Origin of the sequence: Roseovarius marisflavi (assembly GCF_900142625.1) — a bacterium.
Taxonomy (GTDB): domain Bacteria; phylum Pseudomonadota; class Alphaproteobacteria; order Rhodobacterales; family Rhodobacteraceae; genus Roseovarius; species Roseovarius marisflavi.
The window spans coordinates 55486-280334 of record NZ_FRBN01000002.1 but is presented as its reverse complement, the minus strand read 5'-3'; the positions used below and the strand labels follow the sequence as shown (position 1 = coordinate 280334).

The following is a 224849-nucleotide window of genomic DNA, read 5'->3' as shown; positions in this document are numbered from 1 at the left end:
CGGCGCACAGGATATCCCGCTTGAGGTGGTCTATGAGGATGACGACCTTATCGTGATCAACAAACCCGTCGGCATGGTGGTGCATCCGGCCCCCGGCACGCCCGAGGGCACGCTGGTGAATGCATTGCTGCATCATTGCGGTGACACTCTGTCGGGGGTGGGCGGCGCCAAGCGGCCGGGCATCGTGCACCGGATCGACAAGGATACCAGTGGCCTTTTGGTGGTGGCCAAATCCGATGCGGCGCATCACGGGCTTGCGGCGCAATTCGAGGCCCATACCGTCGAGCGCTATTACCGGGCCATCGTGCATGGCGCCCCCGAGGCCAGCGATCCGCGCCTGCGCGGTGTGCGCGGCGTCAGCTTCGAGTCGGGCAATGTGATTCGAATCATAACCCAGCTGGCGCGCCACAAGACCGACCGTCAGCGTCAGGCGGTGCTGTTTCAGGGCGGGCGCCATGCGGTGACCCGCGCCCGCGTGGTCGAAACCTTTGGCACACCGGCCACCGTCAGCATGGTGGAATGCTGGCTTGAAACCGGGCGCACCCATCAGATAAGGGTGCATCTGACCTACGCCGGTCACGGGCTTATTGGCGATCCGGTCTATGGCGGGCGGCGCAAGTTGTCGGAAAAGGCGCTGTCGCTGGCCGGGATCGAGGCGGCGCGCGATTTCCCGCGTCAGGCGCTTCATGCTGCGATTTTGGGGTTCGAGCATCCGGTAACGGGCGAAAACATGCGCTTTGAGGCCCCTTTGCCCGCCGATATGACCGCCTTGATCGAGGCGCTGAGAGGCGAGAACCCCGCCGCCTGATCCCAGGGAACTGAGCAAAATCAATTTTCCCGCGACGGAAAGATGTAAAATTACCGTTAAACAATACGACATACCTTGAAAGGGGTGGCGTGACTTCCTAGGTCAATGTTAACGGTATAAACATAAAGAGGGATGAAGCCATGGGCAATTATAAAAATCTGCCGGCTCCGACACCAGAAGGCGGGCTGAACCGCTATATGCAGGAAATCCGCAAGTTCCCACTTCTGGAACCGGAAGAAGAATACATGCTGGCCAAGCGTTGGGTCGAGGAACAAGACACCGAGGCGGCGCATAAGATGGTCACCAGCCACCTGCGCCTCGCGGCCAAGATCGCCATGGGCTATCGCGGCTATGGTCTGCCGCAGGCCGAGGTGATTTCCGAGGCGAACGTCGGCCTGATGCAGGCGGTCAAACGCTTTGACCCCGAGCGCGGCTTTCGCCTTGCGACCTATGCCATGTGGTGGATTCGCGCCAGCATCCAGGAATATATCCTGCGCAGCTGGTCATTGGTGAAACTCGGTACGACGAGTGCGCAGAAAAAGTTGTTCTTCAATCTGCGCAAGGCCAAGGCCAAAATCGGCGCGTTTGAAGACGGCGACATGCGCCCCGATGTGGTCAAGAAAATCGCGACCGACCTTGGCGTGACCGAGGCCGAGGTCATCAGCATGAACCAGCGGATGGCCGGCGCGGATGCGTCGCTTAACGCCACCGTCGGGTCTGAGGGCGAAGGCACCATGCAATGGCAGGACTGGCTTGAGGATGAACATGCCGATCAGGCCGGCGATTACGAGCGTGCCGACGAACTTGGCGCGCGTCGGGAGCTGCTGAGCGAGGCGATGGATGTGCTCAATGAGCGCGAGCGTGATATCCTGACCCAACGCCGCCTGAGCGAGAAGGCGGTCACGCTGGAGGATCTGAGCGGCTCTTATGACGTCAGCCGCGAGCGGATTCGCCAGATCGAAGTGCGCGCCTTTGAAAAGCTGCAAAAGCGGATGCGTGACCTTGCCAAGGAAAAAGGCATGCTCGCCTCTGCATAAGGCTTGGTGTGCGCCGTGATTCCAAGTAGGTTCTGCCGCAAGGCGAGGGGCTGTGGATCATGGGGCATGCGATGGGTTTGGCGACGCGCAGGGGGCGTTGGGATGCGGCGGCGGGCAACCGTCTGATCCGCGCCACGCTTTGCCTCTGCGCGCTGCACTTGACGCTTTCGGCCTGTTCCGAGCGGATGACAGCCGCGCGCGCCGCGCCGCATCCTGACGCGCAAATTCAACCGATCTATGTGGCGACCGAACGCGAGCTGGATCAGACCGGGCCGATTTTCGGCCTCAAGCGCCCAAGCGGCATGAAGTATTTCCGCACCGATATCTCTGTGCCCCCGAGCCATCAAATCGGGGTGATTGAATGGCCCGAGGGCCGCCCCGATACGGCCAGCAATTTCGCGGTGACCGGAACACAGGTGTTCGACGGGCCGGGGCAGATGCTTGGCGATATCCGCCGCACCAAACCGGGGCGCGAAACGCTGGTCTTCATCCACGGCTATAACAACACCCTCTCGGAATCGATGTACCGGCTCGCCCAGATCCAGACCGATTTTGCGACCGGCATGCCCGCAGTGCTGTTTTCGTGGCCCTCGGCGGGCGATCCGCGGGGCTATATCTATGACCGCGACAGCGTGCTGTTTGCGCGCGACGATCTTGTCACGCTGCTTGACCGGCTGACGGCGCGGCCCGGTGACAAGGTGTTTCTGCTTGGCCACTCGATGGGCTCGCATCTCACGATGGAGGCCCTGCGTCAGGCCCGGCTTAGCGGCAACACCCGGCTTTTGTCGCGCGTCAGCGGCGTGACCCTGATGTCGCCGGATATCGACCCGGATCTGTTTGACCGTCAGGCCGAGGTGATCGGCACGCTGCCGCAACCCTTCCTGATCTTCATCTCGAAACAGGATCGCGCGCTTAGCCTTTCGGGCTTCATCACCGGTCGCAAACCCCGGCTTGGGGTGATCGACGAGGCCGAAAAGGTCACCCGCCCCGATGTGACGGTGATTGATTTCACCGAATTGGCGGATGGCAACAGCCTGAACCATTTCGTGCCCGTCACCTCGCCCGCTGCGATCCGCGTGCTCAACGGCATCATCTCGCAGGCCGGGCGCGAAGGCACCGGGTTCCTGCGGGATATGGCGCTAAAGCTGCCGACTGCGCGGGCGGTACAGCCTTAGTCTTCCATCGCCTCAAGCTGGTCGATAAAGCCAGAGATCATCGACAATCCCTTGTCCCAGAACGCCGGGTCGCTGGCGTCAAGGCCGAAGGGCGCAAGCAATTCCTTGTGGTGCTTTGATCCGCCCGCCTTGAGCATGTCGAAATACTTTTCCTGAAAGCCGTCCGGGTTTTCCTCGTAAACCGCGTAAAGCGCGTTCACCAACCCGTCGCCAAAGGCATAGGCATAGACGTAGAACGGCGAATGCACGAAATGCGGGATATAGGCCCAGAAGGTTTCGTATCCTTCCGCGAAATCAAACGCCGGTCCAAGGCTTTCGGCCTGCACCGACATCCAGAGCGCGTTGATATCGTCAGGCGTCAATTCGCCCTCGCGACGCGCGGCATGAAGCTTGCATTCAAAGTCGTAAAACGCGATCTGGCGCACGACGGTGTTGATCATATCCTCGACCTTGCCGGCCAGAAGCACCTTGCGCTCCTGATCGGTCTTGGCCCCGTCAAGCATCTTGCGGAAGGTCAGCATTTCACCGAACACCGATGCGGTCTCGGCCAGCGTCAGCGGCGTGCTGGCCAGCAATTCGCCCTGATCGGCGGCCAGAACCTGATGCACGCCATGCCCAAGCTCATGCGCAAGCGTCATCACATCGCGCGGTTTTCCGAGGTAATTGAGCATCACGTAGGGGTGCACATTGGTCACTGTGGGGTGGGCGAACGCCCCCGGCGCCTTGCCGGGTTTCACGCCCGCGTCGATCCAGCCCCGCTCGAAGAACGGCTCTGCGAGGTCGGCCATGCGCGGATCAAAGGCGCCATAAGCCTCCATCACGGTTTTGCGGGCGCTGTCCCAATCGACGATTCTAGGGCTTTCCATCGGCAGCGGCGCGTTGCGGTCCCAGGTCTGCATCCGCTCAAGCCCAAGCCATTTGCGCTTGAGCTCGTAATAGCGGTGGCTGAGCTTCGGGTATGCCTCGACCACCGCATTGCGCAGCGCCTCGACCACTTCGGGTTCGACGTCATTGCTGAGGTGCCGCCCGGTTTGCGCCGTTGGCATGCCGCGCCAGCGGTCGATGACCTCTTTTTCCTTGGCGGCGGTATTGTGGACCCGCGAAAACGTGCGGATGTTCTCGCCAAAGACGCGCGCCAACTCGCGGCTGGCCGTCTCGCGCTTGCTGCGGTCCTGTTCGGTCAAGAGGTTCAGCGTGCCCTCGATGTTAAGGTCTTCGCCATCGACGTTAAAGCTGAGCCCCGCAATGGTTTCGTCGAACAGGCGTTCCCAGGCGTCGCCCACAACCCCCAGATCATGCAGAAACTTCTCAAGTTCGTCAGAAAGCTGATAAGGCTTCATCGCGCGAATCCGGTCAAGCACCGGCTTATAGCGGGCAAGATCGGCGTTTTCGGCGTACATCGCCGCAAGCGGCTCTTCGGCGAGCCGGTTCAGTTCGAGCGAGAAAAACACCAGCGGCGTGCTGTAATTGGTCACCTTTTCCTGGCAATCGGACATGAATTTCGCCCGCCCGCCATCAATCGTAAGCTGGTAATACCGCAGCCCGGCAAAGGACATGATCCGCCCGGCAATATTGCTGATCTTTTCGTCGCGGTGCAGACATTCCAAAAGGGCGGCGGCGTCGAGATCGGCCAGTTTGCCCTCGTAATCGCGGGCAAATTCGGCGCAGGCGGTCTTGAGCCAGTCAAGATCACGCTTGAGTTCGGGCGCATCCTCGCCGCTGTAAAGATCGCTCAGGTCCCATTCCGGCAACTTTCCCAGATCCTTGTTGCCGGAACCGGCATTTGCATCGCGGACGGGGAAAGGCAGATTGAACATGAGGCACCTCTTGCTGATTGTTGACCCAAGACATAGGCCGCACCGCCGCGCGCCACAAGGGGCCGGTATCTCGGGGGCCGGTGTCTTGGGGCCGGTGTCTTGCCATTTGCGGGCGGCTGGCTAGGGTGGGCCAAACGCAAAAGGGGATGTGGAAGAATGAAATTTGCAAGATGCGGTGCGCCGGGACAGGAAAAGCCCGCCGTGGTGGATGGCGCGGGCAATCTGCGCGACTTGTCGGGCGTGCTGCCTGATCTGGCGGGCGCGGTGCTTGGCGATCTGCCAGCGGTCAACCCCGAGAGCCTTCCGCTTGTGCAAGGCAATCCGCGCCTTGGCCCGCCGGTGGGCAATGTCGGCAAGCTGATCTGCATCGGGTTGAATTACATCGATCATGCGGCCGAACTTGGCGTCGATCCGCCCAAGGACCCGGTTGTCTTTCTCAAGGCGACCTCGTCGATCGTCGGGGCGCATGACACCGTGGTTCTGCCGCGCGGATCAAAGCGCGGCGATTGGGAGGTCGAGCTTGGCATCGTGATCGGAAAACGCGCCAAATACGTGAGTGAAGAGACCGCCCTTGATCACGTGGCGGGCTATACCATCGTCAATGATGTCTCCGAGCGCGGTTTTCAGCTTGAGCGCTCGGGTCAATGGACCAAGGGCAAAAGTTGCGACACCTTCGCGCCGATGGGTCCCTGGCTTGTGACCCCGGACGAGGTGGGCGATCCGCAAAACCTTGATCTGTCTGTGGATGTGAACGGCGAGCGGATGCAGACCGGCAACACCCGTCTGATGATCTTTACCGTGGCCCAGATCGTGGCCTATCTCAGCGAGCTGATGACGCTTGAGCCGGGCGATGTCATCGCCACGGGCACGCCGCCGGGCGTTGGCATGGGGCATAAACCGCCGCGCTATCTTTCGGCGGGTGATGAAATGGTGCTCAGGATTTCCGGGCTTGGCGAGCAACGCTCGCCTGTGGCGCAGGACCGCTAGCATTGCCATCACCCGAGCCGAGGTAGAACTTGCAGAGCTGCTTGAACAGGCGGACCCGCATTTCGGGGCTGTCCATCAGGGTCTCGTGGCGGCCGTTTGGCACAATCTCAAGATGGCCACCCGGCCAATGCGCCATGCGCTCATGCACCCGCGCCACATCGACGATCTGTTCGTCGCTGCCAAGCAGCGTCAGACAGGGCAGGTCGGGCGAGGGGCGGCGCGCCAGTGCGCGGGTTTCGCTAAGCGCCTCGTGCAGCCACCGCAGGCTTGGCCCGCCAATCCCAAGCTCGGGGTGGGCGTTGGCCTGATTGATCATGTATTGATACATCTCGCGATCATTGGTCAGCTTGTTGGTCTCGAACGACTCGGTCAGAACATAGCTTTCACGCGCGGTGCCGGGGGCATAAAAGTGGCTCATGCCCAATTGTCTGCTGCTCCAGGACAGCGACCAGGCGACCGGGCGCAGCGCATCCGAAAGGGCGATTCCCCACATCGGCCCGGAAAAGGCAGCGCTTTGCACCTCCAGCCCCTGCATCGCCGCGCGCAACCCGATACAGCCGCCCATAGAGTGGCCCAAAAGGTGCCAGGGGCGCGGCAGATCAAGCCGATGCGCCGCCTCGACCATCGCCGCCACATCCATCTGATAATCGGTGAAGTGATGCACATGGCCCGACATCACGTCGTCCTGTAAACGATCCGCAAGACCCTGGCCGCGCCAGTCGATCACCAGCGTGGCATAGCCGCATCCGGCAAAATGCGCGGCGGCGTCGCCGTATTTCTCGACATATTCGGTGCGTCCGGGAAACAGGAACACCGTGCCGTTCGGCGCCGTCCTATTCCAGAGACCGACACGCACGCGCACCCCGTCGGCGGATGTCATCCACCACGCGGCGCCCTCATCCGGGCCTTTTGCAATCTCGGAATAGAGCGGCGCCTCTTTCATCAGGACAGCACGCTGCCAAGCTTCATCGCCATGCCCATGTCGCCGTCAACGGCCAGCTTGCCGGTCATGAAGGCGGCGGTCGGGTCAAGATCGCCCGACAGGATCGACTCGAAGGTCTCCTGATCGGCGGTGAGGGTTACGTCGGCCTCGGAATCGTCTGCCCGCGCGCCGTTGGCGTCGATCAGGATGGCGCCTTCGCCTTCGATCACGAATTTCGCCGTGCCGTCAAAGCCCTCGTCGCCCATTTTGCCATTCAATGCGGCCACGGCTGCGGTAATCACTTCGCTCATCTGCGGTTCCTTTCACATTTCGGTTGTCGGGGGTTTGTTTCCCGGCATTCTGCGCTAAACTCAATATCGTTATGGGCACAGTTATGACCAACCTCAACCGTATCGTCGCGGCACTTCTGGCGATAGTCACGTTTTCCCTACCTGCCCTGGCGGCACCGAATGCGCGGCTTGACGGCTTGTTCGAAGCGCTCGTGCAGGCCGATGAAAAAGAAGCCCGCCGAATCGCCGGTGAAATCGAGCTTGAGTTCGAGAAATCCGGCTCGCCCGCGATGGATCTTCTGCTGCGCCGTGGGCGCGACGCGATCGAGGCGGGCGATACCGCGATGGCGATCGAACACCTGAGCGCGCTGATTGATCACGCGCCGGGGTTTGCCGAGGCCTGGCATCTGCGTTCGGTCGCGTTTTTCAAGGCGGATCGCTATGGGCTGGCGCTGTCTGATATCGAACATGCCCTCGCGCTTGAGCCGCGCCATTACAACGTGCTCTATGGCCTTGGCGTGCTGCTGAACGAAATGAACCAGCCCGATCTTGCGCAAGAGGCGTTTGGCCGTGTTCTTGCTATACATCCCCACCACGAGGACGTAACCAGCGTGATGGAAGATATCAAAAACCAGCTTGGCGGCGCAGAGCTCTGATCAGGTAACGGGAGAGACGGCACATGGCCGAGCAGTCAAGAACCCTCGCGGTTCTGGGCCCGACAAATACCGGCAAGACGCATTATGCGATTGAACGGATGCTGGGCTATCGCACGGGTGTGATCGGCCTGCCGCTGCGTCTTTTGGCGCGCGAGGTCTATGACAAGATCGTCGCCCTGCGCGGCCCTTCGGTGGTGGCGCTTGTCACCGGCGAAGAGCGGATCGTGCCACCACGCGCCAAATACTGGGTCTGTACCGTCGAGGCGATGCCAGAGGGCATGGGCGCCGATTTCCTGGCGGTCGACGAAATCCAGCTTTGCGCCGATCCCGAGCGGGGCCACGTCTTTACCGACCGCCTGTTGCGGATGCGGGGCCTGCGCGAAACCCAGTTTCTTGGCAGCCACACCATGCGCCCGACCATCGCCGCGCTTGTGCCGGGGGTTGAATTTCTGACCCGCGAGCGGATGTCGCAGCTATCCTACGGTGGCCCCAAGAAGATCAGCAAAATGCCCGCCCGAAGCGCGATTGTCGGGTTTTCGGTGGAGAACGTCTATGCCATCGCCGAATTGCTGCGCCGCCAGAAGGGCGGGGCGGCGGTGGTGATGGGGGCGCTTAGCCCGCGCACCCGCAATGCGCAGGTCGAGCTTTATCAAAACGGTGATGTCGATTACCTGGTGGCGACCGACGCCATCGGTATGGGGTTGAACCTTGATATCAACCATGTGGCGTTTTCCTCGCTTTCCAAGTTTGACGGTCAGCGGATGCGCATGCTGGCCCCCAACGAGCTTGGCCAGATTGCCGGGCGCGCCGGGCGCGGCATGAGCCATGGCACCTTTGGCGTGACCGGCGAGGCCCGCGATCTTGACCCGGAGGTGGCAGAGGCGATCATGGATCACCGCTTTGCCCCGATCCGCAAGCTGGAATGGCGCAACGCGAACCTGCAATTCGGCGCCACCTCGGGGCTTATCGCCTCGCTAGAGGCGCGCCCGGATCACGAATTGCTGGCGCGCGCCCGCGAGGCCGACGACCTTGGCGCGCTCAAGACCCTCGCCGCCCAGCCCGAGATCGCCGAGCGCGCCATCGGCGGTCCCGCCGTGCGGCTGTTGTGGGATGTCTGCCGCATCCCCGACTTCCGCAGCATCAGCCACGGCGAACATACCAACCTGTTGAACACGATCTTTCGCGATCTGCACAACCTTGGCCGGGTGCCCGACGACTGGCTTGCGCGCCAGGTCAAGCGCATCGACCGGACCGACGGCGATATTGACACATTGTCGAAACGGCTCGCCTATATCCGCACCTGGACCTATGTTGCGCAGCGAAAAGGCTGGGTTGATGACGAAAGCCATTGGCGCGGGGCGACGCGCGCTGTAGAAGACCGTCTGTCGGATGCGCTGCACGAGCGTCTGACCCAAAGATTTGTGGACCGGCGCACATCCGTGCTTTTGCGCCGGCTCAAGCAGAAGGAAGCCATGGTGGCCGAAGTGAACGAGAATGGTGACGTAACGGTCGAAGGCGAATTCGTCGGTCGGCTTGAGGGGTTCCGCTTTATCCAGGATAAAGCGGCTGTCGGGAACGAGGCGCGCACGCTTCAGCAGGCGAGCCTTTCGGCCCTTGCCCCGCATTTCCATCTCAAGGCGGACCGCTTTTACAACGCGCCCGACACCGAGATTGATTTCACCGAACAGGGCGGCCTGCTCTGGGGGAAAGAAGCGGTTGGCAAACTGGTTGTCGGCGCCGATGCTCTCAAGCCGCAGGTCGTGGCCTTTGTCGACGAAGAGGCCGGTGCGGACGTTGTACAAAAGGTGGAACGCCGCCTGCAACACTTCATTGATCGCAAGATCGCCACCCTGTTCGAGCCGCTGTTGAACATCCAGCGCGATGAAAGCCTGAGCGGCCTTGCACGCGGCTTTGGCTTTCGTCTTGTCGAGGGCTTTGGCATCCTGCCGCGCGGCGAGATCGCCGACGAGGTCAAGGCGCTTGATCAGGACGCTCGTGGCGCGCTGCGCAAGCACGGTATCCGCTTTGGCCAGTTCACCGTGTTCATGCCGATCCTGCTCAAACCTGCGCCGACGCGTCTGCGGCTGGTGCTCTGGTCGCTGAGCAACGGGCTTGATGAATTCCCCGAGGCACCGCCGCCGGGCCTTGTGACCGTGCCGTCGAATGACAGCACCGCCAAGGGCTATCACACGATGTCGGGCTATCGCGCCGCCGGTGAGCGGGCGATTCGCATCGACATGCTGGAACGGCTTGCCGATATGCTGCGCTCGGAAGACAGCCGCGGCGGGTTCGAGGCCAAGCCGGACATGCTCTCGATCACCGGCATGACGCTGGAACAGTTCGCGGCCCTGATGCAGGGGCTAGGCTATAAGGCCGAGCGCGGCGAGCGTGAAAAGGTCAAGCCGGTCGACAAGGCCATTGCCGAGGCCCCCGCCGATGCGGTTTCCGCGACAGAAGAGGCAACGCCCGAAACCGCCGCCGATATCGTCGAGGCGATCGCCGATGAAGGTGTCGCGCCGATTGCTGCCGATCCTGTGCCCGAGGTCGAAGTGCCCGCCGATATCCCGGAAACAGCCGAGGCCGAGACCGCCCCCGGCGAGACCCCCGACGTGGCCGCGCCCGAGATTGAGGTGTTCTATACCTTTACCTGGGCCCCGCGCGCCAATCGCGCCCGCACCGAGCGTCCCGCAGGGGCCGGTCAACGTGACAAACCGGCCAAATCCGGCAAGCCGCGTGGCAAGCCCGGCAAAGGCAAACCCCGTGGCGCCCCGCAAGAGCAGGGGGCCAAGACCTTTAGCGCGCGGCCCGAGAAAAAAGACCGCATCGACCCCGACAACCCCTTCGCCGCCGCCCTTATGGGCCTTAAAACCAAAGGCTGACCTTGGCGGCGGACGGGGCGAAGATCCGGCTCGACAAATGGCTCTGGCATGCGCGGTTTTTCAAAACCCGCACGCTGGCCGCCAAAGAGGCTGCGGCCGGGCATGTGCGGGTCAATGGCACGCGCGTGTCCAAGCCCGCCCATGCGGTTGCGCCCGACGATGTTCTGACCTTTGTTCAGGGGCGTGCCGCGCGCGTTGTGCGGGTGCTGGCCATCGGTGTCCGACGTGGCCCCGCCCCCGAGGCGCAAATGCTCTATGATGACCTCGCACCGCCAGTGCCCGAGGAAAATAGTCCAGCCGCGCCCAAATATGAGGGAAAAGGTCGCCCGACCAAGCGCGACCGGCGCAAACTCGATCTCAATGGGCCGGGAGTGCTTGAATGATCCGCGCCTCTGGATTAGGTGAAGCGCAAACCGCCAAGCATGAGAGACGGCCATGACCTATATCGTGAACGACAACTGCATCGCCTGTAAATACACCGACTGCGTCGAGGTATGCCCGGTAGATTGTTTTTACGAAGGCGAGAACATGCTGGTCATTCACCCCGATGAATGCATCGATTGCGGCGTCTGCGAGCCGGAATGCCCCGCCGATGCGATCCGTCCGGACACCGAGCCGGAGATGGAAAAATGGGTCGAATTCAATCGCAAGTACTCTGAGATGTGGCCGGTGATCATCACCAAGAAAGATCCGCTGCCCGAGGCGGAAGAGCGCGATGGCGAGACCGGCAAGCTTGAGAAATACTTTTCCGAAGCGCCCGGCGAGGGCGGCTAGGCACGGTCACGCGGAGTTGACCCCGAACCGATTCGTTTAGTTTTCTGAAGCGTCAGGGTGTTTCCCCCGTCTTTAAAAGGGGGCATAAGCATGATTTTAAAGGCATTATCGCTATCTGGCATTGAGCGGCCTTTCGCGGGACCGTTTTTTGTGATATACATATGTGAGAAATGAATAGATTTGCCCGGTTTCCATGCGCCCGTGCCACGGCTTGGGGGTGGAATTATCTGCGCCAGATGCACATATACCGTGGACCGTTCCGGCCCTTGGCGTGTATTTTTGCGTTTGTGAACGGGCGCCCCTTGCGAGGAAGACCTGAATGACGAAGTCCAAAAAGTCCGAATTCCGTCCTGACGACTATGTGGTTTACCCGGCTCACGGTGTGGGCCAGATCGTTTCGATCGAAGAACAGGAAATCGCCGGCATCACGCTGGAACTGTTCGTGATCTCGTTCGAAAAAGACAAGATGACCCTGCGGGTGCCGACCAACAAGGCGACCGAAATTGGTATGCGCAGCCTGTCCAGCCCCGATGTGGTCTCCAAGGCGATGACCACCCTCAAGGGCAAGGCCAAGGTCAAGCGCGCGATGTGGTCGCGCCGGGCGCAGGAATATGAACAAAAGATCAACTCGGGCGATCTTATCGCGATTGCCGAGGTTGTCCGCGACCTGCACCGCGCCGACGATCAGCGCGAACAGAGCTACTCCGAGCGTCAGCTTTACGAGGCCGCGCTCGAGCGTCTGACCCGCGAAGTGGCCGCCGTAAGCGGTGGCGACGAAGTACTGGCCGCCAAGCAGGTGGGTGATGTGCTGATATCGCGCGTCGCAGCCTAAAGGCCTGAAACAGTTTGGAAAGGGCCGTGCCATTTGGCGCGGCCTTTTTCATTCTCGACTCAGGCCAGAAGGCTGAACAGCACGGCGATTTCCGCGATCTGCTGGCTTGCACCAAGGATATCGCCGGTCTGCCCGCCGATTTTTGCCCGTGCAATGGCGCCGACGCCAAGCGCCGCAACACCGGCGCAGAGCACCGCGGTGACGCCCGCACCGCCAAGAATCACGATTGCGATGGCCCCGGCAAGCATGCCCGCAACTGCGGCGCTTATCGGCGCGACGCCTCCCACCCGCCGCGACAGGCCGGTGTCGCGCGCATGCGGCAGGGCGGCCATAAGCGCAGGCATCACCCCGCGCGACAGGGTCGCCGCCGCGATCAGAGCGACCGCCGCCGTGGCCGGACCGGCCTCGAACAACAGCCAGAGCGCCCCCCACCGCGCCCCAACCGACAGGATCAGCGCCAGAACGCCATAGCTTCCGATATGGCTGTCTTTCATGATCTCAAGGCGCTTTTCGCGGGTCCATCCACCCCAGAGCCCGTCTGCGGTATCGGCCAGCCCATCCTCGTGCATCGCCCCGCTCAGCACGATCAGGAGGCTGAGGGCGACAAGGGCCGACAAAGGGGGCGGCAGGCCGATCCACCCGGCCGCAAGCCCGCCAAGCGCCGCCAGCGTGCCAAGAACGACGCCGACCAAAGGATAGGCCCAGGCCGCCTCTGCGCTGCGCTCATAGGCGCTTACCCGCACCGGCAAACGAGTGAGCAGGCTTAGCGCCAGCGGCAAATCCACGGGTCGGATCAGGCTCTTGTCGTTTTCCGTCATGGGCGTGCCCTTTTTCGGCTGGGGCCTCGGCTGACCCTGCGATACACAGGGTGCGAATAACATGCAATGAGGGTCTTATGGCGCTAAATTTCACGACCCTTGCCGAGTTTTCCGCCCTGCTCCAGGATTTGCCCGCCGCCGACAACGCGGCCCTTGAGGCGGCGCGCGTGCGTGACGGGCAACTAACCAAGCCGCCGGGCGCGCTTGGGCGGCTTGAGACGCTGGCGCTTTGGTACTGTGGCTGGCGCGGGGATGCGCGCGCGCGCATCAACCACCCGCAGGTGATTGTCTTTGCCGGCAACCACGGGGTGACGGCGCAAGGCATTTCCGCCTTTCCCGCCGAGGTCACGGCCCAGATGGTGGCAAATTTCCAAGGCGGTGGCGCGGCCGTGAACCAGTTGGCCGGGGTCGTGGGCGCGCGGATGGATGTGCATGCCCTGGCGCTTGACACCCCGACGCAGGACATGACCAAGGGCCCGGCGATGTCCGAGGCCGAGGTGGTAAACGCGCTCAAAACCGGCTGGGATGCGGTGGACGTAGAGACCGACCTGCTTGTGGTCGGCGAAATGGGGATCGGCAATACCACCAGCGCCGCCGCGCTTGCCCTCGCGCTGTTTGGCGGGGATGCCGCAGGCTGGACCGGGCGGGGCACCGGGCTTGCGCCCGAGGCGATGGGCCATAAGGCCGAGGTTATCGCGCGCGCGGTCGCGGCCAATCCCACGGCGCAGGACAACGGCCTTGAGGCGCTGCGCTGTCTGGGCGGGCGCGAACTTGCGGCGATGGCAGGCGCGATTCTGCGTGCAAGGCATCTCTCTATCCCATTGATTTTGGATGGTTTTATCTGCACCGCTGCGGCGGCCTGTCTTGAGGCGGCCCGGGGCGGCGCGCTTGATCATGCGGTCGCCGGTCATGTCAGCGCCGAGCCGGGCCATGTCCGGCTTTTGGCCCTGCTTGTCAAAGAGCCGATCCTGTCGCTTGGCATGCGCCTTGGCGAAGGCTCGGGCGGGACGCTTGCGATTGGCATCCTTCAGGGTGCGTTGGCCTGTCATTCGGGCATGGCAAGCTTTGCCGAGGCGGGCGTTTCAACAGGTTGAAAACGCGCCAAAACAGCGCGCCTGCCTCTCTTGACCCTTTGGGGCGCAGAGAATACTGATCAAAACAGTCGGAAATTACGCCCCAAGGAGGCGAAGGCATGAGCGAACGCCTGTTGCATCGTCTGGCATGGGTCGTGGTGGCGTTTTGCGTCGCCCCTATTCTGGCGGCGGCGCTCGCCGCGCTGACCGGTGATTTGCAAACATGGCGCGAGGTGCTTTCGACCGTTCTGCCGCGCTACACTGCGACGACGCTGACCCTCGTGGTGGTGGTCGGGATCAGCACGGCGGTGATCGGCTCGGTGACGGCCTGGCTGGTCACGGTCTATCGCTTTCCCGGCGTGCGCATACTCGAGGTGGCGCTTGCGCTGCCGCTGGCCTTTCCGGCCTATGTGATGGCCTATGCCTATACCCATATGCTGGACCACCCCGGCCCGGTGCAGACCGCCCTGCGCGCAGCGACCGGGTGGGGACCGCGCGATTACTGGTTTCCGGAGGTCCGTAGCCTTGGCGGCGCGGCGCTTATGCTGACCATCGTGCTTTATCCCTACGTCTACCTTCTGGCGCGGGCCTCGTTTCGCCAGCAAAGCGCCAATGCCTTTCTGGTGGCGCGCACGCTTGGGCGCTCGCCGCTTGCCGCATTCTGGCGGGTGGCCCTGCCGATGGCGCGCCCGGCGATTGCGGGCGGCGCGCTGTTGGCGGTGATGGAAACCATTGCCGATTTCGGCACCGTGGCCTTTTTCAATGTTCAGACCTTTGCCACCGGCATTTATCAGGCCTGGTTTTCGCTTGGCGATCGCGCAGCGGCGGCACAACTGGCGCTCTGCCTGCTGAGCTTTGCCCTGCTTCTGGCCGGGCTTGAGCGCGCCAGCCGGGGGCGGGCGCGCACCGCCGGGCGCGGCGCGCGGTTCGAGACGATGGAACGCCCCACCTTGCGCGGCGCGGGGGGCTGGATCGCCTGCGCGATTTGCCTTTTACCGGTCCTGCTTGGCTTTGTGATCCCGGTGGTCATGCTGGGCAGCATGGCGATGGGATCGGGGCAAAGCCTGTTGTCGGACCGCTATCTTGGATTCATGGCGAATTCGGTCACCCTTGCCAGCGTGGCGGCGGTGCTGACGGTGATCGGGGCGGTGCTTATCGGCTTTCGCGCCCGCACCAAACCGGGGCGGGCCTCGCGTTGGTTGGTGATCGGGGCCGGGCTTGGCTATGCGGTGCCCGGCGGCGTGATAGCCGTTGGGCTCATGGTGCCGATGGCGGCGCTCGACAATAGCGTGGATGCTTTCATGCGCGAGACATTCGGCATCCGAACCGGGCTTTTGATCACCGGGTCGATCTGGCTGATGGTGCTGGCCTATGTGGCGCGCTTCATGGCCGCCGCGCTCAATGCCTATGACAGCGGTATGGCGACGGTGCCGGGGCATTTCGATGCGATTGGCCGGTCGCTTGGCCAGCCGGGGCCGAAGCTCTTGCTGCGGGTGCATCTTCCGGTGGCGCGCACCAGCGTGTTGACCGCGCTGTTGATCGTCTTTGTCGATGTGATGAAAGAGCTGCCCGCGACGCTTATCCTGCATCCGTTCAACTTTCAGACGCTTGCGGTGCAGGCGCACCGTCTTGCCGCCGACGAGCGGCTGGCCGAGGCGGCGGTGCCCTCGCTTGTGCTGGTCGGGTTTGGTCTTATCCCGGTGCTGATCCTGTGCCGCACGATTGGCCGCGATAGCCGCGGGCGCAGCGCCGCCAAGCTTGGCACGGCGATTTCGGCCGGATAGCGGGGCAGGGGCGCTGCCCCTCTTGGCCCTTGGCCAATTCACCCCGGGATATTTGTCGCAAGAAGAAGCCGCGACCCTATTCGCCGGGACGCTTGAGACTGAATTTTTCGCGGATGACCGAATAATCCTGATAGCCAAGCCGGGTGAGCGGGTTGTAGCGCAGCACGTCGAACATGCCGTCCACCATGCAATCATCGCGCATATGCACGCCGATCACCTCGCCGAAGACGGCGAAATTCGCCTCGCCGGGGAGTTGTACGATCTGGGTCCGTTTGCATTCAAGATTGGCGGGCGCGGCGGCCACGCGGGAACAGGCAATCGTGTCGCATTCGGCCTTGGCCAGGGTGGCGAGCTCGAACTCATCGGTCGCGCGATCCCAGGGGCCGGAGGTTTTGTTCATCGCATCGCGCATCTCGTATTCGACGATGTTCACACAGAACACGCCGGTCTCGCGGATATTGGCGACGCTGTCCTTGGTGTCGCCGCGATCTTCCTTGGCCGAGGTCGAGGAAAACATCACCTGCGGCGGCACGTAAGCCACGGCGTTGAAAAACGAATAGGGCGCAAGGTTGTCGCGCCCATCGGCGCCCCGGGTCGAGATCCAGCCAATCGGGCGCGGGGTCACGATGGAGTTGAACGGATTATGCGGCAGGCCGTGGCCATCCTCGGGTTTGTAGAACATCTGTCTCTCCTTCGTGATCTGGCATGATCTGGTTTGTGCCAGACCTAGCGCCGTGCTAGGCGCATTGCCAGTCGAATTCACGAAAGGGATGGCCCGCATGTTCGATCTGCGGCCCGAAACAGCCGAAGACTGGTGGGAAGTCGAGGCGCTTTATGACCTGTGTTTTGCACCGGGGCGTGAGGCCTTGTCGTCTTACCGGCTGCGCGACGGGGTGGCGCCGGTCGCGGGGCTTAGCCTTGTGGCGCGCGATCCGGGGGGCATTCTGGCCGGGGCGATCCGGTTTTGGCCGGTGCGTGTCGGGCGCGCCGAGGCGCTTTTGCTGGGGCCGGTGGCGGTGCATCCGACCCATCAGGGCGAGGGGCTTGGCCGCTTGCTGATCCAGGACAGCCTTGAGCGGGCGCGGGCAAAAGGCTGGGAGCGGGTGATGCTGGTGGGGGATGCGCCCTATTACGGGCGCTTTGGGTTTGAGCGATTGAGCGGCGTCGAGATGCCGCCGCCGACCAATCCTGAGCGGGTTCTCGGGCTGGAATTACAGCCCGGTGCGTGGGATCATGTCACGGGTAAAGTCACACGTCACGCTTGAATTAGGGGCCGACAGGGGCAATCTGGTACCTCATGGATCACAGTCAGGACACGAAGATGGAGCTTTTGGGCAGGCCGATTGACGCCGAAGAGATCGACGCGCGGCTGTTGGATCTGGCGCGCCGCCATGCGCGCGCGGGCAATGCGGCGATTGATCTCTTGAACCTTGTCGGCGGACAGGCCGAGGGGCTTTTGGATCGTCTGCCGGTGTCGGTGCGGATGCGTCTGGGAGAGGTGACCGAAAACGCGCTTCACCGGGCGATGGAGATGGCGCACCGCTCGCGCGAGGTGGTCGGGGATCAGCCCGGATGGATGGCGAGGGCGGTGACCACGGCGATGGGCGCGGCGGGCGGCATGGGGGGCCTGCCGACGGCACTGGCGGAACTGCCGGTGACCACGACGGTGCTTTTGCGCGCCATTCAGGACGTGGCGATCGAGCATGGCTTTGATCCCGCAGAGGCAAGCGTGCGCTTCGAGGCGGTCGAGGTGTTCGGCGCGGCTGGCCCCCTGTCGGGCGATGATGGCGCCGACCTTGGGTTTATCGGCACGCGCGTCACGGTCACCGGGGCCGCGCTGAATTCGCTGATTGCGCGGGTCGCGCCACGGCTGGCCACGGTGTTGGGGCAAAAGCTTGCGGCGCAAACGGTGCCGATTTTGGGTGCCGCGGCCGGTGCGGCGACGAATTACGCCTATACCAGCTATTATCAGCAGATGGCGCATGTGCATTTCGGCCTGCGCCGTCTGGCGATTGACGCCGGGCGTGACCACGGTGATATGGTCGAGGCGCTGCGCCTGAAGGTCGAGAAATTACCGGCCCAACGGGCCTAGGACCGGGGCGCTTTACGCCGCCAGCCACACTTCGAGAAACAGCATCAGCACAAGCCCGATGGCAAAACCAAGCGTGGCCTTGTTCTGATGGCCGCAGCGGTGGGTTTCGGGGATGATCTCGTGGCTGATGACGTAAAGCATCGCGCCGGCCGAAAAGGCCAGCCCCCAGGGCAGAAACGGCTCGGAGACCGAGATGATCGCCGCCCCAAGCAGGCCGCCAATCGGCTCGACAAGGCCGGTCAGGGCGGCGATGCCGAAGGCGCGGCGACGGCTATAGCCCTCGCCAAGCAGGGCGACGGCAACGGCAAGCCCTTCGGGCGCGTTCTGAAGCCCGATCCCGAGCGCCAGCGGTATTCCCCCCGAAAGCCCATGCGCGCCAAAGCCAACGCCCACGGCAAGCCCTTCGGGAAAGTTGTGGATCGTGATCGCAATGATGAACAGCCAGACCCGCCGGAGCGATGCGGCCTCCGGGCCTTCGCGCCCGGTGTTGAAATGCTCGTGCGGCAGGGTTTCATTCAAGAGCGCGACCGCAGCCATCCCCAAAAGGATGCCGCCCACGGCAATCGCCGCAGGTATTGCCCCCTCGCCATAGTGTTCGGTGGCAGCATCAAGCGAGGGAATGATCAGCGAAAAGAACGAGGCCGACAGCATCACGCCAGCCGCAAAGCCAAGCGACATATCGCGCATCGCGCGGCTTGGTCTTTTGCCCATCAGTACCGGAATTGCACCCACGGCGGTCATCAGACCGGCAAGCAGGCTTCCGATAAATCCGAGTGCAATGGGCGATAAGATGTCCACGGTGATCCTGTGCATGGCTGGTTTCGGCTTGTCATACAGGGTTTGGATGGGTATTGAAAATCCGAACTCTGCAAGCCGGAATGGCCCGGATTTCCGGGTCGGCCATGGGCCGGGACACCGTGGGTTTCACCCACCCTACGCAAACCCGAAGGGTCAGAATTTGTCGCGCATATGCACCATCACCGCATCGCGCACGGATTGGGTGCCGCTGTCACGCTCGGAGTGGATGACATCGCGCAATTCGTGCAGATCAAGCCGACGCAGCAGGCTTTTGACCGGCCCGATTGAGGCGGGGCGCATCGACAGCGTGCGAAAGCCGATGGCGGCCAGACAGGCGGCCTCGACCGGCCGACCGGCATCCTCGCCGCAAAAACTGAGCGGGGTGCCGGTGGTGGCGCAGCGATAGACGATGCCTTCGAGAAAGTTCAGAAAGCTGACATTGAGGGTGTCATAGCGCTTGCGCACGCGCTCGTTTTCGCGATCAGCGGCAAAGAAGAACTGTTTAAGGTCATTGCCCCCGACCGAGATGAAATCGACCTCGCGGTAGAAATCATCCGGCGCGAAGGCAAGCGACGGGGTTTCAAGCATTGCCCCGACCTCGATCGAGGCAGGTTGGGGGTGGCCAAGAATGCGCTCGCGTTCAAGCGCCTTGTCCATCTCGGCGCGCGCGGCGGTGAATTCGCTGCGCTGCGCCACGAAGGGGAACATGATCGACAGATGCCGCCCCTTGGCGCCCCGGATCAGCGCCTGAAGCTGCATGCGCATGACGCCCGGTTTGTCCAATCCGACGCGGATCGCGCGCCAGCCCATGGCCGGGTTCGGCTCGTCCGTGGCCTTCATGTAGGGCAGGACCTTGTCCGACCCGATATCAAGCGTGCGAAACACCACGCGCTGACCCTTGGCGGCATCCATCACCCGCGAATAAAGCTCTGACAACTCGGCGCGCTTGGGCATATGGCTTCGGATCAGGAACTGAAGCTCGGTGCGAAACAGGCCCACGCCTTCGGCGCCGGAGCTTTCAAGACTGGGCAGATCGGCCATCAGGCCCGCGTTCATCTTGAGCTTGATATGCTGACCACAGAGCGTATCGGCGGGCTTGTCGCGGATCGAGGCATAGCGTTCCTGCGCGGTTGCCTGCATCGCCATCTTGTCGCGAAAGGCCGCCACGATCGCGTCGTCGGGGCGCAGATGCGCCAGCCCCTGATCGCCATCCACCAGAATGGGATCGCCGTTCAGCGCCTCTGTGGTGATGCGCGCCGCGTGGATCACCAGCGGAATCGCCAGGGCCCGCGCCACAATCGCCGCATGGCTGCCGACAGAGCCCTCTTCAAGTACGATCCCCTTGAGAGAGCGGCCATAATCCAAAAGCTCGGCCGGACCGATGTTGCGCGCAATGAGGATCGGATCGGATGGCATCTCGGCCCCGGTTTCTGCGCCTTGCCCGGTCAGAATACGCAAAAGCCGGTTCGAAAGATCATCAAGATCATGCAGGCGGTCACGCAGGTAGGAGTCGCTGACCTGATTCATCCGCGCGCGCGCCGCTGATTGCTCTTTCTCGACGGCGGCCTCGGCGGACAGGCCGCTATCTATGTCCGCTTCCATCCGGCGCATCCACCCCTTGGAATTGGCGAACATCCGATAGGCCTCGAGCACCTCAAGCTGATCCTTGTCGCCCCCGGCGGTCGAGAGCATCCGGTCAACGCCGACGCGCAGGGTCTCGACCGCCTCATGCAGGCGCTCCAGCTCGCGCACCGGGTCTTCGGCAATCGGGTTGGCGACAACGACGCGCGGCTCGTGAAGCCAGACATGGCCCTGCGCGGTGCCTTCCTGCACGGTGGTGCCGCGAAACAGCTTGGCCTGTTGGTGGCGCGCGGACATCGCCGCGCCTTCGCCGACAAAGGCGCCAAGCTCGGCCATCTCTGCCAGCACCATGGCGACCACTTCGACGGCGTAAATCTCTTCTTCCGAGAAAAGCCGCGCTTGCTTGGATTGCACCACCAGCACGCCAAGCTTTTCGCCAAGCCGCTGGATCGGCACGCCCATGAAGGACGAATAGGCCTCTTCCCCGGTTTCCGGCATGAAACGAAAGCCCTTGGTCGCGGGCGCATCATCGGTGTTCACGACCTGACCGTGGCGCGCCACACGGCCCACAAGGCCCTCGCCAAGCTTGAGCCGGGTTTCGTGCACGGCCTGCGGATTAAGCCCCTGCGTGGCGCAAAGCTCCAGCGTGTCTTCGTCGCGAAACAGGTAGATCGAGCACACCTCGGTGCGCATTTCCTCGGCAATCAGCCGGGTGATCTGATCGAGCCGGGCCTGACCTGCGGCATCTTCGGCCATGACATCACGCAGACGCCCCAGCATCTTCCGGCTGTCGGTCTTGAATGTCTTGGTCATGGCAGCATTGCACCCCGGGCGCGGTTTCAGATCCTGGACCGACCCTTACCGCAAATTATCCGGCAGAAACAGGATCAGGCCGCTTTATCCAATTCAAAGGCATCATGCAGGGCTTGGACCGCAAGTTCCATGTATTTCCGGTCGACCAGCACAGAAATCTTGATCTCTGAGGTTGCAATGACCTTGATGTTCACACCTTCATCGGACAGCGTCTTGAACATCTTGGCGGCCACACCCGATTGGCTCCGCATGCCGATGCCGACGGCGGAAATCTTGGCCACATCGGTGTCAGCAACCAGATCGTGATAGTTGATCTCGCCCTTTTCCTTGGCCTCCTGCAGCGCTTTTTCCGCGCGCTTGACCTGATCGGTGGGGCACGAAAACGTCATGTCGGTACGGCCCTCTTCGGCGATGTTCTGAATGATCATATCGACATTCACACCGGCATCGGACAACGGCCCGAAGATTGCGGCGGCGATGCCGGGGCGGTCGGCGACAGAAATGAGGGTCATCTTTGCCTCGTCTCGCGAATAGGCGATGCCACTTACGACATTTGATTCCATGATTTCCTCCTCGGCGCAGACCAGGGTTCCTGCGTCGTCTGATTGCTCCTCAAAGCTGCTGAGAACCCGCAGCCGGACATTGTAGCGCATCGCCAGCTCGACCGAGCGGGTCTGAAGCACTTTGGCCCCAAGCGAGGCCAGTTCAAGCATTTCCTCGAAGGCAATCTTGTCAAGCTTGCGCGCCTTCGAGCTGATCCTTGGGTCGGTGGTATAGACACCATCGACATCGGTATAAATATCGCACCGCTCGGCGCCAAAGGCGGCGGCAAAGGCCACGGCGGTGGTATCCGATCCGCCCCGCCCAAGCGTGGTGATGCGCCCCTCGGGGGAAATCCCCTGAAAGCCGGCAACCACGGCGACGCGCATGCCCTCGCCGAACTTGGCGTTGAGGTTGTCGGTGGGAATTTCTTCGATACGGGCCGAAGAATGCGCCGAGTTGGTCATGAGCGGCACTTGCCAGCCCTGCCAGCTGCGTGCGGGCACGTTCATTTCCTGAAGCGTCAGCGCCATGAGACCGGCAGTGATGTTCTCTCCGGAACTGACCACGGCGTCATATTCACGCGCATCGTAAAGAGGCGAGATTTCATTGACCCAGCCGACAAGCTCGTTGGTTTTGCCCGACATGGCAGAGACAATGACGATCACGTCATAGCCTTTGGCCACTTCAACGCCCACGCGTTTTGCGGCGCGGCGGATACGGTCAAGCGTGGCAACAGAGGTGCCACCGAATTTCATAACGAGAACGGGCATGATCTATGTCCTGGGCCAGTTTGTCGCGCGCGGTTTACGCGCGGGCAGGGCCCGGTGCAAGAGGGCAGGTGTCGCAGGGCGCAACAGACCAGAAAATTAGTAGGAATTTTCTGGGACATTTTCTTCGGAGGAAGAAAATGGGCGCTCTGCCTAGAACGGGTGGTCCTGGCCGTCATAGGTACGAAAGCATCCGGTGCCGGCCAGATCAAGCTCTGCAAACCGCTCAACCAGCCCCTGGGCGGCCTCTTCCACCGAAATGGCGGCGGCGTCCCCGCCCATGTCGGTGCGCACCCAGCCGGGATGATAGATGCCAACGGCAATACCCTCAGGCGCCAGATCAACCGCCAGGTTGCGCCCAAGATTTAGCGCCGCCGCCTTTGAGGCCCGATAGATATAGCTGCCTCCGGGCGCGCGGGTCTGGCTTGCCATCTGGCTTGAGATCACCGCGATCTTGCCCGCCTTTGCCGCCTTGATCCGCGGCAAGAGTGTCTGAACGCTCAGGAAAACGCCGGTCACATTGGTGGCAAACGCCTGTGCCCACATCGAGGCCGGGTAGCCATCTTCGAGGGTTTCGTGCTTGTCGGGATAGACCCCGGCGTTGCAGATCAAAAGATCGACCGGCTGATCGGCGATCTGCTGTGCCATCGCGTGATGCGCGGTCGGATCGGTCACATCAAGCGCGATCAAATCGCCCGAGGGCGCGCGCGCCGTGCCGGTCACCTGGTGCCCGGCCGCGCGATAGCTGTCTGCGAGCGCCTTGCCAATGCCGCGATTCGCGCCTGTGATGACGATATGCATGGATATCCTTTCGGGATGTGATCAGTTTGACTTGCGGCCCGGAATAAAGGGCAGGGGGGCAACGGGCACGCCCTCTTCGACAAGTTTGCGCGCCTCTTCGGGGCGGGCTTCGCCGTAAATCGCGCGTTCGGGCGTGACACCGTCATGCATGTCGCGCGCCTCGCGCGCGAAATTGCCGCCGACATATTCCGAGTTTTCCTCGATCTTGCGTCGCAATTCAGCCATGGCCTGTTCTGCGGGGCTTGCGGGTTTGCTAAGCGCGCCGCCCTCGGCTTGGGGGGGCGCGCCGTCTGGCGCGTCTTTGCGACTGGAGCGTACACGCGGCGCCATAAGCGCCTTTTCCACCTCATCCGATCCGCAGACAGCACAGGTTACCATGCTGCGGGCGCGCAGTTTTTCAAAGGCTTCGGCCGATTGGAACCAGCTGTCAAAGCGGTGATCCCCGGCGCATTTCAGGCTGAATTGAATCATGTCCCGGTCCAAATGCAATACGAGTGATACTTACGTGTGGCCGGGCAAAAATCAAGGCGCTACCGCGCCTTAAAGGCCCAATCGGTGCGGATCGAAGCCCCGGATAATATGCGCAAGTTCCGGCTCCTCCACGCGGGCGGCGGCCTTTTTGGGGCGCAGCCACTTGTGTTTGCGCTGTCCGGCCTCGGGGAATTTTCCGGCAAGGGTCTTGACCCGCACCGGATAGACCATCGCAAGACAAGGCAGGCCACGCTCTGGCCCGATTGCCTTGGTATAGGAATAGGCGCCAAGGCATTGCTCATAGGCGCGACCGCGCACGCCGGCCTCTTCCCAGGCCTCAAGCAGGGCGATTTCGGCGGGGGTCTTGCCCGCCACCGGCCAGCCCTTGGGCATGATCCAGCGGCCCGATCCACGGCTTGTGATCAACAGGATTTCGGGCTTGTCTCGCACCATACGGTAGCAAAGCGCTGCAAATTGCGTGCGCACTTCGGTCTTTGTGGCCGCCGAGAGGGCAAGCGGCATTTGCTGTATCGCCTGAAAGCTCATTCGCCCGTTCCCTGAGGCTGCTCGTTCCGTTGGGAGGTACGAACAATCATATTACGACACCCCGCGATCTTGCCAGCGAGATTTGCAGACAACGGTGCGTCACACCGCAGATCGTGACCAATCTGCCCCGAAAATGGCCAACACCCCGTTAGGTCTCTTTGCTGTCAGCCGGAGTATCGTCCTTCGGCGCGGGATTGGCGGTTTCTTCGAGCTGGGACAAGAGCATGGTTTCAAGGTCTTTTTCCAACTCGCGTGCGCGCTTGATATAGGCGGCGTTGTCGAGTGTCGGGATGCTGGGATCCCAAAGCGCCGCCAGTTCGCGCACCGATGCGCGATCATGCTGATAAAAGGTTTTCTCAAGCTCTGCCGCCTCGAAATCCGTCAGACCCATGTTTTCGAGCACATAGCGCCCCGCGCGCAGCGAGCTGTCGAAGAGTTCGCGAACGATGTCATTGGCCCCTGCCTGATAAAGGCGAAACACATGGGTACGGTCGCGCGCGCGCGCGATGATGTGAAGATCGGGGCATTCGCGGCGCGCAAAGGCGACAAGGCGCACGGCGGCCTCCGGGTCATCAAGTGCCGCCACAAGAACGCGCGCCTCGTGCAGGCCTGCGGCATGCAGAAGATCGGGGCGCGTCGGGTCGCCAAAGAACCCCTTGATGCCAAAGCGGCGCATGCTCTGGATCGCGTTGAGGTCATGGTCAAGCACCACGGTTTCAAACCCGCTTGAACGCACAAGCCGGTTGACCACCTGCCCGAACCGCCCGATTCCGGCGATGATCACCGGGCCTTTGATGTCGATCTCATCGGCATCCTGCGCCTCGCCACTGTCCTGAATGCGCTGTGAGAGCCAGTCATAAAGAATGAACAAAAGCGGCGTGATCAGCATGGTCATCGCCACCACAAGCAAGAGCGTTTCGCTCAGCCCGCGCGGCAGAACATGCTGCTGATCGGTAAAGCCGATCAGCACAAGCCCGAATTCCCCTGCCTGCGCCAATCCCAGCGTGAACAGCCACAAGTCGCGCCCGCGCAGAGCAAAGGCCCAGCCCAGAATACAAAGCACGCTGCCCTTGATCACTATCACCGCAAGCGCCAGCCCAAGGATCAGAAACGGCGCGCCGAGCAGGGTGGTGAAATTGATCCCCGCCCCGACGGTGATAAAGAACAGGCCCAGCAACAGGCCCTTGAACGGTGCGATATCGCTTTCAAGTTCGTGGCGGAATTCGCTGTTGGCCAGAACCACCCCGGCGAGAAACGCGCCAAGGGCGGGCGAGAGCCCCACCAGCATCATCAGAAACGAAATCGACACCACGATCAAAAGGGCAAGCGCCGTGTACATTTCACGCAGGCGCGCGGCATGGATAAAGCGAAACACCGGTCGCGTCAGGTAAATACCGGCCAGAATGATCGCGACCACCGCGCCGATGGTGACAAGCGCAGCCCCCCAACCCGGCAGGCTTGCAATCAGTGATTGCGCCACCTGATGCGCGCCGGTTGCGCCGTGATCCGCCGTTTCGGCCTCGCGTGTGAGAAACTCGCCCAGCACCATATCGGCGGTTTTCGGCAGCGCCAGAAGCGGCAGGAAGGCCAGCATCGGGATCACTGCGATATCCTGTGTCAGCAACACCGAAAACGCCGAGCGCCCGCCCCCCGTGCGCATCAGCCCCTTTTCCGACAGGGTTTGCAAAACGATCGCCGTCGAGGAAAGCGCAAAGATAAGGCCGATCGCAAGCGCCACACTCCAGCCAAGGCCCAAAAGGTTCGCCCCGGTCATGATCGCCAGCGTGGTCAGAACGATCTGCAAGCCGCCAAGACCCAGCAGGCGGTGGCGCATATCCCAGAGCGCGCGCGGCTCAAGCTCCAGCCCGATCAGGAAGAGCATCATCACCACGCCGAATTCGGCAACATGCCGTAATTCGGCGGTTTCATGGCCGCCGACAAAGCCAAACACCGGCCCGATCAGCACCCCGGCCAACAGGTAGCCAAGCACCGACCCAAGCCCGAGCCGCGCGGCCAGGGGCACGGCAATCACGGTTGCTGCGAGATAGATCGAAGCCTGGAAAAGAAACCCTTCCATCAGCCCTTGGGCATCCGGAGAACCACGTCGCGGCCGCTCTTTTTATAGCGAAGTTCGGTGTCGCCGATGGCCGATACACGCCCGCCGTTCAAGCGGTCGCCGACCTGTACCTTTTGATAGCGGCCATTGGACAGGCGTACGAGGGCGCGGCGGTTCTTGGGGTTGCCGTAAACGCCAATCAGATTGACGTTGCGCAGGTTGATCGCGTTGCGCGATGTCGCCTGTCGCGCCACCGAGGCGGTGGTTGGAATAGACGGGGCGGCGCGCTTGGCTGTCTGCCCGGAAATGCTCTGCGTGTCGGCCGGTTTGCTGCGGCGCACGATCCTGTCAAAATTACCGGGCCGGGTTTTCGGCTTGAGCGAGGCAAGCACCGCCTGCGCCGTGCCGCGCGTCTCGGGCTCGGGCGTTTCAACGGCCTCGGCCAGGGCAGCCGCCACCGCAGAGGCGGCAGCGGCTGAATTGGCGGTGACGGTGGCATTGGCGGCGGCCTGAATGACCGATTGAGGCCGCGTGCGAGGCCGCAGCGCCGCAAGCTCTGATCGCGTGCGCCCGCTCAGCGCGCCGCGTTCCTGTTGCTCGGCCAGATTTTCGGGGCGGGTGCGCGGGCGAATACCGCCAAGGCGTTTTTGCTCGGCCAGGGCCTCGGCGGTTTGCTCGATCCCCGGCAGCGGTACGGCGCGGGCGGGCATGTCGGGCGGGCTGCGCGGTGGCGGGCCTGCGCGCACCAACACACCATCCGGCGTCAGCGCGCCACCCGGCGTCGCCAGAACAAAGCCGCGCGGGCCAATCACGAACTGCGTGCCCGGCGGCGCCGGTGAGGCGGGCGTTTCGGGCCGTCTGTCCGCCTGCGCGGTCGGCGCATCGGGCAGGGCAACGGCATCCTGGAAATTCACCTTGTCGTCAATCGAGGTAAGGTAAAAATCATCAAGTCCGGTGGGATTTGGGGCCTTTGTCGGGGTTGGGGCCATCTGCCAGATTCCGGTCGCCGCATAACGCGCAAGCGGCTGATCCGGGGTAAGTTCCACCGCCGTGGCAGAAGGGTCCATCGCGGCGATCTCGACCTCTGGCTCTGGTTCGATCTCATCGGGTTGCGGGGCAAGCGCGGTGTCGATCGGGGTCTCCTCAGGGGCGGGCCCTTCGGGCAACGGGGTCGGCTGATTGGCGGCATCCGCCACCGGGTCTTCGGTTGCGCTCGGCGGTGCGGTGGGGGTAGCCACGATCTCGGGCGGGGATTTGCGGAAAATTCCGGCAACTCCGTCGTCGGTGAACATCGCCGCCCATGCCGCGATGATCATCAGAATGATCAACAGGATGGCCGTCAGGATCACGCCCAGATAGCGCGGTTTCCCGCCCACGGCCTGATCGGTGCGCGCACCAAAGATCGTCAGGCGCTCGGCCTCTGCCGTTGAATTGGCACTGGTTTTGGCGGGCTTGGCGGGCGCGCTGCGGCGGCTGAGAAAGCCGAGCTTGCGCGGCGCTTTGGCCGTGTCACTGTCTTTTGGCGCAGACGACAGGCTTGCCGCGGCAAGGTCGGTCAGCGCCGGTTCCGCGGCACCGGTCAGGTAAGGCGCAGGGCCGGGGCCTGGCAGATCAGGCAGCGGCGCCGAAGGGGCTGTCGGTGTAAAGCGCGCGGCACCGGCCAGTTTTGGGGCCTGTCCCGGTTCAGTCCCGCGATCAGCGCGGATACTGGAAAACGCGACCGGCGGCATTTCGGCGGGTGGCTCGGGGGCGGGCTTGGCGGGGGCGGGCGTTTCCGGCGCCTTCTCAGCAGGGAGGGCTGGTGTCGGCGCAGGGGCTTGCGGCACATCGGGAACCGTCGCAAGCGCCTCAGCGACCTCAGCGACCTCAGCGACCTCAGCGACCTCAGCGACCTCAGCGACCTCTGGCATATGGGCCGCGCCGATGATTGCCACCGCAGTTTCGTCGCGATCAATCCGGACCTTGGCCCCAAGCGTGTCGCGGGCATGCCGGGTGATGCCGAAAAACGGCTCGCCGGGAAAAGGGCTGTCATCGGGGCGCGCGACAAAGCTTATTGGGTTGACCTCGTGCTCAAGCCCGAAGGCCTCGGCCTCGTCCAGCGTTTCACGGGCAACGGCAGCCACCAAAATCCTGTCGCCGTCCAAGGCCCAATCATAGGCCAGATCGTCAAGCGCATAGGGCGTGGCCCCGTCAAGTGCGTCGGTCACCGCCCGATCAAGATCGCCGTCCGGGGCGCTGTCCGCGGAAAGCTCAAGATATTTGATCTGCTCGTTCGGCAGGATCAGCTTGGTGGCAAAGCCCGACGGATCAAGCGCCTTGGCCTTGGCCCGCAAGGCCGCCAGATCGCCGCTCAGGTCCCTTGCGTCGAGGGTCACCTCGCCCACCAGATGCCAGCCCGCGCCGGCGCGGTGCAAAAGGGCGATGCCCTCAAAGGACAGGGATAAGGCGAAATTGGGTTTCATCTGTACCGCTCTAACACTGGCAAGGCGCAATCGGGAGTCCTGCGTTCACCGCGTTGATTTTATAGCAGCTTCGCGCCGAGGCAAACAAAAACCCCCGCCTGGCGCCGCAAGTGACGGGGCCGGGCGGGGGAGGGTGCGGCGCGGGGTTACCCGTGGGCCTTGGTCAGCGCCTGATCCAGATCGGCGATGATATCGGCCGCATCCTCAATCCCGATAGAGATGCGGACCACGTTCGGCGCGGCCCCGGCGGCGGTCTGTTGCTCCGGAGATAGCTGGCGGTGCGTGGTCGAGGCCGAATGGATCACAAGGCTTCGGGTGTCGCCAAGGTTGGCCACATGGCTGAACAATTCCAGACTGTCGACAAAGCGCGTGCAGGCGTCATAGCCGCCCTTGAGCGCGATGGTGAACAGCCCGCCGGCGCCCTTGGGGCAAATCCGCGCAACGCGGTCGTGATAGGGCGACGATGCCAGCCCGGCATAGGTCACTGCCTCGATCGTCGGGTGGCTTTCAAGCCAGCCCGCCACTTTTTCGGCGTTCAGAACATGGCGCTCCATGCGCAGGCTGAGGGTTTCGATCCCCATCAAGGTGTAATGCGCGGCTTGCGGATTGAGGGTCATGCCCAGATCGCGCAGACCGATGGCAATGCCGTGAAAGGTAAAGGCGAGCGGGCCAAAGGTCTCGTGGAACTTGAGGCCGTGATAGGCAGGCTCGGGTTCGCTCAGCGACGGAAACTTATCCGAGGCGGACCAGTCGAAATTGCCCGAATCCACTACGACGCCGCCGGTGACGGTGCCATTGCCGGTGAGGTATTTGGTCATCGAATGCACGACAAGTGTCGCGCCATGTTCGATCGGGCGGCAGAGGTAAGGCGTGGCGCTTGTGTTATCCACGATAAGCGGCAGACCAGCGGCATCGGCGATCTTCGCCACCGCATCCAGATCGGTGATATAGCCACCGGGATTGGCGATGGATTCGCAGAATACGGCGCGGGTATTGTCATCAATCGCGGCCGCCACGGCATCGAGATCGTCGAAATCAACGAATGTAGCCGACCAGCCAAAGCGCTTGATGGTCTGGCTGAACTGGGTGATCGAGCCGCCATAAAGCCGGGTCGAGACCACCACGTTAAGGCCCGGCCCCATCAGCGGAAAAAGCGCCATGATCTGGGCCGCGTGACCCGATGAGCAACACACTGCGCCGACGCCGCCCTCAAGTGTGGCCACACGTTCCTGAAGTGCGGCAACGGTCGGGTTGGTCAGCCGCGAATAGATATATCCCACCTCTTGCAGATTGAAGAGCGCCGCGGCGTGTTCCGCGTCGCGGAATACATAGGCGGTTGTCTGGTAAATCGGCACCTGCCGCGCGCCGGTGGCGGGGTCAGGCCGGGCGCCGGCGTGAATTTGCAATGTGTCAAAGCCATAAGCCATTTGGTCGATCCTCCTCGGAAATGCTTGCATTCGGGTTTAGGGCATCCGAGTTTGCGCCACAACTGGCGTTAAGACATTCAGAGGAGGCCAAGATGGCATATCCGTTTCACCTTGCGATCAATGTGACCGACCTGGACGCGGCGCGCGGCTTTTATGGCGGGCTTTTGGGGGCTCTTGAGGGAAGATCGACCGCGACCTGGGTCGATTTCGATTTTTTCGGCCATCAGCTCAGCCTGCACCTGGGCCCGCCCTTCGCCACGCAGGCGACCGGAAAAGTTGGCGATCACATGGTGCAGATGCCGCATTTCGGGGTGGTTCTTCCGCTTGAGACATGGCGCGAGGTGGCGGAGCGGCTTGCGCAGGCGGGTACAGAATTCGTGATCCCGCCCACGGTGCGCTTTGAAGGAGAGCCGGGAGAGCAATGGACGATGTTCTTCTGTGATCCCTCGGGCAACCCTGTGGAATTGAAAGGTTTTGCCGATATGAACGCTGTGTTTGCATCTTGAGAGGCAAGATTTTTCGACGAAAAATCTTAACCCCAGAAAATTCGGCGAATTTTCTGGGGCCTAGCGCATCCAAAATCCGTTGCGTTTGATCGTATTGCGGATCGCCTGTTCGCGGCGTGGCAGGTCGTCCTGATCAAAAAGGGCGCGCACTTTTTGGCCGCGCCCCTGGTAGATCATTCGCTTGATCGGATCGTATTCCTTGAGTACCTTCTTGACCCGGTTCGGCGCTGTCACGTTTTCCAGAACCTTTACCACATGATCGGATTCGCGCGCATAGAGCAGCGGCAGAACCCGGTAATGACAGGTGACGTCGCCATCCAAAAGACCGGTCGGGATCGTGTCACGCCCCCCGCCAAGTGAATGGATCACCAAAGGCAGGGCCACCTGATCAAGCCAGGGATCAAGCGACTGACAGATAAGCTCTGGTGGGGCGTCCTTGGCGATGGCCAGTGCATACTCCAAAAACCGTTGGCCAAAGGCATGCGGGCATTTGTAAAAGAAGAACCCGGCGTTGAAATAAAGATAGCGCTGCCAGTATTCATCGGGCTGGCTCAGATCCAGAGAGCTTTCAAAATCAAGCCCGAACCTGTCGTAAAGCGATTTCCAGATGGCGCCATAGCCGGGGCCGTAAAGTTCAAGCTGCGGCCAGGTGCCTTCGCGCCGCATCGAGGCGGTGGGGCGGTCAAAATTAAACGGCACCCGGCTCAGATCACCGGTCACAAGCGTATCAGTGTCGAAAAACACGAAAGGCTCGCCTTTGGGCAGGCTGAGAAGGGCTTCGATCTTATTGCCATAGGGATAGACATGGCCAAAATGCTTACTCTCGAATGGGAGGATCTCGGCGCCGAGCTCTTCCAGCAACGTGCGGGTCTCTTCACCCTTGATACGCGGGTCATTGGGCCAGAGCGCGCCGGGCTGAGGTTCGGCCACGAACAGCCGACCTTGAAAGCCGGGGCTCTGGTCGCGCAGAGAGGCTGCGAAAATCAGCGCCTCGAATTGCAGCCGACCGCCCTGACCGACAATCACGATGTTGAGCGTGCTCTGTTGTTCCGTGGTCTTTGCCATGCCCGCGCCCCGGTTTATGCCTTACTGCTTTTGTGGGCAGTATAGGCACAATCCGACAGGGGCAGAAGAGGGGAAGCGACCTGCTATCAGGCCCGCACCTCGTCTGCCGGGGTTTTGAGGGCTTTGACCGCCTCATATTGCGACAGAAATACCCGGCCGGTCAGTTCATCCAGAAAATGCTGCGCCTCAAGGCGATCCATCACCGGGCCTTTGACCTCAGAGAGGTGAAGCTGAACATTCATTTCGCGCAGGCGGTCGTTGATCGTTTCAAGCGATTCAAGCGCGCTGAAGTCAATCTCGTTGATCGCGGAGCATTGCAGGATGACGTGGCGAATATTTGGATCACGCGCGACCCGGTTGTGAATTTTCTCCTCAAGGAAACGGGCATTCGCAAAATAGAGGCTTTCATCGACCCGAAGGCTTACGATGTGCGGATCGGTCAAAACCTTGTGGCGCAGGATATTGCGGAAATGTTCGGTGCCGGGCATTTGCCCGACTTCGGCCACGTGAGGGCGCGATGATCTGTAAAGATGCAACAGGATCGACACCCCAACCCCGGAGGACACGCCCAGCTCGACCCCGAACCCAAGCGTCAGAAGGATGGTCGCAAGAACGGCGGCAAAATCGGCCTTTGAATAGCCCCAGCTGCGTTTGAGGATGCTGAAATCCACAAGGCTGAGCACGGCAACAATGATTGTCGCGGCAAGCGTCGCCTTGGGCAGGAAATAGATCAGCGGTGTGAGAAACAGCGCCGCAATCGCCAGCCCGACCGCCGTATAGGCCCCCGCCGCGGGCGTTTCAGCGCCCGCATCAAAGTTCACGACTGAGCGTGAAAACCCGCCGGTCACCGGAAAGCCGCCAGTGAACGCGGCGCCGATATTGGCGGCGCCAAGGCCGATCAATTCCTGATCGGGGTCGATCCGCTGGCGTTTCTTGGCCGCCAATGTCTGGGCCACCGAGATCGATTCAACAAAACCGATGATCGAGATCAGGAAAGCCGGCAGCAAAAGCTGGCCCAGAAGGCCGGGCGACAGCGACGGCAGGGTCAGCGGCGGCAGGCTTTGCGGCACCTCGCCGACGATTTTCACGCCCTGATCCGCCAGCCCGAACCCCCAGACGGCCAGTGTGCTCAGCACGACAACCGCAACCGGACCGGCCTTGACCATGATGCCCGTCACGCCCGCACCCGCACCAAGGCGCTGCATCAGCGGCTTGAGACCCTTGCGCACCCAGAACAGGAATGCGGTCCCAAGCACCCCGATCACGGCGGTGATTACATTGGTTTCGCCCAGATGCTCGATCAGCGACACCACAATTTCCCAGAGATTATGACCCTGCGCATTGATGCCGAGGATATGCTTGAGCTGGCTCGCGGCGATGATCAAGCCCGAGGCGGTGATAAAGCCCGCAATCACCGGATGCGACAGGAAATTGGCCACGAATCCAAGCCGGAAAAGCCCCATGCCCAAGAGGATCACCCCCGACAACCCCGCCAGCGACAGGGCCGCAACGCCATAGCCCATGGTGCCCTGTTCCACGATATTGCTCAATGCGGCGGCGGTCATCAGTGACACCACGGCGACCGGGCCGACGGCGAGCGCGCGGCTGGTGCCAAAGATCGCATAAAGGATGATCGGCGCGATCGAGGCATAAAGCCCGGCCTCGGGCGGCAACCCCGCCAGAAGGGCATAGGCCAGCGATTGCGGGATCAGCATGATCGTGACGATCAGGGCCGCAATAAGGTCATTGCCAAGGGCTGTGCGATCATAGGCCCCGCCCCATTTCAGAATGGGCAGATAGCGGATCAGGTAAGGGTGCATATAAGGCTCTGTCTTGTCGGCGCCACCTTCGCGGGGGATGCAAAGGCGGCGCGCCAGCGGGTTACTTTACAGTGACTTTTTCGGGCTTGGCCATCCATTCGCGGCCCTTGAGCATGGCCTTCCAATAGATCGGCGGCAGCATCTTTTCCTTCAGGAACCATGCCGCACGTGACGGCTTGGTGCCGTCGATAAAGGCCTTTGGGAAACTCGGGAGAAGCGTGCCGCCATAGCCGAATTCCGCCAGTACGATCTTGCCGCGCTCGACCGTCAGCGGGCAAGAGCCATAGCCGTTATATTGCGCCACGGGCGAGCCGCCGCGCATGTCCGCCACGATGTTCTCGGCCACGATAGGGGCCTGAATCCGCGCGGCGGCGGCGGTCTTGGCGTTGGGGGCGTTCATCACATCGCCCAGTGACCAGATGTTGTCATAGGTTTTGTGGCGCAGCGTTGCCTGATCCACATCGACCCACCCCGCCGCATCCGCCAGCGGCGAAACGCGGATGAAATCGGGCGCGGTCTGGGGCGGGCAGACATGCATCATGTCAAACTCCATCTCGACCCGCTCGACCGGGGTGTCGGGCTTGGCGACATCGAACCAGGCCTTTTTGGCGGGGCCGTCAACCGCGACCAGATTATGAAAGAAATTCAGCGTGGCGTCGTATTTCTTGACGTAGTCCATCAGCGCCGGAACGTAATCCTTGACCCCGAAGAGAACGCCACCGGCATTGTTGAACTGAATGTCGATATCCTTGAGAACGCCACGCCAGAACCAGGCATCGCCCGACAGATACATCGCCTTTTGCGGCGCGCCGGCGCATTTGATCGGCATCGGGGGCTGGGTAAAGATCGCGCGGCCCTCTTTCAGGCCCTGCACCAGCTCCCAGGTATAAGGCGCCAGATCATAGCGGTAATTTGAAGTCACGCCGTTCTGGCCCAAAGTGTCGACAAGGCCGTCGATCTTGTGCCAGTCAAGCTTGATCCCCGGACAGACGATAAGGCGCTTGTATTTCACCACCCGACAGCCATCGAGGATGATCGCGTTATTGTCCGGCTCGAATGCGGCGACGGCGGATTTGATCCAATGCACGCCGCTCGGAATAAGCGATCCCATGGTGCGTGCGGTGTCTGATGCCTCGAAGATACCGCCGCCGACCATGGTCCAGCCGGGTTGGTAATAATGGATATCGGCGGGGTCGATGATCGCGATCTCAAGCCCCGGTTTGCGGGCCTTCAGACTTGCGGCGGCGGCAAGGCCACCGGCACCGGCCCCGACGATCACCACCTCAAAGCTGGCATCGCCCGTATCGGTCGGCGTCTTGCCGCCATTGGCGATCCGGCGCACCACGCCCGCCATGTCATACCCCGCCGCCTTGGTCGCGGCGAGAATGTCAGACAGGTCAAGCGTCTTGGCCTGCGACAGCGACCAGAGCGTGGCCGAGCGCGTTCCGGTGCGGCAAAAGGCCAGCGTCGGCCCCGGCAAAGCGGTCAGTGCCGCGCCAAAGGCCTCGGCATCCTCGTCGCTGACCTTGCCCGACACGATCGGCAGATAAGCCGCCTCAAGCCCAAGCTTTTTGGCGGCCTTGGCAAGCTCGTCAAAGGTTGGCTGATCGGCGCCCTCGCCATCGGGGCGGTTACAGATCACCGAGCGAAAGCCCGCCGCCTTGATCGCCGACATGTCGTCGGCACTGATTTGCGCAGCGACCGAGAGGCCCGGCGTGATTTTTTTGATGTCCAAGATATTCCCCCCTGATTACAGCGCGTTGATCGGTACTTTGAGCATCGGATTGCCGTCCTTGTCGGTCGGCACCTCGCCGGCCCGCATGTTGACCTGCAACGACGGAATGATCAGCCGCGGCATCGCCAGAGTTGCGTCACGCTCGGTTCGGAACTTGATGAAATCCTCGCGGGTTTTATCGCCGCCGACGTGGATGTTGTGGGCCTTTTCCTCGGCCACGGTGGTTTCCCACTGAATGTCGCGGCCATTGGGGCCATAGTCGTGGCACATGAACAGGCGCATGTCGTCGGGCAAGGCCAGAACCTTTTGGATACTGTCATAAAGGACGGCGGCATCGCCCCCCGGGAAATCCGCCCGCGCCGATCCGCCATCGGGCATGAACAGCGTATCGCCCACAAAGGCCGCATCGCCCATCACATGCACCATGCAGGCCGGGGTATGGCCGGGCGTATACATGGCAAAGGCGGGCATGGTGCCGATCATATAGGTGTCGCCATCCTTGAACAGTGCGTCGAATTGCGAGCCGTCGCGCTGAAACTCGGTGCCCTCGTTAAAGACTTTTCCAAAGGTGTCCTGCACCACCATGATCTTTTCGCCGACACCGATCTTGCCGCCGAGCTTGGCCTGAATATAGGGCGCCGCCGACAGGTGGTCGGCATGCACATGGGTCTCGATGATCCAGTCAAGGGTCAGGCCACGGTTCTGAATTTCCGCGATCAGGGCGTCGGCGTGATCATAGGTGATCCGACCGGCGGCATAGTCGATATCCATGACGCTATCGACAATGGCGCAATGATCGCTTGCGGGATCCTTGACGATATAGCTTATCGTGTTGGTGTCCTCATCGAAATGCGCGGAGACGTCGGGTTTGATGTTCATATCGACGGGGTAGGTCATGCGTTGCTCCTCTTCAAAGTTCTATTTGAAGTAGTGGTTTTGGGTGGTGACGTCGGTGACAATGTCACTTAGCGCGCCATCTGCGGTTAAGAATTATGCCCGGCCAGATCTTCAAGGGCTTTGCGGTTCACAAGGCTCACCGCGCCGCGCGATTGCTCGATCCAGCCGCGGCGTTGAAATTCCTGAAGCTGGCGCGAGATCACCTCGCGCGCGGTGCCAAGCTCGACCGACAGCTTTTGATGAGTGGTGGCGATCACATCCTTGCCGCCCGCTAATTCAACAAGCTTGTCGGCAAGACGCACATCAAGGCGCTGAAAGGCCACCTCGTCGATCATCAGAAACAGATCGGTGATGCGCTTGGAAAAGGCGGCGAAGACGAAATCGCGAAACGATTTGGATCGCGCGACAAGCTCGTCAAACACCGCGCGCGGGATTGCGGCGGCCTCGACGGCGGTCTCTGAAATGCCTTCGGCGGTGTAATCCTCATAGGCCAGAAGACATGCGGTGGTCAGAACACAGCTTTGCCCGGCGTGGATACGATAGAGCACGATTTCATGCCCGGTCTCGGATGTCTGTTGCACCCGCACCGTGCCATCGAGCAGGAAAAGCATATTCTCGGGCGATTTGCCGGGGCCAAAGATCGTCGTGTCCTTGGGCACGGTCACAATCGCGCTGCGCGACAGCAAAAGCTGTTTGGTCTCGGGGTCAAGACGGGCAAGACCGGGAAAGCGATCAACCCAGTGTTCGGCAAGGGCGGTCATGTCAGGGCCTCCGGGCCCCCGGGCATTTCAAACGGCGCGATCCGGTCAAGCAACTGGCCGCGATTGGCCGAAATATCGGCAATGGTCAGGCCATCCAGCACCGTCATGAAGGCGCGCGTGGCCTCCTGAATCTTGCGCGACAGCGTGCAAATCCCGATCAGCGGACAGGTGTTCTTGTCGGGATTGAAGCATTCGACCACGTCAAGCGGCCCTTCGGTCAGGCGCACCACATCCCCGACAACGATCTTGTCGGGCGCCCGCCCAAGGCGAAAGCCGCCACCCCGCCCGCGCACGGTTTCCAGAAACCCCGCCTTGCCAAGTTCATGCACGACCTTGACGATATGGGGCCGCGATAACCCGTGGATATGCGCCACGTCATCCACCCGCACAAGATCGGGCGCCTTGAGTGCGGCAAGCTGCAAAGAGCGCAGCGCGTAGTTTGTATAGCTGGTCAGTTTCATGCTGCGTCCCGATGCCTCAATCAAAGTTATATTCAAAGTATTGCTTTTGTAAATGGGGGTGTATCTCCTTAGGAAACATCCATTCTGAATAGGTGATAAATCTGCGAGCCGTGTGCCCCGCACCATCGGCCCCGGCTTTTCTGACGCCGTCGCGCGCCTTCAAGAAAAAGGTCCTGTCATGCTAGAAAGTCTGACCGCCGAGACACTGGCCCGCATGCAATTTGCATTCACCGTGTCGTTTCACATCATCTTTCCGGCCTTTTCCATCGGGCTTGCCAGCTATCTGGCGGTTCTGAACGGTCTCTGGCTTTCCAGCCGCGATCAGACCTATTTGGTGCTGTTCAATTACTGGAAAAAGATCTTTGCGGTGGCCTTTGGCATGGGCGTCGTGTCGGGCATCGTGATGTCCTATCAGTTCGGCACCAACTGGTCGGTTTTCGCCGACAAGACCGGCCCGATCCTTGGCCGGTTGATGGCCTATGAGGTGCTCTCGGCCTTCTTTCCTGAGGCCGGTTTTCTGGGCGTCATGCTGTTCGGGCGCGAACGGGTGGGCGATGGCTTGCACATGTTCGCCACCGCGATGGTTGCCTTTGGCACGCTGATGTCGGCCACCTGGATTTTATCGGTCAATTCCTGGATGCAGACGCCCGTGGGCTATGGGATCAGCGAGATCGGCCAATTCGTGCCCGAGGATTGGTGGAGCATCGTCTTTAAACCGTCCTTCCCGTATCGCCTTGTGCATATGGTGCTTGCCGCCTACCTCACCACCGCGCTTGTGGTTGGCGGCGTCGGTGGCCTGCATTTGCTGCGCGACAAGGCCGATGCGGCGGCCCGGCGGATGTTTTCGATGGCGATGTGGATGCTGATTTGCGTTGCTCCCCTGCAAATTGTTGCGGGCGATTTTCATGGCCTCAGCACGCTTGAACACCAACCCGCCAAGGTGATGGCGATGGAGGGCCATTACGACAGCCACCCGGACGGCGCGCCGCTGATCCTGCTCAGCATTCCCAATCCGGCCGAAAAGTGGATTGATTATGCGGTGCAAATCCCCAAGGTCTCGAGTCTGATCCTCAAGCATGACCTCAATGCGCCGCTGGCCGGTCTTGATACGATCCCGGACGCGGACGAGCCGCCGGTCGCTATTATTTTCTTCAGCTTTCGCATCATGATCGCGCTTGGCTTTGCCATGCTGGGTCTTGGGGCCTGGGCGCTGTGGCGGCGTCTGCGCGGCAAGCTGTTTGAGGATAGGTTGCTTCACCGGGCGGCGATTGTCATGGGGCCGATGGGGTTTGTCGCTGTGCTGGCCGGGTGGATCACCACCGAGGTGGGCCGCCAGCCCTTTACCGTCTATGGCCTGTTTCGCACCGCCGACAGTCTTGCGCCGGTGGCGGCGCCTGCGGTTGCGGCCTCGTTGCTGGCCTTTATCGCTGTCTATTTCTTCATCTTCGGGGCAGGCACGTTTTACCTGTTGCGGATGATGAATATGGCCCCGGCGACCAAACACCTTGGCCTTGAGGATGCGCCGACCCGCACCGCGCGTGGCGGCAAGATCAGCCCTGATGCCATTCCCGGCGAATAAGGATCACTCCGATGTTTGAACTCTCTTTTATCTGGGCCGGGATCATCGCCTTTGCGGTGCTGACCTATGTGATCCTTGACGGCTTTGACCTCGGGGTGGGTATCGTGCCGCCCGGCCTGACCATTGCCGAGGCGGCCGCGCCCGATGCGAGCCTCAAGTTCGCGCTTGTCGGCACGGTGGTTCTGGTGCCGCTGATCCTTGGCTATACCGCCTATGCCTATTGGGTGTTTCGCGGCAAGGTCGATCCCGAGGAGGGCTATCATTGAGGGGGCGCGAGCGCGCAAAACGCCTGCTTTGGTTCGCGGGTCTCTGGCTGGCCAGTGTGGCGGCGCTTGGCGTGATTGCCGTGCTGGTCAGACTGGCGATCCCGTCCTGACTGAGCGGCGCGCTTTTCGTGATGGTGCATGACGGCTCTGGACGCGTGACCGCAAAGGGTTGAAAATCTCAGCCACCGGCCAGTTTTTCAGTGGCTGATGGAAATGACCGGGTTTGCACGCAATTTATTAGCAGTTTTGCAATCTTGATCCAAAAGGCCACTTTTTGATATAAAAGCGAATACTTTGCAAAAATTTGCAGGCTAAATTCACCCATTTCTGCAAATTCTATGCGATAAACTGCCACGCTATGGTGCAAGATGCTTGCCGCAGGGTCGGACGGTCCCTAACACATATTTAACGGATCGGAGGAGGATACCATGGGATACAAAGAGCTTTACGACGGCTGGAAGCAAGACCCTGAAGGCTTCTGGATGCAGGCGGCCGAGGCGATTGACTGGGTCGAAAAGCCCAGCAAAGCGCTTTTCGACGACAACGCGCCTTTGTACGAATGGTTCAAGGATGCGCAGGTCAACACCTGCTACAACGCGGTCGACCGCCACGTCGAGGCCGGCAATGGCGCGCGCACCGCGATCATCTATGACAGCCCGATCACCGACACCAAGCACAGGATCAGCTACGCCGAGCTTCAGACCCGCGTCGCGAGCCTTGCCGGCGCGCTGCGCGCCAAGGGTGTGGAAAAGGGGGACCGGGTCATCATCTATATGCCGATGGTGCCCGAGGCGCTTGAGGCGATGCTGGCCTGTTCGCGCCTTGGTGCGATCCACTCGGTCGTGTTCGGCGGGTTCGCCGCGCACGAGCTTGCGGTGCGGATTGACGATGCGACGCCCAAGGCAATCATCGCGGCCTCTTGCGGGCTGGAGCCGGGGCGCGTGGTGCATTACAAGCCGCTTCTGGACGGCGCCATTGAACAGGCAGCGCACAAACCCGATTTCACCGTGATCCTGCAGCGCGAACAGGAAGTCGCGGCGCTTATCCCGGATCGCGATTTTGACTGGCACGGATTTCAGGCGGGTGTCGAGCCTGCCGAATGTGTGCCGGTGACGGGCGACCACCCGGCCTATATCCTCTATACCTCCGGCACCACCGGCGCGCCCAAGGGCGTTGTCCGCCCGACGGCCGGTCATCTGGTCGCGCTGAACTGGACCATGAAAAACATCTATAATGTCGATCCCGGCGATGTGTTCTGGGCGGCCTCTGATGTGGGCTGGGTCGTGGGGCATTCCTATATCTGCTATGGCCCGCTTATCCACGGCAACACCACCATCGTGTTTGAGGGCAAGCCGATCGGCACGCCGGATGCGGGCACTTTCTGGCGGGTGATCGAAGAACATAAGGTCAAGACCTTCTTCACCGCCCCCACCGCCTTTCGCGCCGTCAAGCGCGAGGATCCAAAGGGCGAGTATCTCAAGAAATACGACCTCAGCGGTCTCAATGCCATCTATCTTGCCGGGGAACGGGCCGACCCCGATACCATCGAATGGACGCAAGCGCTGACCGGTAAACCGGTCTATGACCACTGGTGGCAAACCGAAACCGGCTATACCATTGCGGGCAACCCGGCCGGGATCGAAGCCTTGCCGGTCAAGATCGGCTCGCCGACCGTGCCGATGCCGGGCTATGACATCCACATTCTCGATGAGGCCGGGCACGAACTGCCTGCGGGCGAACTGGGCGCCATCGCGGTCAGGCTTCCGCTGCCGCCGGGCACATTGCCCACCTTGTGGAACGCCGAGGACCGGTTCCGCAAATCCTATCTCAATACTTTCCCCGGCTATTACGAGACCGGCGATGCCGGCATGATCGACGCTGACGGCTATGTCTGGATCATGGCGCGCACCGATGACGTGATCAACGTGGCCGGTCACCGCCTGTCCACCGGCGGCATGGAGGAGGTGCTCGCCTCTCACCCCGATGTGGCCGAATGCGCCGTGATCGGCGTAAGCGACGCCCTCAAGGGCCAGGCCCCGGTCGGGTTTGTCTGTCTCAACAAGGGCGTTGATCGCCCCGAGGCTGAGGTGGTCAAGGAAATCGTCAAGCGCGTGCGCGATCAGATCGGGCCGGTGGCGGCGTTCAAGCTTGCCGTTGTGGTGGACCGTTTGCCGAAGACACGCTCTGGCAAGATCCTGCGCGGGATCATGGTCAAGATCGCCGATGGAGCCGAATATAAAATGCCCGCGACGATTGATGACCCGGCCATTCTTGACGAAATCAAGGTCGCGCTGCAAAGCATAGGTCTGGCCAAGTAGGGCCTTGCCCTGAGCCATAAAAATACAGGCCCCGGATGTCACCATCCGAGGCCTTGTTTGGTGCTTGAATACCTTCTGAGAGTGTTGGCTGCCTGGCGCGGCGTACTCACAAACGCCGGGCCAGACAGCTTTACCGATTCGAAGCCCCCGTCGGGAAGAGCGATTAGAGCCTCTTTTCACCGGTGCGTCCCAATATCCTTGGGCAAAGTATGGGATGATAAAAAGGGCTTGGGACACCCAGATACATAAGACGCAAAACAACTATTGCGGGTTCGGGCGCGCTGCGCTGTGATACACCTCACAAAGTCGTGAGAAAAACGGGATTTTTTAAGTATGCCTTTATCGCTGACGACTGACCTGACCGAAGATACAGGGTTTCGGACCCTGCTTGAACGTCATGGCCGCGCCGTCGAATTCGCCTCGGGCCAAACCATCTATGGCACTGGCGACGAGGACAGCACCATGATGCTGATCACCAAGGGACGGGTCGAGATAAGCCGCACCTCAAGCGATGGCCGCCGCTCGATCCTGACCCATCTTGGCGCGGGCGACATGGTGGGCGAACTGGCCGCGTTTGATGGCATGCCGCGCAGCGCCGACGTGGTTGCGGCGACGCGGGTGCACGGGCTGGTGTTGACCCGGGCACAGATTGCCGGGCTGCTCAAGGACAACCCGGAGGCCGCCCTTGGAGTGATCGAGACGCTGTGCCGTCGCCTGCGCGAGACCTCGGCGATGTATACCGCGCACGTGCTGGCCGACGGGCAGGCGCGATTGGCGCGGCTCTTGCTGCATCTGGCGGAGAAGTGGGGCGAACCGTTGCCCGATGGCCGCCGCCAACTGTCAGAGCGGTTTTCGCAATCCGACCTTGGCGATCTGGTGGGGCTGACGCGTGAAAGCGTCAATCGTCAGATCCGCGAGTGGGAGCAGGCCGGTATTGTCATGCGTCAGGGAAGGGGGCTTGTGATTTGCGATCTGGCGGCGCTTTTGGGCGTTGCCGGGTCTGCGGAATGAGGCGCGCGGTTTTCCTTGCCTGCGCCTTGGCGCTTGCGCCCCTTGGTCTTGGGGCGCAGGATCGTGGCATGCTTGACTATACACCGCCCGATGCCCGCAGTTGGACCTATCTGAGCGATCAGGTGATGGGCGGCGTGTCCGAGGGCCGGGCCAGCATCGGCGGGCCGCCCGGCGCGCAGTACCTGCGCCTGACGGGGGATGTGAGCACCAAGAACCGGGGCGGGTTCATTCAGGTGCGCGTGACACTTGAGCGGCCCCTGCCACGCGGTGCCAAGGGTGTGATCATCGCCACGCGCGGCAATGGCGAGGGCTATTTCGTGCATCTGCGCACCAATGGCACGGTGCTGCCCTGGCAATATTATCAGGCCGCGATTCCGAGCGGGTCCGACTGGCAGGAAATTCGCCTGCCGTTTAAAGCGTTCAGGCCCTCGGGGCGGATGCTGCGCAATGAACTGCGCCCCGAGCGGGTCACCAGCCTTGGCGCGGTGGCCTATGGGCGCGATCATGTCGCGGATCTGTCGTTTCGCTGGATCGGGGTTTTTTGAGGCTTTGCGCGGGCGATGTGGGATCACAGTGCAGATCGCACTGCCCCGGCATCTTTCTTGCCGAATAACTAGCCGCCTTGACGGCGCGGCGCATTCTGATGGTATTCGCGCGCCGTTGCGATGATGTCGAGAAAACCTGTGCGCCCGAAATACGTCAGGGGGATCGTGATAAGCCCGTCATGGTTCACTGGCGCAACCCGGCCTGAGCGGATAGCATTCACAATGCTGGCACGTTGTTTCCAGAATGGCTTGTCATGCGTGGTGCGGGAAAGAACGAGCCCGCCAAAATCGCGCGTGTTGCCAAGAAAATCACCATCGCTGCAGACCATTGAAAAGTCGCGGAACCCATATGTTTTCCTGTCTGTGCGCGTCTCGACGGTGATCGCTTGCGGATCAATGGTAATCCGATAGTGACCATCAGCGCCATCCTTCAGCAAAGCCCGACGGTAGCGAAGCTGGCGCAGCGGGACGATCGCCATGGCACCAACCAGAAGCATCAGGATCGCCAGTGGAATAAGGTCGGCCGACTTGGTGGCATAATCGTGACTCGGAAAGAAATGGGTCGCTAATCCGAGAGCCGCAAGGAAGATGGAAACCGTCAGGATCATGATCGGCCCAACCGAGGCGGCCTTCATCGTTGCCATCTCGGGGGTGAAGATTTTGTCGCGTTTCATTTCACCTGCGGCTGACATCTTAAAACGCTCCGATACTCTGCAAAAATGGCAACGTGCCAATTGGCCTGCGCCCCTAGGTGAACTGTTCGCGCAACAGGCGTTCTTCAAGGCCGTGGCCGGCATCGAACAGGATGCGGTGCGAGATGCTTTCGTCGGATTGAATTTCAACCCAGAGTACGTCTTCCACCCAGCGGCTATCGGCGTCGGCCATGACCGGGCGTTTGTCGGGTTCGATAACGTCAAAGCGCACCAGGGCGGCCTTGGGCAGCAGCGCTCCGCGCCAGCGGCGCGGGCGAAACGCCGCCACCGCCGTGAGTGCAAGAACATCCGAGCCAATCGGCAAAATCGGGCCATGCGCGCTATTGTTATAGGCGGTCGATCCGGCAGGGGTGGCGACAAGCGCGCCGTCGCAGACAAGTTCCGGCATCCGCAGGCGCCCGTCGATGCTTATGCGGAGTTTGGCGGCCTGTGGCCCGGCACGCAACAGTGAGACCTCGTTGATCGCAAGCGCGGTGTGGATCTTGCCATCGCGGGATTCCGCGCGCATCGACAGCGGATTGATCACCTCTTCGACAGCGGCCTCAAGGCGCTCTGGCAGATCATCCTCGCTATATTCGTTCATCAGAAAGCCGACCGTGCCACGGTTCATCCCGTAAACCGGAATGTCCAGATTCTGGGTGCGGTGCAGCGTGTGCAGCATGAAGCCATCGCCGCCAAGCGCCACGATCACGTCAGCCTCGGCTTCGGGGGTCTGACCGAAACGCTGGGTCAGCGCCGCAAGCGCGGTCTGTGCGGTGGGTGCATCGCTGGCGACAAAGGCGATTTTGCGGGTCATACAGTGGCGGTCCTGTTTCCAAAGGGCGATGTCATGGCGCGGATCGAACCATAAATTCCCCCCATAGACCAGCCATGCCGGTCTGTCGTCTGGATTTGTCGCTTTACATTCTTTCAAAGCACCTGGGTTTCCTATAGGAAATCGAGCAAATTCACCCCTGCCGGAGTTGTCAAAATGTCCCATGACGGAAACCAGCCTGTTACAGATCAAGGCTTTTTCACCGAATCCCTGTCATCCCGCGACCCAGAGCTTTTTGGCGCGATCACATCCGAGCTTGGCCGTCAGCGCGACGAGATCGAGCTGATTGCCTCTGAAAACATCGTCTCTGCCGCGGTGATGGAAGCGCAGGGCAGCGTGATGACCAACAAATACGCCGAAGGCTATCCGGGCCGTCGCTATTACGGCGGTTGCCAATATGTCGATATCGCCGAGAATCTGGCGATCGAGCGGGCCTGCAAGCTGTTTGGGTGTAACTTCGCCAACGTTCAGCCCAACTCGGGATCGCAGGCCAACCAGGGCGTGTTTCAGGCGTTGTTGACGCCCGGCGATACCATCCTCGGCATGAGCCTTGATGCCGGCGGTCACCTGACCCATGGCGCGGCGCCTAACCAGTCGGGCAAATGGTTCAACGCCATCCAATACGGTGTGCGCCGCGAGGATAACCTGATTGATTACGATCAGGTTCAGGCGCTTGCCACCGAGCACAAACCCAAGATGATCATCGCCGGCGGCTCTGCCATTCCGCGCCGGATCGACTTTGCCAAGATGCGCGAAATCGCCGATAGCGTCGGTGCCTATCTGCACGTGGACATGGCGCATTTCGCCGGTCTGGTTGCGGCGGGCGAACACCCCAGCCCCTTCCCGCATGCGCATGTGGCGACCACCACCACGCATAAAACCCTGCGCGGTCCGCGCGGTGGCATGATCGTGACCAACGACGAGGCGCTGGCCAAGAAGTTCAACTCGGCCATCTTCCCCGGCATTCAGGGCGGCCCGCTTATGCATGTGATCGCGGCCAAGGCAGTTGCCTTTGGCGAGGCGCTGCGCCCCGAATTCAAGTCCTACATCCAGCAGGTGATCACGAACGCGCAGGCGCTTTCCGACCAGCTGATCAAAGGCGGGCTTGATACGGTCACCCACGGCACCGACACCCATGTTGTCTTGGTGGATCTGCGCCCCAAAGGCGTCACCGGCAATATCGTGGACAAGGCCCTGGGCCGCGCGCATATCACCTGCAACAAGAACGGCGTGCCGTTTGATCCCGAAAAGCCGACCGTGACCAGCGGTATCCGTCTTGGCTCGCCCGCGGGCACAACCCGCGGTTTTGGCGAGGCCGAGTTCCGCCAGATCGCCGATTGGATCATCGAGGTGGTCGATGGCCTTGCCGCCAATGGCGAAGAGGGCAACGGCGCGGTCGAGGCCAAGGTAAAAGGCGAAGTCGCGGCCCTCTGTGCCCGCTTCCCGCTGTACCCGAACCTCTGATTTCACTCGTTTAAAAACCAAAACCCCGCGTGGCCCCTGCCGCGTGGGGTTTTTTATGCGCTTGCCTTGGTTTGCCCCGAGTGTTCAGCGGCAGATGCCGGTCACGTATCAAGCAGGGCGGCAAGGGCGCGTCGCGAACGTGTCACATCGGCTAGCGTATAGCGGTCAAGCGTTGCAAAGAACGCTTCCTGGGCCTGTGCCAAAGGCTCGCGCAGCCCACAGGCGGGCAGAATTAGACAGGATTTGTCTGTCCCGAAACATTCCACCACCGGATCATTGCGCTTTATGGCGCGCACGACATCGCCGATGCGGATCTGATCCGCCGGACGCGCCAGAGTAAGCCCGCCTTTGCGGCCTCTTTCCGAGGCGGCAAAACCCTCGTTGGCAAGCTGGGTCGCGACCTTCGACAGGTGGTGTTCGGACAACCCGTGAAGGGTGGCGATCTCTGATGTGGGCACCCGTGCAGGCGCACGTACTGCCAGCGTCATTAATACCCGCAGGGCGTAATCCGTGAATTTGTCCAATCGCATGTCATCTTATTTAGCATTTACAATACGCAATTAAAAGCCGTATATAATGCGCAACATAAATACCTATTAAGGAGTTGACCCAATGACCCTGCCTGAAGCATTTCTATGGCCCGGAACCAAAGCCTGCGAACGTCTTGGGGTTGACCCGGAAGGCGAGGCGGGTCTGATCCGCTGGATGGTGAACACACTTGTCTATCTTGTGCTAAGCCTGCTTGTCGTCTGGGTCGTCGTGGTTTGATGATGCCTCCGCGCATCCCTGTCACAGAGGCGCAGATCGACCGGGTCGTGTTGCAATTTTATGCGCGTGTTCGGGCGCATCCCGCGCTTGGGCCAATCTTTGCCGCGCATATAACAGACTGGCCGGCGCATGAAGAAAAGATCGGGCGGTTCTGGCGTAACGCCTTGTTGCTGCAACGCTGTTATGATGGCAACCCGATGCAGGCCCACGTGGCGGCGGGGAACGTCAAGACCCAGCACTTTGCTGTCTGGCTGTCGCTGTTTGACGCGGTGCTGGAGCAAGAGTTGTCACCGCCCTTGGCACAGGCCTGGTCGGCGCTTGTCCACCGGATCGGGCGCGGATTGAGCTATGGGTTGCCGCAGCAAGACGGCAAGGCCCAAATGCCCTATTTGGGCGAGGCATTGACCAAGAAAGCTCCTGTTCCGGCGCAGTCGGGAGAGTGAAAGCCGCGTTGCAGGCTGCTGTCCGAACGTCTGGTGTTTCCGTCATTTCGCTGTTTTCAAGACAACATAGGCGCCCATCAGCGCTTACATGGCGCCTTGCCACCTCATCAGCAGAACCAGCAGAACCACCAGCAAGGCAAGGTTCAGGACCATGCCGCCCAAGAGCCGCAGGATCGCGGTCTTGCGGTCTTCCTTGGGGTCGATGCCGTCGAGATGGGCGTGCAGGTCGGCAAAGGCGGTGTTGACCTGTGAGATGTCCAGCACCCGCGCAAGCTTGGGGTGGGCCATCCAGTCCTGTGCGCCAAGCACGATCGCCCCGGCCCGGCGTTGCCGCTTGGGAAGGCGACGCCCGGCACGTCGCAATTGCGCCTCAAGCGTGCGCCCGCGCAGGCGCATCCGCTCGCGCAGGGCGGTTTGCAGCCGCTCAAGGCGGGTGTTGAAATCCTGGGTGTCGATCACGTGGGTGTTCTCCTTTGCGCAGTCTAGCCGCTTGGCGCGCGCCGCTCAATAGGGCTGGTCCTTGGCGGTTTGAGGCGATATTCAGGGGGCATGTTGAACATGATCGAACATGGGGTGCGCACCGATGCCCCCGGATTGCTTATCGTACACGGGCTTTATGGCTCGGGGCGCAATTGGGGGGTGATTGCCAAGCGGCTGTCCGATACCCGGCACGTGGTCGCGGTGGATATGCGCAACCACGGCGCAAGCCCCTGGCAGGACACGCATTCCTATACCGATATGGCCGGGGACCTTGCCGAGGTTCTTGAGCATCTTGAGGGGCCTTATGACGTGCTTGGCCACTCGATGGGCGGCAAGGCGGCGATGGTGCTTGCGCTGACGCGGCCCGAGCTTGTGAACCGTCTTGTCGTGGCCGATATCGCGCCGGTGGCCTATGAGCACACCCAGATCCATTACATCAAGGCGATGCAGGCGGTGGATCTGAGCGGGATCACCAAACGCTCGGACGCGGGCGATCAATTGTTGCCGCTGGTGGACAACCCTGACCTCGTGCCGTTTTTTCTTCAGGCGCTTGATGTCAAGAACAAGCGCTGGCTTCTGAACCTTGACGTGCTGGAGAAGGATATGGCGCACATCCTTGGTTTTCCCTATTTTTCAACGGCTTACGAGGGCAAGACCCTGTTCGTGTCGGGGGCGACATCGGAATATGTCAAACGCGAAGACCGCCCCCGGATCAAGGCCCTGTTCCCGGCGGCGCAGTTTGCCAAGATTCCCGGTGCGGGCCATTGGCTTCACGCCGAAAAGCCGCGTGAATTCGAGGCGGCCGTGCGCACCTGGCTTGGGTGACCTGTCCTGGGTCCTACCGGTTCTCATAGAGCATCTTGGTCACCAGGATGGTCACCGGAATGGCAATCAGAAACCCAAGCGCCGCAGCGATCAGGATCGGGGTCATGGTATCGTGCCCCATGACCAGCGCCGAGATTACGGCCACTCCGGCGAGGGTGGAACCGATGAAGAGATGCAGGATAAATCCAAGTTGCAGCATGGGGACTCCGTTCAATGATGGCGTATTTCCACCACTTCTAGCGAGGTCCCACGCAATCTGCTTTGATCCATGTCAGCACTGCTATATCACGGCGCTGAGGGCAGCTATAAGCTGCCAGATACCCTGACCGGAGCAACCATAATGCGACTTATTACCCTTGGCCTCATCGCCTGTCTGGCCCTCACGGCCTGCGAAACCATCAAAGGCGCAGGCCGTGATCTGCAAAATACCGGGGAAGCTCTCGACAAGGCGGTCTGACGGGTCAGTTGATGCCCAGAATGGCCTTGGCCTTGGCCAGCGTATCCACTGACCCCTGATGAACGCCGCTGTTGTGCAGCGTTTCACCCTCGGCCCTCAGGCTCTGTACCTCGGACAACTCAGCCTCGGACAGGGGTGTTCCTGCTGCAAGGGCTGCATTAATCTCGGCCATGTCCATCGGGCAGTGAAAGGCAAAGGCTGGCGCCGACATCAGGCACAGGGCTGCGGCAAGTGTAAGGCGTTTCATAGCATCTCTCCTTTTGGGTGACGGATGCGATACTCTGGCATGCAATGGCTCAGCGTTCATGCAATCCCGCGACCTGCGGGGCGTTGGCGGCAAGAAATGGCCTAGCGCTTCTTGACGAACTCGGTCAGGATCACGATCCGCTGGCCCTCGACCCGGCCCTCGATATGGGCGGGGTTGTCATGCACAAGCGAGATGCGGTGCACGGCGGTGCCGCGCTTGGCGGTGAAATTGGCGCCCTTGACCACCAGGTCCTTGATCAGAACCACGGTGTCGCCCTGCGCAAGGGGCACGCCGTTGCTGTCCTTGTGATCGCTGGTTTGCGGCACGTTCTCGGCCCAGGCGCGGGTGTCGTCATCAAGCCAGAGCTGATCGGCAAGGTCGCGGGCCCAGTCCTGATCGGAAAGGCGCGCCAGCATCCGGGCGGCCATGACCTGGGTTGCGGTGTCTTCGGACCACATGGTCGAGGCAAGCGCGCGCCAGTGATCGGGCTCGGGCGTGCCGTTGACCTGCGCCTCGCAGGTGCCGCAAATCTCGACGCTGGCCCCCTCGGGGCCGCCGGTGACGGCATAGGGGGTAAGCGGGGCATCGGCAGAACAAAGCGCGCAGGGCATATCGGGGTATCCAAATGTTGGTATCTGGGCGCGGTATAGGCCGATTGTAGGGTGGGTGAAACCCACGCTTTGCGGTGATACCAAAAGTGGCCCCCCTACGCGTATGGGTGATGGCATGCACGAGCGGCTGTGCTAAGACTGTGCAAGATTGATCTTTGTCCCTCAGGAGCACGCATATGAAACTGAAACTTCGGGTCCTTCTGACCCTCACCCTAAGCAGCTTTGCCCTCTCGGGCTGTGCCCCCTTGGTCATCGCCGGCATGGGCGCAGGCACAGCCGTGGCCGTCGACAAGGCGAGCGAGGATAAACAGGGCGGTGACGGGATATTTTAAAGGGGGTGAACGGCGTCTAGGAAATGGTCCGGGGGACCATTTCAGCCGTGAACGGGCGGAGCCCGGTCGCGATAAAGGTCAAGCGATGCGTTAGTTACATAAGCCGCGCCCGAACCGAGGGGGGGCGAGAAGCGCCCGCCCCGTGGGGGCGGTTCGGGCGCTGCCCAATCGGAGATTGGGCACACTTGAAAACGTTTAGCTGACGAGTAGCGGTTAAAAGGCTCGAGGACAACTGGTCCGAAATTTCGCGACCACCTCTAGGTGATTTCGCGAGCACTCAAACCGATTGCTTAAGAATTTGCGAATCAATATTTTGTGGTTTTCGTGCGTTAGCCACCAGATATCCACCTTTTGTTAGCGAAGCCTGTGGCTAAACCTGTTGACAACTACCACATCGAGTGTGTATTCACTCCATGTAAACAAGATAAAGGGGCGCTCCGCTATAATTTGCGGAATGTCTCTTGACTTGTACATGAAGCTTCCAGACAATTGATCAGACTATCGGATGAGTCGTTGACGCCGCCAAGGTGGCGACCAAGGCGGCGTCGGCTTTCCGGTACTGCAAGCACCCGAAGGTCGCTGCAGTCGTTCGGATGGCAATTAGGACAGTTTCAGTCCACGAACATAGTGTCAAGCGGCCTTCAGAAAAACAACTACTGGAGGCCAAAAATGGCTTATTATTACGTAAACAAGAACGCTCAGGCGAATGGTGATCACGAGGTGCATACGCCTGGCTGTAGCTGGATGCCGCAACCGGAAAATCGCATCTATCTCAGTGATTTCTTAAGCTGTGGGCCGGCTGTGACTGCTGCTAGGCAACACTATAGCCAAGTTAACGGTTGTTTTTACTGTTCCAACACTTGTCACACGCAATAAGGAAAGGGCTTATAATGGCTACTAATCCACCTTCGGGCGATGGCCACCGCAATGGTATGGTCAAAGGACGTTCGCAAACAAAGACGTCCGCTGGCAACTATGTGAAGCGGGACACGCAAACTGGACGGTTTATGGATGTTAAAACGTCTAGTAAAACGCCATTTAAGGGCGTTCGAAAAGAGAAATAAGATCGAAATGGGTTTGGCAAGCCCAAACCCATTTCACCCACCCTACGAATCCATCTTCAACGCCGAGATGAACGCTTCCTGAGGGATATCCACTTTCCCGAACTGGCGCATCTTCTTCTTCCCGGCCTTCTGCTTTTCCAGAAGCTTTTTCTTGCGGGTTGCGTCGCCGCCATAGCATTTGGCGGTCACGTCCTTGCGCATGGCTGACAATGTCTCGCGGGCGATGACCTTGCCGCCGATGGCCGCCTGAATCGGGATTTTGAACATGTGGCGCGGGATAAGCTCCTTGAGCTTTTCCACCATCGCACGGCCGCGCGTCTCGGCGCGGTCGCGGTGCACCATCATCGACAGGGCATCGACCGGCTCGTCATTGACCAGAATGGACATCTTGACGAGGTTGTCCTGACGATACCCTTCCATCTGGTAATCAAACGACGCATAGCCCTTGGTTACCGATTTCAGCCGATCATAGAAGTCAAACACCACCTCGTTGAGAGGCAGGTCATAGACCACCATCGCGCGCCCGCCCACATAGGTCAGGTCAAGCTGAATGCCGCGGCGATCCTGACAGAGTTTGAGCACATCGCCGAGATATTCATCGGGCACAAGGATAGTCGCCTTGATGCGCGGCTCTTCGATATGATCGACATAGGTCAGGTCGGGCATATCGGCGGGGTTGTGCAGCGGCTCCATCGTGCCGTCTTTCATGAAGACGTGATAGATCACCGAGGGCGCCGTGGTGATCAGCTCGATATCATATTCGCGCTCGATCCGGTCGCGGATCACCTCGAGGTGCAGCAAGCCAAGGAAACCGCAGCGAAAGCCAAAGCCAAGCGCGGCCGAGGTTTCCATCTCGTAGCTGAAACTTGCGTCGTTCAGCGCCAGCTTTTCAATCGCATCGCGCAGGTCTTCGAATTCCGAGCTGTCGACCGGGAAAAGGCCACAGAACACCACGGGCACCGAGGGTTTGAAGCCGGGCAGGGCCTGGGCGCAGGGGGCCTTGTCATGGGTGATGGTGTCGCCGACCTTGGTGTCGCGCACCTGTTTGATCGAGGCGGTGATAAAGCCGATTTCGCCGGGGCCAAGGCTCTCGACCTTTTCCATCTTGGGGCGAAAGACGCCGATGCGTTCGACCGAATGCACCGAGCCGTTCTGCATCATGCGCACCCGGTCGCCCTTTTTCAGGACACCGTCCATGATCCGCACCAGAACGACCACGCCGAGGTATGAATCGTACCAGCTATCGACCAGCATCGCCTTGAGCGGCGCGTTTGCGTCGCCGGTTGGGGCCGGAAGATGCGCGACAATCGCCTCAAGCGTTTCGGCAATGCCGACGCCGGTCTTGGCCGAAACCCGGATCGCGCCGCTGGCGTCAATGCCGATCACATCCTCGATCTGTTCGGCCACACGGTCACATTCCGAGGCCGGCAGGTCGATCTTGTTGAGCACCGGGATCAATTCGTGACCCGCATCAATCGCCTGATAGACGTTGGCAAGGGTCTGGGCCTCGACGCCCTGCGTGCTGTCGACGACGAGAAGGCTGCCCTCGACGGCGCGCATGCTTCGGGAGACCTCATAGGCAAAGTCAACATGGCCCGGCGTGTCGATCAGGTTGAGAACATAGGTCTCGCCGTTCTGCGCCTTATAGTCGATGCGCACGGTATTGGCCTTGATGGTAATCCCGCGCTCGCGCTCGATATCCATCGCATCAAGCATCTGCTCTTTCATATCGCGGTCCTGTACCGTTCCGGTCGATTGGATCAACCGGTCAGCCAGCGTGGATTTCCCGTGGTCAATATGTGCCACGATCGAAAAATTGCGGATATGTGCGAGGTCTGTCATGGATTGGGATATGTATGGGATTTGGGGGTTGGTCAAGGTGGGACGGTGCCAAAATGGGCGAAGCCAGATTGAGTGATGTATAGTGGTGCAGATACCTAAAAACGAAAAAGCTTTCGAACTAATTCCAGCGGCAACGAAAGAAGCACTAGCCGCTTTGGCATGTTTGCGCACGTTTTCAGTCTCTCTTGCATTCCTGCCCAAGGGTCCAATCAAGTTGATCCACAAAAAAACCGCACTGGAAAACATGCGGTTGTGCCTACACGGTATTAACGAAATTCCTCCTGACTTTGTTGTTCACGACGAAAGTGTTGAGGATCAATTCGATCTTGATAGGTTTTACGAAATTGGTGCGACACTAGAAGTAGCACATTTACTTTGGTCAAGTTCCATCCGTTTGCTCAGGCTTTACAAATCATCGGGTCGCGAAAATTTGCTCACTTTGTCGGTAAAACGTGCGGCTCAAGGTATCGCGACGGCAACCTTTTCTGTTGGTGAAAATGAAGAGCAGTCGCTTTTGTCATATTCGAGCAATGTGGCCGAGGAACTATTCCAACTTGCATTGGACGACTTAGACGAGGTGCATAAATACGGGGTAAAAGCCAGACTCAAGAAACCAGTTTGGCCAGACGAAAACAACACTAATTGGTCGAAGTACCTAATGCTAAGCGCCCGAGCTACCTTCGAGGGATACGAGCAGGAAACCTATTGGGACATTTGGGTCGAATGGTACCAAGGCTTCCTAGACGGCAACCCCATGGACTGGGGTCTCCAGCGCCGTGTTGCCCTGATTGACGATGCAACGTGGGAGGCTGGGCCCGAGGCCGTCGCCGAGGAGATTGAGCGGATCAGGGCAAAGCTCCTCGCCGAGAAAGCCCCGCAGGCAGAGCGGGTGGAATTCAACCCCGACACGGCAAAGTTTTTCACAGTCCCCGTAGAGATCGCAAAGCCTGACCTTTTGGGCGCCACGCTATCTCAGGTGAGCGATGCGCTTGAGGATGTTCTCGCCAGCCCCTCAAACGGCCTGCATGGCAATGCGCGCGAGGTGCGGGTGTTGCGCCGGGTATTCACCAAATACGGCAATGACCCGCAGCAGATCGAAATGAGCTTTGTCAGCGTGCATCGCGGACTAACCCGGCAAATATTGAACGATGAATTGCCGCCGAGCGAGGAAAACCTCGCCTTGCAGACGGCTGTTGAGGAGGGAGCTAGGGCGATACGGGCCACTCATGCGGATATCGCCGAGAACCGGAAAATCCTGAACGAACAGGTGATCCGCGAGCTGCCCGAGGGTGGCAAGGAAACGCTGGAAGATGCCCTGCCCATGCTGGTAGCAATATCCGAGGCGGGTTTGGCCGAAGAGTGGCAGCATGACATTCCACAACTTATCAATGATGCAACGCTGCCTTTGCCAAGCGGAGCGCCGCCACTTCCGGGCGCAGATGAAGCAACGCGGATATTTAGCCGGGTCGCAAAAATTGCGTTGCATTTGAAGGCTGCCGAGGTTGTTCACCGGATTGACCAAGGGGCGGCTTATAAGGCCACAGCCATCGCACTGATGCTGAGGGAACTTGTGAAATTAGGCTTTGGGTTGTTCTAGCGGGACACGCGTGGGTTTCACCCACCCTACGCATACCGGAACAGCTGATCCCGGCAATTGGCAAATCCCTTTCCGGCTTGCCCCCTCGCGCGGGCTGTCCTAAAACGCGGGCGTTGACAAACCCGGAGCGAGATGATGCTGGACCTGACCTATGAAGCGCCCAAACCGCGCGTGATCGCAGGCGCGAAACATGATTGGGAGCTGGTGATCGGCATGGAGGTGCATGCCCAGGTTGCCTCGAAGGCCAAGCTGTTTTCCGGCGCCTCGACGCAATTTGGCGCCGAGCCGAATTCGAACGTGGCCTTTGTGGATGCGGCGATGCCGGGCATGTTGCCGGTGATCAACGAATTCTGCGTCGAACAGGCGGTGCGCACCGGCCTTGGCCTCAAGGCGAAAATCAACCTCTGGTCGGCGTTTGACCGCAAGAATTACTTTTACCCCGACCTGCCGCAGGGCTATCAGATTTCACAGCTTTATCACCCGCTTGTCGGTGAGGGTGGAATTCTGGTCGATATGGCGCCGGGGATCGCGCGGCTTGTGCGGATCGAGCGGATTCACATGGAGCAGGACGCCGGCAAATCCATCCACGACATGGACCCGACGATGTCGTTTGTCGATCTTAACCGCACCGGTGTCTGCCTGATGGAGATCGTCAGCCGCCCCGATATTCGCGGCCCCGAAGAGGCCGCCGCTTATGTCACCAAGATGCGCCAGATCCTGCGCTATCTGGGCACCTGCGATGGCAATATGCAAAACGGCAACCTGCGCGCCGATGTGAACGTGTCGATCTGTCGGCCCGGTCAATACGAGAAATACATGGAAACCCAGGATTTCGCGCATCTCGGCACGCGCTGTGAAATCAAGAACATGAACTCGATGCGCTTTATTCAGGCCGCGATCGAGGTCGAGGCCCGCCGCCAGATCGCGATTGTCGAGGGCGGGGGCGCGGTGACGCAGGAAACCCGGCTTTATGACCCCGACAAGAACGAAACCCGGTCCATGCGCTCAAAGGAAGAGGCGCATGATTACCGCTATTTCCCCGATCCCGACCTTTTGCCGCTTGAGATCGAGCAGGCCTGGGTCGATGGCATCGCGGCCAGCCTGCCAGAGCTTCCGGATGAGAAAAAGGCCCGCTTTGTCAAAGAGTTCGGGCTAAGCGAATATGACGCCAGCGTGCTGACCGCCGATGTGGCCAATGCCGCCTTTTTTGAGGAGGCCGCGCAGGGACGCGATGGCAAGCTCACGGCGAACTGGGTGATCAACGAATTGTTTGGCCGGTTGAAAAAGGATGATCTGGATATCCTTCAAAGCCCGGTAAGCCCGGCGCAATTGGGTGGGATCGTTGATCTTATCGCCTCGGATGCGATCAGCGGAAAGATCGCCAAGGACGTGTTCGAGATCGCCTATACCACGGGTCGTGATCCGGCCGAGATCGTTGAAACCGAAGGCATGAAACAGGTCACCGATACCGGTGCCATCGAGGCCGCCGTGGATCAGATCATCGCCGACAACCCCGCGCAGGTCGAAAAGGCCAAGGCCAACCCCAAGCTTGCGGGCTGGTTCGTCGGGCAGGTGATGAAGGCCACCGGCGGCAAGGCCAACCCCAAGGCCGTGAACGAGATCATCGCGCAAAAGCTGGGTCTCTGAGGCGGATATCGCACGGCACGGCCCTAGGCGATCAGGTTTGATCTAAGGGCCGTGGCCACAATCCGGGTGTTGGTCTTGACGCCATGCCGGTCGCGGGCGGTTTTCAGGCGGGCCTTGGCCGCCGACGCGCTTATGTTCAAATGCGTGGCCGCCTCTTCGACGGTCATGTCGTTGGCAAGGCACTGAAGCACATTCAGCTCTTTGACCGAAAACGGCTGTTTGTTGTTACAGGCGATCACGTATTGATCAAACCAATCCGCCAGTACGGTCATTTCTTTATCGTTCAGCTCGCGGTCATCCCGCGCGACGCTTAGAACCGATTTCTTGGTCGCCTTTCCCTGACTGAACACCGCACCAAAGATAAGCCCATAGCGCCGGGCCCTTTTCATCACGCCGCAGGCATCGGGGATCCTGATTTCAGACCATCTGCGGGTGCCATTGTTGGCCAGACTCCAGAGAAAGGTCGGATCGCGAAGATGATAGGCATTCTGATCGTATTCTGCCTGCCAGTCCTGAGAAAAGCTACTCTGGATAAACTCCGGGCCCATGCGCACATGGTTCAGCATCACAAAGTATCCTTCAGTGCCAATGCTGGTGATGATGTCCAAAGAGTCCTGAAACAGTTCCGCTGCCGTAGGCGTTATAGCCGCGTTTGCCACCATGCTTGCGTTAATCCCCATAGACGTTTCGAAATCCACTCAGAGGCCGTAGGATAATATGCGGGCTATGCGAAAGTATAGTCTGATCGAAGGTCGGTTTCGAACGGCGCTTCATGTAAATGTAATCTCAGGACAGTTAATTCATGGCTTTGCTTAAAGACCTAACCTTAAGTTAGTTTTAGGGTTGAATTCTAACCATAGGTTGGAAAATGGTGCGGGTTGTCCAATTTCCATCGACAGGGTTTGGTTGCAGGCGCAGGTTATAAATGCCCCCGCGTGTCGCTGGGGGCGACTTGCCGACGGCTCTGTTGCAGAAGGACAGGATTAAAGTGATCTCATCCGTCAACTTAGCCGCAAGAGCGTCGCATTTATGGCGCGCGCGCCCGGAGATTGACGTGGTCGGGCCATTGGGCCGACTTGCGGGCTCAGACGTGTTTCCGGCTGTGTGATGGCGTCTGTTATGAAAGACACAGACATGCGTCGGGCGCTGAGCAACGGCGAAGTTCTTTTGGCGGCCATGGGCTATGATGTGGCACGACCAGACCGGTTTGAGCTATGTGGGTCGTCGCTGCCGATCCTCCTTGAGGACCAGATTTTTAATGCACTGAACGCGTGGACCACATTTTGCGGAGATATGGCATCGTGGTATGTCGCATCTTTCGCCCAGGACCCGATTATTCTCATTGGGTCGCCAACCATGGAAATGTGCGCGCACTACCAGATCCCGGCGCGCCGGAGCTTTATCGTGCGCACCCTGGGCCGCATTATCGAAGACATTGGCAATCGGCATTTTGTCGGGATCGTCGATTGCAATCTTGATCCGCTAAGTGATCCGGCGCTGTCTGGGCAGGCCAATCACTGGGCTGTGGAATTCGCGAAACATGATCAGTTGCCACGGTTTTTCGAGGCTCTGGAGCGGTTTCCCGACGCCTGACATCAAGGTTGTCACGGCCCCGCGGCGGCGCCAGGTTTGGTCGGCATAGAGATGCGATGCCAGAGTGTGCGTGATTGCCGTTTGAAAGGCTGCGCAAAATCAATACTCTTTCCCAACTCACGACGCAGGGAATCAGGGAGAGCGCGATGGGCTGGATGAAGGATGAAACCGGGCTTGACCGGACGTCGGCCAATTTCGTGCCGCTGACGCCGCTGTCGCATCTGCGCCGTGCCGCGCATGTATTCGCGGATCGCGAGGCGGTGGTCTATCGCGGCTTTCGCAAAACCTACGCCGAGTATTACGAGCGCTGTACGCGGCTGGCCTCGGGGCTGGTCAAGCTTGGCATTTCGCCGGGCGATGTGGTGGCGACGATCCTGCCCAATATTCCCGCCCATGCCGAGGCGCATTTCGGCGTGCCCGCCTGTGGCGCGGTTCTCAACACGATCAACATCCGGCTGGAAGCCGATACAATCGCCTATATCCTTGATCACGGCGAGGCGCGCGCGGTGCTCTGTGATCCGCAGTTCCTGCCCTCTCTGGCGCAGGCGATCGAGATGATGGAGGGCCCCGCGCCACAGGTGATCGAGGTGTCCGATGATCAGGCGGGCGTGCATGGCGCCGGTCACTATATGGAATACGAGGCGTTGCTGGCCTCGGGCGATCCTGACTTTGACTGGATCATGCCCGGCGACGAATGGGAAAGTCTTGCGCTGAATTACACCTCGGGCACGACGGGGCGGCCCAAGGGCGTGGTCTGTCATCACCGGGGCGCCTACCTGATGACGATGGGCACGGTCGTAAGCTGGGATTTGCCGCGCTATCCGCGCTACCTGACGATTGTCCCGCTGTTTCATTGCAACAACTGGAACCACACCTGGCTTATGCCGATGCTGGGCGGCACCGTCGTGTGCTGTCGCGATGTAACAGCGCGCGCGATCTATAGCGCGATTGCCGATGAGGGGGTTACCCATCTTGGCGCGGCGCCGATCGTTCTAAATGCCATCGTCAACGCCAAGCCGGAGGATCGGCGCAGCTTTGACCATGTCGTTGATGTTTTCACCGCTGGCGCACCGCCGCCCGCTGCCACGCTGGCCGCGATTGAACCGCTTGGTTTTAGTGTTACCCAGGTCTACGGGCTGACCGAAACCTATGGTCATGTCACCGAATGCCTCTGGCAAGAGGCCTGGAATGAGCTGCCCGAGGACGAGCGGTATGGCATCAAGGCCCGCACCGGTGTCCTGATGCCGATGATGGAAGATATCACCGCTATGGACGCCGAGACCATGACCCAGATCCCGATGGATGGCACCGCCCAGGGCGAGATCATGATCCGCGGCAATTCGGTGATGAAGGGCTATCTGAAAAACCCCGAGGCCACGGCAGAGGCGTTTCGGGGCGGCTATTTCCACTCGGGCGATATCGCGGTGCAACATCCCGATGGCTATCTTCAGATCGCGGATCGGGCCAAAGACATCATCATTTCGGGCGGCGAAAACATCAGCTCGGTCGAGGTCGAAGGCGTGCTGATGCGCCACCCGGCGGTGCTGCTCTGCGCGGTGGTGGCCAAGCCGGATGACAAATGGGGCGAAACGCCCTGCGCCTTTGTCGAGCTGAAAGATGGCGCCGAGGCCTCTGAGAGCGAACTGATTGCCTTTACCCGCGAACGTCTTGCCGGGTTCAAGACGCCCAAGACGGTGGTGTTTCAGGACTTGCCCAAAACCTCGACCGGCAAGATCCAGAAGTTCGAGCTGCGCCAGATCGCCCGCGCGCTCTGATCGCCTGGCCCTTCGCTCGCGCGCCCGCGCTCTTTCATCTTTCCATAAATACTCATACCCGGCCTGCATCGCCACGCGGCTGGCCATTCACCGAACGCATGACCAAGCCCGATTGCCCGCGCCGCCCGGCTCGTGCTAATCTTTGTGCAAAGAGGCAGGGCAGCCCCCGGATGACAGTGACAGCACTCAGCAAATACCAGCGGCTTGAGGCGCAAGCCCTCTGGCGGGCCACGCCCGAGGCGCAGCGCATCGATGTGATCGCCTCGGTCGGCGAGGCGACGCTGACCATCACCGACACCCGTGACCGGGTCCTTGCACATTGGTCGCTGGCGGCCATCGCGCGCTCCAATCCGGGGGCGCATCCGGCGATTTACCATCCCGATGGTGACCCCGGTGAAACCCTTGAGGTGCCCGAGGATGAGGTCCAGATGATCGAGGCCATCGACAAGCTGCGTGCGGCAATTTCGCGCCAGCGGCCACGCCCCGGGCGGCTGCGTCTTGTCGGGTTTCTGACCAGCCTTGCGGCTGTGGTGGCGCTGGCGGTGTTCTGGCTGCCGGGAGCGGCGCGCAAACATGCGCTTGTCGTGGTGCCCGCCGTCAAACGCGCCGAGATCGGACAGTCCCTTCTTGAGCATTTGCAAAAGGTCACCGGCCCGGCCTGTCGCGGCCCCGGCGGGGCGGCGGCGCTTGCTGAACTGGCCAAGCGTCTGCCTGCGCCACAGGCGGCGGGCGCGGTGCGGTTTCTGGTGGTGCGGGGCGGCGTTGCGGGCGCTTTACGCCTGCCGGGTGGGACGGTGCTGATCAATGCGGCGCTGGTTGAGGATTATGAGGAGCCTGACGTCGTCGCGGGCCATATCGTGGCGGCCTACCGGCGCGCCGAGGGCAGCGATCCTTTGGATAGGCTTTTGGCGCAGGGCGGGATATCGGCAAGCTTGCGCCTGCTTACGACCGGCGCTTTGCCCGAAGAGGCCCTGCGCGCCCATGCCGAGGCGCTGTTGACCGATCCGCCTGATCCGCTTGATCCAGAGGCTCTTTTGACAGGCTTTCGCACTTGGGAAATCCGCGCCACGCCCTATGCCTATGCACTTGATATCACAGGTGAAACCGTCTTGCCTTTGATCGAGGCCGATCCTTTTGCAGACGCGCCGCCACCACCGCCCATCCTAAGCGATCAGGATTGGTTGCGGCTTCAGGCGATCTGCGTTGGCTAAAGGAAAACCCGCAAACGCTCAGTTCACCCAAGGCAGGCGAAGCCGGTCGCTGTGATAGGGCAAACGCGCCTGCGCCGCCGAGACAGCGGATTTGGCAAGCGTCGCTTCGATCAGCGTCGGGTCTTGTGCGGCGCGCGCAAGGTCTTTGCCGTCAGGGCCAATCAGACAACTTCCGCCAAAATATGCCGCACCATTCTCTGTGCCGCAATAATTGGCGTAACAGAGGTAAACGCCGTTCTCGAAGGCGCGCGTCGGCACGACTTTTTCCGACACGACGCCCCAGCTTGCGCCAAGCGCGGTCGGCACCACGACGATATCGGCCCCGGCAAGTGCCACATGGCGCAGGTTTTCGGGGAACTCGACATCATAGCAAATCAGCGTGGCGACTGTGAAGCCGCCAAGCTCGAACATCTCGCAGCCGGTGCCAGAGGTGAAATGATCGCCCTCAAACCCCGGCGGCAGCAAGAGCTTACGATGCTGTCCGATGCATTGACCGGTCCGGTCAATACATTGCGCGGCGTTATAAAGCTCATCGCGCCCGGCCTCAGAGTACCCATAGAGAATAGCGGTGTTATGGGTTTTGGCCAGATCGGCGACTGCCTGCGCAAAGGGACCGTCCGGGGCCTCGGCACGCGCGGCCAGAAGACCACCGATGTTATAGCCGCATTGAAACAACTCGGGCAGCACGATCAGATCAAGCGGCGCGTCGCCCCGCGCATGCAAAATCTCTGACAGCCAGGCAAGGCGGGCCTCGGCCCCGTCAAGCGCGCCCGTGCACTGGGCGACGGCAACGCGAAGGGTGGCGTCGGCCATGACCTAGCCTTTGCTCAACAGAATTTCGCGCGGGTATTGGGTGATATAATCAACCCCGGTCTCGGTGACGACGATTGAATCGCCGATCCGTCCGGCGGTCACGCCATCGACCGAAATCCCGCCGTCGACGGCAAAGGTCATGCCGGCGCGCAGCACGGTCTTGTCCCCCGCCTTGAGTTCGGGCGCTTCAAGATAGGCCACCCCGATAGAGCGCCCGGTGCGATAGCCGGTTTCAAAGCCGCGTTCGCGGTAGACGGCATTGGCGGCGGCGGCGACGTCTTCGGCGATCACGCCGGGGCGGATCGCGGCAATCGCGGCTTGCTGGGCATCAATCGCGGCTTGTTGCACTTTGCGGTCCTTGTCCTTGACCTCGCCGATATGAAACATCCGGTCAAAGCCAAGCTTGTATTGCTTGAACTGCGCCATGTTGCAAAAACAGAAATAGACCGGGTCGAATTTCTCGTAGGCTTTGACGCTGGCGCGGCGGTGCACCATCGAGGCATCGGCGCCGCTTTGCAGGATTTGCAGGTTGTGGATCATCGGCGAGACAAAGCGGTCCCATCCCTTTGCGGTCAGAAAGGTGGCGGCTTTGCGCGATCCGGCCTCGATCACGGCAAGGGCGGATTCATATTCCGGCGCGCCTTCGGCGAGGCTGTTGTGGGCGGCGGCCATCATCGCGCCGGCGATTTGCCCGGCCTCTTTCATTACACCGATCTCGAACGGTGATTTGACGGTGCGCATCGCGCCGAGAACGGGCGAGATATCCCTGAGCGGGACGCCGGGATAGGTGTCATCAAGGTGGTTGCGCACAATCGCCGGGATGGTGTTGCGCTCGATATAAATCGCGTCTGGCTTGTCGCCCAAAGCCCCGGCAAGGGCGCGCGCCCAGGTGCGTTGGCCCATGTCTTCCCAGGTGCGGACATCCTCGACCCAGGTCATCGCGGCGACCATTTCGGATTCCATCAGCGGGGTGATGACCACCGGCGCGTCATCGGCATCGACCACAAGCATGGTCGGGCGGCCGAATTCGATGCCCAGATAACCCCAGAACCCGGCCAGATAGGCGATCGAGCTTTCGTCGGTGAACACCGCTTTTTGAATGCCCTCATCCTTCATGCGTGCCTGAAGGGCCTGGGTGCGAATTTTGGCTTCTTCAAGCATCACGGGATCTCCTGTTGCGGGGGCAGTGGGGCCGAATCGCATGGCCGTCACGGCGCTTGCCGTATTTGAGTAAGCTGTGTACACATATGACGTCAATACGGCAATAAGTCGGTTTATATGGAGTTCTATCCTAGATGTGTATACAGCATAGCCAGGTACAGGACATGAGTGCCGCCTTTGACGAGGGCCGTCACGGGCGCGCGAAAATCGGCTTTGTGCTGCTTGCGACCGAGCAGACCATCGAGGATGACATGTTCACGCTCTGCCCGCCCGGCGTCGGGCTACATTTCACCCGCGCGCCGATCCCGGATTCGATCACGGTGGACACCCTGCGCGCGCAGGCCGATGATCTGGCGCAGGCGGCGGCGAGCATCCTGCCGGACGGAAGTCTTGACGTGATCTGTTACGCCTGCACCTCTGGCAGCCTTGTGATCGGCGAAGGCCGGGTTTTCGCCGAGCTGCGCAAAGGCGCCCCGAACGCTGAGCCAACATCGCTTATTACCGGGGTCATGGCGGCGTTGCGCGTGATCGGCGCGCGCCGCATCGCGGTGGCCACGCCCTATCTGGACGAGATCAACCGGCGTGAGGCGGATTATATGACCGACGCGGGCTTTGAGATCGTCAATATCCAGGGGCTGAACCTTAAAAAAGACAGCGACATGATCCGGGTGCGGCCTGATTTCATCGCAGATTTTGCCGCCCGCGTGGATCGCCCCGATGCCGATGCCCTGTTCATAAGTTGCGGTGCGCTGCGCTCGATCGACATGCTGGATGCGCTGGAACAAAGGCTTGGCAAGCGGGTGATTTCGTCAAATCAGGCGATGATGTGGGACGTCTTGCGCCGGGCCGGTGTCAGCGACCGGATTGCGGGATACGGATCGCTTTTGCGCGACTTTTAGGGCCATTGCGCCGGGTGACCTGCTCGACTGTGCGGCCCTGAACCTGTATCGAGCAAGGTGAATGTCTTTTTGCCTGCTGCCCGGAGATCACCATGAAGATCGCAACCGCCGCCTATCCGCTTGATCCGCTGACCAATTGGGCCGATTACGCCGCCAAGATCACCGATTGGGTGGCCGATGCGGCCGCCAAGGGCGCCGATCTGGCGGTTTTCCCCGAATATGGCGCGATGGAGCTTGCCATGCTCGCCGGGCCAGAGATCGCGGGCGATCTTGAGCGGTCTTTGCATGCGGTGTCGGGGTTGATTGGCAATGCCGATGACCTTCACGCCGATCTGGCGGCGCGCTATGGCCTGCATATTCTTGCGGCCTCGGCGCCGGTGTTTGATCCTGCGCTGGGGGCGCGCCCGGTCAACCGCGCGCGGCTGTTTTCGCCCAACGGCGGGCGCGGAGCACAGGACAAACAGATCATGACCCGCTTCGAGCGTGAGATCTGGGGCGTGGTGCCCGGTGGGCCGTTGCAAATCTTCGAGACCAGCCTTGGCAAGATCGGTATCCTGATCTGCTATGATGCCGAATTTCCCCTGCTCGCCCGTGGGTTAAGCGAGGCCGACCTGATCCTCGTGCCATCCTGCACCGAGGCCTTGGCGGGCTATTGGCGGGTGCGGATCGGGGCGATGGCGCGCGCGCTTGAAACCCAGTGCATCACGGTGATGGCGTCAACCGTGGGGAATGCCGCGTGGTCGCCGGCGGTGGATGAAAACACCGGCATGGGTGGCATTTTTGGCCCGCCCGATACCGGCTTTCCGCCTACCGGCGTGATTGGCGAGGGCACGCTCAACACCCCCGGCTGGACCCTGGCCGAGGTTGACCTTGGCCGCGTTGCCCATGTGCGCGCCGATGGCGTGGTTTTGAACCGCAAACACTGGTCCGAACAGGCGGGCCGCGACGTGGCGGCCACATATCACCGAATATCGTGATTATAGCCTTGAAAAAAACCGGGAATAGCGCCATTTAGGCGTCTGTCCGCGAATGGGCGGATGAAAATTATGGAGATACCATGGCCAAGGAAGAACTGCTCGAATTTCCCGGTGTCGTTAAGGAACTCCTGCCGAATGCGACATTCCTGGTCGAGCTGGAAAACGGCCATACGATCATCGCTCATACGGCAGGCAAGATGCGCAAGAACCGCATTCGCGTTCTGGCCGGCGATAAAGTTCAGGTGGAAATGACCCCCTATGATCTGACCAAGGGTCGGATCAACTATCGCTTCAAGTAAGCGATTGATATTGCATGCGTTTGATTCTCGGATCGGGTAGCCCGCGCCGCCGGGATCTGTTGGCGCAGATCGGGGTTGTGTCGGCTGATATCCGCCCGCCTGACATTGACGAGACCCCTCGCAAAGCCGAATTGCCGCGCCCGTATTGCATACGCATGGCGCGCGAAAAGGCATTGGCGGTCAGGGCCGATGAGGATGAGATCGTGCTTTCGGCCGATACCACCGTGGCGCTTGGCCGCCGAATCCTCGGTAAGCCGGAAAGCGCGGGCGAGGCGGCGGAATTTCTGTTGATGCTCTCGGGGCGTCGTCACCGGGTGATCACCGCCGTCGCGGTACGGCGCGGTGATCGGGTCTGGGAACGCGATGTTGTCACGACCGTCAAGTTCAAACAGATTTCCGACGAAGAGCTGAACGCCTATCTTGCCACCAACGACTGGCAGGGCAAGGCGGGCGGTTATGGCATCCAAGGCCCGGCAGGCGCGCTAATCCCTTGGATTCAGGGCTCTTTCAGCGCTGTCGTTGGATTGCCGATTTGTGAAACCGCTGGCCTGCTGCGCGCGGCCGGCTATCCGCTTTATAAGGATCTGCCATGAAGGGCCGCACCATCGCTCTTGACCACGTTAACGGGTTTGAGGCCGCCGCTTTGATGATCGATGGCCGCCTGAGCGATCTTTTGATTGATTCGGAGCATCCGCGCCCCGGCGCGATCTATCGCGCAATTGCCGACCGGCCGGTCAAAGGGCAGGGCGGTATGTTCCTGCGCACGCCCGACGGCTCGGCCTTTCTGCGCCAGATCAAGGGTCTCGCCCCCGGTCAGCCGATTCTGGTGCAGGTCACGGGCTACGCCGAGCCCGGCAAGGCCCTGCCGGTGACCGCGAAACTTTTGTTCAAAAGCCGCTATGCCATCATCACGCCCTCGGCCCCCGGTCTTAACATTTCGCGCTCGATCAAGGATGAGGCGGTCCGCGACTCGCTTCTGGAAATCGCGCACGGCGAGATGGTCGATAGCGATATGGGGCTTATACTGCGCTCGTCCTGCGAGGGCGCCGAGGCCGATGAGATCGCCGAAGATATCCGTGCCATGCTTGATCTGGCGGCGGCGGTTCTGGCCGATGCCACCGGCGAGGGCGCCGAAAAGCTGACCGAGGGCGACGGGCCGCATGTTCTGGCCTGGCGCGACTGGACCGAGGCGGCCGAGGTGGTCACCGCCGAGGGCTGTTTCGCAGAGCACGGCGTGCTTGATCAGGTCGAGGCGCTGAGTGACCCACAGGCGCCTTTGACGGGCGGTGCGTCCTACTTCATCGAGCCGACCCGCGCCCTTGTCGCCGTGGACGTCAATACCGGCGGCGATGCCAGCCTTGCGGCGGGCCTAAAGGCCAACCTTGCCACCGCCCGCGATCTGCCACGCCAGTTGCGCCTGCGCGGTCTCGGTGGGCAGATCACGCTTGATCTTGCGCCGATGCCCAAGAAGGATCGCCGCCAGTTCGAAACCGCACTGCGCGCCGCGTTCCGTCAGGATTCGGTTGAAACCACCCTTGTCGGCTGGACCCCTCTGGGCCATTTCGAATTGCAGCGCAAACGCGACCGCCTGCCGCTTGCAGAGGTGCTGTGATGGCCTGTCCGATCTGTAAAAAACCCACAGAGACCAAGTATCGCCCGTTCTGTTCGCGGCGCTGCGCCGACGTCGATCTTGGCAAATGGTTTTCCGGCGACTACGCCGTTCCCTCGACCGATCCCGAGGATATTGAAAAGGCAATTGAGGCGATCTCGCGAGAACGTCAGAAACCACATTGATTTTTTAATCAAAGCCTCTGGACACCCCGCTTTGCCTCGCCTAGAAGGCCATCACCCGAACGCTGATGCGTTCCCCGTGCCCGGGTAGCTCAGGGGTAGAGCAGTGGATTGAAAATCCTCGTGTCGGTGGTTCGATTCCGCCCCCGGGCACCATCATATCTTCCAATGTAGACCCAATTAGCCCCAAAATGCCTTATTTATATGGTTATTTTCATAAGGGTAGTGCCAGCGCGTTCCGCTGAGAGCCACCGCATCCCAGGTATTTGTTGGTATATTTGTTGGTATTTTTGGTGGGGCGCTATTACAATACCAACAAATCCTAAGATAATACCAACAAATCATGTCCTCAAAGCCGCTTACAGACACCGCAATTAAGAATCTTAAACCTGCTGCGAAGCCCTATAAAAAGAGCGATGGTGGCGGGCTTCATCTGTTGATCACAACAGGTGGCTCGAAGTTGTGGCGCTTGGCGTACCGTTACGATGGAAAACAAAAACTTCTTAGTCTAGGTCGATACCCGATTGTAGGTCTTGCCAAGGCGCGATCCGCACGTGATGAGGCGAAATCTCTTTTGGCGGAGGGTGTCGACCCATCTGTCCAAAAACGTAATGCGAAGCCTAAAATAGCCCAAACTGAGGCAACCCCCACTTGGAAGGACGTGAGTAGGGAATGGTGGGACAAGCGTCGGCGTGAGGGTGCTTCAAAGGCGACACTGAACAAACTGCAATGGCTTCTCGAAAAGAGTTACCCAGGGCTGGGTCATCTACCAGTCTGGGATATCGTTGCTGCTGACCTACTGGTTGTTTTGAGAGAAATTGAAGCGCAGGGAACCTACGAAACCGCAACTCGTCTTAGAAGCGTAAGTGGCCAAGTATTCAGATACGCCATCGCAACAGGCAGAGCGGAGCGTGATGTTGCCGCGGATTTGCGCGACGCGCTTACAGTCCCAAAGCGTTCTCATCATCCGGCCGTGCTAGAACCAAAAAAGATCGGAGAACTGCTTCGCGCTATTCGAGGCTTTGAAGGGGATCCCACAACCCGAACAGGCCTTCTACTTGCCGCCTATACCTTCTTAAGGTCTGGCGAAATTCGGTACGCGGAATGGTGTGATGTATCTTGGGAGACGGGACGTCTCACTATCCCGGCGGCACGCATGAAAATGCAACGACCCCACATTGTCCCTCTTTCAACCCAGGTCGTTGAAATTCTTCGGGCAATACAAACCATTACTGGGCGGGAAAAACTTATTCTCCCATCCCTTCGTTCGAAGGGGCGACCAATTAGCGAGAATACGATGAACGCCGCGTTGCGTCGGCTGGGTTACACGAAAGAGCAGATGGTAACACATGGGTTCCGAACCATCGCTTCAACGCATCTGAACGAAAACGGCTTCAACCGTGATTGGGTTGAGCGTCAGTTGGCGCATGTTGAAGGCAATAAGATCCGCGCGGCTTATAATTCGGCGGAGTACCTGCAAGATCGAACCAAAATGATGCAATGGTATGGTGGCTTTCTCGACCAGTTACACGGACCCTGATTGAAGCTATTATGATCAAATGCGCCCCCATTTCGATTTCGTAGATCGTCTGCCGACAGCCATCCACAAACGGACATATGTTGCGTGTCTGCCTCATAACCTTAAGGTCGTAGATTCAAATCCTACTCCCGCAATCAAATTTACCGAATAATACCAAAGCCTTAGGTCTCGCATCTCGCGGGGCTTTTTGCTTGTCCGCATTCCATGTCAACGCCACGTCAACGTTTGACGAGTCGCACAACAAATATTCAATGAAATCAATGTTCCGGCTCGACGGCGGCACTCTGTCATCCAAGGTGATTTTCGGATACGATTCCTCGGAACTGATCCCGAGTGACCGCGATGTCTAAGAAAACACTGAACAAAGCCAATCTCGAAAGGCTTGGCGCGCCCAAGCTTGCTGAGCTGGTGATGGAGCTGGTGCAGGGGTCTGCGGCCTTGCAGCGTCGCGCCCGGATGGAACTGAGCGCAGCACAGGGCCCCAAGGAGGTGGTCGCTGATCTGCGCAAGCGGTTTGCGTCGCTGCGTCGGTCGCGAAGCTATGTCGACTGGCGCAAGCAGCGTGCGCTGGTCAAGGATCTGAACAGTCTGTTGGCCCAGATCGAGACGGTGATCGCGCCGCATGATGCAGGCGAGGCGTTCGAGCTTCTCTGGTCCTTCCTGCAACTCGCCCCGTCGATCCATGAGCGCACAGATGACAGCAACGGTTCGGTAGGCGATGTGTTTAGCGAGGCGGTAACGATGATCGGGCAGGTGGCGCCCCGGGTCACGATCAACCCGCAGACGCTGGCCGAGCGGATCCTCGATGCGGTCGCCGATGCGGGCTATGGCGAATTTGACGGCATTATCCAGGAGACAGCAGAGGCGCTTGGTCCGGAAGGGTTGGAGCATCTCAAACAGATCACCAAGACATGGGCCGACACGCCGCCGACACCGGAAGAGCTGGCTGCGTATGAACGCTTTGGCCTGTCCTCGTCGCCCGCAGACTCCGTGCGCCGCGCAAAGCAGTCAACCTGCTCGATCATCCTTGCCGATGTGGCCGATGCGCAGGGTGATGTCGATGCCTACATGGCTCGCTACTCGGCCGAGCAGCTGACCTATGGTACCGTCGCCTCCGGTGTGGCGCGCCGTCTGATCGACGCGGGGCGCGTTCAGGAAGCCTACGACATTCTTCGACGGTGCATGGCGCGCGAGGCGGATACCCCCTTCCGGAGGTTCAATTCCAACCTTGATGAGGTTTATGAAGATTGCCTAAAACGTCTGGGCAAGCTGGATGAACTGAAGGCGCATCTCTGGACCGCGTTCGAGCAGGGTCTGAGCGCGCGCGCCTTGCGCAAATACCTCAAGCTGTTGCCGGATTTTGACGACGTCGAGGCCGAGGAAAAGGCGCTCGATGTTGTCGAAGCCTATCCTCGCCTCGGCGCGGCGATCAGTTTCCTAGTCGACTGGCCCGCTCTTGACCGGGCCGCGCGGGTTGTGCTGGCGCGCGCCGATGAGCTGGACGGCGATAACTACACCACGCTGACCCAGGGCGCAGAGGCGCTGGACGCGCGCCACCCGCTGGCCGCGACGCTACTGCGCCGCGCGATGGTCGAGGACACGCTGAAGGGTGCGAAATCCACGCGCTACCGCCATGCCGCGCGCCATCTGGCCGAATGCCAGGCGTCGGAGCAGGCGATCACCGACTATCGTGCAGTCCAGACGCATGAGGGTTTTGTCGCAGCGCTTCGGCAGAAACATGGCCGCAAATACGGGTTCTGGTCCCTGGTGGACGGCTAAGCGCGCGCCCTCCGGGTATTTGCGAGGGCACTGTCAGAGCAAAATCGGTTGAGGCGGGCAGGGCGAGCACTTAGTTTCTGTGGATGACAAAACGCAGCCCCTTTCGCTACTTCAAGACGAGCCCCGAGATCATCCGCCTATCCGGGCCGGGGTACTATGACGCATCTACGCGGCGTGAACGCGGCAAGACTATGGCGATCGCTTAAGTATGAATGCGTTTATCTGAATGCTTTTGAGACAGGTTCTGAAATGCGGACTGGGATCGGCAAATGGCTGGCCTACTACAACTCTGAGCGCCCACATTCGACCCACGGCATATTGACCCCCGATGAGGCCTATGCCAGCAATACAGAACCAATGAGATTGGCAGCCTAAATGAAACCATGATCCATCTTAACAAGGCTGCAAACTGGTCGGAAATCTAGGACCACCTCTGTGGGTAAGTGTGGCGGCAGCATTAAACCTATCCATAGTGCGCCTGAACCCGGATCAGAAACCGTTGGATATGGCAAATTTGTGAGTTTTGGCACTGCCGCTAAAAGTAACTATCCTTACAACTCATTCACTGGGCGCAAATCCGATAGCCCAACACTGAAAGATGCAGAACCGGGTAATTGGGTTATCAGATCATAAAAGAGTAGTAGTGTGGATTTAACACATGAAGGAATTGTACATGGTGGTATGTGGTTGTGAGATTTCGGCAAAAGAGGTTCGGCTTGCCGTCGTTCACCTAAATGATGAAGGCATTATCGAGATGCTTCGACTAAAGACCACACGGATTGAGCTCGACGACGATACATCTGAGATCGACCTGCGATCATTCCTAGCGGCTCTTCAAGAGTTTTCCCGCGAAAACGAAATTGACACCTTTGTGATCAAAACCCGTGCCAAAAAAGGCAGAATGGCCGGTGGAGCCATATCCTTCAAAATCGAAACTTTAATCCAACTCGTGGAAGGGTGTCACACGCGGTTTGTCAGTCCGGTGGCCCTTGCTCACTTCGCCAAGAAGGAAGTTGAAGAGTATCCCGAGAAGTTGCCAGTTTATTTGAAGAACGCCTTTCTTGCCGGTGCTTATGTTTTGACTAGGGGCTGATTTCCTAACTACCTGCGCCAGTAACGATCGGCCCTCTTTTGACCTAATTGGGCACACAGAAAACAAGGAGCCAAAATTGCAGCATTTTTCTCTGCTTGATCTGTCGCCCATCCCGGAAGGTGGAACAGCCGCTGATGCCCTGAGCAATACAGTCGACCTGGCGCGCCATGCCGAGGCAAGCGGCTATCATCGCTATTGGTTGGCCGAGCACCACAACATGCCGGGCATCGCCAGTGCTGCAACCGCTGTCGTGATAGGAGCGGTCGCATCGGCCACCAAGACCATCCGCGTTGGTGCTGGGGGCATCATGCTTCCAAACCATGCGCCTCTGGTCATTGCTGAGCAGTTTGGCACACTTGCCACGCTTTATCCGGGGCGTGTTGATCTTGGGCTTGGCCGCGCTCCAGGTACCGATGGAGTGACGGCGCACGCCCTCAGAAGGCATATGGAAGCCAATGATAACTTTCCGCAGGATGTAGCGGAAGTCTTGGGGTACTTCGGCGACGCTTCAGAAGAAGCGCAAATCCGGGCAGTTCCCGGACAGGGCACACATGTTCCAGTCTGGATACTCGGCTCTAGCCTTTATGGCGCGCAGCTCGCTGCTTATCTCGGGTTGCCTTATGCGTTCGCCTCGCATTTCGCGCCCGCAATGCTTGAGGATGCAATCGCAACATACAGATCAACATTCCGCCCATCCCAGTGGCTTGCCAAGCCGTACTTCATGTTGGCCGCTGGGGTCTGTGCAGCGGCAACTGATGACGAAGCAATGTATCTTCGATCATCGCAAATGCTCGCCTTCGCCCGCTTGCGAACTGGCCGTCCAGGTAAGCTCCCTCGCCCGGTTGAAGATCTCTCAGCTGAGATACCAGCACCGGTTCTTGCACAAGTGAAACAAGCGCTTTCCTGTTCGGCAACAGGCAGCCCTGAAACGGTTCATCGCGAACTTGCCACCCTGATTGAATGTTACCAACCCGAAGAAGTTATGGTGACCGGTATGATCCACGATCATGCCGCACGTCTAAGGTCATTCGCGATAGCGGCAGAGGCTCTTTCCAACATTTCAAAAGCTTACGAGTTGGCCTAGTCGTTGTGGTCTAATTGCTCAGCGCAATAATACTAGCAGTCCGCGTGAGCAGACTACAAAATGGATCTTGCACGACCTCAATTATTCGATTTCGACCTATAGGCTGTTGCCTTTTTATCGACTGATTTTGCTGTATAAATTCGCGAAGACATGACTCCAGGAATTCAGCGATATGGCCCCCACTGAGCAGAAACAGATAGTGAGAAGCGCCCTAGCTGGTCTGTTTTTTGGCCTATTGGGACACCAGTACAAAGGCATCGCAGTTTCGAATTCTGGGGTGACACTACTTTCTCGGGCTCCGAGACAACTGTCTTTTACGGACATCACGCACCCCCTGCAGGTTACCAAGACCTTGGGGAAGCCGTCAGTGGCGGTCACCATCAGGCAAGGTAATGAGGTCAAAGTCGCTGGGTTTAAAAAGTCAGATGCAGTTGACTTCGTCACATCGGCTAACGCGGCTTGGCGAGCGCACTTTGTCGAGCAAGTGAAGGCATCGGACGGAGAACTCCGTGCCCTAGCGGAAGCTGTTGGACGATTGGGTCAGCCGAAGCGTTATCCGTCAGCATGCCTTCTTCAACCATTCCTTGAGCGCGCGAATGCTGTGGCCGAGAAACTACCTGCAGAGATACCCAACGGTGTCCTGCCAAGTGAGCAGCAAAAAGTCTTGGATCGAGTATTGGCGTTTCAAAAAGGGCCAGGGCGATCGCGCGACGCTGCAATTAAATCGTTTACCAACGCCGAGCTCGACGCATTCAAAGACTTCTTTGACACAATCGAGTCCAATCCTCTGACGCCAGAGCAGAGACTGGCTGTTGTCGCCGACGAAGACGCGACCCTCGTTCTAGCTGGGGCAGGCTCTGGCAAGACAAGTGTGATCGTCGCCAAAGCCGCATATCTGATCAAAAGTGGCATCCGGCAGCCGGAAGAAATCTTGCTAATGGCGTTTGGAAAAGATGCGGCCGCCGAAATGGCCACTCGCATCGAAGAGCGAGCTGGTGCGAAGGTGGACGCACTGACCTTCCACGCCCTTGGCAACAGCATCATTCGTCAGGTCGAAAATGGAGCGCCAGCTTTGGCGCCTCACGCAAGCGACGACAAGCAGTTCACGGCGCTGCTGCGTGACATCCTCTTCAACGACATCGCGAAGCAACCGGCCCTTGGCATGTTGTTGTTGAAGTGGTTCTCGGAGTTCTATTGGCCCTACAAAAGTGAGTGGGATTTCCAGACCAAGGATGAATATTACCAGTACGTTGAGGCACATGAGCTACGAACGCTCCAGGGCGACTTGGTAAGGAGTTTCGAAGAGTGGGAAATCGCCAATTGGCTCTACTTGAATGGCATCGCCTACGAGTATGAACCTGACTACGAACACCACCTTCCTGAGAATAACCGAACCGCCTATACACCGGATTTCCGGCTCACCGAAAGTGGTGTCTATATTGAGCACTTTGGCGTTCGAAAATCCCGAGGGCCGACCGGAGAAACGAGGCTAACCACGGCGCCTCACATTGATCGCAATGCCTACCTCGAAGGTATGGAGTGGAAACGAAAGGTTCACGCCGAACACCAAACAACGCTTATTGAAACCTTCAGCTACGAACGTGTGGAAGGCCGTCTGACAGAGGCGCTGGAAGAAAAGCTTGCTCCCTATGCAACACCCAACCCAATCCCGCCTGAGCAAGTCTTCGAACAACTCACAGAGATGGGTCAGGTGGACGCCTTTACGCAGGTGCTGGGCACCTTTCTGCGGCACTTCAAAAGTTCAGGGACGACCATCTCGAACTGTCTGGGCCGGGTAGAAAAATCCCATGACAAGGCGCGAGGCGCTGCGTTCTTGAAAATCTTTGAGCCAGTGCTCGAAGCCTATCAAAACCGCCTGGGCGACCGCATCGACTTTGAAGATATGATTGTACGGGCGACCGAGCATGTAAAAGCAGGGCGTTACAAGAGCCCGTACCGCCACCTTTTGGTGGATGAGTTCCAGGATATTTCCGAGGGAAGAGCGAGACTTCTGAAAGCTCTCAAAGCGCAGCATGAGGACGCGCGGGTCTTTGCCGTTGGAGACGACTGGCAGTCGATTTATCGCTTCACGGGATCAGACATACACCTGATGAGAGACTTTGGGGAAGAGTTTGGCGGCACATTCGCTGGCGAGTCTGGTGTGCACAGCTCGGTTGATTTGGGGCGGACATTTCGAAGTGTCGACAAGATCGCTTTGCCCGCTCGCACATTCGTTCTCCAGAACCCGTCTCAAATTACGAAACAGGTCATTCCGGCAGGCACTACGGAGACGTCCGCGATTAGTGTAGCGCACTATGGATGGGGTGGTGAAGAGGAGGCGCTGAAAGCTGCCCTAGACCACATAGAAGCCGCCGCGAGTGGAAGCGAAACGTCCGTTCTCTTGCTCGGGCGCTATAATTTCTTACGTCCAGAAGAGCTGCCACAATTGCGCATGCGCTATCCGAACCTCTCTCTCAAGTTCATGACGGTCCATCGCTCCAAGGGGCTGGAAGCCGATCATGTTGTGGTGCTGAAAGCTGCCTCGGACCGTATGGGGTTCCCGTCCGAGATTGTCGATGACCCACTGCTGGACCTCGTTCTTCCTAAGCCGGAGGAGTACGACCATGCGGAGGAAAGGCGGCTGTTCTATGTGGCCCTTACGCGAGCACGGAAAACCGTGACGGTTCTGGCGGATCGTCAGAGGCCTTCGGTCTTCGCGCGTGAGCTGGTTGAGAACCCCGACTATGGAGTGGTCGAACTCGGTGACGCAGGCATTGCCGAACACCGATGCGGTGCATGCGGAGGCCGAATGCTCTCGCAAACATCAAAGAAGGGAAGCCCGTACTTTCAGTGTGAGCACCGAAAGCTCTGTGGCGAGATGCTTCGACCGTGCAACGTGTGCGGTAAAGACCTCCCGGTCAGCGATAAAGCCCATCCTGGCAATCTAGTCTGCAGTTGTGGTGCTACCTTTCCAGCCTGCCCAGAGTGTTCCGATGGCTGGCTGGTCGAGCGAAAGGGCAAGTGGGGCAAATTCCTTGGATGCGTGAAGTACCCGGACTGCAAAGGAAAGAAGACGATCCCGAAGGACAGGACCCGAAAACGACAACAGTAGCGCAAGATATGCAGGTTTCAGTCAACAATCCTCGGCTGCCAGGTTTTGAGCCCCAGTTCGATTAGTTCGGCGATTTCGACGAGGCCTGGCGGTTTCCCATGTCGTGCGATCTCCAGTTGCATTGCCAGATAACTTACAGGGAAGTTGCGTTCGTAAGTGTTGAGCAACATTCCTCGTGGACCTAGAGAGCCGTGTTGTCCGATCCAGAGCAGGCGTTCGAGGTCGGCCAGCCGTTGCACCCGTTGCTCACGGCGCGGCGTGAGTGCTCGCGGCATAGTTTTGCTCAGGAAACTTGTCCTTGGGGCGTCTGAGTTTGATGGGTGATTGCTCATATTCAATCCTTTCGTTGCCATTTACGGCCGCATCTTGTTTCCAAAGCCACCTTGCCAGATTGAGGCAGGTTGGCGGGAGCCGTTGCTCCACTCGTGATGCTGCTTGATCGATATCCCCTTCTGAGTGTTTCTGCAAGTTTCCAGAACAAAGAATTGGGTTTAAAATCCCAAGAGAGAACTGACCAATGACCTCTCCACCGAGCGGTCGGTCATATTTTCTGCCGAGAAGAAAACACCATTTCAATCATCAATACATATTACCTTCAGTAGCTTATACGTTTTATTCCTTCCCCAATATGCCCCCCGGCGGGTATAATGAAGTTGATTAAGTATTGTGGGAATTCAAGATGGCGCGTGCAAGCAAACATGGCGGGAAGCGGGCTGGCGCTGGGCGGCCGAAGGGCTCCCGTTCGCGGCGCAGCGAGGCTGTGGCTGAGAAGCTCCTCTCGCAGGGGAAATGCCCGGTTGAGGCGCTGGTTCGGCTCGCCGAAGAGGCCGAAGCGGACGGAGATCGGTCCCAGGCCATCAATGCGTGGAAGACCATACTTCCGTTCGTGCATCCGAAGCCCAAAGCCGTCGAAATCGATCCCGAGGCTGTCGTGGCGCTTGCACGTCTGCTGTCTGAGGAAAAAATACGAGCGACGGAAGGTGTGGATGATGCGCCCTGGGGTCAAATGCTCGAGAGGATGAGAAAATCTTTGGAAGCTGATGGAAATTTGGCCTAGCAGCTGAATGCTTGTGTCCGTCCGTGTATGCCTCACTCAACGCTGATCCTACATGTACATGGCCGAAACGACTGAAGGGTATGATTTCGCGCATACTCGCCAATTTTTGCAGGGATACCTTCACACTGATCAGTGGAACTGGCACTTTCGGCCTGAGGGCGGAGCACTTGCACGTCATTCGCAAAGACCGGCGACGCCGCAAATGCCAACATTAAAATCAGTATCCGCATAAATTAAGCTCTCAGTCGACGACTTCGGTTGCAATGCGCGTTTCGGTCAGTTCTTCTTCAACCAGCGCATAGATCTGCTCAGGGGGTGTCTTGAGCGAGTAGACCATGAGAGATGGATCCACACCCATTTCAATCAGGTATTCCATCGTTTGGCCTTGCCCCATCTGGATACTCTCGACGGCAAAAATGACTGGCAGGTATTTCGGCTGTTCGTAGTAGTGCTGATGTAGGCCCACGATTCCGCGTCGCGACACGATCCTCTCCTCGCCGCCAGCAAGGATATACGGACAGGAAGACACGCAGAATGCGCCTGCCAGCACGGTCGAAGACATGCCATTGTCCCGTATATGGCGTCCGATTTGCAAGGCTTCCGACACAAGCCCTCCAGGACTGTGCAAAGCAACAAGATCTGGCACTTGTGACATACCCGAAAGGTAGATTTGGAACCGACTTGCATCGCCATTTTCAATCTGACCTGTGACAAGCAGGACGTTTCCGGCACCCTCGACGACAATCTCCTCAAATCTCAATCGATCAGGAAACTTTTCTGGCATCGGCAGTTCAACTGGCCCTTTTAGAGTAACCAGGTCCGGTACAGGGCGATCTGTTCTATATTCGCGTCGCTGGTCTCCAGGTGAAACTGGACCAGAGGGCATTTCAACCTGTTCCCTGAATAGCCTTGGGAACATCTCGAATATATGCGTCGCAATAAGTAACCCGGCCATGGTCAGTTGTACCACGAGTACATACTTTAGGCCGGTTTGCGGATAGAACTTCGGAATGAAGCGCTGCATCACTTGTCTGTCCATTCGTCAATTGACTCGGCAGTACGCTCCTGAATTGCGGCATCAACCACACCCATTGTGAGCTCGACATCTCTCATTGCATTCATGGCGGCCTTGAGGTCTGCCAGCGTGAGGGTCTCTTCGATGCTCAATCCGTCACGCCCACTCCTGATCGCGGCTTGGGCGATAGCAAGCACAAACACCAGAACCCCAGGTAACAAATCGATCGCGATAGCGCCTGCCCAGGAAGGAACGAAGTTGTGGGCATAACGGATAACGGCATCAGCAGCTGAGATTGGATTGTAGGCTGTCTCGATCGGCAGCTCCATTTCCACCACTTCCTCTGCAGCGTTCTTGAGCGTCTTGCCACGCTGGTCCAGTGCATCGAGAACCGAGTTGATCGTAGCAGATTGTGCATCGCGTACCGACGAGTTCCGGCCGTCCAGTTCAGGTAGTACGACTGATGCTGGCAAATCCTCTGCGGCCCTCACCACGAGCGATGCAACGCTGTACTGTTTGAGCCGAGACAATACTCCGGCAAGCTTGACACTTTCCTCGGAAAACTGAACGGAACGCTTGTCCACGGGCCCAGGTGCGACAGTCAATTCACGCATACGTGCAAGCGTTTTGTTGCCGTCCTCAAATGCCTCTTCGATCAGTGGTTGCTGCGATGCGATCTGCTCCTCAAGGTTCTTTAGCTCTTCAGATTTTTGCGTCAAAACCCGAAAAACGGCGCCGCGCCCTGCCGTACCTGACAAGTCTCCCGATTTTTCCAACTCTGCCAGTTCTTCGAAGCTCTGCCGTGCCCTCTCCACTTCACGTCCAAGCGCCTGTCCGCTTAGCGCAATATCATGCGCCTGCTCCAAAGCAGACTGGTAGTCGCGGACAGTGTTTTCCAAATGTTGTTCTACGGCGGCCGACCCAGCAAGAGCAGCAGCGTTAAGCCAACTTGACATTGCGATAATTGCAATGGACCCGACAACCGTCGACATTGTCAGCCCAATGAAGCCCCCCGCTGTCCGCATGGCAGGAAGAAGGCGCAGCATGTAGCTCCAGAACACGAATATACCGACTGAAACAGCGATCGAGTAGGCCACAGCAGCAAAAAACGAAACCGCCCCATTATCTTCCAACAAAGAGGAAACACCTAAATACGTATAGATCCCCGATGCGATCGCAAGAACACCCAGTGCGGCTGGTGTAAACGTATCCAGCCAAGCGAGGTGACCCTCGAGTTCTTTTGCCGTACGAAGCCCTTTCGCCTCTTCCGCTGTCAGTCGCCCTTGTTTGTCAGTCATGATTTATAGCGCTCCGAATGCGTTAATGAATTTAAGTAGGTGTTAGTAAATTCGCAACGAATTGAATAGCCCGATGTCTCCTATCGGAGAAGCAAAGTTATTTTTGCGGTATCAAACTGTACGGATAGATTGGCCTGGTTTCGTTGGGGCCTATTGCAAAATCTGAATTGCAAAGAAAACGTAAGTGAATTCACCGACAGTCCGCCTGTCTTTCTCGTTCAATCAATTCGTTAATAACTGCTCGCTCGTTCGCGGAAAGCTGAACGTCGCCCGGTGACAGACCTTGAATGCACCCGGCATTTGAGAAGGCTGACTGTCCTCGTTCGCTTTTAAAACAGTAGCCATTTCTTGCATAAATGGAGTTTCGCTCAGTCCATAGTGCATCGCATAGATTGGTATCAGGCGTTTGCACTTGGCGAATTCTGCTTATCCAGTTTGAATGAGCCCAGCCCTCAAGACCAGTCTCGGTTCTGACTTCGTACCAAACCCCTTGCTTGCCGAGGAACTCTAACCGCGTTCCCTCAACCATCTTTGAGAGGCGCTTTGCACCACTTGTGGTTCCGGCACGCAACGCGAGAAATCCATCCCCATTTGCATCAAGTCCAGCAACAACATGCGTCATTACTGGCTGCAAGGGAGTTGGAGGAGGGGCGACGGCTGGCCGAGGAGGGGAGGGGGTTGCAGCCTGAGGCGCAGTCTCCGGTTGTTTGACGGTTTCTTTAGCTGCGCGGCGCTTCTGGGGCTCCGTGCGGTTTCCGAGGAAGCGATATTTCTGTTTCTCTGCCTCTGTGAAAACATGCACATCATCGGGGGGCGTGCTGAACATGATGCTGTATACTTCTTCGTTCACATCATAGTCCTTCAAGATACTGAGAATATCTGCTGCTAGCATTTGAGTCGCAAAGTTGCTTTCAATACTTGAACGGGCCTGATGAACGCCAAGGCCTCCGTATGCGTAACGAGAAGCGCCAGCAAAAAATAAGAAAGTGCAGGCAGAGTAACAACCGCTTTCTTCAGGTATGATGGTGGTAAGACCATGCCGGTCGATCGTCCGCGAAGCTTCCAAACCGGCGTGTACGTCGCCGCCCGGGCTGTCCAAAAATAAAGTGTTGGCATTGGGAAACTTCTCCAGTGCCCGTCCGAGGTTCAACGGTAGTCGGGAGTTGACTTCGCCATCAAAGTAGAGGGTTTCTGGGTCCGAAGTGTCAATAATGATTGGATAATAGGTTTTGATCCATTCAGCTTTGGAAGGCCCTACCGCGCCTAAGCTGAGCAGACAAATGATTGTCGAAAATATCCATGGGTGCCGCATCTCTTCTCCGAAGTTCGTGCTGTTCGAGATTTTCTAGATAGCCTCTTACTTGGGCCTGATTATGTCACAGATCTATGCGTCGGAGAAAGGATCGATGCAAGACTGGATACCACTTCGCAATCGCTCTGGATTTCGTTGATTTCCGGATCTGCCTAAAGCTCGTCAATGGCTATGCCGCCTGATGTATGGAGCACGCCTTCGGAACCTGGAATATGTACCGGATTCTGTTGAATGAGACCGGCACTGTTGGCAGGGGGTATTCCAGTTTTGTCCGCTCGGCGAGGTTGAAAGCCTCTCGGAGCTGGGCAGGCGTGTGAAGGGATGCCTCCCGCAACATTTCCAAAGAATTATTGATTGCTCAAAATAGCCTTTCTCTTTTTTCGTAATGAATAAGGCGATTAACCCTTCACCCCTTCCCATCGAAAAGCGTGCGAAAACGTCAAGCCCCTGCAGCGCGCGCCTACATCCCTAGGCAAAAAGGTGGGCGGTGAGGTCGGGCTTTTGGTCATAAGACTTTCTTTGCGGTGTTTACGAGCGATATGATCCCTTCGGGGTGCATTTGGTTTCGAGCGGAGGAACCAGCCAACCGTTCGTCTTTCCGCCTTCATGGTGAATTTTATGTTCTACGCCAGCCACATTGAGGTACAAGTTTCCACCACGTTTGATTACCTGAGGGTGGCTTGCCCACCGCCGCTTCATGCACTGCCCTACATCCTTCAAATCCCTCTGAGAAGGACGGGCCGCGTGCGAATGTCCAATACCTTGCAGCTCTGAAAAAATCTCCGTTGCCGGTTTGCGCTTGAGATCGTTCGAGATCGGCGCGTCCCAATCGAATTTGGATCCAAGATTTTCTTCGATCCATGAGCGCGACCGATACTGATCTGTATGATCCGCGAGAAGCTGCTCTTCCTCTGTTGTCGGCCACCACTGCTCCCCTCCGATATAACGCACCCATGCCTCAGCCCAGAGTTGGTCGATCTCCTCGGCACTCCAATTGACGCGCACCTGGTCCGTTTTGATTGGCAGAAAGCGGCGGTTCCCGGTGCCGTCCGCAAGGAACTGCTCTTCATTAACCGTACCTATATAGACGGCCCGCCTCTTAAACTTCGACGCCGTGCGCGCATAAGGCATCCGCAGTTCGTCGACACCGCTTGATAAGTGAGCTTTCAGAGCGGCGATGTCAGCTTTACGGAATGTTCCGTCGAGCTCGCCTAACTCGACGATCCAGGCCGATACGGCCTTCTTCACACTGTCCTTATTGCGAGGATCAAGTTCCACACCTTCTTTGTGATAGCGCCGCAATTGTTCTGGTATTAACCGTTTGAAGCCTTTGGTCTTGCCGCGACCTTGCTCGCTTACGAATACAATCACGCTTTCGAAGCTTGGGACATAATTGCTGTTTTGCCGTGCCGCTTCAGAGGCGTGGTCAGCGGCGGCACAAGCCTGGATCAGGAAAATCCGCATCGCGATCAAAAAGATTTCTTGATCCTCAGTGTCGAATGCTTTCAGGATCGCATCGAAGCGGCTCTTTCCATCCCACTCCAGGGCCCGAAGATAATCCGTGACGGGATTGATGGCCCGACGGTCGGCGATGGCAATCATGTGAGCAGCAAGCGAGCGGTACGGAACATCGTTTTTGCTGCAAAGGCCCAGAAGTTCTGCGTAGAGCTGCTCGCTGGCGTTATCTCCCGAGCTATCGAGTTCTGGATGCAACCATTCGATCTCCTTGAGAATCTGGTCGTAATGAAACGAGAAGCCGTAGCGATCGAGCAGATACTCAACATTTTCCAAATGATCGATGGGGCGAACATTCTCCTCCGACACAGTCCTTACATGGGGAAAGTCCTCAGGCATGAGAGTTGTTCCTCGCGGTACCACGGCTCCTTCAAATTCTTTGTTTGCGTCGTCACAGGATTTCATCGCAGAAATCTTGTGACGACGACGGTGGCTTTCGACAGCATTGCTCAAGGTTTTGGTCTTGTTGCCCAAGTGAAGCGTCTTGCATGCCGTCTTTAGCGCCAAATCGGTTTCCAGCGGATCTGCATAGAGCAGTGCCAGTACGCAAACGATCCTATCCTTGTTACCTTCGGCTTCGGAAATCGCTTCTGTTGCGCTTTCGAGGCTATGGCGCAACGCAATAAAGCGACCACCGCGCGCAAAACTGTGGATGCCAGGGCGGTCGCCATTGTTCCAGTAGAATTTTCCGACCATGCGACCTCCGTCATAGTCGGGCTCGATCGGATCAGCGCACAACAGTCCATCCAAGTCTGCGCCCCGCGGCCCGAGAAGATCCGCGACGGCAACAGCGGGCCGCCCCTCGAGGTTGACGAGATCAGATCCAATCAACAGACCAGATCCGAACCGTGCGTCCGCCGCCTTCCGGGCGTTGGGAGGCGAGACACCACGGGTTTCCAGCTCTTGTGCATGATTGGATATGCATTCCTCACGCACTTCGACCGCTTTTTCTTTGAGGGCGGTTTTCGCCTCAGCGATATTCACCTGGGCTGAACTGCGCTCTTCTTGCCTCAGGGTGATCCCTGCCCGCGCCAGCCGGTCGCAGCCGATAGACAGAAGCGGTCTATGCTTCTAACCGTCAAGTTCATTCCCCGAGTTCTTCACCTTTTGGCCATGCTTGAATGTCAGAGGGGTTGGACAACCATAAGGAAAGCAAAGCACAATGAAGAAATTCTTGCTGTCAAGCGGGCTGATGTTTGGTCTCAGCGCATGCGGCACCACTTACGTCCTGCCTGATATCGACGAGAGCTCGGCGACGCGCGCGAAATCCATGTTTGTTGAAGCGCAAACCGAAACAAGCCGCAAAACGGTCTCGCATGCAACTGCTGAGCGCCGCTTTCAACGCGTTGCCCGCCGGGTCGAGCCGGTGGCGGAAAAGTTCTGCGAGGCGGAAACCGCGTCGCTCAACGGGTTCGACTGCGATGTTCAAGTCGCCATTGATCTCAAGGCCAAAGAGCGCAACGCATACTTCACCTATGCCAAGGACAGGCCGGTCATCTTCATGACCATGCCGATCCTGCAAGATATGCAGAATGACGATGAGGTCGCTTTTGTCATGAGCCATGAATATGGACACCTGATCGGGCGGCACATCCAGAAACAGAAGCAACAGGCCATGGCCGGGGCTCTGATCTTGGGCGCGCTGACCGCCTACTCCAACGCCCAAGCCGCATCCGCTGGGGTGAGTTATGATCCTGATGCCGTAGGCCGCAACATGGAGCTTGGCGCGGCGGCGGGGTCAAGGGCCTATTCCCAATCATACGAACTCGAAAGCGACACGCTTGGCGCGCGGATTGCCAAGGCATCCGGGTATGATCCGGTGAAGGGCGCGCAATACTTCGCACGGCCCGAGGACGCACGCACCGAGGCTGGCAATCTCAGTTTTTGGGGCACGCATCCGCCCGATGAAAAACGGCTTGCTACCGTACTTGCGGTGAGCGCCCAAATTGAGGCCAAGCAAGGGCTGCAACGCAAGCAGTAAATCAAGCGCCGCTAGACCTGCGGCGCGCGCGATTCCTACGCTTTCGTCACTCCGGCAAACTACGGTGCACCGTCAGACGGGGGATAGAATAGGTGAGCAGTGAAACGCCTTTTCTATCCTGAATTGAATAGATAGGCTGCCCCTAAACAAAGGGGCAGCCTATGACATTGATAGCAGATTTCATTCCCAAGGTTCAGGCGATTTATGCCACAGGCAAGCCCGCATTCACAGATCGCAAAGTCTGGATCAACAAGACCCAATATTTCGCTGACGTGCCTGAGGTCTCATGGGGCTTTTACATTGGTGGCTATCAACCGGCGCAGAAATGGCTCAAGGACCGCAATGGGCGCGAGTTATCGTTTGACGATGTGAAGCATTTCCAGAAGATCATCAAAATCCTGTCTGAGACCGACCGTATCATGCAGACGATCACCATGGATTTGGAAGCAGCCGCCGCCTGAAAACGTAAGACGCGAAAGGAAGAAACAGACATGTCGTTTACTAAACTTGGTCGGATAATCGCTTTCGTGATCGTGATTTATGGTCTTCTGGGAATCGCATTTGGAATCGGAATTGCGTTCTTGGCTGGTGACATGGAAACCAACCAAATCCTAGCAAGGCGATATCTTGGAAGCGTCACAAGCGGCGAGAGCATCAATGAAGGCGTATATGCGGGCGCAGCTTTGAGCTTGTGATTAATTGAGCTCAAGTCGTGTTTAAGAATTACAAATTTTGGTTGGGAGAAACGAAATCGGCACCATCTTCCGTAAACAGTACGTCCGGCCAAGGTTTCACGCGATCTTGAACGATTGAGCCGAAAATGCTCTCGCCGACCGGGATGGTCACGGACGCGCGCAATTCAGTACTGAAAGCTTTCGAGACCGTCGTCTCCAAATGCTGCATGTACTCGGCTACGAAGCGGCCGACGCATGGCTCAAAGAGGGATGCGACGCTGTTTTTATCGTGAATTGGATAGGCCGAATTCCACGTGGCTCCATAGAAGCTTAGGATAAAGACACCAGTCGACGACGACTTCCAGCCTTTGGAGACGACATGGGCGCCGATCGACGCCTTGATCTTGCCCAAGCGTTGGTCAATGGCACGGATCTTGTCGCCGTCGAATGCACCGTGCGATCTCGTCAAACTCGTCGCTGCTTGGTGTTATGTAAAACAACTCGACATGTGCAGTTTCGCGAGGACTCGACACGAAAAAAAAGGCCCCGCCAACAAGTTTTAGCGAGGCCTCTGAAATAATGAAAAACACTCTTTCAATGCATTAATGAAACATATCAAGCTGACGCTGGCGTGACCATTTTTTGTTGTGATTTTGGCAGCAGTAATAGGGCGGTTTCGAGCCAAATTCCGTCCTAATCAACTTTAATGTTGGTATTTTTGTTGGTACAAATATCTAAATAATCAATTTTACTATTGATAAATATGTAATTTAGATTCCGCCCCCGGGCACCAATTTAATCAATGACTTAGCGATTTTCCGTGAGCTTCGAACAATAGTGTGTGTAATTCATGTGTAATCTAGCCCAACTTTTTGGACCAAGGCCAGGCAGCTGCACAACCTCTGTTTAACCATGGTGTTAAATCCGAAGGCTCGCGCCCGTCGCGTTGGTAGGCTGCTGCCGCTTGCCGCAGCTTGCCCCAAGTTCGGCTGCGCGCAGGAAGTACCATTTGCAAAGTTTGGCCCGCTCACCGACAGCGGACCTTCAAGCTGAGTGCGGCGAATGCCGGGATAGAGACCTCATTGACCGATGCTGCACAATCCACGAATGACTGCTATCCTTGAAAATGGAGTCGGGTCAGGGTTGGTTTGTGTCGCGTGTTGGCGAGTTGGGTGTGGTGAACAAAGACACGCTGTAACGACGGTGAGAAGTTTCATCTTTATTTGGAATTGAGAACATGAAAAGCTTATCTGGGCATTGCCTTTGCGGTTCGGTCTCTTGGACGGCGGCTGATCCAATTCTGTGGGCGGCGCTTTGTCACTGTGAAGACTGTCGAAGAGCATCATCATCCGATTACGTCAGTTGGTTCGGTGTAGAGCGGGAGCATGTCGTATGGTCAGGGCCTCGCAAAACCTATCGTTCATCGCCGAATGTGGAGCGGAGTTTTTGCGAAGACTGCGGTTCACCGCTCTCCTTCGAGACAGACGTCTTTCCCGATGAAACGCACCTTTATGCAGCAACTTTGATTGACCCATCTTTGTATCAGCCGACTGCACATATTTTCTGGTCAGAGCGGTTGCCGTGGATCGAAGGACAAGATGCGCTTCCGAAGCATACTAAGGGCTTACAGGCCTCAGCAGAAGCGGGAGAGCATCTTCTAAGCAATCCTGATTAATGCGCTTATTCTAAAACCCTAGTGCCATGCGCCAAAGCGGGCATTCACTCATCGTCTACAAATTCGCGCTTCGTCCGCATCTCAGTCACTCAGCTGCGCTGCCATCAAGATCCGCTTTGGCCATCTCAGACAGAAGCCTTAATGACCGATTCGGGCTGGGAGCGGTCATTAGATGTGTTCAGCACCATGGTCTGGACCTGTACCGCAATCATTGGCCCGCAGACGTCTGATCAGGCCGAATTTTTGGGCTTGAGCTTATGAACGTTAGCGGGCTGCGTGCCACTGACCCGACCTTCCAACCGCTCCATCGCCGCCTCGATGTGAGAGCCGCTTTGGTGCGCGTATCGCGCAACCATGGACAAGGTCTTATGGCCGGAAATACGCTGTACCGTTGGCAAGTCCACACCGGCCTGGACCAGATGTGTTACCGCTGTATGACGTAGGGTATGTGCCTGTGCAAAGCGAACCGATATGCGCGCCATGCGCCCACTGCCGGGCGATCCAACTCCACACAACATTTGACGTATTCTTTGATGGCTCAACACCGGAGCAGACATAGACACGAGCCTTTAAAGCTTGCTGTTGCAGAGCGCCATCAACACTCACTGAAAGGCCGTTCGAGCTTACAACGGGCGCGCCATCGTCGGACAGGACAGTCCAGCGATAAAGACCACGCCCCGACAGTTGATTTGAAATCCTCAAGACCTCGATCGCTGTGACAAACGCAATCATCGAATACGAAGGGACGAGCACAAACACGAAGTCTATTGGATCGTTGACGGCCCTCACCGCGACATGCTCTGTGCCACGCGGAACTCTGATCAAGGTTTTCTGCCGCGAACGAACACTCATTGGGCAGCGCCTAGTCCAATAGTGCCGTAAGCTCTGACCGCGCTTTTGCGATACCCGCTTCGTCGCGCCTATAGAATGTCCATTGCGCGATGCGCGTCGATTGCACCAGGCCAGCCTCTTGCAGAATTTTCATTTGCGATGTGGCCGATGGCTGCGCGATGCCCAGTTTGTCCGCAATATAGCCTACGCATACGCCGTCCTTCTCAAGATCGCCGGTATGCTGCGCGGGGAAGTTTGCAACAGGATCAACGAGCCAGCGTAAAATCTGTTGGCGGCGTTCACTGGAAAGCGCCTTTGCAATTTCACTCATAGCTTGACTCCTATATAGGATATATCCTATCTTACAGTTCGAAATCATTTGAAGCAAGGACTGACATGCTAGATCTTTCGAACACGTATCATCATGATGGAAATGCAGTCGCATGGGGGCAAATGGGTGACGGGCCACCACTGGTCCTGTTGCACGGCACGCCGTTCTCGTCGCAGGTCTGGCGGCGCATCGCACCACTGCTCGCCTCCAGCTTTACCGTCTATTACTTCGATCTGATCGGCTACGGGAAGTCAGAGAAACGCGACGGGCAGGATGTGTCTCTCAATGTCCAGAATGATCTACTGGCTGCACTCTTTGCACATTGGAACCTCGATAAACCAGAAGTGCTCGCCCATGATTTTGGGGGCGCAACCGCGATGCGCGCATGGCACCTCAATGATCTACGCTATTCCAAGCTGACGATCTTTGATGCTGTTGTCGTTCGTCCGTGGGGATCGCCGTTTGTCGCCCATGTGCGCGAACACGAGGCGGCTTTTGCCGGAATGCCAGCCTATATGCACGACGCGCTCTTGCGGGCTTATTTGCAAACGGCCGCACACCAGCCGCTGTCTGACGAGGCATTTGATGTCTACATGGAGCCATGGTTGGGTGATGTCGGCCAGCCAGCGTTCTATCGACAGATTGCACAAATGGATCAGGCACAGACCGACGAGGTTCAGGACCAATACGGCGCTATGGATTGCGATGTGCATGTCCTGTGGGGCGACAAGGATGACTGGATTCCGATCGAGCGGGGTCAGGCGTTTGCAAATCTGATTGCCGGTGGAAACATCACCAGGATCGAAGGCGCGGGTCACTTGGTACAAGAAGACGCACCAGAGGTTATCGTCGCCGCTATGCTTGATCGCCGCGACTGACATGCGCAAACCCGATCCCCTTCTTCAGCCATTCCGCTTGTGTAATCTGACATTGCGCAATCGAATTTTCAGCTCTGCCCATGCACCATCTTACGCAGAAGAAGGCCACCCAAAAAATCGCTATCGCCTGTATCACGAGGAAAAGGCCAAAGGCGGGGTTGCGCTTACGATGATTGGGGGATCAACCAACATCGCTCCTGACAGCCCCTCTGTGTTTGGTCAGCTTTATGCTGGCGATGACAGTATCATCCCGTGGTTCAGGCATCTGACGGATGGTGTGAAGTCTCACGGATCCGCTGTGATGTGCCAAATTACGCATATGGGACGCAGAACAGGGTGGGACGGTGCAGATTGGCTACCTGTGATCGGGCCATCTCCGGTGCGCGAACAGGCACATCGCTCTATTCCAAAAGAAATGGAACAGAGCGACATAGATCGTGTTGTTGCATCCTTTGCTCAGGCTGCCCGGCGCTGTGTCGAAGGTGGCTTTGACGGGATCGAAATCCTGTGCCACTCGCATCTGCTCGGACAGTTTCTCTCCCCGCATACAAACAAGCGAAATGATGATTACGGAGGATCACTGGAAAACCGCACGCGTATGGCCCTTGAAGTTCTTGATGCAGTGCGCGCCCAAGTTGGACGCGACATAGTTCTTGGCATGCGTGTGACCGGTGACGAGCTGATCCCGGATGGCCTGACAGCTGCGGAATGTGTCGAAATTGCGCAACGACTTTCATCGACGGGTCATGTGGATTTCCTCAATACGCTTGCGGGTGCGCCCTATGACGATCTGGGATTGGCGGGGTGGGTGCCTCCAATGGGGTATGGGCAGCCGGTGAAACTGACCGTCGCTCAGCAGATCAGAAACGCTGTCGAAATCCCGGTGTTCTACGCGGGTGGCATCAACGATTTGGCAACAGCCCGTCACGCGATTTCGGAAGGGATGGTGGATATGGTTGCAATGACCCGCGCTCAGATTGCTGATCCACATATGGTCAACAAGATCGTTGGCGGGGACGAAGACCGCATCAGGCCCTGCGTCGGACTAGGGTACTGCGTGGACCGTGTTAATCAAGGCAAGGATGCAGTGTGCGGACACAACGCGGCGACAGGACGAGAGGCGGTGTTGCGACACACGCCTGCGAAAGCCGAAAACGCAAAGACAGTCGTGGTTGTCGGCGGCGGCGCGGCGGGCCTGGAAGCGGCGCGGGTTTCGGCACATGCCGGGCACAAGGTTCATCTCTATGAAGCGTCGGACAAGTTGGGGGGCCAGCTCCTTCTTGCCTCAAAAGGGACAGTTCGGCGCCAGATCGCCGGTGTTCTGGAATGGCTGGTGGATGAGGTAAATTGGCTTGCAGTCGACGTCCGCCTCGGCACCTTTGCGGAACGAGAGGACATTCTGCAACATGAACCCGATCTCGTAATCATCGCGACGGGTGGTTGGCCGGACCAGATCGACTGTGAGGGAGGTGAACACGCGCTGTCATCCTGGGACGTTTTGTCGGGGAATGCCGTCACTTCCGGCGAGGTTCTGATATGGGATGAAATTGGAGCGCATTCTGGTGCGGTGATCACCGATTTCCTGACGGGCGTCGCAGGAAAGGTCTGGTTGACGACACAAGATCACACCTGTTTGCAGGAGCTCGGGGTCACCACGCGTCCCGTGGTAATGAAATCGCTATATGCCAAAGGCGTTGCGTTCAAAACGGACGTAAAGCTGAAAAGAATTGAACGAGAGGGCAACCGACTGCGCGTCACGCTGGCCAACGTCCTAACCGCCCAGGAAGCAGCGCAAACGGTCGACCACGTGGTCGTTGAAAACGGATCGCGCCCCTTTGACGATGTTTATGAGGATTTGCGCCCATTGTCGAAAAATGCAGGCTTAGTAGATCAGACCGCCATGCAAATGGGCAAAGCGGCATTCCCTTCGTCGAACAATGACGGAGGTTTTGCGCTGGCAAGAGTGGGTGACTGCATCAGCAGCAGAAACCTGCACGCAGCAATTTATGATGCCAATCGGCTGATACAGGGTTGGAGAGAATGAAGCCGGTCTAGGACCTGCAAAATTGAAGATGCGGACGTTCATCATGGCAACTCAAATGCCCGCTAAGTCCGCTCAGCAGACCTCAAAGCAAGACGCTGCGAATGGCTGCTTTCAGCCAGTTTCAGGTCCAGAGAATGTTGGAAAAACGAACATTTCTTCCAACCGTCATGTTTTTGGCCGAACCGAAAATACCTTCCAGTTTCCACGGAGCTGCGCCCGGCTCGAAAAGCCCCAGCATCAGTCCGCCGACCTCTTCACGGTAATAGGTGTAGGTTGAAGGATCTTCCAGGACCGGCAGATCGCGGCTGAGCCCTTCGTTGTTTTCGGTGATCAGGTAATAATGCTCGGCGGCCTGCAGCGGCAGATTGATCCCGGCTCTGGCCCCCAGCTGGCGGGACCACATCCCGCCACAGATTACGACGTTTTCGGCGGTGATGGTCTGGCCATCAGCAGTGCGAACCCCGGTTGCGGTACCATTCTTGGCCATGATTTCGGACGCGGTCGTGCCTTCGAAAAACCGGGCGCCGCCCATCCGTGCACCCTTTGCCAGCGACATGGTCACGTCAACCGGATTGGCGCGTCCATCCTCAGGTATGTAGAAGCCCGCCAGCACATCGTTCAGATCCCCGATTGGGAACAGATCGGCAGTTTCCTTTGGTGAGATTTCATGGATGTTGATCCCGTGACGTCGCATGAAGGGGGCCATAGTGCCCCGCACTTAGCGCCAGCCATGCGCATTGCTGATGATCTCATGCGCGCGGTTCACGACTTTCGCATCCTCCGCATCGCCGCCCTGATCAGGATGCACGCGGCGCATCATATTGCGGTACGCGGCCTTGAGTGCGGCGCGATCAAAAGTGCCGGTTTCCAGCTCAAGGATGATGCATGCAACTTCATAGCGCGTGAGGCCGCGCCATAGATGTTCAGCCTCTGGCTCCTGCCATTGTTCCAGCCGCCGCGTGCGGAACGGCGCGCCGATCAGATGCCACAGAATTTTTCCAGTCCCGCTGACCAGCAGGAGCAGGGCGGGTACGCTTGCCAACAAATGTTGTCCCGCTTTTCCGACGACGATATCTTAATACTCGTCAACCACGGCATGGATGATCCGAACAAAATCCGCGATGGTTGGTTCACGCACCAACGCAGTGAAATTCGAATTATCGAAAAAAAGCAGCCACCTTGGTATGCAGGCGGTTTTGGTCACCCAGACTATATAGCTGACTTCGCTTATTGGGCGCAGGTTCCGCATTTCACAAACCACGAGGCGCTATTCCTTTCGCTAGGTGTCGAACCGTCACACTTTTCCGAGGATGCAGTGCGGAAAATGGCGGTCTCACTTAGCAAAGGCGTCGATCTCTGGGATACGCTTCGATATATGCTGCGTCGGCGAGATCAAATTAGCCGCAAATTCCCCATGTTTTCTGGTGCTGGCCGCATTAGGCCGAAGGAGCTTTTTAGTTGGTTTGATCTCGTGTCGTTGGACGTACACCCCGGCTTCTCCTCCCATTATTTGAAACCTGAGACGGTGGCCTCTGATAGTCCCGGGGAAGGGCTGGACGTACGACCTCACAAGCGAGAAATTGACTCAATTTGCCAGCTATTCGCTGCAATGGTCATTGAGTATTACGGTTATGATCCCAGCGCGGCACGAAGCCCGGTCCCAAAAGAAGTCAACGAACTTGCAGCTGGAATGGGGCTTCAAATGTCCGAAGATACGATTCGAAAGTACTTGAGGCGGGGCGCAGACCATATCTCCAAGGATTGGAAGCCGAAGTGATTTTGATCGTTTAACGATTAAAATTAAAAAGATGATATGAAATCAATGATCTATTTTTGATCCGCTTCAAGTTGGCGTGATCCCGTACATCGGTCGCTGAACGTTCCAGTCTTTGTTGGAACTGCAACAATTGAGATCGAGCAAAGATGGATTATCCCAATTTCCCAAAGTCAGGCTTTGTGCGCCTGTCGCAAATATTGGCCCCGGCGGGTCCCATTCCAGTGTCAAAATCGACATGGTGGCAAGGCGTCAAGGATGGGCGGTTTCCACCGTCTCAAAAACTTGGACCGCGCACAACGGTATGGAAGGTGGAGGACGTGCGCGCACTGTTTGAGGGCGACGCAAATGAGTAAGCGTGCCAACCCGATGGCGGTAAAGTCGGCCCTAACATACGACGTTTCGGAGGCAGCAAAGGCGCTCGGAAAGTCCCCCGCAACAATCCGCAATTGGGTGAAGGATGGCTTGCCTGTGATGTCTTCCAAGAAGCCTTTGTTGTTCTCAGGCTTGGCGCTGCGTGAATATCTGCGGGCCAAATATCGCGCCAAAAAGACGCCTCTCGCATCCGACGAATTGTACTGCCCATCCTGTAAAACAGGTCGCAAGCCTGCTGCCATGACAGTTGAGGCCTTCTCAAATTCGACGAAAACAACCCGCTTGCTTGGCATTTGCAGCCATTGCGACGCGTATTCGAGCCGCATCATTTCCAATGGAAAGTCAGATGCGTTTGCCCAAACCTTTCATGTCAAAGAAGGCGGGCATCTGTCATATCGGGTAGCGATGCGCCGCCAGTCTTTCAGCTTTGCAAACAGGTTGGACGGTCATTTAGAAAAGTGGTCTATATTTCATGTCATTAAGGCCATGTTGTAACCCGTGTTGTAAAGAATGTTGTAAGTCGGTCCCGCCTCTGAACTAGAGTTCCACCATCTCAAAACGGCTGTATACTTCCGTGCCTGAGATTTTGAACATTCAATTTCAGTGAGTTGTTCGGATGCGGCCCGAGCTTTGGTTGTTGCGGCCCTGCTAGACCCCTTTTTCCCCCAGAATGCCTCTGTAAGCCTCAGATTTGCGCTTGATGGGGGGGCGGGAAGTTGCCGGTCAACCACTTCAGGCGGGAGTTCTATGCCGAGGCTGATGCGCAGTAGCCAACCTGACGAATGGGTCATCCTTGCCGCCATCCACCGACTGCGAGCGCCACCGCTATGCGCGTGACAGCGTTCCCAACTCAAACTCAACGAACGCGGCTCAACAGGTCTGTCCAGGGCGCTGAGAAACAGGGCCGCCGCGACACCCCGGCAGGGATTCGCGGCTCGATCCAACCAGTTCGGGGTGTTTACGCAACCGCAGACACCGCTCGGGGTAGAATAATGCTTGATTATGGGGCAGCATAAGGCAACCGTACAGACAAATGGCAGGCCACTTGGGGAATGTCGGCTCATATGATCTTCCCCATGATGAAAGGGCGGCGCGGTAACGCGATGATCATGCGGTTGCAACCGAACGAGGGGGTCACCCTGCGCAACACCATCAAAGAACCCGGCCCCGGCGGATTTCGGCTGACCGAAGTGTCACTCGACATGACCTTCGCCGAATCGCTTGGTGACCACGCCGCACCGCAAGACTCCTATGAGCGGCTGATCATGGATGTGATCCGCGGCGATCAGACCCTGTTCATGCGCGGTGACGAAGTCGAAGCCGCCTGGAGCCGGGTCGATCCGATCCTCACCGGCCGGGAGGAGGCGCGGCAGGCCCCGTCGCCCTATGACGCTGGCAGCTCGGGCCCGGAGGACGCGCTGATGCTGTTGCACCGGGACGGACGCCGCTGGCGCGAAATCGAGGCCTGACCATGACAATTCAATCCGGACGAAACGCATCAAAAGCACGTATCGCCAAGCAGGAGACCCGAGATGACCAAGCCGGTCGAGACTATTCAACGCGTAACTGACAGGATCATCGCGCGCAGCGAAGCCACCCGTGCGGCCTATCTGGCCAACATGGCCGCGGCGCGAGCCAAAGGGCCCGCGCGGGCGCATCTGTCGTGCAGCGGACAGGCGCATGCCTATGCGGCCTCGGGCTCGGACAAGGACCGGCTGGCAGCCACCAGCGCGGGCAACCTCGGGATCGTCACCGCCTATAACGACATGTTGTCGGCGCATCAGCCCTTTGAACGCTATCCCGACTTGATCCGCGCAGCCGCGCGTGAGGTCGGCGGTACGGCGCAGGTTGCCGGTGGGGTGCCGGCCATGTGCGATGGCGTGACGCAGGGCGAGGCGGGGATGGAGCTGTCGCTGTTTTCGCGCGACGTGATCGCGCTGGCGGCCTCGGTCGCGCTCAGCCACAACACCTTTGATGCGGTGGTGTTCTTGGGGGTTTGCGACAAGATTGTGCCGGGTCTGGTGATCGCGGCACAGGCCTTCGGGCATCTGCCTGCGGTCTTCATGCCCGCCGGTCCGATGGAAAGCGGCTTGCCCAATCACGACAAAGCCAAGGTGCGTCAGCAATTCGCCGCCGGAGAATGCGGGCGCGACGCGCTGATGGCGGCCGAGATGGCCGCCTATCACGGCCCCGGAACATGCACATTCTACGGCACCGCCAACACCAACCAGATGCTGATGGAGTTCATGGGGCTGCACCTGCCCGGGGCCAGCTTCGTGCCGCCCAACACCGAACTACGCGACGCACTTACCCGCGAGGGCGCAAAACGTGCCCTCGGCCTGAGTGCCTTGGGCAACGACTACACCCCGGTTTGTGATATTCTCGATGAACGCGCCTTCGTGAATGGCATCGTCGGGCTGAACGCAACCGGCGGATCGACCAACCTGCTCATTCACCTTGTTTCCATGGCGCGCGCAGGCGGGATCATTCTGGACTGGCAGGATTTTTCCGATCTCAGCGACGTCACGCCGCTGCTGGCACGCATTTATCCCAACGGGCTGGCAGACGTGAACCATTTCCACGCCGCGGGTGGGTTGGGCTATCTGATCGGCGAGCTGTTGAAGGCCGGGCTGCTGCATTCGGACACGCAAACGGTAGCCGGGCAAGGCCTTGAACACTACACGCAAGACCCGTGCTATGCGCAAGGTAAACTGAGCTGGCGCAAGGGATCCGGGCAAAGCCTGAACGAGAAAATCGTTCGCCCCGCGCATGATCCCTTCCAGCCGACCGGCGGCCTCAAGCGCCTGACCGGGTCGCTGGGCACGGCGGTGATGAAGGTCTCGGCCGTTGCACCCGAACATCAGGCTGTCGAAGCGCCGGTCCGCGTGTTCCACGGTCAGGACGAGGTCAAAGCGGCCTTCAAGGTCGGCGAGTTGACCGGTGACGTGATCGTTGTTGTCCGCTTTCAGGGCCCTAAGGCCAATGGCATGCCCGAACTGCACAGCCTGACGCCTCTCTTGTCTATCCTGCAGGGGCGCGGTCAAAAGGTCGCTCTGGTGACCGACGGGCGCATGTCCGGGGCCTCGGGCAAGGTGCCCGCCGCAATCCATGTCAGCCCGGAGGCGGTGGACGGCGGCCCGATTGCCCAACTGCAGGACGGCGATCTGCTGCGTGTCGATGCTGTGACAGGTGCGCTCGACATCCTGACCCTGGACGTCACAGACCGCCCCGCCGTCACGGCGGATCTGTCGGCAAACGCTGTGGGCACGGGGCGCGAGCTTTTCGCGGCCTTCCGCAACTCTGTCAGCGCGGCCACGGCCGGCGCGTCCATTTTTGGAGGTTGAACCAGATGACCCTTTCCCCACGCGATGCAAGCCGGTTGGCACGCGATTTCTGTGCACTGGCCCCGATTATTCCGGTACTGGTTGTCGATGACGCAAGGTCGGCCCGGCCCTTGGCCGAAGCCCTTGTCGCTGGTGGGCTGCCCGCGCTTGAGGTGACCCTGCGTACCCCTGCGGCGCTAGACGCCATCGCCGCGATGAGCAAGGTTCCCGGCGCGCATGTGGGGGCGGGCACGCTGATCACGCCCGAAGATGTGCGGGCCGCCAAGGACGCTGGTGCGACTTTCGGCGTTTCACCCGGCGCGACGGATGAATTGCTCGCCGCTTGCGAAGCCGAAGATCTGCCCCTGCTGCCGGGCGCTGCCACCGCAACCGAAGCGATGCGCCTGCTGGCGCGCGGCTATGACATGCTCAAGTTCTTCCCTGCCGAGACCTCGGGTGGGGCACCTGCGCTCAAGGCTATCGGCGCGCCGTTGCCGCAGATCACCTTCTGCCCGACGGGCGGGATCAACCCGGGCAATGCCGAAACATACCTGACGCTTTCCAACGTGCTCTGTGCCGGTGGCAGCTGGGTCGCGCCCAAGGACCTTGTCACAGCGGGCGATTGGGCCGGTATCGAGGCCCTGGCCCGGACCGCCGCCCGCCTGGGAACCGAAGCATAAGGGGCATCTGGAAAAAGCTGGAGCAAAACGATGCGGCAGCGCAGGGCCGTACGATCCTGTCCCTGTTCAACGATCCCGATCGGTTCGATGGTTTTTCCGCCTTAACAATAACCTTACCGTCATCGAGGCTCTCATCGCAGCGGGTGCAGACGACAACGCAAGGGATGAGGGTGGATGTCCGCTTCTTTGGTCCTGAGGCCATGGTTGGTGTTGGGATGGGCTGAACCCGATGGCGCACCACCGCCAGCGCCGTGCCGGCGGCCAGGAAGAAAACCTGGCATATGCCAAGAGTATATTTTCCGCGAAGTTTCTGTCAGAAAATCACGATGCTCACAAACGCCGACACGAGTCCGGAGATCGGTTCGTCGATCATCGGAAAGCAGGGAAACACCTCACTTTTTTAATGGCTAAGACGCCAGCGCGGCGATTGCCCGTTGTTTCAAAATATCCCCATGTTCCACATTCAGCCGATCTGGGCACTGGGTGTGGAGTGTGAGATCGCAAGCTCTTCGTCATCCATGTTTTCTTCGATGCTTTCGAACATCGGTGTGGACAGGTAGCGTTCTCCGGTGTCTGGCAACATGCACAGGATCACGGCGCCATCGGGGGCTGTTTTCGCGACCGCCAGTGAGATGGCAAAAGTCGCCCCACCCGAAATGCCGGTGAATATTCCTTCTTTTCTGGCCAACTCCTGTGCATGTTTGATTCCGTCGGCACCAGTGACCGGGATCAACTCGTCGTAGTATTCGCCGTCAATTGCCTCTTGCAGCACCGCCGGAATGAAATCCGGTGTCCAGCCCTGGATCGGATGCGGCTCGAAGGCCGGATGGCTGAGGGCGGGCGCGCCATTGGCGCCGCGTTCCTGCGCGTGACCACTGCCCAAAAGCTGCGCATTGGCAGGTTCGGTCAGGATGATCTTGGTGTCTGGCCGCTCCTTGCGCAGGACACGGGCGGTTCCGGTCACCGTGCCGCCGGTGCCATAGCCGCTCACAAAATAGTCCAGCCGGGACCCATCAAAATCCGCGATGATCTCCCGTGCGGTCGTGTTTTCGTGAATGTCGGCGTTGGCTTGCGTTTCAAACTGCGAGGCCAGAAACCAATCGTGCGTCTGTGCCAGTTCGACTGCTTTGCGGTACATGCCAAGGCCCTTTTCCGCACGCGGGGTCAGAACCACCTTGGCACCGAACATCCGCATCAGGCGCCGCCGCTCGACCGAAAAGCTGTCTGCCATCGTCACAACAAGCGGATATCCCTTCTGGGCACAGACCATCGCAAGACCGATCCCGGTGTTCCCGCTGGTCGCCTCGACCACTGTCTGACCGGGTTTCAGGGCGCCGGACCGTTCCGCCGCCTCTATGATGTTCACCGCCAGCCGGTCCTTGACGGACCCCGCCGGATTGAATGCTTCGGCCTTGACGTAAATCGTGGCGCCATGACTCGGAATGTTGTTGATGCGGATCACCGGGGTATCGCCGATCGTCTCGAGAACACTGTCGTAAAGACGTCCCCGGCCTTTGGTGATCCTGATTGCTGCGTCGGCTGGCATGGATTGTCCTCTCACTGTGTGCGCCCGGGCGTGGTTTGCATTCCGGCCGCAGACTTCGGTATTGCGGCCGGGGAGCATTGCTTTGCTTCGCCGAGGCGATCCCTGAAACCGACACTATGCAGTATGCATCCGCTGCATCGCTGGCCCGCCTGGCGCTCTGCCGGGCAATAATTTCAGATATCGTGCCTCGTGTCACTATTCTTGTCAGGGTGCGGTCTTGGCCTCGGTGGGTAGCATGACATGCGCCAGCGGCGTTTCACCCCACATGACATAGGGACCTCCGGCAAACGGATCGCGCGGGAGATCCGCGAGCATGTCCATGTTCGGAAAAACGATCATCGTGTGGGGGCCTTCCTGGACCCAGACGCCACCGTCGTTGGGGTCCGTGGCCATCGGATTTTCGTTGTTCACCATGGCGTCGCCCATCAGCATGTAGGACACGCCAACGACGTCGGTCGAAAAGGCAGAGCCTGACCCGGCAGCTGCCATCCATTTCATCCAGACCGCATCATTGCACATCGGATGCTGGTCGCCGGGGATCAGACCTATGCCTGGCAAGCACACCCAACCATTCGATCCTTCGCGCAGGATCGTGCCATCCACATCCATGATCGTGGCGGCCTCACTGATATCCGACGGGGCTGCGCTCATCGCCCGTGCGATCTTGTCCTCGGCCGTTTCCGCGGCGGCGATCGTGGTGGTGCCGACAAGGGACAAGGCAGCAATGGCATGGATGCAACGACCTGCACCAAGCTTCGAAGGTATCGACATTTTGAATTCTCCTGTGATGTGTGAGATAATAAATTATATTTGCCAGATCGTGACGGAGAGTGCTTGAGGATAACTTGAGATTTTCCTGTTGAATCGCGCGCGGGTGAGCGGGGAGAACACATGCGCTACGACTTCGAGCCCTTCACGCTGGACATGGATCGGGGCTTGCTGCTCAAGTCCGGAGAAGACGTGGCGATCGAACCGCGCGCGTTCGACTTGCTCTCGCTCCTGGTGGTGAACCAGGACCGCATGGTCGACAAGGACGAGATCGTCGAAAAGGTCTGGGGCGGGCGGATTGTGTCCGAAGCGGCCATTTCCACGGTGATCAAGACGACGCGCAAGGCCCTCGGCGATGATGGGATTACTCAAAAGTATATCCGAACTCTGCGCGGGCGCGGGGTGCGGTTTGTCGGGACCGCGCATCCGACTGTGCCCGCGCAAGCCAGGACTGCCGACGCCCTTGTGCCGTCGGCTGATCCTGTGGCCGACACCGGCAGACCATCGATTGCCATCCTGCCGTTCAGGATGGTCGGATACTCCGAAGCCTACAGCGCCATCGCCGATGCCATTCCGGCCGAATTGATTTCCTGCCTCTCCCGCCTGCGCTGGCTGACGGTGATTTCACGCGGATCCACCTTCCGCTTTCGGCACGACGATCCGGACTTGTCCGCCATCCACGCAACACTTGGCGCGAAGTACTGCCTTACCGGACTTGTCGAGATTTACGGCGCTGTGATCGCGGTTTTGGTGGAACTGTCGGATACGCGCACTCAGGCAGTGATTTGGAGCGAACGGTTCTCAGGGACGGTCAGTGACGTGAATGAGACCAGAAACGATATTGTGACACATTTGATATCGGCGCTGGAACTGCACGTACCACTGAACGAGGCCAAGCGTGCCCGCCTGTGTCCGCCCGAAAACCTGGATGCCTGGGGCATCTATCACCTTGGTTTGCAGCACATGTACCGCTTCAACAAGACCGACAACCAGATTGCTGCAGGTCATTTTGAACGCGCGACGCAGCTTGAGCCCGGCTTTGCTCGGGCCTATGCGGCGCGATCCTTCACCAGTTTTCAGACAGCCTTTCTGCAGTACAGCACCGACACGAACGAAGACGCGAACAACGCCCGCCGGTTTGCCGAGAAATGTGTCGAGATCGATCCGGTAGACCCTTTTGGTAATTTCACGTTAGGTCGGGCACACTGGCTCAGGGGCGACCCGGAGGCGGGGATGCCTTGGATCGACCGATGCGTCGAGCTTAGCCCGAATTTCGCACAGGGTTTCTATGCGCATGGCTGGGCTGACGTCATGGCGGGACGAGGGGCCGAGGCGCTGGCACAACTGGAACAAGCCATTGCCCTTAGTCCACTCGACCCGCTTTTGTATGCGATGCAAAGCGCTCGCGGATTGGCCTATCTGCAACTCGAAGACTACGACAATGCATTGCTTTGGGCAGAAAAAGGCGCCCGCGCGCCGGGCGCTCACTTTCTCATCCGGGCCATAGCTGCGATGATCTGCAAGATCAAAGGCGATGATGAGAAGGCACGATATTGGGCCAGGGCCATGCAGGAGCGAAGGCCTGATGCCTCGGTGGCAATGTTTTTCAAGGCCTTTCCCTTTGAGGATGCGGAGATGCGCGCTCTGATGACCTCGGCACTGGTTTCAGCCGGGTTGAAAAACGACTGAAACATCGTGCGGAACTTTGCCTGACCATTTTTGACGCGCTGCAAGCTGGAACCTATGTTTCGGATTGGACATATTTTTGTGAAGTCCTTTTACCCGAGATTTTTGTAGTCCTCAGAATTTGGTTTGATGGCGAAGTTTGGAAATCTCGAAGCTTAGCTGCCGTTTGCTGGATAATCGCCAAAAGTCGGCTTCGTCCTGTGGTTTCAACGGGTCGCTGCAACACAGGCTTCAAATTTCTCTGCTTGTGTCTGGTATTGCCGGGTCTTTCTGGGGCGCTCATTGAACCACAAAACCGGGCAACTTGCTTGTGGTCGTCTTGTTTCTTTTTTGCTAAAAAGTTGGGGGGAAAGATCCGTGCCTCCAAAAAGGTTTTGCGTGGGCGCGAACAGGCAACCGGACTGGTTCGCGCAAGATCGCCTCACGAGCGCGGTCAGTGATTGGAGAACCCATGAATGAAGATCCATACAAGGTGCTAGGCGTAAAAAGGACGGCCACGCAGGACGAGATCAAAAAGGCTTACCGCAAACTCGCAAAGGCGCTTCACCCTGACCTACACCCCGACGATGCCCGCAAAGAGGCCGAATTCAAAGCCGTTGCGGCAGCCAATGATCTGTTAAGTGATCCGGAAAAACGCAAACGCTTCGACGCCGGGGAAATTGACGCAAGCGGTCAAGAGCGCGCTGAAAGACAATATTACCGTGACTACGCCGGTCAGGATGCCGGGCGGCGGTATGACCCCAACTCGGGCATGGGCGGTTTCGAAGATGCGTCTGATATTTTCTCAGATCTTTTTGGCCGTCGCCAGCGCGGCAGCGCTGGAGGTTATCGGCAAGAGTTTAATGCGCGCGGCCACGATGTACGCTACCACCTCGACATTGATTTTATCGAGGCCGCTCTTGGCGCAAGGCGCAGCGTCACAATGCCTGATGGGAACGGGATTGAGATCTCAATTCCTCCCGGGTTAAAGGATGGCCAGACCCTTCGCCTGCGCGGTAAGGGGGCTCCGGGTATTGGGCAGGGACCGGCAGGCGATGCGTTCGTGACCGTCAACGTCCGCCCCCATCAGGTCTTTGTGCGCGACGGTAATGACATCGAGGTCGAGGTGCCAATCACCTTTGACGAAGCGGTCCTTGGTGCAAAGATCGAGGTGCCAACGATCTCTGGGGCGGTGTCCATGACGATCCCGAAAGGTGCCTCCTCTGGTCGCCGACTGCGCCTTAAGGGGAAAGGGGTCAAAACGGGTAATGGTACAGCCGGAGATCAGTTTGTTCGCCTTAAGATAGTGTTGCCGGACAAAATCGATGATCAGATGGAAGATCTTGCGTCTCGTTGGCGGGATCATGCCGGTTTCGATCCCCGAGAAGAATTGCGGAGAAAAACATGAATTTCGATGAACATATGGTTGTTGCACGCGTCAAGCGCGTGACGCTGCGAGATTTAAGGTTCTGGGTGCGCGAAGGTTGGGTGCGTCCCGCTCATGGTGAAGCAGGGCCGGTTTTCGACAATGTAGACATCGCCCGCGTCCGACTTCTGTGCGATTTAAAAAAGGACATGTCGCTCTCGACCGATGTGCTTCCGGTTGTTCTTACCCTTATCGATCGTCTGCATCAGACACGTCGAGAGTTGCGGGCCCTGAAGGAGGCACTTTCGGAGCAGCCTGATGATGTGCGCCGAACCGTCGTTGAGAAATACCACGGTCTTCATGGCAGTTCGGAAGAAACAGCTGGTGACCACTAGGGATTGTCAGACCTTGATCTCATACTCGGACCGAAACAAAGTGAGTGAGAAGACAAATGTACGCTAATCTTGAAACTAGACGTCGCGTTCTCCTGTTGACCTATCAACGCTATCTTGATGCAGACAGATCTTGGAGCCTAGCGCAGCGCGAAGTGAGAACATGGTTTCCAAAGGCCAGCCAACGCGGTCTGACTGCGATTGGAAATCCTGGCTCAATTGTGAGGCGGCTCTATGATAAACGTGAACGGGCGAGGCTCCAACTGGACATTGCATATTTGAAACTTGAAGCGGCTAGGCAACGCTTGGCTGACAGGCAAAGAAAGGCGAATGGATCGAGAGTTTTGTATATCACGCATGTTAGCGCGTCTTAACAAATCCAGACATCGATCCAATTGCAGCGATGGCCCATTTCGTCCTTCTCCATTCTCGTTCCGTCACCATGTAGAAAGAGTGCGGTTTGGAGTTGTGTCTGATGGCCATGTTGAATGACCGCATTGCTGATGCGATCGGCATCTAAACAAAAATCCCGCTGCAAGTGCGAGGAGAGGCTGCGTGAGCAAAAGCTGCGCCAGCACAAGTCCGCGGTACTGTCGTTAGCGCGGATCGCGGCTACCGGGTGCAATTCAGAGGGAATGGGGAGGCGGAAGTAAAAAATTCCGTGTCTTGAAGTGCTTAGATAAGCTGCGTGACGCATGCGGTTGCCTCACCAGTTTGTCGCACCGGGAAGTCTCGCGTTCTAAATCACTGTTAAGAAAGTAAATGGTGGGCGACCCTGGAATCGAACCAGGCGTGCGTCTCCGCGAGGGAGTTACAGTCCCCTGCCACACCTTGCGGCCTGTCGCCCACTTGTCCGGCGAAAAACGCGCCTGACGTGGAGGGCTGATTACAAGCGCCGCGCCGACCCGTCAACCGGAAAATGCCTTGCAAGCGGCTGCGGGGCGTCGCATTGTCGCCGCCCTGAGGAAAGAGGCACCAGACCAATGAAAAAACCCCGCTGGGTGATCGATAAAGAACAGTCCAAACGTGCGGCTGCGGCAGAGACTGTGTGGCTTTTCGGGCTGCATGCGGTGCGTGACGCGCTGGAGAATCCGGCGCGCGAAAAGCTTCAGCTGATCGTGACGCGCAACGCCGCCGACAAGCTGGCGCAAGCGATTGCCGCCTCTGGCGTCGAACCAGAGATCGTCGATCCGCGCAAATTCACCGCGCCGCTTGATCCGCAATCGGTGCATCAGGGGGCCGCGCTTGAGGTCAAGCCGCTGGCCTGGGGCAGCCTGCAGGAGGTCTGTCTTGGCGACGGGCTGAGCGCGCCGCGCGTGGTGCTTCTGGACCGGGTGACCGATCCGCATAACGTGGGCGCGATCCTGCGCTCGGCCGAGGTCTTTGGCGCGCGCGCCGTGATTGCCCCGCGCCATCACGCCGCGCCTGAAACCGGCGCTCTGGCCAAGACCGCCAGCGGCGCGCTTGAGCGCCAGCCCTATCTGCGGGTGCGCAACCTGGCCGATGCCATCACCGAGCTTCAGGGCATGGGGTACATCGTTCTGGGGCTGGCGGGCGAGGCTGAGACCACCATCGAGGCCGCCGTCGAGGGGCGGCGTGACCGCCCCGTCGCGCTTGTGCTTGGGGCCGAGGGGCCGGGGCTTCGCCAGAAGACCCGCGAAAGCGTTGACGCGCTTGTGCGGATCGATTTTGCCAGCGATTTCGGCTCGCTCAATGTCTCGAACGCGGCGGCGGTGGCGCTCTACGCTACGCGCCCCTGAGGCATCGCGGCGGCATCCTCGAAGGCATAGATAAATCGGCCCTTGATCATCCAGCTAAAGCCAAAGCTGATCAACCCGATGCTCTCGCCGACGAATGTCAGGCGCAGGCTGTCCCAAAAGGCGGCGATGGATTCGGCCATTGCCGCGGGCAGGACAAGCCCCAAAAGAGCGCCCTTGATTGCCAGCACGGCCACCACCCCGAAGATCACCCGGCCAAGGGCGCGATACCAGATATTGCGCCGGTCCTTGCGATTGCCGGGCGCACGCGCGGCGGGTGAATTCTCGCGGGTGAAGACGAAATACGAGAAATAGCCAAGGATGGAGAACATCACCCCGGCGGCGCCAAAATGCAGCGCCTTGAGCAGGGTCGGCACATTCTCGGGGCCACCAAAAATCGGGAAACTGGCCCAGAAATCATAGGAAATCGTGCCACTTACCGTGCCGCCAGGCGGGTGGAACCCCTCGGACCCCTGTGCCTGCGTCAAAAAGACCCGCGCCACCTCGGCGCCGTCATAGGCACAGCCCGAGCCGGTGGTGGGCGAAAACGCCACCATAATGCCGGCAAGCCCTGCGAGCTTTAGAAGCACGATATCAATCTTGCCATAGCCGAGACAACCGAGCCGGTTGGTGGTGCGAAAGCCGTAAAAGAACATCAGCAGCAAGCCGATGAAGCTTAGCGCGCCGACAAGGATGTCACCGCCCAGCCGACTGTAATAATAATGGCTGATCGAAGCGTTGAAACAGGTGTTGGTCAAGAGCGTGACCAGCGCCAGCGACACCGGCAACAGCAGCGCCACATAGCCCACGCCAAGGTTCAACTTGCGCAGATCCACGTCAAACGGCAAATCCTGAGGGCCGGGTTGCAAGCTTGGCGGTTGCGGCGGAAGGGGGCTGTCTGGCAGATCGGTCATTGGCTGAAATCCTTGTGCTTTGAATGGCACAATCATAGCACGCCGCGCGGGCAGGCGCGAAAGTTTTGGCCCGCAGGGGTTGGAAATCCTCCACATCTGCCCGATATCAGGGCCATGACACCAAAAATCGCCACATGCAGTTATTGCAGCACCCGCGCGGCGCTCGTCCTTGACCGGGGCCGACATGAATTGATCTGTGCCAGTTGCGGTGCGCCGCTGCACGAGATGAAGGCGCTGCACAAGCCGGTGACACGCTCTGGCGCGCCCACGGGGCGAGGGCGGCCGATGCCCCTGCCACGCCAGGATTGTGGCCCCCGGCCCAGCTCTGAGCACGCCGAGCGGCGCAGCCGGAAATCCCGCAAATCGCGCAAGACCTTCGGGCGGCGGGTGCTGGAAGAAATCTGGGATGTGGTAGAGGATATCTTTGACTGACTCAACGCGCGTTTTGGCCGCGAAAATTGTTAACGCCATGTTCACAGCTATATTACAAGGCCTTTTTATTGTGGGAATCGTACCTAGATACCTATCAGAGGCGTTGATCTGGAACCTCAGCGCCTCACATCACTGTCCCTCGTTCCGCGACTGGCGCCCAGGCTTTTGCTTGGGCGCTTTTTTCTGGCGCGTTTTCCGGCTTTTGCCCGGTGCAGTTTCATGGTTTTCTACGCGCCATGAGCGAGACATATAGTGATTCCCATCTGCGCGAGATCCTGACCCGCACGCGGCGCGTGGCGGTGGTGGGCGTGTCGATGAACCCGGTGCGCCCAAGCTATTACGTGGCGCGATACCTGACCCTCAAGAAATACCGGGTGGTGCCGGTCAATCCCGGCCATGCCGGTCAGATGCTGTTTGGTCAGAAAGTCGTGGCGACGCTTGGTGATATCGAGGGCGATGTGGACATGGTGGATATCTTTCGCCGCTCAGAGCATGTGCCGCCGATCGTGGATGAGGCGCTTGCGGCTTTTCCGGGGCTCAAGACGATCTGGATGCAGATCGGGGTGGAGCATGCCGAGGCGGCCAAGGTCGCACGGGCGCGCGGGGTGGATGTGATCATGGACCGCTGTCCCAAGATAGAATATCAGCGGCTGTTCGGCGAATTGCGCATGGGCGGTTTTAACACCGGGGTGATTTCGTCGAAGCTTTAAGAGGGGGCGCTGCCCCCATCCAAGAAAATTCGCCGAATTTTCCTGGACTCCCCCGGAGTATTTTTGCCAAGAAGAATGTGGGTTTGATCAGCTTGCCTTGAAATCGGCGGCAATGCGCAATTCGCGCAGCGGGCGGACGCGGGCGATGCAGGCCGCATAGATCGGATGGGCCTTGTAGGCGGCCATGGCCGCGTCGTCTTCAAATTCAGCGTAAACAACCAGATCGACGCGGTCCCCGGCGATGGGGTCGCTTTGCAGGTTGCGGCCCACCTCGAAGTGGTGCGCATGCGGGATTTCGGCAAGCATCATCAGGCCGTCGTGGATTTGGTCCACGTCATCGGGATTGGCGGCGCTGAAGAAAACGATATGGCGGATCATGATTATCCCTTGGGTCGAGAGGCTTTTTCGGTAAGGCCCGAGGTGCCCTGGCGGCGTGCAAGCTCGGCCATGACGTCCGCAAGGGCAATATCGCGCGATTGCAGCATCACCAGCAGGTGAAACAGCACATCGGCGGCCTCGGATGTCAGGCCCGCATTATCGCCCTTGACCGCCTCGATGATCGCCTCGACCGCCTCTTCGCCGAATTTCTCGGCGCATTTTTCCGGGCCCTTGGCCAGAAGGCGCGCGGTCCAGCTGGAGTCAGGATCGGCAGTGGCGCGAGCGGCGATGGTTTTGGCAAGTTCGTCGAGGGTCATGCGCCAATCCTGATCGGGATGCCTGCGGCGGCCATATGCGCCTTGGCCTCGGCAATGGTGAAGGTGCCGAAGTGAAAGATCGAGGCGGCCAGCACGGCAGATGCGCCGCCGATGGTCACCCCTTCGACAAGGTGATCGAGTGTGCCGACGCCGCCCGAGGCGATCACCGGGATATCCACCGCATCCGAGATCGCGCGTGTCAGCGGCAGGTTGAAGCCTTGCTTGGTACCGTCGCGATCCATCGAGGTGAGCAGGATTTCACCGGCGCCTTTGGAGGCCACCAGTCGCGCGAACTCGACGGCATCAATGCCGGTGGGTTTGCGCCCGCCGTGGGTGAAGATTTCCCATTTACCGGGCGCGACGGTCTTGGCGTCGATGGCGACGACGATGCATTGGCTGCCGAACTGATCGGCGGCGCGCGCGACCACGTCGGGATCGGCCACGGCGGCGGAATTGAAGCTTACCTTGTCGGCGCCTGCCAGCAGCAAGGCGCGCACATCCTGGGCGCTGCGTACGCCGCCACCGACGGTGAGGGGGATATAGCATTGCTCGGCGGTGCGGCGCACCACGTCAAACATCGTGCCGCGGTTTTCATGGGTGGCGTGAATGTCGAGAAAGCAAAGCTCGTCCGCGCCCGCCGCGTCATAGGCGCGGGCGGCATCGACCGGATCGCCGGCATCGACCAGATCGACAAAGTTCACGCCTTTGACCACGCGGCCATCGGCCACGTCGAGGCAGGGTATGATGCGGGTTTTGAGCATATTATCGCTGTTACAGTGTTTTCACGCTGATGTTTATGGCCAAATGTAGTTACATGCCAGAGGGTAAGACCGATAAGTTTTGAAATTGAAGGAGTTTACGATGAAGCGTTTTCTTGCGGCTGTTGCGGTCTGTGTTGCGGCTTTGCCGGCCTTTGCCAGCAATGACGATATCGTCAAGGTCCGCTCGTCGGGCGATGTGGCGACAACCATGGACCGGCTTGAGGCCGCCGTGACCGGGGCCGGGGCGACGGTCTTTGCCCGCGTCGATCATGCGGCAGGTGCTGCCAAGGTTGATATGGAATTGGCCCCGGCGCAGGTTCTGATCTTTGGCAACCCCAAGCTGGGCACGCCTGCCATTCAGGATAACGCGGTTGCGGGGCTGTTCCTGCCGCTCAAAGTTCTGGTCTATCAGGATGGCGCGGGCCAAACTTGGCTGGCCTATGAAGACCCCAAGGAGATGCTTGGCGATCTTGGCGGCATTTCCGAGGATGCGGGATATATCAAGACGATGACCGGCGCTTTGGGCAAGCTGACCGGCAAGGCCGCAGGCGAATAATGGCGAGGCCCCCGGCACCGGCCGGGGGGAACCGCTAGCGCAGGGCGGCAAGCGCCTCTTTCAGGTCAAGCGCGCCGTCATAAAGCGCGCGCCCCGAGATCGCCCCGTTAAGCGGCGCGCCACAAGTCTTGAGGGCGATCAGATCGTCCAGAGAGCTGACGCCGCCGCTTGCGATAACGGGGATCGAGACCGCATTGGCAAGCGCGGCGGTGGCCTCGACATTGGGGCCTTTCATCGCACCGTCACGGTTGATGTCGGTATAGATGATCGCGGCAACGCCCGCGTCTTCAAAGGATTTCGCCAGATCGGTGACCATCACATCGGTCTCGGTGGCCCAGCCCTTGGTGGCGACGCGGCCATTGCGCGCATCGATGCCAACCGCGACCTGGCCGGGAAAGGCACGCGCGGCCTCGCGCACAAGGCTTGGGTTTTCCACCGCCACCGTGCCAAGGATCACCCGGGCAAGCCCCTTGGAGAGCCAGCGTTCGATCGTCGCCATGTCGCGGATGCCTCCGCCAAGCTGGGCGGGTACGCGACAGCGCTCAAGGATCGCCTCGACCGGGGCGGCATTGACCGGCTCGCCGGCAAAGGCCCCGTTGAGATCGACAAGGTGAAGCCACTCGCAGCCGGCGTTCACGAACTCGAGCGCCTGTGCGGCGGGATCATCGTTGAACACGGTGGCCTGATCCATTTCGCCCTTCACAAGGCGCACGGCCTTGCCGTCTTTGAGGTCGATGGCGGGGTAAAGAATCATGTTTTTGGCTTTCTGTCGTAACGTCACGGCCTTTTGCACAGGCCAAACCCGAATTGCAATGTGGACAGGGGGCAGGGGTAAGGCAATTGTAAGGTTAGTCGGGAAAAGCCACCTTACGAGACAACCGGGAGGATTGAAAATATGGAAAAACTTGTACTCACCATAGCCGCGATCATGTTCAGCGCAGGCATGGCCGCCGCCGCTGATCCGCTTGAGGGCACATGGCGCACGACGGCCGATGATAATGGCAATTCGGGCCTGATCCAGGTCGCGCCCTGCGGTGCCACCCTCTGTGGCACGCTGGTGAAGTCCTATGATTCGTCCGGTAAAGAGATGGCGAGCAAGAACATCGGCCGCAACATCATCTCCGAAACCAAGAACACCGGCGGCGGCTCTTACAAGGGCAAGGTTTATTCGCCGGACCGCGACAAGACCTATAGTTCCAAGCTCAAACTCAGCGGTGATACGCTCAAGGTCAGTGGTTGTGTGTTCGGGATCTGCCGTGACGGCGGGACCTGGAAAAAGGTCAGGTAAGCCCCTGGGCGGATCGGTCTCTCATCCGCCCGTTTGACCGGACGCCGCTGTTGGTCCGAAGACCGACCAGCCGGTGAGCCGCGCAAAGCGTTCCATCGCTTCGGTGCCAAGCTTGGAATTGCCATAGTGGTTAAGGCCCGGCGACCAGACCGCGACCGAGGCAACCCCCGGCACGATGCTCAGGATGCCACCGCCCACGCCACTTTTGCCCGGAAGACCGACGCGATAGGCATAATCGCCCGACCCGTCGTAATGGCCGCAGGTCATCATGAGGGCGTTGATCCGGCGGATACGCTGTGGCGACACAAGGCGCGGCGCGTCTGATCCGCCGACAAGAAACAGCCCGGCATTGGCCAGCTGCGCCGCAGTCATCTCAACCGCGCATTGGTGAAAATAGGTGCCAAGCGTCAGGTCGGGCGTATTGGCAAGATTGCCATGCGACAACAGGTAATGCGCCAGGGCGAAATTGCGGTGTCCTGTGGCAATCTCGGATTGTGCCACGCGCTCGTTCATGTGGATATCGTCATCATTCGCCGCCGCCCGGACAAAGCGCAGCAGCGCCCCAAGCGCTTCGCTCGGGCTTGCGCCTTGCAGCACCGCGTCAGTGGTGACAATCGCGCCCGCGTTGATGAAAGGGTTGCGGGGGCGGCCCTTTTCAAGCTCCAGATGCAGCATGGAATAAAAGGCTTGCCCCGAGGGTTCGCGCCCCACACGGGCCCAGAGGCGATCCCCCATTTTGCCAAGCGCAAGCGCCAGCATGAACACCTTTGATACCGATTGAATCGAAAATGGCACCGCCGCATCGCCCGCCACAAGCGTCGGTTTGCCGGGGCGGGCAAGGGCGATGGCAAACTGGCGCGGGTCGATACAGGCCAGTTCAGGGATGTAATCGGCAACCTTGCCGGGGCTGTCGCTGGCGCGGGCGAGGTCCGTGATCTCGCTCAGGATCGCTTGCAGCCGGGCCGTCGTCAGGGTCATTTACGGCGTCCAGTTCAGGAAATTCGCAATCATCCGCAGGCCGGTATTCTGGCTTTTCTCGGGGTGAAACTGGGTGCCGACGATGTTGTCGCGCCCGACCACGGCGGTGATCGGCCCGCCATAGTCGACATGCGCCAAAAGATGCGCTGGATCGGCCACGCGGAAATGATAGGAATGTACGAAATAAGCGTGGTTGCCGGTCTCGATGCCATCAAATAACGGGTGCGGATGGTCGATCACCAGATCGTTCCAGCCCATATGCGGCACCTTCAGGGCCGCGTCATCGGGCGCGATATGCTCGACCGTGCCGCCGATCCAGTCAAAGCCGGGGGTCTCTTGATATTCAAGCCCGCGCGTCGCCATCATCTGCATGCCGATGCAGATGCCCATGAAAGGGCGGCCCTTGGCGATCACCGCCTCTTCGATCGCCTCAAACACGCCGCGATGGTCAAACAGCTCTTGACGACAGGCCGGAAACGCCCCGTCACCGGGCAAGACCACGCGCGACGCGCTTCGGATCACCTCGGGGTCAGAGGTGACAAGAACGCGGCCTGCGCCGGTCTCTGACGCCATCCTCTGAAACGCCTTTTCGGCGGAATGCAGGTTGCCGGATTCGTAATCGACGATGACCGTTGTCATGGCTCAGAGTGCGCCTTTGGTCGAGGGAATGGCGTTTGCGGTGCGCGGATCGGTTTCCACCGCCTCGCGCAACGCGCGCGCCACCGCCTTGAACGCGGCCTCGGCCATGTGGTGGCTGTTGATCCCGTGGAGCGCATCGACATGCAGGGTGATGCCGCCATGGGTGCTGAGCGCCTGAAAGAATTCGCGCACCAACTCGGTGTCGAAGGTGCCGATCTTGGCGGTCGGCAACTCCATGTTCCACACAAGGTAGGGCCGCCCCGACAGATCAAGCGCGGCGCGCACAAGCGCGTCATCCATCGGCAAGAGGCAGGCGCCATAGCGCCGAATGCCCTTCTTGTCGCCAATCGCGTGGCTCAGGGCCTGACCCAAGGCGATGCCCACATCCTCAACGGTGTGGTGATCGTCGATATGAAGATCGCCCTCACAGCGGATTTTCATGTCAATCAGCGAGTGGCGTGCCAGTTGATCCAGCATGTGATCGAAAAAGCCGACCCCGGTCTGATTGTCATAAGATCCGGTGCCATCAAGGGCGATGTTGACACTGATATTGGTCTCGGCAGTTTTACGGCTGATCTGGGCGCTGCGCATGGGGCCTCCGCTGGTTGCTGGGCGGTGTATAATCGCTGCGGGGTCGCGCGCCAAGGCCCAAGCGGCGGTGGCGGGCAAAGCGGGGGCGGGCGTTGCCCAAAAACCCCCGCAGGTCAGCGGGTTACTGACCGTATTTTGCCCACGCGCCTGTTGGGCAGCGCCCTAGTTGCGCCCTGCCATGACCCCGCCATCGACATTCCAGATCGCCCCGGTGACCCAAGCGGCGGCATCGGAGAGCAAAAAGTCGATCGTGGCGGCGATATCGCCGGGCGTTCCGATGCGCCCAATCGGGTGGAAGGCATCGAAAGTGTTATGCAGCGTCTTGCTGATGTCCTCGGGCGCGATGAAGGCACCGAAGATCGGGGTTTCAACGATGGCCGGGGCCACGGCGTTGACGCGAATGTCATGCTCGCCAAGTTCCATCGCCAGATGCTGTGTGAGTGCGTGCAGGCCCGCCTTGGCCATGGAATAGGCCGAAGAGGGTGTGGCCTTGATCGCCTGATGCGCCCACATCGAGCCGATATTGACGATGGCGCCGCCACCATGGGCCACCATGTTGCGCGCCACCGCCTGTGTCAGGCGAAAGGTGGCGCGGTTCAGCGCGTGGTAATGGTCGAAATCGGCCTCGTCGTGATCCAGAAAGGATTTGGGGCTAAAGGTGCCGGCCGCATTGACCAGCATCGAGATATGGCGCTCGCGCCCCGCGATGGCCGTAAGCGCCTTGGTCACGCTGTCGCCTTGGGTCAGGTCAATCCCCATGCTGTGAACGGCGCCTTTGGCCCCGAGGGATTTGACCGCGTTTTCAAGCTTGTCGCCGGGTCGCGCCAAAAGGGCGACCTCGACTCCGCGATTCAGCAGGCGTTCGGCGGTGGCATAGCCCATGCCGGACGAGCCGCCGACGATAAGCGCAAGAGGGGGTGTGGGTGTCATGGTAATCTCCGATTCTATCAACCTATCAGTAGGTAGATATATTGAATGGGCGCTGCGCCGCTATGAGTCAATCACTATCTACCATTAGGTAGGCAATTGAGGTTTGGGCCAGCCACCGAAGCCGACAGCAGAGCTTGATCGTGAAGCGACTTCCCTCTATCTATCGGTAGACACATGAGGGGCCGCCATGACCGCGCAAGACATGAAACACCGCATTCTTGAAACCGCCGACGCGATGATCCGAAACCGGGGTTATAATGGCGTCAGCTTTCGCGAGATCGCCGATGCGGTCGGCGTCAAAAGCGCCAGCGTGCATTACCATTTCCCCACCAAGGGGGCGCTTGGGGCCGCAGTGGCGCGGCGCTATACGGCGACGTTCATGGCGGCTCTTGGACCGGTGGAAGAGGCCCCGAAGAGCGCCACCGCAGCGCAGGACAGGCTGCACGCCTTGACGCGCGCCTCGCTGGTCGAGGAAAACCTCATGTGTCTGTGCGGAATGCTCGGCGCCGAGATTGCCGACCTGCCGCCAGAGGTGGTCGCCGAAACGCGCCGGTTCTTTGAGGAAACCATCGGCTGGCTGATCGGCGCCTTTGAACAGAGCGATTGGGCGGCAAGCGCCTCGGCGCGGCGCACGCTGGCGCTTGGCACGCTGGCCACATCCGAGGGCGCGCTTATCCTTGCGCGGACCCTGGGCGATGTTTCGGTGTTTGACAATATAGACTTGCCGCGACCGCAATAATCGCGGTCACATCGGCGGCTGACCCTTACTTGGGTCCGGTGCGTCCAATTTATGGAAAAATTGGAGCGGGCGAAGAGATTCGAACTCTCGACATCAACCTTGGCAAGGTTGCGCTCTACCCCTGAGCTACGCCCGCGTCCTTGGGTGAGGCGTGATTTATAAATTATGGCGCTGATCCGCAAGAGGAAAATCACGCGCCGGGTCGATTTTTTTCACAGAACCCGAAAGACGACCGCTGCGACCTAAGTAGGAACAGCTTTGCCGCAAGCACCCGCGCACCTTTACGCGTCGCATGCTAGGCTTGTTGCACGAGAGGGGCGCGCGAAACCCGGCGCCCGGCAACGGAGGAGGAAACACATGCCCGTCTATCTCATTGCACAGGTCAAGGTCACGGATGATGCCTGGGTGCCCGAATATGCCGCCAAGACGCACGAGATCGTGGCGCGTCACGGTGGCAAATACCTGTCACGCAGCGCCAATATCACCACCATTGAGGGCACCCCGCCCGACACGACCCTGATTGCCCTGGTGGAATTCCCAAGCCTTGATGCGGCCAAGGCCTTTGCCACTGATCCCGACTATACCCCGCTCGGCAAGGCCCGTCAGGCCGGAAGCGAGGGCCATTTCTGGGTGATCGACGATACCGACGCGGCGGGTGGCATCCCCTATCTTCCCAAGGGCTAGCCCCCGCGTCCCCGGCGTCGTTCAGGCACGCAAGGCGCCGGAAGACGGGAGAAGCGCTTGATTGAACGCGAGGGGGCGGTGGCGGTAAATAAGCGCCCTGACCCCTTGTGTTCGTGAACCCTTGTTGGCCCCGCAAGTTCGGTCGGATGATCGGGCGACAGTCTGTCTGTTGAAATAGAAGGCGGCGATGGAGCAGGTTTGTGCTAAGCTTCGCGCTTGAAGAGAGAGTTGGCATCACGCCGATGACGCTTACGAGGGGAGGGTGCGAATTGTCCAAAACACAAAAGGGAACGTGCTTTTGCGGGACCGTTGAAATCAAAGTGACGGGAGATCCCGAAGCTATGGGATACTGCCACTGCGGGTCCTGTCGCTCATGGTCTGCCGGGCCAGTTAATGCCTTCACGTTGTTCAAGAACGAGAACGTTGAGGTTACGCGCGGAAAGGATCATGTCGGCCACTACGCGAAGACTGAGAAGAGTGATCGCCAGTTCTGCACAAAGTGCGGCGGGCACCTCATGACATTCCATCCGCATTGGGGATTGATCGATGTTTATGCGGCCACGATCCCGAGTCAGACGTTCACGCCCGGCATTCACGTCAACTATGCCGAAACCGTCTTGCCCATGAAAGACGGTCTGCCGAAAATGAAGGACTTCCCATCTGAAATGGGCGGGAGTGGTGAAAGCGTTCCTGAATAGGGCTTCGCTCCTGAAGGGCAGCTTGCCGGTTTGCCGAGGCCCTGGCCGATCGTCTGGCCGGAGATGAACGGTGGGTTTGTGCCTGCCTGCGCGGCGGACCTGTGCCATTCACAGAAGCGCGGATTCGAACTTTCGCTAGCATGCAGGGGCGTCGGCCAAAAAACGCCGCGCGTGAGGTGTCTTATCTTCCGCGAGGTAGAGGCCCATATCCCCCGGCGTCTTGGGGAGAGTTTAAAACGCCGGGAGAGGGACGCGGACCCGGTTAGAGGTTGCCGCGTGAGAGTTCACCAGCGATGTGATCGGCCTGCCGGATGGCAAGCGCCACGATGGTCAGGGTCGGGTTTTCCGCCGCCCCTGTGGTGAATTGCGAGCCGTCCGAGATGAACAGGTTCTCGATATCGTGGGTCCGCCCGTTGCGGTTGACCACGCCGTCACGCGGGTTCTCGGACATCCGGTTGGTGCCAAGGTTATGCGTCGACGGGTAGGGCGGCGTCGGAAAGCTCCGGGTGGCACCGACGGCGTCATAGATCGCCATGCCCTGTTTATAGGCGTGATCGCGCATCGCCCGGTCGTTGGGGTGATCGGAGTAATGCACATTCGCCACCGGCATGCCGAACTGATCCTTGACGTCATGGTTCAGGGTCACGCGGTTGGTCTCCTGCGGCATGTCCTCGCCGACAATCCACATCCCGGCCATGTTCTCGTAAGAATCAAGCGCGGTTGTGAATTCACGCCCCCAACCGCCCGGATCAAGGAAGGCCGCCATGAACGGCAGGCCAAGCGACAGGGTTTCAAGCTCGTAGCCGCCGACAAAGCCGCGCGAGGTGTCATGGCGGGCCTCGTCCTGCATGATGCCGGCCATGGTGGTGCCGCGCCACATCTTCACCGGCTTATCGAACACACCGTAAACCGAGCCGGTCAAATGCCGCATATAGTTGCGCCCCACCTGACCCGAGCTGTTGGCAAGCCCGTCGGGATACATCGATGTGGCCGAGTTGAGCAACAGGCGCGGGCTCTCGAACGAGTTGCCGGCGACACAGACGGCGCGTGCCATCTGTTTGTGCTCGACGCCATTCTCGTCGACATAGATCACGGCGTTGACCTTGCCATCGGCGCCATGCTCGATCCGCTGCACATGCGCCTTGGCGCGCACCTCGAGATTGCCCGTCGCCTCGCCACGCGGGATGTCGGTATAGGCGGCGGACCATTTGGCGCCCCATTTACAGCCCTGAAAGCAAAAGCCGGTCTGCTGACAGGCCATGCGATCATCGTTTTCCTGGCTGTTGATCGCCATCCGCCCGGTGTGGACCTCTTCATAGCCAAGCGCCTTGGCGCCGGCCTCGAACACCTGGTAGTTGTTGCTGCCCGGCAGGCCGGGAATGCCATTGGTGCGCGTCACGCCAAGCTTTTTCTCGGCCAGATCATACCAGGGCGCCATTTCGGCCCCGTCAATCGGCCAGTCCAGCAGGCTTGCGCCCTGCACGGGGCCATAGGTGGTCGCGGCCTTCCACTCGTGGTCCTGAAAGCGCAGGCTCGCCCCGGCCCAATGGGTGGTGGTGCCGCCAACGGCCTTGACGATCCAGGCCGGCAGGCCGGAAAAGTCCTTGGCCACGCGCCAGTCGCCGGATGTGGTGCGCGCGTCAAGCCAGGCCAGTTGACCAAAGCTTTCCCACTCGTCGTTGACATAATCCTCGGGCAGGTAACGCCCGCCCGCTTCCAGTGCCACAACGCTTACGCCGCGTTGCGCCAGTTCGTTCGACAAGACGCCGCCGCCGGCGCCGGTGCCGATGACAACGATCACGCTGTCATCACTCAGATCAAAAGGTGCAGCCATAGGTAATCCTCCTCGGTTGGCTATGGCTCAGAGCCAGTTGATGTCGTCAAAACCACGGTCGATGTAACCGCCCTTGGAAAAGGACTCGCCCTCATAGCCAAACAGCGGCCAGACCGCCTTTTGGTTATAAAGCCCGGTCACCAGACCGCCGCGCACCTGTTGGAAAAAGGCGCTGTCCTCCATACCGCGCAGGATATCGACGCGGTCGCGTTCCCAGCCGATCGACAGGTAATCGGCAAAACCCTTGCCCATCGCCGCCGCATTCAGCCCGGCAATGCCAAGCTCGACCGCCGGGGCGGCCTCGGCGCTGTCATAGCCTTTGACGGCAACGGCGTAATATTCGTCGGCCACATGGTCATGCGGGTAGATATCGCGCGCCATCTGGATCAGCGTCGCCATGGTTTCAGGCCTAAGCGCGGTGGTCTCAAGCGCCCAGGCCGCATCGGTGCTGGCGACAAAGCCGGTGCCGACCACGAAAGTGGCCCCTGCGGCCGCGGTGCGCGACAACAGCTCGCGCCGCGTCATCCCTTTTCGGGTTTTCACGTCAGTCATTGGTTCTCCTCCCAATTGGTCAAAAAAACAGGCGCATGAAAGCGCCCGCAAATTATTTGAAACGTCCGCCCCGCTCGAGCACTTCGATTTCATAGCCATCCGGGTCGGCGATGAAAAAGAACTTGCCGACAAGCTTGCCGTCGGGCGCGAATTCCACGATTTTGCGGGGCTCTAAACCCTCTGCGATAAAGCGGGCGTGCTCTGCCTCAAGGTCCTCGACGAGAACCGCGAGGTGGCCATAGCCATCGCCAAGATCATAGGGCTCTGTGCGCCCCTTGTTGACGGTCAGCTCGACCTCGAACGCGCTTTCGGAATTGGACATGTAGACGAGGGTGAATTTCTCGAAATCAAGCCGGTCTGCCACGTTCAGGCCAAAGGCCTTGCGGTAAAACTCGACCGAGCGCGCCTCGTCGAGGACGCGGATCATGCTGTGAATGGCTTTGGCCATTTTCCCCTCCGGATCAAGTGTGTTGGTCCGGAAAGGTTACCAAAGCTCTGGGGGGGCAGGTAGTAAGCCGCTACTACATGCCCGATTGGGGTTATTCCGCGGCGATCTGGCGGCTGTCGGCGTCAAGCCCGCTTTCGCGGTGGATAAGACAGGTGCAGCGCAAGAGCGAGGTGAAGTTCTTCGGCTCACCGCGCAGTTCAAGCACCTCGGAGTGAAGCCTGGACACAAATGCTGGCGTCGATAGCCCCTCACTTGCGGCGATTTCATCCAGAATACCCCAGAAAGAATTTTCCAGACGGATGCTGGTACTTTGACCGTTCAGGCGCATCCGGCGGGTTTCAAGCGCATAGCGATCCGGGTCTTGCCCGGCAAAAATTCGGCACATAAGTGGTTCCTCCCTGATCCGCCGGGCCCATGACAGCGGGCGGCAAACCTCAGTCCGTTCCCCATCATTGCCGATTTTTTCGCGCGGGGGAAGCCCGTGGCGCAGAGGGGACTCAGGTCGCTCAAGCGCGCCTGCGTTTCTGGCGCAGCAAATTAAGCATTTCGACCCCGCCGCCGAACAGCATGGCGGCATAGATAAAGCCACGCTCGACATGAAACTGAAACCCGTCCGCCACAAGCGCCATGCCCACCATGAGCAGGAAGGCAAGCGCCAGCATCTTGGTCGAGGGGTGGGCCTCGACAAAGTTGGAAATCGGGGTGGCGGCGATCATCATCACCACGATGGCAACGCTCATCGCCGCGATCATCACCTCGATATGATCGGCAATCCCCACGGCGGTGATCACGGAATCAATCGAAAACACCAGATCAAGCAGCATGATCTGTACGATCACCGCGCTCAGGGTGACGCGCACGGCGGATTGGCCGACGTCGGTGGTGATCTCGCCTTCGACCTCGTCAAAGATTTCCGTGCTGGCCTTGTAGATCAGGAACAGCCCGCCCAGCACCAGGATCACATCGCGCCAGGACACGTCCCAGCCAAAGACCGTGACAAACGGCTCTGACAGCCCCACCAGCGTCGCGATGAAGAACAACAGCACGATGCGCAGCAAAAGGGCCCCGCTCAGACCGATCAGGCGCGCCCTTGCGCGGTGCTCCTCGGGCAGCCGCGCGGCGGCGATCGAGATGAAGATCACGTTGTCGATGCCAAGAACGATTTCCAGCACCGTCAACGTCAGGAACGCGGCCCAGACCGCAGGGTCGGACAAAAGCGTGATCATCTCTCATGGCCTTTTTCTAGCGTAAAGTTCGGGGGTCTGGTCCGGCAGGGTGAAATCCTCGGTATGCACGATCACCCCGTCGTCGTGCAGCAGCAAGATACCATAGGCGCCGGGCTCGTCAATGGACAGGCTCGAATCCTGAAAGCCAAGCGCCATCGGCATCTGGTGGCAGGGGCTTTTGAAGATGCTGACCGGGATGCCACCGGCGGCGCCCTGAATGGTGCGGTGGATATGGCCGCTGATGATCTGCACCACGCGACCATGCGCCACCAGACGCTCGATCAACTCGGCGCGGTTGTGAAGCCCGATCCAGTCCATCCCGGAAAACCCGGTGATCATCGGCGGATGATGGGTGAAGACCAGCACCCGGCGCTTGCCCGCGCTTGCAAGCGCGTGATCAAGCCAATCCAGACGATGCGCACAAAGATGCCCCGAATGGGTGTCATCGGCCTCCTCGTTGAGGGTGTCGAGCAGGATCAGGCGATAGTCGTCAATATCCTGATAGTGTTGAACAAACCCGGCATCGGTGACCGGCGTTTGCGTGAATTCCGCAAGGAATGGCGCGCGTCGGTCGTGGTTGCCAAGCATAAGGTCCACCGGCAAAGGACAGCCCGCAAGCGCTTGTTTCAGGCGGGCATATTCGGTCGGGGCGGCGTTATGCGCAAGATCGCCACAGAGCACGATGCGCGCGGCATCGGGGTGGTGTTCGAGCGCATGGGCAAGCCCCTGGGTAAAGCGCGCCAACGGATCAAGCCCGATAACCGTCTCGCCTTCGGGCAGGATATGGATGTCGGTGAAAACCAGAACTTTATGCATGTCGCGCGCGCCCCCGGATCAAAGCAAAGACGCGCGAACCATCCTCGGATTCGCGCGTCTTGAAAAGGCTCTACTTCAGGGCCCCCGCGATGTCGCGAGGCCGCCTGACAGGGCGGATGAGCCGCTATTCGAACTCGACCAACAGATCCTTGGCGTCGATCTGACCGCCGGGCGTGACATGCACGGCCTTGATGGTCGCGTCGCGTTCTGCGTGAATGCCGGTTTCCATCTTCATCGCCTCGATGGTCAGCAGCAGATCGCCCGCCTTGACCGGCTTGCCGGGAACGGCTGCCACGCTTGCCACCACGCCCGGCATCGGCGCGCCGACATGCTTGGGATTGCCAAGCTCGGCCTTGGGGCGTGCGGCGGTCTGCGCCTTGGCCAGACGGTTCGGCACCCGGATCACGCGCGGCTGACCGTTGAGTTCGAAGAACACCTTGACCTCACCATCGGGCAGGGTGTCGCCCACCGCCTGAAGCCGGATTTCAAGGATCTTGCCGGGGTCGATCTCGACACTGATTTCCTCGCCCGCTTCCATGCCGTAAAAGAATGTCCGCGTCGGCAGGGTGCGCACGGGGCCGTGGACTGCGTGATGCTCCATGTAATCGGCAAAGACGCGCGGATACATCAGACTTCCCATCAGGTCCTCGTTGTCGATGTTCTCGCCGAAGCGCTCCACCAGCTCGGCGCGGCGCGCGTCAAGATCTTCGGGCGGCAACAGCGTGCCGGGGCGCACGGTGATCGGCTCTTCGCCCTTGAGCACCTTCTTGACGATGGCCTCAGGAAAGCCGCCGGGTGCCTGGCCGACATAACCTTTCATCAGTGTCACAACGCTGTCGGGAAAGCTGACCTCGGTTTTGGGGTTGAGCACATCCTCGCAGGTCAGGCCCTGGCTTACCATCATCAGGGCGAGATCGCCGACGGTCTTGGCGATCGGCGTTACCTTGATCACATCGCCGAACATCTGGTTCACATCGGCATAGGTGCGCGCGATGTCGTGCCAGCGGTCCTCCATCCCCATCGAGCGCGCCTGCGCCTTGAGGTTGGTGAACTGCCCGCCGGGCATCTCGTGCAGATAGACCTCAGAGGTGGGTGACTGCATACCACTCTCGAAGGCGGCGTAATGGTCGCGGACCGATTCCCAGTAATTCGAGATCTTCCGGATGGCGCCGATATCGAGCCCGGTGTCGCGCTCGGTATGGCGCAGCGCCTCGACAATCGTGCCAAGCGTCGCCTGCGAGGTATTGCCCGAGAGCGCGTCCATCGCGCAGTCGACCGCATCCACACCAGCCTCGGAGGCGGCAAGGATCGTGGCCCCCGCGATGCCGGCGGTGTCATGCGTGTGAAAGTGCAGCGGCAGCCCCACCTCTTCCTTGAGCGCCTTGAAGAGCACGCTTGCCGTCGCCGGTTTCATCAGGCCGCCCATGTCCTTGAGGCAAAGGATATGCGTGCCCGCCGTCTTCAGTTCCTTGGCCATGTCGAGATAGTATTTCAGATCGTATTTCGAGCGGGCCGGATCGAGAATGTCCCCGGTATAGCAGATCGCCGCCTCGAGAATCTTGCCCGAGTCGAGCACCGCATCCATCGAGACGCGCATGTTCTCGGCCCAGTTGAGCGGGTCGAAGACGCGGAAGAGATCGATGCCGCTCTCGGCCGCCTGCTTGACAAATGCCGCCACCACATTGTCGGGATAATTGGTGTAGCCGACCCCGTTCGAGCCGCGCAGCAGCATCTGGGTAAGCAGGTTGGGCATGGCGGCGCGCAGGTCGCGCAACCGTTGCCAGGGGCATTCGTCGAGAAAGCGGTAGGCCACGTCAAAGGTCGCGCCGCCCCAGCATTCCATCGAGAAAAGCTCCGGCAGGTCATGGGCGTAATTGGGCGCGATGCCGATCATGTCGATCGAGCGCATCCGTGTGGCCAAGAGCGACTGATGGCTGTCGCGCATCGTGGTGTCGGTGATCAGAAGCCGCTTTTGTGCCGCCATCCAGTCGGCCACGGCCTGCGGCCCGTCGCGGTCGAGGATCTGCTTGGCCCCGTGGGCGACATCTGCGGTCTGCGGGCGCGGTGCACGCGGCAGCTTGAGATCGGCGGGCGGGCGCGTGCGCCCCTCCACCTCCGGATGCCCGTTCACCGTGATATCCGCGATATAGGTCAGGACCTTGGAGCCGCGATCCTGGCGCTTCTCGAAGTGGAACAGTTCGGGCGTCGTGTCGATGAACTTGGTGGTGTATTCATTGTTAAGGAACGTCGGATGTTTCAGCAGGTTCTCGACGAAGGCGATGTTGGTGCTGACCCCGCGAATGCGGAATTCGCGAAGCGCGCGGTCCATCCGGGCAATGGCGGCTTCCGGGGTCGGTGCCCATGCGGTGACCTTGGTCAAGAGGCTGTCATAGTAGCGCGTGATCACGCCGCCCGAATAGGCAGTGCCGCCATCAAGCCGGATGCCCATGCCGGTCGCCGAGCGATAGGCGACGATTCGACCGTAATCGGGAATGAAGTTGTTGAGCGGGTCCTCGGTGGTGATCCGGGTCTGGAGGGCGTGGCCGTTCAGCGTGATGTCGTATTGGCTGGCCTTGCCGGTGGCCTCGGTCAGGGTCTTGCCCTCGGCGATCTTGATCTGGGCCTGTACGATGTCGATGCCGGTCACCTCTTCGGTGACGGTATGTTCGACCTGTACGCGCGGGTTGACCTCGATGAAGAAGAACGCGCCGGTGTCCATATCCATCAGGAATTCGACCGTGCCGGCACATTCATAATTCACATGCTTGCAGATGCGATAGCCAAGCTGGCAAATCTCTTCGCGCTGCGCCTCACTCAGATAAGGGGCGGGGGCGCGTTCAACCACCTTCTGGTTGCGCCGCTGCACCGAGCAATCGCGCTCGTAGAGGTGGTACATATTGCCGTGCTTGTCGCCAAGGATCTGAACCTCGACGTGACGTGCGCGCAGGATCATCTTTTCGAGGTATCCCTCGCCATTGCCAAAGGCCGCCTCGGCCTCGCGCCGCCCCTCAAGCACCTTTTCTTCAAGCTCGTCGGGCCCGTTGATCGGCCGCATGCCGCGCCCGCCACCGCCCCAGCTTGCCTTGAGCATCAAGGGGTATCCAACCTCGGCGGCCTCTGCGCGCACCTTGTCCATATCATCGCCAAGCACCTCGGTCGCCGGAATGACCGGCACGCCGGCCTCGATCGCCACGCGGCGCGCGCTTGCCTTGTCGCCCAATTGGCGCATGGTTTCGGCCTTGGGGCCGATAAAGGTGATCCCTGCGGCGTCGCAGGCATCGACGAATTCGGGATTTTCCGACAACAGACCATAGCCGGGGTGAATCGCATCTGCGCCGGATTGCTTGGCGACACGAATGATTTCCTCGATCGAGAGGTAGGCCGCGACCGGCCCCATGCCTTCGCCGATGCGGTAGGCCTCGTCGGCCTTGAACCGGTGCAGGCTGAGCTTGTCTTCCTCGGCAAAGATGGCGACGGTGCGTTTGCCCATTTCATTGGCGGCGCGCATGATGCGAATGGCGATCTCGCCCCGGTTCGCAATCAGGATTTTCTTGAATTCGGCCATGGCCTGTCCCCCCGGTTATTGTCTCTTGGCGCTGTTATCTGCGGCATGCCGCGTTGCAGCGCTGTGATCTTGTAAGATTTGTGAAAGGATTGCGCAATCCGGCATAGTGGGTATTTGCCGGGCGGAGAAAATTCATGACCGGGCGGGTAGGGGGCCTTACCCGGTCGGGATCAGCCGGTCGCGCACGTCAAACAGGGTCTTGGTGCCAAGCTGCCCCATATTCGCCTTGATATCCTGCGCCAGAATATCCGCCAGATGCGCCGGCCCCTCGGCCCCGAGCGCGCCAAGCGCGAAATGCCAGCCGCGCCCCATCATCACGAAATCCGCCCCAAGGGCGATGGCGCGCAACACGTCCAGCCCGCCCTCGATCCCGCCATCCATGATCACCGGAAGACGGGTCGCGGCGCGCACCTCTGGCAGGGCCTCGATGGTGGCGGGGGCGGCGTCAAACTGACGACCGGCATGGTTCGAGACCCAGATCGCATCAACACCCTCTGCCTCAAGCGCGCGCGCGTCATCGCCGTTTAGCACGCCCTTGACCACGATCGGCCCTTCCCAGGCATCGCGCAACCAACGCAGATAGTCCCAATCCGGCGAGGTGCGCAAAAGGTATCCGGCGTGCTTGTTCGACGGCAACCCCTTGGTTCCGCCCGCATAATCGTCAATCAACCGCATCCGCGGCATGCCCATGCGCGCCATGCCAAGCGCCCAGGCCGGGCGCAGCGCCACCTGCGCCAAAAGGCGCGGCGTCAGTTTCGGCGGCTGCGTCAGGCCAGAGCGCGCCTGACGTTCGCGACGGCTTCCCACCGGCACATCGACGGTTAGAACCAGAACGCCAAACCCGGCGGCACGCGCACGATTGAGCATATCGGTGCGAATCTCCGGGTCGCGCGGCGGATAAAGCTGAAACCAGCCTTGGCCATTGAGGTGCGGGCCGACGTCCTCGGGCTTTTGACTGGCTACGGTCGATAGCGCATAGGGAATGCCCGCCTGCGTCGCAGCGCGCGCAAGGTGGCGCTCTGCATCCGGCCAGATCAGCCCCGACATCCCCACCGGCGCAATCCCCACCGGAAGCGCATGCACCTGCCCCAAAAGCGGGGCGCTGATATCGGGCGTGAACTCACCATGCAGGATCGACGGCATCAGGTGCACCCGATCCAGCATCTCGCGATTGCGCGCCTTGGTGGCCTCAACCCCGGTGCCGCTATCGAGATACTCCCAGACGAAACGCGGGATGCGGGTGCGCGCACGGGCGCGCAGATCAGACAAGGCGGGGTATTTTGAATGCAGGTCCATAGCGCGCATTTGTGCGGGTTTTCAGGGACTTGTCCAGCGTGTCGTAAAGGCGCGCAATACCATGGGAACAATCCCCGAACATCTCTTTATCTTGGCGCAAGCCCGCGCTATTGTTGCGACCATGAGTACATATGACGAATCCGACGCCTTTGAAGGCGCCTCGCTTGCGGCCCGCGCCATGGCGGCGCGTCCCTCTCCCTATCTTGACGGGCTCAACCCCGAACAGCGCAAGGCGGTCGAAACCATCGAAGGCCCGGTCCTGATGCTGGCCGGGGCCGGCACCGGCAAGACCAAGGCGCTGACCACGCGGATCGTGCATATGCTCAACACCGGCAAGGCGCGGCCCAACGAAATTCTGGCGGTGACCTTTACCAACAAGGCCGCGCGCGAGATGAAAAACCGCGTCGGAAACCTATTGGGCCAACCCGCCGAGGGCATGCCCTGGCTTGGCACCTTTCACTCGATCTGTGTGAAGCTGCTGCGCCGCCACGCAGAGCTTGTCGGCCTCAAGTCCAACTTTACCATTCTGGATACCGACGATCAGCTACGGCTTTTGAAACAGCTGGTGCAGGCGGCCGGGATCGACGATAAACGCTGGCCCGCGCGCGCGCTTGCCGGGGTTATCGACAACTGGAAAAACCGCGCCTGGACGCCCGACAACCTGCCCGCCGCCGAGGCAGGTGCCTATGACGGCAAGGGCCCCGCTCTCTATCGTCAGTATCAGGCCCGCCTGATCGAGTTGAACGCCGTCGATTTCGGCGACCTCCTGTTGCATGTGGTCAGCATCTTTCAGACCCATGACGATGTTCTGGCGCAATACCAACGCTGGTTCCGCTTTATCATGGTGGACGAGTATCAGGATACCAACGTCGCCCAATACCTGTGGCTGCGGCTTCTTGCGGCGGGGCACAAGAATATCTGCTGTGTGGGTGATGACGATCAGTCGATCTATGGCTGGCGCGGCGCCGAGGTGGGCAATATCCTGCGGTTTGAAAAGGATTTTCCCGGCGCGGCGGTGATCCGTCTGGAACAGAATTACCGCTCGACACCGCATATCCTTGCCGCCGCCTCAAGCGTGATTTCCGGCAATCAGGGGCGTCTGGGCAAAGAACTCTGGACCGAGGCGGAGACCGGCGAAAAGGTCCGCCTGATCGGCCATTGGGACGGCGAGGAAGAGGCGCGCTGGATCGGTGAAGAAGTCGACGCGATGCAGGGCGGCAGCCGCGGGTTGCGGCCCTTTTCGCTTGATGACATGGCCATCCTCGTGCGCGCTTCCCACCAGATGCGCGCGTTTGAGGATCGGTTTCTGACCATCGGCATGCCCTATCGCGTGATCGGCGGCCCGCGCTTTTACGAGCGCATGGAAATCCGCGATGCCATGGCCTATTTCCGCCTTGTCACCTCGCCCGCCGACGATCTGGCGTTCGAGCGGATCGTGAATACCCCCAAGCGCGGTCTTGGCGACAAGGCCCAGCAGAAAATCCAGATGACAGCGCGCGCCAACGGCGTGCCGCTGATCGAGGGCGCGCGCATTCTGCTTGCCGAAAAGGGGCTTGGCGGCAAGGGCGCCGTTGAACTTGGCAAATTGCTCGACGGGTTGGATCGCTGGGCCGCCCTGACCCAGGGCGAATTGCGCCGGGTGGCGCTTGATGCCGACAGCGTTGTGGATGATGGCGGCGAAATCGAGCGGGTGGAATACGAGCCGCCCGAGGTGAGCCACGTCGAGTTGGCCGAGACGATCCTCGATGAATCCGGCTATACCGGGATGTGGCAGAACGACAAAACGCCCGAAGCGCCGGGTCGGCTTGAGAACCTCAAGGAACTGGTCAAGGCGCTTGAGCAATTCGAGAACCTTCAGGGCTTTCTCGAACATGTCAGCCTGATCATGGACAATGAGGCGGGCGAAGACGGCGAAAAAATTTCGATCATGACCCTGCACGCCGCCAAGGGGCTTGAATTTCCGGTGGTGTTCCTGCCGGGCTGGGAAGACGGGCTTTTTCCCTCGCAACGCTCGATGGATGAAAGCGGTCAGCGCGGCGTCGAGGAAGAGCGTCGGCTTGCCTATGTCGGCATCACCCGCGCCGAAGAGGTCTGCACGATCTCCTTTGCCGGCAATCGTCGCGTCTACGGTCAATGGCAAAGCCAGATGCCCTCGCGTTTTATTGACGAGCTGCCCGAGGCTCATGTCGAGGTGCTCACCCCGCCGGGCCTTTATGGCGGCGGCTATGGCGCGGCGGGCATGAACAGCACGCTCGAGACCCGCGTTGCCGAGGCCAATGTCTATAACTCGCCCGGCTGGCGCCGCCTTCAGACCCGCAGCGCCGAGCGCCCGACAAGCCAGCCGCGCGAGGCCAGCAATACCGTGATCGACCTGCAGGCGGTCAGCACGCATTCCATGGGCGAGCGCGTCTTTCACCAGAAATTCGGCTATGGCGTGATCATCGGCATCGAGGGCGACAAGCTCGAGATCGACTTTGAAAAGGCGGGCACCAAAAAGGTCGTCGCCCGCTTTATTACGGGCACCGATGATGTGCCCTTCTGACCTCTGGCGCTTGGCGATCTGAATTTGAGTATTTAGAGAAAGATGAAAGCTGGTGTGCTTCTTCTTGCTCCAAATATCCCCGCCGGAGGCCCAAAACTCTTATGGACCAGCCTTGCCTGAACACGCGCCCTTCCGGATAAGGGAAGGGCGCACAGGATTTAGCCGAGTTCTGCGAGCCGGGCGAGGGCAGCGCGTAGTTTGCCCTCTTCTTCCTCGCGCAGCGCGAGGTTTTCGCGCGCCTCTTCAACCACCTCATCGGGGGCGGAGGCGACGAATTTGGGGTTGTTGAGGCGACCGCGCAGACCGCCCAGCTCTTTTTCAAGCTTGCCGAGAGTCTTTTCAAGCCGCGCCTTTTCTTCGCCCACGTCGATGATATCGGCCAGCGGCAGGCCAAAGCTCCCGCCCTCAACCGCGATGGTGACACACCCCTTGGGGAAGGCCTCGGTGTCGGTCAGGCTGTCGATGCGCGCGAGGCGTTTGATCATCGCCTCGTTGCGCTCCCATGCCATGCGCCCGGCCTCTGACAGCTCGGTTACCAGCACGGGAATATAAAGCCCCGCCGGCACATGCATCTGCGCGCGCGCAGAGCGGACCTGTTCGATCAGACCGATTACCCAGTTCATTTCGCGGTCGGCCTCGGAGTCGATCAACTCGCTGCCGTAGGTCGGCCAATCGGCATGCACCAGCATCGTGTCGCGCTTGTCCGCCAGCGTGTCCCAAAGCTCTTCGGTCACGAAAGGCATGATCGGGTGCAACAGGATCAGGCATTGGTCGATCACCCAGGCCATGGTCGCCTGTGTTTCGGCCTTGGTGGCGGCGTCGCCATCCATCAACAGCGGCTTGGAAAACTCCACATACCAGTCACAGACCGTGCCCCAGACAAAGGTATAAAGCGCGTTGGCGGCATCGTTGAAGCGGAAGTTTTCAAGCGCCTCGTCGACCGCCAGCCGGGCCTTGGCGACCTCGCCGACGATCCAGCGGTTAACCGTGGCCTCGGGGGTCGGGACCTGTCCGTCGCTGCCGACGGCCTCGTTCATCTCGGCAAAGCGCGCCGCATTCCAGAGCTTGGTGCCAAAGTTGCGATAGCCCGCCACGCGCTGCGTCGAGAGCTTGAGATCGCGGCCCATGGCGGCCATCGCCGTCAGCGTAAAGCGCACCGCATCGGCGCCGTATTCGTCGATAAGGTCAAGCGGATCGATTACGTTGCCAAGCGATTTCGACATCTTCTTGCCCTTCTCGTCGCGCACGAGAGCATGGACATAAACATGGCTAAACGGCTTTTGCCCGACCACGGCGTATTGCATCATCATCATCCGGGCGACCCAGAAAAAGATGATGTCAAAGCCTGTGATCAGCACCGAGGTGGGGAAGTATTTCTTGAGCTCCGGCGTGTCCTCAGGCCAGCCCAGCGTGCCGATGGGCCAGAGACCGGAGGAGAACCAGGTATCGAGGACGTCGGGGTCTTGCCAGATGTACTCGGCATCTGTGACTGAAAAAACGGGATCATCATTGTCGCTGGGCGGTTCTTGAAGAACAATGATTTTTTCATTTGAATAATTAGACTTGGCCCAATCAATTGCTTCTTGTTCAGAAGCACAGCAAGTGAGGTCGCGGGTACTGTTAAGATTTTCATAGCCCCCGCCTTCTTTGAGGCGACGACCATACCAAACCGGAATCTGATGCCCCCACCAGAGCTGGCGCGAGATGCACCAGGGCTCGATGTTTTCCAGCCAGTGGAAATAGACCTTGCGGTCGCTCTCGGGCATGATCGTGACCTCGCCCGAGCGCACGGCGTCAATCGCCGGGCCGACGATCTTGGCGGTGTCAACGAACCACTGATCGGTCAGCATCGGCTCGATCACCACCTTCGAGCGGTCGCCAAAGGGCTGCATGATCGGTTTCGGCTCGACCAGCGGCACAAGCGACGCCTCGCGCGGATCGCCGCCCTCTTCGGGGGCAACCGGGACGTGGGCGGCCTTGCCAAGACGCGGGTCATTCTCGGGGACCATGACGGCAAGGCCTTCATGGGTGATCTCTTCCACGACCTTGGCGCGCGCCTCGAACCGATCCAGCCCGCGCAGGTGGTCGGGGATCAGGTTGAGCGTGTCGACCTCGGCGCCGTCAAAGGCGGCGCCATTGGCAATCTCCTGCGCGCGGGCGGCGCAGGTGGCGTAATCGGCACCGTCGTCGCGCATGTGGGCGCGGGTATCCATCAGGCGGTACATCGGGATGTTGCCGCGCTTGGCGACCTCGTAGTCGTTGAAGTCATGCGCGCCGGTGATCTTGACCGCGCCCGATCCGAAAGTGGGATCGGGATATTCATCGGTGATGATCGGGATCAATCGCCGATGCTCTTTGGGGCCAACCGGAATTTCACATAATTTTCCAACGATTGGAGCATAACGGTCATCTGATGGATGAACGGCGACCGCACCGTCACCGAGCATGGTTTCAGGCCGCGTCGTGGCGATCGAGATATAGTCGCGCTCTTCGCGGAAAATTACATTCCCGTCTTCATCTTTCTCCAAATACTCATATGTTTCACCGCCCGCGAGCGGGTATTTGAAATGCCACATATGGCCCGGCACCTCGGTGTTTTCGACCTCAAGGTCGGAAATCGCGGTCTCAAAATGCGGGTCCCAGTTGACCAGCCGCTTGCCGCGATAAATGAGCCCCTTGTTGTACATTTCCACAAAGACCTTGATCACCGCGTCGTGGAAGTTGCCCTCTTCGCCAGCGGGCGCGCCCGGTGCGCCGGACATGGTAAAGGCGTTGCGCGACCAGTCACAGGAGGCGCCGAGGCGCTTGAGCTGATTGATGATCGTGTCACCGGATTCGGTTTTCCACTCCCAGACCTTTTCAAGGAAGGCCTCGCGGCCAAGCTCGCGGCGGCCCGGCTGGCCTTCGGCGGCAAGTTTGCGCTCGACCACCATCTGGGTGGCGATGCCGGCGTGATCCTGTCCCGGCTGCCAGAGGGTGTCATGACCGCGCATCCGGTGCCAGCGCACAAGGATATCCTGAAGTGTGTTGTTGAAGGCGTGCCCCATGTGAAGGCTGCCCGTCACATTGGGCGGCGGGATCATGATGCTGAAGGTTTCGGCATCGGGTTTGGCATTGGCCCCGGCCTTGAACGCCCCGGCCGTTTCCCATGCTTGATAGAGGCGGTTTTCCGCCTCAGACGCGTTGAATGTCTTTTCCATCGCCATGACGTTGTTTCCTGCGCATTTGCGGTTTGCCTGACGTCTAGCGAATGCAGCGCGCAAGTGAAAGACTTGAGCGGCACTTTGTTGGCCGTTGGGTGGGTGACACGGGCGGCAATCGCGCGCAATGTGAGGGCAGAACGGATAAAGGGCAGGGCATGGACGGGATACGGCAATGGCGGATCGCGCCGGAAGGTGCGGCAGAGAGCGTCACGACCGAGAGCGGCGCGTTTGCGCAGGCACCGGAGGGCGGCTTTACCTGGGTGCACGTGAATTGCGCCCATCCGGGGGCGCGCGAATGGCTTGAGGGCGCGCCGCTCGAGCCGCTGATCCTGCGCGCGCTTCTGGCGCCCGAAACGCGGCCGCGCTGTACCACCCATGGCGAGGGGGTGTTGCTCAACCTGCGCGGGGTTAACCTTAATCCCGGCGACGAGGTCGAGGATATGGTGTCGCTTCGGATGTGGGTCAGCGAAAGTCTTGTGGTGACGGTTCAGCTGCGCCGCCTGATGGCGGTGAGCGATGTGCACGAGAGCATCGAGCGCGGGCAGGGCCCCGACGGCGCGGGCGAATTGGTGGCACGGCTGGCGTTGCGGTTGGCGGATCGGGTCGAGCCGGTGGTCGCGGGGCTGAATGAAAAGGTCGATGTGCTTGAGGATCAGGTGATCGAGGGGCTGAGTGCGCTCAGCCGACGCGATCTTGGTGACATTCGCCGCGTGGCGATCGTTTTGCGCCGTCATATGGCGCCGCAACGGGACGCGCTGAGCACCTTCGAGATCGAGGATATTGCATGGCTGCGCCCCCATGATCGCAGCCGCCTGCGCGAGGCGACAGAGCGGATGACCCGGCTTGCCGAAGAGCTTGATGCGATCCGGGATCGCGCGCAGGTCGTGCATGATCAGATCATGGATGCCCGCGCCGAAGCGATGAACAGGCAGATGTTGTTGCTGTCGGTGGTGGCGGCGATTTTCCTGCCGCTTGGTCTTTTGACCGGGCTTTTGGGGATCAATGTCGGCGGTATTCCGGGGGTTGATAATCCGAATGCGTTCTGGATTGTCTGCGCCGGTCTGGTTGGGATCGGCCTTGTCTTGATACTGGTGTTTTGGCGGGCGGGTCTTTTGGGGCGGCGGTAGGCAAGATTTTTTCCGCGAAAACTCTTAACCCAAGAAAATTCGTCGAATTTTCTTGGGGGATGACGGTTCAGGCGCCGCGATCCAGTTTCGTCGACAGATGAATGAGGCTCTCGGAGCTGCGCACGCCCTTGGCCTCGCCGATGCGGTCGAGCGTTTCGTCAAGCTCTTGGGTGGTCGTGGCCTCAAGCGATACAATCAGGTCGAACCGCCCCGACGTGGTGTGAACGCTCCGCACCTGCGGTAAGGAGTCGAGCCGCGCCAGAACCGCCGGGCCAGTGCGCGGTTCGATGCTGACAAGGGCGGTGGCGCGCAGGGCCGGGCGCGCCTCTTGCCCAAGGCGCAGGGTATACCCGGCGATCACGCCGCTTGTCTCAAGCCGGTCAAGCCGGGCCTGAACGGTGGTGCGCGCAAGGCCGAGTTTGCGTGCCAATGTGGCCACGGGCAGGCGGGCGTTTCGCGCCAAGAGCGCCAGAAGTGCGCGATCCATTTCGTCGATTTGCATGTCTTAGCCTGCGTTATGCCGGAAATTTTAGGCATTTTATATGAAATGCCGCGATGAATCGACGTAAAATCGCGGCATGCTTCTTGGAAAAGAGCAGCAAAGGTGTCCCCATGCGCAATTCTCCCAATTGGCCCGGTCCCCACGCCCATATCCTGCGCCATGCGCCGGATGCGGCCGTGCTTTATTTCAGCCCGGACGTGCTTCAGGCTACGGCGCGGCGGTTTCAGGCCGGGTTTGGCGGGCTGGTGACTTATGCGGTCAAGGCCAACCCCTGCGAGGAGGTTCTGGCCAATCTGGCAGCGGCGGGGATCTGGGCGTTCGATGTGGCCAGCCCCGAGGAAATGCGTGCGGTGAGGCGGGTCTGTCCGACGGCGGTTTTGCATTACAACAATCCGGTCCGCTCGCCCGCTGAGGTGGCTGTGGCGTCCGATATGGGCGTGCGATCGTTTTCGATTGATTGCCTTGGCGAGCTGGACAAGCTGACCGGCCATATCGCGCCGGATTCCGAGATAAGCGTGCGCCTTGCCCTGCCGGTGCGTGGGGCAGCCTATGATTTTGGCGCCAAATTCGGTGCCGGACCGGATCGCGCAGCAGAGCTTTTGCGAGAGGTGGTCAAGCGCGGTTTTACCCCGTCGATGACCTTTCACCCCGGCACCCAATGCGCCGATCCGGCGGCTTGGGGGGCCTATATCGGCACCGTTTCCGAGGTGGCGAAGGCGGCTGGCGTGCGCCTTAGCCGTCTGAATGTGGGCGGCGGGTTTGCCGCGCACCGGGTCGGGTCGGCCCCCGATCTTGAGGCGATCTTTGCCCATATCAGCGCCGAGGTGGCGCAGGCGTTTGGCGCAAATGCCCCGGCGCTGGTCTGCGAGCCGGGCCGCGCGATGGTGGCCGAGGCCTTTACCCTGGCGGTGCGGGTCAAGGCCGTGCGCGACTGCGGCGCAGTGTTCCTGAATGACGGGGTTTATGGCGGGCTGACCGAAATGCGCGATATCGGCGCGCCTGACCGGATTAGGGTGATGGCGCCCGATGGCACGCCGCGCACCGCCGCGCCGCGCGACCGCGTTGTCTTTGGCCCGACCTGCGACAGCATCGACCGCCTGCCTGATCCGCTGGCGTTGCCCGGCGATCTCCAAGAGGGGGATTACCTGCTGATTTCGGGCATGGGGGCCTATAGTCAAAGCCTGAGTACCGGCTTTAATGGCTATGGGTTAAGCGATGTGGTGACCGTGGCCTCGGTTTAGGCGCGCCCGCTCTGGACAAGGGCGGGTGTCGGGTTAGTGTCCCTGTTCAGAGCGGATAGGGAAGCAGGCGATGGAAAAGTTCGGGAAAAGTCAGCCGGTCACACGGGTAGAGGACGCGCGGTTTTTGACCGGGCAGGGCCGCTATGTCGATGATATCGCGCCCGAAGAGGCCTTGCGCGGCTATGTCTTTCGCTCGAACGTGGCGCATGGCGTGATCACCGGGCTTGATCTTGACGCGGCGCGCGCCGCGCCGGGCGTGCACCTTGTGTTGGGCGCCGATGATCTGGCGGCGGACGGCATCACCGAGGGGCTTGCCTTTAACCTTGTCACCAATCGCGACGGGACCTCGGGCGCGGCCCCGCGCCGTCCGCTTCTGGCCGAGGGGCGGGTGCGCTTTGTCGGCGAGCCGGTGGCCTTTATCGTCGCCGAAACGCTTGATCAGGCGCGCGACGCGGTGGAACTGATCGAATTCGATTATGACGACCTGCCTGCGCATACGGCCCTTGCGACGGGCGGCGAGGCTCTGCACCCCGAGGCGCCGACAAACCGCGCCTTTGACTGGGAGATGGGCGACAGCACCGCCGTCGAAGCGGCCATCGCCGAGGCGGCGCATGTGGTGCGCCTGAGCGTGGCCGACAACCGGGTCATTGCCAATTCGATGGAGCCGCGCGGCTGTTTCGCCGAAATGCAGGGCGGGCGGCTTCACGTTTCGGTCAACGCCCAGGGGGTCTGGGGCACCAAGCGCAATCTGGCGCGCATTCTGGGCATGAAGCCAGAGGCGATCCGCGTCACCAACCCCGATGTCGGCGGTGGTTTTGGCACCAAGGCGATGGATTACCCCGAGACGTTTCTTGCGGCCCATGCGGCGCGCACCTTAGGGCGCCCCGTGCGCTGGATGTCAGAGCGCGGCGAGGCGATGCTGAGCGACAATGGCGCACGTGCGCTTGAACATGATCTGGTGATGAGCTTTGACCGCGATCTGCGCATCACCGGATACCGCGTTGATACGCGCTGTGATCTTGGCGCCTATAACAGCACCATGGCGCAGGCCATTCAGACTGACCTTTTTTCCAAGGTTCTGATGGGCACCTATGACGTGCAGGCGACCTATCTGCATGTGGAAGGGTTTTACACCAACACCACGCAGGTTGATGCCTATCGCGGCGCCGGGCGCCCCGAGGCGATCTATGCGCTTGAGCGGATCATCGACCGCTCCGCGCGCGAGCTTGGGGTTGATACATGGGAGTTGCACCGCCGCAATTTCATCCGGCCAGAGCAGTTTCCCTATGTCTCTTCCACCGGCGAGACCTATGACGTGGGCGAGTTCGACCGGGTGCTGAGCCGTGCCGAGGCATTTGCCGATCGCGCAGGCTTTGCCACCCGTCAGCAGAAGAGCCGCGCGCGCGGGCGGCTGCGCGGGATGGGATTGTGTTACTATATCGAAAGCATTCTGGGTAATCCTAGTGAAACGGCGAAGGTTGAATTTCATGAGGATGGGCGCGTGTCGATCTATGTGGGCACTCAAAGCAACGGACAGGGGCATGAGACGGTCTATGCCCGTTTTCTGGCCGATCAGACCGGCATCCCGATGGAGATGATCCGCGTCATTCAAGGCGATAGTGACCTGATCGCCAATGGCGGTGGCACCGGCGGGTCGCGCTCTGTCACCACGCAAAGCAACGCGACGCTGGCAACCGTATCGAGGATGATCGAGGCGTTCACGCCTTACCTTGCCGAGAAAATGGGCGTGGCGGAGGGCGAAGTGATCTTTGATGACGAGCGGTTTCGCGCGCCGGGATCGAACCTGACGCCGACGCTGATCGAGGCGGCGGAACTGGCGCGCGCCGATGGGCGAAGCGATCTTTTGGTGCATGAGCAAACCGCGACCCTGCCGGGGCGCTCTTATCCCAATGGCGCGCATGTGGCCGAGGTCGAGGTTGACCCCGAGACCGGCCAGATCAGCGTTGAGCGCTACACCGTGGTTGATGATTTCGGAAATCTTATCAACCCCTTGCTGGCCGAAGGTCAGGTGCATGGCGGTGTCGTTCAAGGCATCGGTCAGGCGCTTTGCGAGCATGTGGTGCACGATGGCGATGGTCAGCTGCTCACGGCAAGTTTCATGGACTATGCGATGCCAAGGGCCAATGATGTTCCCATGTTTGGCTTTGCAACAGAGGCGGTGCCCTCGACCGCCAATCCGATGGGGATGAAAGGCTGCGGCGAGGCGGGGACGGTTGGGGCGATGGCCGCCACCGCCAATGCGGTGGCCGATGCGCTCTGGCAGGCGGGGGTGCGACAGGCGGATATGCCGTTCACGTCGCACAGGGTATGGAAGGTGCTGAATGAACAGATGGCGCAAGTGGGTTAAAACCCTATACGGGGTTCTGCGGCCGGGGCAGCATAGCGGGCATACGGCCTTTGCCCGTCGGCGCGGTCCGGTCACCCATGTTCTTATTCTGGATGGCACCATGTCATCCCTGTCAGAGGGCTGCGAGAGCAATGCGGGGCTGACCTATAAGCTTTTGAGCGAGACCGCCGGCAGCGCCGTGTCGCTGTATTACGAGGCCGGGTTGCAATGGTATGACTGGCGCACCACGCCCAACGTGATGATGGGGCGCGGGCTCAACCGGCAGATCCGGCGCGCCTATGGCTATCTTGCCAGCCGCTATCGCCCCGGTGACCGGATATTCCTGTTTGGCTATTCGCGCGGCGCCTTTGCGGTGCGCTCGCTGGCCGGAGTGATCGACAAGATCGGCCTTTTGCGCGCCGAAGAGGCGACCGAGCGCAATGTCAGAACCGCCTATCGCCATTATCAGTGCCGCCCGGACAGTGAGGCCGGAAAGGCGTTTACGCATGCCTATTGCCACACATCGGTCAAGATCGAGATGGTCGGTGTCTGGGATACGGTCAAGGCCCTGGGCATGCGGATACCGATCCTCTGGCGGTTCCGGGCGGATGCGCATGGCTTTCATAACCATCACCTCGGCCCGACGACCAAGCACGGGTTTCACGCGCTTGCGCTTGACGAGACCCGCAATGCCTATGCGCCGGTCCTGTGGAACTGTCCGCCCGGGTTTGAGGGGCATGTCGAACAGGTCTGGTTTCGCGGCAGCCATGGCGATGTCGGCGGTCAGCTTGACGGGTTTCACGCCGCGCGCCCGCTGTCGAATATCCCGCTGGTCTGGATGCTGGAGCAGGCGGTCGGCTGCGGGCTTCGCCTGCCCGAGGGGTGGCGCGGGCGTTTCAAGGTGGATATCGCCGCGCCTTCGGTGGGATCCTGGCACGGCTGGGGCAAGATTTTCCTGTTGCGCAGCGCCCGCGTTGTCGGCGCTGATCCGTCAGAGCGGCTTCACGAAAGTGTCGAGGGGCGCAAGGTGTCGTGGAAGGGTGGCGCGCGGGCGATGGTGGCGATGAAGGATGGCGGCGGCGCCTAGCTGCCCCCTTTTCAGGAGGCCCACCCACCCACCCCCTCCCGAAAAGGGGGCAGGGCGAGTGTGGCTACTCGGGGTCAGGGCGCATGATGATACAGGTGGTCGAACCGGTTGCATAGACGCGGTCGTCGTCGACCCCGCGCAGTTCGCCCGAGGCCACACCGGTCGAGCGGCCCGAATGGTCCACCGTCCCAATTGCGCGCACCATTGTGCCTAGCGGCAGGGCGCGAGTAATATTCACCTTGTATTCCAACGTGGTATAGACCTCGCCGCGCGCCAGTCGGGTCATCACCGCGCAGCCCATGCAGCTATCGAGGATCGCCCCGAACCAGCCGCCATGCACACCGCGCATCGGGTTGGTCACGTCAAAACCCGCCGCGCCCTCGAACACCACCCGCCCGTCTTCGGCCAGCACCGGCCAGAAGCCGAGCGTCGCCCCGATGGGCGGCCCGGCAAGCCGACCTGCGATCATGTCCTGCATGAACTCTAGGCCCGACCGCGACATCAGGTCGGTCCGGTCGGGCAGATCGTCAAGTGATGTGGCGCGCCGCACTGCCATTTTCGGCCCCTCCTGATCCTTTGTCGCAAGGTAGGCGGGGCCGATAGGCGCGTGCAAGCGGCTTATGCCACGTGGCGCAGTTCCACCTTGGGCGTGACGCCAAGCGCATGGCATACGTCGCGCGTCAACTCGGGACGGTTGAGCGTATAGAAGTGCAAGTCTTCCGCGCCGCCTTCGATGAGATCGCTGCAAAGCTCGGTCGCAAGAGCGGTTGCCAAAAGGTCGTGACGGTCGTCGCGAATGGCCTTGCCAAAGGCATCATCAAGCCATGCGGGCACCTGCGTGCCACAGGCCGCGGCAAACTTGCGTGTCCCGGTCCAGTTTTCAACCGGCAGGATGCCGGGGATGATCGACGCATTGATTCCCGCCTTGGCACAGGCATCGCGGAAGCGGAAAAACGTCTCGGCCTCAAAGAAGAACTGGGTGATCGCCTCGCTGGCGCCGGCGTCAAACTTGCGCTTGAGCCAGTCGATATCGGCTTGCTGGCTGGTGGCCTCGGGATGTTTCTCGGGATAGGCCCCAACGCGGATGATGAATTTGCCGGTGTCGGCGAGGGCCGAAATGAGCTCGCAGCTATTGCCAAACCCCTGCGGATGCGGGGCAAAGCCAGCGGCGCCTTTGGGCGGATCGCCACGCAGGGCGACAATCTCGGTCACGCCAGCGTCGGCGAATTGATCTGCGATCTCAAGGGTTTCCTCGCGGCTTGCGTCAACGCAGGTCAGATGCGCGGCCACGTTAAGGCCGGTCGCCTTGTGCAGAGTGCCCACCGCGTCGCGGGTCAGCTCGCGGGTGGTGCCACCCGCGCCGTAGGTGACCGACACAAAGCGCGGCTCAAGCGGGGCGAGGGTCTGGACCGTGTCCCACAGGCGAAAAGAAGCCTCGAGCGACTTGGGGGGGAAGAATTCAAACGAAATACGGGGCGTTTTCATTGCGCTAATCCTACTCGGGGTTTCGTGTTGTCCTCTTGTTGCAGGATGCGCTTTGTGAGACAACTTCATAAAATTCATGGTTTGAATGAGGTTCGCTAATATATGCATATCGAGTTTCGGCATCTCAAGACCATCCGCGCCATTCATCAGGCCGGTGGTTTGGCCAAGGCGGCGGATCAGCTGCACATCACTCAATCGGCGCTGAGCCATCAGATCAAGGGCCTTGAAGATCAGGCCGGGGTCGAGCTTTTTGTGCGTCGTTCCAAGCCGTTGCGCCTGTCGGCTGCGGGGCATCGCCTGTTGCGGGTGGCCGAAAAGATTCTGCCCGAGATCGAGGCGCTTGAAGCCGAATTCGAGGGCCTGCGCGAAGGCAGCGCCGGGCGGCTTCATATCGCCATCGAATGCCACGCCTGTTTCGAGTGGCTTTTTCCGGTGCTGGAAGCCTTCCGCAAGACCTGGGGCGAGGTCGATGTCGATATCCGCCCCGGCCTTGCCTTTGATGCCTTGCCGGCCCTGCAAAAGGAAGAGGTCGATCTTGTGGTGTCGTCCGACCCCGAGGATCTGCCGGGGATCATCTTCAAGCCGCTGTTTGATTACGAGCCGGTTTTCGTCGCCTCAAGCCAGCACCCGCTGGCGCAAAAGCCCTATGTCGAGGCGGCGGACTTTCGCGATGAGGTGCTGATCACCTATCCGGTTGATCGCTCGCGTCTCGATGTGTTCACAGAGCTTCTGACCCCCGCCAAGGTCGAACCGCGCAGCATTCGCCAGGTCGAGCTGACGGCGGTGATCCTGCTCTTGGTCGCCTCCAACCGCGGGGTTGCGGTATTGCCCGATTGGGTGGTGCGCGAGGTCAAGACAAGCACCGATTACGTGACCCGGCCCCTGACCAAGAATGGCGTGACCAAGCGCCTTTACGCCGCAATCCGCGAGGATGACGCCGACAAACCCTATATGGCGCATCTGTTGCGCTTGGCGCGCGAAATCCCGGTGCGGTTGCAGCGCGGTTAACCAAGCGCTGCGCGCAACTCTGCAAGCCGCCCGGGCAGGGCGCGGGCGGCGATGTCGGCCTCGCGCAGCAGGTGGTCAAAATGCAGTGTCAGCGCCTGCACCCGTTCGCTGTCGCGAAACACCATGTAATTGCGTCCGATATAGATCACCGCCAGAAGCGGGCCCAGAATGGTGACCGGCGCCGAATAGACCCGGCGCGCGTCAAACAGATAGAGCCGCAGACTTGGGTAAAGCTGGGTCGTGACCGCGATCAGGTGATCAAGCTGCGCGCGCCGCAGATCAAGCGGCAGATCGCGGTAATAGCCCTCGGCGCGGGCAAAGCTTTCAAGCTCGTGTATCGGCAGGGCAATTTCGTAATCCGAGCGCGCGGCGCGCATCCAGGCCATGCGATCCTCGGAGGCGCCGATCGCCTGATCGGTGCTGCGCCCCAGGTGCGGGGCGTACTCCCATTCCAGCATGGCGCGGGTCTTGAGCATATCCGGCAGACCGGCGGGCACATGGCGGATCTTGTAGCCGGCGGCTTCCTTGTGCCACTGAAATATCTGCTCATCCACAAGCGCGCGTGGCGCCTCGGTCAGCGAGAGCGTATTGGCCAGCATGTCGGCGGTGGTTTCGGGCCGGTCGGTCAGCCCCAAAAGCCAATCGGCCGAGACCCCGAGCGCGCTGGCGCATTCGCCAACCACCTGGGCATTGGGAAGCCGCGCCGAAGGCCCCTTGAGCAATTGCGAGATCGTCGAGCGATCCACCCCGATGGCGCGGGCAAGCGCGCTTTGGTTGCTCTGACGCAGGCGCATCGCCTCGCCCAGACGGGTGCGAAACAGGTCGGCGCGCAGGCGTTTGTCGATTTTTTCATTCATACGGTAATTATAATCACAGTTGCAGAGATTTGTTAACCATATCCGAACTGGTCAGCCTGACCAAATGGGAACAACTTTGGCGCAGGGTTTGAAAAGGAAAGGCCCGCTTATGGAGACACGCAAGCGCACGGTCGTAAAGGCAGTGATCTGGAACCTGATCGGCTTGGCCGTGATGGCCCTGGTCGGGGTGATCTTCACCGGGTCATTCACCGCAGGGGGCATGATGGCCGCGATCAACTCCGCAATCGGGCTAAGCAGCTATTTCCTGTACGAACGTCTGTGGACGCGCATCCACTGGGGGCGCTGCCTTGAGTAAGATGTACCGCGCGGCGGTGGAGTGGCCGACGCTGGCCTTGCTACTGCTTTGCTATGGGGGTTGGGCGATTGGCACCACCTTGGTTGCGGCGCTTTGGCTGCCCCTTGGGGTGGGGCTATGCGGGCTTTGCATCGCGCTTCATTCTTCGCTTAGCCACGAGGTTCTTCATGGTCACCCGTTTCGCGCGCGCCGTTTGAATGAGGCGCTCGTTTTTCCGGCGTTAAGCCTGCTGATCCCCTATCAGAGGTTCCGCGATACCCATCTGGCGCATCACCGGGATGCGGTGCTGACAGATCCTTACGATGATCCGGAAACGAACTATCTTGACCCGGCCCTTTGGCAAAGGGTGCCGCGATGGATGCAGGCGGTGTTGCGGGCCAACAACACGCTTGCGGGGCGGATGATCATCGGTCCGCTGGTCGGTCAAGTGTCGTTCATGGCCGCCGATTGGCGCGCGATCCGGGCCGGTGACGGTGCGGTCCTGCGCGGCTGGCTCTGGCATATTCCGGCGGTGGTGCTTGTGTTGCTCTGGGTCGGCGTGTCGGCGATGCCGCTCTGGGCCTATCTGGTGGCTGCTTACCTGGGGCTGTCGATCCTTAAAATTCGAACCTTCCTGGAGCATCGCGCCGTGGATCGGGCCAGCGCGCGCACTGTGATTGTTGAGGATCGCGGGCCATTGGCGTGGATCTTTTTGAACAATAACCTGCATGTGGTGCATCACACGCACCCGAATGCGGCGTGGTATGAATTGCCGGACCTTTATGCGAAGAACCGGGCGCAGTACCACGCGCGCAATGAGGGATACGTCTATCGCTCTTACGCCCAGATATTCCGCCGACACTTCTGGCGCGCCAAAGATCCGGTTCCCCATCCGCTCTGGCCATGGCGCCGCGGGTAAGGCCGGACAAAAACATTCGTCGAATATTTTTGGGATAAGATTTTCCTGCGAAAAATCTTGGGCGCTGGTCATTGCGGTGAATCCGGGGCAAGACGAGCTGATGGAAGCCTGGATACTCCTTTCCGTAGCGGCGGCAGCGTTTCAGACCTTGCGCTTCATGCTACAAAAACGCCTCAGCATGGGGGCGCTTACGGCTGGCGGGGCGACGCTCGCTCGGTTTTTCTATTCGGCGCCTTTGGTGGTGGCCCTGACCCTTGGCTATCTTGCGCTGACCGGGGCGCCGCTGCCGGGGTTTTCGCTGCTGTTCTGGCTATATGCGATGACCGGCGGGCTGACGCAGATCCTGGCGACATGGTGCGTTGTGGCGCTGTTTGCCGAGCGCAATTTCGCCGTGGGGATCACCTTCAAGAAAACCGAAGTGGTGCAGACCGCAATCGTCGGCCTGATCGTGCTTGGCGACCGTATTTCGGCGCTTGGTCTCGGCGCGATCGTGTTGGGGCTTGTCGGCGTCTTGATCCTGTCGGACACGCCGGGCCTTGAGCGGCGCTGGTTGCGCCGGATCGCGAACCGGGCGGCGTTTCTGGGGCTGGCCTCGGGGGCATTTTTCGCCATTTCCGCCGTCGGCTATCGCGGCGCCACGCTTGAAATCGCAAGCCAGGACCCGCTGTTGCGTGCCGGGGTCACCCTGGCGGTGGTCACGCTGGCGCAGACCTTTGCGCTTGGTGCCTGGTTGATCTGGCGCGAGCCGGGGCAGGTCAGGCGCGTAGCGGCTGCCTGGCGCAGCGCGGTCTGGATCGGCGTCGCGGGCATGATGGGCAGCCTGTTGTGGTTCACCGCCTTCACCCTTGAAAACGCGGCCTATGTCTTTGCCGTGGGTCAGGTCGAGGTGATCTTTTCTCTCGCCGCCTCGGTGCTGTTCTTTGGCGAGAAAATCACCCGGCGAGAGGCGCTTGGTATCGCGCTGGTGACCCTGTCGGTTATTGCGGTGGTTGCGTTCCGTTAAGCCGCAGGAACAGGCTTTCTTCATCGTCATTGCGAAAGAACGGCACCGATTCAGGCGGTGCGGGATCATGGGCGCGGGCAGAAACCTCGGCCAGAACCACCTCGGTAATAAACGGCAGGTCGAACTTGCGCGCATCGCGCAGCGGCACCCATTGCAGATGCGAAAGCTCGTCGCAGGCCTCGGAGAAATCATCAAGATCGCCTGCGATGTCACCGGCATCGACAAGGAAGAACCGCGCATCAAACCGGCGCGGCCGCCCCGGCGGCGTAATGGCGCGAAACACGAATTGTAGCGGGTGCGCCACCGGCACATGACCGCGTGCGGCAAATCCCTCCCAATCGGCGGGCACCTCGTCCGGCCAGTCACCGGGTTGCCCGAGGATCAAGCCGGTTTCCTCCCAAAGCTCACGGATCGCGGCGGCGGCAAGCGCGTGGGCGAGATCCTCTTTGCTGTCTTCCAGCAAACGCTCGGCGCAGATCGCGGGCAGGGCACGCGCCAGCGGCACCTCTGCATCGGCGGTATCGACCGCCCCGCCGGGAAAGACGAATTTGTTGGGCATGAACGCGGCCTGCGCGCCGCGCTGTCCCATAAGGACATGCGGATCGCCCATGCGGTCGCGCAACGCGATGACGGTTGCGGCATTGCGAATGGCGGATTTATCCGGTGTCGTGCTGGTCATACTGGCCCTTTCTGCGGCAAAGGATCAGTGGTCACCTCCGAACCCATGCATCAGCCGGGCCCATTGGAAAGCAACAATCGCCCCTTTCAGTCGCGGCAAAAGGTAAAGCGACAGGGTGATGGTGCCAATAGCGAATATCGTGAACAGCACAAGCGGCTCGGGGCGAAATTGCACGAATGCGATGTGCAAAAGCGGCGCCATCAGGTGACCCACGATCAGAATCGTAAGGTAGGCCGGCCCGTCGTCGGCGCGGTTGTGGCTAAAGTCTTCGCGACAGACCGTGCAGGTGTCACGCACCTTGAGATAGCTTTTCAGCAGCGGACCATTGCCACAATTCGGGCATTTCCGGCGAAAGCCTCTGCGAAGCGCGGGCCAGAGGGCGCGGTCTGTGCTGATGGCGGTCTGATAGGTCATGGTCATCCCCGAAATTGATCTGGGCAAACTGGTGCAGATTGCGCCGCGAATAAAGGGGTCAGGGCGTCCTTGCGTCGCCATGTCGCAAAGCCGGGATCTAAAGGTGAGACACGCGCAGAAGGCGGTCTGCGAAAAAATCCACACAAGGCACGACGGAAACCGCAGCGGGTTGCGTATCAGTTTCAGGATTGGCCGATACCGGCCCGGTTCCTAAGACCCACACACGATCACTTTGATGGAGAGAAAAAATGAAAAGACCAATTTTGGCTTCAGGCATACTTGCCGCCGTGATTGCGGCGACATCGACCTCTGTGATGGCTCAGCAAATGGGACAGGGCGGCATGCGCCATGGCCCCGGCTTTGATTTTGAAGAGCTGGATGCAGACGGCGACGGCAAGGTCACGCAGGAAGAAATGCAGACCCGCGCGCAAGAGCGGTTCATGGCCGCCGATACTGATGGCGACGGCGCGATTTCCGCCGAAGAAATGACCGCCCGCATGCAGGCCCGCATGGCCGAACGGATGGCCGCAAGGGCACATGCGATGATGGAGAGCCGCGACACCGACAAGGATGGCAAGATCTCCATGGATGAGATGCAGGCGGGCCGGATGGGCCGCATGTTCGAGATGCACGACAGCGATGGCGATGGCACGATTTCCGCCGAGGAATTCGCCGATATCGGCAAGATGCACAAAGGCGCGCGTCAAAAAGACGGGTCCGGTCGCTATGCCGGGATGCATGGCGAGCATGGCAGGGGCCATCATGGCGCCAAAGGGCGCGGGTATGAAGGGTGCGGGTATGACGGCCATGGCAAAGGGCATCACCGCGACGTCGGACATCATGACCATGACGATCACCACCATGGCCACCATCACCACAGTCATCATGATCACCACTGATCTTTGATCAAGGTGGCGTGCCGACAGCGTTAAACCGCTGTCGGCCTTGTGGAGGGGGCCGCCTCCTGTGCAGTATGATACCTATGGAACACGGACATGCCGCTGGACACCATGAGTGATGAGCCGGACGAGATTTTGCTGGTCTTGTTTGCCAATGGCAACGCGTCGGCCGCGCGTGCGCTGACCGCGCGTCTGACGCCGCGCGTTATGGGGCATGCCTATCGTCTGCTTGGCAATCACGCCGAGGCCGAGGATGTCACGCAGGAGGCCATGCTGCGCCTGTGGAAGATCGCGCCGGAGTGGCGTCAGGGCGAGGCCAAGGTCACGACCTGGCTGTACCGGGTGGTGGCGAACCTTTGCATTGATCTGCGTCGGCGTGCGCGGGGCGTTGCATTGGACAGCATTCCAGAGCCCGAGGATGGCCGCGCAAGTGTCACCGATCACATGCAGGCCGAGGCCCGCGCCGAGGCGCTCCAGACCGCCCTTGACCAATTGCCGGACCGGCAGCGACAGGCGGTTGTGTTGCGTCACATCGAAGGGCTGGCGAACCCAGAGATTGCCGAGATCATGGACATCACCACCGAAGCGGTGGAAAGCCTGACGGCGCGGGGCAAACGCGCGCTGACGGCGGCCCTTGCAGGGCGACAAGAGGAATTGGGATATGGCGATGAGTGACAAAGACGATATGCCGGGGCTTGAGGTGTTCTTTGACGCCGCGCGCAGGCATGGCGCGGAGCCCTCTGTGGCCCTCTTGGCCCGGATCGACGAGGACGCGCAGGCGGTTCAGGCCCTCGCCCGCAGGCCCGCGCCGCACCCGACCCGCCGCAGCACCCTCTCGACCCGGCTCTATCGCCTGCTTGGCGGATGGCCCGCGGTGACCGGGCTTGCGACGGCGGCGATGGCCGGGGTCTGGCTTGGCATCAGCCTGCCGGAGGGGATTTTGGATGGCGCGGGCGAGAGCGCCTATCTCATTGATGTTGCGCCGGAATTGGCGTTTGATCTTGCTGGGGGAGAATTCTGATGGCGATGGGAACGGAGAATACCACCGGCGACAAGCCCGTGCCCCGGCTCGGCCCTTGGGTGCGTGGCCTTTTGGTGGTGTCGCTGGCATTCAACCTTTTGGTGGTCGGCGTGATCGGCAGTTGGGCCTTGCGCCACGGCGGCACACATGGCGGGCATCACCCCTCGAGGCTTGACATGGCGGGCGGACCTTTGACCCGCGCGCTGAGTGACGAGGATCGCCGCGAGATCGGTGAAAAGATGCGCAGTGCCTATCGCGATGGCGGGCGCACCCGCGCGGCGCAACGTGCCGGTTTTGATGCGCTTGTGGCGGATCTGCGCGCGGTGCCGTTTGACCCTGCCACCGTTGCGGCGCGGATGAGCGAGCAGCGCGAAGGGTTTCGTGACCGCCTTGAGCTGGGTCAGCGGCTTTTGCTCGACCACCTTGCCACGATGAGCAACGCCGAGCGGGCCGCCTATGCCGATCGCCTTGAGGCGCGGATTGACGAGTATCGCGCCCGGCGGGCCGAAAGGAGCGGCGACCGGGACTGACCGGCGCCGGTCTCTGGTCTATTCGTCAAGCGCGCCGTGGATCGCGAATTGCTCGATTCCGGCATCCTGCGGCTCGATTGCGCGAAAGCTTTCGCGCACCCCCGCGTCGGTCAGATCGCGCGCCACCGTCAACAGGGTGTTGGCGGCGTGCTCTTCGCAAAGCTCGACCATCTGCATGATCTCCTCGACGGCCACGGGCAGGGCGGCCTCGGCGTCGGGCGCGCCGTAGACATCGACAAAATGCTGGGCAAGGGCGCGCGCCAGCGTGTCGATCTCGGCCTGCTCGATCTGGGTCACGGCGACAAAGGTCACGCGGCCAAAGGTTTCCACCCCAAGCCAGCCATTGGCAAAGGCCTGTCGCGCCTTGCCGGTAAGGTCGGCCTCGCTCCAGTTGGAAAACTCGAAGCCGCCGGGCACACACCATTCACCGGTGCGCGCCGGGCTGTGATAGACGCGTTGATCGCTTTCGTCGAAATGGATGGCACGGGCAAGTTTCATTGCGGTGACTCCAACAAGGTGCTGAGGGGTATAAGGTGGGTGGTGTCATTGTCGCGCAACAGCATGCCAAAGCGCTCGTCGACGCCGAGGAATTTGCCCGCGATGCCGTTCTGGCGCACATCCTCGCCCATGTCATGGGCGAGCGGGCGCCATTCGGAATGCAGATCCTTGCCGCCGTCTTCTTCCCAGCGGTTGATCCAGACGAGCGTATGACGCGCCCAGCTTTCCAGCAGGGCAACAGGATCAACCTCGGCACAGCCCTCGTCATAAAGCGCGGTCTGATCGGGCCGGTCGCCGGGGCGCTCATTGATCTGCATCAGCGGCAGGTCGATCCCCACCACCAGCCAGCCGGGCAGGGCCGCCGGGTCAGAGCCGCCCGCCGCCACCCGAAAATGCCCACAGGCGGCGCCGTTGATGCGGATACCGCCCGGCCATTCCAGATGCACGGCAACCTCGGGCGGGGCCAGGGCGCCAAGCGCGTTCTGAAAGCCCACACCACATGCCGGAAGCATCGCCATCGCCTCTTCAAGCGGTACCTCGGGGGCCATGACCAAAGCCGCCAAAAGCCGGTTGGCGGTGATGTTATGCACGATAAGCCCCGCGTCACAGCCAAGGCTGGCCATGGCGCAGGCCTTCTCGAACGGATCAATGGCCCCGCTCACCGCCAGCCCCGACATGAGCGGTGGAAAGGCGGGCGTGCTCATGCGACGCCTGCATCGATCAGTTGCCGCGCGATATCGCGGAACGCCTGCGCCTGCGGGCTGTCGGGTTTGGAGACCACGATCGGCGCGCCCCCGTCCGCCGCCATCCGGATATCCATATGCAGCGGGATTTCCGCCATCAAGGGCACGCCAAGCTTTTCGGCCTCGGCCGCAACGCCGCCATGCCCGAACACATGCTCTTCATGGCCGCACTGCGAACAGATATGCGTCGACATGTTCTCGATCATGCCCAGAACCGGCACGTTAAGCTGGTTGAACATGTCGATGCCCTTGCGCGCATCCAGAAGGGCGATGTCCTGCGGGGTCGAGACGATGATCGCGCCGTCGACCTGCGCCTTTTGCGCAAGGGTCATCTGCACGTCGCCGGTGCCGGGCGGCAAATCCACCAAGAGGCAATCCAAAGCGCCCCATTGCACCTGCATCAGCATCTGTTGCAGCGCGCCCATCAACATCGGACCGCGCCAGACAACCGCCTGACCTTCGTTGGTCATCAGGCCGATCGACATCATCGTGACGCCGTGATTGCGCATCGGCAGGATGGTCTTGCCATCCGGGCTTGACGGGCGACCGGACACGCCAAGCATGCGTGGCTGGCTTGGCCCATAGACATCAGCATCCAAAAGCCCGACGCGACGCCCTTCGGCGGCGAGCGCACAGGCGAGGTTGGCCGAAACGGTGGATTTGCCGACACCGCCCTTGCCGCTGGCAATGGCGATCAGGTGATTGACACCGGGCACCTTTTCTGGGCCCTTGGGCTCGGCCTTGCGGTTGGGTTTGAGATCGGGCGGCGCCTTGGCGGAATGCCCGGTCAGAACGACCGAGACCTCGGTGACACCGTCAAGCGCGCGCACGGCGGCCTCTGCGGCGTCGCGCACCGGGCCATAGGCCTCGGCCTTGGCCGGGTCGATTTCAAGAACGAAGCGCACCGTGCCACCCTCGACATTCAGCCCGCGGGTGACCCCCGCCGAGACGATATCAGAGCCGCTGACCGGATCGGTGATTTGTTTCAATGCGTCCAGAACGCTGTCGCGGGAAAGGGCCACCTCAGTTTTGCCCCTTGATCGTACCGGTGACCACATGCTCGATATCGAGCCCGTCCACGGTAAGGACAACCTTGGCGCTGAACTCGCGCCCGGACGTGTCGCCCGCGCGGCGGATGCCCTCTTCGATGGCCTGCTGCGAGGTCACGCCGACCTGTTTGAGGAATTTGCGCATCGACATGTTGAAATCTTCGCTCATGTGTCTCTCCGTTTGGTGTTCAAGATGGTTGACGCAGACATGCGGCTGTTTCTAACGTGGGGCATGCAAGGATGGAACCCAAGCCCGAACCGTGTGTTGCGGATGATCATTTTCTGTCTGGCGGTGCTCTTGCCGGTGAGCGCGACGGCCGACGAGCGGCTGTTTCGCCTGAGCGCACCCGAGGCCCTGATCGCCAGCGGGTTGCTTGATTACCTGCGCCCGCGCTTTTCGCTCAAGACCGGCGTGCGGATAGAGATCGTGACCGGCGATGGCGAAGCCGAGGTGGCGTTTGGCAAAACCGAGGGGCGCGCGGTTTTCATCGGCGAGGGCGCGACATGGCGGATGCGTCTGCGCGGCACCCATGCGGGCGCGGCGCGGTTTGCCGATTGGCTGACCTCCGAGATCGGACAGCGCACCCTGACGAGTTTTGAGGTCGACGGGCGCGCGCCCTTCACCCTGCCAGAGGCAGAGGACAAGGTCGAGGTTGCGCTTGTGTTCGAGGGCGACGCGGTGGCTGGCAAGGGCCTGTCGCTGCGCCATTGCGGGCGTTGTCATGTTGTCTCGGAAGAGAACCGGATGAACGCCATCGGCTCGACCCCGTCGTTCGCGGTGCTGCGCGCGCTGCCCGATTGGGGCGCCCGGTTTCAGGGCTTTTTCGCGCTTAACCCGCACCCGGCCTTTACCCAGGTCGCAGAGATCACCGAACCGTTCGCCGATCACCTTCCGCCGCCAATCGTGCCGGTCGAGATCACGCTTGATGATCTCGAGGCCATCATGGCCTATGTCTCGGGGGTTGCCCCGGCCGATCTTGGCGCGCCGATCAGGCATCAGTGATCCTTGCGCTTGCTGAGGTAATCCTCGGTGGTGCGCACGGCGGGGCGTTCGGCCCCGGCGAAGGGGTTGTTCTTTGAATGATACTGGGCGTTGATCCGGCAGCCATCGCACATCTGGATCATCTTGGCGGTGTCCGAGGTGGCGAACATCGAATGCTTGCCGGCCAGCTTTTCAACCACCTTTTCGACGGTCGATTTCACCCCGAACAAGGCACCGCATTCGATGCAGGCAAACGGCTCTTCCTCGTTCAGCACGACCTGCGTCAGGGCAGAATCCCCAAGGTTCATGCGTGGTTCCAGCGTGATCGCCTGTTCCGGACAGATCGTGGCGCAGATCCCGCATTGCAGGCAGGCATCTTCCTGAAAGCGCAGCTGCGGCATGTCGGGGTTGTCAAGCAAGGCCCCCGACGGGCAGAGCGACACACAGCTCAGGCAGAGCGTACAGCTCTCGGTATTGACCAGAACCGCGCCATAGGGGGCGGCCTCGGGCAGGGGCAGGACCTCATCGCCGGGCGTGAGAGTCTTGGCCGCAATGCGCGCCACCTGTCGGCGGCTCCCCATCGGCAGGATCGGATCGGCGCAGGGCGCAGGTGTCTCGCCCGCATCATAAAGCGCGTCGCACAGAGCATCGGGATCGCTCAGGTCCAGAAGGGTCACACGGCCCGCACCGGCCATCGCCTGCGCCAGCGGAATTTCAAGGTCAAGCGCGTCGCGCTCGGTGCGCGGCGACACAAGGATGGCCACCTCGGCAAAGCCCGAGGCAAGCGCCGCCAGAATTTCCGCATGGCCAAAGCCCGACAGGGCCTCGACCTCAAGCGGGATCACATCGGCGGGCAATCCGCGCCCGTGACGGGCCGCAAGGCTGATCATCTGGCCGCCGTGATCGTGGTCACAGACCAACAGGCGCGGCGCGTCGCCGCCCGCCTTGCGATAGGCCGAGGCCAGCGTCTGAATACGGCGAAAGGTGACGTCGGGCGAGGGCGCATCATAGGTGATTGCGCCCGACGGACAACGCGCGGCGCACGCCCCGCAGCCGGCACAGATCATCGGGTCGATGGTCACATGCTCGCCCATCGGCAGGATCGCCCCGGTCGGACAGATATCAAGGCATTTGCTGCACCCGGTCTGCTCGGCGCGGCTATGGGCGCAGATCAGCGGTTCAAGCGCGACGTAAAGCGGCTTTTCAAAGGTGCCGATCATTTGCGCGGCCTCGAAAACCGCGTCCGAGACGGCCGTTATGCTGCCGGGATCGGCGCGCAGATAGCCTTCGCGCTTTTGCGGCGCCGGGAACATCGGCGTGGCGCCGGTCAGGTCAAGGATCACGTCGCAGGCGGTCTGACCGCCATCGCGCGGCGCCCCCCAACCAAGCGCGCCACGGCCCGCCGGGTTGACCTGTTGCAGCGCGTCAATCGTCAACTCGAAGTGCCCGAGCGCGCCCTTGGCATGGGAAATGCGGCCTCGGATCGCATCGAAATCGCGGGCCTCTGGCGGGGCGCAATCATCGGTCAAAAGCACCGTGACGCCGAGCAGGGGCGCCAGTTTTTCGGCGGCCGCAAGCACCACGTCAGAGCCGCCGATGATCAGGCAAAGACCCTCTGAAATCACATCCAATGTCTTTTCGCGCGGCGCCGGAAGGCTGGCCTCGGCCAAAAGCGCGGCCATTTTGGGTAGTTTCGAGGCGCTGTCATCGCTCCAGCCGGCCCGGTCACGCAGGTCGGCAAAGGCCGGTTCAGCGGCCCCGATATCGGCGGCCAGTTCTTCGAAAATCCGCTGTTCCTGACGGCAACAAATAATTGCGTCACCGCCCTCGATGGCCTTGGCGGCAAGCCCGATTTCATCGGTGCAGAGCGCGGAATGCACCCGCGAACAGCCAAGACCGGTGGCCTGTGCAAGGGCGTCACCATCCAGCGTTTGAGTGCCGGAACAGTCGCACAAAATCAATTGCTTAGGCATTTTTACCCCAGTGTTTTCGCGATGTTGAGAAGAACGTTGGTTGCGTCAGTGCGGCGTCAGAGTAGGCATGATTCGACCCCGTCGTAAACAGCAATTCCAATCGCGCCAACCCGGCGCAACGGCCCAGGTCGGGGGCAGGTGATTCGTTTTCGATGGCCGCATTGTCGCAATTGCTGCAAAGCGGCGAAAGTGGCAGGTCGGTCAATCTGACCGTGTTCATCCCTAAGGTGCGGGAATTCGGTCCAAAATGTCCTGTCTTTTCACTTGGTGGACGATTGCACACAGAAAACGCTTTGAGTGGTCAGAAATCTGCACCAATCTGGAGGCAAACAGCCAGGGACGAAAAACCAAGCGTGATCTACAATCCGAAGACCTATGCCACGATCCCCGTCGGGGTCGTTATCCGAAGGGCACCCGGCGTGACCCGTTGGGCGGCTTGGTCGTGGCGCGCGGTTTCGGTCATGCCCGGCGCAGGCGCGGCGGATTGGCGCGAGCTGCGTCGCGACGGCGACACGGTGGATTACCACGCGGCCACCGCCCAGATGGACTTGCACGGCGCTGAAACCGAGGCCTACCTTCAGGGGATCTCGGCGCGGGTGCCCTCGGTCTACGTGGTGATGCGCCAGAATGTCGGCGCAGATGCGGCGAGCAAGCCTTTTCATGTGGTGCTGGTCACCGCCTCTCCCTTCGAGGCCCAGGACTACGCCGACACCGGCGAAGAGATCGTCGAGAAAGTCGCCATGCCCGAGGGGCTTGTGGCCTGGGTGCGCGAATTCGTCGATGCGCATCATCAGGAAGAAACCTTCAAGAAACGCCGCCGCGACAAGACCGATGTCAATCGTGTCGAGGATGGTGTCGGCGATCCGCGCATTCACCAGCTGAGCGATGTTTACCGCGCCCCTGCCTCTGTCCGCAAAGGACGGGTGCATTGAGCCGGGGGGATTTCTGGTCGCGCCGCAAGGCGCAGGTCGAGGCAGAAGCCGAGGCCGAGGCGCGCGCCAGCGAGGCCGAAGCCCTTGCCGCGCGCGATGCGGAATTGGCCGAAAAGACTGATGCCGAGCTTCTGGAAGAGCTGCAATTGCCAGATCCCGATACGATGGGGCCGGGGGATGATTTCCGCGCTTTCATGACCAAGGCCGTGCCGGACCGGCTGCGCCGTCCGGCGCTGCGTCGTCTTTGGACGTCGAACCCGGCGCTGGCAAACCTTGACGGGCTGCTGGATTACGGCGAAGATTTTACCGACAAGGCCAAGGTGCTTGAGCACATGCAGACCGCCTATCAGGTGGGTAAGGGCATGACCGCCCATGTCGAGGAAATGGCCCGTCAGGCCGAGCTTGAGGCAAACCCGCCCGAAGAGTCGCCGCTTGAGGAAGAAGAGCTTCTGGAGGACGAACAGCCCGAGGCGACCGTCGCCATGGCCGAGGACGAGACCGAAGAGACCGCAGCGACAGGCGACGCGCCGACCGCGACCGGGCAGATAGCCGAGGCGGCCCCGCAAGAGGCCGACGAGGCCCCGCCGCGCCGTCGTATGAGTTTCGCATTTCAAGATCAGACCGGAGCATCGGTATGACCAACCAAGAGGCCCTGATGGAAAACCCAAGTCCCGCGCATGAGATCACCGAAGAGGATCGCCTGCGCGCCGATCTTTACGACTACCTTGGCGTGATCCTGTCGCGTCCGCCCGAGCAGAAGCTGCTTGATCAGACGGCGGGCCTGAGCGGCGGCGACACCGACCTTGGCACCGCGATTGGCGCGCTCGCGCGCATCGCGGGCCACAGCAAGGCGCGCGCGGTCGAAAGCGAGTTCAACGCGTTGTTCATCGGTCTTGGCCGGGGTGAATTGCTGCCCTACGCAAGCTACTACCTGACCGGCTTTCTCAACGAAAAGCCGTTGGCCGGGCTGCGCCGGGATATGGCCGCGCGCAGCATGACGCGCGCCCAGAACGTTTACGAACCCGAAGACAACATCGCCAGCCTGATGGAGATGATGGCCGGGATGATCACCGGGCGCTATGGCAAACCCGCCAGCCTTGCCGATCAGAAACAGTTCTTCGGCAAGCACATCGGCCCCTGGGCCGGTCACTTTTTCACGGATTTGGAAGCAGCGACCAATTCGGTTTTCTATGCTTCGGTCGGCGCTGTCGGTCGGGTCTACATGGATATCGAGGCGCAGGGCTTCCGGATGAGCGCGGGCTAGCCCGCATAACCGGCGGGGCAACCCGTCATCACCCAAGGGAGGAACACCCTTATGACCAAGAAGACCGAGGGCGACACCAGCCGCCGCGATTTTCTGAAACTGGCCGGCACTGCTGCGCCTGCTGCGGCGGCTTTTGCTGTTGCGGGCGGGACCGCTGCCGAGGCGGCCCAGCCTGACCTGTCATCCGACAGGATGCAGGACACTGCGCATACTCGCGCCTATCTCGACAGCGCCCGGTTCTAAACCGCCGGACGAGGTCAAACACCGCTGACGACTGGTTGCGATAGGCCCGACTGTCAGAGGAAACCGTAGTACCCGGCAGGTTCCGATTGGACTGCCAAGGGAGGAGAGAAACATGCTTAGGAAAAAGACCAACGGGGTTGCGAGACGCCCCCAGCGGACCAGTATCCTGTCCGAGGTCGCCGAAAAGTCGGTCGACCGCCGCGCGTTCCTGCGCGGATCCGGCCTGGCCATTGGTGGCCTGGCCGCAATTGGCGCCATGGGCGGCACCGTGACGCGTGCAAACGCGCAGAGTGCAGCCAATGAAGCCGTCGAGACGATCAAATCCGTCTGCACCCACTGCTCGGTCGGCTGTACGGTCGTTGCCGAAGTCCAGAACGGTGTATGGGTCGGGCAAGAGCCCGGCTGGGACAGCCCGTTCAACCTTGGCGCCCATTGCGCCAAAGGCGCCGCGGTGCGTGAACACGCCCATGGCGAACGCCGCCTCAAGTACCCGATGAAAAAAGAGGGCGGTGAATGGAAGCGCATCAGCTGGGAACAGGCGATCGACGAGATCGGCGACGGCATGATGAAGATCCGCGAAGAAAGCGGACCTGACAGCGTCTATTGGCTCGGCTCTGCCAAGCACAACAACGAACAGGCCTATCTGTTCCGCAAGTTTGCTGCCTATTGGGGCACCAACAACGTGGATCACCAGGCGCGGATTTGTCACTCGACCACGGTTGCCGGTGTTGCAAACACCTGGGGCTATGGCGCGATGACCAACTCCTACAACGACATGCACAACTCCAAGGCGATCTTCATCATCGGTGGCAACCCCGCCGAGGCGCATCCCGTCTCGCTGTTGCACATCCTGAAGGCCAAGGAACAGAACAACGCCCCCCTCATCGTCTGCGACCCGCGCTTTACCCGCACGGCGGCGCATGCCGATGAATATGTGCGCTTCCGTCCCGGTTCGGACGTGGCGCTTGTCTGGGGTATTCTCTGGCACATCTTCGAGAATGGCTGGGAAGACAAGGAATTCATCCGCACCCGCGTCTGGGGCATGGATGAGATCAAGGCCGAAGTTGCCAAGTGGACCCCGGAAGAGGTCGAGCGTGTCACCGGCGCGCCGGGTGAACAGCTGCGTCGCGTTGCGCGTACCATGGCCAACAACCGCCCCGGCACCGTCGTGTGGTGCATGGGTGGCACACAGCACACCAACGGCAACAACAACACCCGCGCCTACTGCATCCTGCAGCTGGCCCTTGGCAACATGGGCACATCGGGCGGTGGCACAAACATCTTCCGTGGTCACGACAACGTGCAGGGCGCAACCGACCTTGGCGTTCTGAGCCACACCCTGCCGGGCTATTACGGTCTGTCGGGCGGTGCCTGGGCCCATTGGGGCCGCGTCTGGGGCGAAGATGCCGACTGGCTTGCCGGTCAGTTCGACAGCATCAAGGACAAGGACGGCAAGGACACCTCCTTGCAGAACCTCAAGGGCATCCCTGTCAGCCGCTGGATCGACGGCGTTCTGGAAGACACGGAAAACATGGATCAGCCCAACAAGGTGCGTGCCATGGTTCTGTGGGGCCACGCGCCCAACTCTCAGACGCGCGGCAAGGAAATGAAAACGGCTATGGAAAAGCTGGACATGCTGGTCGTCGTTGACCCGTATCCCACCGTTTCCGCCGTCATGCATGACCGCACCGATGGCGTTTACCTTCTGCCGGCCTGTACGCAGTTCGAGACCCGCGGGTCCGTAACCGCGTCCAACCGCTCGCTTCAGTGGCGTGACCGCGTTGTCACACCGCTGTTTGAAAGCAAGCCGGACGAGGTCATCATGGCCAAGTTCGCCAACAAGTTTGGCTGGGCCGACCGCTTCTTCCGCAACATCGAGATGGACGATGCGGAAACGCCGAACGTCGAAAGCATCACCCGCGAATTCAACAGCGGCATGTGGACAGTCGGCTATACCGGTCAGTCGCCAGAGCGCATCAAGAAGCACATGGCGAACCAGCACACCTTTGATCGCACCACCTTGCAGGCCCGTGGCGGCCCCGCAGATGGCGATTACTATGGTATGCCTTGGCCATGCTGGGGCACCCCCGAGATGAACCATCCCGGCACGCCCAACCTCTATGACATGTCCAAACCTGTCAGTGAGGGTGGCCTGACCTTCCGCGCGCGTTTCGGCGTCGAGCGGGATGGCGACAATCTTCTGGCCGAAGGGGTCTATTCTGCGGGGTCTGAAATTCAGGACGGTTACCCTGAATTCACCATGCAGATGCTGATGGATCTTGGCTGGGACGGTGATCTTACCGCCGAGGAACGCGCGTCGATTGATGCCGTTGCCGGACCTGGCACCAACTGGAAAACCGACCTTTCGGGCGGGATTCAGCGGGTGGCGATTGCCCATGAATGTGCGCCCTTCGGCAATGCCAAGGCGCGGGCCGTCGTCTGGACCTTCCCCGATCCGGTGCCTCTGCACCGCGAGCCGCTCTATACGAACCGGCGCGATCTGGTCGTGGATTATCCGACATACGAGGACCGGCACGATTACCGTCTGCCGACCATGTATGCCTCGATCCAGAAGAACGACTTCTCGAAAGAGTATCCGATCATCCTCACATCCGGCCGTCTGGTCGAATATGAAGGTGGCGGTGACGAGACCCGTTCAAACCCCTGGCTGGCCGAGCTTCAGCAGGACATGTTCGTCGAAATCAACCCGCGCGATGCCAATAACCTTGGTGTGCGGGACGGCGCGCAGGTCTGGGTTGAGGGTGCCGAAGGCGCCAAGGTCAAGGTCATGGCGATGGTCACCGAACGGGTGGGCGAAGGCGTTGTCTTCATGCCCTTCCACTTTGGTGGTCATTTTGAGGGCAAGGATCTTCGGGCGAATTATCCCAAAGGGGCAGACCCCTATGTCTTGGGTGAAGCGTCCAACACGGCCCAGACCTATGGCTATGATTCCGTCACACAAATGCAAGAGACCAAGGCGACTCTTTGCAAAATCAGTGCAGCATAAGGAGATACTGACATGGCAAGAGCAAAGTTTCTTTGCGACGCCGAACGCTGCATCGAGTGCAATGCATGCGTAACGGCCTGTAAGAACGAGCACGAGGTGCCGTGGGGGATCAACCGCCGCAAGGTGGTCACGATCAACGACGGTAGCCCGGGCGAGCGTTCGATCTCGGTGGCGTGTATGCATTGTTCAGATGCGCCGTGTATGGCGGTTTGTCCGGTGGATTGTTTCTATCAGAACGAAGAAGGCGTCGTTCTGCACTCCAAGGACCTGTGCATCGGCTGTGGTTATTGCTTTTACGCGTGCCCGTTTGGCGCGCCGCAATATCCGCAGGCCGGCAACTTTGGCAGCCGCGGCAAGATGGACAAATGTACCTTCTGCGCCGGCGGTCCCGAAGAAAACCACTCCGCAGCCGAGTTCCAGAAGTACGGGCGCAACCGGATTGCAGAAGGCAAATTGCCGATCTGTGCCGAAATGTGCTCGACCAAGGCCCTGCTGGCGGGCGATGGCGACGTTGTGTCGGCCATCTACCGCGAGCGTGTCGTGGCGCGCGGCTTCGGCTCGGGTGCCTGGGGCTGGGGCACGGCCTACGAACAGAAAGGCGGCTGACCTCTGGTCAGGGGCGCACCCGAAACGGTGCGCCCAACCGCAGTTCGGATCGGGTGGGCGGCGGTTGCGTCGCCCCCCTTACCAATGTTTGAAATTCCCAGACAGGATGACACGCGATGACCCGCATTCTCATGACGCTCTTGGTGTCTCTTTTTCTGACGGTCCCCCTGGCCGCGCAAGAGGCGGCCGAGGTTCCGCAGCCGGACCGCTCGGCAACCGGTGGGGCGCAGACACTGGACGATATCCTTGCCCGGCAACGCGGCGAGAAGATTGACGATTCATTCCGCTCCGGCGCGACGGGCAACCCCGACAACGCCGCCGGGGTTGCAAATCAGCTTGGCACGCTTGGCGGCACATCGGATTCCGAGGTCTGGCGCGCGCTGCGCTATGGTCTTGACGATGTCAAAGTCTCAAGCGGTGGCCCCGAGGCCCGTGTTCTTATTCAGGATGGCGGCATGAGATGGCTGCAATTCCGCGAAGGGCCGCTGGCGACCTATGGCGCCTACCTGCTTGGCGGTACAATCGTGCTTCTGGCGCTGTTCTTCCTGCTGCGCGGCCGCATCCGCATCGACGGCGAAAAGACCGGCCGCACCGTGACCCGCTTTCAGGCGGTCGAGCGCTTTGGTCACTGGCTTATGGCCGGCTCTTTCGTGGTGCTTGGCATCACCGGGCTGATCACGCTGTTTGGCCGCAAAGTGCTTATTCCCGCGTTCGGCCACGAGATGTTCTCGACTATGGCGATTGCGTCGAAATGGGTGCACAACAATATCTCATGGGCCTTCATGATCGGCCTTGTGATGGTGTTCTTCATGTGGGTGATGCACAATATCCCCAACAAGACCGACCTGAAATGGCTGGCCGTTGGTGGTGGTATCTTCAAGAAAGGCGTTCACCCGCCCGCCAAGAAGTTCAACGCCGGTCAAAAGATGATCTTCTGGTCGGTGATCCTGTTTGGTGCCTCGATCTCGGTGACTGGCCTGTCGCTGTTGTTCCCCTTCGAATTGCCGATGTTCGCCAAGACCTTTGCGATCCTCAATCAGACCGGCCTGCCGCAGGCGATTGGCTTTGGCGAATTGCCGGTCATGCTTGCGCCGCATGAGGAAATGCAGCTTGCGACGCTCTGGCATTCGATCATGGCCTTTGTTCTGATGGCGATCATCCTGGCGCATATCTACATCGGTTCGATCGGGATGGAAGGCGCCTATGACGCAATGGGGTCGGGCGAAGTCGAAGAGCAATGGGCGCGCGAGCACCACAGCCTTTGGCTTGAGGAGATTCGCAAGGCCGAGGGTCAGACCGAAGGCAAAGCGACCCCTGCAGAGTAGCCATGGGCCGACTTTTGACAGGCCTGTTGTCTCTTGGGCTGGCGGCGATGACCTCGCCGCTGGCAGCGCAGGATTTTACCACGCTAAAGGGGCATGGCGGACCGATCATGGGCATTGCCGTGCAGCAACAGACCGGACAGGTGGCCTCGGCCAGTTTCGACAATTCGGTGGGGCTCTGGCAGGGGCGGATGCCGCGCTGGCTTGAGGGGCACCGCGCGGCGGTGATCAGTCTTGAGTACCTTGGCGAGACCCGCCTTGTGTCGGGCGGCGATGATTTTGCGCTTATGGTCTGGGACACTGAAAGCGGCAATCACACCCGCCTTGAGGGGCACAAGGGCAAGATCGCGGCGCTTGATGTTTCGCCCGATGGGCAATGGATCGCCTCGGCAAGCTGGGACGGCTCTATCGGGATTTGGCCGCTTGCGGGGGGCGCGCCACGGTTCCTGAGTGGCCATGACGCAGCCGTGACCGATGTTGCGTTTGGGCGTGATGGCGGGCTGCTTTATTCGTCGTCCTCCGATGGCACGGTCCGCGAATGGCACTGGCAGGAGCGGGGCATGCGCCCTCGCGTCGTGATCAATCAGGGGTTTGGCGTGAACCGGATCATGCTTGGCCCCGATGATGCCTGGCTGGCCTATGGCGCGGTTGACGGCGCGACGCGGGTGATCCGGCCCGAGACCGGCGAGACGGTGGCGGATTTTACCCTTGATCGCCGCCCGATCCTGTCGCTGGCCTTTCATGCGGGCAGCGGGCAATTGGCGGCAGGGGACGGGCATGGCTATATCATGGTGATCGACACCCATGACTGGCGCATCGCGCGCGATTTTCGCGCCATGCAGCGCGGCCCGGTCTGGGCGCTGGAGTTTTCGCCCGATGGCGGGACGATCTATGCCGGAGGCCTTAACGATGTGGTCTATGGCTGGCCGGTGGCCCTGTTGAGCGAATATGACCCGGCGGGCGCCTCTGAGCACAGCTTTTTGCGCGCGCCCCGCGAGATGGGCAACGGCGAGCGCCAATTCATGCGCAAATGCTCGATCTGTCACGCGCTCACGCCGCCGCCCTCGCGCAAGGCGGGGCCGACATTATACGGGGTGTTCGGGCGCGCCGCCGGCAGCGTGCCGGGCTATGCCTACTCAGAGATCCTGACCGGATCTGATATTATCTGGTCTGACGATACGATAGACGCTTTGTTTGATCTTGGACCGGATCACTATATCCCCGGCTCGAAGATGCCCATGCAACGGATCACGGCCCCGCAGGACCGACGCGATATGATAGACTACCTGCGGGATGCCACGGCCAAACAGGAGAACTGAGAATGAAAGCCATGATTACGGCCTTTGTGGCCAGCGCCATTATTGCCGCCGCCGCACCCTATGCTGTGGAGAAGGCGGGGTTCACGACCGAGGGCCAACGCGCGGGCGATGCTGTTCGCCTTGGTGACGCGGCCCAATGACCCCCGCCGCGGCCCGTGGCAGGCCCGCGCAAGAAGACCCCAATGATTACGGCGTAAACCTCGCGCTTGCGTCGGTTCTTGTGATCGACGACGAGCCGGGCATGCGCAACTTCCTGGTCAAGATTCTTGGCCCGCGCTGCAAGCGGGTCGAGCAGGCGAGCTCTTGCCGCGAGGCGGGCGACATCCTTGATCAGGCGCATTTCGACCTGGTGATCCTCGACAACATCATGCCCGAAAAGACCGGGCTCGATTGGCTTGAGGAACAGCGCCATGTCGGCTTTTTTGCCGATACCATCCTGATCACCGCCTATGCCGATCTGGATACCGCGATCAAGGCGCTGCGGGCCGGGGTGACCGATTTCGTGCTGAAACCGTTTCGGGCCAATCAGATATTGAACGCGGTGGCGCGCGCGCTTGACCGCAAGTATCTGCGGCGGGAAAACTATCTTTTGCGCCACGCGCTCTCTGAGGGCGGACAGGCCGCGCGCGGACGCCTTTTGGGCAATTCCGAGCCCATTCAGGCGGTGCGCGAGATGCTTGGCAAACTGGCGCCGATGCCCACCTCGGTTCTGTTCACCGGCGCAAGCGGCACCGGCAAGGAAATCGCCGCGCGCACCCTGCATGGCATGTCGGATCGCGCGGAAAAGCCGTTTGTCGCCATCAACTGCGCCGCGATTTCGCCCGAGCGGATTGCAGAAGAGCTCTTCGGCGTGGTCGAGGGCGAAAGCCACCGCATGGACGGTCTTTTGCTGCATGCCGATGGTGGCACCTTGTTGCTTGATGAGGTCGCGCAGCTTTCGGAGAATGTGCAGGCGGCCTTGCTGCGGGTGCTGGAAGACAAGCGGATCAGGCCGCTTGGCTCGGAACGTGAAATCCCGCTGAACCTGCGGTTTCTGTTTGCCACCAATGCCGATCTGAAACAGGCGGTTGCCGAGGGCCGCTTTCGCGCCGATCTTTATCACCGGATCAATGTGGTCAATATCGAGATGCCTCGCCTGAAAGAGCGCAAAGAGGATATCGTCGAGCTGGCCGCGCTTTTCATGAGCGAGTTCGTCAAGTCGCTTGGCATGCAGGCGCTTGAGCTGAACGAAGAGGTCTTGTTGAAGCTGAGCCGCTATGACTGGCCCGGCAATGTGCGCGAATTGCGCAACCTGATTGAACGCTCGGTGATCCTTGGGGCCTTTCCGGATGAGTTTGCCGGCTCTGGTCGCGTCAGCGGCGCACAGGCAATTGAGACGCTGGAACTTGTGGAACAGCGTCATATCATGGCGGTGCTCGACGCCTGCGGCGGCAACCGCGCCGAGGCGGCGCGACGCCTTGGCGTGGCGCGCAAGACGGTGGATCGCAAATGCGCGGCCTGGGGGCTTTAGCGGCTCTTCGCGCTCAGCTCACCCCCTGATCCTCGGGAAGCCAGACCGTGAATTCCGCCCCGCCGCTGGCCAGGTTGCGCACGGAAATAAGCCCCTTTGCGCCCTGGATCAGGGTTTGGCTGACCGCGAGACCAAGCCCGGTGCCTTCGCCTAGCTTTGTGGTGAAGAACGGATCAAACACCGACGCCAGCTTGTCGACGGGAATGCCGGGGCCGGTGTCGGCAAGGATCAAGGCTGCGCCGCTTTTCCCCGCCTGATCGCGCCGCATCAGGCGGATCGTCAAGGCGCCGCGCGCGCCCATCGCCTGCACGGCATTGACCACAAGATTGATGATCACCTGCTGCAACTCGCCGGGGTTGATGCGCACAGGCGGTGTGTCTTCGGCCATCTCGATGGAAAGCCGGGTTTGCGCATTGGCGATTACGTGATCGACCAACACAAGGCAATCCTTCAGCACCATGGCGATATCCACCTGTTCCTCGAAGGTACCAAATTCGCTTGGCCGCGCAAATTGCAGCAGTTTGGACACGATCGCGCTTATCCGTCCGACCTGTCTGTCGATCAGCGACAGCTCGGTTTCCACCGGCTCGGTTCCGTCGCCCAGGGTCTGGCGGATCACATCGACATTGCCCTGAATGACCGCCACCGGGTTATTGATCTCATGCGCGACCCCGGCGGTGATCTCGCCGATAGAGGCGAGCTTTTCCGACATCACCAGTTGCTTGTAGGTCGTTTCCAGTTTTTGATTGGTCTCGCGCAATTCCGCCGTGCGCTCCTCCACCCGGGTATTGAGCGAATCCGCCCAGGACCGCAGATCGCGGTCGCGTTCCTGAACCTGGTCAAGCAGGCTGTCCAGATGTGCTGCCACCGCGCCGATTTCATCGCGTGAGCGCACCGGCCCGATGCGGGCGTCAAGCTGGCCGTCCTCGACCTTGCGCATGGTCTGGGTCATCCGTTCCAGTGGCGAGAAAATACCGCCCGCCAGCCGCAGGAACAGCGGCACACTCAGCGCCAGAATGGCCAGAAAGGCAGAAAATATAAGGATATAGGCGCTGCGCTTGGCGGCCGTGAAGGGCGCCTCAAGGAAGCCCACGTAAAGCATGCCAACGCGATTGCCGAAACTGTCGATCAGCGGCTCATAGGCCGACATATACCAATCATTGACCACGAAGGCGCTATCGAGCCAGGTCCGCCCGGCATCCAGAACCGCACCGCGCACCGCCGCCGAAACGCGCGTTCCAAGCGCGCGTTCGCCCTCGAACAGGCGCACGTTGGTCGAGATGCGCACATCCTCGAGAAACAGCGTCGCGGTGCCCTTGCGGTCATCGCTGTCGCCGGTGGTGCGATAAACAAGTGCGTTGATCGTGTCGATGAAATCAAGGTTGCGGTTCAGTAATATCCCCCCCACAAGCACCCCGCTGCGCTCTGGTGTGGTGACGGCGGTGGCGGTATGCACGACCATGCCGCGATCCTCGGTGGTGCGCTCGGTGGGCACGGCGGCGCGGGTCTCGATCAGGGGCACGCGCGCGCGCGCCGCAAGCCCCGTACCACTGGGCAGGGCGGCCAGATCGGCGCCTGCAAGAATGTCGATTTCCGTGGCCGACCCGCCGCGCACCGCCGCCGCAATCACCGGCCAGAGAGCGGCCTTTTCGCGCGCCTCGGGGGCGGGCAGGAAATAAAGGAAATCAAGCCCGAGGGTCGCGCGGTTATCCTGAAGAAAGCGGTTGAAACGGTCAGGGTTGTGCTGGCTTGCGCGGTTGAAATCAAGCGAGCGCGCAAGGCTGCGCACGTCGTTGCCGGTGGTGGTCAGGATGCGTTGCAGATATTGATCGGCGATGCGCAGATCGCTTTGCACATTGGTGATCAAAAGGTTGTCATAATTGGCCGACCAGCGGTTGACGGCCAGCAAAAGCAACAGCGGCATCAGCACCATCAAGGGCAGCAAGGCCAGGATCAGAAGTCGAAGCCGAACGGAGGTCATGAATATGTCGGGCCCTATGGTCTGGGCCCGACATTAGGATATTTGCGCGCCGCCCGCAATCATGCGCGGGGCTTGGAATTTGCGCCTTAGTTCCAACCGACCTGATTGAAGATCGCCTGCGCCTCGGCGGCATTGCGGCTAAAGGCCGAGGTATTGGTGGTGGTGTCTGGCTTGAACGCGCCAAGCCGCGCGGTGCCCTCGTCCCCGGCCATGCCGTCAACGACCGGGTATTCGTGGTTGTCGCGGGCAAACTGGGTCTGGGCAAACTCGCCGGTCAGGAACTCCAGAAGCGCGGTGGCTTCCTCGGGGTGGGGGGCGGCGGCGATCATCGCCGCCACGGCCAGATTGACATGCGCGCCGCGCCCGTCCTGATTGGGCCAGACCCAGCCGATGCCCTCGATGCCTGAGGTCAGCCCGTCAACATCGCCATCAAAGCCGCGCAGGAAGTAGTAGTTATTGGCGACCGCCACATCGCATTCGCCCGAGACCAGCCCGCGAAGCTGATCGGTGTCGCCGCCCTGGGGCGGGCGCGCCATGTTGCCGACAACTCCGGCCGCCCAGGTCTTGGCCGCGTCCACGCCGTCGGCGTCGATGATCGAGGCCAGAAGCGACTGGTTATAGACGTTCGAGGACGAGCGGATACAGACTTTGCCCTGCCATTTCGGCTCGGCCAGTTCCTCATAGGTTTGCGGCGGGGTCTCGACGCGATCCTTGGCGTAAAAGATGATACGCGTACGCTGTGACAGGCCAAACCAGAGGTCATCCGGGTGGCGCAGATGCGCGGGCACGCGGGTCTTGATGACGTCCGAGGTAAAGGGCTGAAGCACGCCGGCCTCTTCGGCGCGTGCCATGCGGCCCACGTCAACGGTGATGAACACATCGGCGGGGCTATTGGCGCCTTCGGCGGTCAGGCGCGCGATAAGCTCGTCCGCGTCGGCCTCAATCCGGTTGACGGAAATGCCTGTCTTGTCAGTAAATTCCTCATAAAGCGCGTTGTCGGAATCATAGTGGCGGCTGGAATATACATTGACCTCCTGCGCGAGCACGGGGGTGGTCAGCGCGAGGGTTGCGGCCATGCCTATGACAGCTTTGAGCGATTGCATCGGGTGTCCTCTCTTGGGTGTCCGAGTGAAGTGATGCGCCTGTTTTCTTATTTCTGACTAAAATAGTCAATAAATAATTCCGACTAAAATAGTCGGAGTAGATTTCTTCGGCGGATCAGCGCGCAGATCACCCCCTCTGGCGGGTGAGCATACTGCCGCCAAGGCTTGTCGCGGCAAAGATGAGCGCGGCGAGACAGACAATCGTCGGCCCCGTCGGCGTATCAAGCCGGAACGACGCGCCAAGCCCGCCAAGTGCCGAAATCGCGGCGATCACCGTGGCAATCGTGGCCATCCGTTCGGGCGTGCCCGCCAGCGGGCGCGCGGCGGCGGCGGGCACGATCAGCATGGCCGCGATCAGCAAGACCCCGACCACCTTGATCGCCACCGCCACCACAAGCGCAAGCGCCAGCGTCAGGACAAGCTGTTCGCGGCGCGGGTTGATGCCCCCGGCATAGGCAAGGTCAGGGCTTAGGGTGGCGGTCAAAAGCGCCTGCCATCGCCAGAGCAACAGGCCAACCACAAGAGCGGCCCCGCCCCAGATCACCGCAATATCGCCGACGCTCACGGCCAGAATATCGCCAAAGAGATAGGCCATAAGGTCGATCCGCACGCCGCTCAGGAAGGACACCGCCACAAGGCCAAAGGCAAGCGCGGAATGGGCCAGCACGCCGAGCAGCGTATCCATCGCAAAGCCACGCCCCGACAGGGCAGAGACCGTCATCGCCATGACAAGCGAGACCGCAAGCGCGCCGATAAAGACCGAGGTCGAAAACGCCAGGGCAAGCGCCACACCAAGGATCGCGGCATGCGCCGTCGCATCGCCGAAATAGGCCATCCGCCGCCAGACCACGAAACACCCCAAAGGGGCCGCGGCAAGCGCCACGCCAAGCCCGGCAAGAGCGGCGCGCAGCATGAAGTCGTCAAGCAGGGTCATTCGGCGGCCTCATGTGGGTGATCGTGATCGTGATCATGCGTGCAATCGGCACTATGGTCGTGATCGTGGTTGTGTTCATGCCGGTAAAGCGCCAAGGCGCCCTGGGTGCCGCGCCCGAAAATGGCGCGATATTCTTCGGCCTGCGCCACCACCTCGGGGCGCCCCTCGCAACAGATATGGCCGTTCAGGCAAATCACCCGGTCGCTGGCGCTCATCACCACGTGCAATTCGTGGCTGACCATCAGAACGGCGCAGCCAAGGCTTTGGCGGACCTCTTCGATGCGGCGGTAAAACGCGGCAGAACCGGGTTGATCAAGCCCCTGCGTGGCCTCGTCCAAAATCAGAAGATCGGGTTTCTCCATCAGGGCGCGCGCCAGAAGGACGCGCTGAAACTGTCCGCCGGACAGGTCTGCCATCTGGTGGTCGCGCAGATCCGGCAGGCCCGCCTGTTCCAGAGCGGCGCGCAGGTCTTCGGCCGGATGACGGCGTGGCAGGCCCAGAAACCGGGTCACCGTCAGCGGCAGGGTCGGGTCGATATGAAGCTTTTGCGGCACATAGCCGATCCGCAGCCCCGGCGCGCGGATGACCGCGCCGCCACTCGGGGCGAGGGCGCCGATGATGGCGCGCAGAAGCGTCGATTTGCCAGAGCCGTTCGGCCCGACGATGGTCACGATCTCGCCGCGCTCAATCGACAGGTTGACGCCCTCAAGCACCATATCGCCGCCAAGGCGCATGCTCAGGTCCCTGGTCTCGATCAGGCGCATGCGGGCACCCCCTTGCGGCAATTGGGGCAGAGGCCAAGCGCCTCGACCACGGCCTGTTCGATGGAAAACCCGGTGTTGACCGCCGCACGCCCCAGCATCCCGCGCGAGGGTTCTGCATGGGCCTCGGCCACCGCATCGCAATTGCGACAGATCAGAAAGGCCGGCGTGTGATCCTCTCCGGGATGGGTGCAGGCGATAAAGGCATTGAGCCGCTCGATCTTATGGGCAAAGCCGTGGTTGACCAGAAAATCCAGCGCGCGATAGGCCACTGGCGGCTGTGATCCCAAGCCCTCATCGCGCAGCGTGTCGAGGATTTCATAGGCCCCCATCGCCCGGTGCCGCGCCAGCAGGATTTCAAGCACCCGGCGGCGCACCGGGGTGAACTGAAGCTTGTGCGCGGCGCAATAGACCTCGACCGCCGCAAGGGCGGCGCGCATGCAGGAGGCGTGGTCGTGCTTTTGAAATCCGATCGTATCCATGGCGGGCCTTTCGGGGCAACGTTTCGGGGTTGATATGTTATAGAGTTACATTTATCAAGCTGCGTGAAATGTTATACTATCACAGGGGTAGCGAAATGTTGAGCCGTCTTGTCGTCGCGCTTTCTGGCGCAATGAGTGGAGCCCTCGGACTGGCCAGCATGGCCTTGGCCGAGGTGCCGCGCGTCGCGGTCGATGTCGCGCCGGTGCATTCGCTGGTGGCGCGGGTGATGCAGGGCGTGGGCGCGCCTGCGTTGATCGTGCGCCCGGGCGCGTCGCCGCATGGCTATGCGATGCGCCCCTCCGAGGCGACGGCGCTTGAAGAGGCCGATCTGGTGATCTGGGTCGGCGAGGCGCTGACGCCCTGGCTTGATGGCGGCATTGAAAACCTCGCGTCGCGCGCGCGGGTGGTCGAGCTTTTGGGGGCCGAGGAGACGCGCGTTCTGGACCTGCGCGAAGGGGTTGTCTTTGGCGCGGCGCAGGATGGCGAGACCCCTGCGGCCCACGACCATGACCACGACCACCACGACCATGAGGGGCTTGACCCGCACGCCTGGCTTGACCCGGAAAACGCGCGCCGCTGGCTTGGGCTTTTTGCCGATGAGCTGGCGGCGCTCGATCCCGAGCATGCGGCGCAATACGCCGAGAACGCGGCCACGGCGCAGGCTGAACTGGATGCGCTGATGGGGGCGATCAAGGCCGAGCTTGCCCCGATCAAGGACGCGCGCTTTCTTGTCTATCACGACGCCTATCAGTATTTCGAGGTCTGGTCGGGCCTTGCGGCCTCGGGGGCGATTGCGCTTGGTGATGCGGCCAATCCCGGCCCTTCGCGGGTGGCGGCGCTGCGCGATATGGCGCGGGAGCAAAACGTTGCCTGCGTCTTTTCCGAGCCGCAATTCGACCCAAAGTTGGTGACGCGCGTGTTCGGCGATGTGGCGGGGCATGGCGTTCTTGATCCGATGGCAAGCGATCACGCGCCGGGGCCCGATCTTTACCCCGATCTGATGCGCGCGATGGCACGGGCCCTTGCGACCTGCCTTGGCGCACAGCGCTAGGCCTGTCGAAACCTGCGCGAAAACGCAGCGTAAAACTTGCGCCGCCCCGCAATCCCGCACATTCTGTCCCGCAGGGAGAGAGCCGTGCGGGACAGCGCGGCCGATTGGGAGGACGCTACATGAGTTTTACGTGCCGACAGGACGTGATCGACATCGAGACCGAAGTGACATGGGAGGCGCGGGACAAACCCGACACCCTTTACCAGATGCTCAGCCACACGGCGCGCAGCTTTCCCGACCGCCCCGCCGTCAGCTATCAGCTGTTTTCCGGGGCGAGCGATCCGTCGCATACCCTGACCTGGAAACAGTTCCACGATCAGTGCTGTCAGGCGGCCAACCTGTTCCGAAGCCTCAAGGTGGGTGAAAACGACGTTGTCGCGCTTGTCCTGCCCAATTGTCTTGAAACCGCGATTGCCACCATCGGCGGCGCCATCGCCGGGATCGTCAACCCGATCAACCCGCTGCTTGAACCCGAACAGATCGGCGCGATCCTCCGCGAAACCGAGGCCAAGGTTGTCATCACGCTCAAATCCTTCCCCAAGACCGACATCGCCCAGAAAACCGCCGAAGCGGTCCGCCATGCGCCGGGCGTGCATACGGTTCTTGAGATTGATCTCAACCGTTACCTGAGCCCGCCCAAAAGCTGGATCGTGCCGCTGGTGCGGCCGAAATCGCCGACCGGGCACCATGCCGATATCCTGAATTTCAACAAGGCGGTGGCGGGCCAGAATACGAGCCTTGATTTCCCTGATTCCACCGGGGATCGCGTGGCGGCCTATTTTCATACCGGCGGCACCACCGGCATGCCCAAGGTGGCGCAGCACCGCTATTCCGGGATGATCTATAACGGCTGGATCGGTCATACATTGCTGTTTACCGAACATGACAACGTGATGTGTCCGCTGCCGCTTTTCCATGTGTTTGCCTGTCACGTGATCCTGATGGCGATGATCAAATCGGGCGCGCATGTGGTCTTTCCGACGCCTGCGGGCTATCGCGGCGAGGGGGTGTTCGATAACTTCTGGAAGCTCTGCGAGCGCTGGAAGATCAGCTTTGTGATCACCGTGCCCACGGCCGTTTCCGCGCTCATGCAGCGCAAGGTCGATGCCGATCTCAGCACCGTGCGCAACGCCTTTTCCGGCTCGGCCCCGATGCCGATGGAGCTGTTCAAGCGGTTTGAATCGGCCACCGGCATGACCGTGATCGAGGGCTATGGTCTGACCGAGGCGACCTGTCTTGTGGCCTGTAACCCCCCGGAAGGCGAAAAGAAAGTCGGATCGGTCGGGGTGCCGTTCCCCTATACCGACGTGCGCATTTACAAGACCGACGCCGAGGGCCAGCCGGTGGAATGCGCCGCCGATGAGGTCGGTGAAATCTGTATTTCAAGCCCCGGCGTTTACGAGGGAAATACCTATACCGAGGCCGCGAAGAATATCGACCTTTACCATCACGATCACTATCTGCGCACTGGCGATCTGGGGCGGATTGACCCGGATGGCTATGTCTGGATCACCGGGCGGGCCAAGGATCTGATCATTCGGGGCGGGCATAATATCGACCCCGCCGAGATCGAAGAGGCGCTGATGGCGCATGCCGAAGTGGCGATGGCCGGTGCGATTGGCCAGCCCGATGCGCATTCCGGCGAAATGCCCTGCGCCTATGTCGAGCTGGTCGAGGGCGGGAGCGTCACCGGCGAGGACCTGCTTGAGCATTGCAAAATCCATGTCCACGAACGCGCCGCGATCCCGAAATATGTCGAGGTTCTGGACGAACTGCCGAAAACCGCCGTGGGCAAGGTGTTCAAGCCCGACCTGCGCAAACGCGCCATCACGCGGATCTATAATGCCGCCCTCGCCAAGGCCGAAATCGCGGCCGAGGTGGTGCTTGTGGTTGACGACAAAAAGCGCGGGTTGGTGGCGCAGGTGCGCAAGACCGGCAATGTCGACGAGGAACAGCTTGGCCATACCCTCGGGCAATTCGTGCGCCCGTGGGAATGGGCCGACTAGGGGGCGTGCATCGGAGCGAATAGGATGACAGATCAGACTTTCAGACTGGACCCTAACCCGGACGTTATGGAAGCATCCGATATCAACGGGCCCGAGGTTTTTACCACCGACGATCAAACCGAGCTGAACCACACCCATTTCGCCACGCCGGACGAGTCGGTTTTGTCAGGCGTCTGGGAATGCGCGCCGTGCCGGGACGAGATCGAGAGCTACCCGGTGCATGAAATGATGACCGTCATTTCGGGTGTTTTGGTCCTGACCCATGCCGATGGGCGATCCGAGACATTTACGGCGGGCGACACGTTCTTCATCGCCAAGGGAACGAAACTGATCTGGGAAATCACTCAGACCCTGCGCAAGTTCTATATGATCGTAAGCTGAATCAGCCCGCGGATTTGACAAGGGTTTTGCGTGCTACTTCGGTGATTTGAGCGATGTATTTTTCCTGCGGCCAGCTGCAAAGCTGAGTCAGATGCTCCCATGTGGGGATCGACAGCAAGGTCCAGAGCAGGTCTGTGGCGCTATCGCGGTCAAGATTTAGGGCGCCGTCACGGTCCAGCGCCTCAATCGCCGCAGCGCAGCCTTCGCGCATATCCGCCATCCGTTCGCCCCAGGCGCGGGCGGCATCCTCGTCGGTGGCCTGCATCACCATGAGGGTCTTGGCGACGCCGAAAATCCTGGGGATGTAATTGCCCCAGGCCTCGATAAAGGCATCGAGACGCTCAAGCCCGGTTGTGGCTGTGCGGCTTGCGCCGAGCATCTCCTGCACGCCGAACACCTCGTCCTGATGCTTGGTCGTGGCGATGAAGAGCTCTGTGCGGTTGGGAAAGTGCAGATAGAGCGCCTGACGGCTGACCCCGGCCTTTTTCGCAATGTCCGACATGCGGGCGGCCACGCCGGGGTTTGATTCCAAAAGCTCCCAGGCGGCTTTCAGGATGCGAATGCGGGTGGGCGAATTATCACTTGACACAATGTAAACCTCCGGTTTATTTACACCGTGTAAATTGACGCAGTGTAAAGTCAACGGAGAAAAGACCATGACCAAGAAAATATTCATCTGGGTGGCACACCCCAAGGCGGCCTCGCTCTGTGCGGGGTTGGCCGATGCCTATCAGGCGGGCGCCGAAGCCAAGGGCGCCGAAATTCGCCGCATGGATCTTTGCACCATGCAGTTTGATCCGACGTTCGAGGGGTATGGCCCCGACGCCCCGGCGCTCGAGACGGATCTTCTGGAGTGGCAGGACAACCTTGCCTGGGCCGATCACGTGCTGATCGTGCACCCCTATTGGTGGGGGGCGATGCCGACGCGGGCCAAGGCGGTTCTGGATCGCGCGCTGACCTCGGGGTTTGCCTATAAGTATCACCGGCGCGGCATGGGCTGGGATAAATTGCTGACCGGGCGCACGGCGGATGCCCTGATCACCTCGGACACGCCGCCGCTGATCGACACGTTTATCTATCGCAAACCGGCGCGCCGGGTGATCCGAAATCAGGTGCTTGGATTCTGCGGGATCAAGGTGCGCAACGTGGTGCAATTCGGCTCGGTCAAGCTTGCCGATGCGGCCAAGATCGACCGCTGGATCGGCAAGGCCCGCGCCATGGGACAGGCAGCGGCCTGAGACATCATCAAAAGGACAGGATCAATGACACATGTGATTGAAGTGACGGTATTTGCGAGCGCGGCCCTTGTAATGGCGCTTGTGGCCGGGGTGTTTCTGGCGTTTTCGGATTTCGTCATGCGCTCGCTCGGGGGGGCTGCGCCGGGGACGGGGATCGAGGCGATGCAAAAGATCAACCGCGAGGTTTATGGCTCGGTGTTTCTGGTCGGATTGCTCGGCCTGGCGCCGGTGTCTCTGGGGCTGGCGGGCTATGGCGTGATGTCCATGAGCGGGCCTGCGGCGGGGTGGATCATTGTCGGCGGGCTGATCTATTTCGGGGGCACGTTTCTGGTGACGATGCTGGGCAATGTGCCGATGAACAAACGGCTTGACCTGATGGTGGTGAGCGCGCCGGAAACGATCAGCTATTGGGAGGTCTATGCGCGCCGTTGGACCCGCTGGAACCACCTGCGCACGGCGGCCTCGGCGATTGCGGCGGCCTGCTTGTTGATCGGCGTGGTGCTTTATGCCTGAAGCGGTCCCTCATCGCGCCCTTGCGTGCGCGCCTCGTGCGAGGCAGCCACGCAAGGGGCTGATGAGCATGTCGCCTAGGACAGGTCTCTGTAATTTACCTCGGGCGTATCACCGCCCGATTTCTCGCGCCGCACCAGAAGGTTATTGAGCGCATGCACATAGGCCCTGGCACTGGCCACAACCGTATCGGTATCGGCCGATTGCCCGGTCACAATTCGCCCGGATTCTTCCATCCGCACGCTGACCGTGGCTTGTGCGTCTGTGCCCTCGGTCACCGCGTGCACCTGATAAAGCTGCAAACGTGCGTCATGCGGGAACAGGTTTTTGACTGCGTTGAAGGTCGCATCGACCGGCCCGTCGCCTGTGGCCTCGGTCGTATGCTCAACGCCATCAATCGCCATGGTCAGGGTCGCCTGTTGCGGCCCTTCGGTGCCACAGACCACGCGCAAGTGCTTGATCTGCAAGCGATCGCCTTCACCGTCAATCCCGACATTGACCAGCGCAATCAGGTCTTCGTCATAGACCTCTTTCTTGCGATCGGCCAATTCCTTGAAGCGCACGAACACATCTTTGAGCTGATTATCGGCCAGATCATAGCCCAGATCATGCAGTTTCGAGCGCAAGGCGGCACGGCCCGAATGTTTGCCCATGACGATATTGGTTTCCGCCAGACCCACATCCGACGGGCGCATGATCTCGAAGGTTTCGGCGTTCTTGAGCATGCCATCCTGATGGATGCCCGATTCATGGGCGAAGGCGTTCTTGCCGACAATCGCCTTGTTGAACTGGACCGGAAAGCCCGAGACCGTCGCCACCCGGCGCGAGATGTTCATGATCTTGGTGGTGTCGATGCCAGTGGCGTAGGGCATGATATCGCCACGCACCTTGAGCGCCATCACCACCTCTTCCAGCGCGGTGTTGCCGGCGCGTTCACCAAGGCCGTTGATGGTGCATTCAATCTGGCGCGCGCCGCCCGCGACGGCGGCCAGAGCGTTGGCGGTCGCCATGCCAAGGTCGTTGTGGCAATGGGTGGCAAAGATCACCTCATCGGCGCCCGGCACCGTGGCAATCAACCGACGGATCAGATCGGCGGATTCAACCGGCGCCGTATAGCCGACCGTATCGGGAATGTTGATCGTGCTGGCCCCGGCCTTGATCGCGATTTCGATCGTGCGGCACAGATAATCCCATTCGGTGCGCGTGGCATCCATCGGCGACCATTGCACGTTGTCACACAAGTTGCGGGCATGGGTCACGGTTTCATGAATCCGCTCGGCCATCTGATCCATGTCGAGATTGGGAATCGCCCGGTGCAGCGGCGAGGTGCCGATAAAGGTGTGAATGCGCGGTTGCGCAGCACCTTTCACCGCCTCCCAGCAGCGGTCGATATCCTTGATGTTGGCGCGTGCCAGCCCGCAGATCACGGCGTTCTTCGAGTTCTTGGCAATCTCGCTCACGGCGCGAAAATCACCTTCCGAGGCGATGGGAAAACCGGCCTCGATGATATCGACGCCCATCTCATCCAGCAGCCCGGCAATTTCGAGCTTTTCGGCATGGGTCATGGTGGCGCCGGGGGATTGTTCGCCATCGCGCAAAGTGGTGTCAAAAATCACCACACGCTCTTTTGAGGCCGACGAGGGAACGCGGTTGTTCGTTTGATCAGTCATTTTGGGTCTCTTTTTATCTGTCCTAAGCCTATGGCGCGAAAAGGCACATCCTCTGAGCGGTCGCGCCGGGCTGGCACGCTCAGAGGCGGCTTAGGTCTAGCAGGGCAGCCGGAAACGCGCGCAAAATGGCGCGTGTCATGGGCAAAAGCATATGATCCTGCTGTGTCATGGCGCGGACTATAGGATTGGCCGCGCCGGATGAAAACCCCGAAATTGCGCTTTGGCGCGATTGGCCTTGAACCCCGGCGCAATCCGTCTAGCTCTGCTGTTATGGACAATGCATTGATCATCGGGGCCTCGGGCGGGATTGGCCGGGCGCTTGGCGCGGCGCTCACCGAGCGCGGCGTAAAGGTAACCGGCCTGACGCGCAGCGGCGACAGTCTGGACATCACCAACGAGGCCTCGGTCGCCGAGGTGCTTGGCCGCCTTGCCGGTCCGTTTGACCTTATTTTCGTGGCCACCGGCGCGCTTGAGATCAATGGGGCGGAACCCGAGAAGACCCTCAAATCGCTCGAAGCCGCTGCGATGATGGATCAGTTTGCCGTCAATTGCATCGGCCCTTCCCTGGTGCTCAAGCACAGCCTTGCCCTGATGCCGCGCAAGGGCCGGGCGGTCTTTGCCGCGCTCTCGGCGCGGGTTGGGTCGATCGGGGACAATGCCAAGGGCGGCTGGTATAGCTATCGCACCGCCAAGGCCGCGCTCAACCAGATGATCCATACCGGCGCGATCGAACTTGCGCGCACCCACAGGCAAGCGATCTGTGTCGCGCTGCATCCGGGCACGGTGCGCACGCCCTTTACCGAGAAATACCTTGATCGCCATCCCGCCGTTGCCGCGTCAGAGGCGGCCGGCAACCTGCTTTCGGTGATCGACGGCCTGACCCCGGCGCAGAGCGGCCAGTTCTTTGACTGGCAAGGCAAACCGGTCGCATGGTGACGCGTCTGGTTCTGGTGCTTGGCGATCAGCTTAGCCTTGGTCTGTCGGCGCTCTCATCGGCGGATAAATCAAGCGATATCGTGGTCATGGCCGAGGTCATGGACGAGGCGCGCTATGTGCCGCATCATCCCAAGAAGATCGCTCTTGTCCTCTCGGCGATGCGCCATTTTGCGCAAAACCTGCGCGATGACGGCTGGCAGGTTGCCTATACCAAGCTGGATGATCAGGACGCTTCCAAATCAATTGTCGGAGAATTGATGCGGCGCGGACAGGAACACGGCACCACCAAGGTTCTGGCCACCCAACCGGGCGAATGGCGTCTTCTTGAGGCGCTGGAAAACGCGCCACTAACGGTGACGATCCTGCCCGATGATCGGTTTTTATCCTCACCGGACGAGTTCAGCGCCTGGGCCGAGGGGCGCAAAGAGCTTCGGATGGAATATTTCTATCGCGAAATGCGCCGCAAGACCGGCTATCTGATGGAGGGCGACAAACCGGCGGGGGGCAAGTGGAACTATGACCACGACAACCGCAAACCGGCGCGCGCTGACATGCTGCGCCCGGCGCCGATGCAGTTTACCCCGGACGAGATCACCGAGGAGGTGCTTGATCTGGTCGAGGCGCGGTTCGGCGATAATTTCGGCACGCTGCGACCGTTCTGGTTTGCCGTCACGACCGGTCAGGCCAAGCGCGCCCTGGATCATTTTGCCAAGCACCTTTTGCCTGAGTTCGGCGATTATCAGGATGCGATGCTGACGAATGACAAATTTCTGCATCATTCGGTCTTGTCGCCGTATTTGAACATTGGATTGCTTGATCCCGTGGATATCTGCACCCGTGTGGTTGAAGAATGGCAGGCCGGGAATGTGCCGATCAACGCCGCCGAGGGCTATATCCGTCAGGTGATTGGCTGGCGGGAATATGTGCGCGGCCTCTATTACCACGAGGGGCCGGAATACACCGCGCGCAATCACCTCGGCCATGATCGCGACTTGCCGCCCGCCTATTGGGGCGGTGAAACCGGCATGAATTGCCTTGCCCATGCGGTCGATCAGACCCGCGCAGAGGGCTATGCCCACCATATTCAGCGCCTGATGGTGACCGGCAATTTCGCGCTATTGGCCGGGGTTGATCCGGGCCAGGTTCATGACTGGTACCTGGCGGTTTACGTCGATGCCTTTGAATGGGTCGAGGCCCCCAACACCATCGGCATGAGCCAGTTTGCCGATGGCGGGATCATCGCCAGCAAGCCCTATGTCTCGTCGGGCAACTACATCAACAAGATGTCGGATTATTGCGCGGGTTGCTCCTATTCGGTGAAGGAAAAAACCGGCGAGAATGCCTGTCCGTTCAACCTGTTATACTGGGATTTCCTGCACCGGCACCGGGATCGGTTTGCGAAAAACCCGCGCATGGGGCCGATCTATCGCACCTGGGAGAAGATGAACGAGGACCGCAAAACCGCCGTTTTGGACGGCGCGGCGCGCATCCTCGGCAATCTTGACGCGGGCAGGGCGGTCTGATCACTCCGACGGCACCGGGGCCTCTTCGGTCGGTTGCACGGCCTCTGCCGGGGTGGTGTTATCGCTAAGCGCACCGTCCCGCCAGTCGCCGCTGGCCTCTTGCCCGGTTGCATAGCGCATCGTGCCTTCGCCCTGGCGTTTGCCCTGACGGAACATGCCCTCATAGACATCACCATTGACATAAGTCGCGGTGCCCTGACCGGAAATCTCACCATTCTGCCAGGTGCCTTCATAGATAAACCCGTCCGGCATAACGATTTTCCCCTGACCGTGGCGTTGTCCCTGTGCAAACTCGCCTGTATAGACCGTGCCATCTGGATAGGTCGCAACGCCCTTGCCATCGCGCTGTCCATCGCGCCATTCGCCTTCATAGCGATAGCCGTCGGCATAGGTCATCACACCCTGACCGTGGTTGCGGGCATTCTCGAATTCGCCCTCATAGACAAGCCCGTTGGGATAGGTCGCGCGGCCCGTGCCCTCGATCACGCCGCCAACCCATGAGCCTTCATAGGTCGAGCCGTCAGGATAGATGATCTTGCCCTCGCCATTGGCAAGGTCATCGCGAAACGCGCCCTCATAAACCGAGCCGTCAGGATAGGCCACGCGGCCCTCCCCCGAGATTTTGCCAGCCACCCAGGAGCCGGTGTATTCATAGCCGTCGGTGCCGGTAAACGTGCCTTGCCCGTGGCGGCGGTCGCCTTTGAACGCCCCCTCGTAGACGTCGCCATTTTCATAGGTGACACGGCCCATGCCTTGGCGCTGACCGGCGACAAGATCGCCTTCATAGATATCGCCATTGGGCTGGATAAGCTTGCCCTTGCCGTCAATCTGGCCTGCGCGCCATGTGCCCTCGTAGATAAGGCCATCGGCCATGGTCAGCTTGCCCTGACCCTCGCGCGCGCCGCGTGCGACCGCGCCCTCATAAATCGCGCCATCGGGATAGGTGATCTTGGCGGTGCCTTCCTTGACGCCGTTTACCCAGTCGCCGTCATAGATATAGCCGCCCGGTGATTCCATGCGCCCGCGCCCGTCGTGCATCGCATTGCGAAATCCCCCCTGATAGCGCACGCCATTGGCATAGACCGCCACGCCCTGACCGGTGATCTTGCCGTCGGCCCAGGCTCCCTCGTAGGTGCCGCCATCGGTGAACACGATCTTGCCGACGCCGTTGGGCTTGCCGCGGGCAAATTCCCCCTCATAGACCGAGCCATTGGGAAAGCGCGCCACGCCCTTGCCCTTGATCTCGCCGTCAACCCACTCGCCGGAATATTCATAGCCATTGGGCAGGGTATAGGTGCCGGTGCCATGCTGAAGGCCGTTCTTGAAGGTGCCCTCATAGGTGCCGCCGTCGTCATATTGCTTCACACCCACTTCGCCATCCTGAGCAGAGGCCGCAGTGGCCCCGCCTAGCGCGATGGCGAAAATCACGGTTCGTGTCAGTGAAAAGTTCATAATTGCCCCGATGCCCTATCCCGCCTGATTGAACGGCGGCTCCGGCAAATCTAATGGAGGCGACAGGGGCTGACAACGGGTTTTGGGCAAATCGGCTTTCCCTCGCGCGGTGATCTGCTAAATCAGACGGGTACAGCAGCAAGGGACATGCATATGTCTGACAGGTTTCGCCTCACACTGGCACAGTTGAACCCGACCGTCGGCGATCTTGACGGCAACGCCGCCATGGCGCGCGGCGCATGGGACAGCGCGCGCGAGGCAGGGGCCGATCTTGTGGCCTTTCCCGAGATGTTCATCACCGGTTACAACACCCAGGACCTTGTGCAAAAGCCTGCCTTTCATCAGGCCGCCATTGCCGCGATTGAGGCGCTTGCGCGGGATTGCGCCGACGGCCCGGCCATCGCGATCGGCGGCCCGGCCCTGGAGGGCGTCGGGCTATATAACGCCTATTACATCCTGCAAGGCGGGGCGATCACGGCGCGGGTTCTCAAGCATCACCTGCCCAATGAAACCGTGTTTGACGAAAAGCGTATTTACCAATCCGGCCCGGTCGGCGGGCCTTATTCGGTGGGCGGCGTGCGTATCGGAAGCCCGATTTGCGAAGACAGCTGGCACGAGGATGTGGCTGAGACGCTGGCCGAAACGGGGGCCGAATTTCTGCTCGTGCCCAATGGATCGCCGCATTATCGCGACAAGATGGATCTGCGCCAGAACCTGATGGTGGCGCGGGTGGTGGAAACCGGCCTGCCGCTGATTTACCTCAACCTTGTGGGCGCACAGGACGATCAGGTCTTTGATGGCGGCAGTTTCGTGCTTAATCCCGGCGGCAAATTGATGCTGCAACTGCCGATGTTCGAAGAGGTGATCGCGCATCTTGATCTGCGGCGCAGGCCAGAGGGGTGGGCCGCCGAGCCGGGCGCGCTTGCGACCCTGCCGGATGCGATGGAACAGGATTACAATGCCATGGTCCTCAGTCTGCGCGACTATCTGCGCAAGACCGGATTTTCCAAGGTCCTTCTGGGGCTCTCGGGCGGGATAGATAGCGCCATTGTGGCCACCATCGCGGTGGATGCGCTTGGCAAAGACAATGTGCGCTGTGTGATGCTGCCCTCTGAATATACTTCAGAGGCCTCGCTTGAGGATGCGCGCGAGGTGGCCGAAAACCTTGGCTGCCGCTATGATTTCGTGCCTATCAGCGAAGGGCGCACGGCGATCACCAACACGCTTGCGCCGCTTTTTGAGGGCAAAGACCCCGGTCTTGCCGAGGAAAATATCCAATCGCGCCTGCGCGGGCTCTTGTTGATGGCGCTGAGCAACAAGTTCGGCGAGATGCTCTTGACCACCGGCAATAAATCCGAGGTCGCCGTGGGCTATGCCACGATTTATGGCGATATGGCGGGGGGCTATAACCCGATCAAGGATATGTACAAAACCCGCGTCTTCGAGATTTGCCGCTGGCGCAATGCCAATCACCGCGACTGGATGATGGGCCCTGCTGGCGAGGTGATTGCCCCGCGTGTGATCGACAAGCCGCCCAGTGCCGAGTTGCGCGCGGATCAGAAGGACAGCGATTCTTTGCCGGATTACCCGGTGTTGGATGGCATCCTTGATATCCTGGTCGATCAGGATGGCAGCATCGCCGATTGCCTGGCTGCGGGATACTCTTTGGCAGACGCCAAGAAGGTCGAGCACCTGCTTTACATCAGCGAATACAAACGCTTTCAATCCGCCCCCGGAACACGACTGAGCAAGCGGGCATTCTGGCTTGACCGCCGCTACCCGATTGTAAACCGCTGGCGCGACGACAGTGCCGAAGGCTAAGCTCTGCCTGCCCATCTTGGGCGGGGATCATTCTGCGGCGGTCTGGGGCGGGTCTTTCCTGTCTGCGGCCAGTGTTTCATCCTCATCCTCATCCTCATCCTCATCCTCATCCTCGGCCCGGCTTTGGCGCAGGTCAGGGGCGAGCCTTTCAACATAGGCGATCAGATCGGCCTTGCGCAACGGTTTGCCCAGGAACCCATCCATTCCGGCCATATGCGCGGCCTGCTTGTGCTGTTCCAGCACATTGGCCGTGACCGCCACCACATGCGCGGGCTTAAGGCCCTGAGCCGCTTCGCGGGTGCGGATCAAGCCGGTGGCCTGATACCCGTCCATCCCCGGCATCGACACATCCATCAGAATGAGATCGGCAGCTGCCTGACTGGATTGCGCCACCGCGTCATGACCGTCTATCGCCAGCCGCAGTTCAGCCCCGGACCCGCTGAAATATCGCTCAAGCAAGAGCCGGTTGGTGGCGTTATCATCCACTGCCAGCACCCTGATCCCCGCTGCCCAACCGGTTTTTGCCCCGAGTTTGGCAGGATTTGAGGCCGCGAAGGCGGCAATCTTGGTGGGGTCTCTCATTGTCCCGTTCAAAGCGCCGCGCACCGCCTCAATCAAAAGCGTCTCACGCACCGGTTTGCGCAAATGGCCGCCTTTGGCGCCGGTTTCCGGCGCGCCATCCTGCGACATCAGGATATGCGGGACGGTCGCGGGCAGCGCGCTTTTGGCAAGGCTGCTATCGAGCAGGATCAGGGCAGGGGGCGTGTCGCGGCTCGCGGCCAAAAGGGCCACAGGATCGCTATCGGTGTGAACCTCACACTCCAAATGACGCAGGCAGGCGGCAAGCCCGGCCCGACGCTCTGATATCGGATCAAGCACCCAGATGACAGGTTTTGGCCCGTCGCGACGCGCCAGAGGAGTGGCGCGAAGCCCCTGACCTTCGGCTGCCTGCGGGATCAGGGGAAGGGTGATTTCAAAGCACGTGCCATGCCCCTCACGCGACGTCACCGCAAGGGTGCCCCCCATAAGCGTGGTCAATTGGCGGCTGACCGCAAGGCCAAGCCCGGTGCCGCCAAAGCTTCGGGTGGCGGTGTTGTCGACCTGCTCGAAGGCGGCGAACACGTTTTCAATCTGATCCTCGGGAATGCCGACGCCGGTATCGGTGACCGAGATGGTGAACTGTCCCTTTGCCCCTTGCGAGACACGCAGCGCGACATGGCCATCAAGCGTAAACTTGAGGGCATTTCCGGCGATATTTACCAGAATTTGACGCAAACGCCCTGCGTCGCCCAGCATGACATCAGGCACGTCTGGCGCGACGTCAGAGAAAAATTCCAGCTTTTTGCGCGCCGCGAGCGGCGCCAGCAACTGCGTGACATCCTCGACGAGCTCGCGCAGGCGAAAGGGTTCTTGCGCGAGGGTCAGCTTGCCCGCCTCGATCTTGGAGAAATCAAGGATATCGTTGATGATCGTCAAAAGCGCGTCGCCCGAGCGCACCATCGTGCTCACATAGCTGTCTTGCTCGCGGGTCAGCTCGGTCTCGCCAAGCATATCGGCCATGCCAATGATGCCGTTCATGGGCGTTCGGATTTCATGGCTCATCTTCGCCAGAAAAGCGGATTTTGCCTGATTTGCGGCCTCTGCCACCATGCGCGCCTCTTCGAGCCGACCGATCAGCGCGCGCAAGGGGCGCCCAACGATGACCCGGAAAGAAACCCAATTGGCCAGTGAGGCGATCAGGATACCACCCGCCAGCAAAAGCAGCATGAAATCACGCTGATAGCGTTTGACGGTGGCGATTTCACGCTCGTCAAAGCGGGTTGTCATCAGGGTGATTGGCCAGGAATAAACCTCATAAGGCAGAGAAAAGGCAGTATCGCTTCCCTGACAGCCAAGCCCTTGTGGCACCACCGCCAGAACTCCGCCCGTTTCAGGGTCGGTCAGTTCGACACACCGGATTGCCGGATCGCCGAGCATCGTTTGCATAAGGTCTGTTACATAGGGGCTGGACCAATCTACCGCGCCATTGCTTTGGTCACTGAAGCGTTCAAGCGCACCCCCGACACGAGCGGTGGCATTGCCGATTCGCATCGCCATGGCCTCTTCACTGCGCAGCAGGTTCTTCTCGCTCATCCATAGCAAACCGCTGGCCGCAAACAGCAGGAAGGTTGGCACCATCACGGCAGTTAGTTTAAGGTAGAGACCGAGCGTCGGCGTTTGCAGCTTGGCGCTATCGGTTATCGACATTGCTCTACTCCAGCCGGATCGCCTTACCGGCCGCGATCAAAGACTGAATCGGGGCGTGGTTATCGATCTCGGTACGAATAACGCCGTAACTTCCGCGATTCTGAGCTATGTAATATTCAACGGTTGATTCCGTGCCATCGGCGGTTACCAAGGTCGCGCACAGGACATAGATGTCATTCATTCGCAGAATAACTTCGTGGTTCTCGGTTGGATATAATTTGGTGATTTCACCGGTTTCAAGGTCGAGATGTGGTAACGCTCCGTCGACCATCGCGCGGCTCAGGCTACGTTGCAGAGCGACCTGAAGCTTGGTCCTGACTTCAGTCAGGGATTGCGCCTGTGCGCCGGAGTTCAGCAACAGGGCAAAGCCCATAAGCACGGGCATAATGTAGCGAGTCATAAGAGGGCCTCCTTGGACGGGCAGTTAACGCATGGCTAGATGAAAGCCCCTGAAGGTTACCAAAGGATTGAAAGCGGCGATCATTTTACCGACAATGCAACGCAAATGCTGGTCGGGCACGTGCTTGTGATTGGCCTTTCGAACCGCCCAGTGCTCAGTAATGCGACAATCAAATTGGAGAGTCCTCATGGTATTACCGGCGTTTTTCCTTGCAGTTTTGATGCTTGCAACGCCCACCCTGGCCAAGGCCTGCGGGGCGGATACGGATTGTCGGCTTGGGGATCGTCATTACCGGATTGCCATGCCCGAGGGGCGGTCGGGTGCCTCGGAAATCGGTGCGGTGGTTTTTGCCCATGGCTATCGTGGCTCGGCGGCGGCTGTGATGAAAAACAAGGGCTTACGGCGCGTTCTTTCCGATATGGGGCTGGCGCTTATCGCCCTCAAATCAGCCGATGATGATTGGGTCATTCCCTATGCGCCGCGTCATATGGATGCCGACGGGTCAGAGGAGTTCACCTATGTCGAGGCCGTGTTGAAAGACGTGACAGCGCGGTTTGCGATTGATGACAAACGCATCATGGCGGCGGGGTTTTCCGCTGGCGGGATGATGGTCTGGAACCTGGCCTGTACCATGCCCGACCGTTTTGCCGGCTTTGCCGCGATTTCCGGCACTTTCTGGATGGAGCCGCCGGACAATTGCGCCAGGCCTGCGGCAAGCCTTGTGCATATCCATGGCGATTCGGACCCGACCGTGCCCCTTGCCGGGCGCGCAATTCTTGAGACGCATCAGGGCGACGTGGGCGAAGCCCTTGACATGTACAGGACCCTCGGCGGGTTTAGTCCGGCTGGCAGGATGGAGGCCAAGGGCCTGAGCTGTGAGTTGGGAAGAAATGCCAGTGACGACATCCTGGATTTCTGCCTGCATCCGGGCGGGCATTCGTTTCGCAGTGACTATTTGAAATTCGCCTGGGAACGGTTCGAGGCGGCGGGAAAACTCTGACGCTTGAGCCCAACGAAAAATGCTCGCCCTGATATTAGGTGCGGGCATTTCCATTTTATAACAATGAATTGTGATTCATAGTTAAGGTATTACATGAAGACTAAAGCATAAGCTGATAGCTGCTTGGCATATAGCTGAACGCGCTGTCTTTGGCCTCGACATAGCCGACCGCAGGCCAGGGCATGTGATAGCCGATGAACGGAATCTTATCGCTGGCCAGCATGCCGAGAATGCGGCGCCGGGTGGCGGCGGCGGCGGGTTTGTCCATGTCGAATTTCACCTCCCAGTCGGGCTGGGCCAGCGACCAGACATAGTGGTTGGCAAAATCGGCCGCCAGCAACAGCGACTTGCCGCCGCTTTCGATCATATAGGTCATATGCCCCGGCGTGTGGCCGAAGGCGGCGACGGCGGTGATGCCGGGGGCCACACTTGCGCCATCACCGATCATCGTGGTTTTTTCGGCCAGCGGGCGCATGTTGCTGTCGAACCGGTTGTTCCCGGCCGCCGCCCAGTGATCAAACTCGGCGCTGCCGGCGACATAGCGGGCATTGGGAAAAGTTGCCTCGCCCCCCTCGCGCATCAGCCCGCCGATGTGATCGCCATGCATATGCGTCAGCACCACAACATCGACCTGATCGGGGGTATAGCCCGCGTCATTCAGCGCGCTTGTGATCGCATCGGGGTTCAGGCCGGTATCAAACAGGATTAGCTCAGAGCCGGTATTCACCACGGTCGGGGTGAAAAAGAACTGCGCCGCATCGGTGGGGATATTGGCCGCGGCAGAGACGTCGTTGAACTCTTCGGCGCTGACGTTCAGGCCAAAGATCGAATGCGGGTCGGGGCGCGGCATGGTCGCGGCCAAGAGCGCGGTCACTTCGCAATCGCCAAGCACAAAGCGGTTGTGGCGCGTGGTTGACGCCCCCATCATCGGGGCGCTTGCGCGGGCGGGGCCAAAGCTTGCGGCCAGCGGTGCGGCGGCGGCGGCGGTCAAAAGGCTGCGGCGGGTGAGGGTCGTTTTGGTCATGTGAGTCCTCCTGTTGATGGTGAAAATGATAGAGCATTTTGCGCACACTCCTAGGGGCTCACATTATTTTGACGCATGTGCGCGCAAAAAAAACCGTCACAGGGCGTGCCAAAGCGGGGATTTCTGGACAATGACGCGCACCTGTGACACATCCACCGCGAAGCAGGAGAAGCCCATGACCACCACCCGATTTGCCCCGTCGCCCACCGGATATATCCATGTCGGCAATTTGCGCACCGCGCTGATGAATTACATGATCGCCGCCAAGGCAGGGGGCAGCTTTATATTGCGGATCGACGACACCGATCCCGAACGATCGAAGCAGGAATATGTCGATGCGATCAAATATGATCTCGAATGGCTTGGCCTGCACTGGGATCGCACAGAGCGCCAGTCGGAGCGGCTTGACCGCTATGCCGAGGCCGCCGATCAGCTGCGCAAGATGGGCCGGTTCTACGAGGCCTTCGAGACCCCGACCGAGCTTGACCTCAAGCGCAAGAAACAGCTCAACATGGGGCGTCCGCCGGTCTATGACCGCGCCGCTCTTGAGTTGAGCGAGGCCGAGAAGGACGCGATGCGCGCCGAGCGCGGCAATGGCGTGTGGCGCTTCAAGCTTGATCAGGAACGCATCAACTGGACCGACGGCATTCTCGGCGATATCTCGATTGATGCTGCCTCGGTCAGCGATCCGGTGCTTATTCGCGGCGACGGTCAGGTGCTTTATACGCTGGCCTCGGTGGTGGATGACGTGGAAATGGGCGTGACCCATGTTGTGCGCGGCTCGGACCATGTGACCAACACCGCGACGCAAATCCAGATCATCACCGCGCTTGGCGGCACCCCGCCGGAATTCGCGCATCATTCGCTGTTGACCGGGCCGCAGGGCGAGGCGCTCTCGAAGCGCCTTGGCGTGCTGTCGCTGCGCGATCTGCGCGAGCAGGGGGTCGAGCCGATGGCGCTTCTGAGCCTGATGGCGCGGCTTGGCTCGTCTGACCCGATCGAGCTTCGCACCGATATGGCCGAACTGATCGAGGGCTTTGATATCGACCGCTTTGGCGCGGCCCCGACCAAGTTTGACGAACAGGACCTGTTCCCGCTGACCGCGCGCTATCTGGCCGCGCTGCCGCTTGACGCGATGGCCGAAACCATCGCCGAGCTTGGCGTGCCCGACGAGCAGGCCGAGCAATTCTGGCAGGTGACCCGCGAAAACATTACCACGCGCAAGGATCTTGCCGGTTGGTGGGCGATGTTCCGCGATGGCGCAGAGCCGGTGATCGACGACGAGGATCGCGCCTTTATCGCCGAGGCGATGACGCTTTTGCCCGAGGGCCCGCATGACACCGAAACCTGGGGCAAATGGACCGCCGCCGTGAAAGAGGCCACCGGCCGCAAGGGGCGCGGGCTTTTCATGCCGCTGCGCAAGGCGCTGACCGGTCAGGCGCACGGGCCCGATATGTCACAGGTTTTGCCGCTTTTGCAGGTGATCAAGGCCAAGGGCTAGGGTTATCGCTCCGGTCGCGCAGCCGCTGTTTTTCGCTCTCCAGCGGCAAGGCCAGATCGGCATAGTCAAGCGCGCGCGCGGCCATGTCGCGCGCCGCGCTGGCCAACTCTGGCTCTGGCACCTCTGACAGGGTGTGCAGCGCGTCTTGCAGGCGCTCTGCCACCTCGATAAGGCCCGCCCCGTCGCGGGCGGTGCTGGCGAATGTGTTCTCGATCAGGGCGCGCCGCGACACATCCGGCAGAAACAGCCGAGGAAACAGCGGCGTGTCGCTGTCGGGGGTGCCATGTGCCCAGTCAAGCAACAGCTTTTCCTGCCGACAGATCACGGCGATTGCCGTGCCGGGATCATTGATGCCCGGCGACAGGGCGCGCGATGCGGTTTCCGACAGCACCAGCAACCCGTAAGAGGCATCCTGTTCAAAGGTGCGATAGCGCCCGATGGTCAGGCTTTTGGTGATCAGGGTTTCCGCCCTTTCGCCAAGCCCGGTGGCATGGCCGATCACTTGCCCTTTGATCACGTAATCGCCGGGGCGCACATAGAGATAGACCCGGATCTGATCGCCGGTCAGTTTCTGGCTGATGGCGCGCAGGTCGATGAATTGCACATAGCCGGTGGCGCGCGACGCGAGAGGCTCGGCGTCACTTGGCAGAATCGCGTCGCGTGTCATCCGCTGCGCCCCAAGCGAGGGCAGGCGGCGGGTGCGCATAAGGCAGGCGCGAGCGATCTCTTCGGTCGAAGCAAGCGTGGCATCCATGCTTCCCAGATCGCTGAGGTGATGAATCCAGCGCAGCAGCGCCAGAATGACAAGCACAACCACGGCCACGGTAAAGCCCAGCACAAGAACGCTCGCGCCGTCGGGATAGAATCCGGCCTTGAACAGGATGATCGCGCTGAGCGAATAGACAAAAGCGCCGATAAAGGTGGCCAGAACCGTATGCGTGGTGGTGTCGGCCAGCAAGATGCGATGCACCCGCGGTGTCGCCTGACCGGCGGCCGCATTATGCGCGGTCACCATGACGTTCAGCGAAAACGTGCTGACCGCCAGCATGCCCGAAGCAAGGATCGTCAGGATCGGCAGCACCGAGTCGGGAGTAAAGCGGTTCTGAAGCCCGATCGGAATATAGCTCTCAAACAGGATCGCGATGGCCGAGGCCAGAACCGCCAGCAACGCCATGAGCGCGACCCTTATCCAGAGCTTTTGGGTCATCCGCAAAAGGGTCATGCCGGTGGTTGAAAGAAGCTGAAGTTTCACGAAGATCACGCCCTTTTGGCACCAGTGTGGCGCGGGGCGGCGCCCGTGTCCATATCCTGTGGCTCAGGGGGTATCGCGGATCAGGCGGGCGTTCACGCGCTCAAGGTGTTCGTCGGCAAGCACCCGCTCGGCCGCACTCAGGGGTTGGTGGCGCGGATAGCGCGGGGCGGCGCGATCATCAAGGATTGGGGCATCCCAGCCGTGGGTCGTTTCAAAGAACCGCGCCACACCCTCGGGGCCGAATTCGCGCGCATAGCCCTGCACCACCACATCAAGATAACTCAACAGGATCGGATGGGCGATACTTGGCGCGCCATGCGCGCCCTTGGGGATGCTATAGACCGCGATCTCGGGGCGATGCGGCAAGGGGTGGCTCACCTGCTTGTGCGCGGGCACGCGGGCATAGGCCGCCTCGCGCAGGTCAAGCGCGGGCCAATCGGCCCCCGGCACCGCCGCGATCAGCCCGTCGATGGTGCTGGCAGGGTCGGGCACCACCGTCAGAAACGCCACCGGGCGCAGGTCGGTATGGCGCCAGACCCGCCGCCAGCCGCGAAGCTGTGCAGGGTGGGCCTCGGCAAAAACATGCGTGGCGCGGTTCACAAGGCTGCCGTAGCCAAAGAAATATGCATCATGAAGGGGGCTGATGATCGGGCCTTTGATCTGAATCATGGTCGCGCCCAGCATTGCAGGCAAAGCTTGTGACATTCAAGCAAGGGAATGGTTTTGCCATGCGGATCACGAAACGCACCAATATCGCCATCAGGGTTCTGATGTTCTGCGGCACCAATCCGGGCCGGATGGTCACCAAGTCGGAGATTGCAGAGCGCTGCAATACCTCGGAAAGCCATCTGGCGCAGGTGATCAACAAACTGGCCCAGCTTGGGTTTCTGCACACTCAACGCGGTCGGCACGGCGGTGTCATGCTTGGCCGCGAGATGAGCCAGATCACCGTTGGCGAAGTGTTTCGCGCAATCGAAGCCAATACGCCGGTGGCCGAATGTTTCGCCGATATCGACAATACCTGCCCGCTGGTCGATGCCTGTCGGTTGCGCCTTGCGCTTGTCGATGCAGTAGAGGCGTTCTATGCCCATCTCGACCAGATTACGCTTGAGGCTCTGGTCTGTAACAACGAGGCGCTGTTCACATTGTTTTCAACACCGCCCTGCCTGAAACAGGCTTGAAGCGGCTCAAACAGTATACTAGCGTACACGCAGATCGGATAGGGAGAACTGGCCTCGCCAGTGCCGAAGGAGCAACCGCCCCGGAAACTCTCAGGCGACAGGACCTGTCCGACGACAAGACACTCTGAAGAGATTCCGGATTTTTGCCGGGGCGCCGAAGGGATAGCGATCTCAGGCAAAAGGACAGAGGGGGCATCGTGACGCGGCTTTAAGGGCCAATGCGTCGTAACGGTGCCGGTGTGATCATCTGATTGTCCGGGCCCAAAGGTAAGGGAGGATGCAGATGGCTGATTTGCTCACAACGCCACTGAATGCGCTGCACAGGGAATTGGGTGCCAAGATGGTGCCTTTCGCGGGCTATGATATGCCAGTGCAATACCCGGCTGGCGTGATGAAGGAACATTTGCATTGCCGCGCCAAGGCGGGGCTTTTTGATGTAAGCCATATGGGGCAGGTGATCCTGCGCGCGCCGGGCGGCTATGCGCAGGCCGCCAGCGAGATGGAAGCGCTTGTTCCGGTTGACCTGTTGGGGCTTGGCGAGATGCGCCAGCGGTATGGGTTTTTCACGAACGATCAGGGCGGCATTCTGGATGACCTGATGCTGGCCAATCGCGGCGATCATATGTTTGTCGTGATCAATGCTGCCTGCAAGGCGGGCGATATCGCCCATATGCGCGCGCACTTGCCCGGCTGCGAGGTCGAGGAAATCACTGATCGCGCGCTTTTGGCCCTGCAGGGCCCGGCCGCCGAGGCGGTGCTTGACGCGCTTGTGCCGGGCGCCGCAGAGATGCGGTTCATGGATGTGGCCATTCTGCCGTCGGAGTTCGGCGAGCTGTGGATTTCCCGCTCGGGCTATACCGGCGAGGATGGCTATGAGATTTCGGTAAGCGATGCACAGGCCGAGGCCCTTGCGCGCGCCTTGCTGGCGCATGATGACGTAGAGCCCATCGGCCTTGGCGCGCGCGACAGCCTGCGCCTTGAGGCGGGGCTTTGCCTTTATGGCCATGACATCGACGAGACCACGACCCCGGTCGAGGCGAGCCTGATCTGGGGCATCCAGAAGGTGCGCCGCGCGGGCGGCGCGCGCGAGGGTGGTTTTCCCGGCGCGGAGCGCATCCTTGACGAGATGGCCAACGGCGCCGCGCGCGCCCGCGTCGGATTGCGCCCCGAAGGGCGCGCGCCGATGCGTGAGGGCACGCAGTTATTCGAGAACGCCGAGGGCGGCGCGGCGGTCGGCCAGGTCACCTCGGGCGCCTATGGGCCGACGATCGAGGCGCCGATGTCGATGGGATATCTGCCCAGGCCCTTGGCAACCGAGGGCACGGTCATTTACGGAGAAGTGCGCGGCAAGCGCATGCCGGTCAAAGTGGCGAAACTGCCGTTTACACCTGCCAATTTCAAACGCTGAACATCATCAGGGAGAAGAGCATGAAATTTACTGAAGAACACGAATGGCTGCGCGTCGATGAAGACCTAGTGGTGGTTGGAATCACCGAGCATGCCAGCGAACAGCTTGGCGATGTTGTGTTCGTCGAGATGCCTGAAATCGGCACCCTCGTGTCCAAGGATGACGAAGTTGTCGTCATCGAAAGCGTCAAGGCCGCAAGCGATATTCTGGCCCCGATTGATGGCGAGATCGTAGAGGTCAACGAGGCGCTGGCCGACACGCCCGGCAAGGTCAATGACGACCCCTTGGGCGATGGCTGGTTCTTCAAGATCAAGCCAAGCGATCTTGGCCAGATGGATGAGTACATGGATGAAACCGCCTATCAGGATTACATCGCCTAGCGTCTGATCGCGCGGTGCGGAATGCGCGTCGCGTGAGAGTATTTTTGGAAAGATGAAAGCCGGGGCGCTGGGCCATGATGGCCCGGCATCTCGTGCCTGTCAGAGGGAGATTTGGGATGCCTTTCAAGCCAACCGACTATTTGCCGTATGATTTTGCCAACCGGCGCCATATCGGCCCGTCGCCCAAGGAAATGGGCGAGATGCTGGAGCGTCTTGACGTGCCCAGTCTTGAGGCGTTGATTGATGAAACCGTGCCCAAGTCGATCCGGCAGGAGGCACCGCTTAACTTTGGCAAGCCGAAATCCGAAAGCGAGTTGCTGCACCACATGTGGCAGACCGCGTCGAAGAACAAGGTGCTGACCTCGCTCATCGGGCAGGGCTATCACGGGACGGTCACGCCGCCCGCGATTCAGCGCAACATCTTTGAAAACCCCGCCTGGTACACCGCCTATACACCCTATCAGCCGGAAATCAGCCAGGGGCGGCTTGAGGCCCTGTTGAACTTTCAGACCATGGTCAGCGATCTGACCGGGCTTGAGATTGCCAATGCCTCGCTTCTGGACGAGGCGACGGCGGCGGCCGAGGCGATGACCATGGCGCAGCGTGTCGCCAAATCCAAGGCGCGCGCGTTTTTCGTCGACGAAAACTGTCACCCGCAGAATATCGCGGTGATGCAGACCCGCGCCGCGCCGCTTGATATCGAGGTCATCGTCGGCGCGCCCGATGATCTTGAGGCCGACAAGGTCTTTGGCGCGATTTTCCAATATCCCGGCACCCATGGCGCCTTGCGCGATTTCACGCCCGAGATCGAGGCGCTGCACGCGCAAAACGCCATCGGCATCGTGATTGCCGACCCGCTTGCGCTTACCCTGTTGAAAGAACCGGGCGCGATGGGCGCGGATATCGCCGTCGGCAGCACGCAGCGCTTTGGCGTGCCGGTGGGCTATGGTGGCCCGCACGCAGCCTATATGGCCACCAAGGATGCCTATAAACGTGCGCTTCCGGGGCGGATTGTCGGCGTGTCGATCGACAGCCACGGCAACCGCGCCTATCGCTTGTCCCTGCAGACCCGCGAACAGCATATCCGGCGCGAAAAGGCCACCAGCAACGTCTGCACCGCGCAGGCGCTTTTGGCGGTGATGGCGTCGATGTATGCGGTGTTTCACGGCCCCGAGGGTCTTCGGGCGATTGCCGAGCGCATTCACCGCAAGACCGTGCGCCTTGCCAAGGGGCTTGAGGCGGCCGGATTTCATGTGGAGCCCGAGGCCTTCTTTGACACGATCACGGTCGATGTCGGCCTGTTGCAGCGCGGCGTTTTGCAATCGGCGGTGCGCGAGGGCGTGAACCTGCGCCGTGTCGGCGAGACCAAGATCGGCATCACCCTTGACGAACGCACCCGCCCGGCCACGATCGAGGCGGTTTGGCGCGCCTTCGGGATCATCATGGACGATGCCGATTTCACCCCCGATTACCGGGTGCCCGAGGCCCTGCATCGCCAGTCGGATTACCTTGCTCATCCGATTTTCCACATGAACCGGGCCGAGACCGAGATGATGCGCTATATGCGTCGCCTTGCGGATCGCGACCTTGCGCTTGACCGCGCGATGATCCCGCTTGGCAGCTGCACGATGAAGCTGAACTCGGCCGCGGAAATGATGCCGGTCAGCTGGCGGGAGTTTGCATTGCTGCACCCGTTTGTGCCGGAAGATCAGGCGCTTGGATATAAAGAGATGATCGACGATTTAAGTGCCAAGCTCTGTGATATCACCGGCTACGCGGCGATCTCGATGCAGCCGAATTCCGGCGCACAGGGCGAATATGCGGGCCTGTTGACGATTTCCTCCTATCACCGCGCGCAGGGGCAGGGACACCGCAAGGTTTGTCTTATTCCGGTGAGCGCGCATGGCACCAACCCCGCCAGTGCGCATATGGTCGGCTGGGATGTGGTGGTGGTCAAATCCGCCGCCAATGGCGATATTGATGTCGAGGATTTCCGCGCCAAGGCCGAGAAGCATTCGGACAACCTTGCCGGTTGCATGATCACCTATCCAAGTACGCATGGCGTGTTCGAGGAAACCGTGAAGGAGGTCTGCGAGATTACCCACAGCCATGGCGGGCAGGTCTATATCGACGGGGCCAATATGAACGCCATGGTCGGGCTGAGCCGCCCCGGCGACCTTGGCGGTGATGTCAGCCACCTTAACCTGCACAAGACGTTCTGTATCCCGCATGGCGGCGGTGGGCCCGGCATGGGGCCGATTGGCGTCAAGCCGCATCTTGTGCCGCACCTGCCGGGGCATCCTGAAACCGGCGGCGAACAAGGCCCGGTCAGCGCCGCGCCCTACGGCTCGCCGTCGCTGTTGCCGATCTCATGGGCCTATTGCCTGATGATGGGCGGCGCGGGGCTTACCCAGGCGACACGGGTTGCGATCCTGAACGCCAACTATATCGCCAAGCGGCTCGAGGGCGCCTATGACGTGCTCTACAAGGGGCGCAACGGGCGGGTGGCGCATGAATGCATTCTCGATGTGCGCCCGTTTGACGAAAGTGCCGGTGTGACGGTGGATGACATTGCCAAGCGTCTGGTCGATTGCGGCTTTCACGCGCCGACCATGAGCTGGCCGGTGGCGGGCACCCTGATGGTCGAGCCGACCGAATCCGAAACCAAGGCAGAGCTTGACCGCTTTTGCGATGCCATGCTGGCGATCCGCGAAGAAATCCGCGATATCGAAGAAGGCCGGATTGATGCGCAAAACAACCCGCTCAAGAACGCGCCGCACACGATGGAGGATCTGGTGCGCGAATGGGACCGCCCCTATAGCCGCGAACAGGGCTGTTTCCCGCCGGGGGCGTTCCGGGTCGATAAATACTGGCCCCCCGTCAACCGGGTCGACAATGTGTACGGCGACCGGCACCTGATCTGTACCTGTCCGCCGCTGGAGGATTATGCCGAAGCCGCCGAATAGCGCCCCTCGGTTGGATATGAAACACGGCCGCAGGGGTAACCCCTTGCGGCCATTTTCGTTTCCGGGAGCGAACATTTGTGGTGTGCAAGAAACAAGGCGGCCCTTGCGGGCCGCCCGAACTCGTATTCAAAAAGGTGTTCAAAAAAGAAATGCTGACCAAATAATCGGTCAGTCTCAAGCTAGGGCCGGGTGCGCTATTACGTCATTCCAGTCCACTCACGTAAGATCACGGTATCGTGATAAAGATGATTCTGTCATACCCTATTTAGGGTAAAATTCGGCTTATTCTTCAAGAAGAGGTGTAAGGCGATCCAGCACATCGCGCCAATGCCGGAAGAACGCCAACTGGCCGACATTCTCGAAAAGGTGGAATTCGATCCAGTCGTAATCGCGGCGGAATTCCTCAAAGGTGGCAAGCGGCACCTGCGGATCCTGTGCGCCGTTCATGTAGATCACCGGCAACTGACCGCGCAGCGCATTGACCTCATCGCTCCAATCGCCAAGCTGACCCGAAACAAGTTGACGCGAAAAGGCTTCATGCGCGCAATTTGTGTCGGACAGGGCGGTATCGGATCCGGTGACGATCGCTTCGAACACTTCAGTCTCTTCAAGGGTAGAGATATCGCCGGGCGAATTGCCATAAACCGCGTGCAGAAAACCCCGCTTGCCGATCTTGCGCGCCAGAAGAAAGCCGGCCTTGACCATGAAGGGCAAGAGATGCGGTGTGTATTTTGCGCCCGCCAGAATGAAGCGGTGCCATTTGTCCATGCGCTCGTACTGTTCGCGCCCTGTCAGCGGCAGCATTCCGGAACAGGCGATGATCGCGCTGAACATGCCGGGGGTCTGGCGCGTCAGGCGCACGGCGTAATAAGTGTCGCCACTGATACAGAGGATCGGGCAGCGGGTGACGTTTTCGGCGCGCAGAACCTGCAGCGTGTCGGCGATCAGCGCGGCATCATAATCGGTCTTGCGGTCAACCATATCCGACAGGCCATAGCCCGCGCGCAAAGGCACGATAATGCGCAATCCGCGATTGGCGGCCTCGGCCTCTGCCGAGGCGGGCCATCGTACAAACCCGAAGTCCAGCGGAAGGTACAACACCGGCGTGCCGCCCGGATCCCCCAGCAGCAGGTAATCCAGCCGCCGCCCGTCCGGCGTGACAAGTGACTTGAAATCAAGCGCCTTCAGCATGCCGTCGCCGCCGCTGATCACGCGCGGGCCGGGCGCCGATTGAAGGGTCAGGTTAGTCATGTCCATGACCGAAAGCGCGAGGCGCACCAGTTCCAGCTGGGAATGGGTTTCGGTTTTGGCGAGGATTGACTTGATCTGGGCGCGGATCGTATCCACCGAGCGGCCACGTTGCGCGGCGATTTCGCTAACAGAGCGGCAATCGACCAGGTGGCGCACGACCTCGGCCTCGGTGCCGCTCAGGTTGAAGGCACTGCGCAGGATATCGCAAAAGCCCTCTGGCCAGGCGACGTCGTTTGACGCGGCAATCACAAGCGGCGTGCCATCGGCCGCCAGGTGACGTTGCAGACGCAGCACGATCAGGTGGCCCTCGACGCGCGAGCGTACCCGCAAGACGGCGCTGTCCTTGTCGTTGTCATGAACCAGCATCCGCACGGTTTCGGAAACGGCCTCGATATCATCGGCGTTGATCGGCAAGTCGCCAAGCCGCGCCCCATCGGGGAGGTTCAGCCGCGTGCGCGCCGCCTCATTTGCCGCGCGAATGCAGTGCTGTTGATCGAACACAAGCGCCGCGACCCTGTCGAAGGGGGCAAGGATGGCGTCGATCTCATCGGGGTCTTCGGTCAGGGCGATCCGGTCAAGAAATTCCCCGGCACGCCGGAAATGGCTGGCGATTTGGGGATCATCAAGCAGGCGCGGCGCCGCGAAATCGGCGCGGGCGCGCAGCGGGCTGACCGCACTTTCCCAATGATCCAGAAGCGCCTCATAGCGGGCCGGATCGAGCGCGACGTCATAGAGACAGCCGATCGCCTCGGCCCTGTCCTTGTCGGACAGGGTGGGGAAATCGGAATCATCTGCCTGTCGCCGGTTGGTCACCATGCCTGAGCCTGTTGTGTGAAATTGATCTGAGGTGCTGTTGCCTCATACCAGTTCGCTATGTTCATTTTATGGCAGCAATACGGGTTTTTTATCCGCTGGCATCGCTCAGGAGACCGGCGAAATGATCGCGCAGACGGGTCCAGGTGTCTTGATTTGCCGCGCACAGCAGAACGCCGTCGGAGATCTCTGTGTTATAGGCGCGCCCATCCAGCATCATGGCAATCCCGCCCGCCTGTTGGCAGGCCATGACCCCAGCCGCATGATCCCACGGATTGAGCATGCCCGACATCACGAAATCAACCGCCCCCTGCGCCAGCACGCGGTATTCATGGCACGAACAGCGCAGCGCCGTGACCCGCGCCAACCCCGGCAGAAGCGGCGCCAAAAGCTCTTGCTGGTCCTGCGTCATCAAGGAGAAATGCATGTATCCCTGCAAATCGGATAACTCGCCCCCCGAAGATACCTTTGCCGGGCGCTCGGCCCCAAGGGCGGCGCCAAGGCGGGTTGGCGTTGCCTCATCCGCGATGATCCAGTCATCCGCGACCGGGTCATAGAGCAGGCCAAGCACCGGCCGCCCAAAGCGCGTCACGGCGATGATCACCCCGAACAGCGGCAAGCCGTGGGCGAAATTCCAGGTGCCATCCACCGGGTCGATGATAATTGCCAGCTCTGCGGCGGAGACATCCTCGCGCAGCGACGGTTTGGCCGCGACCGCCTCTTCGCCGATGATGAGGGCATGCGGGAACATCCGCTGCAATCCGCGCGCAATCATCGCCTCGGCCTGGTGGTCTGCCTCGGTCACAAGGTCATGCGGACCCGACTTGGTGGTGATATCGCCCTGTGCCAGATTGCGAAATCGCGGCATGATCTCGGCGCGTGCCGCACGGCGCACCAGATTGATCAGCGCGGCCTGCTGGGCGGGTGTCATCGGCGAGCTAAGCGGGATGGGCAGCGAATCTGTCATGGCTTCTCCTGTCATGCGGGCGTTTCAAGTTGCCACTGCCCGCGCCGGGTTTCAATGCGGCTTACTCGCGCGCGCGAAGGGTTTGCGCGGGCCGCGCCGTCAGGGGCCCAAGCGCAAAGCCAAGCCCGGCCAGAAGGGTGACAAGCGCACCGCCAAGGATGATCGCGATGGCCGAGGGCCAGATCACCGCAAAGCTGGTTTCCATCACGAAATGGCTCACCGCCCAGCCCCCGGCGATCCCCGCGCCAAGCGCCACAAGACCGGCCGCTGCCCCCAGAATGGCGGCGCGCAACACGAGGCTGGTCAATATCCGGCCCCGCGTGGCGCCAAGCGTCTTGAGGATCGCGGCCTCATAGGTGCGGGCGCGCTGATCGGCGGCGGCGGCACCGATGAGCACCAGGAACCCGGTCAAAAGGGTCACCGACGCGCCCCATGACGTGGCCGAGGCGAGCCCGGCCAGAAGCTCAGACACCTGCGCAATCGCGTCACGCACCCGGATCGCGGTCACATTGGGAAAGCGGTCGTTGATATCGTTCAGGATCGCCGCTTCGGCCTTTTCTTCGGCATAGACGGTGGCGATGAAACTATGCGGTGCACCGGCAAGCGCCGAGGGGTTCATCAGCATCACAAAGCCCATGCCGGCCGTCGAAAAATCAACCTCGCGGAACGAGGTGATCGGCGCGGTGATGTCGCGCCCCAGAATGTTGAGGGTGATCAGGTCGCCAAGCTCAAGGCCGATTTCCTCGGCCTCTTCGGCGGCAAAGCTAAGCTGTGGCGTGCCGGTATAATCCTCGCTCCACCATGTTCCGGCGGTGAGTTCGGTGCGCGCGGGCAGGGCATCGGCATAGCTGATCGCGCGGTCGCCTTCGACCACCCAATGACCGGGGGCGACCTCGGTGGCGGGACGGTCGTTGATCCGGCTGATGATGCCGCGCAGCATCGGCGCGCTGTCGATCCGGCTCACGGCCGGGTCACTTTCCAGCCGTTCCAGAAAGCCGGGCATCTGGTCCTTTTGCATGTCGACAAAGAAGTAGGACGGCGCGCGTTCCGGCAGGTCGGCGGCAATCGCGCGGCGCAGGTTGCCGTCAATCTGACCGACGGCGGCCAGAACCGTAAGGCCCAGCCCGAGCGAGAGCATCACCGGCCCGGCGGTGGTGCCCGGCCCGCCGATGGCGGCAAGTGCCCAACTTAACGCGGGACGTCGGCGCAGGCGCGGGCGCAGGGCGCGCGCGACGCGCTGAACAAGCCATGCGGCGGCGGCCAGAGAGGCCAGTGCCCCAGCGATGCCGCCCGCAGTCCAGAGCGTCAGGCGCAGGTTGCCGGAAAACAGGATGGCCGAGCCCAAAAGCCCCGCCACAAGCAGGGCGGTGGCCAGCAGGTAGGGCCAGCTTGGCCAGCGGCTTGATCCCGAAACCGCATCGCGAAACAACGCGGCGGCGCGCACATCGCGCGCCCGCGCCAGCGGCCAGAGGGTAAAGATCAGCACGCTGAGGGTGCTGTAAAGCGCGGCCTCGGCCATCGGGCGGGGATAGGGCGCAAAGACCGCCGGGACCGGAAGGCTATCGGCAAAGATCGGCGCCAGAGCAATCGGCAGGCCGACGCCAAGGGCAATCCCGAGCGCGATCCCGACAAGCGCCAGAACCCCGACCTGAATGAAATAGGTCAGAAAGATCGTCCGCTGATCCGCGCCAAGCGTGCGCAGCGTAGCGATGACGCGGGTCTTGCCCGCCAGATAAGAGCGCAGCGCCGAGGAAATGCCGACCCCGCCCACCGCGAGCCCCGACAGGCCGACCAGCACAAGAAACGCGCCAAGGCGTTCGACAAACTGGGCAACGCGCGGCGTGCCGTTGCGCGCATCAAGCCAGCGAAACCCGCTCCCGGCAAGGCCGGTCTTGGCGCTCTCTTCCGCCGCCGAAAGGTCAGCGCCGTCGGGCAGATCAAGCCGGTATTTGGTCTTGAACAGCGATCCGGGCGTCAAGAGGCCCGAAGTTTCAAGCCCCTCTGTCGCCACGATGGTGCGCGGGCCAAGGCCGAACCCGGCGCGCGACTGATCGGGTTCGCGCACCAGTTCCGCCATCAGGCGAAACTCTTGCGTGCCAAGGCGAAATGTGTCGCCGATCTCAAGGCCAAGCCGCTGAATCAACAGCGCATGCATCACCGCGCCGGGCAGGCCCTCGGCGCCGGTAAGCGCCTCTGCAAGCGGCATCTCGGGTAGCAATTCGACGGCGCCGACAAGCGGATAGGCGCCGTCGACCGCCTTGACCTGGGTCAGCTCGCGCGCGCCCCCGGGGATCACCGCGAGCGAGCGGAAATCGGCAACTTCCGAGGTGCGGATGGCAAATTCGTCAATCCAGTCGCGCTCGGCTTGGGTCGCAAAGCGATAGGTCAGCTCAAGCTCGGCGTCGCCGCCCAAAAGGGCGGCCCCCTGCGACACAAGCCCGGCCTTGATGCTTTCGCGGATCGTGCCGACGGCGGCAATCGCGGCCACGCCAAGGATGACGCAGGCCAGAAAGATGCGAAACCCCCGCAAGCCGCCACGCAACTCGCGCCGGGCCAGTTTGGCCGCAACCCCAAGGCTCATGCGGCGGCCTCGATCCGGCCATCGCGCAGGGTGATCACCCGATCACAACGCGCCGCAAGATCCGGGTCGTGGGTGACCAGAACCAGCGTGGCATCATGGCGGTCGCGCAGATCAAACAGCAGGTCGATGATCGCGGCGCCGGTGCTGCTGTCGAGGTTGCCGGTGGGTTCATCGGCCAGAATGATCGCCGGGCGCGGCGCGGCGGCGCGGGCAAGGGCGACGCGCTGTTGCTCGCCGCCCGAAAGCTGCGAGGGGTAGTGCCCGCTGCGGGTATGCAGGCCGACCGCCTCAAGTTCCTGAGCGGCGCGTTCCTGTGCGTCGGGCTGATTGGCAAGCTCGAGCGGGGTGGCGACATTTTCGATCGCTGTCATCGTCGGGATCAGGTGAAAGGATTGAAAGACAATGCCGAAATTGTCGCGCCGCAGGCGGGCAAGCTGATCTTCGTTCATCGCCGAGAGGTCATGATCAAGCGCCATGACCTTGCCCGAGGTGGCACGTTCAAGCCCGCCCATCAGCATCAGCAGCGACGACTTGCCTGACCCTGACGGCCCGATCAGCCCGACCGTCTCTCCACGGTGGACATCCAGAGAAATCCCGTGGAGTATCTGCACAAGTCCGGCGTTGCCCTCAAGGGACAGCGTGGCGTCGGTAAGGGACAAAATCGGAGAGGTCATGCGGGTGCGCCTGATGAATAAGGATTGTCTGACATATGGGGCCGGCCGGGCCCTGGGCAAGGCAATAGCCGCCTTTCTTATGCTTGTCAGCCCCGCCTGGGCCGGGCCGGTCACGGTGCTCGCATTGGGCGATAGCCTGACCCAGGGCTATGGCCTTGTCGAGGATCAGGGCTTTGTGCCGCAGATGCAGAAATGGATTGCGGATCAGGGGGTTGATGCGCGTGTTGTCAACGGCGGCGTGTCGGGTGACACCACCGCAGGTGGCGCGGCGCGTGTGGAGTGGAGCCTGACACCAGAGGTTGACGCGATGATCGTCACGCTTGGCGGCAATGATCTTTTGCGCGGGCTTGACCCCGCCATGAGCCGTGGCAACATCGAGAAAATCCTCACGGTGGCCGAGGCAAAGGGCATCGAGGTTCTGCTTGTGGGGATGGCGGCGCCGGGCAATTACGGGGCCGAGTACAAGGCCGATTTCGACGCGATCTATCCGGAGCTGTCAGAGGCCTATGGCACGCTTTACGCGGAGAATTTCTTTGCCGGTCTGGGCGAGGGTGCGCCTGCGGATCTTCAGGCCTATTTTCAGGCGGACGGCATTCACCCCAATGCCGAGGGCGTGGCCCGGATCGTTGAGGCGCTTGGGCCCAGTGTGATCGAGTTGATCAACGCCACGAAATGAAAAGGGCCCACGCAGGGCCCAGTTCGCAACGCAGGATATCGCGCCTTATGCGAGGGCGATATTTGCCGCCGATTCACGGCCATCACGGCCCGCTTCGACGTCGAATGTCACTTTCTGGTCGTCGGCCAGACCGGTCAGGCCTGCGCGCTCAACAGCCGAAATATGAACGAAAATGTCCTTGCCGCCGCCATCGGGCGCGATAAAGCCATAGCCTTTGGTTGCGTTAAACCATTTCACGGTGCCACTTGCCATTCTGTGGTCTCCTTCTCAAGTGTTGCTGCCCGCGTTGGTGCGGCAGCCCGGCAAAGTCGTGCAAGATCGAGTGACTGAGCCGTTGATAGGAGCAGATGGTCGATAGCCGTAACGTCGCACTGAAAAATATGGGAGCAGTTTTTTTAAAAATCAAGAGACAAGACGCGATGCGCGGATTGGCGCTTTGTCGATGAATTTTCCGGGTTTGCTGGTGTTAAATGCAAATCCGCCGATCCTGCAGGGCGCAGAACCGGCGGCAATCCGTGGTGTGAAAGAGGGTTACAGAACCGTGACGACGGTGCCGGTCGGCACGCGCTCGTAAAGGTCCTGAACATGCTCGTTGATCATCCGGATACACCCGTTTGATACCGAGCGCCCGATCGAGCCAGGCTCGGTCGTGCCGTGGATCCGGTAATAGGTGTCGCGCCCGTTCTGGAACAGGTAAAGCGCGCGCGATCCAAGCGGGTTGTCCTTGCCGCCCGGCTGAACATAGTCGTTGTCCTTGAACTTGCCATAGGCCCCCGGATCGCGCTCGATCATCTCGTCGGTCGGGCGCCAGGTGGGCCATTTCTTTTTCACGGCAATCGTCGCGGTGCCGGTGAATTCGAGCCCGGCCTTGCCCACGCCGACGCCGTAACGCCGTGCCTTGCCCGGTGCCGTCACGAAATAGAGGAAATGCGCGCGCGGCAGGATGATCAGCTGACCAGGTTCATACTTGGGATCAAAGTCCACCTCTTGCGGGGCGTATCTTGGATCAAGTTCAAAGGCGCTTGCCATGGCAGGCACAAGCGCGGGAAGGGCAGCGGCGGCGAGGCCGGTGGCCATGAATTTGCGGCGTTCGATCATTGGGCGTCTCCTGAAGTGCGGCTTGGAGTATAGATTAACCCGGTAAGGTTGAAACACTCAAAACCTGGTGATGTGGTCATCTTTTGCGCAACTGTGGCGGTGGGGTCGCGACTCAGGCGGGTTCAGATCGCCGCCCAATCGGTGAATTTGAACGGCAGAGTACGCCGCATAAGGGGGCTCACGCGCGCAGGTGGCGGGGTTTTGGCCTTGGTGTCCTTGGCGGGGCGGGTGGCTTGCAGGGTCATGAGGGCCTCCTTTTGCTTGGGCTTATACCCGAGCTAGGCGGTGCTTGGGCCCGTATCCAGAGGGGATCGAAACATCGTGAGCGGGCGTGAGTGGGCGTCAGGACAGCCCAAGGCGCCGTTCGCGCCGCATCACCATCAGGATCGTCATGATCGCGGCAAGCGCGGTGCTCAGCATGATCCAGAGCAGGGCAAACGCGCCGCTCTCGGGGGTCAGAAGCAACCCGGCCAGCGCCGAGAGAGCCGCCCCCAGCCCGATCATCAGTGCCCCCGCCAGCCCGCTCGCGGTACCGGCAAGCTCGGGGCGCACGGACAAGGCACCGGCAGTGGCGTTGGGGATGACCATGCCGTTGCCCAGCCCCATCAGCGTCATCAGCCCGAAAAACGTCAACGGCGTGCCAAGCCCCAGGTAGAACAGCGTAAGGTTCACTGCGATCCCGCCCGCATTGGCCAGAGTGCCCCATAACACCATCCGGTTCACGCCAATCCGGGTGGAAAAGCGCCCCGAGGCGAAGTTGCCGAGGAAGTAGCCGATGGCGGGGGCGCCGAAAAACAGGCCAAGCTTTGCGGGTTCAAGGCCAAACACCTCTGCCCCGACAAAGGGCGCGCCGCCGAGATAGGCAAAGAACGACCCTGACGAAAACCCGGCCGCCAGGGCATAGCCCCAAAAGCGCCGCGAGGTCAGAAGCTCGGGATATTCGCGAAACTGTTGCGCAAGGCTGCGCCCGCTGAGCGGTGCGGTCTCGCCAAGATCGGACCAGGCCAGCCAGAGGATCAGCGCGCCAAGCGCAAACAGGGCCCAGAAGTTGGCCTGCCAGCCGAACAGATTATCCAGCACCCCGCCAAAGGCCGGGCCGACCATCGGCACCACGGCCATGCCCATGGTGACATAGCCGATCATGCTTGCGGCGCGGTCCTGCGGAACCATGTCGCGCACGATGGCGCGGCTCAGGACCATGGCCACGACCACGCTGGCCTGAACCATGCGAAAGGTCAGGAAAACATAGACATTGGGCGCAAAGATACAGCCAAGCGTGGCGAGCAGGAACAGGCTCAGCCCGCCGATGATCACAGGGCGCCGCCCCCAGCGATCCGAAATCGGCCCCATCAGCAATTGCAGCCCGGCATTGACCCCGAGGTAGAGGGCGACCGATAGCTGGATCAGCCGGTATTCGGTGTCAAACCACGCGGTCATGCCCGGCAGGCTTGGCAGGAAAATATTCATTGCCAGTGCCGAAAGCCCTGCCAGCAGAATCAGGGTGATGATATGCGGTGGCGTTGAGCGGTCCAGAAACCGGACCTTGTTTTCCCGATTCATGGGTGTCGGCGTAAAAGGCGCGCGCGGGGAAGTCCATGCTACCCGCCCGATATTCGCAAATTTACATATTTGCCATTTGAGATTTTCACATCTTTGCAAATTTGCGGGATTCTGCTTTGTCCTTGGGCATAAAATGCCTATGGTGCCCGTAATATCGCAAGGGGAGTGCCATGAAAGACATCCTTCAGGAATTGGAAGGCCGCCGCGCCGAAGCCCGTCAGGGCGGTGGACAGCGCCGGATCGACGCCCAGCATGCCAAGGGCAAGCTGACGGCGCGCGAACGTATCGAACTGTTGCTGGACGACGGCAGCTTTGAAGAGTTTGACATGTTCAAGGCGCATCGCTGTACCGACTTCGGCATGGAGCAGGACCGGCCTTACGGCGACGGTGTTGTCACCGGCTGGGGCACGATCAATGGCCGGATGGTCTATGTGTTCAGCCAGGACTTTACCGTTTTTGGCGGCTCGTTGTCCGAAACCCATGCCGAGAAGATCTGCAAGATCATGGATATGGCGATGCAGAACGGTGCGCCGGTGATCGGGATCAACGATTCCGGTGGTGCGCGTATTCAAGAAGGCGTGGCAAGCCTTGCCGGCTATGCCGAGGTGTTCCAGCGCAATATCATGGCCAGCGGTGTGGTGCCGCAGATCAGCCTGATCATGGGCCCCTGTGCCGGCGGCGCGGTTTATTCGCCCGCGATGACCGATTTCATCTTCATGGTGCGCGACAGCTCTTACATGTTTGTGACCGGCCCTGATGTGGTCAAGACCGTCACCAACGAGGTGGTCACCGCCGAAGAGCTTGGCGGCGCCAGCACCCATACCCGTAAATCAAGCGTCGCCGATGGTGCGTTCGAGAACGATGTCGAGGCCCTGGCCGAAGTGCGCCGTCTGGTGGATTTCCTGCCGCTCAACAACCGCGAAAAGCCGCCCGTGCGCCCGTTCTTTGATCAGCCGGGCCGCGTCGAGGAAAGCCTTGATACGCTGATCCCCGACAATGCCCATACGCCTTATGACATGAAGGAACTGATCCACAAGATCGCTGATGAGGCCGATTTTTTTGAGATTCAGGCCGATTATGCCAAGAATATCATCACCGGCTTTATCCGCCTTGAAGGCCAGAGTGTCGGCGTCGTCGCCAATCAGCCGATGGTTCTGGCCGGCTGTCTTGATATCGACAGCTCGCGCAAGGCAGCGCGCTTTGTGCGGTTCTGTGATGCGTTCGAAATTCCGATCCTGACGCTGGTCGATGTGCCGGGCTTTTTGCCGGGGACGAGCCAGGAATTCGGCGGCGTGATCAAACATGGCGCGAAGTTGTTGTTCGCTTATGGCGAGGCGACGGTGCCGAAGGTGACGGTGATCACCCGCAAGGCCTATGGCGGCGCCTATGATGTGATGGCGTCCAAGCATCTGCGCGGTGATTTCAACTATGCCTGGCCGACCGCCGAGATCGCGGTGATGGGCGCCAAGGGGGCGACCGAGATCATCCATCGCGGCGATCTCAAGGATGCCGAAAAGATCGCGGCCCATACCAAGGATTACGAGGATCGGTTCGCCAATCCCTTCGTCGCCGCCGAGCGCGGGTTTATCGACGAGGTGATCCAGCCGCACAGCACGCGCATGCGGGTGAGCCGGGCGTTTGCGTCCTTGCGCAACAAGAAGCTGACCAACCCTTGGAAAAAGCACGATAATATTCCGCTGTAAGGCGAGGGAGGATTGGGGGCCAACCCCCAAACCCCCGGGATATTTAGGGCAAGAAGAAGCAGGGGAAGTGGACAGGGCATGGGCCGGGATCGCTGGTATGAGGTCGAAGAGGGCGGCGCGCTGATCGTGGCGCGGCGGTGGCCTGTTCGGTTTGATCTGGCGGTTGCGACGCAGCTTCCACGGGGCGGACGGCGCTATCTTGCGCATCTTGTGCGCCAAGATGTGTGGCGCGCCTTGCAGGCCCTGCGCGGATTTGTACCGGCGGTGCGGGTGACGCGCTCTGGCGGTGGCCTTGAGGTGGTCGCGGGTGGCGAGGTTCAGGGCCGGTTTGACCGGGTCGATGCCGAGGCAAGGATCGCCGCGGTGCTTGAAAGTCCGGCCAATCGTGCGCGTTGGATGCGGAGGGCGAGATGAGGATCGCGGGGCTGGTTTTGACGCTTTGCCTTGCGCAACAGGCAGCGGCGGCGCAGGAGGAGGCGCTGCTGCTGCCATCGGGGCTTGAGGCGCGGCTTTTGGAGGTGCTGACGGATCGACCGGGCGGGGGGCTTGCTTATCGGTTTCGCTTTGTCGCAGAAGGGTTTACGGGCGGCGAGGCGGCACTTGAGGCGGTCGTGGCGGATATGGATTACCTCTGTCAGACCTACGCCGTGACGCGCCTTCCGGGGATCGGGCCAATGCCGAGCCGGATCGTTATATCACTGGCCGACAGGCCGTCGGAATTCGGGGTGTTTGACCCCGAGGTAACACAGGTTTTCGAAGCCTATAGCGTGCAAGACGGGGTCTGCATCTGGGAGATGTTTTAATGCAAACACAAGATGTTGAGAGACATAGTTCAGGTGAACACCGGAATGAGGCTTTGACGTCACATGAGCGGGTGTTCGCCAATGGCGCGTATTCATTTTTCCGGAATTCGGGTATGGTGGGCGCTGGTTACACCAAGGTAACCTTAACCTCGCCATTCGGACGGACAGGGGCATATTTCCCAATGTCCTCCGTTTGCGTAGACAAGAGAGACAGGAGACATACATGTCGAACAGTATCAAGAGCGTCCTCGCAATTGGCCTTGTGGCCTTTGTCGGGGCTTGTGCACAGCCCGCACAGGAAGAATTCGTCGTTGTCGAGCCCGAGCCGATTTCGGTCGAGCCGGTCATCACCGGTAAATACAAGTAACCTTTTCAAGGTTGCACCGGGACAGGCGACATCGCCTGTCTCGCTTTCGGCACAATGTGCCAAGAGGATAAACATAATTGACCTAGGTCAATACACGCTTCTTCTGGATTCGGATACTCAATCTGTCGGTGATTTCAAACACGGGCACCGAACAAAGCCTCAAGAGGAAGATAAATGTTTTATAAAGCAAAAACTGCATTCTGTTTCGCCGCAATTAGCGGACTCGTGGCCTGTGGCCAGCAGGAACCGCCGTCGCCTATCGGTGTTCAGCCAGGTTTCACAAAATATGGCGAAGCCATTTGTCCTGAGAACATGGTCTTGTCTGGCGATCTCTGTGTCTCGCCAGAATCCGCAGCGGCAGCCGCTGCTTCCGGCGTTGACATCGTTAACGGTGGTGGCGCCAATGGCGCCGCAGCGGGGAGCACAGGCGGTACAGATCCGGGTACAGATCCGGGTACGGACCCGGGTACAGATCCGGGTACGGACCCAGGTACAGGGCCTGGACCGGGGGCTGGGCCGGGCTCGGGTGCCGGTCCTGGACCGGGCGCCGGCGCGGGGTCTGGCGGCGGCGTATAGGCCGCACCCATTCAATAGGCACTCGTCCATCCCGCAGGCGGCTGCGGGATGGACCACGGCCCCCTTTGCCGCATTTGGGGCCCTGTCATGATCAAGCACCGCGGTTTTCCCGGACGTCTTCCGGGCACGGATTTTCAATTTGTTATTCGCCGCGCCAACCCCAAGGGCGCCACACCGCTGACCGAGCGCGAGAGGTTTCGCGACCGCAAGCCCGCAGACCGGCGCGCCGATGCTGGCTTTCTGCGTGCGCTCTGGGAGCATTTTGGCGATCAGCCGTTTGAGCGTGGCAATCTGGATGCCGGGCGTCTGGCCTGGTTGTTTGGGCGCGAGGTGAAAGCCTTTGAAGAGAGCTTTGACCCTGAAAGCTATGACGCTTTACTGGTGATTGATGTGGCTGTGGCGCGGTCCTCTTTTCCCGAAGCGTTCAGCGACCGGGGGGATGAGTGATGGCGCTGGTCGGCGTGAAATTGCCCATGGGTTGTAAAAACGCGCGAGATACAGCCGATGCGGTTGTATCTCGCGTTTTCAGCTTGGCCAGAGCGCATGATATCGGCAATGTAACACAGGTGATGGAAGCCCTTCCCCAAGGGGCGTTGACCAAACGTCTGATCCGTTACCCTTCCCTTCACGGGCGGTGCTGTGCTGGCTGGCACAGGCCGCCCGTTTTTTCTTTGAGGATGGGCGGCTGCGCGTCTCGGCGGTGGCTTGCCGATCAGCGCTTCGCAATAGATGATCGCTTTGACGGCACTTATGATATGGCGTTGACTGGGCGTGATATCCAGTCGCGTATTTCAGGAGACGAACCAACATGCAGACAATTCAACGCAAAGTTATCCCGATGTTCTCGGCCCTTGCCCTCACGGCGCTTGCGGCCTGTGGTGACACCGTGCCCGAACAGGCGCTTTTGGGCGGCGGTGCCGGTGCGGTCACCGGCGCTGTGGTTGGCGGAAGCGTCATCACTGGGGCCGCTGTCGGTGCTGCGGGCAATGTCGTTTATTGTCAGGCTTACCCAAGCCGCTGTAACTAAAAAGAATTCAAGCCGCGCGCCGGGCCTTTTGCCCGTGCCGTGCGATGCTGAGACCCGGACCATCGGCGCATAGCGCGTCGGTGGTCTTTTTTATGCAGGATCCGTGCGCGCAGACGTGCGGCCAAGAACCGGAAAGAAGGGACCCAAGATGTTCAAGAAGATCCTGATCGCAAACCGTGGCGAGATCGCCTGTCGGGTGATCAAAACCGCGCGCGCCATGGGTATCAAGACGGTGGCGATCTATTCGGAAGCCGACCGTAATGCGTTGCATGTGCGGATGGCCGATGAGGCGGTTCATATCGGTCCCGCACCGGCCAGTGAATCCTATATCGTGATCGACAAGGTGATGGATGCCATCCGCCGGACCGGCGCAGAGGCGGTGCATCCGGGCTATGGCTTTCTGTCGGAAAACCCCAAGTTCGCCGAGGCGCTCGAGGCCGAGGGTGTTGCCTTTATCGGGCCGCCGGTTAATGCGATCAAGGCGATGGGTGACAAGATCACCAGCAAGAAGATCGCCCAAGAGGCCAGCGTCAGCACGGTTCCGGGCTATATGGGCCTGATCGAGGATGCCGAGGATGCGGTCAAGATCTCCAACGAGGTCGGCTATCCGGTGATGATCAAGGCCAGTGCCGGCGGCGGCGGCAAGGGCATGCGGATCGCCTGGAATGACGACGAGGCGCGTGAAGGCTTTCAAAGTTCCAAGAACGAGGCCGCCAGCAGCTTTGGCGATGACCGGATTTTCATCGAGAAATTCATCACCCAACCGCGCCATATCGAAATTCAGGTGCTCTGTGACAGCCATGGCAACGGCATCTATCTGGGAGAGCGCGAATGCTCGATCCAGCGGCGGCAACAGAAGGTCATTGAAGAGGCACCAAGCCCGTTCCTTGACGAAGCCACCCGCAAGGCGATGGGCGATCAGTCGGTCGCGCTTGCCCAGGCGGTGGGCTATGCCTCGGCCGGGACGGTGGAATTCATCGTCGATGGCGCGCGCAACTTCTATTTCCTCGAAATGAACACCCGCCTTCAGGTCGAGCATCCGGTGACCGAGCTGATCACCGGGGTCGATCTTGTGGAGCAGATGATCCGCGTCGCTTACGGCGAAAAGCTTGCGATGGCACAGAGCGACGTCAAGTTGACCGGTTGGGCGATGGAAAGCCGGCTTTATGCGGAAGACCCCTATCGTGGCTTCCTGCCCTCGATTGGCCGTCTGACCCGCTATCGTCCGCCGCAGGAGCTTGCGATCGAGGGGGCCGTGGTGCGCAATGATACCGGCGTCTTTGAGGGCGGCGAAATCAGCATGTATTACGATCCGATGATTGCCAAGCTGTGCACATGGGGCCACACCCGCTCCGAGGCGATCGAGGGCATGCGCAATGCGCTTGATGCCTTCGAGATGGAAGGCGTCGGGCATAACCTGCCGTTCCTGAGCGCGGTGATGGATCACCCCAAGTTTGTGGCTGGCGAGATGACCACCGCCTTTATCGAAGAAGAATATCCCGATGGATTTGAAGGGGTTACCCTTGGAGTTGATGCGTTGCGCGCAATTGCGGCAAGCTGTGCGGCGATGCACCGTGTCGCCGAAATCCGACGCACCCGCGTGTCGGGCCGCATGGACAACCATGAACGCCACGTCGGCGACGATTGGGTTGTGTCGCTTCAGGGCGACAGCTTTGCGGTGACGATTGATGCCGACAAATCCGGCGCTAACGTCAAGTTTGAGGATGGTGACAGCCTCCGGGTGACAAGCGACTGGACGCCGGGCGATCAGCTTGCGACGCTGATTGTTGATGACAAGCCGCTGGTGTTGAAGGTTGGCAAGATTTCGGGCGGTTTCCGGATCCGCTCGCGCGGTGCCGACCTCAAGGTGCATGTGCGCACCCCGCGCCAGGCCGAACTGGCCGCGTTAATGCCTGAGAAACTGCCGCCTGATACATCGAAACTGCTGCTCTGTCCGATGCCGGGTCTGATCGTCAAGGTCAACGTCGCCGTCGGTGACGAGGTGCAGGAAGGTCAGGCGCTTTGCACCGTGGAGGCGATGAAGATGGAAAATATCCTGCGGGCCGAGAAAAAGGTTACTGTGACGAAGCTTAACGCGACCCCCGGTGACAGCCTTGCGGTTGACGATGTGATCATGGAGTTCGAATAAATCATGATCGGGGTCGCCGCTCATATGCGTAATGCGATGTCTATGCTGGTGCTTATGGCGCTGGTTTCGGCCTGCGCGCGTGATGAAGAGGCGGCCCAGAGAGATCGGCTTGAACAATGGTTCAGCCTTGGCGAAACGGTTGAGTTCAAGGCCGAGCGAGACTGCGCGGCAGGGGTGTACCAGGTCAAGAGCGGCAGGGTGAAGGCCGCCATGCCGCTGACCGATAACGTTGGCGAGATGGGGCGCGTGCTTGCTGCGCGCGGGGTCGTGGCGATGGCGCGCGCGGGGCAATCGCCGGATCAGTCAATGGTCGCGCTTGCAAATTTCGACCGCGCCGTCGGAATGCAAATGCGCCGCGCAGGCCTTGAGGCGCGCGCCTGCATGGGCGAGATCACCGAAAGCGCGTTTCGTCATGCGATCGTCACCACCGGCGCAACCCTTGCCTATGAAAAGGAGAGTGGTGCCTTGATGCTGCTCGAGCCGAGATCAGGGCTTCTGGTTGTTGCGATGGGGGCCGGATAGATGGCGCGCCGGTCTCAGCTTCCGCCTGTATGGTCGCGCAATTCCTGCTGGCGCACCGGCAATTTGTCGATGCTGCGGGTGATTTCACGCACCCGCCAGGGCGCCGGTTTGCGCAGGTATATGACCCCGTCCTTGCCCACCAGCACCAGAGAAAACCCGCGCGGGCGCAGGGCCTTGCGCAGTTCGGATCGGGCCGCAGGATCGGTATCGGTCAAAACCACCACATCGCGTTCTTCCAGCACATCGAGCCGCTCGGTGATATATCCCATCTGCTCCACATATCGAGGATCTGCGGGCGTATCGGCAAAGACAATAAGCGGTCGTTTAATCCATAGAAATTCATTCAAATTTGTGGTTGTCCCGTCAATGATGGGGCTGTCCACAGGGTCTTGGCTCGCGTCTTGCGCGATGGCTGCTGTGGCAGTAAATGCCATAAAAACAAGGAATAATAAGGGTTTCATCGGTTCTCCTACCAAACAAGATATAGGGGGGATGACCGCAATTGCGAAGGGGCAATTTCGGCAGGTCCGAAGAATTTTACGATTAATGCCATGGTCAGGATTTCGCGAGCAGAGTGGCGGGGTTGAAAGAAATCACCCGCAAGACGCGGCGATCGGGCGAAAGGCACGTATTGATATGGAAATCATCCTGCATCTGGGGGCGCACAGAACCGCCTCGACCAGCTTCCAGCATTATATGAACGCCAATCGCAAGGTGCTTGAAGCGCAGGGAATTGGATATTGGAGCCCGGATGTGACGCGCGACGGGGTGCTGACCGGGGTTATTCCGGTGGCGGGGCGCCGTACGGCGACGGAGCAGCTTGACCGTGCCCGCGGTCGCATCGCTCTCCGCCTTCACAGGGCCGAGGCGGCAGGGCTTCGCCAGCTTGTTGTCAGTGACGAGAACATGATCGGTGCGCCGCGCCGCAATTTGCGCGACAACCGGCTTTATGGCGGCATCGGGGATCGCATGGCGCGCTTTGCCAACGCATTTGACAGGCGCATTACCCGCGTTGCCGTTTCGGTGCGCGGTCAGGATGCCTGGTGGTCCTCGGCGATGGCCTTTGCGGTGGGACGGGGGCACCGGGTGCCTGGCCCGGACGATCTTGGCCGGCTGGTCACGGTGAACCGCCACTGGCGCGATGTGATCACCGATCTGGCCTGTGCCGTGCCCGGCGCGGAAATTCTCGTTCTGCCGCATGAGGTCTATGCCGGTCTGCCGGAAGAGAAGCTGCGCCAGATGACCGGCATCGACAGCCCGCCGCGCAAAGCGGCGCGTGAATGGCTGAACCGCGCGCCCGATCTGGAGGAGCTGCGCAAACTGGTGACGGCGCGGGGCGGCGATGCCGCGCGTCTTGGCGAAGGCACGGGCCGTTGGCGCCCGTTTGACCGATATCAGACATTGGCCCTGCAAGAGGCTTATTCCGACGATCTGTTCTGGCTGAGTGCCGGGGCCGATGGTCTGGCACGATTGACAGAGGAAACCGGACCGGTGAAGGCGGGACAAAACCCGCCCATCGGCCAGACGACAAGAGGACATCCGAATGACGAAGAAGAAAGACGACTGGCGTAAACTGGCCGAAGCAGAGCTGCGGGGTCGCCCGCTGGACGATCTGACCTGGAACACCCTTGAGGGCATCCCGGTACAGCCGCTTTATACCGAAGACGATGTCGCGGACCTGCCCCATATGGGCACGATCCCCGGACAGGCGCCCTTTACGCGCGGCGTCAAGGCGACGATGTATGCCGGGCGGCCCTGGACGATCCGGCAATATGCCGGCTTTTCCACCGCCGAGGAATCCAACGCCTTTTACCGCCGCAACCTGGCTGCGGGCCAGCAGGGCGTTTCGGTGGCCTTCGATCTTGCCACCCACCGCGGATATGACAGCGACCACCCCCGCGTTGAAGGCGATGTCGGTAAGGCCGGCGTGGCCATCGACAGCGTCGAGGATATGAAAATCCTGTTCGACGGCATCCCGCTTGACAAGGTCAGCGTGTCGATGACGATGAACGGCGCCGTGATCCCGGTTCTGGCCAGCTTTATCGTCGCCGGTGAAGAACAGGGCCATGACAAAAGCGTACTGTCGGGCACCATTCAGAACGACATTCTGAAAGAGTTCATGGTGCGCAACACCTATATCTATCCGCCCAAGCCCAGCATGCGGATCATCAGCGATATCATCGAATATACCAGCAACGAGATGCCGAAATTCAACTCGATCAGCATCTCGGGCTATCACATGCAAGAGGCCGGCGCGAACCTTGTCCAGGAGCTGGCCTATACCCTTGCGGACGGTCGCGAATACGTGCGCGCCGCGATCGAGGCGGGCATGGATGTTGACAGGTTCGCCGGGCGGCTGAGCTTTTTCTTTGCCATCGGCATGAACTTTTTCATGGAAGCGGCCAAGCTGCGCGCCGCGCGTCTGTTGTGGCACCGCATCATGACCGAGTTCGGCGCCAAGAACGAGCGCTCGAAAATGCTTCGGACCCATTGCCAGACCAGCGGCGTGAGTTTGCAGGAGCAAGACCCCTATAACAACGTGATCCGCACCGCCTATGAGGCGATGAGCGCGGTGTTGGGCGGCACGCAAAGCCTTCATACCAACGCGCTTGACGAGGCGATTGCCCTTCCGACCGAATTCAGCGCCCGGATTGCACGCAATACGCAGTTGATCTTGCAGGAAGAAACCGGCGTCACCAATGTGGTCGATCCGCTGGCCGGGTCGTATTACGTTGAAAAGCTGACCGCTGATCTGGCCGACAAGGCCTGGGAATTGATCGAAGAGGTCGAGGCGATGGGCGGCATGACCAAGGCGGTTGAATCCGGCATGCCCAAGCTGCGCATCGAGGAAACCGCCGCCACGCGGCAGGCGATGATCGACCGGGGCACCGAGGTGATCGTCGGCGTCAACAAGTACCGCAAGGACAAGGAAGACCCGATCGACATTCTGGATGTGGACAACGTTGCCGTGCGCGAGAGCCAGATCGTCCGCCTGAAAAACATTCGCGACAGCCGTGATGAGGCCGCCTGTCAGGCGGCGCTTGACGAGCTAACGCGCCGCGCCAAAGAGGGCGGCAATCTTCTGGAAGGCGCGGTCGAGGCCGCGCGTGCCCGTGCCACCGTAGGAGAGATCAGCATGAGCCTTGAAAAGGAATTCGGCCGTCATCGCGCCGAAGTAAAAACCCTGGCCGGCGTCTATGGCGCCGCCTATGCGGGCGACGAAGGCTTTGCCGCGATCCAGAAATCGGTCGAGGATTTTGCCGAAGAAGAGGGCCGCCGCCCCCGGATGCTTGTGGTCAAGATGGGCCAGGACGGCCATGATCGCGGTGCCAAGGTGATTGCCACCGCCTTTGCCGATATCGGCTTTGACGTCGATGTTGGCCCGCTGTTTCAGACTCCGGACGAGGCCGCGCAGGATGCGGTGGATAACGACGTGCATGTGGTCGGCATCAGCTCTCAGGCGGCGGGGCACAAGACCCTGGCGCCCAAGCTGATTGCGGCGCTGCGCGAAAAGGATGCGGGCGAGATCATCGTGATCTGTGGCGGCGTCATTCCGCAACAGGATTACGACTTTCTGAAAAAAGCGGGTGTGAAGGCCATCTTCGGCCCCGGGACCAATATCCCCGAGGCCGCCAAGGACATCTTGCGGCTGATCCGCGAGGCGCGCGCCTGAGGTAAGGGCGCCGGGAGGACCCCGGCCTGTCCCAATCCGCTTGACCTGAAAGGTGGCGAAGCAGAGCAAGTTTTGCCATCTCACGGGTGCGTATGACTATGACTCTGCGGTTCACGCAAACCATACCGATTTGAAAACACAGTGTCTCCGTGTTAAAAATTTGACAGGGTGGCTTTGTCCTATACCATATCTGGTAATTAATTCGGGTTATTAACCATAGTTGCGAGGGTCTTATGGGTTTACTTTCCTCACTTACCGCCGGTTTTGCCTTGGCCGTTTTTGCATCCCCAGGGTTTGCCGAGGGGCCGCGTGTTTATGCCTATGAGAGCGGTGCAAATTATTGCCCAACCGGGCTTCAGCCGGTATCGCTTAACGGCGTGATCTGCTGCGGCCAGCCGAACCAAGTGAAATCCTATCAACAGGTCAAGGCGCATCCGGTGCGCAAGAAAATCCGTCACCACCGCGCGACACAGGTCAGCGCACGCGCGCACCTCGATTGCCCGGTGGGGGCCAAAGGCTGCAACTGATCCGGGGCGATCACGTAAACCTATCCTGAACAGGGCGTAAACCTATCCTGAACAGGGCGTGCGGCATGCGCGCCCTGTTTGTCATTTCACAGCCCAAAAGGCGCTCAGAGCAGCGTCAGATCCGCCGCCATCTTGCGCCCGTCGCGCCCTTCCTGAAGCTCGAACCCGACCTTCTGATCGTCGGCAAGGCCCGTCAGCCCCGAGCGTTCGACCGCAGAGATATGCACAAACACATCCTGACCGCCGCCATCGGGGGCAATAAATCCGTAACCCTTTGTCGTATTGAACCATTTCACGGTGCCAGTTGGCATTCCGCTTCTCCTTTTCGTCGCTCTTCCCCGGGATTATGCCGGGCCATATGGCGCAGGACGGGGGCAAAGAGGTCGCCCGCGATGCCATGCGTCACAGGTTGAATGATTGCATTGCCTTTGTAAAAATCAAGCGAAACTCCGTGACGGGCGGGAAATTGCCCGTTATTGAGGCGACAAAAGAGGGGCCTGTGATGATCCTATACGGTTTGAAAACCTGTGATACCTGCCGCAAGGCGTTGAAATCGCTTGAGAGTGCAGAGTTTTGCGATGTGCGATCCGAGGGTGTGCCGCAAGACGTGATGGCCGCCGCGCTTGCGCAATTTGGGGAGGCTTTGGTCAATCGCAAGTCCACAACCTGGCGGGGATTGAGCGAATCTGAACGCGCCCGTGCCCCGCTTGACCTTTTGGCAGAGCACCCAACCCTGATGAAACGCCCGCTGATTGACGCAAACGGCACGCTTTATCTTGGCTGGGGCAGCGACACGCAAACGGCGCTTCTTGGATAGTGCGCGAAAATCCCTATATACACGAATAACTTAGTAAGGAGCGGTCATGCGCAGCGCAGCGATGGTATTGGGGATAATCGGCGGCATTCTGGCGATCCTCGTGGGGTTTTTCAGCTATGGCTATACCGAGGCCATCGACCACTTTGGCGAGATCGAAGGCCTGGCCCAGCAGGTCAGCGACCCGGCCCTGATCCGCACCGCAAGCTTTCTGGCGCCCTTGCTGGCCATCGCCGGCGGTGCCATGGCCAAGATGCGCGCGCTTTGGGGTGGTATCTTGCTGCTGATCTCGGCGGGGTTGATGTATTACGCCTTCGGGTTTGGCGTGTTTACCATGTTCCCGCTCGGCTTTACCGGGCTGGCCGGTGTTTTGGCGATTGCCGCGGGCAAGCCGGACGAACCCAAGTCGCATTTTTGACGCGTTCCCCGCACGCCCGTTCAAAGGCGCGCGGGGCAGGGATTACGTCAGATCGGGCGGCGTGGCCTCTTTTGCAAGCGCCACGGCGACCTCTTCCAGCGTCTGAACGCTGGAGTGTTTTTCCCCCAAGCGCCTGACGGACAAGGTTTTTTCGTCGACTTCGCGCATGCCGCAGGCCAGGATCACCGGCACCTTGCCAAGCGAATGTTCGCGGACCTTGTAGTTGATCTTTTCGTTGCGCACATCGGCTTCGGCGCGCACGCCAAGCGCGACGAGCTTGGCGGTGACTTCTTGCACATAATCATCCGCATCCGACACGATCGAGGCGACAACCACCTGACGCGGCGCAAGCCAGAACGGCAGTTTACCCGCATGTTCCTCGATCAGGATGCCGATAAAGCGCTCGAACGAGCCCAGAACCGCGCGGTGCAACATGACCGGGCGATGCTTGGCCCCATCGGTGCCGATATAACTCGCATCCAGACGCTCGGGCAGGTTGGGGTCAACCTGAAGCGTGCCGCACTGCCAGTCGCGGCCAATCGCGTCGGTCAGAACGAATTCAAGCTTGGGCCCGTAAAACGCGCCTTCGCCGTCCTGAAGTTCGTAGCCATACCCGGCCGCCTTGCAGGCATCGCCAAGGGCGGCCTCAACCCGATCCCAGCTTTCCTCGGACCCGATCCGCTTTTCCGGGCGGGTCGATAGCTTGATCGTCCAGTCGTTAAAGCCAAGGTCGGCGTAAATCCCGGCCAGGAATTCGATGAACTTCTTGGTTTCCACCTCGATCTGATCATCGGTGCAGAAAATATGCGCGTCGTCCTGGGTAAAGCCACGCACCCGCATGATCCCATGCAGCGCGCCCGAGGGTTCATAGCGGTTACAGCTGCCGAATTCGGCCATCCGCAGCGGCAGATCGCGGTAGGATTTGAGGCCCTGATTGAACACCTGCACATGGCAGGGACAGTTCATCGGCTTGAGCGCATTCACCGTCTTTTCGCGGGCGTGCTCTTCGTCGACTTCGACGATGAACATATGTTCCTGGTAGTTGTCCCAATGGCCGGATTCTTCCCAGAGCTTGCGGTTGACCACCTGCGGGGTGTTCACCTCGACATAGCCATCGCGGTTTTGCTTGCGACGCATGTAATCCTGAAGCGTGGTGTAGATTTTCCAGCCGTTGGGGTGCCAGAAAATCTGGCCCGGCGCCTCTTCCTGCATATGGTAGAGGTCCATCTCGCGGCCAAGCTTGCGGTGGTCACGCTTTTCGGCCTCTTCAAGGAAGGTCATGTATTCCTTGAGTTTTTCCTTGCCGGTAAAGGCCACGCCATAGATCCGCTGAAGCATCTTGCGATCACTGTCGCCGCGCCAATAAGCGCCGGCCACCGACATCAGTTTGAACGCATCCGCCGGAAGCTGACCGGTGTTTTGCAAATGCGGACCACGGCAGAGATCCTGCCAGGCCCCATGCCAATACATCCGCAGCGGCTCGTCGCCGGGGATCGCCTCGATCAGCTCCACCTTGAAGGGCTCGTTATTGTCCTCGTAATGCTTGATGGCGCGGGCACGATCCCAGATTTCGGTCCGCACAGCGTCGCGCAGGTTGATGATTTCCTTCATCTTTTTCTCGATCAGGCCCAGATCTTCCGGCGTGAACGGCTCGGCGCGGTCAAAATCGTAATACCAGCCATTGGCGATGACCGGGCCGATGGTGACCTTGACGTCGGGCCAAAGCTCCTGCACGGCGCGCGCCATCACATGCGCAAGGTCATGACGGATCAGCTCAAGCGCCGGGGTCTCTTCCTTGAGGGTGTTGATGCTGATGCGCGCGTCCTGCGTGATCGGCCATTGCAGATCCCAGTGCTGGCCATCGACATAGGCCGAAATCGCCTTTTTGCCAAGCGAGGTCGAGATGTCTGCGGCCACCTCGCCGGGGGTGATGGCGGGCGCATACTCGCGCACAGAGCCGTCGGGAAAAGTAAGGGAAATCTGGGCCATAGTGCGGCTCCTCGTCGGTTTGGCGCCCACGGAGCGCCCGGTTGCGGGTCAATCAGGACCGTATGCCCCCCGGTGGCGCGCGCGTCAAGACCCGCCGCCGCGCTTTGACTGCCTGGATTGACCGTGTTCTTTTGCATACAAAGAATATTCGTAACACATTGACGCAGTTTGAAAAAATTAATGGACTTGTCGCAAATGATGCCTAATTTGCCGCATATGGGAATCACTCCATATTTCGCGAAACACTCAACCAAAGGGGCGCATCGCATGCCGACCTATAATTCAAATTTCGAACTGACCGTTGAAGATATGGACCTGATCGAAACCTCGCTGCGCCATACCAAGGCAGAGTTGGCCGCACAGGTTGACAAGACCGGTGACAGTGCCGCAGACAGGGATGAGACCTTGCGCCAGATTCATGATCTTCTGGGGCGCTTGCATAACCAGAAAGTGTTTTACCGTCCGCGTGAGGGGGCGTATGTCGGGGGCTGATTTGCTCCGGGGGCGCTTTGAAAACACTCGTCCAAAACCTGACCGCGCGGCTTGTCTCCTCTGACATGACCGGTGGCGAGGCGCGCAATGCACGCCGCCACGTTTTGGCCATTACGCTGACCAAGATCGCCGATGGCCTGATTGACCCAAAGCTGGTGCTGAGCTGGCTTCTGGGCATTCTGGGGGCACCGGCGGTTTTCGTGGGTCTTCTTGTGCCGATCCGCGAGGCGGGTGCTCTCTTGCCGCAGCTTGTGTTCGGCGCCCGGATGCAACGATTGCGCCAGCGGCGTTGGGTCTGGGTGGCGGGAAGCGCGGTGCAGGGGAGCGCGGCCGCTTTGATCGCCGGGGCGGCACTTGTGCTTGAGGGCTGGCCCGCGGGTTTTGTGATCTGCGCGCTTTTGGCGGTGCTGGCACTGGCGCGTGCGGCCTGTTCGGTGTCTTACAAGGATATCCTTGGAAAAACCGTCGGCCAATCGCGGCGCGGGGCTGTGACCGGGCTTGGCGGATCGGTTTCGGCGGCGGCGGTGCTTGTGTTTGCGGGGCTGCTTTTGACCGGGGTTTTGCAGACGCGCGTCGCGATCGTCGGCGCCATTGGGGTGGCGGCGCTGGCCTGGGGGCTTGCGGCGATCATCCTGGCGCAGCTTAATGAGGACGACAGCAGGCCCGAAACCGCCAGTGCGGCGCGCGGATACCTCGCGATCCTGCGCAATGACGCCAATTTGCGCCGCTTCATCCTTGTGCGCGGTTTGCTGGTCTCAACCGCTCTGGCGCCGCCCTATTTGGTGCTTTTGTCGGCGCAGGGGGGGGCGGCGCTCAACACCCTTGGGGCGCTTGTGCTTGCCTCTTCGGGGGCCTCGTTCCTCAGCTCTTATATCTGGGGGCGGATGGCCGATCGCCATAGCCCGAAGGTGCTTCTGCTGGCCGGGGTCGGCGCCGGATGTGCCATGCTGGCGGCGATCTTTGCCGAGGGTCTTGGGCTTGCCAGCAACCCCGGCGTGATCCCGGCGATCCTGTTTGCCTTGATGCTTGCCTATCACGGGGGGCGTCAGGCGCGATCGGTCTACCTTGTTGATATGTCGGACGAAAACAAACGCTCGCAAAACGCCGCGCTGGCCAATACCGCCATCGGGATCATCCTGTTGCTGGCCGGGGTCTTTGGTGGCGCGTTATCGTTCATCGGCCCGACCGGCGCACTTGCGGGCTTTGCGGCGATGGCGTTCCTTGGCGGCGGCCTTGCCCTGACGTTGCGATCCGTCGACGTTTAGGGGGCAAATACCGGTTTGCCCGTCGCCGCGTCGCGGTGCATGATCGCGCGATGAAACGACGGAGGATGCGATGACCGATCCCGCTTATCTGATCACCGACACGGGCCGTAAGCTGGCCTATCACCAGAGCCCCGGCGCGGCCCCCGGCGTGGTGTTTCTGGGCGGGTTCAAATCCGACATGGAGGGCACCAAGGCGCTTTACCTTGAGGAGTGGGCCCGCAAGGCCGGGCGTGCCTTTCTGCGGTTTGACTATTCCGGTCATGGGCAATCGTCGGGGGCCTTCACCGAGGGGTGCATTGGCGATTGGGCGGCGGATGCAAAGGCGGCGATCACCGCGCTGACGAATGGCCCGCAGGTTCTGGTTGGCTCGTCCATGGGCGGCTGGATATCCTTGCTGCTCGCGCGCGCGATGCCGGACCGTGTGGCCGGGCTTGTCACCATCGCCGCCGCGCCGGATTTTACCGAAGATTCCATGTGGGGCGGATTTGACGACGCGCAGCGCGCCGAACTGGCCGACAGAGGGCAAGTCGCCCTGCCAAGCGAGTATGGCGAGCCTTATATCATCACCCGTCGCCTGATTGAGGATGGCCGCGATCACCTGGTTTTGCGCGATCCGCTGAATTTGCCGTTCGGTGTTCGATTTTTGCAAGGAAATGCTGATAAAGATGTGGATATGTCGGTTGCAATGCGGCTTTTGGACCACTCAACCGGCCCGGATATGCGCCTTACACTGGTCGATGGGGCCGATCATCGGTTCTCTGATCCTGCCTGTCTCGCGCTTATTGCGCGCTCGGTCGAAGAGGTTCTTGCCGGGGCAGTGGGGCTCTGATGCGCGGGGCGCTGAAATGGCTTGGGCGGGCGGTTTTGGCGTTTGTCCTGCTGGCCATCGCCGGTTTCGTGCTGGCCCCCATTGAGGAGATCGCCGCGCCCGCGCCGTTCGAGTCGCGCAAGTTTGGCAAAGGCGTCGGCGTTTACCTCGAAAGCGTTGAATCCGCCTATTCCGACATCCGCCCCGATAGCCAGAAGCGTGTGATCTGGGCCGGACAGGCCGAGACGCGTACGCCGATTTCAGTGGTCTATCTGCACGGGTTTTCCGCCTCTAGCCAGGAAATCCGCCCGGTGCCGGATCGCATGGCCGAGGCGCTTGGCGCCAACCTTGTCTACACCCGGTTTCGCGGCCATGGCCGCACGCCCGATGCCATGGGCGAGGCCACCGTCAGAGACTGGATGAATGACGCCGCCGAGGCCCTGGCGGTGGCGCGCGCGGTTGGGGGGCGGGTGATCGTGCTTGCCACCTCGACCGGCGCCACCATCGCTGCCGCCGCGCTGCATGACCCGGCGCTGCGCGAGGGTGTGGCAGGGGTGATCATGGTCTCGCCCAATTTCGGGATCAATAATCCGATGGCGCCGCTCTTGACGCTTCCGGGCGCGCGGCATTGGCTGCCGCTTCTGGCGGGAAAGCGGCGCAAGTTTGAACCGCGCAGCCGGTTGCAGGCCGCCGAATGGACCACCGAATATCCAAGCGCGGCGGTCTTTCCGATGGCGGAGATCGTGGCCCATGCGCGCGGGCTTGACTACGGCGATGTGACGGTCCCGGCGCTGTTTTACTATTCGGATGACGACAAGGTGGTGCGCCCCGACCTGACGGCGGGGATCGAGCAGGGCTGGGGCGGGCCGGTGACCCGGATGCGCCCCGCGCTTGCGCCGGGGGACGACGCCTATGCCCATGTGATTGCGGGCGATATCATGTCGCCCGGCAATACCGAGGGCGCCATCGCGCTCATGCTGGGCTGGATCAACGGCATATTATAGCCCGCGCGGGCGCATTGGCTTGACCATAGGGTTCGATCTGGTGTCAATCTGGGGCGAGCCGGTTTGGTCCGGGATCGAGTAAAAGGATGTTTCATGACCCATGATCCGGTGGTGTTTTTGCCCGGCATGATGTGCGACGCGCGGCTTTTCACACAGCAATTGACGGATTTGAGCCGCGACACGGCGGTCACGACGGCCCCGATTACGGGCGGCGACCGGGTTGAGGAAATCGCATCGTCCCTGCTTGACGTGCTGCCCCGGCGCTTTGCGCTGGCGGGGCTTTCGATGGGCGGGATTGTCGCGATGGAGATTTTGCGCCGGGCCCCAGACCGGGTGTCGCGGATCGCGCTGATGGATACCAATCCGCTTGCCGAGACACCGCAATCGGCCACCGCTTATGAGCCGTTTATCATCAAGCTTCGCTCGGGCAGCCTTGCCGATGCGGTGCAGAGTTTCTTGTTGCCGGAATATCTGGCGCCGGGCACTGGGCGCGCGGCGATCACCGCGCATCTTACTGAAATGGCAGAGAATATTGGCGCTGATGCGATTGTGCGCCAGGTTCGGGCACTACAGCGCAGGCGTGATTATCAATCGGTGCTCAGGCGCTGCAAGGTGCCGACATTGGTGCTCTGCGGGCGCCATGACGGGCTAACGCCGGTCAAGCGCCACAGCTTCATGGCCGACCTGATTCCCTATGCAAGCCTGTCGGTGATCGAGGGGGCGGGCCATCTGCCCCCGATGGAAGCGCCCGAGGCGACGACTGCTGCGTTGCGCGCCTGGCTGGAACAGCCGTTCGTGCTGCAAAAGCGGGTGGATGCCTGAGCACCATTTTGCGGGTGCAAACAAATCGGGCCGCTGAGAAGATCAGCGGCCCTTTTGTTATAAGGATGGGGTCAACCGTTCGCGGCGAGGTTCTTGTTGGCCGCTTTGGGTGTCGCTTTGGCGGCTTTTGCCGGGGCAGGGGCCGCCGAATTGGCGTCGATGAAATCAAGCACCAGCGGGCGGATGTTGTTGCGCCAGCTACGCCCGGCAAAGATGCCGTAATGGCCGGCCTCAGGCTCAAGATAGCTGGCCTTTTTCTCATCCGGAAGACCGGTGCAAAGCGCCAGAGCGGCGACACATTGGCCCGGCGCCGAAATGTCATCCTTGCCACCTTCCACGGTTTTCACGGCGACATTGGTGATCTTGCCGATATCAACCTGATGGCCATTCACGACAAAACGGTTCTGGGCAATTTCGAGGCCCTTGAAGATCCGCTCGACCGTGGAGAGGTAGAATTCCGCAGGCATATCCATCACGGCCAGATATTCATCGTAGAACTTGTTGTGGGCATCGTGATCGCCGGCCTCGCCGCGCGCGACGCGGGCGATCTGATCCGAGAAGGCCTGCGCATGGCGCTCGCCATTCATCGACACGAAAGACGCCAGTTGCAGAAGGCCCGGATAAACCATCCGGCCAACGCCCTTGCGCTGAAAGCCGACCCGCTGGATCATGGTTTCTTCAAGCTGGCCCATGGTGACGCGGCGACCAAAGTCGGTGACATCTGTCGGGGTTGCGTCGGGGTCAATCGGGCCACCGATAAGGGTCAGGGTGCGCGGCTGTGCGTCGGGGTCCAGCTCGGCCAGATAGGCGGTGGCGGCAAGGGTCAGCGGCGCGGGCTGACAGACGGCGATCACATGCAGGTCCGAGCCAAGCTCGCGCATGAAATCCATCAGGTAGACGGTGTAATCTTCAATGTCGAACTTGCCTTCCGAGACCGGAATGTCGCGGGCATTGTGCCAATCGGTGACATAGACGTCGCAATCGGGCAAAAGCGAGCGCACGGTAGAGCGCAGAAGCGTCGCATAGTGGCCCGACATCGGCGCCACGAGCAGAACCCGGCGCGCCGTCGGTGCGCGGCCTGCGACATTGAAGTGAATGAGGTCGCCAAAAGCACGTTGCACGGTCGTTTCGACGGTGACGATATGGTCACGCCCGTCGTCGCCGGTGATGGTGTCGATACCCCAGTCGGGCTTGGTGACCATGCGTTGGAACGTGCGCTCCGTCACCTCTCCCCAAGCTGCCATCCAGTTCAAAGCAGGGTTTGGCACCATGCTGAAAACAGGATAGGATGCCATTGAAAGAGCCGAAGCACCGAGCCATTGATTGGTATTGCGGAGGGTTTCCATCAGGTCGTAAGTCGCCATGTAACGCATAGTTTCGTCTCCTACTAAGGCAGGTAAGCCTCTATAATGGCAGATCAGCCCGGTTCCATCCGTCGCACTGCCCCTCCGGCCTGACGACGTTATGCTGCATAGCAGAAAGAATTAAAGGGAAATTGTATAAATGGCAATGCAAGACGATGTCGCAGGCGAAAATATCGAAAAGTTGAATGAAAATCTCGCTAAAGTCGAACAGCTGTCGCAGCGCCTGATTCAGGTGCTCGCCTCGCGCAAACCGGCCAATCCGACATTGAGCACGCCCTCGCAGGATATTTTTGCCAAGGCAGCCAGCTCCTATTGGACGGAATTGATCGAGAATCCGGGTAAGATTTACGAGCAACAGCTTGAATACTGGGGCAAGTCGGTGCGCCATTTCGTGGATGCCCAGCAATTGATGCTGCGCGGCGATGGCGCAGAGCTTGAGGACAAGCCCGACATTCTTGAAGGCGACAAGCGATTCTCGAACCCGCTCTGGAAGACACATCCCTATTTTCGCTACATTAAAGAGCAATACGCCCTGAACGCGCAATCGATCCAGAGCGCGATAGGTGATGTCGATGACCTGGACCCCAAGGAAAAGCGGCGGCTGGATTATTTCGCGCATCAGATCATCGACATGATGTCGCCGACCAACTTTCTCGGCACCAACCCCGATGCGCTTGAACGTGCGGTGGAAACCGAAGGGGCGTCGCTTGTGAAGGGGTTGGAGAACCTGATCGCGGATCTGGAGGCCAACAAGGGCGAGCTTGTGGTGCGGCTGGCCGATGAGACATCCTTTGTCCTTGGTGAAAACATCGCCACCACCCCCGGCGAAGTGGTCTATCGCAACCGCATGATGGAGCTGATCCAGTATGCGCCGACAACAAAAGAGGTTCACACGACGCCGCTGATCATCTTTCCGCCCTGGATCAACAAGTTCTATATTCTCGATCTCAAAGCCCAGAACAGCATGATCAAATGGCTCACCGATCAGGGCTATACCCTGTTCGTGGTGGCCTGGGTCAACCCCGATGCAAGCTATGCGGATGTGGGCCTTGATGAGTATATAGAAGAGGGCTTTCTGACCGCCATTTCCGAGGTCAAGGCGATCACCGGCGAGAAACAGGTCAACACGGTGGGCTATTGCATCGCGGGCACGACGCTTCATCTGACACTGGCGCTGCTTGAGAAACGCGGCGACAAGTCGATTAAATCCGCCACCTTCTTTACCGCGCTTACGGATTTTTCGGAGCAGGGCGAGTTCACCCCCTTTCTTCAGGATGATTTCATCGACGGGATCGAACAGGAAGTCGCCCAACAGGGCCTGCTGCGCTCGTTCATCATGTCGCGCACCATGTCGTTCCTGCGCTCCAAGGATCTGGTTTATCAGCCGGCCGTCAAAAGCTATATGATGGGGGAAACCCCGCCTGCCTTTGATCTGCTCTATTGGAATGGCGATGGGGCCAATCTTCCGGGCCGGATGACGACGCAATATCTGCGCGGGTTGTGCCAGCGGAACGAATTCATCGAGGGCGGCTTTGAGATTCTGGGCGAAAAGCTTCATATCAGCGACGTGAAAGCGCCGCTTATGGCAATCACCTGCGAGACTGACCACATTGCGGCCTGGAAAGATTGCTATCGCGGCTTTCAACAGACCGGCTCCAAGGACCGGACCTTTATCGTCTCGGAATCGGGCCATATCGCGGGCATCGTCAATCCGCCCTCCAAGAAGAAATACGGCCATTACACCAATGACGACCTGAGCCTGTCAGCCGATGACTGGCTGGAGGGGGCCACTTTTAACGAGGGCTCATGGTGGCCGCGGTGGGAAAGCTGGCTCAAAAAGCGCTCGGGCAAGATGATTCCCGCCCGCCAGCCGGGCGATTCGGATCATCCGCCATTGGCTCCAGCCCCCGGAACCTATGTCCGCGTCAAAGCAAGTGAGGGATTTTAAAAGACTTTTCGGTCTGGTTGAGGAAATAATTGCTGCACTGCAGAAAAAACTTGAAATGCTGCAGTGCGGCATGTATATCTGGCTCCAGAATACAGAACACGGCAAACAATGCCGCTCAACCGAAAGGACTTACCAAATGGCTAAGACACAAGACTTCAACAGCGCAATGAAAGACATCATGGGCGCATTCCCCGTTGACACCAAAGCAATGGACGATGCCTTCAAGAACCAGGCTGCTCTGAGCGAAAAGCTCTCGGGTGTGGCTCTGTCGGCTGCCGAGAAATCGGCCGAGATCTCCAGCAAGTGGACCAAAGAAACCCTTGCCAAGCTGAACGACATCACCAAAGCCAAGGCAGAGCCCGCTGATTACGCCAAAGCGTTCACCGATTTCGCATCGGCCAACGCCGAAGTTGCTTCCGAGAACATGGCCGCTTTCGCTGAAATCGCGAAAAAAGTGCAGATGGAAACTGTTGAGCTGATGATGTCGGCCGGCAAATCCATGCAGGACGACGCAACCAAAGCCGTCAAGAAGGCAGCGGAAGACGTCACTGCAGCGACCCAGAAAGCCACCGCAGCGGCCAAGTAATAGCAGGTTACATACCCAGACCCCTCCCTGACGGGTATGGACTGCGAAGGGCGAGCCGAAAGGCTCGCTCTTTCTTTTTGCCGCAGTTGCGTCTAAGCTACGCTGCAGCGCTGCATTTTCCGGGAGGATAACCCTTGGCCGACACTAAAAAACCGCTGCTGATCAAACGCTATGCCAGCCGCCGGTTGTACAATACCGAGACATCCGATTACGTCACGCTGGAAGATATCTCGGAATTTATCCGTGATGGCCGCGAAGTTCAGATCATCGACCTGAAATCCGGCGACGACCTTACCCGCCAGTATCTGTTGCAGATCATCGCCGAGCATGAAAGCCGCGGCGA

222 protein-coding genes, 3 tRNA genes, 3 pseudogenes and 2 riboswitches (2 of these 230 only partly in view) are annotated in these 224849 nt (G+C 60.3%); of the genes and pseudogenes, 128 read left to right on the top strand and 100 right to left on the bottom strand.

Annotated features, from left to right (window positions below; genetic code table 11):
• The 3 genes from BUB78_RS03695 to BUB78_RS03685 all read left to right on the top strand — a co-directional run.
• Window positions 1-808 carry the 3' portion of an RluA family pseudouridine synthase gene (locus BUB78_RS03695; RefSeq protein ID WP_073195150.1) on the top strand. Its footprint begins 233 nt before the window's first position, so only the last 808 of its 1041 coding nucleotides appear in the window; its start codon lies beyond the left edge, outside the window; the stop codon is at window positions 806-808.
• A 140-nt stretch (window positions 809-948) separates the two neighbouring features.
• Window positions 949-1845 carry an RNA polymerase sigma factor RpoH gene (gene rpoH / locus BUB78_RS03690; RefSeq protein ID WP_073195147.1) on the top strand — a complete coding sequence of 299 codons (897 nt, stop codon included), beginning with the start codon at window positions 949-951 and terminating at the stop codon, window positions 1843-1845.
• A 59-nt stretch (window positions 1846-1904) separates the two neighbouring features.
• Window positions 1905-3020 carry an alpha/beta hydrolase gene (locus tag BUB78_RS03685; protein WP_245813345.1) on the top strand — a complete coding sequence of 372 codons (1116 nt, stop codon included), beginning with the start codon at window positions 1905-1907 and terminating at the stop codon, window positions 3018-3020.
• Here BUB78_RS03685 and BUB78_RS03680 read toward each other — a convergent pair.
• Window positions 3017-4837 (bottom strand): M3 family oligoendopeptidase, encoded by a 1821-nt coding sequence (locus tag BUB78_RS03680; protein WP_073195145.1) that lies wholly within the window; start codon window positions 4835-4837, stop codon window positions 3017-3019. The genes BUB78_RS03685 and BUB78_RS03680 overlap by 4 nt on opposite strands.
• Window positions 4838-4993: 156 nt before the next feature.
• On the opposite strand from BUB78_RS03680, the gene BUB78_RS03675 reads away from it, so the two are divergent.
• Window positions 4994-5824, top strand: a complete 831-nt coding sequence (locus tag BUB78_RS03675; RefSeq protein WP_073195143.1) for a fumarylacetoacetate hydrolase family protein — start codon at window positions 4994-4996, stop codon at window positions 5822-5824.
• On the opposite strand, the gene BUB78_RS03670 is transcribed toward BUB78_RS03675, so the two are convergent.
• Complete coding sequence (locus BUB78_RS03670) at window positions 5772-6767, bottom strand: alpha/beta fold hydrolase (protein WP_073195141.1); 996 nt, start codon at window positions 6765-6767, stop codon at window positions 5772-5774. The genes BUB78_RS03675 and BUB78_RS03670 overlap by 53 nt on opposite strands.
• Window positions 6767-7057 (bottom strand): SCP2 sterol-binding domain-containing protein, encoded by a 291-nt coding sequence (locus BUB78_RS03665; protein WP_073195139.1) that lies wholly within the window; start codon window positions 7055-7057, stop codon window positions 6767-6769. Before BUB78_RS03665 ends, BUB78_RS03670 begins: the two co-directional genes overlap by 1 nt.
• Window positions 7058-7140: 83 nt before the next feature.
• Here BUB78_RS03665 and BUB78_RS03660 point away from each other — a divergent pair, with 83 nt between their 5' ends.
• The 5 genes from BUB78_RS03660 (at window position 7141) to BUB78_RS03640 (ending at window position 12177) form a co-directional block, all read left to right on the top strand.
• Window positions 7141-7692, top strand: a complete 552-nt coding sequence (locus BUB78_RS03660) for a tetratricopeptide repeat protein (protein ID WP_245813344.1) — start codon at window positions 7141-7143, stop codon at window positions 7690-7692.
• A gap of 23 nt (window positions 7693-7715) precedes the next feature.
• Window positions 7716-10571, top strand: coding sequence for a helicase-related protein (locus BUB78_RS03655; protein WP_073195135.1), 2856 nt, complete (start codon window positions 7716-7718; stop codon window positions 10569-10571).
• Between the two features lie 2 nt (window positions 10572-10573).
• Window positions 10574-10954, top strand: a complete 381-nt coding sequence (locus BUB78_RS03650) for an RNA-binding S4 domain-containing protein (RefSeq protein ID WP_073195133.1) — start codon at window positions 10574-10576, stop codon at window positions 10952-10954.
• 52 nt (window positions 10955-11006) lie between these two features.
• On the top strand, window positions 11007-11345 hold the full coding sequence (gene fdxA, locus BUB78_RS03645) for a ferredoxin FdxA (protein ID WP_073195131.1): 339 nt from the start codon (window positions 11007-11009) through the stop codon (window positions 11343-11345).
• 319 nt (window positions 11346-11664) lie between these two features.
• Complete coding sequence (locus BUB78_RS03640; protein WP_073195128.1) at window positions 11665-12177, top strand: CarD family transcriptional regulator; 513 nt, start codon at window positions 11665-11667, stop codon at window positions 12175-12177.
• A 59-nt stretch (window positions 12178-12236) separates the two neighbouring features.
• On the opposite strand, the gene cobS is transcribed toward BUB78_RS03640, so the two are convergent.
• Window positions 12237-12995, bottom strand: a complete 759-nt coding sequence (gene cobS / locus BUB78_RS03635; RefSeq protein ID WP_073195126.1) for an adenosylcobinamide-GDP ribazoletransferase — start codon at window positions 12993-12995, stop codon at window positions 12237-12239.
• Between the two features lie 77 nt (window positions 12996-13072).
• On the opposite strand from cobS, the gene cobT reads away from it, so the two are divergent.
• Together cobT and BUB78_RS03625 are read left to right on the top strand one after the other, a co-directional pair.
• A complete protein-coding gene (cobT, locus tag BUB78_RS03630) occupies window positions 13073-14089 on the top strand; it encodes a nicotinate-nucleotide--dimethylbenzimidazole phosphoribosyltransferase (RefSeq protein WP_073195124.1) in 1017 nt (338 codons plus the stop codon).
• Window positions 14090-14187: 98 nt separating this feature from the next.
• Window positions 14188-15852, top strand: a complete 1665-nt coding sequence (locus BUB78_RS03625; protein WP_073195121.1) for an ABC transporter permease — start codon at window positions 14188-14190, stop codon at window positions 15850-15852.
• Window positions 15853-15928: 76 nt separating this feature from the next.
• Here BUB78_RS03625 and BUB78_RS03620 read toward each other — a convergent pair whose 3' ends face one another.
• Window positions 15929-16534, bottom strand: a complete 606-nt coding sequence (locus BUB78_RS03620) for a flavin reductase family protein (RefSeq protein WP_170865014.1) — start codon at window positions 16532-16534, stop codon at window positions 15929-15931.
• 97 nt (window positions 16535-16631) lie between these two features.
• Between BUB78_RS03620 and BUB78_RS03615 the strand changes: the two genes are divergently transcribed.
• Window positions 16632-17117 carry a GNAT family N-acetyltransferase gene (locus BUB78_RS03615; protein ID WP_073195119.1) on the top strand — a complete coding sequence of 162 codons (486 nt, stop codon included), beginning with the start codon at window positions 16632-16634 and terminating at the stop codon, window positions 17115-17117.
• Between the two features lie 32 nt (window positions 17118-17149).
• The gene (locus BUB78_RS03610) at window positions 17150-17944 is read left to right on the top strand and encodes an EcsC family protein (protein ID WP_425442125.1); all 795 of its coding nucleotides are present in this window, start codon (window positions 17150-17152) and stop codon (window positions 17942-17944) included.
• Between the two features lie 12 nt (window positions 17945-17956).
• Here BUB78_RS03610 and BUB78_RS03605 read toward each other — a convergent pair whose 3' ends face one another.
• From BUB78_RS03605 to BUB78_RS03565, 9 genes are all read right to left on the bottom strand, one after another.
• Window positions 17957-18742, bottom strand: coding sequence for a ZIP family metal transporter (locus tag BUB78_RS03605; protein WP_073195229.1), 786 nt, complete (start codon window positions 18740-18742; stop codon window positions 17957-17959).
• A gap of 153 nt (window positions 18743-18895) precedes the next feature.
• Entirely contained in the window at window positions 18896-21136 is a 2241-nt protein-coding gene (gene ptsP, locus BUB78_RS03600; RefSeq protein ID WP_073195117.1) for a phosphoenolpyruvate--protein phosphotransferase, read from the bottom strand.
• A gap of 74 nt (window positions 21137-21210) precedes the next feature.
• A complete protein-coding gene (locus BUB78_RS03595; RefSeq protein ID WP_073195115.1) occupies window positions 21211-22449 on the bottom strand; it encodes an aspartate kinase in 1239 nt (412 codons plus the stop codon).
• A 150-nt stretch (window positions 22450-22599) separates the two neighbouring features.
• A complete protein-coding gene (locus BUB78_RS03590) occupies window positions 22600-23247 on the bottom strand; it encodes an SDR family NAD(P)-dependent oxidoreductase (protein ID WP_073195113.1) in 648 nt (215 codons plus the stop codon).
• 21 nt (window positions 23248-23268) lie between these two features.
• A complete protein-coding gene (locus BUB78_RS03585; RefSeq protein WP_073195112.1) occupies window positions 23269-23718 on the bottom strand; it encodes a DUF1178 family protein in 450 nt (149 codons plus the stop codon).
• A 69-nt stretch (window positions 23719-23787) separates the two neighbouring features.
• Window positions 23788-24264 (bottom strand): NUDIX hydrolase, encoded by a 477-nt coding sequence (locus BUB78_RS03580; protein WP_073195110.1) that lies wholly within the window; start codon window positions 24262-24264, stop codon window positions 23788-23790.
• A gap of 148 nt (window positions 24265-24412) precedes the next feature.
• Window positions 24413-26341 carry a cation:proton antiporter domain-containing protein gene (locus BUB78_RS03575; RefSeq protein WP_073195108.1) on the bottom strand — a complete coding sequence of 643 codons (1929 nt, stop codon included), beginning with the start codon at window positions 26339-26341 and terminating at the stop codon, window positions 24413-24415.
• Entirely contained in the window at window positions 26341-28782 is a 2442-nt protein-coding gene (locus BUB78_RS03570; RefSeq protein WP_073195106.1) for a hypothetical protein, read from the bottom strand. Before BUB78_RS03570 ends, BUB78_RS03575 begins: the two co-directional genes overlap by 1 nt.
• Window positions 28783-28928: 146 nt before the next feature.
• Window positions 28929-30209 carry an O-acetylhomoserine aminocarboxypropyltransferase/cysteine synthase family protein gene (locus tag BUB78_RS03565; protein ID WP_073195104.1) on the bottom strand — a complete coding sequence of 427 codons (1281 nt, stop codon included), beginning with the start codon at window positions 30207-30209 and terminating at the stop codon, window positions 28929-28931.
• Window positions 30210-30301: 92 nt separating this feature from the next.
• On the opposite strand from BUB78_RS03565, the gene BUB78_RS03560 reads away from it, so the two are divergent.
• Window positions 30302-30715: a VOC family protein gene (locus BUB78_RS03560; protein WP_073195103.1), complete on the top strand. Its 414-nt coding sequence runs from the start codon at window positions 30302-30304 to the stop codon at window positions 30713-30715.
• A gap of 60 nt (window positions 30716-30775) precedes the next feature.
• Here BUB78_RS03560 and BUB78_RS03555 read toward each other — a convergent pair whose 3' ends face one another.
• The 6 genes from BUB78_RS03555 to BUB78_RS03530 form a co-directional block, all read right to left on the bottom strand.
• A complete protein-coding gene (locus BUB78_RS03555; RefSeq protein ID WP_073195101.1) occupies window positions 30776-31780 on the bottom strand; it encodes a hypothetical protein in 1005 nt (334 codons plus the stop codon).
• 86 nt (window positions 31781-31866) lie between these two features.
• Complete coding sequence (locus BUB78_RS03550) at window positions 31867-33600, bottom strand: SulP family inorganic anion transporter (RefSeq protein ID WP_073195099.1); 1734 nt, start codon at window positions 33598-33600, stop codon at window positions 31867-31869.
• Between the two features lie 61 nt (window positions 33601-33661).
• Window positions 33662-35335, bottom strand: coding sequence for a bifunctional protein tyrosine phosphatase family protein/NAD(P)/FAD-dependent oxidoreductase (locus BUB78_RS03545; protein WP_073195096.1), 1674 nt, complete (start codon window positions 35333-35335; stop codon window positions 33662-33664).
• A gap of 15 nt (window positions 35336-35350) precedes the next feature.
• Entirely contained in the window at window positions 35351-36232 is an 882-nt protein-coding gene (locus tag BUB78_RS03540) for an MBL fold metallo-hydrolase (RefSeq protein WP_073195095.1), read from the bottom strand.
• An 86-nt stretch (window positions 36233-36318) separates the two neighbouring features.
• Window positions 36319-36993 (bottom strand): Crp/Fnr family transcriptional regulator, encoded by a 675-nt coding sequence (locus BUB78_RS03535; RefSeq protein WP_073195093.1) that lies wholly within the window; start codon window positions 36991-36993, stop codon window positions 36319-36321.
• On the bottom strand, window positions 36990-37454 hold the full coding sequence (locus BUB78_RS03530; protein WP_073195091.1) for an Rrf2 family transcriptional regulator: 465 nt from the start codon (window positions 37452-37454) through the stop codon (window positions 36990-36992). The genes BUB78_RS03535 and BUB78_RS03530 overlap by 4 nt, the downstream gene beginning before the upstream one ends.
• A 178-nt stretch (window positions 37455-37632) precedes the next feature.
• On the opposite strand from BUB78_RS03530, the gene BUB78_RS03525 reads away from it, so the two are divergent.
• From BUB78_RS03525 to BUB78_RS03515, 3 genes and pseudogenes are all read left to right on the top strand, one after another.
• Window positions 37633-39033, top strand: a complete 1401-nt coding sequence (locus BUB78_RS03525; protein WP_073195228.1) for a cytochrome ubiquinol oxidase subunit I — start codon at window positions 37633-37635, stop codon at window positions 39031-39033.
• A gap of 101 nt (window positions 39034-39134) precedes the next feature.
• Window positions 39135-39299 (top strand): annotated as a pseudogene (locus BUB78_RS20230) (cytochrome d ubiquinol oxidase subunit II); the annotation flags it as partial.
• Window positions 39296-39409: a DUF2474 family protein gene (locus BUB78_RS03515; protein WP_073195087.1), complete on the top strand. Its 114-nt coding sequence runs from the start codon at window positions 39296-39298 to the stop codon at window positions 39407-39409. The pseudogene BUB78_RS20230 and the gene BUB78_RS03515, both read left to right, overlap by 4 nt.
• Before the next feature lie 68 nt (window positions 39410-39477).
• Here the strand turns inward: BUB78_RS03515 and BUB78_RS20870 are convergent, their stop codons facing one another.
• Window positions 39478-39654: a hypothetical protein gene (locus tag BUB78_RS20870; protein ID WP_220083978.1), complete on the bottom strand. Its 177-nt coding sequence runs from the start codon at window positions 39652-39654 to the stop codon at window positions 39478-39480.
• Window positions 39655-39727: 73 nt separating this feature from the next.
• Here BUB78_RS20870 and prpE point away from each other — a divergent pair, with 73 nt between their 5' ends.
• From prpE to BUB78_RS03500, 3 genes are all read left to right on the top strand, one after another.
• A complete protein-coding gene (gene prpE, locus BUB78_RS03510; protein ID WP_073195085.1) occupies window positions 39728-41617 on the top strand; it encodes a propionate-CoA ligase PrpE in 1890 nt (629 codons plus the stop codon).
• 333 nt (window positions 41618-41950) lie between these two features.
• Entirely contained in the window at window positions 41951-42628 is a 678-nt protein-coding gene (locus tag BUB78_RS03505) for a Crp/Fnr family transcriptional regulator (protein ID WP_073195082.1), read from the top strand.
• Window positions 42625-43173 carry a CIA30 family protein gene (locus tag BUB78_RS03500; protein WP_073195080.1) on the top strand — a complete coding sequence of 183 codons (549 nt, stop codon included), beginning with the start codon at window positions 42625-42627 and terminating at the stop codon, window positions 43171-43173. The genes BUB78_RS03505 and BUB78_RS03500 overlap by 4 nt, the downstream gene beginning before the upstream one ends.
• 68 nt (window positions 43174-43241) lie before the next feature.
• Here the strand turns inward: BUB78_RS03500 and BUB78_RS03495 are convergent, their stop codons facing one another.
• Window positions 43242-43781 carry a hypothetical protein gene (locus BUB78_RS03495; protein ID WP_139279241.1) on the bottom strand — a complete coding sequence of 180 codons (540 nt, stop codon included), beginning with the start codon at window positions 43779-43781 and terminating at the stop codon, window positions 43242-43244.
• Between the two features lie 139 nt (window positions 43782-43920).
• Window positions 43921-44682, bottom strand: coding sequence for an NAD kinase (locus BUB78_RS03490; protein WP_073195076.1), 762 nt, complete (start codon window positions 44680-44682; stop codon window positions 43921-43923).
• A 174-nt stretch (window positions 44683-44856) separates the two neighbouring features.
• Here BUB78_RS03490 and glyA point away from each other — a divergent pair, with 174 nt between their 5' ends.
• Window positions 44857-46164: a serine hydroxymethyltransferase gene (gene glyA / locus BUB78_RS03485; protein ID WP_073195074.1), complete on the top strand. Its 1308-nt coding sequence runs from the start codon at window positions 44857-44859 to the stop codon at window positions 46162-46164.
• A 101-nt stretch (window positions 46165-46265) separates the two neighbouring features.
• On the opposite strand, the gene BUB78_RS03480 is transcribed toward glyA, so the two are convergent.
• Window positions 46266-46694 carry an RrF2 family transcriptional regulator gene (locus tag BUB78_RS03480; protein WP_073195072.1) on the bottom strand — a complete coding sequence of 143 codons (429 nt, stop codon included), beginning with the start codon at window positions 46692-46694 and terminating at the stop codon, window positions 46266-46268.
• Between the two features lie 82 nt (window positions 46695-46776).
• On the opposite strand from BUB78_RS03480, the gene BUB78_RS20615 reads away from it, so the two are divergent.
• Complete coding sequence (locus tag BUB78_RS20615; RefSeq protein WP_170865013.1) at window positions 46777-46932, top strand: hypothetical protein; 156 nt, start codon at window positions 46777-46779, stop codon at window positions 46930-46932.
• Window positions 46932-47375, top strand: a complete 444-nt coding sequence (locus tag BUB78_RS03475) for a group III truncated hemoglobin (RefSeq protein ID WP_073195070.1) — start codon at window positions 46932-46934, stop codon at window positions 47373-47375. The genes BUB78_RS20615 and BUB78_RS03475 overlap by 1 nt, the downstream gene beginning before the upstream one ends.
• Window positions 47376-47459: 84 nt before the next feature.
• Here BUB78_RS03475 and BUB78_RS03470 read toward each other — a convergent pair whose 3' ends face one another.
• The gene (locus BUB78_RS03470) at window positions 47460-47834 is read right to left on the bottom strand and encodes a hypothetical protein (RefSeq protein ID WP_073195067.1); all 375 of its coding nucleotides are present in this window, start codon (window positions 47832-47834) and stop codon (window positions 47460-47462) included.
• A gap of 90 nt (window positions 47835-47924) precedes the next feature.
• On the opposite strand from BUB78_RS03470, the gene BUB78_RS03465 reads away from it, so the two are divergent.
• Window positions 47925-48680 (top strand): alpha/beta fold hydrolase, encoded by a 756-nt coding sequence (locus BUB78_RS03465; protein WP_073195064.1) that lies wholly within the window; start codon window positions 47925-47927, stop codon window positions 48678-48680.
• A gap of 13 nt (window positions 48681-48693) precedes the next feature.
• Here BUB78_RS03465 and BUB78_RS03460 read toward each other — a convergent pair whose 3' ends face one another.
• Window positions 48694-48879 (bottom strand): CTP synthetase, encoded by a 186-nt coding sequence (locus BUB78_RS03460; RefSeq protein WP_073195061.1) that lies wholly within the window; start codon window positions 48877-48879, stop codon window positions 48694-48696.
• Between the two features lie 141 nt (window positions 48880-49020).
• Here BUB78_RS03460 and BUB78_RS20225 point away from each other — a divergent pair, with 141 nt between their 5' ends.
• Window positions 49021-49137 carry an entericidin A/B family lipoprotein gene (locus BUB78_RS20225; protein WP_139279240.1) on the top strand — a complete coding sequence of 39 codons (117 nt, stop codon included), beginning with the start codon at window positions 49021-49023 and terminating at the stop codon, window positions 49135-49137.
• Window positions 49138-49141: 4 nt separating this feature from the next.
• On the opposite strand, the gene BUB78_RS03450 is transcribed toward BUB78_RS20225, so the two are convergent.
• Both BUB78_RS03450 and BUB78_RS03445 read right to left on the bottom strand, forming a co-directional pair.
• A complete protein-coding gene (locus BUB78_RS03450; protein ID WP_073195058.1) occupies window positions 49142-49384 on the bottom strand; it encodes a hypothetical protein in 243 nt (80 codons plus the stop codon).
• A gap of 101 nt (window positions 49385-49485) precedes the next feature.
• Window positions 49486-49995 (bottom strand): PhnA domain-containing protein, encoded by a 510-nt coding sequence (locus tag BUB78_RS03445; RefSeq protein WP_073195056.1) that lies wholly within the window; start codon window positions 49993-49995, stop codon window positions 49486-49488.
• Between the two features lie 176 nt (window positions 49996-50171).
• Between BUB78_RS03445 and BUB78_RS20610 the strand changes: the two genes are divergently transcribed.
• Window positions 50172-50327: a hypothetical protein gene (locus BUB78_RS20610; RefSeq protein ID WP_170865012.1), complete on the top strand. Its 156-nt coding sequence runs from the start codon at window positions 50172-50174 to the stop codon at window positions 50325-50327.
• A 1106-nt stretch (window positions 50328-51433) separates the two neighbouring features.
• Here the strand turns inward: BUB78_RS20610 and lepA are convergent.
• The gene (gene lepA, locus BUB78_RS03435; RefSeq protein ID WP_073195053.1) at window positions 51434-53233 is read right to left on the bottom strand and encodes a translation elongation factor 4; all 1800 of its coding nucleotides are present in this window, start codon (window positions 53231-53233) and stop codon (window positions 51434-51436) included.
• A gap of 85 nt (window positions 53234-53318) precedes the next feature.
• Between lepA and BUB78_RS03430 the strand changes: the two genes are divergently transcribed.
• Both BUB78_RS03430 and gatB read left to right on the top strand, forming a co-directional pair.
• Window positions 53319-54830 carry a hypothetical protein gene (locus BUB78_RS03430; protein WP_139279239.1) on the top strand — a complete coding sequence of 504 codons (1512 nt, stop codon included), beginning with the start codon at window positions 53319-53321 and terminating at the stop codon, window positions 54828-54830.
• A 135-nt stretch (window positions 54831-54965) separates the two neighbouring features.
• Window positions 54966-56477, top strand: a complete 1512-nt coding sequence (gene gatB / locus BUB78_RS03425) for an Asp-tRNA(Asn)/Glu-tRNA(Gln) amidotransferase subunit GatB (RefSeq protein WP_073195227.1) — start codon at window positions 54966-54968, stop codon at window positions 56475-56477.
• Between the two features lie 23 nt (window positions 56478-56500).
• Here gatB and BUB78_RS03420 read toward each other — a convergent pair whose 3' ends face one another.
• Window positions 56501-57139 (bottom strand): helix-turn-helix transcriptional regulator, encoded by a 639-nt coding sequence (locus BUB78_RS03420; RefSeq protein WP_245813343.1) that lies wholly within the window; start codon window positions 57137-57139, stop codon window positions 56501-56503.
• A 457-nt stretch (window positions 57140-57596) separates the two neighbouring features.
• Here BUB78_RS03420 and BUB78_RS03410 point away from each other — a divergent pair, with 457 nt between their 5' ends.
• The 3 genes from BUB78_RS03410 to BUB78_RS03400 all read left to right on the top strand — a co-directional run bounded on the left by BUB78_RS03410 (window position 57597) and on the right by BUB78_RS03400 (window position 61056).
• Window positions 57597-58070: a hypothetical protein gene (locus BUB78_RS03410; RefSeq protein ID WP_139279238.1), complete on the top strand. Its 474-nt coding sequence runs from the start codon at window positions 57597-57599 to the stop codon at window positions 58068-58070.
• Window positions 58071-58216: 146 nt separating this feature from the next.
• Window positions 58217-59845, top strand: coding sequence for an AMP-binding protein (locus BUB78_RS03405; protein ID WP_073195043.1), 1629 nt, complete (start codon window positions 58217-58219; stop codon window positions 59843-59845).
• A gap of 170 nt (window positions 59846-60015) precedes the next feature.
• Entirely contained in the window at window positions 60016-61056 is a 1041-nt protein-coding gene (locus BUB78_RS03400; RefSeq protein ID WP_170865011.1) for a hypothetical protein, read from the top strand.
• An 18-nt stretch (window positions 61057-61074) separates the two neighbouring features.
• Here BUB78_RS03400 and BUB78_RS03395 read toward each other — a convergent pair whose 3' ends face one another.
• Complete coding sequence (locus BUB78_RS03395; RefSeq protein ID WP_073195040.1) at window positions 61075-61869, bottom strand: carbon-nitrogen hydrolase family protein; 795 nt, start codon at window positions 61867-61869, stop codon at window positions 61075-61077.
• A gap of 3 nt (window positions 61870-61872) precedes the next feature.
• Window positions 61873-63030 (bottom strand): M24 family metallopeptidase, encoded by a 1158-nt coding sequence (locus BUB78_RS03390; RefSeq protein WP_073195038.1) that lies wholly within the window; start codon window positions 63028-63030, stop codon window positions 61873-61875.
• Between the two features lie 164 nt (window positions 63031-63194).
• On the opposite strand from BUB78_RS03390, the gene BUB78_RS03385 reads away from it, so the two are divergent.
• The 13 genes and pseudogenes from BUB78_RS03385 to BUB78_RS03325 all read left to right on the top strand — a co-directional run bounded on the left by BUB78_RS03385 (window position 63195) and on the right by BUB78_RS03325 (window position 75604).
• Complete coding sequence (locus BUB78_RS03385; protein WP_245813342.1) at window positions 63195-63929, top strand: maleate cis-trans isomerase family protein; 735 nt, start codon at window positions 63195-63197, stop codon at window positions 63927-63929.
• A gap of 92 nt (window positions 63930-64021) precedes the next feature.
• Window positions 64022-64906, top strand: coding sequence for a carbon-nitrogen hydrolase family protein (locus BUB78_RS03380; RefSeq protein WP_073195033.1), 885 nt, complete (start codon window positions 64022-64024; stop codon window positions 64904-64906).
• A gap of 80 nt (window positions 64907-64986) precedes the next feature.
• Window positions 64987-65205, top strand: coding sequence for a translation initiation factor IF-1 (gene infA, locus BUB78_RS03375; protein WP_008186030.1), 219 nt, complete (start codon window positions 64987-64989; stop codon window positions 65203-65205).
• A gap of 14 nt (window positions 65206-65219) precedes the next feature.
• A complete protein-coding gene (locus BUB78_RS03370) occupies window positions 65220-65798 on the top strand; it encodes a Maf family protein (protein ID WP_073195031.1) in 579 nt (192 codons plus the stop codon).
• The gene (locus BUB78_RS03365) at window positions 65795-66817 is read left to right on the top strand and encodes a ribonuclease E/G (RefSeq protein ID WP_073195029.1); all 1023 of its coding nucleotides are present in this window, start codon (window positions 65795-65797) and stop codon (window positions 66815-66817) included. Before BUB78_RS03370 ends, BUB78_RS03365 begins: the two co-directional genes overlap by 4 nt.
• The gene (locus BUB78_RS03360; RefSeq protein WP_073195027.1) at window positions 66817-66999 is read left to right on the top strand and encodes a DNA gyrase inhibitor YacG; all 183 of its coding nucleotides are present in this window, start codon (window positions 66817-66819) and stop codon (window positions 66997-66999) included. Before BUB78_RS03365 ends, BUB78_RS03360 begins: the two co-directional genes overlap by 1 nt.
• Before the next feature lie 78 nt (window positions 67000-67077).
• Window positions 67078-67152, top strand: a tRNA-Phe gene (locus BUB78_RS03355).
• A 187-nt stretch (window positions 67153-67339) separates the two neighbouring features.
• Window positions 67340-68536, top strand: coding sequence for a tyrosine-type recombinase/integrase (locus tag BUB78_RS03350; RefSeq protein ID WP_073195025.1), 1197 nt, complete (start codon window positions 67340-67342; stop codon window positions 68534-68536).
• Window positions 68537-68878: 342 nt separating this feature from the next.
• On the top strand, window positions 68879-70315 hold the full coding sequence (locus BUB78_RS03345) for a DUF6880 family protein (RefSeq protein WP_073195225.1): 1437 nt from the start codon (window positions 68879-68881) through the stop codon (window positions 70313-70315).
• Between the two features lie 144 nt (window positions 70316-70459).
• Window positions 70460-70690, top strand: a pseudogene (locus tag BUB78_RS03340) (integrase core domain-containing protein); the annotation flags it as partial.
• 283 nt (window positions 70691-70973) lie between these two features.
• Window positions 70974-71408 (top strand): DUF3010 family protein, encoded by a 435-nt coding sequence (locus tag BUB78_RS03335; RefSeq protein WP_245813341.1) that lies wholly within the window; start codon window positions 70974-70976, stop codon window positions 71406-71408.
• Window positions 71409-71484: 76 nt separating this feature from the next.
• On the top strand, window positions 71485-72492 hold the full coding sequence (locus tag BUB78_RS03330; RefSeq protein WP_073195021.1) for an LLM class flavin-dependent oxidoreductase: 1008 nt from the start codon (window positions 71485-71487) through the stop codon (window positions 72490-72492).
• Window positions 72493-72859: 367 nt separating this feature from the next.
• Window positions 72860-75604, top strand: coding sequence for a UvrD-helicase domain-containing protein (locus BUB78_RS03325; protein WP_245813340.1), 2745 nt, complete (start codon window positions 72860-72862; stop codon window positions 75602-75604).
• Window positions 75605-75621: 17 nt separating this feature from the next.
• Here the strand turns inward: BUB78_RS03325 and BUB78_RS03320 are convergent, their stop codons facing one another.
• The gene (locus BUB78_RS03320; protein ID WP_220083976.1) at window positions 75622-75957 is read right to left on the bottom strand and encodes a hypothetical protein; all 336 of its coding nucleotides are present in this window, start codon (window positions 75955-75957) and stop codon (window positions 75622-75624) included.
• A riboswitch (SAM-I-IV-variant riboswitch) is annotated at window positions 75937-76041 on the bottom strand. It overlaps the preceding gene by 21 nt.
• A gap of 323 nt (window positions 76042-76364) precedes the next feature.
• Between BUB78_RS03320 and BUB78_RS03315 the strand changes: the two genes are divergently transcribed.
• Complete coding sequence (locus BUB78_RS03315; RefSeq protein WP_139279236.1) at window positions 76365-76661, top strand: hypothetical protein; 297 nt, start codon at window positions 76365-76367, stop codon at window positions 76659-76661.
• A 241-nt stretch (window positions 76662-76902) separates the two neighbouring features.
• On the opposite strand, the gene BUB78_RS03310 is transcribed toward BUB78_RS03315, so the two are convergent.
• The 4 genes from BUB78_RS03310 to BUB78_RS03295 all read right to left on the bottom strand — a co-directional run bounded on the left by BUB78_RS03310 (window position 76903) and on the right by BUB78_RS03295 (window position 82785).
• Window positions 76903-77685 (bottom strand): COG3904 family protein, encoded by a 783-nt coding sequence (locus tag BUB78_RS03310; RefSeq protein ID WP_073195013.1) that lies wholly within the window; start codon window positions 77683-77685, stop codon window positions 76903-76905.
• Entirely contained in the window at window positions 77685-78974 is a 1290-nt protein-coding gene (locus BUB78_RS03305) for a hypothetical protein (protein WP_181444373.1), read from the bottom strand. Before BUB78_RS03305 ends, BUB78_RS03310 begins: the two co-directional genes overlap by 1 nt.
• A gap of 190 nt (window positions 78975-79164) precedes the next feature.
• Window positions 79165-80286: a YARHG domain-containing protein gene (locus tag BUB78_RS03300; protein ID WP_073195011.1), complete on the bottom strand. Its 1122-nt coding sequence runs from the start codon at window positions 80284-80286 to the stop codon at window positions 79165-79167.
• 528 nt (window positions 80287-80814) lie between these two features.
• Window positions 80815-82785, bottom strand: coding sequence for a virulence-associated E family protein (locus tag BUB78_RS03295; protein WP_084732742.1), 1971 nt, complete (start codon window positions 82783-82785; stop codon window positions 80815-80817).
• Between the two features lie 178 nt (window positions 82786-82963).
• Between BUB78_RS03295 and BUB78_RS03285 the strand changes: the two genes are divergently transcribed.
• The 3 genes from BUB78_RS03285 (at window position 82964) to BUB78_RS03275 (ending at window position 84477) form a co-directional block, all read left to right on the top strand.
• On the top strand, window positions 82964-83782 hold the full coding sequence (locus BUB78_RS03285) for a M48 family metalloprotease (RefSeq protein WP_084732741.1): 819 nt from the start codon (window positions 82964-82966) through the stop codon (window positions 83780-83782).
• Between the two features lie 161 nt (window positions 83783-83943).
• Complete coding sequence (locus BUB78_RS03280; RefSeq protein ID WP_170865010.1) at window positions 83944-84243, top strand: type ISP restriction/modification enzyme; 300 nt, start codon at window positions 83944-83946, stop codon at window positions 84241-84243.
• 30 nt (window positions 84244-84273) lie between these two features.
• A complete protein-coding gene (locus BUB78_RS03275; protein WP_073195005.1) occupies window positions 84274-84477 on the top strand; it encodes a hypothetical protein in 204 nt (67 codons plus the stop codon).
• 28 nt (window positions 84478-84505) lie between these two features.
• Here the strand turns inward: BUB78_RS03275 and BUB78_RS03270 are convergent, their stop codons facing one another.
• Entirely contained in the window at window positions 84506-84868 is a 363-nt protein-coding gene (locus BUB78_RS03270) for a hypothetical protein (protein WP_220083975.1), read from the bottom strand.
• An 825-nt stretch (window positions 84869-85693) separates the two neighbouring features.
• Between BUB78_RS03270 and BUB78_RS21520 the strand changes: the two genes are divergently transcribed.
• Entirely contained in the window at window positions 85694-86131 is a 438-nt protein-coding gene (locus BUB78_RS21520) for a GFA family protein (RefSeq protein ID WP_073195001.1), read from the top strand.
• 230 nt (window positions 86132-86361) lie between these two features.
• On the opposite strand, the gene BUB78_RS21515 is transcribed toward BUB78_RS21520, so the two are convergent.
• Together BUB78_RS21515 and BUB78_RS03255 are read right to left on the bottom strand one after the other, a co-directional pair.
• Complete coding sequence (locus tag BUB78_RS21515) at window positions 86362-86613, bottom strand: tyrosine-type recombinase/integrase (RefSeq protein WP_425442127.1); 252 nt, start codon at window positions 86611-86613, stop codon at window positions 86362-86364.
• Between the two features lie 380 nt (window positions 86614-86993).
• Entirely contained in the window at window positions 86994-87293 is a 300-nt protein-coding gene (locus tag BUB78_RS03255; RefSeq protein ID WP_073194999.1) for an ArsR/SmtB family transcription factor, read from the bottom strand.
• 65 nt (window positions 87294-87358) lie between these two features.
• On the opposite strand from BUB78_RS03255, the gene BUB78_RS03250 reads away from it, so the two are divergent.
• Together BUB78_RS03250 and BUB78_RS03245 are read left to right on the top strand one after the other, a co-directional pair.
• A complete protein-coding gene (locus BUB78_RS03250; protein WP_073194997.1) occupies window positions 87359-88171 on the top strand; it encodes an alpha/beta fold hydrolase in 813 nt (270 codons plus the stop codon).
• A gap of 1 nt (window position 88172) precedes the next feature.
• Window positions 88173-90215, top strand: coding sequence for an oxidoreductase (locus tag BUB78_RS03245; protein ID WP_073194995.1), 2043 nt, complete (start codon window positions 88173-88175; stop codon window positions 90213-90215).
• Window positions 90216-90336: 121 nt separating this feature from the next.
• Here the strand turns inward: BUB78_RS03245 and BUB78_RS03240 are convergent, their stop codons facing one another.
• Both BUB78_RS03240 and BUB78_RS03235 read right to left on the bottom strand, forming a co-directional pair.
• Window positions 90337-90921, bottom strand: a complete 585-nt coding sequence (locus BUB78_RS03240; RefSeq protein ID WP_245813339.1) for an NAD(P)/FAD-dependent oxidoreductase — start codon at window positions 90919-90921, stop codon at window positions 90337-90339.
• Window positions 90922-90933: 12 nt separating this feature from the next.
• On the bottom strand, window positions 90934-91257 hold the full coding sequence (locus BUB78_RS03235; RefSeq protein ID WP_139279235.1) for a J domain-containing protein: 324 nt from the start codon (window positions 91255-91257) through the stop codon (window positions 90934-90936).
• A 3-nt stretch (window positions 91258-91260) separates the two neighbouring features.
• Between BUB78_RS03235 and BUB78_RS03230 the strand changes: the two genes are divergently transcribed.
• From BUB78_RS03230 to eda, 6 genes and pseudogenes are all read left to right on the top strand, one after another.
• Window positions 91261-91992, top strand: coding sequence for a hypothetical protein (locus BUB78_RS03230; RefSeq protein WP_073194991.1), 732 nt, complete (start codon window positions 91261-91263; stop codon window positions 91990-91992).
• A 146-nt stretch (window positions 91993-92138) separates the two neighbouring features.
• Window positions 92139-92345 carry a helix-turn-helix transcriptional regulator gene (locus BUB78_RS03225; protein ID WP_073194989.1) on the top strand — a complete coding sequence of 69 codons (207 nt, stop codon included), beginning with the start codon at window positions 92139-92141 and terminating at the stop codon, window positions 92343-92345.
• Entirely contained in the window at window positions 92338-92859 is a 522-nt protein-coding gene (locus BUB78_RS03220) for a helix-turn-helix domain-containing protein (protein WP_139279233.1), read from the top strand. Before BUB78_RS03225 ends, BUB78_RS03220 begins: the two co-directional genes overlap by 8 nt.
• 566 nt (window positions 92860-93425) lie before the next feature.
• Window positions 93426-93833 (top strand): annotated as a pseudogene (locus tag BUB78_RS03215) (glucose-6-phosphate dehydrogenase); the annotation flags it as partial.
• Between the two features lie 63 nt (window positions 93834-93896).
• A complete protein-coding gene (gene edd, locus BUB78_RS03210) occupies window positions 93897-95708 on the top strand; it encodes a phosphogluconate dehydratase (RefSeq protein ID WP_073194985.1) in 1812 nt (603 codons plus the stop codon).
• 5 nt (window positions 95709-95713) lie between these two features.
• Entirely contained in the window at window positions 95714-96367 is a 654-nt protein-coding gene (gene eda / locus BUB78_RS03205; RefSeq protein WP_073194984.1) for a bifunctional 4-hydroxy-2-oxoglutarate aldolase/2-dehydro-3-deoxy-phosphogluconate aldolase, read from the top strand.
• 463 nt (window positions 96368-96830) lie between these two features.
• On the opposite strand, the gene cysK is transcribed toward eda, so the two are convergent.
• Together cysK and BUB78_RS03195 are read right to left on the bottom strand one after the other, a co-directional pair.
• Window positions 96831-97913, bottom strand: coding sequence for a cysteine synthase A (gene cysK / locus BUB78_RS03200; RefSeq protein ID WP_073194983.1), 1083 nt, complete (start codon window positions 97911-97913; stop codon window positions 96831-96833).
• Window positions 97914-98117: 204 nt separating this feature from the next.
• The gene (locus BUB78_RS03195; RefSeq protein WP_073194982.1) at window positions 98118-98684 is read right to left on the bottom strand and encodes a hypothetical protein; all 567 of its coding nucleotides are present in this window, start codon (window positions 98682-98684) and stop codon (window positions 98118-98120) included.
• 120 nt (window positions 98685-98804) lie between these two features.
• On the opposite strand from BUB78_RS03195, the gene BUB78_RS03190 reads away from it, so the two are divergent.
• The 3 genes from BUB78_RS03190 to BUB78_RS03180 all read left to right on the top strand — a co-directional run bounded on the left by BUB78_RS03190 (window position 98805) and on the right by BUB78_RS03180 (window position 102107).
• Entirely contained in the window at window positions 98805-100370 is a 1566-nt protein-coding gene (locus tag BUB78_RS03190) for a winged helix-turn-helix domain-containing protein (RefSeq protein WP_073194980.1), read from the top strand.
• 448 nt (window positions 100371-100818) lie between these two features.
• Window positions 100819-101754, top strand: a complete 936-nt coding sequence (locus BUB78_RS03185) for a DnaJ C-terminal domain-containing protein (protein WP_073194979.1) — start codon at window positions 100819-100821, stop codon at window positions 101752-101754.
• Window positions 101751-102107, top strand: coding sequence for a chaperone modulator CbpM (locus BUB78_RS03180; protein WP_073194977.1), 357 nt, complete (start codon window positions 101751-101753; stop codon window positions 102105-102107). The genes BUB78_RS03185 and BUB78_RS03180 overlap by 4 nt, the downstream gene beginning before the upstream one ends.
• Window positions 102108-102867: 760 nt before the next feature.
• On the opposite strand, the gene BUB78_RS20605 is transcribed toward BUB78_RS03180, so the two are convergent.
• Window positions 102868-102951: transfer RNA gene (locus BUB78_RS20605), tRNA-Tyr, on the bottom strand.
• A gap of 136 nt (window positions 102952-103087) precedes the next feature.
• Between BUB78_RS20605 and rlmB the strand changes: the two genes are divergently transcribed.
• Window positions 103088-103864: a 23S rRNA (guanosine(2251)-2'-O)-methyltransferase RlmB gene (gene rlmB / locus BUB78_RS03170; RefSeq protein ID WP_073194972.1), complete on the top strand. Its 777-nt coding sequence runs from the start codon at window positions 103088-103090 to the stop codon at window positions 103862-103864.
• On the opposite strand, the gene BUB78_RS03165 is transcribed toward rlmB, so the two are convergent.
• A complete protein-coding gene (locus tag BUB78_RS03165) occupies window positions 103846-104775 on the bottom strand; it encodes a hypothetical protein (protein ID WP_073194970.1) in 930 nt (309 codons plus the stop codon). The two genes, rlmB and BUB78_RS03165, sit on opposite strands and share 19 nt — an antisense overlap.
• Window positions 104776-104889: 114 nt before the next feature.
• Between BUB78_RS03165 and BUB78_RS03160 the strand changes: the two genes are divergently transcribed.
• Together BUB78_RS03160 and BUB78_RS03155 are read left to right on the top strand one after the other, a co-directional pair.
• The gene (locus BUB78_RS03160) at window positions 104890-105207 is read left to right on the top strand and encodes a hypothetical protein (RefSeq protein WP_073194968.1); all 318 of its coding nucleotides are present in this window, start codon (window positions 104890-104892) and stop codon (window positions 105205-105207) included.
• A 236-nt stretch (window positions 105208-105443) separates the two neighbouring features.
• A complete protein-coding gene (locus BUB78_RS03155; protein WP_073194966.1) occupies window positions 105444-105917 on the top strand; it encodes a CoA-binding protein in 474 nt (157 codons plus the stop codon).
• Between the two features lie 87 nt (window positions 105918-106004).
• Here the strand turns inward: BUB78_RS03155 and BUB78_RS03150 are convergent, their stop codons facing one another.
• The 3 genes from BUB78_RS03150 to hisF are packed head-to-tail and all read right to left on the bottom strand — an operon-like array spanning window position 106005 to window position 107373.
• Complete coding sequence (locus tag BUB78_RS03150; protein ID WP_073194964.1) at window positions 106005-106295, bottom strand: Dabb family protein; 291 nt, start codon at window positions 106293-106295, stop codon at window positions 106005-106007.
• 2 nt (window positions 106296-106297) lie between these two features.
• Window positions 106298-106612, bottom strand: a complete 315-nt coding sequence (locus tag BUB78_RS03145; protein WP_073194962.1) for a phosphoribosyl-ATP diphosphatase — start codon at window positions 106610-106612, stop codon at window positions 106298-106300.
• Window positions 106609-107373 carry an imidazole glycerol phosphate synthase subunit HisF gene (gene hisF / locus BUB78_RS03140; RefSeq protein WP_073194960.1) on the bottom strand — a complete coding sequence of 255 codons (765 nt, stop codon included), beginning with the start codon at window positions 107371-107373 and terminating at the stop codon, window positions 106609-106611. Before hisF ends, BUB78_RS03145 begins: the two co-directional genes overlap by 4 nt.
• Window positions 107374-107473: 100 nt before the next feature.
• Between hisF and BUB78_RS03135 the strand changes: the two genes are divergently transcribed.
• Window positions 107474-107929, top strand: a complete 456-nt coding sequence (locus tag BUB78_RS03135) for a DUF302 domain-containing protein (RefSeq protein ID WP_073194957.1) — start codon at window positions 107474-107476, stop codon at window positions 107927-107929.
• Window positions 107930-107963: 34 nt separating this feature from the next.
• Here the strand turns inward: BUB78_RS03135 and hisA are convergent, their stop codons facing one another.
• On the bottom strand, window positions 107964-108683 hold the full coding sequence (hisA, locus tag BUB78_RS03130) for a 1-(5-phosphoribosyl)-5-[(5-phosphoribosylamino)methylideneamino]imidazole-4-carboxamide isomerase (RefSeq protein WP_073194955.1): 720 nt from the start codon (window positions 108681-108683) through the stop codon (window positions 107964-107966).
• 141 nt (window positions 108684-108824) lie between these two features.
• Here hisA and BUB78_RS03125 point away from each other — a divergent pair, with 141 nt between their 5' ends.
• Entirely contained in the window at window positions 108825-109217 is a 393-nt protein-coding gene (locus tag BUB78_RS03125) for a DUF2147 domain-containing protein (protein ID WP_073194952.1), read from the top strand.
• Window positions 109218-109238: 21 nt separating this feature from the next.
• On the opposite strand, the gene BUB78_RS03120 is transcribed toward BUB78_RS03125, so the two are convergent.
• The 4 genes from BUB78_RS03120 to BUB78_RS03105 form a co-directional block, all read right to left on the bottom strand.
• The gene (locus BUB78_RS03120) at window positions 109239-110195 is read right to left on the bottom strand and encodes a glutaminase (RefSeq protein ID WP_073194950.1); all 957 of its coding nucleotides are present in this window, start codon (window positions 110193-110195) and stop codon (window positions 109239-109241) included.
• Window positions 110196-110834 (bottom strand): imidazole glycerol phosphate synthase subunit HisH, encoded by a 639-nt coding sequence (gene hisH, locus BUB78_RS03115; protein ID WP_073194947.1) that lies wholly within the window; start codon window positions 110832-110834, stop codon window positions 110196-110198.
• Window positions 110835-110837: 3 nt separating this feature from the next.
• Window positions 110838-111425 carry an imidazoleglycerol-phosphate dehydratase HisB gene (gene hisB / locus BUB78_RS03110; RefSeq protein WP_073194945.1) on the bottom strand — a complete coding sequence of 196 codons (588 nt, stop codon included), beginning with the start codon at window positions 111423-111425 and terminating at the stop codon, window positions 110838-110840.
• A gap of 162 nt (window positions 111426-111587) precedes the next feature.
• Window positions 111588-112355 (bottom strand): SDR family NAD(P)-dependent oxidoreductase, encoded by a 768-nt coding sequence (locus BUB78_RS03105; protein ID WP_073194943.1) that lies wholly within the window; start codon window positions 112353-112355, stop codon window positions 111588-111590.
• A 187-nt stretch (window positions 112356-112542) separates the two neighbouring features.
• Here BUB78_RS03105 and BUB78_RS03100 point away from each other — a divergent pair, with 187 nt between their 5' ends.
• A complete protein-coding gene (locus BUB78_RS03100) occupies window positions 112543-113094 on the top strand; it encodes a TetR/AcrR family transcriptional regulator (RefSeq protein ID WP_073194941.1) in 552 nt (183 codons plus the stop codon).
• Window positions 113095-113155: 61 nt separating this feature from the next.
• Here BUB78_RS03100 and BUB78_RS03095 read toward each other — a convergent pair.
• A tRNA-Gly gene (locus tag BUB78_RS03095) sits at window positions 113156-113230 on the bottom strand.
• A gap of 221 nt (window positions 113231-113451) precedes the next feature.
• Between BUB78_RS03095 and BUB78_RS03090 the strand changes: the two genes are divergently transcribed.
• Entirely contained in the window at window positions 113452-113778 is a 327-nt protein-coding gene (locus BUB78_RS03090) for a DUF1330 domain-containing protein (RefSeq protein ID WP_073194939.1), read from the top strand.
• 242 nt (window positions 113779-114020) lie between these two features.
• Window positions 114021-114476 carry a GFA family protein gene (locus tag BUB78_RS03085; protein WP_073194937.1) on the top strand — a complete coding sequence of 152 codons (456 nt, stop codon included), beginning with the start codon at window positions 114021-114023 and terminating at the stop codon, window positions 114474-114476.
• Window positions 114477-114738: 262 nt separating this feature from the next.
• Here the strand turns inward: BUB78_RS03085 and BUB78_RS03080 are convergent, their stop codons facing one another.
• From BUB78_RS03080 to BUB78_RS03045, 8 genes are all read right to left on the bottom strand, one after another.
• Window positions 114739-116310: a GMC family oxidoreductase gene (locus tag BUB78_RS03080; RefSeq protein WP_073194934.1), complete on the bottom strand. Its 1572-nt coding sequence runs from the start codon at window positions 116308-116310 to the stop codon at window positions 114739-114741.
• Window positions 116311-116337: 27 nt separating this feature from the next.
• The gene (locus BUB78_RS03075) at window positions 116338-116862 is read right to left on the bottom strand and encodes a Twin-arginine translocation pathway signal (RefSeq protein WP_073194931.1); all 525 of its coding nucleotides are present in this window, start codon (window positions 116860-116862) and stop codon (window positions 116338-116340) included.
• Between the two features lie 52 nt (window positions 116863-116914).
• Window positions 116915-117310, bottom strand: a complete 396-nt coding sequence (locus BUB78_RS03070) for a VOC family protein (protein ID WP_073194929.1) — start codon at window positions 117308-117310, stop codon at window positions 116915-116917.
• A gap of 91 nt (window positions 117311-117401) precedes the next feature.
• On the bottom strand, window positions 117402-117695 hold the full coding sequence (locus BUB78_RS03065; protein WP_073194927.1) for a ribbon-helix-helix domain-containing protein: 294 nt from the start codon (window positions 117693-117695) through the stop codon (window positions 117402-117404).
• Window positions 117696-117816: 121 nt separating this feature from the next.
• On the bottom strand, window positions 117817-118536 hold the full coding sequence (locus BUB78_RS03060) for a TerC family protein (RefSeq protein ID WP_073194925.1): 720 nt from the start codon (window positions 118534-118536) through the stop codon (window positions 117817-117819).
• Between the two features lie 3 nt (window positions 118537-118539).
• The gene (locus BUB78_RS03055) at window positions 118540-119352 is read right to left on the bottom strand and encodes a phosphodiesterase (protein WP_073194922.1); all 813 of its coding nucleotides are present in this window, start codon (window positions 119350-119352) and stop codon (window positions 118540-118542) included.
• A gap of 124 nt (window positions 119353-119476) precedes the next feature.
• Window positions 119477-122917, bottom strand: a complete 3441-nt coding sequence (pyc, locus tag BUB78_RS03050; protein ID WP_073194920.1) for a pyruvate carboxylase — start codon at window positions 122915-122917, stop codon at window positions 119477-119479.
• Window positions 122918-123073: 156 nt separating this feature from the next.
• Window positions 123074-124222, bottom strand: coding sequence for an alpha-hydroxy acid oxidase (locus BUB78_RS03045; RefSeq protein WP_073194917.1), 1149 nt, complete (start codon window positions 124220-124222; stop codon window positions 123074-123076).
• Window positions 124223-124334: 112 nt separating this feature from the next.
• On the opposite strand from BUB78_RS03045, the gene BUB78_RS03040 reads away from it, so the two are divergent.
• A complete protein-coding gene (locus BUB78_RS03040; protein WP_073195222.1) occupies window positions 124335-126755 on the top strand; it encodes an ATP-dependent helicase in 2421 nt (806 codons plus the stop codon).
• A gap of 158 nt (window positions 126756-126913) precedes the next feature.
• Here BUB78_RS03040 and BUB78_RS03035 read toward each other — a convergent pair whose 3' ends face one another.
• The gene (locus tag BUB78_RS03035; RefSeq protein ID WP_073194914.1) at window positions 126914-129961 is read right to left on the bottom strand and encodes a valine--tRNA ligase; all 3048 of its coding nucleotides are present in this window, start codon (window positions 129959-129961) and stop codon (window positions 126914-126916) included.
• A gap of 152 nt (window positions 129962-130113) precedes the next feature.
• Between BUB78_RS03035 and BUB78_RS03030 the strand changes: the two genes are divergently transcribed.
• Complete coding sequence (locus BUB78_RS03030) at window positions 130114-131085, top strand: zinc transporter ZntB (protein ID WP_073195221.1); 972 nt, start codon at window positions 130114-130116, stop codon at window positions 131083-131085.
• A 67-nt stretch (window positions 131086-131152) separates the two neighbouring features.
• Here the strand turns inward: BUB78_RS03030 and BUB78_RS03025 are convergent, their stop codons facing one another.
• Window positions 131153-131587: an Lrp/AsnC family transcriptional regulator gene (locus tag BUB78_RS03025; RefSeq protein ID WP_073194912.1), complete on the bottom strand. Its 435-nt coding sequence runs from the start codon at window positions 131585-131587 to the stop codon at window positions 131153-131155.
• 110 nt (window positions 131588-131697) lie between these two features.
• On the opposite strand from BUB78_RS03025, the gene BUB78_RS03020 reads away from it, so the two are divergent.
• The 3 genes from BUB78_RS03020 (at window position 131698) to BUB78_RS03010 (ending at window position 136262) form a co-directional block, all read left to right on the top strand.
• Window positions 131698-132828 (top strand): type III PLP-dependent enzyme, encoded by a 1131-nt coding sequence (locus BUB78_RS03020; protein ID WP_073195220.1) that lies wholly within the window; start codon window positions 131698-131700, stop codon window positions 132826-132828.
• Between the two features lie 70 nt (window positions 132829-132898).
• Window positions 132899-135196 (top strand): xanthine dehydrogenase family protein molybdopterin-binding subunit, encoded by a 2298-nt coding sequence (locus BUB78_RS03015; RefSeq protein ID WP_073194910.1) that lies wholly within the window; start codon window positions 132899-132901, stop codon window positions 135194-135196.
• Entirely contained in the window at window positions 135171-136262 is a 1092-nt protein-coding gene (locus BUB78_RS03010) for a DUF2235 domain-containing protein (protein WP_073194907.1), read from the top strand. Before BUB78_RS03015 ends, BUB78_RS03010 begins: the two co-directional genes overlap by 26 nt.
• A 64-nt stretch (window positions 136263-136326) precedes the next feature.
• Here the strand turns inward: BUB78_RS03010 and BUB78_RS03005 are convergent, their stop codons facing one another.
• Both BUB78_RS03005 and metF read right to left on the bottom strand, forming a co-directional pair.
• Window positions 136327-136818, bottom strand: coding sequence for a PaaI family thioesterase (locus BUB78_RS03005; RefSeq protein ID WP_073194905.1), 492 nt, complete (start codon window positions 136816-136818; stop codon window positions 136327-136329).
• Window positions 136819-136880: 62 nt separating this feature from the next.
• A complete protein-coding gene (gene metF, locus BUB78_RS03000; RefSeq protein WP_073194903.1) occupies window positions 136881-137747 on the bottom strand; it encodes a methylenetetrahydrofolate reductase [NAD(P)H] in 867 nt (288 codons plus the stop codon).
• Between the two features lie 102 nt (window positions 137748-137849).
• Between metF and BUB78_RS02995 the strand changes: the two genes are divergently transcribed.
• Window positions 137850-138755, top strand: coding sequence for a LysR family transcriptional regulator (locus BUB78_RS02995; protein ID WP_073194901.1), 906 nt, complete (start codon window positions 137850-137852; stop codon window positions 138753-138755).
• On the opposite strand, the gene BUB78_RS02990 is transcribed toward BUB78_RS02995, so the two are convergent.
• A complete protein-coding gene (locus BUB78_RS02990; protein WP_073194899.1) occupies window positions 138752-139612 on the bottom strand; it encodes a helix-turn-helix domain-containing protein in 861 nt (286 codons plus the stop codon). The two genes, BUB78_RS02995 and BUB78_RS02990, sit on opposite strands and share 4 nt — an antisense overlap.
• Window positions 139613-139721: 109 nt before the next feature.
• Between BUB78_RS02990 and BUB78_RS02985 the strand changes: the two genes are divergently transcribed.
• From BUB78_RS02985 to BUB78_RS02975, 3 genes are all read left to right on the top strand, one after another.
• Window positions 139722-139928 carry a DUF2061 domain-containing protein gene (locus BUB78_RS02985; protein WP_073194898.1) on the top strand — a complete coding sequence of 69 codons (207 nt, stop codon included), beginning with the start codon at window positions 139722-139724 and terminating at the stop codon, window positions 139926-139928.
• Between the two features lies 1 nt (window position 139929).
• Complete coding sequence (locus BUB78_RS02980; protein WP_073194897.1) at window positions 139930-140826, top strand: fatty acid desaturase; 897 nt, start codon at window positions 139930-139932, stop codon at window positions 140824-140826.
• Between the two features lie 100 nt (window positions 140827-140926).
• Window positions 140927-141829 (top strand): DMT family transporter, encoded by a 903-nt coding sequence (locus BUB78_RS02975; protein WP_073195218.1) that lies wholly within the window; start codon window positions 140927-140929, stop codon window positions 141827-141829.
• On the opposite strand, the gene BUB78_RS02970 is transcribed toward BUB78_RS02975, so the two are convergent.
• Together BUB78_RS02970 and BUB78_RS02965 are read right to left on the bottom strand one after the other, a co-directional pair.
• Window positions 141804-142508 (bottom strand): NUDIX hydrolase, encoded by a 705-nt coding sequence (locus BUB78_RS02970; protein ID WP_073194896.1) that lies wholly within the window; start codon window positions 142506-142508, stop codon window positions 141804-141806. The two genes, BUB78_RS02975 and BUB78_RS02970, sit on opposite strands and share 26 nt — an antisense overlap.
• Window positions 142509-142532: 24 nt before the next feature.
• A complete protein-coding gene (locus BUB78_RS02965; protein ID WP_245813338.1) occupies window positions 142533-142928 on the bottom strand; it encodes a DUF983 domain-containing protein in 396 nt (131 codons plus the stop codon).
• Window positions 142929-143170: 242 nt separating this feature from the next.
• On the opposite strand from BUB78_RS02965, the gene BUB78_RS02960 reads away from it, so the two are divergent.
• From BUB78_RS02960 to BUB78_RS02945, 4 genes are all read left to right on the top strand, one after another.
• A complete protein-coding gene (locus BUB78_RS02960; protein ID WP_073194894.1) occupies window positions 143171-143821 on the top strand; it encodes an EF-hand domain-containing protein in 651 nt (216 codons plus the stop codon).
• Between the two features lie 96 nt (window positions 143822-143917).
• Entirely contained in the window at window positions 143918-144496 is a 579-nt protein-coding gene (locus tag BUB78_RS02955; RefSeq protein WP_073194892.1) for an RNA polymerase sigma factor, read from the top strand.
• Complete coding sequence (locus BUB78_RS02950) at window positions 144489-144842, top strand: hypothetical protein (protein WP_073195217.1); 354 nt, start codon at window positions 144489-144491, stop codon at window positions 144840-144842. Before BUB78_RS02955 ends, BUB78_RS02950 begins: the two co-directional genes overlap by 8 nt.
• Window positions 144842-145372, top strand: a complete 531-nt coding sequence (locus BUB78_RS02945) for a periplasmic heavy metal sensor (RefSeq protein WP_073194890.1) — start codon at window positions 144842-144844, stop codon at window positions 145370-145372. Before BUB78_RS02950 ends, BUB78_RS02945 begins: the two co-directional genes overlap by 1 nt.
• A gap of 18 nt (window positions 145373-145390) precedes the next feature.
• On the opposite strand, the gene BUB78_RS02940 is transcribed toward BUB78_RS02945, so the two are convergent.
• From BUB78_RS02940 to BUB78_RS02925, 4 genes are read right to left on the bottom strand one after another with little or no spacing between them, the layout of a single operon-like run.
• Complete coding sequence (locus BUB78_RS02940) at window positions 145391-145870, bottom strand: DUF6505 family protein (RefSeq protein WP_073194889.1); 480 nt, start codon at window positions 145868-145870, stop codon at window positions 145391-145393.
• Window positions 145867-146574 carry a biotin/lipoate--protein ligase family protein gene (locus BUB78_RS02935; protein WP_073194887.1) on the bottom strand — a complete coding sequence of 236 codons (708 nt, stop codon included), beginning with the start codon at window positions 146572-146574 and terminating at the stop codon, window positions 145867-145869. Before BUB78_RS02935 ends, BUB78_RS02940 begins: the two co-directional genes overlap by 4 nt.
• Window positions 146571-147635 (bottom strand): Mrp/NBP35 family ATP-binding protein, encoded by a 1065-nt coding sequence (locus BUB78_RS02930; protein ID WP_073194886.1) that lies wholly within the window; start codon window positions 147633-147635, stop codon window positions 146571-146573. Before BUB78_RS02930 ends, BUB78_RS02935 begins: the two co-directional genes overlap by 4 nt.
• A 1-nt stretch (window position 147636) precedes the next feature.
• On the bottom strand, window positions 147637-147831 hold the full coding sequence (locus BUB78_RS02925; protein ID WP_073194884.1) for a DUF6494 family protein: 195 nt from the start codon (window positions 147829-147831) through the stop codon (window positions 147637-147639).
• Window positions 147832-147894: 63 nt separating this feature from the next.
• Here BUB78_RS02925 and BUB78_RS02920 point away from each other — a divergent pair, with 63 nt between their 5' ends.
• The gene (locus BUB78_RS02920) at window positions 147895-148665 is read left to right on the top strand and encodes a hypothetical protein (protein WP_073195216.1); all 771 of its coding nucleotides are present in this window, start codon (window positions 147895-147897) and stop codon (window positions 148663-148665) included.
• Here BUB78_RS02920 and BUB78_RS02915 read toward each other — a convergent pair.
• Complete coding sequence (locus BUB78_RS02915; RefSeq protein WP_073194882.1) at window positions 148659-150617, bottom strand: 4Fe-4S binding protein; 1959 nt, start codon at window positions 150615-150617, stop codon at window positions 148659-148661. The genes BUB78_RS02920 and BUB78_RS02915 overlap by 7 nt on opposite strands.
• Before the next feature lie 353 nt (window positions 150618-150970).
• On the opposite strand from BUB78_RS02915, the gene BUB78_RS02905 reads away from it, so the two are divergent.
• The 10 genes from BUB78_RS02905 to BUB78_RS02865 all read left to right on the top strand — a co-directional run bounded on the left by BUB78_RS02905 (window position 150971) and on the right by BUB78_RS02865 (window position 160820).
• Window positions 150971-151549 (top strand): DUF3305 domain-containing protein, encoded by a 579-nt coding sequence (locus BUB78_RS02905; protein ID WP_245813337.1) that lies wholly within the window; start codon window positions 150971-150973, stop codon window positions 151547-151549.
• Complete coding sequence (locus BUB78_RS02900) at window positions 151546-152187, top strand: DUF3306 domain-containing protein (protein WP_073194878.1); 642 nt, start codon at window positions 151546-151548, stop codon at window positions 152185-152187. Before BUB78_RS02905 ends, BUB78_RS02900 begins: the two co-directional genes overlap by 4 nt.
• Window positions 152184-152813, top strand: a complete 630-nt coding sequence (locus tag BUB78_RS02895; RefSeq protein WP_073194876.1) for a TorD/DmsD family molecular chaperone — start codon at window positions 152184-152186, stop codon at window positions 152811-152813. Before BUB78_RS02900 ends, BUB78_RS02895 begins: the two co-directional genes overlap by 4 nt.
• A 51-nt stretch (window positions 152814-152864) precedes the next feature.
• On the top strand, window positions 152865-153056 hold the full coding sequence (locus tag BUB78_RS02890) for a twin-arginine translocation signal domain-containing protein (protein WP_073194874.1): 192 nt from the start codon (window positions 152865-152867) through the stop codon (window positions 153054-153056).
• Window positions 153057-153168: 112 nt separating this feature from the next.
• Window positions 153169-156063 carry a formate dehydrogenase subunit alpha gene (locus tag BUB78_RS02885; RefSeq protein WP_073194873.1) on the top strand — a complete coding sequence of 965 codons (2895 nt, stop codon included), beginning with the start codon at window positions 153169-153171 and terminating at the stop codon, window positions 156061-156063.
• 12 nt (window positions 156064-156075) lie between these two features.
• Entirely contained in the window at window positions 156076-156669 is a 594-nt protein-coding gene (fdh3B, locus tag BUB78_RS02880) for a formate dehydrogenase FDH3 subunit beta (RefSeq protein WP_073194871.1), read from the top strand.
• A 116-nt stretch (window positions 156670-156785) separates the two neighbouring features.
• Window positions 156786-157994: a formate dehydrogenase subunit gamma gene (locus BUB78_RS02875; RefSeq protein WP_073194870.1), complete on the top strand. Its 1209-nt coding sequence runs from the start codon at window positions 156786-156788 to the stop codon at window positions 157992-157994.
• A gap of 2 nt (window positions 157995-157996) precedes the next feature.
• Window positions 157997-159310, top strand: coding sequence for a c-type cytochrome (locus BUB78_RS02870; RefSeq protein ID WP_073194867.1), 1314 nt, complete (start codon window positions 157997-157999; stop codon window positions 159308-159310).
• A gap of 2 nt (window positions 159311-159312) precedes the next feature.
• On the top strand, window positions 159313-159450 hold the full coding sequence (locus BUB78_RS20600; RefSeq protein WP_170865009.1) for a hypothetical protein: 138 nt from the start codon (window positions 159313-159315) through the stop codon (window positions 159448-159450).
• Entirely contained in the window at window positions 159447-160820 is a 1374-nt protein-coding gene (locus tag BUB78_RS02865) for a sigma-54-dependent transcriptional regulator (protein WP_073194865.1), read from the top strand. Before BUB78_RS20600 ends, BUB78_RS02865 begins: the two co-directional genes overlap by 4 nt.
• A 13-nt stretch (window positions 160821-160833) precedes the next feature.
• Here the strand turns inward: BUB78_RS02865 and BUB78_RS02860 are convergent, their stop codons facing one another.
• From BUB78_RS02860 to BUB78_RS02840, 5 genes are all read right to left on the bottom strand, one after another.
• On the bottom strand, window positions 160834-162801 hold the full coding sequence (locus tag BUB78_RS02860) for a sensor histidine kinase (protein WP_073194863.1): 1968 nt from the start codon (window positions 162799-162801) through the stop codon (window positions 160834-160836).
• 86 nt (window positions 162802-162887) lie between these two features.
• Entirely contained in the window at window positions 162888-163904 is a 1017-nt protein-coding gene (locus BUB78_RS02855; protein ID WP_073194861.1) for an extracellular solute-binding protein, read from the bottom strand.
• Between the two features lie 127 nt (window positions 163905-164031).
• Complete coding sequence (locus BUB78_RS02850) at window positions 164032-164838, bottom strand: metal ABC transporter permease (protein WP_073194859.1); 807 nt, start codon at window positions 164836-164838, stop codon at window positions 164032-164034.
• A complete protein-coding gene (locus BUB78_RS02845; protein WP_073194857.1) occupies window positions 164835-165602 on the bottom strand; it encodes an ATP-binding cassette domain-containing protein in 768 nt (255 codons plus the stop codon). Before BUB78_RS02845 ends, BUB78_RS02850 begins: the two co-directional genes overlap by 4 nt.
• Window positions 165593-166081 carry a Fur family transcriptional regulator gene (locus BUB78_RS02840; RefSeq protein WP_073194855.1) on the bottom strand — a complete coding sequence of 163 codons (489 nt, stop codon included), beginning with the start codon at window positions 166079-166081 and terminating at the stop codon, window positions 165593-165595. Before BUB78_RS02840 ends, BUB78_RS02845 begins: the two co-directional genes overlap by 10 nt.
• Before the next feature lie 95 nt (window positions 166082-166176).
• On the opposite strand from BUB78_RS02840, the gene BUB78_RS02835 reads away from it, so the two are divergent.
• The 3 genes from BUB78_RS02835 to BUB78_RS02825 all read left to right on the top strand — a co-directional run bounded on the left by BUB78_RS02835 (window position 166177) and on the right by BUB78_RS02825 (window position 169520).
• Entirely contained in the window at window positions 166177-167133 is a 957-nt protein-coding gene (locus BUB78_RS02835) for a zinc ABC transporter substrate-binding protein (protein ID WP_073194853.1), read from the top strand.
• Window positions 167134-167252: 119 nt separating this feature from the next.
• Complete coding sequence (locus tag BUB78_RS02830) at window positions 167253-169139, top strand: acyl-CoA synthetase (protein WP_073194851.1); 1887 nt, start codon at window positions 167253-167255, stop codon at window positions 169137-169139.
• Between the two features lie 66 nt (window positions 169140-169205).
• The gene (locus BUB78_RS02825) at window positions 169206-169520 is read left to right on the top strand and encodes a cupin domain-containing protein (RefSeq protein WP_073194849.1); all 315 of its coding nucleotides are present in this window, start codon (window positions 169206-169208) and stop codon (window positions 169518-169520) included.
• A 1-nt stretch (window position 169521) separates the two neighbouring features.
• On the opposite strand, the gene BUB78_RS02820 is transcribed toward BUB78_RS02825, so the two are convergent.
• A complete protein-coding gene (locus BUB78_RS02820) occupies window positions 169522-170109 on the bottom strand; it encodes a TetR/AcrR family transcriptional regulator (protein ID WP_073194847.1) in 588 nt (195 codons plus the stop codon).
• Between the two features lie 67 nt (window positions 170110-170176).
• On the opposite strand from BUB78_RS02820, the gene BUB78_RS02815 reads away from it, so the two are divergent.
• The gene (locus tag BUB78_RS02815; protein ID WP_073194845.1) at window positions 170177-170758 is read left to right on the top strand and encodes an NAD(P)H-dependent oxidoreductase; all 582 of its coding nucleotides are present in this window, start codon (window positions 170177-170179) and stop codon (window positions 170756-170758) included.
• 24 nt (window positions 170759-170782) lie between these two features.
• Window positions 170783-171271 carry an anthrone oxygenase family protein gene (locus BUB78_RS02810; RefSeq protein WP_073194843.1) on the top strand — a complete coding sequence of 163 codons (489 nt, stop codon included), beginning with the start codon at window positions 170783-170785 and terminating at the stop codon, window positions 171269-171271.
• A gap of 74 nt (window positions 171272-171345) precedes the next feature.
• Here the strand turns inward: BUB78_RS02810 and BUB78_RS02805 are convergent, their stop codons facing one another.
• Complete coding sequence (locus BUB78_RS02805) at window positions 171346-172938, bottom strand: 2-isopropylmalate synthase (protein ID WP_073194841.1); 1593 nt, start codon at window positions 172936-172938, stop codon at window positions 171346-171348.
• Window positions 172939-173208: 270 nt separating this feature from the next.
• Here BUB78_RS02805 and BUB78_RS02800 point away from each other — a divergent pair, with 270 nt between their 5' ends.
• Together BUB78_RS02800 and BUB78_RS02795 are read left to right on the top strand one after the other, a co-directional pair.
• A complete protein-coding gene (locus BUB78_RS02800) occupies window positions 173209-173874 on the top strand; it encodes an SDR family NAD(P)-dependent oxidoreductase (RefSeq protein ID WP_073195214.1) in 666 nt (221 codons plus the stop codon).
• Entirely contained in the window at window positions 173868-175397 is a 1530-nt protein-coding gene (locus BUB78_RS02795) for a cryptochrome/photolyase family protein (RefSeq protein ID WP_073194839.1), read from the top strand. Before BUB78_RS02800 ends, BUB78_RS02795 begins: the two co-directional genes overlap by 7 nt.
• Here the strand turns inward: BUB78_RS02795 and BUB78_RS02790 are convergent, their stop codons facing one another.
• Entirely contained in the window at window positions 175398-176849 is a 1452-nt protein-coding gene (locus BUB78_RS02790) for an MORN repeat-containing protein (protein WP_073194836.1), read from the bottom strand.
• Between the two features lie 153 nt (window positions 176850-177002).
• Here BUB78_RS02790 and BUB78_RS02785 point away from each other — a divergent pair, with 153 nt between their 5' ends.
• Window positions 177003-178670: an NAD+ synthase gene (locus tag BUB78_RS02785; RefSeq protein WP_073195213.1), complete on the top strand. Its 1668-nt coding sequence runs from the start codon at window positions 177003-177005 to the stop codon at window positions 178668-178670.
• A gap of 27 nt (window positions 178671-178697) precedes the next feature.
• Here BUB78_RS02785 and BUB78_RS02780 read toward each other — a convergent pair whose 3' ends face one another.
• Complete coding sequence (locus BUB78_RS02780) at window positions 178698-180917, bottom strand: ATP-binding protein (RefSeq protein ID WP_073194834.1); 2220 nt, start codon at window positions 180915-180917, stop codon at window positions 178698-178700.
• A gap of 4 nt (window positions 180918-180921) precedes the next feature.
• Entirely contained in the window at window positions 180922-181317 is a 396-nt protein-coding gene (locus tag BUB78_RS02775; protein WP_073194832.1) for a hypothetical protein, read from the bottom strand.
• Between the two features lie 187 nt (window positions 181318-181504).
• On the opposite strand from BUB78_RS02775, the gene BUB78_RS02770 reads away from it, so the two are divergent.
• Window positions 181505-182317, top strand: a complete 813-nt coding sequence (locus BUB78_RS02770; RefSeq protein ID WP_073194830.1) for a CE1 family esterase — start codon at window positions 181505-181507, stop codon at window positions 182315-182317.
• Window positions 182318-182417: 100 nt separating this feature from the next.
• Here the strand turns inward: BUB78_RS02770 and BUB78_RS02765 are convergent, their stop codons facing one another.
• Entirely contained in the window at window positions 182418-183341 is a 924-nt protein-coding gene (locus tag BUB78_RS02765; protein ID WP_073194828.1) for an MBL fold metallo-hydrolase, read from the bottom strand.
• 175 nt (window positions 183342-183516) lie between these two features.
• Here BUB78_RS02765 and gltX point away from each other — a divergent pair, with 175 nt between their 5' ends.
• Window positions 183517-184842, top strand: coding sequence for a glutamate--tRNA ligase (gene gltX, locus BUB78_RS02760; protein WP_073195211.1), 1326 nt, complete (start codon window positions 183517-183519; stop codon window positions 184840-184842).
• Here gltX and BUB78_RS02755 read toward each other — a convergent pair.
• Window positions 184826-186094: a DUF2254 domain-containing protein gene (locus tag BUB78_RS02755; protein WP_084732747.1), complete on the bottom strand. Its 1269-nt coding sequence runs from the start codon at window positions 186092-186094 to the stop codon at window positions 184826-184828. The two genes, gltX and BUB78_RS02755, sit on opposite strands and share 17 nt — an antisense overlap.
• 63 nt (window positions 186095-186157) lie before the next feature.
• Complete coding sequence (locus BUB78_RS02750; RefSeq protein ID WP_073195210.1) at window positions 186158-186763, bottom strand: gamma-glutamylcyclotransferase family protein; 606 nt, start codon at window positions 186761-186763, stop codon at window positions 186158-186160.
• Between the two features lie 59 nt (window positions 186764-186822).
• Between BUB78_RS02750 and BUB78_RS02745 the strand changes: the two genes are divergently transcribed.
• From BUB78_RS02745 to gcvP, 4 genes are all read left to right on the top strand, one after another.
• A complete protein-coding gene (locus BUB78_RS02745) occupies window positions 186823-187275 on the top strand; it encodes an RrF2 family transcriptional regulator (RefSeq protein ID WP_073195209.1) in 453 nt (150 codons plus the stop codon).
• 30 nt (window positions 187276-187305) lie between these two features.
• Window positions 187306-187391, top strand: a riboswitch (glycine riboswitch).
• Between the two features lie 167 nt (window positions 187392-187558).
• Window positions 187559-188683: a glycine cleavage system aminomethyltransferase GcvT gene (gene gcvT / locus BUB78_RS02740; RefSeq protein WP_073195208.1), complete on the top strand. Its 1125-nt coding sequence runs from the start codon at window positions 187559-187561 to the stop codon at window positions 188681-188683.
• A 20-nt stretch (window positions 188684-188703) separates the two neighbouring features.
• Window positions 188704-189063, top strand: coding sequence for a glycine cleavage system protein GcvH (gene gcvH, locus BUB78_RS02735; RefSeq protein ID WP_073194825.1), 360 nt, complete (start codon window positions 188704-188706; stop codon window positions 189061-189063).
• 116 nt (window positions 189064-189179) lie between these two features.
• Window positions 189180-192029 carry an aminomethyl-transferring glycine dehydrogenase gene (gene gcvP, locus BUB78_RS02730; RefSeq protein ID WP_073194823.1) on the top strand — a complete coding sequence of 950 codons (2850 nt, stop codon included), beginning with the start codon at window positions 189180-189182 and terminating at the stop codon, window positions 192027-192029.
• A 282-nt stretch (window positions 192030-192311) separates the two neighbouring features.
• Here the strand turns inward: gcvP and BUB78_RS02725 are convergent, their stop codons facing one another.
• The 4 genes from BUB78_RS02725 to BUB78_RS02710 all read right to left on the bottom strand — a co-directional run bounded on the left by BUB78_RS02725 (window position 192312) and on the right by BUB78_RS02710 (window position 198315).
• Window positions 192312-194096: a bifunctional helix-turn-helix transcriptional regulator/alpha/beta hydrolase gene (locus BUB78_RS02725; RefSeq protein WP_073194821.1), complete on the bottom strand. Its 1785-nt coding sequence runs from the start codon at window positions 194094-194096 to the stop codon at window positions 192312-192314.
• A gap of 88 nt (window positions 194097-194184) precedes the next feature.
• Entirely contained in the window at window positions 194185-195060 is an 876-nt protein-coding gene (locus BUB78_RS02720) for an inositol monophosphatase family protein (protein WP_073194819.1), read from the bottom strand.
• 61 nt (window positions 195061-195121) lie between these two features.
• Complete coding sequence (locus BUB78_RS02715; protein WP_073194816.1) at window positions 195122-197641, bottom strand: ABC transporter permease; 2520 nt, start codon at window positions 197639-197641, stop codon at window positions 195122-195124.
• Complete coding sequence (locus BUB78_RS02710; protein ID WP_073194814.1) at window positions 197638-198315, bottom strand: ABC transporter ATP-binding protein; 678 nt, start codon at window positions 198313-198315, stop codon at window positions 197638-197640. Before BUB78_RS02710 ends, BUB78_RS02715 begins: the two co-directional genes overlap by 4 nt.
• On the opposite strand from BUB78_RS02710, the gene BUB78_RS02705 reads away from it, so the two are divergent.
• Window positions 198314-198991, top strand: coding sequence for an arylesterase (locus BUB78_RS02705; RefSeq protein ID WP_073194812.1), 678 nt, complete (start codon window positions 198314-198316; stop codon window positions 198989-198991). The two genes, BUB78_RS02710 and BUB78_RS02705, sit on opposite strands and share 2 nt — an antisense overlap.
• Before the next feature lie 45 nt (window positions 198992-199036).
• Here the strand turns inward: BUB78_RS02705 and BUB78_RS02700 are convergent, their stop codons facing one another.
• The 4 genes from BUB78_RS02700 to BUB78_RS02690 form a co-directional block, all read right to left on the bottom strand.
• Window positions 199037-199243 carry a cold-shock protein gene (locus BUB78_RS02700; RefSeq protein ID WP_073194810.1) on the bottom strand — a complete coding sequence of 69 codons (207 nt, stop codon included), beginning with the start codon at window positions 199241-199243 and terminating at the stop codon, window positions 199037-199039.
• Between the two features lie 279 nt (window positions 199244-199522).
• Window positions 199523-200089: a L,D-transpeptidase gene (locus BUB78_RS02695; protein WP_170865008.1), complete on the bottom strand. Its 567-nt coding sequence runs from the start codon at window positions 200087-200089 to the stop codon at window positions 199523-199525.
• Between the two features lie 122 nt (window positions 200090-200211).
• Window positions 200212-200334, bottom strand: a complete 123-nt coding sequence (locus BUB78_RS21380; RefSeq protein WP_281248830.1) for a hypothetical protein — start codon at window positions 200332-200334, stop codon at window positions 200212-200214.
• A gap of 97 nt (window positions 200335-200431) precedes the next feature.
• Window positions 200432-201649 carry a multidrug effflux MFS transporter gene (locus tag BUB78_RS02690; protein ID WP_073194807.1) on the bottom strand — a complete coding sequence of 406 codons (1218 nt, stop codon included), beginning with the start codon at window positions 201647-201649 and terminating at the stop codon, window positions 200432-200434.
• Window positions 201650-201819: 170 nt separating this feature from the next.
• On the opposite strand from BUB78_RS02690, the gene BUB78_RS02685 reads away from it, so the two are divergent.
• The 8 genes from BUB78_RS02685 (at window position 201820) to BUB78_RS02650 (ending at window position 208796) form a co-directional block, all read left to right on the top strand.
• The gene (locus BUB78_RS02685) at window positions 201820-203352 is read left to right on the top strand and encodes an acyl-CoA carboxylase subunit beta (RefSeq protein WP_073194806.1); all 1533 of its coding nucleotides are present in this window, start codon (window positions 201820-201822) and stop codon (window positions 203350-203352) included.
• Window positions 203353-203430: 78 nt separating this feature from the next.
• Complete coding sequence (locus tag BUB78_RS02680; protein ID WP_073194803.1) at window positions 203431-203766, top strand: hypothetical protein; 336 nt, start codon at window positions 203431-203433, stop codon at window positions 203764-203766.
• Window positions 203763-204155, top strand: a complete 393-nt coding sequence (locus BUB78_RS02675; RefSeq protein WP_073195206.1) for a DUF6497 family protein — start codon at window positions 203763-203765, stop codon at window positions 204153-204155. The genes BUB78_RS02680 and BUB78_RS02675 overlap by 4 nt, the downstream gene beginning before the upstream one ends.
• Window positions 204156-204378: 223 nt before the next feature.
• Entirely contained in the window at window positions 204379-204522 is a 144-nt protein-coding gene (locus BUB78_RS20595) for a hypothetical protein (protein WP_170865007.1), read from the top strand.
• A gap of 663 nt (window positions 204523-205185) precedes the next feature.
• Complete coding sequence (locus tag BUB78_RS02665; RefSeq protein ID WP_073194799.1) at window positions 205186-205545, top strand: hypothetical protein; 360 nt, start codon at window positions 205186-205188, stop codon at window positions 205543-205545.
• A 361-nt stretch (window positions 205546-205906) separates the two neighbouring features.
• On the top strand, window positions 205907-206125 hold the full coding sequence (locus BUB78_RS02660; RefSeq protein ID WP_084732735.1) for a hypothetical protein: 219 nt from the start codon (window positions 205907-205909) through the stop codon (window positions 206123-206125).
• 148 nt (window positions 206126-206273) lie between these two features.
• Complete coding sequence (locus tag BUB78_RS02655; protein WP_073195204.1) at window positions 206274-208274, top strand: acetyl-CoA carboxylase biotin carboxylase subunit; 2001 nt, start codon at window positions 206274-206276, stop codon at window positions 208272-208274.
• Window positions 208275-208277: 3 nt separating this feature from the next.
• On the top strand, window positions 208278-208796 hold the full coding sequence (locus BUB78_RS02650) for a hypothetical protein (RefSeq protein ID WP_073194796.1): 519 nt from the start codon (window positions 208278-208280) through the stop codon (window positions 208794-208796).
• A 14-nt stretch (window positions 208797-208810) separates the two neighbouring features.
• Here BUB78_RS02650 and BUB78_RS02645 read toward each other — a convergent pair whose 3' ends face one another.
• A complete protein-coding gene (locus BUB78_RS02645; RefSeq protein WP_342742296.1) occupies window positions 208811-209230 on the bottom strand; it encodes a DUF4174 domain-containing protein in 420 nt (139 codons plus the stop codon).
• Between the two features lie 112 nt (window positions 209231-209342).
• On the opposite strand from BUB78_RS02645, the gene BUB78_RS02640 reads away from it, so the two are divergent.
• The 3 genes from BUB78_RS02640 (at window position 209343) to BUB78_RS02630 (ending at window position 212996) form a co-directional block, all read left to right on the top strand.
• On the top strand, window positions 209343-210368 hold the full coding sequence (locus BUB78_RS02640; protein WP_245813335.1) for a hypothetical protein: 1026 nt from the start codon (window positions 209343-209345) through the stop codon (window positions 210366-210368).
• Window positions 210340-212469: a methylmalonyl-CoA mutase gene (gene scpA, locus BUB78_RS02635; protein WP_073194793.1), complete on the top strand. Its 2130-nt coding sequence runs from the start codon at window positions 210340-210342 to the stop codon at window positions 212467-212469. The genes BUB78_RS02640 and scpA overlap by 29 nt, the downstream gene beginning before the upstream one ends.
• Window positions 212470-212702: 233 nt before the next feature.
• Window positions 212703-212996, top strand: coding sequence for a hypothetical protein (locus BUB78_RS02630; RefSeq protein WP_073194792.1), 294 nt, complete (start codon window positions 212703-212705; stop codon window positions 212994-212996).
• Between the two features lie 104 nt (window positions 212997-213100).
• On the opposite strand, the gene BUB78_RS02625 is transcribed toward BUB78_RS02630, so the two are convergent.
• Window positions 213101-213307 (bottom strand): cold-shock protein, encoded by a 207-nt coding sequence (locus BUB78_RS02625; RefSeq protein ID WP_073194790.1) that lies wholly within the window; start codon window positions 213305-213307, stop codon window positions 213101-213103.
• A gap of 191 nt (window positions 213308-213498) precedes the next feature.
• Between BUB78_RS02625 and BUB78_RS02620 the strand changes: the two genes are divergently transcribed.
• Entirely contained in the window at window positions 213499-213813 is a 315-nt protein-coding gene (locus BUB78_RS02620) for an ArsC/Spx/MgsR family protein (RefSeq protein WP_073195203.1), read from the top strand.
• 46 nt (window positions 213814-213859) lie between these two features.
• The gene (locus BUB78_RS02615; protein ID WP_073194787.1) at window positions 213860-214228 is read left to right on the top strand and encodes a hypothetical protein; all 369 of its coding nucleotides are present in this window, start codon (window positions 213860-213862) and stop codon (window positions 214226-214228) included.
• A gap of 42 nt (window positions 214229-214270) precedes the next feature.
• On the opposite strand, the gene thrS is transcribed toward BUB78_RS02615, so the two are convergent.
• On the bottom strand, window positions 214271-216217 hold the full coding sequence (thrS, locus tag BUB78_RS02610) for a threonine--tRNA ligase (RefSeq protein ID WP_073194785.1): 1947 nt from the start codon (window positions 216215-216217) through the stop codon (window positions 214271-214273).
• Between the two features lie 267 nt (window positions 216218-216484).
• On the opposite strand from thrS, the gene BUB78_RS02605 reads away from it, so the two are divergent.
• The 5 genes from BUB78_RS02605 (at window position 216485) to BUB78_RS02585 (ending at window position 220608) form a co-directional block, all read left to right on the top strand.
• Window positions 216485-216709 (top strand): hypothetical protein, encoded by a 225-nt coding sequence (locus BUB78_RS02605; protein ID WP_073194783.1) that lies wholly within the window; start codon window positions 216485-216487, stop codon window positions 216707-216709.
• A 17-nt stretch (window positions 216710-216726) separates the two neighbouring features.
• Window positions 216727-217974, top strand: a complete 1248-nt coding sequence (locus tag BUB78_RS02600) for an MFS transporter (RefSeq protein WP_084732734.1) — start codon at window positions 216727-216729, stop codon at window positions 217972-217974.
• A gap of 70 nt (window positions 217975-218044) precedes the next feature.
• Entirely contained in the window at window positions 218045-218803 is a 759-nt protein-coding gene (locus tag BUB78_RS02595) for an alpha/beta hydrolase (protein WP_073194779.1), read from the top strand.
• A complete protein-coding gene (locus BUB78_RS02590; protein ID WP_073194777.1) occupies window positions 218803-219786 on the top strand; it encodes an alpha/beta hydrolase in 984 nt (327 codons plus the stop codon). Before BUB78_RS02595 ends, BUB78_RS02590 begins: the two co-directional genes overlap by 1 nt.
• Before the next feature lie 93 nt (window positions 219787-219879).
• A complete protein-coding gene (locus BUB78_RS02585; RefSeq protein WP_073194775.1) occupies window positions 219880-220608 on the top strand; it encodes an alpha/beta fold hydrolase in 729 nt (242 codons plus the stop codon).
• 71 nt (window positions 220609-220679) lie between these two features.
• Here BUB78_RS02585 and phaZ read toward each other — a convergent pair whose 3' ends face one another.
• Complete coding sequence (phaZ, locus tag BUB78_RS02580; protein ID WP_073194773.1) at window positions 220680-221981, bottom strand: polyhydroxyalkanoate depolymerase; 1302 nt, start codon at window positions 221979-221981, stop codon at window positions 220680-220682.
• A 130-nt stretch (window positions 221982-222111) separates the two neighbouring features.
• On the opposite strand from phaZ, the gene BUB78_RS02575 reads away from it, so the two are divergent.
• From BUB78_RS02575 to phaR, 3 genes are all read left to right on the top strand, one after another.
• Entirely contained in the window at window positions 222112-223920 is a 1809-nt protein-coding gene (locus tag BUB78_RS02575; protein WP_073194770.1) for a PHA/PHB synthase family protein, read from the top strand.
• Window positions 223921-224056: 136 nt separating this feature from the next.
• A complete protein-coding gene (locus BUB78_RS02570) occupies window positions 224057-224506 on the top strand; it encodes a phasin, PhaP (RefSeq protein ID WP_073195202.1) in 450 nt (149 codons plus the stop codon).
• Between the two features lie 134 nt (window positions 224507-224640).
• On the top strand, window positions 224641-224849 hold the start of the coding sequence (gene phaR / locus BUB78_RS02565; RefSeq protein WP_073194768.1) for a polyhydroxyalkanoate synthesis repressor PhaR. Its footprint extends 352 nt past the window's final position; 209 of the gene's 561 nt are visible here — the first part of the coding sequence; its start codon is at window positions 224641-224643; its stop codon lies off the right edge, out of view.

Bases quoted from the DNA above. Each gene is read 5' to 3' on its own strand.
- rpoH (WP_073195147.1), top strand. From the start codon at position 949: ATGGGCAATTATAAAAATCTGCCGGCTCCGACACCAGAAGGCGGGCTG.
- BUB78_RS03685 (WP_245813345.1), top strand. From the start codon at position 1,905: ATGGGGCATGCGATGGGTTTGGCGACGCGCAGGGGGCGTTGGGATGCG.
- BUB78_RS03680 (WP_073195145.1), bottom strand. From the start codon at position 4,837: ATGTTCAATCTGCCTTTCCCCGTCCGCGATGCAAATGCCGGTTCCGGC.
- BUB78_RS03675 (WP_073195143.1), top strand. From the start codon at position 4,994: ATGAAATTTGCAAGATGCGGTGCGCCGGGACAGGAAAAGCCCGCCGTG.
- BUB78_RS03670 (WP_073195141.1), bottom strand. From the start codon at position 6,767: ATGAAAGAGGCGCCGCTCTATTCCGAGATTGCAAAAGGCCCGGATGAG.
- BUB78_RS03665 (WP_073195139.1), bottom strand. From the start codon at position 7,057: ATGAGCGAAGTGATTACCGCAGCCGTGGCCGCATTGAATGGCAAAATG.
- BUB78_RS03660 (WP_245813344.1), top strand. From the start codon at position 7,141: ATGACCAACCTCAACCGTATCGTCGCGGCACTTCTGGCGATAGTCACG.
- BUB78_RS03655 (WP_073195135.1), top strand. From the start codon at position 7,716: ATGGCCGAGCAGTCAAGAACCCTCGCGGTTCTGGGCCCGACAAATACC.
- fdxA (WP_073195131.1), top strand. From the start codon at position 11,007: ATGACCTATATCGTGAACGACAACTGCATCGCCTGTAAATACACCGAC.
- BUB78_RS03640 (WP_073195128.1), top strand. From the start codon at position 11,665: ATGACGAAGTCCAAAAAGTCCGAATTCCGTCCTGACGACTATGTGGTT.
- cobS (WP_073195126.1), bottom strand. From the start codon at position 12,995: ATGACGGAAAACGACAAGAGCCTGATCCGACCCGTGGATTTGCCGCTG.
- cobT (WP_073195124.1), top strand. From the start codon at position 13,073: ATGGCGCTAAATTTCACGACCCTTGCCGAGTTTTCCGCCCTGCTCCAG.
- BUB78_RS03625 (WP_073195121.1), top strand. From the start codon at position 14,188: ATGAGCGAACGCCTGTTGCATCGTCTGGCATGGGTCGTGGTGGCGTTT.
- BUB78_RS03620 (WP_170865014.1), bottom strand. From the start codon at position 16,534: ATGTTCTACAAACCCGAGGATGGCCACGGCCTGCCGCATAATCCGTTC.
- BUB78_RS03615 (WP_073195119.1), top strand. From the start codon at position 16,632: ATGTTCGATCTGCGGCCCGAAACAGCCGAAGACTGGTGGGAAGTCGAG.
- BUB78_RS03610 (WP_425442125.1), top strand. From the start codon at position 17,150: ATGGATCACAGTCAGGACACGAAGATGGAGCTTTTGGGCAGGCCGATT.
- ptsP (WP_073195117.1), bottom strand. From the start codon at position 21,136: ATGACCAAGACATTCAAGACCGACAGCCGGAAGATGCTGGGGCGTCTG.
- BUB78_RS03595 (WP_073195115.1), bottom strand. From the start codon at position 22,449: ATGCCCGTTCTCGTTATGAAATTCGGTGGCACCTCTGTTGCCACGCTT.
- BUB78_RS03590 (WP_073195113.1), bottom strand. From the start codon at position 23,247: ATGCATATCGTCATCACAGGCGCGAATCGCGGCATTGGCAAGGCGCTC.
- BUB78_RS03585 (WP_073195112.1), bottom strand. From the start codon at position 23,718: ATGATTCAATTCAGCCTGAAATGCGCCGGGGATCACCGCTTTGACAGC.
- BUB78_RS03580 (WP_073195110.1), bottom strand. From the start codon at position 24,264: ATGAGCTTTCAGGCGATACAGCAAATGCCGCTTGCCCTCTCGGCGGCC.
- BUB78_RS03575 (WP_073195108.1), bottom strand. From the start codon at position 26,341: ATGGAAGGGTTTCTTTTCCAGGCTTCGATCTATCTCGCAGCAACCGTG.
- BUB78_RS03570 (WP_073195106.1), bottom strand. From the start codon at position 28,782: ATGAAACCCAATTTCGCCTTATCCCTGTCCTTTGAGGGCATCGCCCTT.
- BUB78_RS03565 (WP_073195104.1), bottom strand. From the start codon at position 30,209: ATGGCTTATGGCTTTGACACATTGCAAATTCACGCCGGCGCCCGGCCT.
- BUB78_RS03560 (WP_073195103.1), top strand. From the start codon at position 30,302: ATGGCATATCCGTTTCACCTTGCGATCAATGTGACCGACCTGGACGCG.
- BUB78_RS03555 (WP_073195101.1), bottom strand. From the start codon at position 31,780: ATGGCAAAGACCACGGAACAACAGAGCACGCTCAACATCGTGATTGTC.
- BUB78_RS03550 (WP_073195099.1), bottom strand. From the start codon at position 33,600: ATGCACCCTTACCTGATCCGCTATCTGCCCATTCTGAAATGGGGCGGG.
- BUB78_RS03540 (WP_073195095.1), bottom strand. From the start codon at position 36,232: ATGACCTACCCCGTCGATATGAACATCAAACCCGACGTCTCCGCGCAT.
- BUB78_RS03535 (WP_073195093.1), bottom strand. From the start codon at position 36,993: ATGACCGCCCTTGCCGAACACTGGGTTGATCGCTTTCCCGGTCTTGCC.
- BUB78_RS03530 (WP_073195091.1), bottom strand. From the start codon at position 37,454: ATGAAACTGACCAGCTATACAAACTACGCGCTGCGCTCTTTGCAGCTT.
- BUB78_RS03525 (WP_073195228.1), top strand. From the start codon at position 37,633: ATGCTAGAAAGTCTGACCGCCGAGACACTGGCCCGCATGCAATTTGCA.
- prpE (WP_073195085.1), top strand. From the start codon at position 39,728: ATGGGATACAAAGAGCTTTACGACGGCTGGAAGCAAGACCCTGAAGGC.
- BUB78_RS03505 (WP_073195082.1), top strand. From the start codon at position 41,951: ATGCCTTTATCGCTGACGACTGACCTGACCGAAGATACAGGGTTTCGG.
- BUB78_RS03500 (WP_073195080.1), top strand. From the start codon at position 42,625: ATGAGGCGCGCGGTTTTCCTTGCCTGCGCCTTGGCGCTTGCGCCCCTT.
- BUB78_RS03495 (WP_139279241.1), bottom strand. From the start codon at position 43,781: ATGATCCTGACGGTTTCCATCTTCCTTGCGGCTCTCGGATTAGCGACC.
- BUB78_RS03490 (WP_073195076.1), bottom strand. From the start codon at position 44,682: ATGACCCGCAAAATCGCCTTTGTCGCCAGCGATGCACCCACCGCACAG.
- glyA (WP_073195074.1), top strand. From the start codon at position 44,857: ATGTCCCATGACGGAAACCAGCCTGTTACAGATCAAGGCTTTTTCACC.
- BUB78_RS03480 (WP_073195072.1), bottom strand. From the start codon at position 46,694: ATGCGATTGGACAAATTCACGGATTACGCCCTGCGGGTATTAATGACG.
- BUB78_RS20615 (WP_170865013.1), top strand. From the start codon at position 46,777: ATGACCCTGCCTGAAGCATTTCTATGGCCCGGAACCAAAGCCTGCGAA.
- BUB78_RS03475 (WP_073195070.1), top strand. From the start codon at position 46,932: ATGATGCCTCCGCGCATCCCTGTCACAGAGGCGCAGATCGACCGGGTC.
- BUB78_RS03465 (WP_073195064.1), top strand. From the start codon at position 47,925: ATGTTGAACATGATCGAACATGGGGTGCGCACCGATGCCCCCGGATTG.
- BUB78_RS03460 (WP_073195061.1), bottom strand. From the start codon at position 48,879: ATGCTGCAACTTGGATTTATCCTGCATCTCTTCATCGGTTCCACCCTC.
- BUB78_RS20225 (WP_139279240.1), top strand. From the start codon at position 49,021: ATGCGACTTATTACCCTTGGCCTCATCGCCTGTCTGGCCCTCACGGCC.
- BUB78_RS03450 (WP_073195058.1), bottom strand. From the start codon at position 49,384: ATGAAACGCCTTACACTTGCCGCAGCCCTGTGCCTGATGTCGGCGCCA.
- BUB78_RS03445 (WP_073195056.1), bottom strand. From the start codon at position 49,995: ATGCCCTGCGCGCTTTGTTCTGCCGATGCCCCGCTTACCCCCTATGCC.
- BUB78_RS20610 (WP_170865012.1), top strand. From the start codon at position 50,172: ATGAAACTGAAACTTCGGGTCCTTCTGACCCTCACCCTAAGCAGCTTT.
- lepA (WP_073195053.1), bottom strand. From the start codon at position 53,233: ATGACAGACCTCGCACATATCCGCAATTTTTCGATCGTGGCACATATT.
- gatB (WP_073195227.1), top strand. From the start codon at position 54,966: ATGCTGGACCTGACCTATGAAGCGCCCAAACCGCGCGTGATCGCAGGC.
- BUB78_RS03420 (WP_245813343.1), bottom strand. From the start codon at position 57,139: ATGGTGGCAAACGCGGCTATAACGCCTACGGCAGCGGAACTGTTTCAG.
- BUB78_RS03410 (WP_139279238.1), top strand. From the start codon at position 57,597: ATGAAAGACACAGACATGCGTCGGGCGCTGAGCAACGGCGAAGTTCTT.
- BUB78_RS03405 (WP_073195043.1), top strand. From the start codon at position 58,217: ATGGGCTGGATGAAGGATGAAACCGGGCTTGACCGGACGTCGGCCAAT.
- BUB78_RS03400 (WP_170865011.1), top strand. From the start codon at position 60,016: ATGACAGTGACAGCACTCAGCAAATACCAGCGGCTTGAGGCGCAAGCC.
- BUB78_RS03395 (WP_073195040.1), bottom strand. From the start codon at position 61,869: ATGGCCGACGCCACCCTTCGCGTTGCCGTCGCCCAGTGCACGGGCGCG.
- BUB78_RS03390 (WP_073195038.1), bottom strand. From the start codon at position 63,030: ATGCTTGAAGAAGCCAAAATTCGCACCCAGGCCCTTCAGGCACGCATG.
- BUB78_RS03385 (WP_245813342.1), top strand. From the start codon at position 63,195: ATGAGTGCCGCCTTTGACGAGGGCCGTCACGGGCGCGCGAAAATCGGC.
- BUB78_RS03380 (WP_073195033.1), top strand. From the start codon at position 64,022: ATGAAGATCGCAACCGCCGCCTATCCGCTTGATCCGCTGACCAATTGG.
- infA (WP_008186030.1), top strand. From the start codon at position 64,987: ATGGCCAAGGAAGAACTGCTCGAATTTCCCGGTGTCGTTAAGGAACTC.
- BUB78_RS03370 (WP_073195031.1), top strand. From the start codon at position 65,220: ATGCGTTTGATTCTCGGATCGGGTAGCCCGCGCCGCCGGGATCTGTTG.
- BUB78_RS03365 (WP_073195029.1), top strand. From the start codon at position 65,795: ATGAAGGGCCGCACCATCGCTCTTGACCACGTTAACGGGTTTGAGGCC.
- BUB78_RS03360 (WP_073195027.1), top strand. From the start codon at position 66,817: ATGGCCTGTCCGATCTGTAAAAAACCCACAGAGACCAAGTATCGCCCG.
- BUB78_RS03350 (WP_073195025.1), top strand. From the start codon at position 67,340: ATGTCCTCAAAGCCGCTTACAGACACCGCAATTAAGAATCTTAAACCT.
- BUB78_RS03345 (WP_073195225.1), top strand. From the start codon at position 68,879: ATGTCTAAGAAAACACTGAACAAAGCCAATCTCGAAAGGCTTGGCGCG.
- BUB78_RS03335 (WP_245813341.1), top strand. From the start codon at position 70,974: ATGAAGGAATTGTACATGGTGGTATGTGGTTGTGAGATTTCGGCAAAA.
- BUB78_RS03320 (WP_220083976.1), bottom strand. From the start codon at position 75,957: ATGGCAACGAAAGGATTGAATATGAGCAATCACCCATCAAACTCAGAC.
- BUB78_RS03310 (WP_073195013.1), bottom strand. From the start codon at position 77,685: ATGCAGCGCTTCATTCCGAAGTTCTATCCGCAAACCGGCCTAAAGTAT.
- BUB78_RS03305 (WP_181444373.1), bottom strand. From the start codon at position 78,974: ATGACTGACAAACAAGGGCGACTGACAGCGGAAGAGGCGAAAGGGCTT.
- BUB78_RS03300 (WP_073195011.1), bottom strand. From the start codon at position 80,286: ATGCGGCACCCATGGATATTTTCGACAATCATTTGTCTGCTCAGCTTA.
- BUB78_RS03285 (WP_084732741.1), top strand. From the start codon at position 82,964: ATGAAGAAATTCTTGCTGTCAAGCGGGCTGATGTTTGGTCTCAGCGCA.
- BUB78_RS03280 (WP_170865010.1), top strand. From the start codon at position 83,944: ATGACATTGATAGCAGATTTCATTCCCAAGGTTCAGGCGATTTATGCC.
- BUB78_RS03275 (WP_073195005.1), top strand. From the start codon at position 84,274: ATGTCGTTTACTAAACTTGGTCGGATAATCGCTTTCGTGATCGTGATT.
- BUB78_RS21520 (WP_073195001.1), top strand. From the start codon at position 85,694: ATGAAAAGCTTATCTGGGCATTGCCTTTGCGGTTCGGTCTCTTGGACG.
- BUB78_RS21515 (WP_425442127.1), bottom strand. From the start codon at position 86,613: ATGGCGCGCATATCGGTTCGCTTTGCACAGGCACATACCCTACGTCAT.
- BUB78_RS03255 (WP_073194999.1), bottom strand. From the start codon at position 87,293: ATGAGTGAAATTGCAAAGGCGCTTTCCAGTGAACGCCGCCAACAGATT.
- BUB78_RS03250 (WP_073194997.1), top strand. From the start codon at position 87,359: ATGCTAGATCTTTCGAACACGTATCATCATGATGGAAATGCAGTCGCA.
- BUB78_RS03245 (WP_073194995.1), top strand. From the start codon at position 88,173: ATGCGCAAACCCGATCCCCTTCTTCAGCCATTCCGCTTGTGTAATCTG.
- BUB78_RS03240 (WP_245813339.1), bottom strand. From the start codon at position 90,921: ATGGCCCCCTTCATGCGACGTCACGGGATCAACATCCATGAAATCTCA.
- BUB78_RS03230 (WP_073194991.1), top strand. From the start codon at position 91,261: ATGTTGTCCCGCTTTTCCGACGACGATATCTTAATACTCGTCAACCAC.
- BUB78_RS03225 (WP_073194989.1), top strand. From the start codon at position 92,139: ATGGATTATCCCAATTTCCCAAAGTCAGGCTTTGTGCGCCTGTCGCAA.
- BUB78_RS03220 (WP_139279233.1), top strand. From the start codon at position 92,338: ATGAGTAAGCGTGCCAACCCGATGGCGGTAAAGTCGGCCCTAACATAC.
- edd (WP_073194985.1), top strand. From the start codon at position 93,897: ATGACCAAGCCGGTCGAGACTATTCAACGCGTAACTGACAGGATCATC.
- eda (WP_073194984.1), top strand. From the start codon at position 95,714: ATGACCCTTTCCCCACGCGATGCAAGCCGGTTGGCACGCGATTTCTGT.
- cysK (WP_073194983.1), bottom strand. From the start codon at position 97,913: ATGCCAGCCGACGCAGCAATCAGGATCACCAAAGGCCGGGGACGTCTT.
- BUB78_RS03195 (WP_073194982.1), bottom strand. From the start codon at position 98,684: ATGTCGATACCTTCGAAGCTTGGTGCAGGTCGTTGCATCCATGCCATT.
- BUB78_RS03190 (WP_073194980.1), top strand. From the start codon at position 98,805: ATGCGCTACGACTTCGAGCCCTTCACGCTGGACATGGATCGGGGCTTG.
- BUB78_RS03185 (WP_073194979.1), top strand. From the start codon at position 100,819: ATGAATGAAGATCCATACAAGGTGCTAGGCGTAAAAAGGACGGCCACG.
- BUB78_RS03180 (WP_073194977.1), top strand. From the start codon at position 101,751: ATGAATTTCGATGAACATATGGTTGTTGCACGCGTCAAGCGCGTGACG.
- rlmB (WP_073194972.1), top strand. From the start codon at position 103,088: ATGAAAAAACCCCGCTGGGTGATCGATAAAGAACAGTCCAAACGTGCG.
- BUB78_RS03165 (WP_073194970.1), bottom strand. From the start codon at position 104,775: ATGACCGATCTGCCAGACAGCCCCCTTCCGCCGCAACCGCCAAGCTTG.
- BUB78_RS03160 (WP_073194968.1), top strand. From the start codon at position 104,890: ATGACACCAAAAATCGCCACATGCAGTTATTGCAGCACCCGCGCGGCG.
- BUB78_RS03155 (WP_073194966.1), top strand. From the start codon at position 105,444: ATGAGCGAGACATATAGTGATTCCCATCTGCGCGAGATCCTGACCCGC.
- BUB78_RS03150 (WP_073194964.1), bottom strand. From the start codon at position 106,295: ATGATCCGCCATATCGTTTTCTTCAGCGCCGCCAATCCCGATGACGTG.
- BUB78_RS03145 (WP_073194962.1), bottom strand. From the start codon at position 106,612: ATGACCCTCGACGAACTTGCCAAAACCATCGCCGCTCGCGCCACTGCC.
- hisF (WP_073194960.1), bottom strand. From the start codon at position 107,373: ATGCTCAAAACCCGCATCATACCCTGCCTCGACGTGGCCGATGGCCGC.
- BUB78_RS03135 (WP_073194957.1), top strand. From the start codon at position 107,474: ATGAAGCGTTTTCTTGCGGCTGTTGCGGTCTGTGTTGCGGCTTTGCCG.
- hisA (WP_073194955.1), bottom strand. From the start codon at position 108,683: ATGATTCTTTACCCCGCCATCGACCTCAAAGACGGCAAGGCCGTGCGC.
- BUB78_RS03125 (WP_073194952.1), top strand. From the start codon at position 108,825: ATGGAAAAACTTGTACTCACCATAGCCGCGATCATGTTCAGCGCAGGC.
- BUB78_RS03120 (WP_073194950.1), bottom strand. From the start codon at position 110,195: ATGACCCTGACGACGGCCCGGCTGCAAGCGATCCTGAGCGAGATCACG.
- hisH (WP_073194947.1), bottom strand. From the start codon at position 110,834: ATGACAACGGTCATCGTCGATTACGAATCCGGCAACCTGCATTCCGCC.
- hisB (WP_073194945.1), bottom strand. From the start codon at position 111,425: ATGCGCAGCGCCCAGATCAGCCGTAAAACTGCCGAGACCAATATCAGT.
- BUB78_RS03105 (WP_073194943.1), bottom strand. From the start codon at position 112,355: ATGACACCCACACCCCCTCTTGCGCTTATCGTCGGCGGCTCGTCCGGC.
- BUB78_RS03100 (WP_073194941.1), top strand. From the start codon at position 112,543: ATGACCGCGCAAGACATGAAACACCGCATTCTTGAAACCGCCGACGCG.
- BUB78_RS03090 (WP_073194939.1), top strand. From the start codon at position 113,452: ATGCCCGTCTATCTCATTGCACAGGTCAAGGTCACGGATGATGCCTGG.
- BUB78_RS03085 (WP_073194937.1), top strand. From the start codon at position 114,021: ATGACGCTTACGAGGGGAGGGTGCGAATTGTCCAAAACACAAAAGGGA.
- BUB78_RS03080 (WP_073194934.1), bottom strand. From the start codon at position 116,310: ATGGCTGCACCTTTTGATCTGAGTGATGACAGCGTGATCGTTGTCATC.
- BUB78_RS03075 (WP_073194931.1), bottom strand. From the start codon at position 116,862: ATGACTGACGTGAAAACCCGAAAAGGGATGACGCGGCGCGAGCTGTTG.
- BUB78_RS03070 (WP_073194929.1), bottom strand. From the start codon at position 117,310: ATGGCCAAAGCCATTCACAGCATGATCCGCGTCCTCGACGAGGCGCGC.
- BUB78_RS03065 (WP_073194927.1), bottom strand. From the start codon at position 117,695: ATGTGCCGAATTTTTGCCGGGCAAGACCCGGATCGCTATGCGCTTGAA.
- BUB78_RS03060 (WP_073194925.1), bottom strand. From the start codon at position 118,536: ATGATCACGCTTTTGTCCGACCCTGCGGTCTGGGCCGCGTTCCTGACG.
- BUB78_RS03055 (WP_073194922.1), bottom strand. From the start codon at position 119,352: ATGCATAAAGTTCTGGTTTTCACCGACATCCATATCCTGCCCGAAGGC.
- pyc (WP_073194920.1), bottom strand. From the start codon at position 122,917: ATGGCCGAATTCAAGAAAATCCTGATTGCGAACCGGGGCGAGATCGCC.
- BUB78_RS03045 (WP_073194917.1), bottom strand. From the start codon at position 124,222: ATGCGCGCTATGGACCTGCATTCAAAATACCCCGCCTTGTCTGATCTG.
- BUB78_RS03040 (WP_073195222.1), top strand. From the start codon at position 124,335: ATGAGTACATATGACGAATCCGACGCCTTTGAAGGCGCCTCGCTTGCG.
- BUB78_RS03035 (WP_073194914.1), bottom strand. From the start codon at position 129,961: ATGGCGATGGAAAAGACATTCAACGCGTCTGAGGCGGAAAACCGCCTC.
- BUB78_RS03030 (WP_073195221.1), top strand. From the start codon at position 130,114: ATGGACGGGATACGGCAATGGCGGATCGCGCCGGAAGGTGCGGCAGAG.
- BUB78_RS03025 (WP_073194912.1), bottom strand. From the start codon at position 131,587: ATGCAAATCGACGAAATGGATCGCGCACTTCTGGCGCTCTTGGCGCGA.
- BUB78_RS03020 (WP_073195220.1), top strand. From the start codon at position 131,698: ATGCGCAATTCTCCCAATTGGCCCGGTCCCCACGCCCATATCCTGCGC.
- BUB78_RS03015 (WP_073194910.1), top strand. From the start codon at position 132,899: ATGGAAAAGTTCGGGAAAAGTCAGCCGGTCACACGGGTAGAGGACGCG.
- BUB78_RS03010 (WP_073194907.1), top strand. From the start codon at position 135,171: ATGAACAGATGGCGCAAGTGGGTTAAAACCCTATACGGGGTTCTGCGG.
- BUB78_RS03005 (WP_073194905.1), bottom strand. From the start codon at position 136,818: ATGGCAGTGCGGCGCGCCACATCACTTGACGATCTGCCCGACCGGACC.
- metF (WP_073194903.1), bottom strand. From the start codon at position 137,747: ATGAAAACGCCCCGTATTTCGTTTGAATTCTTCCCCCCCAAGTCGCTC.
- BUB78_RS02995 (WP_073194901.1), top strand. From the start codon at position 137,850: ATGCATATCGAGTTTCGGCATCTCAAGACCATCCGCGCCATTCATCAG.
- BUB78_RS02990 (WP_073194899.1), bottom strand. From the start codon at position 139,612: ATGAATGAAAAAATCGACAAACGCCTGCGCGCCGACCTGTTTCGCACC.
- BUB78_RS02985 (WP_073194898.1), top strand. From the start codon at position 139,722: ATGGAGACACGCAAGCGCACGGTCGTAAAGGCAGTGATCTGGAACCTG.
- BUB78_RS02980 (WP_073194897.1), top strand. From the start codon at position 139,930: ATGTACCGCGCGGCGGTGGAGTGGCCGACGCTGGCCTTGCTACTGCTT.
- BUB78_RS02975 (WP_073195218.1), top strand. From the start codon at position 140,927: ATGGAAGCCTGGATACTCCTTTCCGTAGCGGCGGCAGCGTTTCAGACC.
- BUB78_RS02970 (WP_073194896.1), bottom strand. From the start codon at position 142,508: ATGACCAGCACGACACCGGATAAATCCGCCATTCGCAATGCCGCAACC.
- BUB78_RS02965 (WP_245813338.1), bottom strand. From the start codon at position 142,928: ATGACCATGACCTATCAGACCGCCATCAGCACAGACCGCGCCCTCTGG.
- BUB78_RS02960 (WP_073194894.1), top strand. From the start codon at position 143,171: ATGAAAAGACCAATTTTGGCTTCAGGCATACTTGCCGCCGTGATTGCG.
- BUB78_RS02955 (WP_073194892.1), top strand. From the start codon at position 143,918: ATGCCGCTGGACACCATGAGTGATGAGCCGGACGAGATTTTGCTGGTC.
- BUB78_RS02950 (WP_073195217.1), top strand. From the start codon at position 144,489: ATGAGTGACAAAGACGATATGCCGGGGCTTGAGGTGTTCTTTGACGCC.
- BUB78_RS02945 (WP_073194890.1), top strand. From the start codon at position 144,842: ATGGCGATGGGAACGGAGAATACCACCGGCGACAAGCCCGTGCCCCGG.
- BUB78_RS02940 (WP_073194889.1), bottom strand. From the start codon at position 145,870: ATGAAACTTGCCCGTGCCATCCATTTCGACGAAAGCGATCAACGCGTC.
- BUB78_RS02935 (WP_073194887.1), bottom strand. From the start codon at position 146,574: ATGAGCACGCCCGCCTTTCCACCGCTCATGTCGGGGCTGGCGGTGAGC.
- BUB78_RS02925 (WP_073194884.1), bottom strand. From the start codon at position 147,831: ATGAGCGAAGATTTCAACATGTCGATGCGCAAATTCCTCAAACAGGTC.
- BUB78_RS02920 (WP_073195216.1), top strand. From the start codon at position 147,895: ATGCAAGGATGGAACCCAAGCCCGAACCGTGTGTTGCGGATGATCATT.
- BUB78_RS02915 (WP_073194882.1), bottom strand. From the start codon at position 150,617: ATGCCTAAGCAATTGATTTTGTGCGACTGTTCCGGCACTCAAACGCTG.
- BUB78_RS02895 (WP_073194876.1), top strand. From the start codon at position 152,184: ATGACCAACCAAGAGGCCCTGATGGAAAACCCAAGTCCCGCGCATGAG.
- BUB78_RS02890 (WP_073194874.1), top strand. From the start codon at position 152,865: ATGACCAAGAAGACCGAGGGCGACACCAGCCGCCGCGATTTTCTGAAA.
- BUB78_RS02885 (WP_073194873.1), top strand. From the start codon at position 153,169: ATGCTTAGGAAAAAGACCAACGGGGTTGCGAGACGCCCCCAGCGGACC.
- fdh3B (WP_073194871.1), top strand. From the start codon at position 156,076: ATGGCAAGAGCAAAGTTTCTTTGCGACGCCGAACGCTGCATCGAGTGC.
- BUB78_RS02875 (WP_073194870.1), top strand. From the start codon at position 156,786: ATGACCCGCATTCTCATGACGCTCTTGGTGTCTCTTTTTCTGACGGTC.
- BUB78_RS02870 (WP_073194867.1), top strand. From the start codon at position 157,997: ATGGGCCGACTTTTGACAGGCCTGTTGTCTCTTGGGCTGGCGGCGATG.
- BUB78_RS20600 (WP_170865009.1), top strand. From the start codon at position 159,313: ATGAAAGCCATGATTACGGCCTTTGTGGCCAGCGCCATTATTGCCGCC.
- BUB78_RS02865 (WP_073194865.1), top strand. From the start codon at position 159,447: ATGACCCCCGCCGCGGCCCGTGGCAGGCCCGCGCAAGAAGACCCCAAT.
- BUB78_RS02860 (WP_073194863.1), bottom strand. From the start codon at position 162,801: ATGACCTCCGTTCGGCTTCGACTTCTGATCCTGGCCTTGCTGCCCTTG.
- BUB78_RS02855 (WP_073194861.1), bottom strand. From the start codon at position 163,904: ATGCAATCGCTCAAAGCTGTCATAGGCATGGCCGCAACCCTCGCGCTG.
- BUB78_RS02850 (WP_073194859.1), bottom strand. From the start codon at position 164,838: ATGACCCTGCTTGACGACTTCATGCTGCGCGCCGCTCTTGCCGGGCTT.
- BUB78_RS02845 (WP_073194857.1), bottom strand. From the start codon at position 165,602: ATGCGCCTGATCGAGACCAGGGACCTGAGCATGCGCCTTGGCGGCGAT.
- BUB78_RS02840 (WP_073194855.1), bottom strand. From the start codon at position 166,081: ATGGATACGATCGGATTTCAAAAGCACGACCACGCCTCCTGCATGCGC.
- BUB78_RS02835 (WP_073194853.1), top strand. From the start codon at position 166,177: ATGTTGAGCCGTCTTGTCGTCGCGCTTTCTGGCGCAATGAGTGGAGCC.
- BUB78_RS02830 (WP_073194851.1), top strand. From the start codon at position 167,253: ATGAGTTTTACGTGCCGACAGGACGTGATCGACATCGAGACCGAAGTG.
- BUB78_RS02825 (WP_073194849.1), top strand. From the start codon at position 169,206: ATGGAAGCATCCGATATCAACGGGCCCGAGGTTTTTACCACCGACGAT.
- BUB78_RS02815 (WP_073194845.1), top strand. From the start codon at position 170,177: ATGACCAAGAAAATATTCATCTGGGTGGCACACCCCAAGGCGGCCTCG.
- BUB78_RS02810 (WP_073194843.1), top strand. From the start codon at position 170,783: ATGACACATGTGATTGAAGTGACGGTATTTGCGAGCGCGGCCCTTGTA.
- BUB78_RS02805 (WP_073194841.1), bottom strand. From the start codon at position 172,938: ATGACTGATCAAACGAACAACCGCGTTCCCTCGTCGGCCTCAAAAGAG.
- BUB78_RS02800 (WP_073195214.1), top strand. From the start codon at position 173,209: ATGGACAATGCATTGATCATCGGGGCCTCGGGCGGGATTGGCCGGGCG.
- BUB78_RS02795 (WP_073194839.1), top strand. From the start codon at position 173,868: ATGGTGACGCGTCTGGTTCTGGTGCTTGGCGATCAGCTTAGCCTTGGT.
- BUB78_RS02790 (WP_073194836.1), bottom strand. From the start codon at position 176,849: ATGAACTTTTCACTGACACGAACCGTGATTTTCGCCATCGCGCTAGGC.
- BUB78_RS02785 (WP_073195213.1), top strand. From the start codon at position 177,003: ATGTCTGACAGGTTTCGCCTCACACTGGCACAGTTGAACCCGACCGTC.
- BUB78_RS02780 (WP_073194834.1), bottom strand. From the start codon at position 180,917: ATGTCGATAACCGATAGCGCCAAGCTGCAAACGCCGACGCTCGGTCTC.
- BUB78_RS02775 (WP_073194832.1), bottom strand. From the start codon at position 181,317: ATGACTCGCTACATTATGCCCGTGCTTATGGGCTTTGCCCTGTTGCTG.
- BUB78_RS02770 (WP_073194830.1), top strand. From the start codon at position 181,505: ATGGTATTACCGGCGTTTTTCCTTGCAGTTTTGATGCTTGCAACGCCC.
- BUB78_RS02765 (WP_073194828.1), bottom strand. From the start codon at position 183,341: ATGACCAAAACGACCCTCACCCGCCGCAGCCTTTTGACCGCCGCCGCC.
- gltX (WP_073195211.1), top strand. From the start codon at position 183,517: ATGACCACCACCCGATTTGCCCCGTCGCCCACCGGATATATCCATGTC.
- BUB78_RS02750 (WP_073195210.1), bottom strand. From the start codon at position 186,763: ATGATTCAGATCAAAGGCCCGATCATCAGCCCCCTTCATGATGCATAT.
- BUB78_RS02745 (WP_073195209.1), top strand. From the start codon at position 186,823: ATGCGGATCACGAAACGCACCAATATCGCCATCAGGGTTCTGATGTTC.
- gcvT (WP_073195208.1), top strand. From the start codon at position 187,559: ATGGCTGATTTGCTCACAACGCCACTGAATGCGCTGCACAGGGAATTG.
- gcvH (WP_073194825.1), top strand. From the start codon at position 188,704: ATGAAATTTACTGAAGAACACGAATGGCTGCGCGTCGATGAAGACCTA.
- gcvP (WP_073194823.1), top strand. From the start codon at position 189,180: ATGCCTTTCAAGCCAACCGACTATTTGCCGTATGATTTTGCCAACCGG.
- BUB78_RS02725 (WP_073194821.1), bottom strand. From the start codon at position 194,096: ATGGTGACCAACCGGCGACAGGCAGATGATTCCGATTTCCCCACCCTG.
- BUB78_RS02720 (WP_073194819.1), bottom strand. From the start codon at position 195,060: ATGACAGATTCGCTGCCCATCCCGCTTAGCTCGCCGATGACACCCGCC.
- BUB78_RS02715 (WP_073194816.1), bottom strand. From the start codon at position 197,641: ATGAGCCTTGGGGTTGCGGCCAAACTGGCCCGGCGCGAGTTGCGTGGC.
- BUB78_RS02705 (WP_073194812.1), top strand. From the start codon at position 198,314: ATGCGGGTGCGCCTGATGAATAAGGATTGTCTGACATATGGGGCCGGC.
- BUB78_RS02710 (WP_073194814.1), bottom strand. From the start codon at position 198,315: ATGACCTCTCCGATTTTGTCCCTTACCGACGCCACGCTGTCCCTTGAG.
- BUB78_RS02700 (WP_073194810.1), bottom strand. From the start codon at position 199,243: ATGGCAAGTGGCACCGTGAAATGGTTTAACGCAACCAAAGGCTATGGC.
- BUB78_RS02695 (WP_170865008.1), bottom strand. From the start codon at position 200,089: ATGATCGAACGCCGCAAATTCATGGCCACCGGCCTCGCCGCCGCTGCC.
- BUB78_RS21380 (WP_281248830.1), bottom strand. From the start codon at position 200,334: ATGACCCTGCAAGCCACCCGCCCCGCCAAGGACACCAAGGCCAAAACC.
- BUB78_RS02690 (WP_073194807.1), bottom strand. From the start codon at position 201,649: ATGAATCGGGAAAACAAGGTCCGGTTTCTGGACCGCTCAACGCCACCG.
- BUB78_RS02685 (WP_073194806.1), top strand. From the start codon at position 201,820: ATGAAAGACATCCTTCAGGAATTGGAAGGCCGCCGCGCCGAAGCCCGT.
- BUB78_RS02680 (WP_073194803.1), top strand. From the start codon at position 203,431: ATGGGCCGGGATCGCTGGTATGAGGTCGAAGAGGGCGGCGCGCTGATC.
- BUB78_RS02675 (WP_073195206.1), top strand. From the start codon at position 203,763: ATGAGGATCGCGGGGCTGGTTTTGACGCTTTGCCTTGCGCAACAGGCA.
- BUB78_RS20595 (WP_170865007.1), top strand. From the start codon at position 204,379: ATGTCGAACAGTATCAAGAGCGTCCTCGCAATTGGCCTTGTGGCCTTT.
- BUB78_RS02665 (WP_073194799.1), top strand. From the start codon at position 205,186: ATGATCAAGCACCGCGGTTTTCCCGGACGTCTTCCGGGCACGGATTTT.
- BUB78_RS02660 (WP_084732735.1), top strand. From the start codon at position 205,907: ATGCAGACAATTCAACGCAAAGTTATCCCGATGTTCTCGGCCCTTGCC.
- BUB78_RS02655 (WP_073195204.1), top strand. From the start codon at position 206,274: ATGTTCAAGAAGATCCTGATCGCAAACCGTGGCGAGATCGCCTGTCGG.
- BUB78_RS02650 (WP_073194796.1), top strand. From the start codon at position 208,278: ATGATCGGGGTCGCCGCTCATATGCGTAATGCGATGTCTATGCTGGTG.
- BUB78_RS02645 (WP_342742296.1), bottom strand. From the start codon at position 209,230: ATGGCATTTACTGCCACAGCAGCCATCGCGCAAGACGCGAGCCAAGAC.
- BUB78_RS02640 (WP_245813335.1), top strand. From the start codon at position 209,343: ATGCCATGGTCAGGATTTCGCGAGCAGAGTGGCGGGGTTGAAAGAAAT.
- scpA (WP_073194793.1), top strand. From the start codon at position 210,340: ATGACGAAGAAGAAAGACGACTGGCGTAAACTGGCCGAAGCAGAGCTG.
- BUB78_RS02630 (WP_073194792.1), top strand. From the start codon at position 212,703: ATGGGTTTACTTTCCTCACTTACCGCCGGTTTTGCCTTGGCCGTTTTT.
- BUB78_RS02625 (WP_073194790.1), bottom strand. From the start codon at position 213,307: ATGCCAACTGGCACCGTGAAATGGTTCAATACGACAAAGGGTTACGGA.
- BUB78_RS02620 (WP_073195203.1), top strand. From the start codon at position 213,499: ATGATCCTATACGGTTTGAAAACCTGTGATACCTGCCGCAAGGCGTTG.
- BUB78_RS02615 (WP_073194787.1), top strand. From the start codon at position 213,860: ATGCGCAGCGCAGCGATGGTATTGGGGATAATCGGCGGCATTCTGGCG.
- thrS (WP_073194785.1), bottom strand. From the start codon at position 216,217: ATGGCCCAGATTTCCCTTACTTTTCCCGACGGCTCTGTGCGCGAGTAT.
- BUB78_RS02605 (WP_073194783.1), top strand. From the start codon at position 216,485: ATGCCGACCTATAATTCAAATTTCGAACTGACCGTTGAAGATATGGAC.
- BUB78_RS02595 (WP_073194779.1), top strand. From the start codon at position 218,045: ATGACCGATCCCGCTTATCTGATCACCGACACGGGCCGTAAGCTGGCC.
- BUB78_RS02590 (WP_073194777.1), top strand. From the start codon at position 218,803: ATGCGCGGGGCGCTGAAATGGCTTGGGCGGGCGGTTTTGGCGTTTGTC.
- BUB78_RS02585 (WP_073194775.1), top strand. From the start codon at position 219,880: ATGACCCATGATCCGGTGGTGTTTTTGCCCGGCATGATGTGCGACGCG.
- phaZ (WP_073194773.1), bottom strand. From the start codon at position 221,981: ATGCGTTACATGGCGACTTACGACCTGATGGAAACCCTCCGCAATACC.
- BUB78_RS02575 (WP_073194770.1), top strand. From the start codon at position 222,112: ATGGCAATGCAAGACGATGTCGCAGGCGAAAATATCGAAAAGTTGAAT.
- BUB78_RS02570 (WP_073195202.1), top strand. From the start codon at position 224,057: ATGGCTAAGACACAAGACTTCAACAGCGCAATGAAAGACATCATGGGC.